This is a genomic window from Sunxiuqinia rutila, assembly GCF_050589705.1.
GTDB classification, from domain to species: domain Bacteria; phylum Bacteroidota; class Bacteroidia; order Bacteroidales; family Prolixibacteraceae; genus Sunxiuqinia; species Sunxiuqinia rutila.
In genome coordinates, this window is record NZ_JBNGOT010000005.1 from 1 (window position 1) to 230,686 (window position 230,686).

The following is a 230,686-nucleotide window of genomic DNA, read 5'->3' on the forward strand; positions in this document are numbered from 1 at the left end:
AGTCAGGTTTCCCTTTCTTTTGCCCCGTTCAGCGATGAAACGAAGAAGAAATTCAGAAGGGAAATCTTGATAGAAAGAGGGGAATGCAAGATGTGTTTTTATGGCCATAAAAACCTTTCATCCTGAACCCGACGCCGTCGGGAGACATTCCCCAAAGGCATCATGCATTCCCTTCTCAAAAAGCAAGAAGTTACCAATTGATAATCGATGCGCCCCAGGTTAACCGACAAGGAGAAACGTAAAATAGTTGTTAAACTATTAATGACTCCGGAAGAAAAGCTTCGGCTTGATTCCTGGGTTAAACGGGGAAAGTATGCTTGCCGGAGTGACTACCTGCGTAGCCGGATTTTCAAGACAGTAGAGCGGAAGCAGATTTCCCTGGATGCAGAGACAGCGGAGCAGCTGAAAAGTCTGGACTATGAGCTCAATAAGATCGGCGTGAACCTGAACCAGCTCTCCAAGCGCATGAATTCTTTCTCTGGTTACAGAATGAGTGATCAGGATAGGCAGCTTCTTAAACAGGCCTTTGACAGGATGCGGGACTGCCTGATTCTTTTGCAAAAACACCTCCGGTAAATCTTAGCAGAAGGGATCAAGTATGATTATTAAAATCCATCAGGCCTGCAGCACTAAGAATGCCCTGTTCTACAATGAGCGAAAAGTTGAACGGCAGAAAGCTTCGTTTTACCATTGTCAAAATATGCCTGTAGTTAATCCTTTTTGGGGCGATAAGAATGACCGGTGCAGGATCTTTGAGGAAATCGAAGTGCGCAATACCCGGGTGAAAAAGCCGGGGCTGCATATCTCGGTGAATCCGACTGTGAGCGATTTGGTGAGGCTGGGAGATGCCGGTATCAGAAATGAGATTGGCAAGCTGATGGAATACTTGGGCTATGGGAATCAGCCGTACCTGGTGTACAAACATGCCGATATTGACCGGATACATTTTCATATTATTTCTACACGTATCGATTCTGAGACAGGTAAGAAGATCAAAGACAACTATGAGCGGAAAAAGACGCAACGTTTTATCAAATCCTTGGAGCAGAAATATGGGCTTAGCAAAGATGATCAACCAGAGAAACTCAACTATCGCTTTTCCAGTTCGAGCAGAAATCTGAAGCAAAACCTGGAGAGTTTGTTTGGACAGCTTAATCAAATGGAGTTTATCAATTCGAAAGTGATGTATGAGCAGGCTCTCGAAATGTTTAACATCGAAATTCGTCCTTTCGGAAAGGGGTATGCCGCTTTTGTAACGGATGGTACTGGTAGTCCGGTTCGCTATCCAATTGGACTTTCTGAATTTGGCGAGCGCCCGAATTTTTACGCAGAGCGGAATTTAAATCAGGAAGTCAAGTTCAGTTTGACCCAGGGGCTTAGTTTCCCTGAAAATTTCAAAAGGGAGCTGTTGAAAGTTTTGATGTTTAGTTACGAGCAGGGCAGGGAAAATCCGAAACAATATCTCAAGAAGCATAAAGGTATTAAGAGAAATGGAAAAGGAAGGAAGCTCTAAAGCTATATACATTTAATTGAATACAATTGTGAAAATTTAATTGGCTTAGTTTGAACAAAGCAATACTATTTAAATTAATTGTGCATAATACGATTGTTGAAAACTTTGTTAAATTGAAGGACTGTTTGATAACACTTTATTAGTATCTTGTAGATGCTAATTTACCTGAAGTGGATTTCCAGAATTTTTGTGGCCTATAACAAAGAATCTTCACAAAAGAGAAGTTTCGACGGATATTTTAAAAAAAGGGGGAGATCGTCGACGACAAAGTAAAAGCTTATTGGATGAGGATTGACTTTTTATGTTTTGGAATGAAAGGAAAGCATGTACTGTTTACCTAAACCGAATAGATCCTCTTCACAAGTTGGTCTGGATCTAGAGGATAACTTAAGAGAGAAGGATATTGAAAATTTAATACCCAAAATAACGATGACGACAAACTTTACCCCATTAGTTGAAGAAGCGTCCCAAGAGGATCTTTTTGAACACAAAACACATGAGAATGTAGCTAATGCTATTAAGAAGCTCTTGGTGAACAACAAAGGAAAAGGACAAACCATTGGAGTAGAGGGGGATTGGGGGAGTGGTAAATCAACAGTTATATCTCTATTAAAATCTAAACTACCAGAAAGTGATTTTGAATATTTCTATTTTGATGCCTGGGCACACGAAGGAGATCCCTTAAGACGTGTTTTTCTGGAATCTTTAATTGATGTAATTGGTGGCGAGAACTTGGCTGATTTGAAAGAGCGAATTTCCAACAGAAAGAAGACTGTAAAGTCGAAGTATTCCAGGCAGGTTACTGCTCTTGGAAAATGGTTGTCCCTCTCGCTTTTTTTTGTACCATTAGGAGCTGCAATTGTTTCAACAATAGATATTACCAAGGTAAGCTTAAATTTCATATATGGATTTAACTGGAGATTCATCATTGGAACAATTCTAGCGATTGCTCCTCTTCTTGTTGCGTTAGTCAATTTGGTAAAGATCAAAATTGAGAAAGGCATGTGGAATGATCCTGAGAATTGGTCTTTTTTAGTTAGTGAAGGACAGAGTGAGACAACGCAGGAAATATCAGAAGATGAAGAACGTTCGTCAATCGAGTTTGAAGGTTACTTTGACGAGATACTATCCTTATCATTTGAAAAAAATAAAGAAAAGCAGCTGTTGATGGTTATTGATAATCTAGACCGTATTGATGCCGAAGTGTCTTTGAGAATTTGGTCTACATTGCAGACTTTCTTGAAGCAAAGAAATCCAGATAGTAAGAAACAGTATCATGCAGGTAATATTTGGATAATTGTGCCTTATGATTTAGATGGATTATCAAAGCTATGGACTAATGGTACTATAGGTTGCGCACAGAGTTTTTTTGATAAATGTTTTCAATTGAGATTTGAAGTTCCCCGACCTGTATTTACTGATTGGGAAGAGTTTTGTCGAGAAATGATAGAAAAAGCGTTTGGTAAAAAGTTTGGAGGAGTTCAAAGTGTTATCAATGTATTGAAATTGACACGCGACGATCTGAAGGATATACCAACACCTCGTGAAATAAAAACATATATAAATCAGTTGGGAGTTGTTTTGCTGGCAAACGAAGACAAGAAGCCAATTGATAGTTTAGCCTATTACGCAATTCAAAGGTTTATTAAAAGGGTCACCGTAAAAGAACTTCAAGAGGGATTAATAAGTGGTGATATACCCCAGGATTATCACTTGGCAAATTTACCGGATACTATTATTAAAGATTTAGCCGGATTAAGCTTTGGTGTATCATCTAAAATTGGTCAGCAACTTTTGTTGGAGCCGGAAATTGAGGATGCGCTTGAAAAGGGGGACCAAAGATATCTTAAAAATCTTGTTGAGATTCATCGCGATGGATTTTGGTTTGTATTTAATCATCATCTAAGAAGTAGTAATGGAAAGCTTTTTCAATACACTTCTGTCATAAAAGAATCAATCGGTGATGAGGATAGCCACAAGCTGAGATCCTTTGTTAATACTCTCAAAAAATCAAAAATTCAGTTTGAAGGTCATAATGTATTGGAAAATCACCTTGCATTTTTGTCGTTTCTATCACCGGAGAATTACTCTTTTAAAGATTATTGGAAGAAACTAGTAAGCCATTTGCAAAACCAATTTGGTGATCTAAACTTTGATGTTGATCGCTACGTTGAATTTATAAACAAAGCTAATCCACTAATTAAAGAAAAGGATAAAACAGTATATACTATTAGTCAATTGAATGTTGATAATTGGATAAAATGGTTTAAGTATTCAAAACAATATGACTGGATAAAGTGGTTTTTGCCTGACGAATCTCTTTCTAGTGAGTTAGCAAAGAAAATTCCTCAAAACTCAGATTTGCCAGATGATCTCGACATAGTTGTAGAAGGATTAGCAAAAGTTGGGCATAAGCAGTGGGGAGACTTTGTGTTAGCGCTGAAAAATCATATCATTTGGAATAATGGGACTCCGAGTGGTCAAAGTCATTCAATAGACGCCTTAAAAGTCATTTATAAATTATCATGTCTTGATAATGAGGATGTAAATGGTCAGTTGATTGAGATTTTGCATAATAGTGCTTTTTACAACTATGTTTATAATAGAAGAGATAGAGATTCATCTTTTTATGCTTCAATCTTATTGGCAAAATATTATACAGGGGATTTGCATTCTTTAAATTTAAGCGCTGTGGGTAATTCTGCAACAGGAATGCAGCAACTGAGAGCTTTCTGGAATACACGCAATGAATCAAATGCTAAAAGAATTCATGATGAATTAATCAGTACCGATTCTAGATTATTGTGGAATCTAATTGGAGATGAGCGCAACAAACTTATGATTGATGTTTTGAAAAATATATTAAGTTCCGAGGGTCGTTTTTTTGAGGGAGATGATGCATATAATAGATATTTAAAGGTTTTCAAGCTTACTAAAAACGATGATGATGTCGAAATGTCAGAAATTGCAAAACGATTTGTTAGTGAAACCAATATTGTAACAGAAATAAATAATTTAGATGAAATTAATATTATTGAAAATTGTGAGGAGTTGTATTATTTAATTCCTTTTATGAATGACGCTCAAGTAATTTATGATTCTGTTAAGCAGCTGAATAAAAATGATTGGGATGAAGCAATAAGAGAGGATACATATTTATTGGAAATGATTGTTGATCTCAATAAGAGAGATGGAATTAGGCTGGATAAAGCTTACTATGAAAGTATTTTAGAATTTGTGAATAATTGGTTTGATGGCAAATTGAAGCCATCTGAATGGCAATTGAGCAAATGGACTATATTGGGATTTTTGTTAGACCAGGCATTTTTAGCTCAATTTAAGAGTAATGTAACCAAGTTGGTTGAAGATAATCTGAGAAATTGCGCAGCTGCATTTTTTGAGGCTAACAAGGAGTTTATAGATGTAAAGAGAATAGCACAAGCGAAGAATGTTGAAATTCAACTATTAATTGAGAATATGTTGAGAGATCAGATAGATACAGATCAACTACATTTTGTTGTGTCTCTTTTGGAAGTACACCGCCCTAAATTTGATAAAGAGTTTGGTAAAGTTGTAAAAGAAGATATTTTTCGACATTGCAGTAACTCAGAGAACTCGATAAAAGAAGGACTAATGAAAATAGCAGGCTATCTTAAAATAGAAGTTTCGGACAGTAAGTCCGAGTTAAAATTGTAATTTAATTTTACCACAAAGCATGCCGATTGACAAAGCTGAAATAGTAAAACTTGGTTCTACACAGCAGCAGTTCTTTGAGGAATATGGTATTGCTGTATTGTGGTTGGTTTTCGCGATCGTTCTTCTTGTTGGTTTTATTCGGATCTACCGAATTATCCGGGATCACAATTTAATCAAATCGGTAACGACATTTAAGAGAGGAACCAGAAGCGAGCGTGACTTGATCTTAAGATTGCGGAAAAGAGGAATACTGGCGCAAGAAATCTTTCACGATCTGTATGTGGTGAAACAAACTGGATATTTCTCACAATTTGATGTGTCGCTATAACTAAGAGAGGGATTATCGTTTTCGAAGTGAAGGAATACAGCGGTTGGCTATATGGAACGGGGAAGCAGCACCAGTGGCCCCATGTTCTTGGTTACGGGCGGGAAAAGTATCGCGTTTACAATCCGATTCTGCAGAAAATCAACCATGTCAAAGCATTGAAAAGTCGACTTGCGGAATTTGAAGACATACCGTTTTGTTCAGTTGTAGTGTTTTGTGGTAATTGCGAATTAAAAGATATCAGTTTTGTTCCGCAGGATACTTACCTGACAAAATCAGAGCGTGTAGAAGAAGTGCTCGATATTCTGATGAAAATTGGGACCCCTGCACTTTACACCGGTAAATGGGAAATTATAGACTTTCTTAAACATGTCGTTAAAGTAGGGGAGAGTCCGGAGATTCAGATTCGGCGCATTAATACGATCAACAATATGCTAGGGAAGAATCGTGTATTTGATTAAGTCGTGATGTGGTACATGCTACAAAGGAGCACTACTTTGGGTGTCAAAATATATGATTGACTAATCACCAAAGATAAAATGACTCATGTGTCTTGAGTGAAATCACCAGAAGGTTTTATGGTGCGTATCTTTGAGGCCTCAAGGTACTCACCAATAAGGATAATTCAAAAAATGTCCAGTTTTTTAATCAATAAACTGGACAAACTACTTATATTTGTGATAGTAATAGTGATATGAAAGCTACTGATTATATTGCAAGTAAGATTAATAGATTGACTAGGGGCTATGTTTTCACCTATGAGGATTTTATGGACGAGGTGGATAGTAAAGAAGCTGTTGTTAAAGCTCTTAATCGTATGGCTGCTGCTGGCAAGATTGCTAAGCTTGCTAAAGGTAAATATTATAAACCTGAAGCTACACCTTTTGGTACATTATTGCCCCCTCAGGAGCAGGTGGTGAAAGATATGCTGGAAGAAAATGGAAAGATTGTCGGGTATCTGACAGGGTACAGTATTTATAACCAATTAGGGCTGACGACACAGGTAGGGAGTATCATTCAGATTGGAAAAAATGAAACCCGAGCATCTTTTAAACGGGAACGCTATACCATCGCATTCATCCGTCAGAAAAATACCATTACCAAAGAGAATATCCCGCTGTTGCAGATATTGGACGCTATGCGCTACATCAAGAAAATTCCGGATACAACAGTTCAGGCTTCCATAAAGAGGCTGTCGGCTATTGTTAAAGGTCTTACCAATGACGAACAGAGTAGTCTTGCTCGATTGGCTTTGAAATATCCACCTTCAACAAGGGCTTTACTGGGGGCACTGTTGGAGCAATTGCAGAATGAAACACCAACGGATAAATTGCGCAAAACGCTAAATCCGATTACAAAATACTCGCTTCCTGGGGCTTTGAAAGCTCTTCCAAATGCCCAAAATTGGAACATTGAATGAAACTACACGAAAATAAAAGATTGTTTAGGCAAGCAATCCAATTTACTTCCGACCAAATGGGAATTCTGCCCATTTATATTGAAAAGGACTATTGGGTGACGTTTGCGCTTTATAGGATTTTCAATGACGAAATAGGTGGTGAAACCGTTTTCAAAGGTGGAACGGCTTTGTCCAAATGCTACAGTATGATTGAACGTTTTTCGGAAGATATTGACCTTGTCGTATTCAGAAGAGAAGAAGAAACGAGTAATCAACTTTCCAAAAAGATTAAAACCATCGGGAAGGTTGTTGATGGGGCTTTGCCGGAAGTACAGATCGACGGATTGACACAGAAAAGGGGAATGAACCGAAAAACGGCTCACTTTTATAGCAAAGAATTCAAAGGTGACTACGGTCAGGTACGCGATGTGATAATTATTGAGGCAACCTGGTTAGGATATTTTGAACCTTTTACGACCAAATCTATAATTTCCTTGGTTGGACAAATGATGTTGAATAACGGGCAGGATAACATTGCAAAAGACAATGGGCTCATGCCTTTTGATGTACGAGTTTTAGATCCAAAGCGCACTCTTTGCGAAAAAATAATGAGTCTGGTGCGTTTTTCCTATGATGATGCACCGATAGTTGCCCTGAGAAACAAAATTCGACATTGTTATGATTTGCACCAGCTTTTGAAAGACGAGGCATTCTCCAATTTTTTGGATAGTGATGAATTTGATAGCCTGTTGCTACGAGTAGGGCACGATGATGTGCAAAGTTTCAAGAACAATAATACCTGGCTTGCTAACCATCCCAAAGATGCGTTGATGTTTAAAGATCTGGACAACGTCTGGAAAGAATTGAGATCTACATATACCGGGGATTTTAAAACCATGGTTTACGGCATTCTGCCCGAAGGGAATGATGTTTTTGACACTCTGCATCGGATAAAGAGCAGATTGGCATCTATTAAGTGGGACGTCCAGATTGGTAATTGAACTTCCAATCTGGATTATTCTTGAGGCATTATTTTTACGTCGTGTAGAAAAACTTAGATGAATTAATCAACATTCAATTTAAGTTGCTGATTAGTATTTTATTGATCACTGAAATTTGTTTTACTGATAAACTCTTTAAGGTTTGGAACGGCCTCATTTGCTTTTAACTGTTTGATTGAATCTGTGTGGGCGGAATTGGAGTCATCGTATAACACAGCATTAAGTTTTTGGGAATAAATCGCAATCAGGAAAGAGTTCTTTTTTGAAATAAATAGGTGTTGATCTGCTCTTCGTATTGATTCCGACAGTCCTTTATCAGAGACGCTTTCGTTTTCTTTCAAAAATTGCAAATACTGTTCGTAGGTTAAGTTCGATAGATCACCTTTGAATGGCCCAAACAGCATCAATTTTCCCCGAAGCTTATTATTGGAAGAAGATAAGTCAGTAACAAATTCTACCAGTTCTTTATTCTTTACTTTTGTTTGTCCGTTGCTAACCGTTGCAATCAACAAAGCTATGATCACTAGTAAAATGTATCTCTTTCTCATGGCTATTTTAGTTTTTTGTTGCCCAGAAGGCGGGTATTGTATCTAAGTTATTTGAAGGTAATAGTCTACCTGTATCTAAGTTGATGGCTGGAATATCCCGTTCATTTAGCACCATCCCCTTTTGGAATACATATTCGAAGGCCTTTTCTGCAATAGGTACAAAGCTTTTGAAGTATTGTGGAAGACAATCATCAAAAAAATTAATCTCACTTGTGTTAAGGAAATTACTTGCTCTATCTTTCGGCTTATTCAATTTGGTCGCATTGTCGAAATCAATATCGGCTCTGTTTCTATACGTGAAAGAATTTGCTTCCAGAACCCGGTAAAATCTTGGATGGTCTCCTTCTGCAATCTCAAACATACGATGTAGTCCTTTTATCCAACCTAAGATTTTGTCGATAGAATAATTTTGCTGGTAAACTGTATTTATAAGCTCGCTGAAGGAATGGGCGATATCGTTTTTGTAACTTAAGCTTAAGAAGTTTTCCAGTTCATCGTGCATATTCGTATAATTTAGCTCGGATGCAAAGCCTGATTTTTTTGTTAGTTCTTCAAAGAACAGCACGTCTAATTGCATTTCCAAAGAACGGTGTGCGGCCTGATTCTCGTTATACTCTCCGACTTTGTCCCTGACGAATGGATGGATAATTCCATCAGCGACAACGTGGGAAATATAGCCTAAGAAGAAAGAAAACATGTGATAATTTAGTTCCGTTTCAATCTTTCCATTTAACTCTTTGAGTTTTTTCAGCGATAGAAGGGGAATTTGATTAGTTGCCCGATAGTGAAAATCATCGGCTAACGAACTCTCGTTAGAAAAGAAGAAATCATCGTCGACGATACTAGCGTAAGGGAGATCGGGTGCAACAGCACCTACCTGAAAGGAATCTGCTGCAAAAGCAAGAATATTTTTCAAATCACCATCCTGAAGATGGTCTTGTAGCTTCTTTGTTAACAAGATATGTGTCAGTCCACTGGCCATACAGATATTATTTTAGGAGTTATAGTAAAGCTGCGAATTGCGGTATTTTTTTAGCGATCTTAATAGCAACCTCTCCTAAATCCTTGATGTTGCCAATTAAATCAGCTTGGCTGATGTTGTTCTTTGATGCTTCTTCTATTGTTTTTATTAGTGCTAAATAGACTTGTGAGTCGGTTGTTCCAGGAGTCAAAGAATCAATCTCGGCTTTTGACAACCCCAGCAGAAAGTCTAGTTCGCTTTTGTATGCACCGTTAAATGCAGAGTCAGCTTCTGCGAATAATTTCTTAAATCGATTGTTTTGCATCGTGTTTTATTTTAGTTGATAATTTTTTTTATCTGGTTCGATACTTCTTCTAACTGTTGATATGCATCGTCGCTTTTTACGTCGATCTCTTTTCCTTTCTGTACAGCCCTCTCAATCTGTTCCGAAAGGTTAGACATAGATTCTGTTATCTTTGTGTCAACTCCGCTCAATCCGACCATCGATAGTGCTTCTTGTTGGCTTTCTTTAACTTTACGAAGTGACTTCAAGTAAGCAGTAATTGAAGAGTTGGCATATACTGCGCTCTCATAGGATTGATTGACCGCGTTAAGAATCTCGCTTTTTTGTTTTTCAAGAGGAGATAGTAGGTCTTCCCGCTTGGTTTCTATTTGGCTTCGAGCGGCTTCTTGAAAATCCATCATAACTGCAAGTGCGTCATTTGCTTCTTTTTCTCCTTCTTTTTGTCCTGCAATTTCAATAGTTCCATATAGCGAGGGGGTGCCTGTTTTATAGCTTTGTAATTCAGAGCTTAATACATAATGAATGACGAATGGAGCATATTTTTTATCAACGAAAGTATTAATCTGTTCTTCCATTTTGTCGAAATATATACCGACAGCATTGATATGTGACTTGTGTAAGATTTTTAGATCTTCTCCAAGGGTCTGAGATAAACTTACGACCTCTTTGGGGATAGAGGCGCAGCTCGAAAATATAAGTAAAGAAAGTATGATTGCTAAATTTTTAATGTTCATTGGTGTTGATTTTTAGTTTCTATTTTACAAAGAAAAATAATGATCACGCAATGGAATTTCGCGATCGATTTTTTTTGAAATTATTTGTATAGGTCGTAGACCTGTTTTGATTTAGACCTAATCTCATTAATGATTTCAGAGGGAGAGATAATTCTAACGCTATTACCGTAGCCCAGAATTTTCTCATAAAACTCCCAACTGGGAGAAACTTTAATCGAAATTCGGAATTCCTTATGATTGTCAAGCAGCGTTTGCTGTGTCGGATGAATTTTGAGTGTTTTTAGGTAGTTGCCTTGGTATGGTGTGAAAGACAGAATAATATCAATCGGGGGCTCGTCGGTGACAGTGATTCCAAATGAATGCGCGAAGTGTTTTTCGAAATCAATTTCTTTGGGAACAAAATTTTCCTCCAAAATCCGTGGTGTTGTCATTCTGTCTAAAGCATAGACTCGTGTTGGTTTATCTTGATTCTCCTTTTGCCCAACCAGGTACCATCTATGTCTATCCTCCTTTAGTAGATATGGATGCAATTTAACCGTTTTGGGTACTGAATCGTCATATTTTTTATAATCAAACTCAATTTTCTTATTGGTATCCAGAGCCTGAATAATAATTGGAATCTGTTCATTTCCGGTCAACCTTGGGATAGGCTCTGTTTGTACAACTGTTCTGACATGTTGGAGATTTGAAATTCCTTTCCGGATTGTGACTGCGTCGAGAACTTTCTCAATTGCATTAGTGAAATCTTTAAATACTTCGTATTCCCGATATTGGTGAATAGTCTTTGCATAAAACATTAAAGCTTCGATATCCTCGTTTTTTAGTCCAAAAGCTTTTATTGTGTAGTTCTTATCGGTATAAAAGTATGCCTTCTTTGATCTATTATATTCGATCGGGGCATTGTATCCGAGAAGAGGATCATCTTTCATCGCATTTATATCTTCATTAATCATCCTTTCCGAAACTCGGATAGATAATTCCTGCTCGATAGTTTTCTTCAGTTCCTTTGTTTTTACCCAGTTTTTTCTCCCAAGTTCACGATCTATGATCTGGTACCTCCCGAAAGGGTGCTTAGATATAGCCATATTAATTTTATTTAAGCGCTTGATTAGTTGGTTAATTTTACGAAAAAAAATGAATAAATTATGTTTTTAAATAAGGAGTTATCCACGGGATCTGTTTATTTCGAATAAATCGTTAGTACGTATAGGTTGGAAATTATTCAATAGCATTTCTACTCAAATTTGCCGAAAGTTATTGATCGTTTCCCGGAACAAGCAAGGGTATATGAATCCCGCTCTCGCGTTCCCCTTGCCTTAATCCGTGACAGCTCAATGGTAGAAACTCAAAATTTGAGTTTAACCGGCGAGCCAGATGCCAACAAAAATCCCCAGGGCAGGGGTGTTTTACATGTCAAAAGAGTTTCAGATTATTTCTTCTTACACAACCAAGCAAGCTCTTGCTGATGGTGTATTGGTCCCAGTTGATAGCCAAATTTCGGAAGAAGCAGGAATTGTTTACCCGGTGCTCATGACCGGAACAGTCTGGAACCGGTACATTCAGAAACCTGATGGTATGGATCATCAGGATTTGGATGGTCGGTTGTGGGATTTATTGTTCATGTTTGCTGTCCTGGCAGGAAAGTCAAAGGGTGGTGCACTTTTGTTTTTCAAGGTATTGTTTCAGCTTCCGGCAGATATGAGTTGGATGGATAATGAGAAACGGGAACTTCAATCGGAGCCAGAAACCCGGTTGGTTACTTTGAAGGCTGTTGTTTCAGCTCATGATATTGATAATCCGGCTCCAGCAATTTTCATCATGCTGCCAGGGGAAGATTGAGCGAAAGGGGAATTTCCCCTTTTTTTGTTCGTATTTTAAGGCATGTTGGATCGTGACTCTTTGGGCGTCAGTTGCCAGACATATGATTTCAATTTAAAGACTCGACTCCATGCTCTCGTTTTTTCGTTTCGTTCTTCCATCGGTTTAGTGGAAGCCAAAGACGCTGTTTCTTAGATATTCTTTTTGTTGGTTATATTTTATCTATTACACTCAAATTTCTGACAAAGTTATTTACGCTTCCCGGAACGGTAAAGGGGAACTCGCTTTTCGTGGCTCGTTTCCTTCGGATGCGTTCATTCCGATTATTATCGGAATGACATGCACCCCGTTGACCTAATCCGGAACAGCTCAATTGAGGTACGCCAAAAATTTAAGTTTAATGGCGTGCCAGAGATTCCCTTGGTTACAGAGGGTGCCAAAATAAGTCTGCAGGGCAGCAGCAAATTCCTATGAGATCTTCATTTGATATTTATGAAATGGTTACCAACCTGATTATTGAACGTTTGGAAAAAGGTGTTATTCCGTGGCAGATGCCTTGGAATGTAGAAAACGGTTTACCGCAGAATATGATTCACCGTAAAGTTTACCGGGGATTCAATTTCTGGTTATTACTGACTGTTGCTGATAAATTCGGATCACCGTATTTCCTCACCTTTAACCAGGTCAAAGAACTTGGAGGTCATGTTTTGAAAGGGGAGAAGGGCTTTCCTGTTGTTTTCTGGAAGATATTGGAAAAAGAAGAAAAGGACGGAAGTATTGACCAAGTTCCGTTACTGAGGTATTACACCGTTTTCAACCTGAAACAAACCGAAGGTATTGACGAAAGTAAGATACCGTCATCAGAAGTTCATGACCATGATTTTGATCCGATTGAGCAGGCAGAACGAGTCATCGAGTGTTGGACAGATTATCCTGAGATCAGGTTTGACCAATCACATGCTTTCTATTCACCTTCAGGGGATTATATTGGAATGCCCAATCCACGAACCTTTTTTAAGGATGAACAGTTTTACGCCGTTCTATACCATGAATGTTGCCACGCAACGGGGCATATCAACCGAACCGGAAGACATGAAAAACTACCCGATCATCGATTCAATTCCAAGGACTACAGTTTCGAAGAGCTTGTAGCCGAGATGGGAGCGTCCTTTCTATGTTACCTGACAGGTATCCAAAATGCTACGATAGATAACAGCGCTGCATACATCAAAAGCTGGATTCGCAAGTTTAAGGAAGATAAGAAGATGCTGTTGATTGCGTCCTCTATGGCTCAGAAAGCTATCGATTACATTCTGGAACATCAATCCGAACCGCGACCGGCTGGCAGTAACCAGTTAGTTCCACAGATAGCGAAGGCAAGTTAGCCTTCGCTTTTTCATTGCAAGTAATCACAATTGAACACATAAAATCAACGATTATGAATCAGTTAAAAAGGTTTTCCCAGTATATTCTCCAAATCGCTTACAAGTACGGTTTGAATTCTGTTTTTGATGATTTCCTTGAGATGACAGTTTGCGCCTTATCCTTAGGTGCAAAAGAAGATAGGTACCACGAAATTGTCCGGAATTACGAGAAGCCGGATGCCTACCTGATGGCCGAAGCTTTTGGGGCGTTAGTCCTTGAAATGGACAATAAACAAACAGGCCTGAAAGACGGCTTCGGTGACTTTTATATGGAATATATCAGTCATGGTCACAACTGGCAATTCTTTACTCCGGAACCGGTCTGTGAGATGATGGCCCGGATGTTAAATCCCGCCGGCTTTGGAGAGCGGGTTGCCGATTGTTGCTGCGGTTCCGGCCGGATGCTGCTGGCAGCAGCGAAAATAAAACGCGACTGTTTGTTTTTCGGAGCCGATATTGACCGAACCTGCACGATGATGTGCGTAATTAACCTTTGTTTGACCGGACTCTTAGGTGAAGTTTGCTGGATGGACACGCTGGCCCACCGCTTTTATTCTGGTTGGCGGATTGAACTTCACCCGGAACACGGAGTACCTTATGTCCGCGAGATAACTGAAGCAGAAAGTTACATGGTTCTGAGAATACCGGAAAAGAAGCTTGAGCCAGTAGATAATCCGAAATCAAGTTTGGGAGCAGGACAGCAATTATTATTTGAATTCTAGGGGCGGCAATGCCCCTTTTTTATTTGTTATGGTTTTGATAGATAAAACCACTCCATTTAAAATTGCAGGCAAAGTTATTTACGCTCAACGGAACGGGCAAGAGCATGTAAATCTCACTCCCATTCGACTCTTGCCCTTATTCGTTGCAGGTCAATTCTGGGGACGCCGAAATTTTAAACGGCGTGCCAGATGCCATAAAAAAGCCACAGGGCAGTGGTAAACAGTTATGAATAATACAGCAAAAAAAAATCAATGCAGAGAGTAACGAACAAGCGAAGACTTCTATGGAAGTAGTGAAAAGGAGGGAAAAGTGGCCTCGGAAGTTCCATCGCTCGAAAAGAGAATTCAGAAAGTGGAAAACATGAGCATGCTCATCTAAAAGTGGCGTAAGCTGACCGATACGCATCGCAACCTTCAGGCCTTTTCTTTAGGTGCCGATGGGATGGGAGCTACCGTCTTCCTTCGAGATGCTTCGGGGAAGGAGTTCAGAACTTCGAATACTCCGGTTGTCTCAGCGGTGATGGATGAAATTAAATCCACCTTGGATGAAAAAATCAAAGAGGTTGAAAATCAGATTAAGTTCTGAAGATGGGGGCACTGCCTCCTTATTTTTTTGTCGTTTAATTTTCTTGTGATAAGGCCTTCCCATAGAGAACAAGACAAGTGTGTTGTTTTATGAGATTTAAACGAACGATTTGTTAACTTTACATAGTGCGTTTTATTCTTGGTCCAAATATAAGTCTGTCATGAGCAAAGCTGGAACATATTCAACCCAGGGTGATGATTATCAGCGAGCAGTCGCAATAAACTGGATAATTAAATTGATAACTGATGATACAATTAAATATATACAGGTTGAATCCAATGGGCTACTAGGTATAGATGAAAAAGTTACGGTAGACGATATTGTCGTTGTTTACAAAAATGGAGACAGAAGACATATTCAAGCTAAAAAGAATCAGACGCAGGAACGTTCTTGGTTAATAAGAGATTGGCGAAGCGAATTGCCAAAGATTCTCTTTCAATTAGAACAAGGTAAACATATCGAAGTTGAATTGTATTCCGCAACACCGTTAGGGGAGTTTACAACGCTTCCAAGAGAATGTCGTTCATTTCTCAACTTTAGCGATTTTAGGGAACAGTTAAGTCTTGCTAATGACAAAGCACTTTCATCATTAGTAAAGGAATGGAACCGTTCCGAGGAAGATGTTTTCAACTTACTAAAGAGAATCCGTACTGGGGTACATCATAATACAGAAGAATGGGGTAAAGTCAATAAGGACTCTTTGACTCGGATTGTTACGCACCCATCGTTAGCATTGGATACACTTGAGGCTTTTATAAATAAGCACCAATCAAAAGACTTAACTGATAAATTGGAAATTAGGTCAATAGACGTATGGGAAGAATTTGCAAGTAAAGGATTAACTAGGCTTCCAAATTTCAGTGAGAAAGAGATTATAGAGCAATTTAATAGAACATCCGCTATCGGTATAAGTGACTGGAAAAGAACGATTGTAGGGGAAAAGATCGTAAGAAAGGAACTTGGCGAGGTACTGGAATATATATGTGATAAAAAGAGAACCATATTAGTTCAAGATAGGCCAGGTAGTGGCAAAACATGTTTGCTATTGGATTTGGCGGATGAAGTTGAAAGTAATAGCAAGTCTCATTTGCTATTTATAAAAGGAGATCGTTTTGTAAATGTTGCTAATGATGATGGCTCGTTGCCAAAAGAAATTGTTGAAAGTTGTGGATTGCTAAGTTCAAGCAAACATGTCGTGGTGATAATTGATTCTTTGGATGTACTGTCTTGTCAGCGAGATCATGCTGCTTTAAACTATTTTTTAAAGCTAATTGATCAGCTGCAAATTATTCAAAATCTAACTATTGTTGCTGCTTGTCGGGAATTTGATTTGAAATATGATCCGAAACTTCGCGAACGAAAATGGGATGTGGCTGTAAAGCTTAAAGATTTCGACTTTCAAGAGACTGTTCTTCCAATCTTGAATAGGATGGATGTCAAGTCGGAGCAGTTAAATTCAGATTTGAAAGAGTTGCTGTGCCTTCCTCAAAATTTGAGTCTCTTTGAAAGAGTGGCAGACTATGCTGGCATATTCAATGTACGAACAACTTATGACTTATATAAAGCTTTCATTGATTTTACGTTAAGACAAGACCCTGATATTGAAGGAGGCTTTTTTGAAAAAATATTCGCCATTGCTGAGCAACTCCTAAGAGAAAGGGATCACAGTCTACCTAAAGTTGCAATAGGCATTGAAGAGCATCTCCTTCATAACCTCATAAGCAAAGGCGTTTTAAACGAGCAAGCTGATGGTAAGATTGGATTCAGTCATCAAACCTTGTTTGATAATTTCGTTGCAGGTAACGCATTGCAAAACAGAGTTACGCTTTCTGAATTAATATTACAACATCCTCCTTTACCTTTCTATCGTCCATCAGTCCGTAGTTATTTATTTTTTGTTCGAAGTCAATCGTTCAAAGCTTTTAGCCGGAATATTCGTGATACACTCGAGAATAAAGAAATAGCATATCATTTCAAAAGGTTAGTGGTAGAAACTTACGCGGAGATGATTCCTATAAACAATGATTGGAATCTACTAAGATGGATTTTCGTATCTCAAAATGACCTTTTTAAGCGATTTTTCTGGGTTTTAAATTCGAGTCATTGGTTTGAGTTAATAGCAAACAAATGGTATCCATCATTAGCTCATCGGTCAGACAGTTACGAATGGCATTCCGCGTTTATAAGGAAATTGGATGCCTGGATGAATGTTTACCCGAACGAAATTGTTGAGTTATGGAGTAATGCACTACAAGAGGATTGGGGGAAAGATAGTAGTTGGTTTATTTGTCGTAGTTTAGCGCGGTTCCAACATTATGGTGTTAATGGAGTAAAAAATCTTATCTCGAAACTTAATGAGGTAAGTAATAGGGACAATCATTTCATGGGAATTATTTTCTGTAATTACATTGAAGCAACAGGAGAGGGGTATAACGTTTTATGGGATTGGATGACTCGAGATATTTCTTTAAAGGAAGCGAACAGAAGAAGAAATGAGAATGAGTTGCATTGTGAAAATCATGATCTTAAGGATACAAACTTTCTTAAAAAACATCTTATAGATTCGGAAGAATTTCTCAATCTAGTATTAAAGACATTGCTTGAATGGGTAGATAGTTCTCACTATTGGAAAGAAAGTGGTTTGCAATGCAAATTACTGGAATATACCAGCATCTCTGAGGGTGTTTCTCATTTTAGCAGCATTTACATTGGGAATATATCAACGCTTGTACAGGCGGTAGAAGAGGCAATTGAAAACCATGCAAGAATTAAATCAAAATGGTGGAAGAGAGAGGAAGATAAATTTCAACAAAGTAATGAGCTCGCATTTAGATATATAGTTGTCAAAGCATATTTGGAAAATATTGAATCTAATTTGGATGGAATAACTACCCAATTGCTCGATAAAGAGCTTCTCGAATCAGCTAGATTGAATTTTGAGTTGGGGTTACTTATCAACCAATCCTTCCACTTGCTTTCGACGTCAATTCAGGATAAAATAATGACTGTAATAGAGAATTTGTTTTCAGAGCGCAAAGAATCAGAGGAACGGTATAGAAGCTGGCATGACCGTGTCCGGTTCGAATTGTTTATCCAAATTCCAGCTTGTTTCAGATCTGAATTAGTAAATAGTTTCATCGACAAGTTTATACCACAATTTGGTTACTACATGCCAGTTCGAGAAAAATATTCCAGAGGTGGAGTTGTATATTCCCCGATAAGAACTGATATTCTTGATAATTTAAGCATGGGCGGTTTGTACTCACTTTTTAGCTATTATAAAGACTACAACGGACATAGTTTTCACCCTGCTGATGGGAATAGTGGAGGAATAGGAGAGTTAAGTAGAGCAATTTGTGGTCTTGCCAAGAATAATCCTGATAAATATCTGAGAATAGTTAACGAGCCAAAATTGGCGCAATTCTCAGATTCAATTATAAAAGCGATATTAGAAGGAGTTGGATCTCATATCAGTTGCAGACAGGGGAAAGTAAATGACAGTAGCTATAATCCAATAACTCCCTTGCATGATATCAATGATATTGCTCGTCGTCTACTTGATGCGATAGAAACAAAATATTCTTCATTCGACCTTGATATTACCTATGCAAGAATGATAGAAGATTCTATTGATGGATTATCAAATGAGGAAGACCTGCAAAGAATTACCAGGTTACTTATTCCGCTGAGTAATCACCCAGATCCTGATGGTGAAAGGTTAAACGTACGCCGACTGAACGATGATAAAATTACCGCGGATGACATTGCCAACAATTCAATAAACTGCACAAGGGGAGTTGTTGCTAATGCAGCAGTCGAAGTATTAAATAAGTTATTAGAGATGGAAATAACTCCGTTTGATTCAATTATTAGTTTAGCAGTTCAATTGGCAAATGATAAAGCAGAGGAAGTCAGGGCCGCTCTATTATGGAGGTTAGCTTATACCGGCTATAAAAATAAAGAATTGGGTTGGCAGATTTTTAATATAATCTTTGAAAAGAAGCAGATACATTTGTGGAGTTTGGCAGAAAGATTCTTGTATAACCAATACTACCAAGATTTTGAAATGGTTAAACCTTGCTTGGATAAGATAAGGGATGATGCGATTTCGGAGGCAGGGGGAACATGGGCTAGGCTTTCTGCCCTTTGTATGCTACGTGGTCACTTTAGTAAAAATGATTTCTTTACCGACTTAAGGGAAATAGACAAACAAGATGTATGGGATGGTGCATTAAGTGTATTTATTGCTAACCTAGAAAAAAATCCTGATGGAAATAGTCAAGAGTGTTTCATCGAATTCATGACGGAGAAAAAAGTTTCTAAAGAATTTGGCTATAAAATAGATAGAGCTTTTGACTTAGGTGAAAAGGGTAAATTTATCAATGATAGAATAGGTAGGTTGTTTATAGATTCATTGACTTTAGATGAGGATAAAGCGCCCAAGATGCACTATTTTTTCGAATGGATTGAATATCAGGCAACAATTAACCCGATAAAAGCACTAGAGTTATGTGAATGCCTACTTGCGAAATTGCAGTCATTTGAATCTACTCCCAAACTGTGGCATCCCGAACCGTTGATATCGACTTTAACTGGAATTTTGAGAGAGGCAGATGAAATGGATGATTTTGAGCTTATCAATCGGGCTGTGAATCTACAAGATCAGTTCTTAATGATGGGGCTAGATGGAATGGATGAATATTTAGAGGAGGCTGCGATGTTATAATTCGAAAATCAACGAGATGAAAAAAGAATTGAAAATCGGGAAAAAACATAGTTAGATCTTATGAACCGAACGTTCTCAATTCAAAGGAATGTTTTAGAATATTTTCATATATTTGTAAAGTAATGTATTGATTATCAATCGAGACTATATCGAGACCTTTAGATTTAGGCGTTTGTGAAAATATTGATAATCAGCTGGAAATAGAGATAGGTTCAAATCCCAGCTGAGTCACCAAGTAAGACAAAAAAGCCTCGCAAGTAAATAACTTGTGAGGCTTTTGTTTTTTTTAGTGGTGTTTGGTGTTGTTGCAAAAAGAATCTGCACAAATAAGGAACCACCAAAGAGAGGTTGAGCTACTTAAAAAAAAAGGATTGTCTTTGTGTTGCCATGATGGGCGAAGTGGATGCAGGCTTACTCAAGTTTATTCTACCTCAGGAGTATTGCTTTTTCATCGCGACAGTTGCGAATAGGCAGGAGGTTTAAATAAGGATGTGATAAAGTGCAGGTGATCTTTCAGGGAAGGGAAACTGCATATCCAGAGGATAAAAATGCAGTGACAAATTCAGTGGACGGAAGAGGAAGGTATACCCCGCTTAGTCTGGCTGTAGGGCTGTATTATGTAAGCAGAATTTGCTGCCCTTAGAAGTTCGGGCAAGATTATATAATGTCAGATGCCAAGTGACTTGTCCTTTATAATCAGTAACGCTTATCTAGGACTAGTCATGAAGGGAACTGGTTCCCTATAATGCCCCAATTCTGGATTGGCATAGACCATTTTTTAGTTGCTACTCTCAGAGTGTTAACAACTGATTGTTGAATTTTGCCGGATTGTTTACGAAACCCCTTCTGAAAACTTTTATAATAAATGATCTTCATAATCCCATTTCTTTCTCAAAAGCAATTTGCTCTTTCGAATTCAGATAAACTTGGCCGTCTGGATCATTCTTAAAAAGATAAGTATACAGGTTTGCATCTTCCAGGTTTTCTGTCTTTTTCTAAAAGCCCTCTCTATCAGTGTTTTAATGCTTGTTCTCTTAGCGTTAGTAGCAATGGAGAGTATCCTGAAAGTGTGGGGGGGCAGATCTATTGTCTTTCTCTTTTTTGTTGCGTTCATCACGATATTTTTTGCAAATATACTTACATATATCGTATATTGCGATATATGTGCCAATGATGAGTTTTGAACAGTCTTTTTAGTCCTAATGAGCCTGATATTGCAGTAGTGATACCTTCTGTTGCTTAATCGGAAAGAACCTAGGATAAATCCTGGATTTATCCCCAGTTGAAAGATTGAAAAGACGAGAATAAAGCAATAGGTCTTATTATCACTTGTTAAAACTCTTCTTTTATCCTGTCGCACAAAATCTTTTCAGTGTTTTGGTGCTCCTAGGTTTTTGCACTGCAAAAACTATTGAAGATTAATCCAGGCAAGACCCTGCTTGTCTTCCATATTAATCAACCTCTGTTTTTAGTCTCTAGAAGATTTGATTAAACGAATCTTTCTTTGCATCACCATACAGTGGGGCCAGAAAAAAGCGAATGTTATAACTTATGTTGCATATACCTTATGCAAAGGGAGAATGTCTAAACTCTGAATGATAGTTCGTAAATTTACCTACATTAGGAGTCTCTATGAGAAACAAGTTTGATAAAGAATCTCGGGGACAGCAGTAGAACTGTCTAACGCGAGAGGAAATACAGGCAAGAATGCTGATGAACGCGGAATCGACTGAGCGAATGTTGTACTTAACAAAGTTCGAAAAATATGAAAGTAGTCAATTATTCAGAATTAGAACAAAATCTAAAATCTAACTTGGATGCTGTAACGGATGATCAGGAGATGTTGGTTGTACACAGGTCAAAGGGAAGAAGTGTTGTTATAATGCCATTGGAAGAGTTCAATGCCATTCAGGAAACCTTTCACCTGAACAGCAGCAAGGCCAACCGTGAAAGGCTTGACAGTGCCATTGAAGAGTTCAACTCAAAAACAAAGCTTCTCAAGAAATAAGTTTTCAGATGCTGCAGTACTTTGCTTCTTCCTGTTTGGAAGCCGATGTTTAAAATACTTTTGATAGCTAATAATTCATGCATAATTTGAGCAATCACCATTAACAAGAAAATCTATTTGCAGATTGATTTTAGCTGTTATTATTCTTCAGCATTTGGTGGGTGCTTTTAATCATCTTAATTTGCTCGGGTAATACTTGTGCTTCAGATGCAAACTTTTCCCAATTACTTACCGCTTCAACAACCTGTTCAATGATCTCTTTTCTTCTGCTTATATTGTTTTCCTCTCCGATTTTCAGAAGATCTTCCATTTGAAAGTTATCTCTTTTGCCATTAATTGAGAGCTGGTGTTTACCGGTCCAATCAGCATTCGGGGTGTAATTATATGACACATCATAGGCTGGCGATAAGGCCCAATTCCCGTTTTTATCCATCAAGAGGGATATGTTTTTGACATGATCATCCTGGTTTCTGGCGACAACATTAAACACCATTCGTCTAAACTGCTGCACTATATCAGCTTGTAAGAGATTCATTTTTCGTAAAACGGTAAAAACCTGTTCATAGGAATACATATATGACTTCCTGTAGTCAAATCCTGCTACTCCAGCCAAGGTTTGCATGTGCAGTTTTTCACCATTAAGCCGGTCAAATCGTTTAGTGATAAAATGAGCTCTTTTACCTTCGTAAATCAGGTTGCATTCGGACATATTGATTCCAGCATTAATCGCCATTTTAGAATAGGCATATTCTATTTTTCCAGATCCTTGTGGAACTCCCAGCACTTTATTAGTTGTTCCATCGAGTTTAACGAGCCAGTATGAATGGTTCGGGCCATGCAGAATATCTCCAGGTTTGTAGACTTGATTTTCTTCATCAAAAGCTAAAATAGCTTTTGCCCTTGCTCCCCCAGCTGGGGTTCCAGTCCTAAAAAGCTTGACTAGGGCCGATTCTTCCAGGTTCTTATAATTCTCATTGCCTTTGGTGTCAAAAATCTGATGTAGAATTTGTACTAGCTCAGGGAGATTAATGTTATTCACATTAACTTCCTTTCCATTAAGCACGGGTTCAAATTCCAAAGCACCCATTCCTTTTGTTCCAACATATCCCAGGCGCTCCAAAGGGGTCAGGCTTTCAATGCTATTTCCTTGCCTGGCAAGCCATGCCTTCATAATGCAATCTCCAAAGGCATCAGGCAGCGAGTCGGCCAGCATTGGCGGGAGTCCTTTAAATGTTGCAAGGTCAAGAGTTGGGAACTCATAGGGTTCCTCGCGAAGAGGCATTAAAATGGGTGCGATCTCCAGTCCCTTATTGATAAATTTTGGGCTGTACTGAAAGACAGCAACATTTTTGTTTTGATCCCATGACAAAGCACCGACAAAGTTATCCCAAATTGAAACGTCAATAATCATGTCATTTATTTGATGTTTTTGATGCTCGTTTACGCTTTTGCAGCTCCAGTTCTCTTAGCTTTAGTGGGCTGATTTTAGGAGGTTCCAGAATCTTATCCACGTATTCCAGTTTGTTTAAAGCCCTGAGCACTCTTAGAAATGTAGTCATTGTAACGGGCTTTCCGCTTTCGATTTTAGAAATTTCATCAGGTCCTTTCCCAATCATTTCTCCGAGTCGTTTTTGGGTAATATTCTGGTGTAGTCTGAATTCTTTAAGCCGTTTACCGATTTCCTTAATAATTTGCCGTTCGGTAAGCTCATACCATGGATGAAAATTGATAGCCATAGTCTTCTGATTTAGATTGTGTTTTTAATCAATTTAATAACTAAATATAGCTTTAATTTGATTAAATATACAACTTTTAATGGAAATTGACTGTTTCTAAAAGAGCAATCTGTTTGTAATATTTGCTGCCTTTTGCGAGAACTAGTTTAATGTCAATCTTCTATAATCCAAATAGGCTGCATTTGAAGATGATCCAGATAATAATTCATTAATTTATACAGCAAAATTGTAATTGTATATGAGTCCCAATTTTGTTTTTGGAGATAAAGGAGAAGACCACTGGCAGACTCGGGAGATGTCGGATGGAATGAAGAACGAACATTACCCATATTGCGACTTTAATCGAAAAAAGATTAAAAGAGTAGCCTCAGGTAGCTGACAAAAATGTCGTTGTAAGATTATCTGGGATGATGTGGATTGTATGGTGCCTCAGATTTTGTTTAAGAACATTAAATACTCTAGCTATAGAGATCGAGTTGTGGAATATAATGGATGGGACTAGTTAAAATTGGAGATATCTAAGGCTGGAACTTAAGTAATTTTAATAAATACGGTAGGAGTGTAAAAAAAAAGAGCTACGATATTTTATCGTAACTCTCTTACTTTGAATCTGTCGGGATGACAAGATTTGAACTTGCGACCCCTCGCCCCCCAGACGAGTACGCTACCAGACTGCGCCACATCCCGATTCTTTGCTTTTGCTGAAATACTACCGTGGTAGAATCATTTCGCTGAAGCGTCTGCAAAAGTAAATAAAGAAGCTAATTCTGCAAAATTAATTTTAACTATTGTGAAAATAATTTTGATAGCCTGGCTCTATTGAGGCTTCATTATTATCGATGAGACAAATGTTGCAAATATCTCGATGTTGTGTAATTTTGTCGTGTTATTTAATGAAAAAAAAAGCTAAAAAATAAAAGTCATGTTTAAATCATTGAATCTGAAAGAAAACGAAAAGCCAAATACAGATCCGGTAGGCGATACAGAGCGTGTCAAGTGTTTAATTATTGGTTCGGGCCCAGCAGGATATACAGCTGCCATTTATGCCGCACGCGCTAACTTAAATCCAGTTATGTATGAAGGACTTCAGCCAGGAGGACAGTTGACAACAACGACCGAAGTTGAAAACTACCCTGGCTACCCGGAAGGAGTTACCGGACCGGTGATGATGGAGGATTTCAAAAAGCAAGCGGAACGTTTCGGAACAGATGTTCGTTTTGGTTATGCTACAAAAGTGGATTTCTCAGGAGAAATTCACAAGGTGTGGATTGATGACAAGAAAGTGATTGAGGCGGAAGCAGTTATTTTGGCAACTGGAGCTACTGCGAAGTACCTGGGATTGGAAGATGAGCAAAAATATGCTGGTGGTGGTGTTTCTGCCTGTGCTACTTGCGATGGCTTTTTCTACCGTGGAAAAGATGTTGCAGTTGTTGGTGGGGGAGACACTGCAGCTGAGGAAGCCTTGTACCTTGCTGGGCTGGCCAACAAAGTGTATTTAATTGTGCGTCGGGATGTCTTGCGTGCTTCACGTGTGATGGCTGACCGGGTTAAAAAGACACCTAATATTGAAATTCTGTGGAAACACCAAACCAAAGGCTTATTTGGTGATGGAGTTGTGGAAGGAGCAACTCTTGTGAAAAACAAAGGGGAAGCTAACGAAGAAGAAGTTAAGATAAAAATTGATGGTTTCTTTTTGGCAATTGGTCACAAACCAAATTCGGATTTTGTGAAGGATTACCTCGAAACGGATGAGGTTGGCTATGTGAAGACGATTCCTGGTACTTCAAAAACAAATGTTCCCGGCGTGTTTGCTTGTGGTGATTTGATGGATTCCATCTATCGTCAAGCGATTACTGCTGCCGGCTCGGGCTGTAAAGCAGCTATGGATGTTGAGCGCTATTTATCAGAGAAGAATGCATAATTACTGAAAACAGAGATAAAAAAACAGCCGTGTGGATTTCCCGCACGGCTGTTTTTTTTTATTGTCTATGACCTTAGGCCATATCCGGAACTTCAGCGTCTTTGTAGACTCCTGATTCCAGTTTATCTCTAACCTCTTTGAATGCTTCGATAGTGATTTTAACATCTTCCAGGTTGTGCATTGCGGTAGGGATTAAGCGAAGGATAATTTCCCCCTTCGGAATAACCGGGTAAACCACAACAGAGCAGAAGATACCATAGTTTTCGCGTAGGTCCATAACCACGTTGGTTGCTTCGCCAACGCCACCTTTCATGTAAACCGGAGTAACAGGAGAGTTGGTACGTCCTAAGTCGAAACCAGCTTCTTTCAAGCCTGATTGCAAGCTGTTAACAACAGTCCACAGTTGTTCGCGCAGTTCCGGGCTGTTTTTCAAAAGCTCCAGACGTTTCATAGCACCAACGACCATAGGCATTGGCAATGATTTGGCGAATGTTTGTGAGCGCATGTTGTAGCGCAAATAGTTGCAAATATCCGTGTCGCAGGCAATGAATGCTCCGATTCCGGCCATCGCCTTGGCGAAAGTACAGAAGTGAAGGTCCACCTGATCCTGAACGCCAAAGTGCTCTGGTGCTCCGGCTCCGGTTGGTCCCATTACTCCAAATCCATGGGCATCGTCAACCAATAGTCTGAAATTGAATTCTTTTTTCAAGGCAACAATTTCATCCAATTTTCCAAGGTCGCCTGACATTCCGAAGACCCCTTCAGTAATTACCAAAATGCCACCGCCTTGTTTTTCGGCTAACTTGGTTGCACGGGTAAGTTGAATTTTTAGATTTTCAATATTGTTGTGTGGATATACATAGCGTTTGCCCATGTGCAGACGAACACCATCCAAAATACATGCGTGAGATTCACTGTCGTAAACAATCACATCATTACGGCCACAAACCGCATCAATGATTGAAACCATTCCCTGGTAGCCAAAGTTCAATAGGAACGAATCCGGTTTGCCAACGTAGGCAGCCAGTTGTTTTTCCAGTTCTTCGTGTTGGTTGGTTTGCCCCGACATCATGCGGGCTCCCATCGGATAAGCCAGTCCCCATTCTTTAGTGGCATCAGCATCCACTTGACGAACTTCCGGGTGATTGGCCAGGCCAATGTAGTTGTTCAAACTCCAGGTTAGCACTTCTTTGCCCCTGAACTTCATGCGGGCACTGATTTCGCCTTCCAGCTTAGGGAATGCAAAATAGCCATGGGCTCTCTCCATGTGCTTACCAATGTCGCCTCTATTTGATCGAAATTTTTCAAAAATATCCACTTCAAAAAGCTTTAAAAATTAACAATGCAAAAGTAATTTTTTTTAAGAAGTCTACAAATTTGTTAATTTATATTAAACCAGTGAGTATATAAACAATATCTTGCGTATTTTGCCGCTGGAATTTTAATAAAAATGTATCTTTGCGCCATGCTTATAAAAATGAAGAATTTTATCCTTTTTGCACTCTTGCTAATAATGGTTGGAACATCGTGTAGCGATTACAACAAGATTGTGAAAAGTACAGACTACGAGTTTAAGTATAAAAAAGCACTGGAATATTATGAAGACGAGGATTTTGTGCGTTCTTCCCAGTTGCTGAGTGAGCTTGTTAACATTTATCGGGGAACCAGTCGGGCCGACGAAGTGTATTACTATTACGCTAAGAGTCATTTTGGAATGAATGACTACCTGATGGCAGGACATTGGTTTAGGACATTGGTTAAAGATTTTCCGAAAAGTAAATACGCCGAAGAATCACAATATATGATTGGCTATTGCTTTTACCTGGATTCACCCAAGCCTCGTTTAGATCAGCAAGTTTCACAAAAGGCCATTGATGCATTTCAATTGTATATGAACCTTTATCCGGGAAGTGACCGGATAGAAGAAGCCAATCGCCTGATTATTGAACTGCGCGATAAATTGGTATTCAAATCGTTTTTGAGTGCCAAGCTCTATTACGACCTGGAAGATTACAAAGCAGCGGTGATTGCTTTGAATAATGCTTTGAAGGATTTTCCCGACACCAAGTATCGTGAAGAGCTCATGTTTATGCATTTACGGGCCAAATATCTTTTGGCTATCAGAAGTATAGAGGAAAAAAAAGAGCAACGTTTGACCGATGCTTTGGATGAATATTTTACCTTTGTCGATGAATTCCCGGAAAGTGAATACCGGAAAGATGCGGATAAGTTTTATCAGCAGACGGCAAAATTGTTAAATTACAACGAAGAGGCTAATTTATAAATAGATATGGATTATAAGAAAATTAAAGCTGAGAGCTCGACAGTCCCAAGAGACTTGACCGACTTGGAAGACCAAACAGGAAATGTTTACGAAACAGTCATGATTCTGGCAAAACGTTCCAACCAAATTGCTTCTGAAATGAAAGAAGAATTGAACCAGAAATTGCAGGAATTTGCTTCGTATTCAGACAACCTGGAAGAAGTATTTGAAAACCGCGAACAAATCGAAATTTCAAAATATTACGAGCGTTTGCCAAAACCAACTTTGATTGCTTTTGAAGAACTGAAGCAAGAACAAATTTATCACCGTAACCCCGCGAAAGAAAACCGCAAGGGACTTTAAATGGAGGCCTTCATGAGGCTAAAGGGAAAACATATTATATTAGGATTAACCGGAAGTATAGCTGCCTACAAGGCGGCTTATCTTTTAAGAGGGCTAGTGAAAGAGGGAGCTGAGGTACAAGTGGTGATGACTCCTGCCGCTAAGGAGTTTATTACCCCTGTAACCATGTCGGCCTTATCCGGACGACCGGTGGCTTCTGAATTCTTTGCGGCCAACGATGGTACCTGGCATTCGCATGTTGATATGGGACAATGGGCTGACTTAATGCTTATTGCTCCGGTAACAGCTGCTACGCTGGGGAAAATGGCGCATGGTATAGCAGATAACCTACTGGTAACAACTTACATGTCGGCTAAATGCCCGGTGTATTTAGCACCTGCCATGGATTTGGACATGTTTAAGCACCCTTCAACACTTCAGAATCTCGAGATATTGCGTTCGTTTGGCAATGTTATTCTGGAGCCCGGCGAAGGTGAACTGGCCAGTGGCTTGCATGGCAAGGGACGCATGCAGGAGCCTGAACAGCTGGTTGAAGAAGTCGTAACCTTTTTCAACTCAAAAAAAAAACTTCTGAATAAAAAGGTGCTGGTAACTGCCGGCCCTACCTTTGAAAAAATTGACCCGGTACGTTTTATAGGTAATTATTCTTCAGGAAAAATGGGTTTTGCTCTGGCTGAAGAACTGGCTGAAGCAGGCGCTTCGGTGACCTTGGTGACCGGACCGGTTAGTTTAGCAACTACTCATCCCAGCATTCAACGGATTGATGTTGAGTCTGCGGCAGAAATGCACCAGGCTTGTTTGGATCTCTTTTCCGGAGTTGATGCCGCAATTATGTGTGCAGCAGTGGCCGATTACAGACCCAAGCATGCGGCAGACCAGAAAATTAAGCGTACTGCTGCTGATATGCAGATTGATCTTGAAGCAACAGCCGACATTGCTGCATCGCTTGGACAATTGAAAACCGATAAGCAATTGCTAGTTGGTTTTGCTTTGGAAACCAATGATGAAAAGCAAAATGCGCTGGGTAAAATGCAAAAAAAGAACCTCGATTTTATTGTGCTCAATTCGTTGCAGGATGCAGGGGCCGGATTTGGAGGAAATACCAATAAGATTACAATTCTGTCGAAAGACAATAATGCCCAGGAATTTGAGTTAAAGCACAAGAGGGAAGTTGCTGCCGATATTGTGGGAAAACTCATTCAGGAATTGGCAAAGTTGTAAGACTTCAGTAGAATTTTTTTATTTTTACTCTACAGGTATTTTTTAGGTTATGAAGAAACTTAGCTTCTTAGTACTGTTTGTTTTTATGTTAGCTGGTTCGTTAGTGGCGCAGGAGTTGCGCTGTAATATTAGCGTCTCAGGACAACAGATTCAAGGAGCTAACCGCAATGTTTTTCAAACCATGCAGGCCGACCTGTACGAGTTTATGAACAACCGTAAATGGACTGATCATGTCTATTCCATGGACGAGCGGATTGAGTGTAACATTTACATTCGATTAACTGAGCAAATTTCCTCCAACGAATTTAAAGGAAGTATTCAGGTGCAGTTGCGTCGTCCGGTTTTCAATTCCGACTACGAAACACCACTTTTGAACATCAAGGACAATGATTTTCATGTGGAGTATGTAGAATACCAGGCCCTGGAGTTTAACGAAACATCAAACCGGGATAACCTCACCAACCTGATGGCTTTTTACGCTTATATCATTTTAGGAATGGATTATGATTCGTTTGCTCCAAATGGGGGAACTCCCTATTTTCAAAAAGCACAGCAAATCGTCAACAATTCGCAGAATGTCCGGTATTCAGGCTGGAAAGCCTATGAAAGTGAGCGAAATCGTTATTGGTTGATTGAAAATATTATGAATCGGTCGTATGCCCCGTTTCGTGACTGCATATATCAGTACCATCGCTTAGGCCTGGACCGGATGTATGAGCAGGTTGAAGAAGGGCGTGCTGCCATTGCCGAATCGTTGAAGTCGATTCAAAAAGTATTTCGCTCCCGGCCATCACTTTATATTTTACAGATTTTTTTCGATGCCAAATCGGATGAGTTGGTCAATATTTTCTCCAAGTCGTATCCTGATGAGCGCAACCGGGTGTTAAGTATTTTGAATGAAGTTGATCCCTCAAATGGCAGTAAATACGAGAAGATCAATGAAGCCGCAGAAGAGTTTTAAATGCTAAAAATCCACCTCTGTGTTACAATCTTTATACATTAAAAATTACGCGCTGATCGATAAGTTATCGATTGAATTTAACAGTGGTTTCAACATTATTACTGGTGAAACGGGTGCTGGAAAGTCCATTGTGCTTGGGGCTCTCGGACTCATCCTGGGCCAACGGGCCGACCTTGCTGTGCTACGTGATAAAGCGAAAAAATGTACGGTTGAAGGGTGCTTTGGCGTGCAAGCTTATGGGCTCGAAGAATTTTTTGCCGAGCATGAGTTGGATTATGATGAACAAACCATTTTGCGTCGCGAAATTACTCCGGCCGGAAAATCACGGGCTTTTATCAATGATACGCCTGTAAATCTAAAAACCATACGCGAGCTGGCTTTGCGATTGATTGACATTCATTCGCAGCATCAAAACCTGGATTTGGGGAACCGTTTGTTTCAACTGAAGTTGGTTGATTTGGTGGCTAAAAACAAAGCACTGTTGGCTAACTATCAGGCTCTTTTTCGGACTTATTCTGAAACTAAGAGCACTTATGCCAGTTTAGTGAATGAAGCAGATCAAGCTCGTAAGGACCTGGACTATTTTCAGTTTCAGTTTACTCAGCTGGATGAAGCTAAACTTAAGCAAGGCGAACAAGAGGATCTTGAAGCCGAGCAAAACCAATTGGAACATGCCGAAGATATTAAACGGACTTTTGGTCAGTTGGCAGATGCACTGGATAGTGATGAAGTAGGTTTGCTGACCCATCTAAAGGAACATGTGAGCCAGCTTGGAAAGATGAGCGATTATTTTGCAGAAGCCAAAACACTACACCAACGTTTAGAGTCCTGCTACCTTGAGTTGAAAGACATTTCGGAGGAGAGTGTGTCTGTTGCGGAGCGGGTTGAGCATGATTCGATGCGCATTGAGCAGGTGGCTGATCGTTTGGATCTCATTTATTCGTTGCAACAAAAATTTTCGGTGGACACCATTGAAGAACTCATCGGTGTTCAGAACGACCTGGAGCACAAAATCAGCCAAGTAGAAAGCTTTGATGAAGAACTCGCATCGATGGAGAAGGTATTGGATCAGCAGAAGACCAAGCTGGAGAAAATGGCTGCTGAATTAGCCAAAAGCAGGAGAGCTGTCTCTAAAGATTTTGAGCAGGCCGTGGTTGGTATGTTGCATAAACTTGGTATGGCCAATGCTGTTTTTCAATTAAATTTTGAGGCTACGGAACAGTTGGGGATGATGGGAAAGGATGAAGTTCGCTTTCTGTTTAGCGCCAATAAAAGTGCCGAGCCTCAAGAGATTTCAAAAATTGCGTCAGGGGGGGAAATGTCACGTGTGATGTTGGCACTCAAAAGCCTGATTACAGACAGCAAGTCGTTACCCACCATCGTTTTTGATGAGATTGATACCGGGATTTCAGGCGAGATTGCCTTGAAAATGGGCGACATTCTAAAAACAATTTCCTCCAAAATGCAGGTCATCAACATTACGCATCTACCGCAAATTGCTGCTAAAGGCGATCATCATTATCAAGTGTATAAATTTGATCAGGAAGACCAGACATTTACTTCAATTCGCAAATTAGAAAACAGTGAACGGGTTGACGAGTTGGCTCAAATGTTGAGTGGCGACCGCCATTCGGATACCGCCCGTGAAACGGCCCGTGAGTTATTGAACTAAGCGTTTTATTTGAGCGATAAAAACAAGGCTTCACCATCCGATGAAGCCTTGTTTTTTTTATAAGCGGTTTTCCAGAATATGTTGAATTTCTTTGGGGCCAATGTCTGCTTTTTCGCCCACCTTGAAGCCCCGTTGCTCAAAACGGTTGGCAATACGAGTAACGGTTTCGGCCGGAACATCATAGTCGGGCAGGGTGGTTTTAATGGCCACCGACTCAAAGAAAGCAATGGTCTTGGCAATGGCCAGATCAATGCGCTCATCGACTGTTCCTTCGGTTATATTCCAAATGCGTTCGCCGTATTGCAGGAGCTTGGCTTGTTTTTCTTTTCGACGGATATGCATGATGCCGGGAAGCACAATTGCCAGGGTACGGGCGTGATCAATTCCATGATAAGCCGTTAGCTCATGCCCGATCATGTGGGTAGCCCAGTCCTGAGGAACACCCATGCCAATAAGTCCGTTTAAAGCCATGGTTGCGCTCCACATAAAATTGGCTGCTGACTCATAGTCATTTCGATTAGCCAGCACTTTGGGGCCTTCTTCAATCAGCGTGTGTAAAATGCCCTCGGCAAACCGATCCTGCAAAGGCGAATTGACCGGAAAGGTGAGGTATTGTTCAATAACGTGAATGAAAGCGTCCACAATGCCGTTGGCTACTTGCCGGTCGGGAAGAGAGAAAATAACTTCCGGATCAAGTACTGAAAACTGGGGCATAACAGCCGGCGAATCGAAAGCCAGTTTTTCCTGGGTAGCAACCCGGTTGATAACGGAATTTCCATTCATTTCAGAACCAGTAGCCGGAAGGGTAATGACGGCGCCAATCGGAATGGCTTTTTCTACTTTTACCTGACTTCGTTTAGCACAAATATCCCACGGATCATCGCCTTCATACAGTGCAGCAGCCGCAATGAATTTTGTTCCGTCGAGCACGGAGCCACCCCCAACAGAAAGCAGGTAATCCACTCCTTCTTTTTTTACCAGTTCCACCGCTTGCATCAACGTTTCGTAATGCGGGTTGGGTTCAATGCCTCCAAACTCAATGATGTCGAGCCCTTGGGTTGCAGCTTTCACCTGATCATAGATGCCGTTTTTAAAAATACTGCCTCCGCCATAGGTCAGCAGAATTTTTTTATCTCGTGGCAACTCGGCAGCGATTTTGGCAATCTGCCCTTTTCCAAACAATATTTTTACTGGATTTTTGAACTCGAAATTATACATGTTTTCTCCTTTTTTTTGTTTTGGTCTCCAAATTTACAAAACGTGTGGCAAATTTTCTGTTAATAAACTTTAAGCTTTATCCGGTGAATCGGGAATCTTTCTTCATCATGACTTTAGCATTTGTCGCTGAATAAAGTTTCCTATTTTTGTTGAATGGAAAAAGATGAATTGAGAAATCGAATTTGCTCGCTGGATGACAACGCGTTGGAAGAACTGCTTAGCCAGCGTGATGCGTATGAACCAGAGGCGGTTGATATTGCCGTACAGGAAGCGATTGACCGTCAGTTGATACAGTCGAAAGATGAGTTGAGGGGGGCAAGGTTCACGGAAAAACGTCATCCCAAAAGCCTGTTTCCATACCTTCATCGCGAAAAGCAATTTCAAAAAGTCTTTGGCAGCTTAGTTCGATCCTTGTACCTGGTGGCACTCATCCCGCTTATTTTTGGGGCACTAAAAATGGTGGAGATGCAGCAGCAGCAAGGTTTGGGAATGCTGGGACTGGGCCTGTTATGGATTGGCTTGAGCATTCGGATGCAAAAAAGGAAGGATGCCCGGATTCCTTTGCTGTTGATGGTCATTTTCGTGACAGGGTTGATGCAGTTTTTACTGAGTAGACCCGAGCATTTGAATTGGCAGCTTACCGATTTTCTCGTTTTAGGAATTGCGGCATTGCTGGTTATTTATGGCTTAGTATACCTTCGGGTTTTGCTTGCTCGCAGACAAGGCAAGCAATAACTGATTGTTCCAGTCATTCACCTTTTAAAAACGGGGATTCATCGAAAAAAACAAGCGTAGAGTCCTTGGATGGTTTAGTTTTGTGCTACAATGAATTTAATTCCTGAAAACGATGAAAACCAGACAACTTTCAATGCTACTTCTTCTTTCGGTCTTTTGGTTACTCCCTGCCTTGGCTTCTGCTGCTCCGGAGTGGGACGACGATGATGTTCGGGTATATGAGCTTACTTCCTTTAACCGTATTGTCCTGGAAGGCGGGTATAAAGTTATTCTTCAGCAATCTGATCATCCCGGTTTGCGAATAAAAGCTGATGAAGAGGCTTTCGAGTACATTGAGGTAGAAAATGAACGGGGAATTTTAAGCGTCAAGCTGAAGGAAAAGCACTTTAGTTTTGACCGAATGATTTTATACATCGAGTTTGTGGAGCTGGAAGAACTCGATGTGGAAGGCGGTCTGAACCTGGAAACCCGTGGATATGTTGATTTGAAGGATTTCTACCTGAAGGTGGAAGGCGGTGCCAAGATTGAAATGGAAATGAAAGTAGATCATCTGAAAGTGGTGGGCGAAGGCGGTGTCAGCTTCAAATTTCGCGGTGTAGCTCAGTCTATGGATACACGAATTTCGGGAGCCGGACACTTGGATGCAGACGCATTAAAAGCCCAATCGGTTGCTATTGAAATCGAAGGCGTAGGCGGAGGTTCGGTATATGCAACCGACTATTTGAAAGCCAAAATCGAAGGCGTAGGTAAAATTCGCTACAAAGGTAATCCGGAAGTGGACAAAGAAATCGAAGGAATCGGTTTCGTAAGTCCGGAATAATAATAGATCTATTTTTTTAGAAAGCAGAAGTCGTCTTGTCTTCTGCTTTTTTTTATTTTAGTAAAATCCTGTTTCTGAGTGATTAAAACCAAAGGAGTGCAATATTTGTTTAGGTTTTTAAATCATTATTGTTATTTTTGGAAACTTCGATGCCCAAAAGAGGTAAGATTTAACTTTTATATAATTAATAAAACTGAAAAGAGGATCATATTATGAAGCGATTTATTTTATTTACTGTATTTTGTCTGGGAATGGCCGTTGCTGGTGTGGCACAAGAGGCTCCTGATGCACTTCAATTGAAGAATGACGGTAACAATGCACTACGAGACAAAAACTACAAAAATGCGCTGGAGCTGTTTGAGAAATCTTTAGCTAACTGGGGTGAGGAAGAGCAAGACAACGCGATGATCTACAATGCTGGATATTGTGCTTATAAAGTAAAAAGCTTTGACAAAGCAGTTAAATACTTCGATCAGTCAATCCAAAGTAATTATAAAGTATCTACGGCCTATTTGTACAAAGCCAATGCTCAACGTAAAAAGGGTGATGATGAAGGTTTTGTTGAAACTCTGGAAGCTGGTATTGCAGCCAATTCAAATAATACGAAAATGAAATCCATGCTTTCCACTTACTATTTGAAAGAAGGAAACGCTTACTACAAAAAAGGAGCTTCAATTTTGAAAGAGGCTGCTGCTGATGTGGCTGCAGGAAAATTTAAGACTACTGACGATCAGTATAAACAAGCCACCAGTAAAGCAAAAACGGAGTTTAAAAAGGCATTACCATTCTTTGATAAAGCCTTGAAATTGACTCCAAATGATGATACGGCCAAACAGCTGAAAGCTGCAGCTACTCAGGCAATCAACGGATAATAATTGAACACGAGTTCAAAAAAAGGCTGTTCCAATCGGAGCAGCCTTTTTTTTGGTCTTTTTGAGACGTGTTTTTTGTTGAATCCAAACCCTGAATGGGGCCACTAACTTTTAGATCTTGATTTTTTGTTGTCGGGATGTTCCACCGAGATATTCTTTTGAAGAATAATGCTGTTGGGAATGGTTATGCGGTCGCCGTCGGGCGAAATCAGGTGAACAAAAAAGAAAGTTACATCGTTGACCTGCCCTTCAATAATAAAGTCTTTCTCCAGTATTTTGATGTGATCACCCAGTTTCATTGGATGGTTAAAATAGAGAATTAAGCCGGATGTAATATTAGCCAGGATAGACCATTGCGCAAAAAAAGCGATGCCAATGATGGTCAGCACCGAGGATAAGAATAGCATCAACTTTTCTCTTTCAATTCCCCAAATACCAGTAACGGCTATGATGGTGCCTAGAATGATGAAAAAGTTCATCATCTTAATGGTGATTCTACGACGCTGCAGCGTGAAGTTGAACTTTTTTAGCGTTCGGTTGATCGAATGTCTGATAACGAATCGAATGGCTAATAATAGGGCCAAAACAATGGCCGTTTGCATGATTTCTAATTTATAGGCATCCATAGTTGTAAATGTTTTAAACAAAAATAGGAATAAATTGAGGCATTCTCACTACTGCTTATGGGGCTCCTTTGACGTGTTTGCAGTTGATTCAAAATGAGCGGTAAAAAAAGCCGGAATACGAATGCTTCCAGCTTTATGATAGGATTTTAGTTTTTGAGCATCGGAAAAAGTCGTCTTATTTCATCATCGGAAGGGTATCTGCCATATTCGCATATTTCAAAGACTTCGGCTTTTTTAACCGCTTTCCCTTTTTTAGGGCCATACCATTTGATTAGCGATGTGCGCGCTTCGTCGTTGATTTCCTGGTCGCGTATGGCATTTAGCCACTTCAGGCGTTCTTTTTCGGTTTCGGGTACTCGATCCAGGCTTCCGTTCAGCCAGGGTAACCACTCAAAAAACTGCGATTCGTGAGCAGCCATCCCGTAAGTTTTAGCCTCGTAAACATCCGTAATGTCGATGGCAATATCTGGTTTTAAGGGAGCTGGTTTCTGAAAGCGATCATGCGAATACAAGAAAATCGGATTCTTTTTTAGGGCCGGAACATCGGAGGCTACATTCGGAACAACCACCATAAAGGCAGCATCCTGAACAAGTTGAGCGGTGTACCGATGATCCGGGTGATAATCGTTGGGCCGATGGCCAATCACAATGTCTGCATTCCATCTGCGGATAATGCGGATCAGCTCCAGGCGGTTTTCCAGGCTGGGCACCAACTCTCCGTCGTGGTTATCCAACACCAGGTATTCTACTCCAAAGCGTTTGCCGGCTTCCTGGGCTTCTGCTCGTCGGATTCTGGCCAGTGCGCCACCTCCTTTTTCATGATGGCCGGCATCTCCATTGGTTAAAGACACAAAAAGAACCTTGTGACCCATGCGTGCAAATTGAATCGCGGTTCCTCCGGCATCAATATCACAATCGTCAGGGTGAGCACCAATAACGACCAGGTTGATTTTTTCCTGGGCATTGGCAAACAAGGGGACAAGAAAAAGGCATAGAATGAAGGTCATTAGTTTTTTCATGGTTCAGTTGTTTGTTTATAGGATCAATTCGAAATTCTTTGATTTAGGTTAAAGGCTGCCGAATCAACTAAAGATGATGTATTAAAAATTAAATTTAAGGGTGATGTTTCTCCCAAAGATATCCTAAAAAAAGGAATCTCAAAAAAGACCAGTTCGTGTTCTGTTGGCCTTTTTGAGATTCCCTTTGATAATACTGTTTAAAATAATCCATCAATAGAAAGATAGCGCTCCCCGGTATCATAGGAAAAAGTGAGAATTTTTGATCCTTTAGGAAGCTCCTGGATCTTCTTGGCCACAGCAGCCAGTGAAGCTCCGGAAGAAATGCCTACAAACAAGCCTTCTTCTTTCGCTGCACGTTGGGCGTAATCAAAGGCTTCCTCTTTCGAAACCTGAATGGTTCCATCCAGCAGTGGGGTTTTCAGATTCTCAGGAATAAAGCCAGCACCTATCCCCTGAATGGGGTGGGGCCCGGGACTGCCACCGCTAATAACCGGCGATTGTTCAGGCTCAACGGCATAGGTTTTTAATTCCGGAAAGCGTGTTTTTAAAACTTCACTTACCCCAGAAATATGGCCACCGGTGCCTACCCCCGTAATGAGGTAGTCAAACCCCTCAGGAAAGTCGCTTAGGATCTCCTGAGCCGTATGGTCGCGGTGAGCTGCAATATTGGCTTCGTTGTCAAATTGCGAAGGAATCCAGGAGTTCGATTGTTCTCCAGCAAGTTCCTCAGCTTTGGCAATGGCTCCTTTCATGCCTTTTTCTTTGGGGGTAAGCACCAACTCAGCGCCATAGGCGGTTAGTATTCGGCGGCGTTCCAAAGACATCGATTCAGGCATAACCAGAATGAGTTTGTACTTTTTTACAGCCGCAACCAAGGCCAGTCCAATCCCCGTGTTTCCCGAGGTTGGTTCAATAATCAAGGAGTCTGGGTTTAAGATGCCTTTACTTTCGGCTTCTTCCACCATCTTTAAAGCAATCCGGTCTTTAATGCTACCTCCGGGATTGGTGCGTTCCAGCTTGACATAGACTTCGTAGTCTTCCGGATACAGGTTGTTGATGCGAACTAATGGTGTGTTGCCAATGGTTTCCAGAATGTTGTTGAATTTCATATTTGTCTGTTTTAAAGGGTTATTAAACAAAAAAAGGCCTTCCAAATTCATGGAAGGCCTGCTCATATCTTTATTAAAAAGAATTTATTGCATTTTAAACATACCTTCCCCGTGTTACTCTGTAGCAACAGCACATACACATATTTGGGAAGGAAAAGTTCATCAGAAATGATCTATTTTTATTTTGATGCAACAATATTAATTAAAAAAAACGAATAAAATACAATTTAGTCTGATTTTAATTCTTATAAAAAAGCCATTTAAAGATTTCTTTAAAGTTCACTTTTTTGCCATACATCAAAATGCCGGTTCGGTAAATTTTCCCTGCTACCCAGATTGTGCCATAAATGGAGGCGACCAGAATGCTCATTGAAAGCAGCAGTTCCCACATCGGAACACCATAGGGTACACGCACCATCATAATGATTGGTGAAGTGAACGGAATCATGGATGCCCAGAAGGCCAGTGCACCTTCGGGGTTTTTCACTACCGGAAATAAAATGATGATGGAGAAAATAAGCGGAAGGGTAACCGGAAGCATCAGTTGCTGGGCTTCTTCTTCATGATCTACAGCGGCACCCACGGCACCCATAAGGGACGAGTACATCAGGAAGCCCCCCAGAAAGTAAAATACAAACGAGCCAAGAATCAGCGGAATGTTCAGGTTGCCGATTAAATCGATAATGTTGAGGACGGCATTTTCCTGTGCTGCTTGTTGGAGCTGAGGATTAGCCGCCATCATGCTTTGCGACTGCTGGAGCATTTCAGCCTGGTCGGGTGCAAGGAAGACCTGCAGACCGGTAACGATCAAAAACATCAGTACAACCCAGAAAACAAGTTGCGTTAAGCCAACCAGACCAATGCCTACAATTTTCCCGAACATCAGTTGGGTGGGCTTTACCGAGGAAATAATTACCTCTACAATACGGCTTGATTTTTCTTCCATCACCCCACGCATCACCATGGCGCCATAAAAGAAGACAAACATGTAGATAATAAATCCGGCACCATAGCCAACAGCCATGGCAATTTCGGTAGAGCTTTTCACTGCTTCGCCTTTTGCGTCCACCTTCATGGTTTCCAGTTCAATATGTGTGCGTGCGGCAGCAAGTTTTTCTTCCAAATCCGGAATGCCGGATTCGTCGATGATCAGGGCTTTTTTATCTTCTTCAATCAGGTTTTTTAGCTTGTTGCTAATCATATTTTTGATATCGAAGGTCACCTGCTTGTCGGACAATAAACTGGCACGACTGGTCGTCACAATATCTTCAGGAATGTGTAAAACTGCATAGTACGCACTCGATTTGATGTCTTGCTGAATGCGTTCAAATTCCGTTTTTGGAATAAAGGTAAAGCGAGTAAACTCTGTGTCTTCCCAGCGATTTTCAAACTGCTGGCTGGCATCATAAACCCCGATTGTGCGCTCTTCTTCGTCGTCCTGCATGGCCAGCCAGGCCGGCAAAACGGTAATTCCACCAAATAAAAATGGGACCAGCAAGGTTAAAATGATAAAGGATTTTTTCCGGACCCGGGTGATGTATTCGCGTTTTAAGATTATAAGTGATTTATGCATGAGCTTGTTTTTTGGGGTTTGCTTGTTCAACAACTTGAATAAAAACTTCATTCATGGAAGGAATGACTTCCCGGAAGGAGCGGATGTCCATTTTTTCCATCAAATTGCGGAGGAGGGCATTGGTTGGAATCTCATTGTTCAACTGAAACTTTACCCGCTGGACATGTCCCTTCAATTCATAATCAATGAGCTGAAAACCATTGCGACTAAACTCAGCGGTAACATCATGCGCGACCGTGGTTTCAATTTCAAAAACATCCTGCTTGTATTGCTCTTTAATGGTGTCAATGGGGCCATCCAGTATCTTTTTCGACTGGTTAATCAGGGCAATGTGATCACAAATTTCTTCGACCGAGGCCATGTTGTGGGTTGAGAAAATAATGGTTGCTCCATTTTCTTTCAGCTTAAGAATTTCATTTTTCAGCAGGTTGGCATTGATGGGGTCAAAACCACTGAAAGGCTCATCAAAAATCAGAAGTTTGGGTTGGTGAACTACCGTGGTAATAAACTGAACCTTTTGCTGCATCCCTTTCGAAAGCTCTTCCACCTTTTTGTTCCACCAGGGTTGAATCTCAAATTTTTCAAACCAGTACCTCAGCCCTTTTAATGCATCGTGGCGGCTTAAGCCTTTCAGTTGAGCCAGATACAGCGCTTGTTCGCCCACTTTCATTTTTTTATAAAGTCCGCGTTCTTCGGGGAGGTAGCCAATGTGTTGAATATCGGTGGACCTGAGTTGACGTCCAAACAGCTGAACTTCGCCTTCGTCTGGAGCTGTAATCTGGTTGATGATGCGGATCAGGGTGGTTTTTCCTGCTCCGTTAGGCCCCAGTAGCCCAAAAATACTTTGTTCGCCAACTTCAATGCTGACTTTATCCAAAGCCCGGTGTCCGGCATAGTCTTTTACGACATTGGTCGCTTTGAAGAATTCCATGGATGTGCTATTTAAGATTTTTAAACGATGTAATTCGTATTAATTTGAACGGATGCCCGTTTCTGAATTCAAATTTAAGTAAAACAGGACAAAGGCACTGCTTTTTTCGGCGAATAGTCGACTTTAATCTTTGAACGGGAAACGGGGCTTTTGTTGAGACTCTCCGAGTATGCTGATGCCTGCTGGTTTTTAGTTTCTGGTAATGTCGGTCTCGTTCACCCGGGTTACGCCGCCCGAAACCACAAATTTCATGGCTTCAGAAGGAGGCATGTCCAGCGGCCTGATGGCTGAGGAAGCAATCATATACAGTTCGCCGGAGAAGTTGTAGGAGTGCGGAAAGTAAACGGCAACCAAGCCATCCATGCCAATTTCGGCCATGCTTTTTTGGGTGACGAATCCGATTTTCCACAGCCTGTTTTCTTTATTAATTTCAACCAAAACCGGTTGGTTAAACTTCTTTTCTTTGCCCACAAAGGCCGAGAAAAGATCGACCAATGAACTGTAAATAACCTGAAGCAGTGGGGCTTTTTTTAACACCTGATGGCCTAGTGCTTTGAATGGGCTGGCTACAATGGATTGGCCAACGAACCCTAATACGGTGATGAAGCCCAGAATGATGAGGAGCCCCAGGCCAGGGATGGTATAACCAAACCACAGTTCCAGCTGGTGGCGTAAGATGCCGTCAACAAAATCAAAAATCAGAAAAACAATGTAACCTGTGATCACAATGGGGGCAACAAACACGAGGCCTTGCATAAAATAAGTCAGTAGTTTTTTCATGAATATCAAGCATTTGATGAAGTGAGTACGCTCACCGGGATTATCTTTTTTAGATATAGCAAGTTACAAAATAAACTTATGAGTCAACAAAAAGTTGACTGGCTTTGGAAGAAGCAAGGTTTAATGATTAGAGCATCAACACGGGCAATTGAACAAGAAGTTGGAACAGCGATTTCTTGAAGAGGTGGGCCTGCTGCTAGTGGGGAAATGCTTATCTTCGAAGCGTGAAAAATGTATCGGATATTATTGCACAAGAATCGTTTTCGAAAGAAGAGTTGATCACCTTGCTTCAGGCGGAGGGGCAGGAGCGTAAACTTCTGTTTGATGTAGCTCATGCCCGAAAAATTGAGTTTGTTGGCAAACAGGTCTACTTTCGGGGGCTCGTCGAATTTTCGAATATCTGCTCCAAAGACTGCTTGTATTGCGGGATTCGCAAGAGCAATGAAAAGGTTATTCGCTACGAGGCCTCGGATGAGGAGATTTTAGGGGCCTGTCGTTTTGCCTGGGAGAATCGTTTCGGGTCGGTGGTCTTGCAGTCGGGAGAGCTGTCATCACCCGCATTTACAGAGCGGGTTGATCGTTTGCTGAAAGCCATCAAACAGCTTTCAAACGAGGAGCTGGGAATCACCTTGTCCTGCGGGGAGCAAAGCCGGGAAACGTATCAGCGCTGGTTCGAAAGTGGCGCACACCGGTACCTGTTGCGTATTGAAAGTTCTACGCCGGACTTGTACAATCAAATTCACCCGCAAAATGTGCATCATTCTTTTGAAAAGCGACTGGAATGCCTTCAGCTGTTAAAGGATTGCGGCTACCAGGTAGGAACAGGAGTTATGATTGGATTGCCCTTTCAGACCATGGAGCACCTGGCAGCGGACTTACTGTTCCTGAAAAAGCTGGATGTGGACATGGTGGGCATGGGCCCTTATATTGAACATGAAGATACGCCTTTGTATGTTTTCCGGGATCAACTAAAAACCAAACAGGAACGTTTCGATTTGGCACTGAAAATGATTGCCGCTCTGCGTTTGCTTATGCCCGATATTAATATTGCAGCGGCTACAGCTTTGCAGGCCATTGATCCGGCCGGTCGGGAAAAAGCCTTGAAAATTGGGGCCAATGTGATTATGCCTAACCTGACTCCATGCGATTTCAGAAAAGAATACCAACTGTATGAAGACAAGCCTTGTTTGGATGAAGATGCCGAATTATGCCGCAATTGCCTGGAAGCAAGGATTGAAATGGCAGGAGGCGAAATTGGCTATGGCGAGTGGGGTGATTCCAGGCGTTTTATCAACCGTAGACAAGGCTCATCACACTAACCTTTAAAACAGTTCGTTACTGTAGGGCCGAAACTCCAGCTCGTGACGTAAAAGCCATTTTTTTCGCCACAGGCCTCCGGCATAACCAACCAGCTTTTTATTGCTCCCAATTACCCGGTGGCATGGAACAATGATGGGTAAGGGATTTTTGGCATTGGCACTGCCAACAGCCCGAACCAGTTTTTTATCGCCTAAACGCAAGGCCAGCTCTAAATAACTGACGGATTGCCCGTAGCTAATGGTTTTCAGCTCTTTCCATACTTTCTTTTGAAAGTCAGTTCCTTCGGGGCTAATCGGGAGGTTAAAGTGAAAAAGCCTTCCACGGAAATAATCATCCAGCTGACGCACAATCAGGTCTTCCAGTTCCGGCTCGATGTCTGTTTTCTCACATTCGTGCTCAACAAAATGAATGCGGCTAACAGCTTGCGAGTTACAGTCGATTTGAATCAGGCCAATTGGCGACGGGTATGTGAAGGATTGAGACACCGGATGCTTGTCGTTTTGCTTTTAGTTAACATTGAGTTAACGTAGCGGTAATGAAAAAGGTTTGCGGATTAAACAGTTTCATTGCGAAAATAAGGCGTTTTTATCTTAGTCATCAATAGCTCCATAAATGACAGCGGTCAACCGGTCGTAAAATTCGCTATGGTTAAACGGATGAACCTGTGTCATTCCAACAAAGATGAGTTCTTCCTTGGGATCGATAAAAAACTGGGTGTTGAAATAGCCTCCCCATTCATATGTTCCGGGTGATTTTGAATTGAGTCCCTCGGCTTCTTCGGTAAGCAGTCCAAATCCTAGGCTGAACGTTTTGCCGGGAATTGAGCTTCTTCCGGCTCCTTTTTTATTCAGGGCTACCAATTGGTCGGAAGTCATTAACTCAACCGTTTTGGGGCCTAGAATTCGTTGACCATTCAGTTCTCCGCCGTTAAGCAACGCCTGCATAAATCGGGCATAATCCAGGGCCGTTGACGAGAGTCCGCCACCTCCGGCATAGTGTCCCCGGTCTTTGTTTTTCGGATAATTGATTCCGAGCGAATGGCCAACTTCCTGTTTCATGATGGTGCCCTGATCTGTTTGAGCATATACAGGGACCAGGCGTTCGTGTTTTTCCTGAGGTAGGTAAAAATGGGTATCGACCATTTCCAGAGGTTCAAAAATATGCTGTTGAAAATAGTCTCGCAACGAAAGGCCGGAGACCACTTCAATTACCCGCCCAAGTACGTCCATATTTAAGCCATAACAATATCGTTCGCCCGGATGAAATGCCATAGGGGCGCGTGCCAGTTGATCGATGAACTGTTTGGTTGTCCATGACTGGTGCGACAGACCTACGTTTTGTAACCCCAGTTTATGGTAAGCAGCACGGATGTCTCCTTGCTCAAAATCCCCATAGACCAAGCCAGATGTGTGTGTTAGCAAGTGTCGGATAGTGATGGGCCGTTGAGGCGGGGTGGTGGTAAAGCTTGAGTCGGCCGGATTCAGTTGCTGCAGCACGCCTGTTTCAGCAAAGGCCGGCAGGTAGTTTTTGAGGGGATCATCCAGCCCCAGTTTTCCTTGCTCATAAAGTTGCATGACGGCAACACTTGTTACGGCTTTGGTCATGGATGCAATCCGGAAAATATCTTCATTTTGATAAGGGGTCCAGAAGTTTAACGAGTGATAACCAAAACTTTTGTAGTAGGCAATGGTTCCGCGCCGGGCAACCAGAAAAACGCCACCGGGTAGCCATTGGTTGGATCTGTATCGTTCAATTAAGCTGTCAGCTAAAGCCAGTCTTTCTTCGGAAAACCCCGCTTCCTTTGGATTAATCACCTTCGTGTCAAGGTCGATTTGGGGAGGTGGGGTGCAGGAAAAAAGAACCAGAATGCTGAACAGGAAAGTTATGAGCTTAAGCATAAAAATGTGTTTACTGTTTATTAGGCAGCACAATTTACACAATATTGATAAATTGAGCAGAACATTCTGAAAATAAAAACCACTTCTGAAAGATGAAGTGGTTTTTGCTTGCTTCAAAACCGTTCTCGTGGTATGTACTTGGTATGTAGCAAATGATGTGACTTTGGCCCCAACGGCTCACCCAGAAAGTCCTGATAGATTTTCAGCACTTCCGGGTTTTCATGCGATTTGCGTAGTGGCATAGCTCCGTCTTCGGCATAAATGGCTTCCATACGTTTTTGACGAATCTCCGGGCTTGTTGGAATTGGTTGACCTCCACCTCCCAGGCAGCCTCCGGGACAAGCCATAATTTCGATAAAATGGTAACTGCTTGTTCCATTTTTTACGGCATCCATTACGGTTTTGGCATTGACAAGCCCGTGAGCTACGGCACATTTCAGTTCAACGCCATCTAAAAAAGCCCATTCTTTTAGTGGTTTTTCAATCTTTATGGACGCTTCCCGTATGCCATCTACCCCGCGAACGGGAGTGATGTTGAGGTTGTCGAAAGGTACTTCGCGTCCGGTTACCAATTCGTAAGCCGTGCGCAGGGCAGCTTCCATAACGCCGCCTGTTGCACCAAAGATGACGCCCGCACCGGTTGATTCGCCCATCAGTCGGTCGAACTTATTATCCGGCAGCTTTTGAAATTCGATACCGGCTTGTCTTATCATGATGGCCAGCTCGCGGGTCGTCAACACATAGTCAACATCGCGGTAGCCGCTGTCGTGCATCTCCGGACGGTTGGCTTCAAACTTTTTAGCTGTGCACGGCATGATTGACACTGAAACGATTTTATCGGGATCAATTTTTCGGGCTTTGGCATAGTACGTTTTAGCCAGGGCTCCAAACATTTGTTGGGGAGACTTGCAGGTGGAAAGATTATCCAGCAGCTCCGGGTATTGGTGTTCGATGTATTTGATCCAGGCGGGCGAACATGACGTAGCCAGAGGAAGCCTCACATTGGTGTCCTTGTCCTGAAGCGTTTTCCGTAGCCGGTTAAGCAGTTCGGTGCCTTCCTCAATAATGGTCAGGTCGGCGGTAAAATCCGTGTCCAGAACCGAGCTAAATCCCAGTCGTTTCAGGGCCGTAACCATTTTTCCGGTTACACGGCTTCCTATGTCCATTCCCAAGGCTTCGCCCAGGCCTACACGCACGGCTGGAGCTGTTTGAACCACCACGTGTTTGTTCGGATCAGCAATGGCATCCCACACTTCTTCAATGTAGTTCCGTTCTACAAGGGCACCGGTAGGACAGTGGTTGATGCATTGTCCGCAGTTGGTACACACCACGTCATTCATGGCTTTTTCAAAGAAGGTGGCAATTTTCATTTCATCGCCTTTGTAGGCAACGGTCAGGGCGTTTACTCCTTGCAGTTCGGCGCAGGTGCGCACACAGCGCTGGCAGCGGATGCATTTGCTGTCATCTTTAATGATGGATGGCGAGAACTGGTCGATGGTATAGTTTTTCATGGGGGCCAGGCGCAGAAAATCCTGGGTCATAATTTTATATTCGGAAGCCAGTTCCTGTAGCTCGCAATTGCCGTTTTTATAACATTTGGTGCAGTCAGCATTGTGTTCCGAAAGTAATAATTCGATGATGTGTTTGCGTGAATTCCGGACCTTCAGGCTGTTTGTTTGGATCTCCATTTCTTCTTCGCAGGGGGTGGCACAGGCAGCGGCCAGACGTTTTTGGCCCGACACTTCGACCATACAAACCCGGCAATTACCCGCAATGCATAAATCTTTGTGGTAGCATAAAGTTGGAATGTTGATACCGGCTTCGTTGGCGGCTTCGAGAATGGTTTTTCCATTTTCTACTTCAAGTTGAAATCCGTTGATTGTGACATTTATTTTCGTGTTCATCTTCCTGTTCTTTTGGAATTAGTAAATCATTTCTTCCCGGAAATTCTCAACAATGGAGCTAAATGAGTTGGCTACTGACTGTCCCAGTCCGCACTTGGCCGTTAGTTGCATTGTTTCGGTCAGCTTCAGAAGCTTGTCGAGGTATTGGGCCGGTTTTTCGCCACGCTTAACAGCTTTTATTCCGCTATGCAGTTGTTGGCATCCGACCCGGCAAGGCGTGCATTGCCCACAACTCTCTTCGCGGAAGAATTCCAGGTAATTGTCCAGCACATTGTACATCGAACGGGAACTGTTGTAAAGCATCATAGAGCCCCCTGTGGGAAGCGATATTCCGGTTAGTTTGCCGCGGTAGCCAATGGTTGTTTTATCGAACCGCTTACGGGGAACCAAAAAGCCGGAAGCTCCGCCAACCTGAACGGCCTTGGTGTCGCCATCGCCAAATTCATGCACAAAATCCTGCAGGCTCATTCCCAGTTCCAGCTCATAGATGCCGGGCTTGGGAGTATCTCCGGAAACCGAAAACAGTTTGGAGCCCCGGGAATACTGAACGCCGAGATCATAAAACTTTTTTGCTCCATACTTAAAAATGGTAAAGGTGTGCGCCAGGGTTTCCACATTGTTAACCACTGTTGCTTTTCCAAGGTACCCATTGGAAGTCGGGTAGGGAGGCTTGTTGCGGGGTTCGCCTCGCTTGCCTTCCATCGACTCAAAAAGAGCGGTTTCTTCGCCGCAGATGTAAGCGCCGCTTCCCAGAAAGATTTGGATTGAAAAGTCGTGCCCAACTTCTTTGCAGTAGTACTCAAATTCCTGAATGGCCTTGTTTAACTCGGGAACCAGAAACTTATATTCGCCCCGTAAGTAGATGTATCCTTTTGATGAACCAATGACGTAGCCACAAACAGCCATGGCCATCAGTACTTTGTAAGGAACTTTAGACAGAATCTCCCGGTCTTTAAAAGTGCCGGGCTCTCCTTCATCAGCATTGCAAATTACAAACTTTTCGTCCGATGGGTCTTCGGCGGTCAGCTTCCATTTTAATCCCGTTGGAAAACCGGCCCCGCCACGACCTTTTAACTCCGAACTCATCAATTCGTTAATCAGTTCCTGAGGCGGTCGCTTAAGTGTTTTATCCAGAATTCGTTCCCAGTCGTTATCATTTTTGAAGATAAAATCAGCACGTTTTAGTTGATAGGATGATGCAACCATGTTTTTTATTTTTTGAGGTATTGACTTAAAATCTCTCTTACCGACTCAGGCGTTAGCTCCGTATAAACTTCGTTATTGATCAGCATGGCCGGTGCTTTATGGCACCATCCCAGGCAGTTGGTTTGCAATAAGGAGAACTTCCCGTCGGAGGTCGTTTCACCCAGGCCAACCTTAAGCATGTCCTGAATGGTAAGCAGAATCTGGTTTTTGCCTTTCATGGAGCAGGTAATGGTTTTGCAAACCCGAATAATGTAGGTGCCCATTTTTTGGTGTTCCAGGAAAGAGTAAAAGGTAGCTGTGCCATAAACGTCGGCGGCAGAAAGATTCAGCTCCCGGGCAATTTCAATCATGGAATGCTCGGACAGATACTTTTCCTGCTCAACAACGCCCTGAAGAATAGGGAGCAGGTTGCGGCGGTTTCGGCCATGTTCATTGGCTAGTTTTTTTATTAAATCGTGTATTGGAGTCATACCGTGTAAAATTAGAAGTGATTTGTTTTGGCTGATGGTAACTTGTTGTTTCAGAACGCCTGATTGAAGGCCGGGTCTTGGGTTGATCAAATGAAAAAAGCTTACGTTAGAGAGATCATTTATTCAATTCAGTATAAATTTACGGAAGCTGAATAAGATAATCAGAAGACTTTTATCAGGATGTTTGGTGTAAAAGGTGTTTTTCAGCATAATTTTACGTTTGCGATTAGAACGATTCTAAATAGGCAATAAGTTTACATTCAATTAAGAGTGGAGGTGGTTTTGAAAATCTTTTGTTTTCTATTCTTTTAATCTCGTCAGGTCTTTTACTTTTGTTTAAAAATTGAATGATTATGGCCCTGGAAATTGAACGGAAGTTTTTGGTGAATGAGCAGCTCCTTCCGCAAGCAAGTCAGAAGATTAATATGATGCAGGCTTATCTGCAAACCGATCCGGAGCGAACCATTCGGGTGCGTATCGCTGATGATCAGGCTTACCTGACAATCAAGGGGAAGATGGTTGGAATTGCCCGGAAGGAATTTGAGTACCCGATTCCGGTGAAAGATGCTCGCGAACTGGCCAAATTGGCGGTACATTCCCCAATTGAAAAGGTCAGGCATTATATTGTTGTTGATGGTCGTACATGGGAAGTGGATTTTTTTGAAGGGATTAACGGAGGATTAGTACTGGCTGAGATTGAGCTTTCAAGTGAAGATGAAGAGATTAGCTTGCCGGAATGGGTCCGGGAAGAAGTGACCGGACAAGTTCAGTACCACAATTCGTACCTGGCCCAGCACCCCTATACTAAGTGGAAATAGTTATTCTGGCTCAGTTTTTGATAGTCCAGCACAAGATTTTGTATCAAGTTTCGTTTGATTGTAAAGCCAAATAAACCTTTTTATTCATGAAGAGCAGATTATTACTTCCAGTTATTTTTTTCTTGATAATTGGTTGTTTAAATGTTAGCGCCAATAATTGGCCTAGAAAAGCAAATAATTCGCAAGTCGATTCTGTTGAACTTAGCGTTGAATACCTCAATTATTTTCTGGAAAAACAAAATAACTGGCATCCGCGGAATGAAGAACTTTTTAGAAGCTTGAAGGGCTTGGTTCATTTTGCGGAAGATGAGAAAATAGACACAATTTTAAACCGGATACAAACTTACCGGGAGTGGCACGAAGGGGCCTTTTTCTATCGATCACCAGCGCAGGTTTCAGACAGTTTGAATGTGGAGGGTTATGTGGCGCAGCCGGAACTGAACGAGAAGTTGCAACGGCTGGAGCGTTCCATCGAAAGCACCATTGTAAAAGATCAAATTGCTGTTCCGGAGGAGTTGATGGTGAACATGAATGAAAAAGTGAAGCTGCTCGAACCTGGAGATGTTCAGGTTTTGCTGCGGGATTCGCTCGTGGTCATTCCGGATAGCTTGAAAGGCTATGATGTGATTCCGGATTCGTTGATAAGCAGTCCGGCTGATTTTAAACGTTTACAACGCCTGGACAGCGCTAAAAACAGTTTGCTGGAAACTGCCCGGATACAATACAACAGCAGGGCCTTGCAGCATTACGTCGACTCAATTTCCACGGCCTATCGCAATCAGTACGTTGAGGAATATACTCAGCGGGCTAAAGCGCAGTTGGTCGATTCAATTCAAATTCATAATTACCGGGTGTTGGAGCAATACAACAACCAAGTGATGCAGACGGTGAACGATTCCATTGGGCATATGATTGATGTGCTTGTTCATTATGCCGAGAATGCGCCGATTGATGTGTGGGTGAAAAACAGCGAGGGAGACTCAACTCACGTGGTTTTGCGCAATGATGGATCGCGATACGCTCGGATGTTTTTGAAGAATGAGCAGAAAGACTCGCTGGGCATTCGGATTCATAACACCAGCAAGCACTCGATGCAGATTTTTATTGATGATGCGGTTACCTTGAAACGGTTTTCCGCCCAGCAAACCAAAGACTTTAATTTTGACCAGTTTGAGCCGGAAAGCAACCTGCGAAAAATCGATAAGCGCTATCAGATTACCACCCCTTGGGTGCTGGGAGGCGATGGAACCATTGGTTTTACGCAAACTGCGGTCAACAAATACTGGAAAAAAGGAGCGGGTTCCTTGTCCAGTTTGATGATTTTAAAAGGTTACGCCAACTATTCGCGAGGCAAGGTGAAGTGGGCTAACTCCATCGAGATTCGTAACGGGTGGCTGAAACCTTCCGAAGATAAAATCCAGAAGAATGATGATAAGTTTGAGTTCACCTCACGATTTGGTTTAAGTGCCTTCAAAAAATGGTACTACAGTTCGGAGCTCGATTTCCAGACTCAGCTTTTCAACGGGTATAAGTACCCGGACCGGGACAATAAAATATCGGGCTTCTTATCCCCTGCAAAAACCTTGATTAAGGTTGGTTTGGATTATAAGCCCAACAACAATTTCTCCTTGTTCCTTTCGCCTTTCACCTCTAAAACGGTTTATGTGCGCGATACGGCTAATATTGATGAAACGAAGTACGGCATTGAAGAAGGCAAAAGGCGCTATTGGGAGCCTGGTTTGAACGCTGATGTATTCTTCAAGGCGGATATTGCTCCTGACATTACTTACCAGATGAAGTATAAAATGTTCATCAATTACAATGCACCATTTTCCAATTTCGATGTGGATTGGGAAAACAACTTGCTCATGAAATTGAATGACTTTATGAACCTTCGGATGCAGATTCATTTTATCTTTGACGATAATGTCAAGTTTAATGTAGGAGAAGATGCTTCCGGCAATCCGATTTTAGAGCCAAGGTGGCAGATAAAAGAGTTTGTTACGATCGGGTTTACCTATAAATTGAATAAGCGGATTTTCCGCAGAGAAAAAGTAAATTAACGAATGAAGAATTATAAAAAATACTTTCGATTGACAGCTGATCCGGCTGATGTATACAATGCATTGACGAATCCGATCATGCTTGAAATCTGGACTGGTGAAGAGGTGGTCATGGAAGAAAAAGCAGGAACTGAGTTTTCGCTTTGGGATGGCAGTATCTGCGGCAAAAATCTGGAGTTTGTCAAAGACCACAAGTTGGTACAGGAGTGGTATTTTGGAGAACAAGATGAACCTTCCATTGTCACTATCAAACTGCATAAAGACGGAGAAGGAACAAGCATGGAAGTTGTGCATACCAACATTCCGGATGATGCATACGACAATATTGTAGAAGGCTGGAAAGAGGATTACTTTGATGCCTTGAATCAGCTTTTTGAAGAGTAATCGTTTCAGAAGGCTGGACTAAAAAGGCAGGTTGTTTCAATAGTGAAACAACCTGCCTTTTTTATGTCCGGAGAATCATTGTTTTCCCGAATTGCTTACAAACGAGAGGTGTTTGCTGTCGGGCGACCACGATGGCACATTAATGGTTCCCTGTCCGCCATACAGATAGGCTATCACCCGTGGAGCGCCTCCCGAGGTGGGCATCAAGCGGAGCATTACCCGTTTGTACGAAGGGTGCGAATTAAATTCAATGTCGGGCGGAAAGGAGATGAATGCGATCCATTTTCCATCCGGTGAAATATGAGGGAACCAATCGTTGTATTCATCAAAGGTAATTTGTTCTTTATCGCTGCCATCCGGTTTCATTCGCCAAATTTGCATGGTGCCCGATTGACTGCCGTTGTAATAGATGTATTTCCCATCGGGTGAGTACTCGCAGCCATCCACATGCTCGCCTGGTTTATTGTCGGTAAGCGCAACTTCCTGCCCTCCGCTGATGGAGTTTTTGTAGATGTTGTAGGTGCTGCTTCCGTTGCGCTGAGCAACATACACAACTTCTTCATTGTTTGGGGCCCAGCCATGCCAGTAGGAGGGCGTTTCTTCAGTAATCAATTGCGGGGGTCCACCTTCAAGAGGCAATACATAAACAGTGGATCCACCTCCGGGCATTCCTTCGCGGTGGTGGCTGATGGCCAATAGTTTTCCGTCAAACGAAATCCCATGATCATTGTTGTTGCGGTTAGCAAAGCCGGTGTTCAGTTGTTGAGGGGTTCCTCCTTTCACCGGAATGGTATAGAGTAAGCCTTTGCTATTGAAAAGTAGCTTTTGGCCGTCGGGCATCCAGTTGGGGGCTTCAAAGCGATCACCGGATTCATAAACGATTTTGCGTTTGCCGCTGAAAACATCCAGCGTTTCAAGCCGGCAGCCAAGCCAGCCAGCTTCTCCCGGATTGTAATTATTGTCCACCGGATGGTCTATACGGACATTCCATATCCGGGCTTTCTCAATCACCTCCGGCTGGTGCGAGCAGATGAACAGGCCGCCCAAAACCTTGTCGGGCAAATTTTCCAGGGATTGGCTGCCAATGTGCTGAAGTGGTTCTCCCGGATGGGCTGCCCGAAAAATCAGGGTTTTTCCTTTACGCTCCAGTTGCAGAATTTGGTAGTGGGGTTTGGGGGCATGAAGTTCGCTTGCTGTGTTTTGCATCGATGCTCCCTGCTGTTGGCGCCATTGCATGGCGGTTAAGCCATCGCCATGTAAAGCGGCTGAGCAATGAACGTCGTTTTCTGCCTCGGAAGCACGCACCATCCAGCCCACTTTTCGGTGTGGATCAACGCCTTCTCCCTCAAAGGCAAAATTGGCTGTTAAAATGAAATCACCTTCCAGCTTGTTGTAAAGAAAGTGAAATTCATCGCGCTCGAACCAAATGTTATAGCCCGACCCACTTAGCCTGTATTCTTGCTCCTCAATGTCGTAAATGGCATCCCCGGCAAGTTGCGGATTCCCAATGTCCTGATGAGAAGAGAAAATGCCGATGGCGTTTTGCGCCAAAGAGCTGCTTAGCGTTAAGCTGAAAAGAAAGATCAAGGTAAGTTTCATTGTGCTTAGGATTGAATGGTTTAGTTCTTTAAAGATAGAAAAGTATTCTCCTTTTTCCAGATGAATTTTTGATTACCAGTTAGTTTACGTCAATTGGTTGCTGAAACGATTTTATTTGGCGTGTTGGGGTAAGAAAAAGCCCTGTGAGTCAATCCTCACAGGGCTTGCTATCAGGTAATGTTTGACTTCAATTACAATAAACTAAGCGTAACGGTTAATCCGGCCATGACAACCGAAACCATGGTCATCAGTTTGATCAGGATATTCAGAGAAGGACCGGAAGTATCCTTAAACGGATCGCCAACAGTGTCGCCAACGACGCCGGCTTTATGGGCTTCGCTTCCTTTTCCACCGTAATTTCCTTTTTCAATGAATTTCTTGGCATTGTCCCATGCGCCACCGGCATTATTCATGAAAACGGCCAGCGTAAATCCGGAGGTTAATCCACCAGCCAGCAGGCCAATAACACCGGCCACACCCATTGTTGCACCAACAACCACAGGAACGATGATGGCAACCAGAGAGGGAAGCAGCATTTCTTTTTGAGCGCCAATGGTGGAAATTTCAACACACTTGGCGTATTCCGGAGTCGCTTTTCCTTCCAGAATTCCTTTGATCTCGCGGAACTGACGTCTGACTTCTTCTACCATAGCGCCAGCAGCACGTCCTACGGCTTTCATGGTCATGGCACTGAAAACAAAAGCCATCATGGAACCAAGGAATAAGCCACCTAGAAACAAGGGATTGAACAGGGTAATGTCGTAAGCTGAAGAGAAGTCTTTAACTGTAGCGCTGGAAATTTTAATGGCTTGAACACCTTCTTCTACGGCAGGAGCTACATCATTGTAAAAAACATACTGTCCTTTGGTGACAAATCCTTCACCGGCTTTGGCTATTTTATCAAACCACAAGCGTACTTCTTCCATGTAGGCCGATATCAAAGCCATGGCAGTAAGCGCTGCGGAGCCAATGGCAAAACCTTTTCCGGTTGCTGCTGTGGTATTACCCAGCATATCGAGCGCATCGGTCCGTTCGCGAACCTGAGGGTCGAGTTCGGCCATTTCAGCGTTTCCACCCGCATTGTCAGCAATTGGGCCAAAGGCATCGGTTGCCAGGGTAATCCCCAGGGTTGAAAGCATTCCTACGGCAGCAAAGCCGATTCCGTAAACGCCCATGGCAAAGTGGCTGGCACCGCCGGCAGCCCAAAAGGCGCCCATGATACCAAGCACGATGGTAACCACCGGAATCCAGGTTGAATACATGCCCACGGCCAGGCCGTCAATAATGGTAGTGGCTGGACCTTGTTGTGCTTGTTTGGCAATTCCTTTGGTTGGTCCGTATTCGTCCGATGTGAAATACTCCGTAGCTTGTCCAATAATGACACCGGCAGCCAGACCAATGACTACGGCCCAGAAAACTCCCCAGGTGACCCAACCAAGCATGGTAAGCCCAACCATCGCCAGAAGAATCAGTACCGAGCTGCCACCTGTTCCCAGGAGCAGGGCATTCAACAGGTTCTTTTGGGTGGCCGATTCTTTGGTGCGTACCATGTAAATTCCGAGAATGGAGAGGATAATTCCGATGGCAGCAACAATCATCGGAGCCAGTACAGCCTGAAAAGGATCAAGCCCGGCATCGCGCAGAACCAATGCGGGGAGTGAAGCTCCCAAGGCAGCTGTTGCCAGAATCGATCCGGCATACGACTCATAAAGGTCGGCTCCCATACCGGCAACATCGCCTACATTGTCACCCACATTGTCGGCAATGGTAGCTGGGTTACGTGGGTCATCCTCCGGAATTCCTGCCTCAACTTTACCAACCAGGTCAGCGCCTACGTCGGCTGCTTTGGTGTAAATTCCACCACCCACACGGGCAAAAAGGGCTTGTGTGGAAGCTCCCATTCCGAAGGTAAGCATGGTAACAGTAATTTCAATCAGCTTGGTGCGTGTTCCGGCTTCGGTTAAAACGCCGTTCACCACGTATTCCGGGTGAGCATGAACAAAGTTCAGCCCCAGAAAATGCAGCCCGTTACTCATGTGTTCGGGAGTGTAAACCCATTCATTTAAGATCAGAAACCAGGCCGCAATGTCGAGCAGGGCAAAGCCTACAACCACCAGCCCCATAACGGCGCCACTGCGGAAAGCTACCTGAAGCCCTTTGTTGAGTGATTGTGAAGCCCCATGAGCGGTACGTGCGGATGCAAAAGTCGCTGTTTTCATTCCCAGGAAACCACATAAACCGGAGAAAAAACCACCAGTTAAAAAGGCCACTGGAACAAAGGGGTTTTGAACGTTAAAGTAGGCCATGATAGTAAGCAGAATAAACAGAATACCAAAAACAATAGCCACTACTTTGTACTGTCTTTTTAAATAGGCCATTGCACCCTCTCGCACATACTGTGCGATTTCTTTCATACGGTCGGTACCTTCCGAGTTTTTCATCATTGACTTGAAAAATATCCAGGCAAAGACCAAGGCAAGTATGGATGCAAGTGGAACAATAAAGAAAATATTACTCATAAGTTATCAATTTATTGCAACAGTGTTGCGGTTAGTATGCGTTAGTATACAAATGACAGCTTTGAAAGTAATAAATATTGATGTTCCTAAAGGATTTCAATAAATGTTTTAGGACAGGCTGTCTGTTCTTTTTCGTATGATTAAAGATAAGCTGATAAATTGAGATTTAAAGGAGTGGAGATTGATTGCTTGTAATTTGAAAGCATTCTAAGGAAAATGCTGTTAATTTGATTGTGTCGTGCGGTGGCTTTAGACTGGATCATCGTCATGTGGCTTTTGCACCACGGCTTTGCCGCGCCATTTGCCACTCAGGTAATAAATGATCAGAATGACGGTGCCTGCTGTCCATCCGGCTGGTTCGGCCCACCAAATGCCATTGACCCCCAGGTGCTCGGAAAGGAAATAGGCCAGGGGAATCCGGAACACATACAAGGAGGTGAGCGTGGTTAGCATGGGAATAAAGGTTGCGCCTGCTCCGCGTAAAAAACCGGTAAAGGTGAACATCACCGCCAGTAAAAGGTAAAATGATGAGATAATGACCAGGTAGTCCTGTCCAATGGCAATAACGCCTTCGTCGGCTGTGAAAAGCTGGATGAGGTACTGGCCTGAAAAGATAATGACCAGCGAAATGAATATGGAATAGATCAGCGAAAAGACCAGCGTTATTTTCAATCCCTTTTTAGCCCGGTCTTCGCGAAAGGCGCCCAGGTTTTGCCCCGTGAAACTCGACAATGCCGAAGAAAATGTAATGGCAGGCATCTTGGCAAAAGAGTCAATACGAATGGCTGCGGAATAGGCAGCTACCGCGTTCACGCCAAAGCCATTCACAATGCCCATGATGGCCATCATTCCAAAAGCGACAAAAGATTGTTGAAAGCCCGTTGGAAGTCCAATGCGTACACAGCTTTTAAAAATATCGCGATCGAAAAGATATTTGCGAAACCTCAATTTTATTACCGGATGCTTTTTGTTCAGATACCAGGTGGCAGAAAAAAAGGCCATGGCCTGGGCAATAACTGTTGCGAAAGCGACCCCCGCAATTCCCCATTTGAAAACGATAACAAACAGAAGATCCAGCGCAATATTCAGAAAAGTGGAAAGGATCATGAAGTTGAGGGGAGTTTTTGAATCGCCCATGCCCCGGAGAATAGAGGTAATTCCATTAAACCCGAAAAAGAAAAACATACCCAGCAGGTAAATACTCATGTAGGTTACAGCTTCGGGCATCAAGCTGGCGGGTAGTTGCAGCAATTTGAAAATGGCCTCGCTGAAATAAATGCCAAGGCTTGAAACAACGAGTGAAGACGCCAAAAAGAAGATGAATATGGTATCAATGGTTTTACGTACCTGGTCCATCTGTTTGGCGCCAAAGTATTGCGAAACCACTGTAGATGCGCCTGAGCCCACACCAATGACCAATGAAATTAAGGTGAATATTATTGGGAATGAAGCGCCAACCGCTCCAAGTGCTTCTTTGCCCAGATAGTTCCCCACAATAATACTATCGATGATGTTGTAGAGGTTTTGAAATAAATTTCCAATAACCAGGGGAACTGAAAAATTCAGGATAATTTTGGCTTCGCTGCCAACAGTAAAATCTCTCATGGGCTCAAAAACAGAATGCAAATCTCTGGATTTTAATTTTGAAATCAAAATGTCTAAATTTGGGAAAGTCGTTAATCTTATTGTTTTTCAGCTCTTTGTTTTCTTAAAGCGTGGCAATTGGTTTAACGGTTTAGCGAAAAGGCTTAGGCCGTTTGTTTTTGATGACTGCTTTTGTTTTTTTTGTTAAAATAAATTAGTCAAGCACATGCATCGTTCCTGCGCTTTGTGGCTTACAAACCGGACGATGTTACTCTAAAAATTGGTTGTATGGAGAAGAAGAAGAGGGTACTTTTTGTTTGTTTAGGAAATATCTGTCGGTCGCCCAGTGCGGAGGCTGTTTTTAATTACCTTCTGGAAGAAAATGGCCTGGAGCAGGAGATTGAATGCGATTCGGCAGGAACCACGGCTTATCATGAGGGAGAGCCCGCCGACAAACGGATGCAAGGACATGCCATTCGGAGAGGATACCGCCTGACTTCAATTTCACGGCCGGTCAATCCGAAAGCGGATTTCGATGCCTTTGATTATATCATCGGGATGGATGACAACAATGTGTGGGACTTGAAAAAAATGGCACGTAACCTCGACGATCTTCGAAAAATTCATAAGATGACTGATTTTGCGACGCTTAATGGCCATCATTCTGTTCCCGATCCTTATTACGGAGGTGCTGACGGCTTTGAGCTGGTGCTTGACATTTTGGAAGATACCTGTCGGGGGCTGCTAAACGAACTTCAGAAATGAGCTTTGTTTTAGCCTGTTGTTTTTCGCGATGCTGATATGTTGAAGCGTTTTGTGTTGATCCTCACCGGATTGTCGCAGATGTTGTTTTGAAATGAAACTTTTGTTCAAATCACTTGTTCTGTGAAGTGTATGCCAAAATGATGTTGGGCTGGCAGTTTCTAATTCATAAACAATCAAAATAAACCACATATATTATGAAAATTGACCAAGGAATTTTTTACTCTTCTATCGCTAACTATTACAACCAGATATTTCCCTTAAACGAAAAACAGGTTGATTTTGTGCAAGCTGGGCTAAATAAGCTTGATGGAAAGAAGATTCTGGATATTGGCTGTTCGACCGGGCAATTGGCCAATCGACTGGCAACTCTTGGTGCGCAGGTTACCGCTATTGATTTGAATGAAGAAATGATCGCCATTGCACAAAAGGAAAACCATTTTCCGACGCTGGATTTCAAAACGGCAAACATGTTGGAAGTGGATTCGTTTGCTGAAGAATCGACCCTGGATGCAGCCTTGTGTTTTGGGAATACCCTTGTTCATCTGGACTCCATTGAGGAAGTCAGCCAATTTTTGAAAGGAATGGCTAAAGTGTTGAAACCGGGCGCTAAATTAATGATTCAAATCCTCAATTACGATTATATTCTGGAACATGAGGTTGATGAACTTCCTTTGATTGACGGGCCAAAGATCAGCTTCATCCGTAAATATGACCTTCCGGAAACGGCCGGCGAAAAGATCATTTTCAATACGGAACTGGTTATCAAAAGTAGCCGCGAATCGCTGTTTCATGCCTCGCGCTTGTTGCCCTTGCGCAAGCACGACCTGCATACGCTGCTTGAATACAATGGCTTTGAGCGAATGAAGTACTACGCTGATTTCAGTAAAAAGCCCTACGGAGGAAATCATCTGCCATTGGTTGTTTCTGCTGAACGATCCGCCTCTTAGCGATTCGTTTTCTTTGTTTTTCGGTAGGCTTTCCACCAAATCAGGAAACCACTTAGCAGAACCATGAGCAGGCACAGACCCGATAGCGGGACGTAGAGAATGTAGAAGGGCCCAAGCAGGTGTTCAAAAATTCGTCCGGTATGAATTTCCAAGGCGGTATTCCAAAGCGACATGGGAGTTTGTTCAAGGACTTGGTCAGGCATGGTCGGTGGTTGGTGCCCTTCAAAACTTTGCATGCCACGGTTGTAGTCAAACCAATAATGTTCCTGAGCATTTCGTTCAAAATACCCGGCAACCATATGGTTTGAAATGGGGCGTCCCGTACTTGCCCGGGGCTGCTTGAGGCTGAAGGCGTCCAATACCAGCTGATTTTTTAAGTCCCAGATAAAGAGCCCGCTGAATGAGCCTACCAGGTATTGAGTAGCGCTGATGGGGTCAAGAACATTGCAGCCCATGACACTAACCGGTGGTTGCACCGGAGCTTTTTGTAACGGTTGTTGCAAGCTTTCATCAGCCAGGTAAAAACCATCCGAAGTAGAAAACACATAGCTTTTTAATGATTCGTTCCATTGTGCCCGGCGTAGTTTATCGAACCAAGGGTTGGGGTTATCCAGGTGGGTGCCCGGAATAAGCCCAACTTTGGTGCTGGCAATAGGGATTAAAAGCGGAGGTCGCAAAAACATGCCGGCTGTGGTGTTTAACAGCAAAAAGAAGATAAACAGATATCCTGCTACATTGTGCCAGCGCAGGTTTAGCCGCCGGGCAGCTGTTAGCCGGGTGTTGTCTTTTTGTTTGGCACGGCGTCGCTTGGCCAGTTTAGGAAAGAAAAAGTGTAGCAGTCCGCTAATGGCCAGCAGGATGGTAACTATGCCCAATAGGTCCACGAAAAGTTTGCCTCCAAAACCAAAAAGTTCACCGCTGTGCAGGTTCCAGAGCGTTTTGAACAGCCCCGTTTCCCGTTTGTAGCCTTCGGGCTTTGGCAGTTGAACAACTTCAAACGTCTGCCCATTAGCCGACTTGAGCAGGTGGTGTCGGCTTAAAACCATCAGACTGTCATCTTTGATAAATACATCGGTGAGCCGTTCTTCCTGGATGGGGAGCGGAATTTTTTGCCAATGCTCCTCTTTTAGGCTACGCTGATAAAGGCCAAAATGGGTGGCTGCAAAGAGCTGTTGATTCTGAAACGAAACCACTTGATAGGTTTTTCGCTGGTCAATTCCTCGGGGAAAACCTTGGTTAAAACTGCTGAAGATGGTGTCTTCCTGCAGCCAGATGCCCACATTCCCAAAGATCAGAAAACGGCTTGAATCAAGCGGCAAGCCACCTCGTACGGCAGCCTGGTTCCAGTTTTGGTAGTGGTAGCTTTCCGGCAGCCAACTGCGTTTAACATCTACCGAAGAGAACAGGGGGCGGTGATTCATGACAATGCCGGATGAAGCGAATAAAATGGCCAGAAGTGCTATAATGATCCCCGGCCATTTGTGGAGCTTTCGGAACAGTTTGAGTGACTTGTTTTTGTGTTTCATAAAAGGCCGTTTTGGAGGAGTTGGGGTGCTTTTTAATTCATTAGCCGTGAAATTAAACAATGCTACCCAACCGTTCTGTAACGAATGTTACAAACCAGTTGGGCAGCACCTTGTTTTTTGCCTTTCTGTTTTACTTGATGAAATTGGGTGTGACACTCAGCATCAGCCAGCCCCAGTAGTTGGAGGTGGAATGATCGCCACCTTTGATCAGCTCCATGCTTTTTCCGGCAAATAGCCACGACAGTCCGCCACTGATTTGTGCTTCCGGACTGATTTTCCACCCTGCGCCCAAATCAAGTTCAGTGCCCAGGTAGTTGGAGGCATCTGCAGAAATTTTGGCTGCCGCCGAAAAGTAGTGCAGGTGCGCGTTCAGGCTTAGCTTATCCTTGGCATAATTGTACTTGGCGTACACGTCGTTGAGCCCGACACTGTTGGCATGGTTGCTCACGTAGAAATAATCCATAAAACCATTAAACTTGTGATTGGTCCCGTAAAGGGGAGTGAACGACTTGTTTTTGGGATCATCGTAAGCCGTTCCCGACAGTCGCTCGTAACCCCAGGTAATGCCGCGCGGACAGGTAGCTTCAAAAAGCAGGTTGTAAGCGCTAAGGTCGTCCCCTGTGCCCGTTTTACCAGTTTGCAGGTAAACATTGGCGGCCAGGTTGAAGTTGCCAAGTTGGTAAGTGGCGTGCCCTCCCAGGGTTTGGCTGTAGTTCACTTCTTGTCCGTCCTCGGTGTTTTCAGGAATGCCATTGTTCAGGCAAAGCAGGCTGAGGCTGGCTTCGTCCCATTTTTTGTTGAACCACACAAACTGAAGGTCTTTGTAGGCATCATTTCCGTCGAAAAGGTTGTTGGCCGGGTTCGAGTTTTCCTGATGTGCCAGCCCCAGATGCAGACGGATGTCACTTTCGTATTTGAAGATGGCCAGGTCGTGTGAGCGGGCCTGGTGTGCCCAGCCCACGTTTCCAAAAATCCGGTGATCGTCATAAATCAGCTCCTGGCGTCCGGCTTTCATGGAGAATTCCGGGGTGAAAAAGACTTCAGCCCAGGCCTGATGAACCGATGTGGCATAATCTTCATTGCCCACCAGTTGAGCCTGGCTGCCCCAGGTACGCACATCCTGTAAAACCAGCAAGGTTACCAGCTTATCCGATTGGTAACGTGCATTCAGGCGGGTACGCTGGGCAGTAAAGAGGGAAGCATCCTGGTCGCTGTTGGCCAGGCTTTTGTAGCCGTGACTCAGTTCGGTTCGGGGGCGAAATTCACCACTTAACGAAAATTGGGCAAATGCAGGTGTTGACAAGCCAATGAAGCCAAGCAGAAGCCAGCCGGTCCAATATTTTTTCATTTTTCGGTGTTTTTAGTTTCTAACCACATCCCATGAATCTTCGCGCTGCTGAGCTGCTTCGAGCCAAACAGGAACAACGTTTTCCATGAAGTCAGCCTTTTCGGCATTCTCCTTTTCCATATCCAAGCCAATAAAAGCCTGCGCTTTGGCTTTGGTGGAAATGTCAGGATAGGGGAGCTCTTCATCAAAACCTTTGGTGGCTAACAGGCGTGCCAGTTTGATCCGGGTTTCCTGGGCAATGGTGATTCCGGTAGAAATAATCCGGCTGGTTTCCAGCGGGGCATGAAACGATCCGCCATGCGAGGCTGCAGCATAATCCCAACGCCACTGGGCATGACGAATGCCCATTAAGATGGCCTCCATTTCTGCTTCGTTGGCTCCCAGTTCCCAGGCTTTTTGGGCTTCCAGGTGTGCCCGAACGAGCAGTTCCTCCAGCTTGTCGCGGTTTTTAATGGTTTTATCCTGACGGTCAAATACGTTTTTGATCAGGGTAGCGGTTTCTTCCCGATGACATACCTGGCAGGAATTGGCGACATTGTTGAGGGGAGACTGGATGTGGTGGTCGGTAAACTTTTGGCCTCCTTCAGACTTATACGGCATGTGACAATCGGCACAGGATACGCCGCGTTCGGCATGAATACCCTGTTGAAACAGTTCGTAGCCCGGATGCTGGGCTTTCAGCATGGGAGCTTTACTAAGGGCATGCGTCCAGTCGCTAAAGCCCATTTCGTCGTAGTAGGCCTCGGCATCTTCAACGGTTAAGCCCTTTGCCCATGGGAAAGTGAGGTACTGGGCACCTTCAACAGTCTCTTTGTTGAAATAATATTCCACATGACACTGGGCGCAAACCAGCGTACGCATTTCCTGGTGCGACGCTTTGTTAACGTCTTTACCCATTTTTTCGAAGGCTTCAACCAGTGCCGGACGGGTAATGCGCAGGTTCATGGTTTTTGGATCGTGGCAATCGGCACAGCCAATGGTGTTAACCACTTCGGCTCCCAGCCTGGCCCATTTCCCTTTGTAAAATTCGGCTACGCCATGTTCTTCCATCAAACGCGGAACATCCGGACTTTTACAGGTCCAGCAGGTGGATGGCATGGGGCCTTCATTGGCGTTTTTAGGAGCACCGGTACGCAGTGTTTTCTGAATGTCTTCTATGGCATAGTAATGTCCGCGCCCCTGGTTATAGTCTTTGGAGAAACCATAACCGGCCCATAGCACCACCAGTCGCGGGTCTTCTTCCAGCATGTCGATCATGGTATTGCCGTTGTATTTGCTCCGGAAATTGGTGTCAGCCGTTTGATAGTAGGACTGATATTCGCGTGGGAAATTCTCGCCCCACAGCTCATTGCGCGGTTCAAATTCGGATAGCGTGACTTGAGGAACATTGACAAAGCTGGCTTCGGCGCGGCGTTCCATGATGGAGGAGGCCAGTAAGCCCAGCAGAAATACAATAAGTATGGTAATCAGGAAAAGTAGCCAACCAATAATTGGCTTTTGCTCGATCGTTGATTTTAATGATTTCATATGATTGGTTTTTTAGTTGAGATCTAATTTTTTTATCCATTCCGGTACCGGGCTTTCGGGAAGTGGCACCCGCGCATAAGGCGTACTCGACAGGCTGTTGACACGGCCGTGCGGCACTTCGCGGTGACATTCCCAGCATTTGCGATCGGTTCGGTGCGATTCATAGTTGGCTACAAGGCTGTTGTGCCGGGCATCCAACAGCTGATTTTCGTGGCAACGCACACAGTTTTGATGAACCACTTCGGCACCTTCTTCTTTAATGAAAATGACTTGGGGCTCTTTGCGAAGCGTGAAGATCGTGGCGTGACGCAGTCCGTCTTTGGCCTTAAAATAGTAGGTGTTAAAAACATTGTCGTGCGGCACGTGGCAGTCGTTGCAGTTGGTTACTTCGCGATGCGAACTGTGGTTCCAGGTGGCATACTGTGGGGCCATAAGGTGACAGTTGACACAGGTTTTCGGGTCGTTGGACAAATAGGAGTGGGCCTTGGAAAAGTAAAGGGAAAGGAAAAAAAGGCCCGTAAAAACGCCCAATGCAAGGATGACCGGAATTTTCCACTTGGCAGGAGGCTGTAGGTTTCGGATCATAGTTGATAGTGTTTTTTATATGATTAAAACTACGTAACCACATCCGTTAAGGTTGTAACCAATGTTACAAATGGCTAAAAAACAGTAAAAAAAGTTTTGGTTTTTAGCCGGGGTATCCGACAGCTGGCAGACCGAGTGGTCTGCCAGCTGTCGGATCAAGAGTATGGTGGACTATATTTTTGATCAGTAACTTGGGCTGACAAGAGTTGTTGTTTCTGGGAAAAGCCAATCGATCACTGCCGTTCCTGTAGTTTTTTCCAGGCGTGCATTTCCAGAAAACTATCCTCCACATTGGCCTCCATTTCCTGAAACAATCGGAATGGAACCGTGAAGGTTAAGGTTTCCCGATCAACAATAGAGCGTTGCGAAATATCAAAAAAGCCAATTACCCCGCCGGGATTTTCCTTTTTGGCTTCGGCGTAGCCATAGAGTATGGATTGACAGGCTGCTCCAAAGGGCGCCGTTACGTGCTGATTGGTTCCACGATTATAATCAGCCATAACCACCAGGGCCGATAGCTGGTCGGCGTTGGCAAAGAAGATGAGCAGCTCAGGCTTGTCCTGCTCGGTGAGTTGTTCCCAGGGTTTAAACACCACATATTGGGTTGGAATATCGGTCATGGGGAGTGAATCAACCCATTTTCTGGCCAGTTCCGGATTTTTGTAAAAGCGTTCACCTTCCAGCATCAACGACCCTGCTGGGCCCATTTGGTTGGCCATTTCCTTGTTGCCGGTAGAAAGCAGACAGTCGATGGGGAAGTGCCCGTAGCAATTGCCAAAGCCCAGCCCGGTGCCTCCACCCGGACAACCATAGGATTTTCGGTCAAAATAGGCCAGGCGGTTTTTCTTGCTTGATGACACCAGCATGGCAGCCACACAGCCGCGTACGCTTCCTTCTTTAAAATGAAGTCCATCTTCCGGTTTATCGTCGGTATGGATTACTGCCACCGGTTGCATTTTTAGTCTCAAGGCTTCAATCAGTTTGCTATTCATCGTATACCTCCATGTTTTTAGGTTGTTCAACGGTAATTTGTCTCTTCCGGTTATTGATGGGGCGTTTGGCCTTTTCGTCTGGTATGTCGTAATCGATCAATTGTTTCCATGAACACATCTTTTGCTTTTACTTTTGTGGCTAACTCTAATTCCTTCTTGTTCTTGAAGGCGTAGATTAAAAATGCTGCAAGACCAAAATCGATGTATACATCTTTTAAATCGAAAACGAATAAGGGCTTTAGGTAGATATAATCAAGAGTTCCTCTTGCCCATGCTAAGTTTCCAAGTAAGGCACAAACTACGGCAGCCATTATAAATATAGTTGCCAGATCTACGAGTTTTTTGTCAGAAGAGATCTTGCTTCTGAAAAAGGAGAAATAGATCGGAGTTGTAATTCCTATTGCCACGAATAAAATGACGTGTGGCACTAATCCAATATTTATCCCGATTTGGTTTAGTAGGGTATTGACCCAACTGTGCTTGATATTAAACGTTGGTTTAAATTCGAGCAGGAAAGGGATAATCTCAAAATGAGTATCTCCGTAAAAGTTGAAGATTATAATTTTAATCGATTGGTCAATAACTATTAGTACCAGAATCCAGATTAGAATAGCTTGTGTTTTCATTTTAACTCATTGTTTGGATTCAACGGGTTGAGCAAGTTAGTAAAACAAAACGATGAAAGAAGTTATGTTTTTATGCTGTAAAACTTTTTGGCTTAGCCGGAGCGTAAAGCAGTACTTGGGGTTTCCTGGAAAACAGGGGGCAACCGGTTTTGATTTCTTCTATCCAGAATTAGCTTCGACCTCCCGGAATTGCAAGCAGACCAATCCGGATTGAGCTCCGACCGTCTGGAAATGAGAAAAACCAGCTGGAAAAGCCACAATACTACACGGAAATGCAACCAAACCGTCCGGAAAAGTGATCAAACCGAACGGAATTGCCAAAAACCAGCCAGAAATGGGACACAACCCGGATTTTTCCATTTCCGGCTGGTTTTTTGGTCATCCGCCACCGTTTGTTGCCTTTCTGCTTGGTATGCTTCAATTTTTTGCGCGGGACGAAAAAAAATGTTTGCGGCTGAGCCTCAGCCGACCTGTTTTTATTTGTTTTCTACTTAGCCGAGCCTCAGCCAGCCTGTTTCTTTTTGTTTTCTACTTGGTTGAGGGGTAGCCGGGAGGTCATCTAATTACTGGCAGTAAAATGACTACCAATGACCATCAAATGACCTTTTTGCTGTTTCAAGTTTTAGGTTCCGCAATGTGCTGAGGCACCTTATCAATGACAACTATATGACCATCCAGCACCCGGTATTCAGTTCCCATCATTTGTGCTACCTTTGCATTTTCAATAAAAACCGGTAGCGGCTACTGGTTGAAAACACGAAAGAAAGACAAGCATGCAAAATAGAATTACCCAGTTGTTTGGGATAAAATACCCTGTTGTTCAGGGCGGAATGGTTTGGTGTAGTGGTTGGCGGTTGGTTTCAGCCGTTAGCAATCAGGGCGGATTGGGCCTGCTGGGCGCCGGTTCCATGCACCCCGAAACATTGCAGGAACACATCCGGAAAACCCGGCAAGCCACCGATAAACCTTTCGGGGTAAATGTCCCCATGCTGTATCCGCAGCTGGAGGATATTATGGAGGTGATTGTGGCCGAAAAGGTACCCATCGTGTTTACCTCGGCTGGTAGTCCGAAAAAGTGGACGAAGTGGTTGCAGGAACGGGGTATCATTGTGGCTCATGTGATTGCCAGCTCGTATTTTGCCCAAAAATGTGAAGAAGCCGGCGTTGATGCCATTGTTGCCGAAGGCTTTGAAGCCGGGGGACACAACGGGCGCGAAGAAACCACGACCCTTAGCCTGATTCCTTCGGTTCGGAAAGCAACGAAGCTTCCGCTGCTGGCTGCCGGTGGCATTGGTAGCGGAAAAGCCATGTTGGCAGCCATGGCGTTGGGAGCTGACGGTGTGCAGATTGGGTCGCGCTTTGCACTGACCAGGGAGTCGTCGGCACATGAAAACTTCAAGCAACTGGTGGCTGGGCTGGGAGAGGGTGGCACTAAGCTGTCGCTGAAAAAGCTGGCTCCCGTACGTCTTATCAAAAATGAATTTTTCAAGCTGGTGAATGAAGCTGAGCTTCGTGGGGCTGATGCCGAAGAACTCAATCGTTTATTGGGAAAAGGACGTGCTAAACTGGGCATGTTTGAAGGAAACCTGGATGAAGGTGAGTTGGAAATCGGGCAGGTGGCTGCTCAGTTAAGCGATATTCCTACGGTGGAGGAAGTGATGACACGCTTAATTTCGGAGTATGAACAAGTGCGCCGCGATCTTGTTGATGGTGCTAATTTCTCATTTTAATTTATGATCAAATTTGAACGATATAAGCTCGACAACGGGCTTCAGTTAATTGTATACCCCGACTATTCAACGCCCATGGTGGCTTTGGATGTGTGTTACCATGTTGGGGCCAAAAATGAAAATCCGGAACGAACTGGCTTTGCCCACTTGTTTGAACACCTCATGTTTGGCGGAACCAAAAACATCCCGGATTACGATGATGCACTTCAGCACGCCGGCGGTGAAAACAATGCTTATACCACCAATGATCTGACCAATTATTACCTGACCCTTCCGAAGGAAAACCTGGAAACAGGCTTTTGGTTGGAGTCGGACCGCATGTTGGAGCTGGATTTCTCGGAAGAAAAGTTGAATGTGCAAAAAAATGTGGTGATTGAAGAGTTTAAGCAGCGTAACCTGAATCAGCCCTATGGTGATGTATGGCCTTTGCTGCGAGAGTTGGCCTATAAGGTACACCCTTACCAGTGGCAAACCATTGGGAAGGAAATCAGTCACATTGCCGATGCCAGCCTGGAAGAGGTCAAAGCTTTCTTCTATCGGTTTTATGCGCCCGACAATGCGGTGCTGATTCTGAGTGGGCACGTTGATCCGGAGGAATGTCTGAAGCTGGCCAACAAGTGGTTTGGCGATATTCCGAACCGAAATGTGAACAAGGCACCTATTCCGCAGGAACCCAGGCAGCAGGAGTTTCGGGAGATGACGGTTGAACGCGATGTGCCGGATACAGCGTTGTACCTGGCTTTTCATATGCCTGACCGCCGGCAGCGTGGCTACTATGTTTGCGATTTGATTTCGGATGTGTTGTCGAATGGAAATAGTTCGCGTTTGTATCAGCGCTTGGTGAAGGAAGAAAAGCTGTTTGTTGAGCTTGATGCTTACGTGTCGGGCGATCACGATCCGGGCTTGTTCATTGTTTCCGGCAAGTTGGCCGAGGGCGTTACAATCCCCCAGGCCAAAGCTGCCATCTGGAAGGAGCTGCAGCACATGCAGCAGGAGTTGGTGTCGGCTGTTGAACTGGAAAAGGTGAAGAATAAGCTGGAGGCCAACCTGGTCTATTCGCAAATGAACTACTTGAATATGGCCCAGGAGCTGGCCAACTTTGAAAATATTGACCGGGCTGAACGAATCAACGAGCAGATGGTGATTTACCGTTCAATAAGCAGCGCTGATTTGATGTTGCAGGCGCAGGAGTTATTTCAGGAAACCAATTGTTCTCAATTAAATTATTTAGCAAAGAAATGATCGATCGCACCATACAACCTCCGGTGAGTGAAACCGGAAAACCGGATATGTTGGTTCCGGACACCAACCGGCTGAGCAACGGACTTCCGGTTCATATTTTAAATGCCGGCACGCAGGAAGTTACCCGGCTTGATTTTTGTTTCGACGCTGGCTTGTGGTATGAAAACAAGCCTCTGCAGGCGGCGCTGAGCAATGCGATGCTGCAGGAGGGCAGCCTGAATTATTCAGGGGCACAGTTGGCTGAAATTATGGATTTTCATGGGGCCTACATTCAGTTTGCAGTTGATCATCATCAAGGAGTGATCAGCCTGATTAGCTTGAACAAGCATTTGCCCAAGTTGCTGCCGGTTGTCGAAGATCTGGTCAAGCACTCGCTAATGGAAGCGCATGAGGTGGAAACTATGATCCGTCGTCGGAAGCAGCGCTTTTTGCTGGAAAATGAAAAAGTGAAAGTATTGTGTCAAAAGAAGTTTTCCTCGGTTTTGTTCGGCGATGAGCATCCGTATGCACAAACCGTGCAGCTGAAGGATTTTGAAGCCATTACCCGTGGCGATTTGCTGGGCTTTTATGCTTGTCATTACCGATCGGAAAATTGCCGGATTCTGGCTTCCGGAAAAACAGACCCGAACCTGATCGACTTGTTGGATAAGCATTTTGGAGATAACGACTGGCAAGGGCTGGCGCTTGATTCTCGTCGGTTCTCTGTTCAGCCTTCAAGCCAAAAAGAGCAGCGGGTGGTGAAGCAGGAAGCCATTCAGTCTGCCATTCGCATCGGTCGTTTACTGGTGAAAAAGGATCATCCGGATTACCTGGGCTTGCAGGTGTTGAATACGCTTTTGGGAGGCTACTTTAGTTCGCGGCTGATGGCCAATATTCGGGAAGAGAAAGGCTACACTTACGGCATTGGCTCCTCAGTGGTGGGGCTGAAAGAAGCTGGTTACTGGGTGATTGCTACCGAAACAGATCAATCCTACGAAGAAGCTACCATTCGCGAGGTGTTTTTGGAAATGAAGAAACTGCGCGAAGAACTGGTTTCGGAGGCAGAGTTGTACCGCGTGCGTCAGTACTTGCTGGGTGAATTTGTACGTGACTTTGACGGACCGTTTGCCCAGGCGCAATCGTTTCAGGCGGTGGCCGATTTTGGGCTCGATCATCGTTTTTATGAGCAATACTATCAAACCTTGCTAACGATTCAGCCGGCCGATTTGCAGGCACTGGCCCAAAAATATCTTCAGCAAGAAGATTTTTATACGGTTGTTGCCGGTGCATAAGCGCAGCCAGCCTTTTTATGGATTAATTGAATTTACGTGAGAAACCTTTTTTCGAATACGATTTTTTTGGCGATCATAGCTTGCTTGCTATGGTCGTCTGCTTTTGTGGGGGTCAAAATCGGCTTGCAATACCACAGCCCGTTTCAGTTTGCCGGAGTGCGGTTTACACTTTCGGGGTTAATGCTTTTTCTGTATTTCAACAATTTCAAGGAATACCGCAGACAACTTTTTGAAAACAGCCGATTTATTTTACTCATTGCCTTGTTGCAAACGGTTGTGCAGTACATGTTCTTTTATGCGGGGATTAACCTGCTACCGGCTTCCATTTCTGCCTTAATTATTGGTGCCTCGCCTTTGTTTATTTCGGTGGTGTCGCATTTTAGCTTTCACAATGATAAAATGGACCTGGTGAAAACGCTGAGCATCTTAGTTGGGGTGATTGGAGTTGGGGTGATTACGTTTGGTCGCAGCGAACTGCCTTCAGGCGTTAAAATAAGCCTGTGGGGAATTGCTTTGCTGTTGATGAATAATTTTGTTTCCGGATTCTCAAATGTGATGGTAGCTAAAAAGCCGAAAGGGCTGTCGCCAGTGGTACTTAGCTCTTCGTCGCTTTTTATTGGTGGGATTGGACTCCTGATTATTTCTGTTCCGTTGGAAGGCTTTGGCCTGAGAGCTGTGGCTCCGGAATATTTTTATGCACTTGGTTGGCTGAGCTTTTTGTCGGCAGCTGCTTTTAGTATTTGGTTTACTCTTTTGGAACGCCCGGGCGTAAAAGTGTCGGAGTTAAATACCTGGAAGTTTTTGGTTCCGGTGGCCGGAGCTGTGTTGGGCTGGGTGTTTATGCCAGATGAATCGCCCGATTGGGTTTCCATTTCAGGGATGCTGATTATTGCCTGCTCTTTGTTGGTTTTGAACTATTCGAACCGCAGGGCGGCCCGTCAGATCAAAAGAAATGCGGCCCTTGTAAAACCGGAAGCCTCCCTTTAGTCGGGTTTTTCGGCTTCCAGTTTCAATTCATAAAGGTTTTGTGCCATCCCGTTGGTCAGGTTTTTTTGCATAAAGCGGGCCAGCCAGCCTTCCAGACTTTCTTGTACAATAACTTGGGTGGATTTTCCTTGCGGAATCAGAATCCAGTTGTGAATAGCCTTGAGCCAGAGCATCTGGCCCGTCCATCCGAACTCATGGGGTGGATTGGCTGTGTGAATCCGTGACTTTATTTTAAATCCCCCGGCTTTCCATGCGAAAGATGTTTCCTCGGTGGCCCGTCCATGCAACATGGTCTCCGTTACCTCCGTCTGCCATTTGGGCCAGTTGTTGATGCCTGAAAGTACTTTGTAAACTTTTTCGGCCGGAGCATGGATTAAAATTGTTGTTTCATGAAAGGCTGGTGCCTTTTTATTGACTTCAATTTTCATAACGCAATTTTGTCTTAAAACATTCAAGATCTTCAGAAACTTGATTGTTGTGAATCGCGAAGAAGCAGGCCGCTGGCATTGAGTTTGCAAGCCCGGCAGCCAGTCCCAATGTCTGCCGGGTTTGTATGTAAAATCGGTGTGAAACTCAATGTTCAGTAACCACTTCTGCTATTCGTTAGCTTATTAGTGTTTTCATCGATTAAGCTTTGGATTAGTGGCAACAATCATCCCCTAAATTGAGCAGCTCCACCTTCCGGAAATCAACCGGGTGGCTTTCGGCCTGCAGGGAAATAGACCCTCCTTTTAGCAGTTTGTTGCCATCGGGGGGCAGCAATTTTTGGTAGCTGGGGTCACGCTCGTCCAGCTGTGGCTGAGTGTATTGCATAACCACTTCCCCGTCAACCAGGTGTTTGATGAGCGAGTCGCCGTAAACTTCAATTTCAGCAGTTACCCATTGGTCGCCATGGTAGGTTTTGGAGCTGGAGTTGATGCAATGATCCAGCACCAGTTTACCATCCATAACCACGTTGGTTCCGGGAGTACATAAATTCATGGTTGAGCGCTCATCAGTTCCGTTGCCTCCTAAAAGCTGTACTTCAATTGATGTTGGAAAATCCTGGTCCTTTTCCATGGTTTCTGCAGGCTGTCCGTGAATCATGATTCCGCTGTTGCGGAACGCCCATCCCGGCCCGTTTGGTGCCTGTTCGCCTACAAAGCGGTACTCAATACGCATTTTGTAGTGCGAGTAATTGTGTTTGTAAAAAAGATGGCCAAATTCTCCGTTGAAGGAGTCATAGGCATCATATCGTACCTTTAGCAAGCCGTCTTCAACCCGGAAAGTGTTATTGTAGTTTACACCCAATTCCTGGCCGGTAATTTTAATTTGCCAGTCACTCAGATCTTTCCCGTTGAACAATTGAATCCACCCCTTTTCTTTTTGAGGTTGACACGAACAAAACAGAAAGATGGCCAGCGTTGCTGATAGTAAAAATGAAGGTTTGAATTTGATGCTTTTCATTAGATTTTATTTAGTTCAAGCGTGAAAATAACAATTTTTTAATTAGTAAACATCTTGAATTTGCTGTTGTCTAAAATTCAGCTCAAAACTAGCTTTAACCAAATAGTTAAATATTTTGGTTAAAAAGCTTGGATCTTAATTTTTAAGCCTTTACTTTTGACTGCATGATTTAACCAATTGGTTAAATTTGCTGATTAATTAAGTCAACTTCAAAAACAGAATAGCGATGAATACTGCAAAAGACACTACCGAAGACAAAATTTTAGAGGCGGCGACCCAGGTTTTCGTTCAAAAGGGAATGGAGGGAGCACGCATGCAGGAAATTGCCGATGCTGCCGGAATCAATAAGGCCTTGTTGCATTATTATTTTCGGAGTAAGGATAAATTATTTGATGCCATTTTTTCGAAGATTGTAAGCTTTGCTTTTCCAAAAATTGGGCAGATTTTACAGGCTGAACTTCCCTTTGTCGATAAAGTGGAACAAGCCATTGACACTTACCTGGATTTGCTGCTTAAGCATCCGTATTTACCGGGCTTTATCCTGAAGGAAGTCAATCGCGATCCGTCTGTATTTTTCAAACTTGTCATGAAACACGGCTTTAAGCTGGAGCCAATTTTTCAAGTGATGCAGGAGGCCATGGACCGGGGAGAACTGATTCGCATGAAACCGGAGCACTTGGTTGTGAATGTCGTTGGTTTATGTGTGTTCCCCTTTGCTGCCAAGCCCGTGATCAGCTTTGTGGCATTTAATGAAGACCCAGAAGCTACTCAGGCCTTTTTTGAGGAGCGTAGACAAGAAGTGAAGCAATTTGTAATTCGAGCCATTCAACCCATCAATTAAAAGAGCAGAAAAATGAAACGAGTGATTGAACTGATATTCTTTGGGATGCTGACAGTGCAGGTGGCGTGGGGGCAGCAGCCTGTTTCGCTGGAGGACTGTCAGCAATGGGCCCGCGAATACCATCCGCTGTTGCAACAAAAGGAACTGTACGAACAAATGGGTACGCTGAAGCTGGAAAACAACGAAACCAATAAGTTGCCCCAAGTGGATTTAAACGCGCAGGCGACTTACCAGACAGATGTAACCGAAGTGGGTATTGCACTTCCCAATGTGGCGATTCCCGGGCAGGCGAAAGATCAGTACAAAATGTACCTGGATGTGAAGCAAAGTATTTGGGATGGTGGACTGACCAAGGCCAATGCCATATTGGAACAGGCCAGAACTGCAACGAATCTGCAGACGGTGGAAGTTGAGCTATACCAGCTAAGAGAGCAGGTGAATAGCTTGTTTTTTTCCAGTTTTCTGATTCAGCAGAACCTGGCTCTTCTGGAGCGGAAACTGGCAACCCTGACAGCGCGTGAAACCCAGATGTTCTCTGCGGTTGAGAATGGCATGCGCCTGGAGTCGGATTTGGATCAAATTCGGGCTGAACAGGTAAAGGTAAAGCAACAACAGCTGGAACTGCAATTGCAGCGAGAAACGGTGGTGGCAGCCTTGGCCATTTTAACCGGAAAGCACCCGGATGACCTGCAACAACTGGAAATAGAATCGCAGCAACCAGACTTAAATCAGTTGCCTGGTCGACCAGAACTGGCTTTGTTCGAAACACAAACCAGCCTGCTGGCAGCTTCTTCTGATTTGCTTCAGAAAAAGCGTAATCCCAAACTGTTTGGGTTTGGACAGGCAGGCTATGGGCGTCCCGGACTGAACATGCTTAGCAGCGATTTCGATACTTATGCTTTAGTCGGACTCGGAGTGAGCTGGTCGGCATTTGACTGGAAGAATACCCGCCGGGAAAAGGAGATTATTCAAATTCAGCAGGATCTGGTGACAACCCGTGAGCGGCAGTTTGAGCGAAACATCCGGATTGCGCTGGATGGCGAGTACCGGAAAATGGAGCAACTGAAAGCCTTGCTGCTCAGCGATCAGGAGCTCATTGACCTGCAGGCCCGCATTACAGCCAGTGCTGCATCGAAGCTTGAAAACGGAACCATTACCACTTCGGATTACCTGCAGGATTTGAATGCGGAGCTGGCAGCGCGGATTGCCTTGGAAACCCACAAGGTGCAACTGGAAGCGGCCAAAGTAAATTATCAGACAATCAAAGGAAATAACCCTTAAAACAAAGAGTAATGAAACGACAATACCTATGGATTTTGGCTTTGCTTAGCCTGGTGGCATGCACAGGAAACGATGATCGCTCGGATGCTTATGGCAACTTCGAGACGGAGGAGGTGATTGTTTCTTCGGAAATTGCCGGAAAACTGATTCGTTTCGATATCGAATTGGGGGATCAGGTCACTCGGGGGCAGGTGCTGGGCCTGGTTGATACCACCCAGTTGAGTTTGCAGATTAAACAGTTGAATGCTCAGAAAAAGGCGGTTGCCAGCCAGAAGGTGAATTTACGCGCACAGGTTGAGGTGCAGCAGGAGCAGATCAAAAACCTGAAGATTCAGCAAGATCGTGTTCACAAGCTGTTTGCCGACCGGGCCGCCACTCAACAGCAGGTTGATGATGTGGACGGACAGATGCAGGTTCTGGAAAAGCAATTGCAAAGTACCAAAACGCGTTTTGTTTCCATCAACAGCGAGCTGGATGTGCTGGAGGCTCAGCTGGCCATTGCCGAAGATAAGTTGGCGAAGTGTGCGATTACCAGTTTGATGGACGGTGTGGTGCTTGAAAAGTATATGGAACTGGGCGAGTTGGCTGCTCCCGGCAAGGCTGTGGTTAAACTTGGCGACCTGACAGAGCTGGACTTGCGCATGTATGTGAGCGGGGCCCAATTGCCTGCGATACAGCTAGGGCAGAAGGTAGAGGTGCTGATTGATAAAAACAAAACTGAAAATGAGTCGCTATCCGGCAAGGTGAGTTGGATTTCGTCGGAAGCGGAGTTTACGCCTAAAATCATTCAAACCAAGGAAGAACGGGTGAAGCTGGTTTATGCCGTAAAGGTCCGGGTGAAAAATGATGGCCGCCTGAAAATCGGCATGCCCGGAGAAGTTAAATTTTAGGGACAGGACAGGCTGAAAAAACAATCAATACGAACCACTGAAAGAGGGAACAGCGATGATTCGAGTAAATAACATTTCAAAGTCCTACAAAGATGTTCAGGCACTTCAGCGCATTTCGTTTGAGGTTCAGGAAGGCGAGCTTTTTGGTTTGATTGGACCGGACGGAGCGGGCAAAACGACCTTGATGCGAATTCTGATGACTTTGCTCTTGCCTGATGAAGGACAGGCTGCTATGCATGGACTGGACGTTGTTCGTGACTACAAGCAAATCCGGCAGTTGGTAGGTTATATGCCGGGGCGTTTTTCGCTTTACCAGGATTTGTCGGTGGAGGAAAATCTGGCATTTTTGGCTACGGTTTTCGGAACAAGCATTGAAGAAAATTACGCACTCATCAAAGATATTTATCAGCATATTGAACCTTTCAAAAAACGACTGGCCGGGAAGCTTTCCGGAGGAATGAAGCAAAAGTTGGCTTTGTCATGCGCGTTGATTCATAAACCTAAGATTCTGGTGCTGGACGAACCAACGACGGGGGTGGATGCCGTGTCGCGTAAAGAGTTTTGGGATATGTTGAAAAAGCTGCAAACACAAGGAATCACAATCCTGGTGTCAACACCATACATGGACGAAGCGGGCTTGTGCGATCGGGTGGCACTGATGCAGAAAGGGGAGATTTTGCGTATTGATCCACCGGAGCAAATTGTGGCAAACTATACACGTACTTTGTTGGCCGCACGTTCGACAGAAATGCACCGCCTGATTCTTGATTTGCGCGAATGGGATTCAATTGACACGGCTTATGCCTTTGGTCAGTTTGCGCATGTTACTCCTAAAAAGGAAGGGCTGACAGCCTATGAGTTGGAACGTTACCTAAAGACTAAAAATCATCAGCAGTTGCAGGTGCACCAGATTGCGCCTGGCATTGAGGATGTGTTTATGGCCCTGATGGTTGGGAATGAAGAGTAGTGAGTTTGCTTGAATGGTTTATTAAACAGAGCATTGATGAAAATTGAGTCTATAAATACAAAGGTAGGGGATGCAGCAACTAGCGCCAGAGAGAAGGTGATTGAGGTTCGAAACCTGGTCAAAAAGTTCGGCAGTTTTGTGGCAAATGACCATTTGAACTTCGAGGTGTACCGGGGCGAGATCTTTGGTTTTTTGGGAGCCAATGGAGCTGGAAAAACAACAGCCATGCGCATTTTATGCGGCTTGTCCAGCCCAACCTCCGGCGAGTTGTCGGTGGGCGGTTTTGACGTGTACAGGCAAGCCGAGCAAATCAAGCGTAACATTGGCTACATGAGCCAGAAGTTTTCTTTGTACGAGGACATGACTGTTGCCGAAAACATTCGGTTTTATGCGGGGATCTATGGAATTTCGGTCAAGCAGCGAAAAGAGAAAGAACGGGTATTGTTGCAAAAGCTGCAGTTGGAGGATGCCCGTGACAAGCTTATTGCTTCGTTGCCATTGGGATGGAAGCAAAAGTTAGCCTTCTCGGTAGCTTTGCTGCACGATCCGAAGATTATTTTTCTGGATGAACCAACCGGAGGTGTCGACCCGATTACCCGACGCCAGTTTTGGGATTTTATTTACGAAGCGGCAGCTGAAGGAAAAACCATTTTTGTAACCACCCATTACATGGATGAAGCTGAATATTGCGACCGGGTTTCCATTATGGTGGATGGCCGGATTGCTGCGCTGGATACGCCTGAAAAATTGAAACAGCAATTTCAATCGGAAGATATGAACGGTGTTTTCCTGAAGTTGGCGCGTGGCGCACAAAATGGGGAGTAAGGAAGAAATGAGCTATGAGTAGCGATTTGTGAGGCATTGATAACTCACGACTCAATACTCACAACTCGATACACTAGATTTGAAACAATAGTATGAAACGTTTTTGGGGATTTGTTAAAAAGGAGTTTTTCCACATTTTTCGGGATGTGCGAACCATGATTATTCTGTTTGGAATACCGATAGCCCAGCTGATGCTGTTTGGAACGGTCATCACCAACGAAATTAAGGATGCGCACCTGGCCATTTACGACCAGTCGAAAGATGAGGTAACGCAGGAAATTACCGCCAAGCTGCTTTCTTCGGGCTATTTCATTCTGGATCAATACCTGGAAAGTACCGAAGATGTGGAAGCTATTTTCAGAAAAGGTAAAGTGAAGGAAGTGCTGGTGTTTGAACCCAATTTCGCACAAACTCTGGAGAAGGAAGGAAAGGCCAATGTGCAGGTGATTGCCGACGCGTCCGACCCCAATATGGGGAAGCTGTTGGCCAGTTATACTTCCGGAATCATCAATGATTATATCCTGAAGGAAATGGGGGAGTTGGCGCTTCCAATGCAATTGGAGCCGGAAGTACGCATGTTTTACAACGAAGGGTTGCGGTCGGTGTATATGTTTGTGCCGGGCATTATGGCCATGATTCTGATGCTGATTTCAGCCATGATGACTTCTATTTCCATCACCCGCGAAAAGGAGCTGGGAACCATGGAGATTTTGCTGGTTTCGCCTTTGCGTCCGGTGCAGATTATTTTGGGTAAAGTGGCGCCTTACCTGGCCTTATCCATCATCAATGCCCTGGTTATATTACTGATTGGTCACTGGGTGTTTGGGGTGCCCATTGCAGGTAGCTGGGTGTTGCTTATGGCCGAAAGCATTTTGTTTATTCTGATGGCGCTATGCCTGGGAATCCTTATTTCCACCGTTTCTAAAAACCAGATGGTAGCCATGTTTATTTCCATGATTGCGCTGATGCTGCCCACGATTTTGTTGTCGGGATTTATTTTTCCCATTGAGAATATGCCTGTTCCCCTGCAAATCATTTCGCACCTGATGCCTCCGCGCTGGTTTATTGTTATTTTGAAAAATGTGATGTTAAAAGGAACCGGCTTTCTGTATGTGTGGAAGGAGACCCTGATTTTACTGGGGATGGCCGTTGTATTTACCGCTATTGCGGTGAGGAAATTTAAAACGAGGTTGGAATAAGTGATGAAAAGTGTGGAAAGAAAAGCAGTGCAATACCATGAAAAGCGCGGCGAGGCGATTGGCTTCAAGAACATTCAAATTTTTTCAACAGACTTCAAGAATTAAGTTATGAGAACTTTACGCTATATTCTTCAGAAAGAGTTCATTCAGGTTTTTCGCAATAAAACCATGCTGCCTATGATTTTTGTACTGCCGTTGGTGCAAATGCTGGTGCTTGTTTTTGCAGCTACGTACGACCTGAAAAATGTGGATTTGTACCTGGTTAATCAAGATCAGTCGGAAACTTCGCGTGAGCTGGTAGCAAAGTTTGAAGCGTCGCCATTTTTCCGGATTTACGATGCTTCTTTTGATGTGACGGATGCTGAAAACAGCTTCAAGAAAGAAGCTGCCGATTTTGTGCTGATCATCCCGCAGGATTTTGAGCGGGCACTGGTTCGGGAGGATGAAGCCAAGGTTGAATTGCTGATCAATGCCATTGATGGCAACAAAGCTTCGTTGATTTATTCTTACGCTCGGGGGATTTTGACAGGTTTTAACCGCGAAATTATTGCTGAGTGGAAAAGCCTGCCGGAGTTTAATCCGCCCATGCAAGTCCGGGTGAAAGATACGTATTGGTTCAATCCGGAGCTGGATTACAAATGGTATATGGCGCCCGGTATTTTGGCGATTCTGGTCACCATTATCGGCATGTTTTTGTCGGGCATGAATCTGGTGCGTGAAAAGGAAATGGGAACCATTGAGCAGTTGAATGTAACACCGATCAAAAAGTATCAGTTTATTTTGGGTAAGCTGCTGCCTTTTCTGGTAATTGCTTTGTTCGACCTGGCTTTTGGTTTGTTGATTGCCCGGCTGGTTTTTAACCTGCCTATAGTCGGAAGTCTTCCCTTGTTGTTTGGTTTTGCTGCCCTTTACCTGGTAGGCGTGTTGGGGCTGGGGCTGTTTATTTCCACCGTAACGGAAACGCAGCAGCAGGTCATGTTTGTGACTTTCTTTTTTATGATGATTTTTATTTTGATGGGCGGCATTTTTACGCCGGTTGAGAGCATGCCGGAGTGGGCGCAGTGGCTCGATCGCATTAACCCGATTTATTACTTCATGCGCATTATGCGAATGGTGGTTTTAAAGGGCTCCGGCTTTTTTGATTTGTGGCAGGAATTTGTTTCGCTGCTGATTATTGGAACTTCCTTTTTGGGCTTGTCCATCTGGCGTTATCGAAAAACAAGCTAAGGCAGGGCGAAGTTTTAAGGTTCAGATTAAATCGCACACTTCTGCCTGGGCGGCAGTGATCAGATCGTTGGGATTTAGCTTCAGCTGAAGTCCTCGTTTTCCGGCGCTTACGAAAATAAAATCGTGTTGCTGGCAGCTTTCATGAATGAAGATGGGATAGGGCTTTTTTAAGCCCAAAGGGGAGCAGCCTCCACGAATGTAACCGGTGAGCGGAAGCAGCTCTTTTAGCGCAATCATCTCTGTTTTTTTGTTGCCCGAAACCTGTGCGGCCTTTTTCAGGTTGACTTCGGCCTGCCCGGGAATAACAGCGATGAAGATTCCTGTCGCATTTCCGCGAAGGACCAGTGTTTTGAAAACCTGCTCGATGTTTTGTCCTAATTTTTGGGCTAGGGTTACCGCACTCAAATCATTTTCATCAACGGAGTAAGGCACCAGCTCATAGTCAATTTTATGGGAGTCGAGTATGCGGGCGGCATTTGTTTTCTTCATGGTATTGCGAGTCGGGATTGCTGAAGACAGTCTGTTTAATGGAAAAGAACGGAGGCTGACTTAGCTAAAAACTTTAGGGGTGATCAGCTTGACAAAGCGTTCCAATTTTTCCTCGTTGTAAAAGCCATCTTTCTCTAAACCGTACTGCACAATGCCGCAAAATGAAGCCAGAAACATTTCACTAATCCAGGGAATATCTTCCCGATGGGGAGTCAGGTATTCACCGGAGTCATACCCATCTTCCAAAATCCGCGTGATGTAGGCCTGTTCGTACTCCATCATGCTTAAAAAGTATTTTTTGGAAACTCCCAGCGACGAAAAATCCTGTTTCATTAATCGATACAGGTTGGCTCGTTTACATACCTCTTTGTGGAATTCGATGACGTAGGTTTGTATTTTATTAACCATACCTTTTTGCTCTTCAACTTTGCTTTTTACCAGCTGGCGAAGGTTCATACGTTCCATCTTAATGACAGCCTCAAATACTTCGTCTTTGCTTTTAAAGTAATGGTAGAGAGTGCTTTTTGCTTTTCCACAGGAAGCAGCAATTTCATCCATCGTTGTTTTTTTCATTCCAAACTGTTGAAACAACTTTTGAGCTTCAAGTAAGATTTCCTGTTTTACTATTTCGTCTTTTTCTGTCATCTAATTCGACTATTTTAGTTTTTCGGTAGCAAAAATACGAGAAAATCTAAAAAAACAGGCACTGTTTGGACGAATAAAAAACTTTTTGCACCAAAAATGTTTCCTCTCCAGGGAATAGCTGTACCAGGCGATTCATTGAACCGCCTGGTCAATCAGCTTAGTTTTTTACGCGGTTAAAGCGAAGTGTTTTCAGCATCCAATCGGGCAGCGATTTTTTAGGGTCGCGACCTTTTAGGTTGATGAACAAACCCAATTTTTCGATAACAGGAAGTTTGTGGGTTTCTACAAATTCGATGGGTGTGCCATCCGGATCGGAAATGTAGGAGAAGTGTCCGGCAGCGGTTCCCATGTCAAAACTGTTGGCACTGTTGACTGTAAAGGGAAAGCCTTTTTGCTCGCATTCTTTTTGCAGAAGATCCATGCCCATGATATCGAAACAAAGGTGGATGTAGCCAAGCTCGCCCCAAATTCGATCCTGAAAGATTTTCCGGGGTGTTCGCTCCAGGGGCTGGATCAGTTCGATTTGAGTTGGTCCCAGCAGGCGGCTGAAAGGGCCGGTTCGGGGCTGGTGTTTTAGCAGGACACGACGATACTTTTCGGCTCCTCCGGGGAGCGATGCCAAGTCTTCAAACTGGCCGGTTTTATCGTAAACGAGCTGATCGTACTGAAGGATGTCGGAGTATACCTTTCGGGCTTCATCAATGTCGGAAACACCGATAACCACGCCGGCAACACCGCCTGTTACTGATTTCTGCTTCATGAAACAGTGCTGATCTTCCACCACTTCAAAAAGGTTGTTGTACGGATCGCGCAGGTAATAGTGCTTGTTGCCCTGGGGATCATAGCTTAGGGAACCGACAAGGTCGAAGCCTTCTTCCTGATGACGGGCATAAGCCTTTTGAATGTCGCGGCATTTCATTTTGCAAATAAATATTCCGCAATCACCCAGTTGCACGTCAAACACGGGGGCTTTGGGCTCCATGCTGGTGTGTTGCCAGATTTCAAATCCACCACCACCTTCCATATTCATGGCCAGTGCTGCATAGCGGTCGCACTGTTTGCCATTGGTGTAGTGGAGCATTAACTTGGCCGTAGCCGTATCTTCAAAAACGTTAATATCCATTCCAAACGCTCTACGATACCATTTCCAGGCTGCTCCGGCATCTTTAACTCCAATTCCAACTTGTTGAATACCGCAAATATTTTTCTTCATAATTCTATCTTTTTTAGCACGTTTGGTTGCTGCTAATTCTTAATTCTTGTTACGATTTTGTGGTACAGCGCAGGAACAAAACGCCGGATGTAAACCATTAGAAGCTCCTTTTTTCCCACCAATACATCTTTCTTGTTTTTTTGGATGGCCTTCACAATTTGCGCTGCGCAATCTTCGGGCAACATGCCGTTGGCCTGCCCGTCATCCATTTTGTTGTAGGCCTGTCCGTTTTGGGTTAAGGCATTTTTTGAGATATTGGTTTTTATCCGGCCTGGCGAAACGATGGTAACCTGAATATTGTCCTGACTTAGTTCGGCGCGCAGCGATTCGAAATAGCCTTGTATGGCATGCTTGGAGGCTGCGTAGGCTGTTCGCCAGGGAAAACCAAATTTGCCGGAGATGCTGCTGATAACTACCAGGTGTCCCGACTGATTTTTCAGCATGTGTGGCAACACTTTTTTGGTCAGGGCAACAACGCTGAAAAAGTTGAGTTCCATGATGTCCCGATCAATCTTTAGCGGGGTTTCTTTGGCCAGCGAGCGTTGGCTGCGGCCGGCGTTATTGATCAGCAAATCCACCCGGCCAACCTGGGACAAAACAGCGTCAGCTGCTTCTTCTGTTTGCTGGACGTTGGAGAGATCGACCGGAAAAACAAGGCAGGTGTCTGTGTGCTGAAGACAGTTGGTTCTTACCAGCTCCAGTTTTTCTTTATTTCGCGCCGATAGAACCAGTTTAGCTCCTTTGCGTGCCAGTGCATAAGCCAATGCTTCTCCAATGCCGGAGGAGGCTCCGGTTATCCAAACAACTTTTTCTTTCAGATTTTTCATTTGATCAGACTTGCTTCTAGCAAATGTATTAAATTTTACGTAAGCTCCCTGTTTCTGCTTGTCGGGCTTTGGTTTTCGGGTTTAAAAGCTCATTTCGGCCCGGAACCGGATGCCATTTTTATAAGTGAAATCGCTTTCGGCATAGTTTGACCCAAGATGACGAATGTATTCAACACGTAAAACCTTGAATATATTGGTTAAGCCAAATCCAATTTCAGCATAGGGCTTGCTGGCATCACTGGCATAATAGGCAGGCAAATCGAAGACGCCTTTGTAAGAGTCGGTTAAGGTTCCGTAGTGTCCTTTTAGCGACACTACTTCACGTAACTTTAGTCTTCGGAAAAGCGGAATCCGGTTAAGAATAATGCCACCGCCATTGAAATGCAAATGGGTATTGGTATACAGGTTGTGGGCAAAGGAGGCGTGGTGCAATAAGTTGAACCGGTATTTGGCATAGCCCAGCGACATGGAGCCAACGGGTTGGTCCAGTAAATCATAAGGAGCGTCGCCAATCAGGTAGCCTCCGTTGAACATGTAGCTCATAAAAACCTGTCCCATGTTGATCCGGCCTTGAATAGAGCCATGAAACTGGGTGTATAGTCCCAGGTTTTTGTCGGCTTGTCCGGGCAGCGAAGCCTGCCCAATGTCCAGGCTGAGATTGACCACTGGTGTGGTGGTGGAATAGTAAATCCGGTCAAAGTAAAACTTATCGTAATGCTGTCCAAAGGGAATGCGCATGTTTAGCAGAACGCCATAGTTGTTGTAGTCCGTGTATTCAATCGAGTTGCGGATGAAACGAACATTGGGAGTGCTGGTGCTTTTCAGAAAATACGGGGCAGCTTCCAGGTGAATGTCATTGGGGGCATTGTACTCCAGCCGCAGCTCAAAACTTTGCTCTTCTTTCAGGAAGGGGTTGGGTTCTTTGGAAGTTACTGCCGCAATGAAGTTTCCGTTTCCTTTGTTGTTGGGATTCTTTTTTATGAAACGAAGGTATTTATCCTGCGTTATCAGCGAGTAATCGTTGAAATAAGCGAAGCGGAAAAGAAATTTGTCCGTTTCCTGTGGCTGGTAAATCAGGTTGGCTCCATACTTGAATGCCTTGTTTTTTGTGCCGTAACCCAAAAAGCCTCCAATGGAAAAACGCTCAAACATTTTTTCACTGGTTCGAAAGGGGAGGGTCAGTCTTTTCCCTTCGATGGTGTTGGTGCTGTAAATGTCAAAGACTGGTCCTAAATCAAATTTACCCATATTCAGAAATCCGGTTAATGCCAGACCTCCAACAGCATCAATCCCTTTCACAATTTTCTGCCCTTTCAGTTGGTTGACCCGGGAGTAGGAATCATCTTTGAGCTGGTGAGCTTCAAATTCGGGTTGCTTGGTCCACTCGCTCGGAGCAATGTTATTCAGGCGCTGGGATGTGGAGTAATGCATGGACTTGTTGATTAGCCAGTTTCCGCTTGAAATATTGTCGGCACGCTTGGAACTGTAGGTCGACAGCGAGTCTTTGTTTAACGAAAGAGCTAAGTTGATGCGAATATCCTGCAGGTCGTAGAACCAGCCTTCGCCGGGAGTATATTTGTAACTGACATTGCTTTTAAAGCCATTTACAAAGTTCAGGTTGGCCTCGCGGGCAATGTAGGCATTGATTTCAGTTAAGGCAAAACTTTCATCTTCAATTACAAATTGCCCTGAAAAAAGCGGGTTGTACTTATTTTTTGGCGCGAATGAAAAATGAAAATATTTTTTGTCATCAACCATTGTGCTGTCATTCAGGTAAAGGTTGTAATAGGACAAGGCCGAATTGCTGAGCGGAGAAATAAATCCACGCTCGAGGATGTTTACCTGGTCGTTGTAAAAATCTAAATCAACGGCAATGTTGAGCAGGATTAAGCTTTCGATGGCCTGGTTCAGGCGTGGGAAGATACCGTCCTTTTTTTTATACACGGTCTGAACGCTGTCCTCGGCAATGCTTAAGGCTTCTTCAGACAGGTAAATGGGCGAGAAGCGGATGTTCTCTTTCTCCGATTCGAAAGTAACTTCTTCCAGGTTCTCAATAAAACGTGTCATGTTGGAGCTGGTGTCAATGGCCACGTATACGGTGGTGTTCGACAAGGTTTTGTAGTTGGTAACTCCCCTGACTTGCTTTTGGTTTTCCTTTTTGTGCTTCTGAATCTGGTTAAAAATCACTCTAGCACGAGGAATCTCCGGACGCACATTCACCTCATTTAACTTCTGTACATTCTCCTCCATGTACACAATGAGGTGGTTATTCTTAATTTGTTTGATTGGAATTTCCTGAGGGAAATAACCAACTGATGAGATATAAAGCGTATCGTTGGCCGATGCCGACAGTTTAAAAAAACCATTGATATCCGCCATCGTGCCATTGGTGGTTCCTTTTACCAGCACATTGGTAAAAGGGATAGGCTCCTTATTTTTTTGATCTTGTATATAGCCCGAAATTTCAATTCCGTGGGTATACAAGCTACTAATGATCATCAGGATGACCACTATTGTTTTCTGAAACATGGCTCTAGCTTCTTACTATTTTTCTTCTTTCAACAACCAGTAAAGTCCCTTTACACCAATTTTGATGTCGTCGAGCTTTAGTAAAACAAAAATCTTCTCAATATAGGCTACCACTCCCCAGCCTACAGCCAGGTAGTACATCCAGGGGTAAAAGCCAAAGACAAACAGAACGAAAAAGAAAATGCTCTGAACGTATCCTGCAGATACGGCAGAGTAGAGGTGGAGTCCAGGTATTTTTTGAAACCGGTAAAAGGCCACAATGTAACTTAAAACAAATACGGCCAGAAAGAGGTAAAGGATCCACGCATGTGGTTCAATTTCGGTCCATTTAAAAAGGAACAAACCCAATAAGGCCATGGCGTACGTGCAAATGTCGGCCAGATTGTCCAGTGCCGCTCCAAAGTTGGTTTGTAAGTTGAAGTAGCGGGCAATGTTTCCATCAAGCACATCACTGACCAGGCTTACGCACAGTAGAATGACAAACCATTGTTCGACTCCGGCCAGTGCCATATAGAGGATAACCGGAAATGCCAGAAGGCGGTAAAGGCTGATGAAATTGGGAACATTTAGTACATTTTCCCCTTTAATTATAAGTTGTTTCATTTTCTGTTTTTTTATTGTGTTTGTATTCGTAGGTTTGGTTTAGGATTGGGCTTCATAAGCGCAACCGTTTAGTTTCTGCGGAGGAGTGTTTACTGCTCCTTTTTTGCTGGAAAGTTTTTGAATGAAATTCTCCAACATTTTAAAGATGCTTTCTTCGGTTGCTTCATTATCTACTGATAACCCCAATTGATCCAAATTTGTTGTGTCAAATAAGATGTTGATGCCGGTGTAACTCCCTGTAAAAGACATGCCGATGGATATGATACGTTCCAGAGCATTCAGTTCCTGGGGATCCAAATCTTTTGCAGGAATCAGTTGGATGGGCAATAGCTTGTTGAGGCTGTTTATGATATGACTGTTTTTGGTCGATTGTTTGGCAATAAAATTCATGATGACCGGAGCATCGTAAACTTCAACGGTACGGATCAGGTAGTCAACAACGGTGTCGATCGGAATCAGGTTTTGGGTGGATTCCGGATCAACCCGAACCCGGACTTTTTGATTGGGATGACGGGTTGATAAGCTGTGTATGCGCTTGGCAAAGTCAAAAATACCATAGTCGGTGTTGGTTGCTCCTGTTTCGTTGTGTCCAACCACCTGAGATAACCGAATGATGCGAGCGTTTAATCCCTGGTTCTCAATTCTGTCTTTCAGGATATTTTCAGCTAGTCGTTTCGATTGTTCGTAGTAGTTTCTGAAACTGGAAATCTCTTCATTGTCGTAAAACTTCTCCTTGAATAAACCGTCAAACTTCCCGCAGGAATAGGCCGTGCTTATAAAGATGAACCGGGACTTGGGAGTGGCATATCCCGAGAAAATATTGATGGAATTTGTAAGCCCGTCCAGGTTTGTTTTAAAGATTTCTTCTTTGGACTTGGTGTCGTATTTCAAGCTGGCTGCAAAATGAAAGTAATCAACTTCACCGCTGAAAATTTCTTTTGCCTTTTCAGCGGGAAGTGCAAAGTTTTCTTGGTCTAAGGCGTAATCGTATACTTCCAGGTTTGGCGTATCGATTCTTTCGCCGTTATTGATTTCTGCAAGGGCGGTTTGCATGCGCTCCTGGGCCGAGTATTTTTTATTCGCCCTTACCAAGGCGATGATTTTATAGTTCTGTAAAAGTAACTTGTTAATAAAATTCGCGGCTACGTAGCCGTTTGCTCCATTGATTATTATTTTCTTCATGTGTTTGTTTTTAATGCTTCGTGCTCCTCTGTTCTATCTTATAAGTTGCAATAATTTCTTGGTTTTCTACATAAAAAGCACCAGTACCAGTAAAACGCTTAAAGGAATGGTCAGGTTATCTGAGCCTCTCCAGCTCACCAGCTCGGCCAGGGTACTGACAATGGCAATGGTCAGAGCCAGCCAAAATGTTTTTAAGTTGAATAATTCCCAGTGAAAATACAGGGCAATTAAGCTAATGACAAGGCTGGTGACAAAGAATGCTCCTGAGCCCAACCAGGTTTTATCTAATTTATGGCCAAATAGTTTGATTCGGCCATTGTATGCTTTCAGGTTAATTCCGAGGATGGCAGCCATGGGGTCGCAAACGGCCAGAATCAGCATGGGGAGAATGTAGATGAACTTATTTTCCATTAGGCTGGCAATCAGAAATGTGGTGTATATGGAAAGAGGTAGCAGGTAGCTGCCTATCGACTTTCGCTGGATGTCATGAATGGATTTTAGCTGCTTGCTGTATTGAGTAATAAACAAAGCGGCAAAAAACAACAGGGCCAGCACCAGAATGTACCAGTGCGACGGGAAAATATAGGGAAATGGTACGGTGGCCAGGGTGGCCGTAAAATGGGCAAACTTTCGGGTAACTTCGCCTTTCAGTTTGAACCTTCGGTAATTTATTTCATTGAATGCCAGCAGTAAGATGATGCCGACTAAATAAATGAATGAGAGTACAATTATATTTCCCATAGGATTTCAGAATAGTTTAAAATTCAAGAAATAGATACACACAGCAATCCAGGCTCCTCCGGCAATAAGGCTGTCAAAGCGATCGAGAAAACCGCCATGCCCGGGAATCAGGTTGCTAAAATCTTTTTGTTGGTATTTTCTTTTGTACAGCGAAGCCGCCAGGTCGCCGGTAAATGCAAAAAAGATAATGCCAGCTGCCAGTAGCAGCGACTTGCCGATGTTGTTGGCATAGAGTGGATCGAGCCAGAAGCTGCTTGCCAGAGCAACAAGGGTTCCGCCAATCAATCCTCCGTAGGTCTTCTTCGGACTGATGTTGGGGGCTATTTTTTTTCGTCCCCACAGTTGCCCGGTTATCTGGCTAAAGCTGTCGAAGATGGAGAGCACCAAGAATGAGAAAAGAATTAAGCCTTGTGCAAACCCACTGAAAAAATAAAATCCGAATGAAAGGGAGGCAAAAACAGCTATGGACAATACAAAGAACCCTTTATGTTGAAACCCGTTTTTTTGAAACAGCTTCAGCAGCTCAAGAAGACCGGCTGCTATGATGACAACCGTTAAAACCCGAAAGATGGCCGTGTTGATGATTATGCTGAAAAATAAGGTGTTGATGATGAAAAAGTAGGTGATGAATTTGATGTGACTTTTTCGGGCAACCTGCGGATCTTTCTTCCGGTTGATGAAATAGAAGCCAATTCCTCCTAAGAGGAAATAGGTTAGAATTATAATATAGATTGTTTGAATCATGTTTTTGTTGTTTGATTTTCAGTTTAATATCATTAAAACTCCAATGGCAACCATTACAAGGGCATATAAATAGCGGACTTTATTTTCCGATTGGTCCGTTTTGGTTTTGAATAGAATCCTGGGGCCCAGTGCCGCGCCGATGCTTGACCCGGCAGTAAGAAAATAGACCAGCATCAGATCAATCTGTCCGACCAGCAAGTGGGCGCTAATGGCAAAAAGGGTGTTGGTGAGCACCACAACCAACGAGGTGCCAATGACCAGTTTTAGTGGAATGTGCATGGAGAAAAGTCCGGCTAAAACCGGAGCTGTTCCGCTCGTTCCAAAAGTGCCGGTAATCATTCCTGCCAGGAATCCGAAAAATGACCCCTTTGCTTTCCGGCTCAAACCTGTTTGTTCTTGAGTTGCCTCTTCGGTTTTTGGGCTTTTTGTTTTCTTCAGTGTTCCCCAGGCCATGTTGCCGGCAATCAGAATGGCATAAATACCAAAGCTGGCTTTCAGCGCTTCCGGACTGATCAACCCGGTTATGCCTGCGCCAAGGAAGGCTCCTAAAATACCGGTGAGCGAGAATAAAGCTCCAATCCGAAAGTTGATGTTTGTTTTTCGGTGATGCCCCAGTGTGCCCACCAGGCAAATGGGAAGTGTGGCTACCAGCGAGGTGATCACCGCCGTTTGGGCCGGAACGCCAACCAGCAGTGTGAGAATTGGCAGGAAGAAAAAACCTCCGCCACCTCCCAGCATGGTTCCAAACAGGCCGATAACAAAGCCGATGAAAGGAAGTAGGAAATAAACGGGTTCTATGGTTGAATGGAAAATCATAGTTTGTTCTTATCGGATAAAAGAGCGTTGAAAACGCTTGTTTTTTAGGTGTTTGTGTCTGTTGGGATTAGCCATTGATTTAGGATTGGGTTGGGGTGAGTATGAAGTCGTCACTGTTTACCTGGCTGAGGTGATTGACCTGCCGAACTTTCAAGTCTGAACTTTTACCGGATTTCAAATTTTTAACAAGAATCATTTGCGGGAAAAATTTAGCGTTTGAATTAGCAACCTCAATATAATTCGAAAATTCGGTTACTCCAACCAATTTGCCTTTTATATCGTATTGCTCAATGCTCATTAGCTGTTCTTTATCGATCGAAACGAAGGCGATTCGATAACCTTTTTCCTCCGGACTCTGGATTTTTATCTTTTGACAGTGGGTGTCGTTTAAGTCGGTTTTTTCAAGAAAAGTGAACTCAAAATCCTTGTCAATGGCCGATTTGAACTGCTCTATCGGAATTTCCGTTCCGATTATTTTGAGGTTGCGCTGGTTGGCTCTGATTTTTTGAACCCGCCCTGTTGCCGGCATGTAAATTTCAATGATGCCTTTTTTATCCGGATAGTCAGTGGTAACGATTTTTGTTCCCATAACATTTTCAGGTGCAAGTAATTCAATCAGCACTTTTCGTTCGTCGTCAAACTGAGCGTAAGAAACCGTCAGTTCTTTGGTTTTGCAGTTGCCTTTTCCGTCGAATGTTTCCAGGTCAAGAACCAGGCGAATGTTTTGCAAGGACAACTTTTGCGTTGAATGCTCAAACAATTTTTTGGCTTCCATGGTGTCGGTAGCTGAAGCGCTGAACAGGCTGAAGGTTAAGCAAAGCAGGATGATTATCTTTTTCATAACACATTAATTTACATTGGATTCTAAAAACTTAGGTTTTGTGATTGTGATCAGAGCCGGAATCAGCAACAAAGCGCTGATCAGGCACGAAAAAATAGAAATAACAACCAGCAGCCCGAAAAAACGAAGGGGTGCAAAGCTGGAAAAAATTAAAGCTGAAAAGCCGACAATAACAGAGAATGCGTTAAATACAATTCCTTTACCGGTGGTTTTTAAGGTTTGTGTTATGGCTATTTTGCTATTGTGTGAAACAGCGTATTCTGTCTTGTAGCGCCATAAAAAGTGAATGGTATAATCAATGCCAACGCCAATCATAATTGAAGATAACAGGGCCGTTACAATGTCGAGGTGGATGTTTACGAAGCCCATCATCCCAAATAGGTAAAGCGTGGAAACAACCAACGGAAGCGAGCCTTTTGCTCCGGCTGCAAATGACTTGAATATGATGGATAGCAAAACAAAAATGATGGCAAGTGCTAGCAATAGCGAGGCTACTTGCCCTTCGATAACCATGTCGGCTATTTGAATTTTCGACAGTCCGGGGCCCGCTATACAAACCAATTGTGGATCATTTTGAGTGATTTGGTGCAGCGATTTTAAGAGCAATTTTCCGGCTTGGTTACTGCCGTCATTTAGGCTGACCAGGATTCGCGTATGTTCATAGTTGTAATCAATAAATTGAGCGATTTGGTCTTCGTAGCCTCCCATGGTGAAAATCTCCAGGCTCTGTTCGGCTTCGGCTTTGGATGCAGGCAAGGCCAGGTAGCCAACTTCTTCAGGCGTGTACATGCCTTTGCTCAGCTCTTTGAAAAACGTACTTGGAGAAATTACATGCCCTGCTTCAGGCAGTTGTTCTATTTGCTTTGTATAGTTCTCCAATCGGGTTAGTGTTTCAGGGGACAGTACATCGCCCTCAAACAGCAAGGAAATGTATTGTGAGCCTCCAAATTTTTCATTTACCAGTTCAATGCCCTGCCTGATGTCAGATTTGCCAATGAAATAGCTTTCAACATTGGTGTCCACTTTTAGTAAAAACAGTCCGGCAGTACTAATGAGCGCAATTCCCAGAAATGAAGCGATGACGCTTTTGGGATAGCTAGTGACCCAAAAGGCAAACCGGTTGAGTATTTTATCGATAAGCAATGGTTTTTTGTTTTCTGCCGGTATTGTGTTTGGTTTCTGGTAGAATGTTAAAAGTACCGGAACTAAAAACAGGCTCATTAAAAGCGCCAGCCCGATGCCAACTGATGCAAGTACTCCCAGTTGGGCTGCTGGTTTCATTTGGTGCGAAAGCAATCCCAACATGCCGCCAATCGTAGTTAGTGCCGTAATGACAATGGGTTTACGCAATTCCCGATATATTTCTGCGGCAATGGCTTTCATGCTTAGTTGGGGTGAAACAGCCAGTTTTTCCTGGTAGGCGTTGATGAGGTGAATGCTGTAGTCGTTGGCAATGGCAATCAACATAATGGGAAGCAGCACGGATATCAGCGAAATTTCCCAACCCATAAGTGCCATGAATCCAAATGAAAACAGGATGGATAAAATGACAATAGCAAAAGGGAGTAAAACGCCTTTCCATTCACGAAATGAAAAATAGAGCATGAAAACCATTAAAATTAGGGCGGCCGGGAGTAAGGTGAACAGGTCTTTTTTGATGTAGGACTTGATGGCGTGCCGAATATAGGATAAGCCACCAATATAGATTTTTTCTTGTCCGGGTGTCTGTTCAATGACTTCCTGGATGGCTGGAATAAGGACGCCATCCTCGCTTTCATTGGATTTGGTGATGATGATGGCTGTTGCTGAAAAGTCAGAGGCGACAAAGCGCTGGCCTATTTTGTTGGAGCGAATCTTTTGTTTCAGCTCTTTCAGTGCTTTCGGTTCTGTTGGAATTTTATCAATTATTGGGGCGAGCTCGGTAATACCATCTTCCAGCTTGATGTCGATCACGTCAATTAGTGACAGGCAGTTTTCAACGCCATCCAGTTTTTGCAGTTCTTCGGAAAGGCGAACCATGCGGTCGTACGTCTGCTGATTGATAATGTTGCTGTCTTTGGTCAGTATCAGCATAATCTTTTCGCTTCCCCCAAAAATACTGTCCAGTTGGTTGAGGTAAGCCCGGTTCCCGACGTTGGTTGGAATGTAGTCGTCAAAGCTTGGATTGATGGTAAGCTTGCTGAATTGTGAAACCGAAAGCAATGCAAGGGCGATAATGCCGATGATTAATGAAAATCTGTATTTTTTGACTAGCGTATTCACGGCTTTCTGATTCTTGTTTTCTGTTACTCGGTATATTTATAAAGGCTGTCTTGTGTAGCTTCAAAAACGATAATCGTTTAATGGTCTGTTTTTGTGTAAAAAATAATTTACCTGTCAATCAAAGCATGGCATGGTGTGTCTGGCAGTACTTTGAGATACATCTACAGTGTGTTTACTTTTAGTAATTAACTGGTTTTAGTAAGTTGTGTTGCTGTATGTGTCTGGCAGTGTTTTGTTTGTCTCGGTTTGTCATTGGTGTTGCTTCTGGCGACACAAACAGTATTGGCTTGCCGGTCAGTAGTCAGGATGGATATGTTATGAATTGAATCTGTTTTCATGGTTTTCAGTTTATTAGACTAAATTCGTTTTCGAGTAGCAAATGTAGCTTTTTTACCAATCCAAAAGAATATTTCAAAGGAAATTGAAATCGGCTTAGGTCGAAATCTAACTTGCGGGTCGCAAAATGCAGTTTAGTAAGCTGGCTCTTTGTTGTCGAGAATACAGTTTGGAGTAGGGCAATGGTACACGTGTTTCTGAATGAGAGATGATTTCAAAAAGCAACTAGAAAAAGCAGCGGCTTTTCTCTCTGTTTTAATTTCTAAATTTTTAGTGGATTGTTTTTTGAAGAAAAAAGTCGGGATGACTGGATTCGAACCAGCGACCCCCACGTCCCGAACGTGGTACGCTACCAGACTGCGCTACATCCCGTTTTTGAAGTGGGACAAATGTACAATTTTCGAATAAATGATGGAATTATTTTTAGAATTTTATTGGTGTCAGCACTTGATTTCTTTCTTGTGGAGTATTTCATACGATTGACTCCTTTATTTTTATTTTGTAAATTGGATGGCCGTAACTAAACGCTATTCTTATGCAAATCAAGAATCTAATTACCAAGCTACCTTGGCATGCCGAGCGTGTTTGGCGAAAGAGAGAGCTTTCTCAAATTGACAAAATTATTATTCATCAGGAGCTGGGTGAAAGCTCCATTGAAAATGTGAATCAATACCACATATCCGTAGGACCACAAAACCACATTACTCCCAAAGGCTGTCCGCACATGTGTTACCACTATGGAATCCGGAAAAATGGAGAGGTGGTGCAAGTCAATGAGCTTTCTGACATTGTGTGGCATTGCAAAGGGCAAAACACCAGCAGTATTGGAATTGTGTTGGAGGGGAATTTTTCGGGGCCCGGGTACGATTTGGGAACGAGTGAACCTACGAAAGAGCAAATTCGCTCGGTCAATGAGTTGGTTGATTTTTTGCTCACTAGTTTTAAACTTCCGAATACCAGTCTGTTTGGGCACTACAATTTTGGCAAGCCAGCCTGCCCGGGCTATGTGATGCAGGAGTGGGTTGAGAAAAAGAGGGGGCAGTTTGACGCGAGCTTAAATCCTCAAAATATTATCAAGTCTGTTCGGGAAATTCAGGCACGTCTGAATACACTGGGGTATAACGCCGGTGTGGTTGATGGCATATTGGGCGTCAAAACCCAATCGGCCATTCGGCGTTTTCAGGCCGATCAGCAATTGGTTGTGGATGGGATTGCCGGCCCTCAGACCTGGCTTAAACTATTAACCTTAACGCAAGCATCATGAACAAAAAAAGCAATATCAATCAGGATGAGTACTACACGATTTCGCAAAAGGAATTTTGGCTGAAATGGTTCTCAAAGTTTATGTTTACGCTGATCTCGGTTAAGCTTTGGGGGCTTGTGGCTTGTACGTGGGTATCCACTTACCTGCTTATGAATCAGCAAGTGATTCAGGTTGGAGACCGGGCCTTTGAAATGGGAATCAACGGAGCGCAGTGGGTGACTTTCAATACGACTATTTGGGGATTGATTTTTGGAATGAAGGAGATCTTTCGGGTGATGGAGAGGAAGGACCGCAACGATGAGAAAATCATCAAGGAAGATAACAAAACGAAGCAGGAAATTGCCAAGATTACCGCAAGTGCCGTTATGGGACCAGGTAAGCAATCAGGTTCCGGATCAGTCTATACGAGTAAAGGAAAAGAAATTGTTGGCGATGAACCCAGTTAATCCGAAATTATGGAAAAGAATATCAAAATCATTTTTATAGGTCTTGTCATACTGGCTATTGTGGGCTCATTGATTTTTGTGAGTTTTAAAATTGAAGGTCCCGGAACATTGATCGGTGGCCTGGCTGTTTTGTGGGCAGGTATGAAGTCGAAAATATTTGGCAGTAAAAGCAGTGAAGAAAAGATTGAGCAAATCAAGATTGATCATAATCTGAAAAGGGCAGAATGGCAGGCAACGAAAGAGGAATACGACTCCAAATTTCGTCTTCTTCAGGCACAAATGCAGTATATTGATTACAAGTCTGCATTGATTTCTGAGAAAATCAGTCAGCTTGACGACTATCAGAAGGCTAAAATTGCTGAGATTGAAAAGGCTGATAGTGATGAATTACTTCGCTTACTTAATGAAAGGAACAGTCAATGATGAAAACGAAACTACTGATCGGTTTTATGCTGCTGATGGCTTTGGGCGCCTCGGCTCAAAGCAGTAAACTCATTCCCGGGGCAAGTTTTACCAACCAAACAGCGGATACACTATATGTCATTCCGATGCAGCAGGTCAGGTCGCTATTAACGAGCGCGGTCAGCCACGAAATCAACACCCAGAAGCTGGAGTTGTACAAAAAACAAATCAGCTTATTTGAAGTGCGCTCGGCCATGGCTGATAGTGCGATAGCTGTTAAAAAACTAGAGGCTGAATTTTGGCACGGACAATTATTGCAGAACGATCAAGTATTGGAAAATCAGCGCATCGAAAACATCAAACTGATTGATGATAAAAACCGAATCCGACAATCTCGGGTCTATTACTTGGTTGCCGGCCTGGTTGCCGGAGCTGTATTGGTTTCTTTGTAATTATTCTTCCAGAAAGTTTTTGAGATAGCTGAATTTTGGGGTTAGCTTGCCATTTTTAAGAATGGTGGCTCGTTCAATAATTCCATCATCATCGTTCCCGAATAAGGACGGAAAAACTTCGTAGTATAAATCTCGGGCAAAGGTTCGGGAAGCATCCATGGGCAATGCGGCAGGCAGGTTATCTACGGCAACCACTGTAATGTGTGATGAGGAGCTGAATGGTGCTTTTTCTTTACCGCTTAGAGGCTCCACGTCATAAAAAGGGGCTTCAATCTCACTTGTTCGAAGCGTTGTTGGGATAGGGCCGGGAACGTCGCATGAAATATCTGAAATCAATGAAATGGAAAAATCAGGTGCTTTCAAATCTTCAGCACTGAAAAAGTGAGGAGATTCGTGATTCCAGTAGTGGCAGGCAATAAATGCATCAGCCACCTTGGTGTAGGGGAGAAAGGCCGACTCAAACGCTTCCGGATGATCATAGAAGTGCTGATCCTCTGGGGCTCCTGCTTTACGTTTTACATAGCCTTCCGGGTCAAGGCGGGTGTATACCGGATGATCATAGTCGCGCTCTAAAAAGTCTTTGGGAAGCACTTCCGGAATTCCCAGGTGATTGATAATTTCCAGTGCTCCGGAAGCAACACGCCCGCCACCGGTAACCAAAATCTTTAACGCCGGAATTGGCAAAGCTTTTAGCTGGTGGTGTAAATCCTGTAAATCCCGGCAAGCCTCAGGGGCAGGAAGCTGGTAATTGCAAAAGCGCTGTCCAATGCCTACAAACGCATAGTAGGCACCCACTACGCCAGCCCAAAATCCAAAGGCTACCAGTCTGGCCCGGTGCTTGTCTACAAAATATTCATAGTCAATCAGGGTAATTTTCTTTTGTGCCATTAGTTTGAAGAAGTCGCGGTTGTATGCTTGTTCCTTGGCTACATGGCTAAACATGATGTAGGTTTTTCCTTCCAGAAGAGCTTCGTTGGCTACTTCTTTTACGCCAATCAGCACGTCGCAATGCGAAACGTCCAGCACAACCGGGAAGCCTAGCTGGCGGTATTCTTCGTCTGGGTGCACCCGCAAATCGCTGGACTGCACATAGAGCTCCACTTCCGGATAGTTTTGTTGAATTAAAAGGGCTGTTTCAGGCGTAATTGCAACGCGGCGGTCTTTCCAGCGGCGCGTTTCTCTCAAAATACCAATCTTCATGTTTGTCTTTCTTTTCTGGAATTTTTAAAGATAAGAATTATCTTCTTAATCAGAAGTGAACCGGCCGTATTGCTTCCAGAAGCCAGTTCTTATTTGAATAGTCGAACATTTTTTAAGAAAGAGAAAGCTGAAGACAACTATGAATATGCCAAAAATTATTGTAATTTTGCATTTCCTCAATGACCGGGGCTGACTGGTTTTGACAGCGGGTAGAAGAGGTATGTAAGCATGTCGAGCTTGGGTTGTTGGCTCGTTAATCCTAATGATCAAACTTTTAATTGGCGAAAACAATTACGCTCTTGCTGCGTAACCGAATCACAGTAGGTTAACCGCTTAATCCCGGCACTAGGTGCTGGGACAAGACATCGCTCGGATGCTATTGCTTTGAGGCTATCCGATTCGGCGGTGCAAAAAATCGAGGCTAGTGGAATGTTTGCTTCGGACATGCCGCGAAACTTTAGAAGCTAAGGTAGTGGTCGGTGGCCTTGATCCTGCTACTACTCGAAAACCAAGTCGAGGCTAAACATGTAGAAAGCATATGGCTTCCTCGTTTGGACCCGGGTTCGATTCCCGGCAGCTCCACCTGCACTCATCAATGCACTGCGCATTGGTGAGTTTTTTTTGCCTGTTTTTCTAATGATAAGCATTGCCAAAAGCCCGAACAATCGCGGGAAACACTTGTTTATTAAATCGGATTTACAAACAAAGTAAAGGGCCCAAATAAACCGCTATTATGAAAACATTAACAATGGTAAATCCCAAGAAGTGGGTATGTTTTATAGCATAAACTTATCCTATTTTTGCGGCCCGAAGCAAACGGCTTGTTAATTTGAAAATTAGTAGGGACTCTCGTCCTCTGGTAATAATTGAGAAAAAGTAAAAAAATCAGCTATGAAATTTAAAGAAGGAATATGGACCAGTTCCATAGAGGTAAAGGATTTTGTTGCACGTAATATCACCCCTTATGCAGGCAATCATGACTTTTTGGTAGGCCCAACAGAGCGCACTTCCCATTTGTGGAACATCTGTAAAGCCGCCTTGAAAGAAGAGCGCGAAAGAAAAGGACTTCGCAGCGTTGATACAGAAAACGTATCAACCATGAATGCGTTTAAAGCCGGGTATATTGACAAGGAAAGTGAAGTCATTGTAGGTTTGCAGACTGATGAGTTGCTAAAACGTGCCATGAAACCTTATGGAGGATTCAAAGTGGTGCAAAAAGCTCTTTCTGAACATGGCTTTTCGCCAAGCGAGGTTATTACCGAAAGCTTCAGCAAATACACCAAAACGCATAACGATGGCGTATTTGATGCCTACACCGATGAAATCCGCAAGTTTCGTTCGCTGGGTTTCCTGACTGGTCTGCCTGACAACTATGCGCGTGGCCGGATTATTGGTGACTACCGACGCTTAGCACTATACGGGATCAACCGGTTGATTGAAGCCAAAAAAGCTGATTTGGATGCGATTCATGGGCCAATGACCGATGCTACCATTCGTTTGCGCGAAGAGGTGTCGGAGCAAATCAAAGCATTGTACGCTATGATTGAGATGGGTAAAATCTACGATCTTGATCTTAGCCGTCCGGCTGAAAATGCCCGAGAAGCTGTTCAGTGGACTTACATGGGCTACTTGGCTGCTGTGAAAGAGCAAGATGGTGCTGCCATGTCACTGGGAAGTGTATCCTCATTCCTGGATGTTTTTATTGAGAAAGACTTAACTGACGGTGTAATCACCGAAGAAGAAGCGCAAGAATACATTGACCAGTTTGTGATGAAACTGCGCATGGTGCGTCACCTGCGTATGGAAGCCTACGAACAGATTTTTGCCGGCGACCCCACTTGGGTAACAGAATCAATTGGCGGACTTTTAATTGACGGTCGCAGCAAGGTTACTAAAACCTCTTTCCGCTTCCTGAATACGCTATACAACTTGGGACCATCACCAGAACCCAACATCACTATTTTGTGGTCTAAAAACCTGCCTCAGGGGTTCAAGGACTACTGTGCGAAAGTATCGATTGAAACGTCATCCATTCAGTATGAAAATGACGACTTGATGCGGACGAGCGCCAATTGTGACGATTACGGGATTGCTTGCTGCGTATCGATGCAGGAGCTTGGAAAGCACATCCAGTTTTTTGGGGCAAGAACCAACTTGGCCAAAACCCTGTTGCTGGCCATTAACCGTGGACAGTGTGAAAACACCGGAACTCAAATTGTGGATGGCATTCCAGCGCTGGAAAACGAATACCTGGATTACGACGAAGTGGTTGCCAACTTTAAAGTGGCGATGAAAGAAGTGGCCCGCGTGTACAACGAATCCATGAACATCATTCACTACATGCACGATAAGTACTACTACGAAAAGGCGCAGATGGCCCTGATCGATACTAATCCGAAAATTAACATCGCATATGGTATTGCAGGTCTTTCAATTGTTGCCGATTCATTGTCAGCCATTAAACACGCCAAGGTAAAACCCATTCGCGATGAAAACGGATTGACTGTTGATTTCGAGATTGAAGGCGATTTCCCAAAATACGGAAACGACGACGACCGGGTGGACCATATTGCCCGCGACGTGGTGAGTCACTTCAACAAAGAATTGTCGCAACACAAAGTGTACAAAGATGCCAATCCAACTTTGTCAGTTCTGACCATTACGTCAAACGTTGTTTATGGGTTGAAAACCGGAGCTACACCTGATGGACGTGGTAAAGGAGTGGCTTTTGCACCAGGTGCAAATCCAATGCACGGACGCGACACACACGGGGTAATTGCTTCGTTGAACTCGGTAGCCAAAATTGACTACAAAGATTCAAAAGATGGTATTTCAAATACCTTGTCGGTCGTGCCTAAATCACTGGGATCAACTCCGGAAGACCGGATTGCCAACCTGGTACGCACGCTGGATGGTTACTTCGGATCGAATGCACAGCACCTGAACGTAAACGTTCTTGACCGTGAAACGCTGATCCACGCCATGGAGCACCCTGAGGAGCATCCTCAGCTGACCATCCGTGTGTCGGGATACGCCGTTAACTTTGTTCGCCTTACCCGCGAGCAGCAGCAAGAGGTGTTGACTCGTTCATTCCATGAGTCTCTATAGAAACGATTATTTGCATATAACTTACATTGAAGACATTCTGCCCCTGAAAAACGGGGGAGGGTGTCTTCTATTTTAATAGGACTATGACCCAAGCTGAAAAAACACTCACTGTTCACTCCATCGAATCGTTTGGGACGCACGACGGCCCGGGCATCCGGCTCGTTGTTTTTTTACAGGGCTGCAACCTGCAGTGTTTGTATTGTCAAAATCCCGATACCATGGAGATGAAGGGCGGTACACCCACCGAAATCGAAGCCTTGGTGAAGCGGGCCCGCAACATGAAAACCTATTTTGGCGATGATGGTGGAGTCACTGTTTCGGGGGGCGAGCCCATGTTGCAGAGCAAAGCGCTCATTCCTTTTTTCGAGGCATTGAAAGCAGAAGGAATTCACACCAATATTGATACGAATGGTGTTGTGCGCACGCCGGAAGCGCTTCAGCTGATCTCCGGTCTTTCTGATCTGGTGATGTTCGATGTAAAATCGACCACCGACAAAGGGTTTAAAACACTTACAGGCGTTTCGCGCTTACAAGCCATGCTCAGTAACGTTAAGCTGCGTGAAGCGAGTCAGCTCCCGTTTTGGTTGCGCTATGTGCTGGTTCCGGGTTTTACCGATAAGGAACGAGATTTGGAATGGCTGATTGAGCAATTTTCAGGCATGAACTACCTGGATCGGTTCGAAATTTTACCCTATCACAAACTGGGGCAATACAAATGGGAAGCCTTGGGCATGGATTACCAGTTGATGGATGTGGCTGAAAATACGCCTGAACAATTGGAGATTGTAGAACAAAAACTCACCCCTTATTTCAAAAAAGTAATTATAAAATAGAAACCGATGAGTTTATATTCACCCAAAGAAATCATCAAGGTTGCCGGGAAACTGGCTATAGATAAAGACGCTTATTCTGCAAAAAAAATACTGGTGCTTGCCTTTATGGCTGGTGCTTACATTTCCTTTGGCGGGCTGCTGGCTATTCTGATTGGCGGCGGTGTGCCCGGATTGGCTGCCGAAAACCCGGGAATTTCCAAATTTCTGATGGGGGCAGCTTTCCCCGTTGGGCTGATGATGGTGGTTATGGCCGGCGCCGAACTGTTTACCGGAAACAATGCTTACTTTATGCCCAATGTGCTCAGTAAAAAACAACAATGGACGGCTCCTTTGCGCAATTGGGCTTTGGTTTATCTGGGCAACCTGATCGGATCGCTGTTTGTCGCTTACTTTCTGGTTCACTTGACCGATTTAGTGAGTGCTGCTCCTTGGAGCGAGGCCGTGCAAAACATTGCTATGGGAAAGACGGGTAACCCTTTTTACAAAACCTTTCTGAAAGGTATTGGCGCCAACTGGCTGGTGTGTTTGTCCTTGTGGATGGGCATGTCGGCTCAGCACACTTCCGGAAAGATTCTGGGGATTTGGTGGCCGGTGATGGCTTTTGTAACTATGGGGTTTGAGCACTCCATTGCCAACATGTTTTTTATTCCGCTAGCCATTTTTGAAGGTGCCGACATCAGCTGGACGGCTTTTGTGGTTGAAAACCTGATTCCTGCAACCTTAGGGAATATTGTTGGGGGAGCCTTTTTCGTCGGAACCCTTTATTGGTACACCTACGCCCGCGACTGATCGAAAAACGGATGGTGATGAACTGAAAAACGGTCGAAAGCAGATGTGTCATTTGTTTTCGACCGTTTTTCTTTGCGTTCTACTTTGCAGCATCGGGTGCTGAACGATTTGGTCTTGATTTTTCCTTGCTCTTGCTGAATGGGCTCTGCCACGTTGGGAATCGCAGATTGACTACAGCTCGGTGTATTTCTTGGCAGTTCCCCGGGCTTTTTCTACCGGATATTTGGCCGCATTCTTCCGGATTTTGTCTAAGACGATTTCAAAGACATCCAGCTCATGTTTTTCGGCCAATAAAAAGGCATAAGCCAAAACATCGGCAAGCTCTTCCTTCAGCTTTTCGTGGTTTACATCGGAGAGCTCATGCTCTTTCTTCCACAGAAATAATTCATTCAACTCTGCAGCCTCAATGGATAAGGCCAAAGCTAAATTCTTTGAATCGTGAAACTGTTGCCAGTTTCGTTCATCCCTGAATTCAATCAGTTTTTCGATCACTTTTTGATAATCACTCATAGTTTTAGTCAAAATTCTCTCGAAATTAAACATATCGGCTGAATTTTGGTTGGTTTTTTTCTTTTTCCAATGCTTCCTGCTACTTTTTCATCCATCCTGCACGTTTGGCAGTCGTCCTGTATGCTTGCAACTCGTCCTGTTAGGTCCGAGGCCTTCCTGTTAAAGAATTTTAACTCCCTGTTCAACAGGAACCCTCCAGAACCATACAGGAGGTTAATATTCCGTTACTGGGCGCCTAAAAAGCTTACAGGGGCCGCAAAAAAGCAACAGGGCCGCAAAATTCTTAACAGGGAGCCATCGCAAGGGTACAGGACCTGATCACAACTAAGAATCTATACGGCTTTTGGAGCGGGGGCTACTTTTAAACACTCATAAACCAGGTTCATCGATTCGCGGTCGTCGGCCAGTACAACCAGCCGGTCTCCGGGCTCAATAATGGTTGATCCGTTAGGCGTGAGGTATTCCTTTCCGCGGTTAATCATGGCGATCAGTGCAGTGCGGGGAAAGTGCAGATCAACAATTTTTTCTCCGGCAACTGAGCCGTCTTCGGGAATAATAATTTCGGTGCGTACCTTTTTGATCTCTTCAGAAAGGAAAGTTTCCTGGGCCATTTGTGGAATGGCCAGCTCAGGAGCCGATACGTGCAGCCAGCGGGCAATGGTATTTAGTGTGGTACCTTGCACCAACACCGAGGTGAGTGAAATAAAGAACACAATGTTGAAAATCATATTGGCCTTTTCAATGCCTGCCAGCAGCGGGTAGGTGGCAAACACGATGGGGACAGCGCCTCGCAGCCCCACCCACGAAATGTACAGGCGCTGCTTCATTTTCATTTTGAAAGGTGTGAGGGCTACCATCACGCTTAAAGGTCGGGCGATAAAGATTAAGAAAAGCGAGATGAGCAGTCCGATTCCAATGACGGGCAAAATGTGCGACGGAAAAACAAGCAAGCCCAGCGTGAGGAACAACACGATTTGCATGAGCCAGGCCAAGCTGTCGAACATTTTAATAATGGTTGCTTTGTGAATAAAGTCCTGGTTGGCCAGAAACACGGCACAAATATAGATGGCAAGGAACCCGTTTCCGCCAATAAAATCGGTGGCCGAGAAGGTGATAAACATCAGGGCAATGACCAGGACCGGGTAGAGGCCTTCGTAAGTCAGCTGAATTTTGTTGACGATGTATTTGGTGAGCTTGCCAAACAGCAGGCCGGCCAGTGCGCCAAGCAGCATTTGCTGAAGAAACAGCGGGATGATGGATAAAAGGCTTTGTTCGGGGGTAACGACCAGACTTAAAAAAGCAATGGTTAGCACATAAGCCATCGGGTCGTTACTTCCGCTCTCCAGCTCAAGAGTGGGTTTTAGCTGGCTTTTAAGGCCAATGTTTTTGGCCCTCAAAATGGAGAACACAGCCGCCGCATCGGTTGATGAGACAATGGCGCCCAATAGCAAGCCTTCGTAAAGGCTGAAATCCGTGAGCCACCACACAAAAAGGCCCAGGCTGACTGCCGTAAGCAAAACGCCCAGGGTTGAGAGCGATATTCCTTGCCAAAGCACAGGTTTAATCGACTGCCAGTTGGTGTCGAGTCCACCGGAAAACAAAATGAAGTTGAGGGAAACTACTCCTATAAATTGCGCGAGCTGCGGATTGTCGAAATGGATGCGGCCAATGCCTTCGGAGCCGGCAAGCATTCCCACAAAAAGGAATAAAACCAAGGTCGGAATTCCAAAGCGGTGCGAGGTTTTACCAATAAGGATACTAATAAATAGCAGTAGTGAACCAACAAGTAAAATGTTTTCAATGGTTAGACTCATAAATTATAGGAAATGAAGTGTTTGATTTTTAAACACGAAAATGCCGTTTTGGTTGGACAAAATAGGATAAATGCGGGAATTAGCAAGTGCCTTGCCGCTTTTCACAGACAGAAGGGAGGTGTACTTGAGAAATTCGTGATGGAAGGCCAGGCCGGATGGAACTCAATTTTTTAATGGCTTACCGAATTTTCAGTTGTGGCAGATTGAGTATCTGCCGATAGAAGTTTAGACCAAAGTGGTGGGAAAAGGGTAAAAAATAGTCGGAAATTAGATTTCCGACTCAATATAATAATGCAGGTTTTCTTTGGTAATGATATCCAGCGGCAGGTATTTGATCGGATTGATCTTTTTCTTGAAAACAAGATGCTCGATGAGCAGCTGGATGCCATAGTAGCCTTGCCCTTTCGGATTCTGATTGATCAGGAAGTTGATGGTTCCCTTGTTGAGGTGTGTCAGGTTTTTGTCCAGCAAATCATAACCAATCAGTCGAAGCTTGTGTTGCGGGTTATTTTCCAGGTAGTCGGCCACGGCATAGGCGCGCGAAGTACTTACAAAAATTCCGCGTGCATCGGGGTTTTTAGCCAGCAGTTCATCCAGCTGTTGGGCAAAAATACGCTGATCCGAGCTTTTGTGCAGCTCCGTGCGAACGACTTTAACAAATGGGGTATCGGCAGTATCAAAATAATCCATGAAACCCTGTTCTTTTTTGATCAGGTGCGAGGAGTTGGCCACATCTTCGTCAATGTGCGCAATGATGAAGCTAATTGGCTCGCTTGACAGGTAGCCATAGTGAAGCAATTTGGCAGCCACTACGCCGCTCTGGTAAGAATCCTGACCAATGTACGACAGAGGTTCGTAATCCGGAATGTGCGTATTGAACAGGTTAAAGGGGATTTGGTCTCTTTTCCAGCGATTTAAAAATGTAAGTGATTCGCGGTAAAAAACAGGCGCCAGCAAGATGCCATCGTAATTCAGTCCGGAGAGTTTTTCGGCTTCCTCTTTAAACGAGTTGACATCAAATTGGTTGAATATATGGTAATAAACCACCAGCCCGTATTGACGCAATTCCGCCTCTGCTTTGCGAATTCCCTTGGCTGGTTCTGCCCAGTAGTCATCCAGCGACGCATCCGGAATTAAGGCTGCAATCCGGAATTCGCGTTTGGAAACCAAGGCGCGGGCCAGCATATTGGGCTCGTAGTTGAGTTCCCGGGCAATAGACAGTACGCGCTGCTTCACCTCTTCAGAAACCCGGCCGCGATTGTGGAGCACGCGGTCAACAGTTCCTGTGGAAACATTGGCCAGCTCGGCAATGTCTTTTATTCTAACTACATTTTTTGTGGGTTCTTTATTCTCCATAACTTCCAAATCAACGCCTTGGGCGCAAAGATACTGATAAAATTTTTTTAATTAGCTTATTGAGAACAGGCTGTAGGCTTGCCCGTCTCGGGGGATGTTGCTGTCCACTTTACTTTGCGAAAACACCTTGGTGTTGGACAGGGCTTAGGCACTGGCAGAACGGTTGTTCTTCTCAAGGCCTGATTTTAAAAGCAAGATAAAAGAGGAATCCTTCGATCCTCTTTTATCTTGGTCACCGACTTGTGCCGGCTTATAGGAATTCAATTTCTCCAAAGTATGGAGGTTGATGAAAATCAGGATTGCTGGTTCCAATATTGTTCCAACTGATGTAATGAGGTGTTGTAAGATCATCGCCACATTTGTAAAAGTTGGCCCGTGCTTTCAGTCCGGACAAGCTGCTGATTTTAGAGTTTGTCAAAACGGAAATGGGAAGTTGAATAACCAACTGCCAGTCGAAACGATGTGACTGACCTTGCACCCTGTTCAGGCTCGTTTGAGTCTGGATCAGCCCCAGTGTTTCCGGAGCAATGGATTGCCGTTGGTGGCGATCTGGTCCGTAAGCGGCCAGGCAGGTACCCAGGCTGTTAAACTCGAAGTTGTAGTAATTCTTGTCGCCTTCAAACGACACGAAAAACTCAACACAGCTGTCGGTATAAACCGGACTGTTGTGTTTGCTGAAACGAGCAAGCACTTCGTCTTCCTGTACCCGGTAGCTCAGAAAAATTGACTCATTGTTGTGAGCAACTTTAAAGTTAACTGCCGGTTTGTTGGCTGGTGTCTCCCAGGGGAAACAAGCCAGGGCATTTTCGTTCAGCCCGTCAAAGGCGGCATTTAAGTCGGCCAATGAATTGACAGGCGTACTGAGTTTGGGAATTTCTAATGTCATTTGCTTTTAGCTTTTGCGCTTGTTTGCTCAATGATATTTTTGATTTCCTCAAAGTTCTCCTCCAGTTTCCGCACAAGCTGAAACTGAGCACGCGCCCGTTGCAGGTTGTGGTGTGGAGAATGAATGCGGTAGTAGTTATCGCCGTCAATGTAGTCGGACAGGAAGCGCACACCCATAATGAAAGGCAGCATCAAACAACCTTCTGAAAGTGATTTTACTTCATTATCAGTCAATGTAGCACCTGTTTCTCCGATAAAACCTTCAGAAAAAGCCTTGAAGACATTCATGTTAAGCTGGATTTTTTCCAGGTCTTTTTCATCTTCATCAGCAGTGTTGATGGTTGTGCGAACGGCATCGCCAAAGTCATAGGCAATGTAGCCCGGCATGATGGTGTCCAGGTCAATTACGCAATGTGCTTCATCGTTTTCATTCAACAAAACATTGTTGAATTTAGTATCGTTGTGCGTAATGCGCAAAGGCAGTTCACCAGCATCGCCCATTCGTTTGATGGTAGTCATGCGCTCGGCTCTTTCTTTCACGAAGTTCACCTCTTCGGCTACTGTTTTTAACCGGTCTACCGGGTCTTTGGTAATCGCTGTATCCAGTTGGTTTAAGCGGTGCTGCATGTTGTGGAAATCAGGCAACACTTCAAAAATCTTGTTCGGATCAAGGTCAGCCAGCGCCGAGATGAAACGGCCATAGCCTTTACCACCTTCGCGAGCCTGCTTGTCGTTTTCAATCAGGTCGTAGCTGCGGGTGCCTTCCAGGAACACGTACACACGCCAGAAGCTGCCATCGGTGTGCTGATAGTATGTTTTTCCATCCAAGGCCGGAACCAATTGTAAAACTTCACCTTTAACCGATCCGGTGGTGTCGTTTTGCTTTTGTTCCTGCAGGTGATTGATCACCGTTTGGATGTTGTTCATCAACTCCTCTACATTGGTAAAAATGCTGTTGTTGATTTTCTGAAGGATGTAGTCAGGTTTTTGCGCATCGGCATTTTTTAGCCGGTACGTCTCATGAATGTGACCTGAACCATAGGCTTTCAACTCGCCTACGGTTCCTTCAATTGCAAATTGCTCTGCAATTTTTTTGATTTCATTTTCAGTCATAAGATGATTTGTTTAGAATTTATAACGTTTGAAAGCCTCGATGGCTTCGTATTCCGTTAGTCCAAGTTTATCGTATATTTTAGCAGTACCTCTGTTTCGGTCTTCGGCACGTTGCCAGAATTCGCGTTTGTCTTTTCCAGGGAATACCGGAGAGTCTTTTTGAGACTGGTGTTTGAAGATGGCTTTCCGTTTTTTCATCAACTCTTCGGGGCTGATTGGAATGGCCATTTCAATGTCTTCAATTGCCCACTCGTGCCAAGCCCCGCGGTATAACCAAACATAGCAGTTCTGCATCCATGGCTGGTCTTTTAAGCGATCAATGGCTCTGAAAATAGCGTTCAGACATACAGCGTGTGTTCCGTGTGGATCGTGTAGGTCGCCTGCTGCAAAAATTTGCTCTGGTTTTACTTTTTCCAACAGTTCAACAATAATGTCAACGTCGGCTTCCGACAAGTCGTTTTTGGTAACGCTACCTGTTTCGTAGAATGGCAATTCCAGGAAGTGCGCATTTTCGGCTTTTACACCGCAGAAACGACATGCTGATGTGGCTTCTCCTTGTCTGATCAGGCCTTTGATTTTCAGTACGTCCGGATTGTTGTTCGGATCTTGGCTTGGATCGTAAATGGCATCTAGCAGTTGTTTGTGCACGGCTGCAATCTGATCTTCAGCAACATTGAATTTTTTGGCAAAACCTAAGGCGAAATCAGCGAAGCGGTGTGCATCATCGTTGAAAACAGCAATGTTTCCTGAAGTCTGATAAGCCACATGTACGTCATGTCCTTGTTCAACCAAGCGAAGCAAAGTTCCTCCCATTGAGATTACATCATCATCCGGGTGCGGGCTGAAAACGATTGATTTTTTAGGGAACGGGTTCGAACGCTCCGGACGGTTCGTGTCATCGGTGTCGGGTTTACCACCTGGCCATCCGGTAATGGTTTGTTGCAGTTGGTTGTGGATTTCAAGGTTTACAGCGTAAGCAGAGCCGGCTGTTTTTAACAACTCAGCTAATCCCCATTGTTTGTAATCGTTGTCAGTTAATTTAAGAATGGGCTTGTCGGTTTGTTGTGACAACCAAACGACGGCTTTTTTCTTCAGGTGGCTGTCCCAGGTGCAGAAACCAGTTAACCAAGGCGTACGGAATTTGCTCAATCCGGAAGCTGCAGGGTGGTCGGCAATACAAAGTGTATTGGCGTGCTTTTGCAGGAAGGAAGCGGGCACTTCAGGAGTAACAGGTCCTTCGATGGCTTTGGCCAGGATGTCGGCTTTGCCTTCGCCCCAAGCGGCCATGAAAATTTTCTTTGCATTTAGAATCGGACGGATTCCCATGCTGATGGCACGAAGAGGCACGTGCTCTTCACCACCGAAAGCTTCAGCAGCATCTTCAATGGTTACTTTGTGCAACTTCACCAAGCGTGTACCGGTTGTGTCTGTTGATCCGGGCTCGTTAAATCCGATGTGTCCGGTGCGTCCTATACCTAACAACTGGACATCAAGGTTACCCAATTCCGCAATTTTGCGATCGTATTCAGCGCAAAAATCATCAATTTCAGAAGGGGCTAACATACCATTGGGAATGTGTACGTTTTCGGGTTTGATGTCAATATGATTGAAAAAGTTTTCGTACATGAAGTAGTGATAGCTCTCTTTATTGTCTGGTTCCAGCTGGTAGTACTCATCCAGGTTGAATGTGATAACATTGCTGAAACTCAATCCTTCTTCCTTGTGAAGACGAATCAATTCGCGGTAAATACGCAGCGGACTGCTTCCGGTTGCCAAACCCAGAACGGTTGGTTCTCCAAGTTCATCTTTGGCTTTAATTACGTTGGCAATTTCTCGTGCAATAAATGCAGAACCTTCTTCTTTGTCATTGAAAATCCGCAGAGGAACTTTTTCTGTGGTTGTAGGTAAGTCTTTCGTACTCATTTGATTATTTATTTTGTAGATGTTTTTTGGATTGACAGAGATGTCTAATTTTCGGGCTAAAATAGCATCTATTTTTTGATGGGAAAAGTTTTTTGCCATAAATGTGTGTACGTGCACACATCTTTTAATATATTTGTGCACGTTACCATTATTTATGGAGATCAATTATCAATTAAATCATACTAAAATGAGAATTTTTCGAACATTCATTTTTTGTACATTAATTACTGCGTTTTTTAGCGCCTGTACCAATCAGGCAGGTAAAGAGCGGGAAATAGCGTTAGTGCCACAGCCCAATGGCTTGGTAAAAGGAGAGGGGAGTTTTACGGTTAATGCTAAAACGGCCTTTGTTGTGCCTGATAATGATAAGCTGCAATCGGCTGCTGGCCTGATCAACCAACGATTTAAGCAGGCGGCTGGTTTTGAGTTGGCCGTTGTGAACGAGTTGCCGGCTAAAAACTTTATTCATGTTGAATTGACGGGAGAGGCTGGTTCAAGCGACGAGTCTTACCAGTTGAGCGTAACTGCTGCGGGAGCTACGATCAAAGCAGCATCAGAGCGTGGAGCTTTCTATGGTTTGATGAGTATGTTGCAGTTGTTGCCGGCTGAGATTGAAAGTACGCAGGCAGTGGCTGACGTTAGCTGGACCATGCCTTGTGTTGAGATTGACGATGCACCTCGCTTTGTATGGCGTGGAATGCACCTGGACGTTTGTCGTCACTTTGTTTCGGTTGATTTCATCAAGAAGCAATTGGACGTGATGGCCTTGTTTAAAATGAACACGTTTCACTGGCACCTGACAGAAGACCAAGGCTGGCGGATTGAAATTAAAAAGTACCCGAAACTGACAGAACTGGGTTCTAAACGTACTGAAGGTGACGGAAGCGTTTATGGCGGTTACTACACACAGGAAGAAATTAAAGAAGTGGTGGCTTATGCTGCTGAGCGCTTCATCAATGTGGTTCCTGAAATTGAATTGCCGGGACACTCACTGGCTGCCTTGGTTGGATATCCTGAACTTTCATGTACAGGTGGACCATTTGAGGTGCGTACGGTATGGGGTGTTGAACCCGATGTATATTGTGCAGGTAAAGAGGAAACATTCCACTTTTTGGAAGACATCATTGACGAGGTGGTGCCATTGTTTCCTTACGAGTACTTCCACATTGGAGGTGATGAGTCGCCGAAAGATCGTTGGAAAGTTTGTCGCGATTGTCAACGTCGTATTCGCAAAGAAGGCTTGAAAGACGAGCACGAACTGCAAAGTTATTTTGTGCAACGTATTGAAAAAGTATTGTTGGCCCACGACCGGAAAATGATCGGATGGGATGAAATCCTGGAAGGTGGATTGGCTCCTTCAGCAACAGTAATGTCGTGGAGAGGTGAAGCCGGAGGTATTGAAGCGGCTAACCAGGGACACGATGTGGTGATGACTCCTGGAAACTGGGTTTACCTGGATCACTACCAGGGAGACAGTAAAGTGGAGCCGGTTGCTATTGGCGGTTATACAACCATGGAAGAATCGTATAGCTACGATCCGGTGCCTGCCGAGTTGAAAGGAGAGAAAGCAAAACATGTTTTGGGAACACAAGGAAATGTGTGGTCAGAGTATATGTACACTCCGGAACTGTTCGAGTACCGTATCTATCCTCGTATTATTGCCTTGGCAGAAGTGGGCTGGACACAAAAAGAAAATAAGGATTACGCGGATTTCGTTAAACGCATGGATCCTCAGTTTGTAAGACTTGATCTGCACAACATTAATTACCACATTCCACTGCCCGAAGGACCAGTTAACCATGTTGCTTTTACTGATACAGCTTCGCTTGAGTTTACAACAACTCGCCCGATCAAAATGGTATACACATTGGATGGAAGCGAGCCTGATCAAAATGCTGCAGTTTATGAATCACCGTTGACCTTTACCGAGAACGCAACTGTGAAAATTCGTTCGGTACTCAATAGCGGTACCATGAGTAAGGTGCGGACCATTACGGTTGAAAAACAAGACTTGTTGCCAGCTGTTTCTGCAGAAACAAGCAAAACAGGATTGACCGGTCAATATGCTGAAGGGATTTTCATTGAAGTGAAAGACCTGGAATCAGCAAAAAGCTGGAAGTCGATTGACGTTAATGCAAAGACCTTGCCGACAATCAACAACTACAAAAAACCAACAGGAGCTAAGCTTCAAGGGTATATTGAAGTTCCGGAAGATGGTATTTACGAATTCCAAACAAATTTTGACCAGTTCTTTATTGGAGACAAACTTTTGGTAAACAACGATGGCGAAGTGAAACGCTTTTCGCGTAGTAATGCGCAAATTGCGTTGGCAAAAGGAAAACATCCGGTTCAAATTATTTATTTGAATAATAATATCGGTGGATTTCCTCAATCATGGAATCACTTTATTGTTGACTATAAGAAAGTTGGTGATGAGAAGTTCTCTCAGCTGAAATTGGATAATTTTAGCTATTAACAAAATATAACTGCCTTCAGAGTCAAACACAAGATTTGTGTGTTATTTTTGAAGGCAGTTTTTTTTTACTGCTAGTACTATAAAATTACTCAAAAAGAAAAGTTCTAAATTCATGAGAAAATCTTTGCTACTACTCACAGCTTTTGCCCTGTCCGGATGGACGGCCCGGGGACAAGCAGCAGATTCCGGAATCAATGTCTGGAATTATGTGGAAAACATTGAAGTGATTCAGGAAAACAAAGAGCCGGCCCATGCCTCTTTTGTTTCGGTGCCTACGGTTGAAGAAGCCTTAACTCAAAAGGCCACCGAGGTGAATACCCGCCAATACCTGGATGGTATCTGGAAGTTTAAATGGGTTCGCAATCCTCAGGACCGTCCGGTAACCTTTATGGATCCTCAGGAAAATGTGGATGACTGGGATAATATTAAAGTACCTTCAAACTGGGAAGTGGAAGGTTACGGGGTTCCAATTTATGTGAACCATCAATACGAATTTGCCGATCACAAAGCTCCGGTTGCCGATGATATGGAGTTGGATGGCATTTATCCGAAGTATCCTGGAAAAGTGCCTCATACGTACAATCCGGTGGGATCTTACCGCCGCAGTTTTGTCGTAGCTGATGATTGGGATGGCAAGGAAATTTTCCTGCACATTGGTGCCATGAAATCAGGTGGTTTTGTGTGGATTAATGGAAAATATGTAGGATACTCACAAGGAAGCAAGCTGCCTGCCGAATTCAATATTACTCCGCATGTTCAGAAAGGCGAAAACACGATTGCCTTACAAATTTTCCGATGGACCGATGGTTCCTACCTGGAGTGTCAGGATTTCTGGCGTATCAGTGGGATTGAGCGAAGTGTGTATTTGTATGCTCAGCCAAAACTACGTATTCGTGACTTTGAGGCCGCAGCCACATTGGACGCCGCTTACCAAAACGGAGAGCTGGAACTAACCGTTGAATTGAAAAACCATCAGCCGAAAGCTCAAAAATTCAAACTGGCATATCAGTTGCTGGATGATCAAGGGCAATTGGTAACCAGCGAATCTAAAAAACTGGAAGTTGGCGCAAGTGCCGAGCTGACGGAAGCGATGGCTGCTACTGTTGAAAATGTGAAGCCATGGAGCGATGAACATCCTAATTTGTATACTTTATTGCTGGAAGTTCAGGATAAAAAAGGAAAAACACTGGAGGCTACTGCAATTAAAGTTGGTTTCCGTACGGTTGAAATCAAGCAAGGATTGTTGCTGGTAAACGGACAGCGCATTACCCTGAAAGGTGTAAATGCCCAGGAAGCGGATCCGGAAACAGGTCATGTGATGAGTGAAGAGATGATCATGACTGACATCCGCCTTTGGAAAGAAAATAACATCAATGCTGTGCGCTTGAGTCACTATCCACGCGGAGCCCGTTTTTACGAGCTGTGCGATGAGCACGGAATTTACGTGGTTGACGAAGCCAATATCGAGTCGCATGGAATGTATTACGGCAATCATTCGCTGGCTAAAAAAGAAATTTGGGAGAACCAGCATGTGGACCGCATGGTGCGCCTGGTTGAACGCGATAAAAATCATCCTTCGGTTATTATCTGGAGTATGGGTAATGAGGCAGGAAATGGAATCAACTTTTATGCAGGCTACAAAGCCATGAAAGCCGCCGATTCGCAAAAACGTCCGGTGCAGTACGAGCGTTCGTATAAAGATTACGACGGCAATATTTTGGATATGGAATGGAACACCGACATTGTGGTACCACAGTATCCATCGCCTGGTTTCTTCGAGTACGTCGGAAAGTACAAAACCAACCGTCCGTTTATTCCGAGTGAATACGCGCACGCAATGGGTAACAGTACGGGTAACTTCCAGGATTATTGGGATATTATTGAATTGTACGATAACCTGCAAGGTGGTTTTATCTGGGATTGGGTTGATCAATCGATCTGGAAAACCAATGAAAAAGGAGAGCGTTTTTATGCCTACGGTGGTGACTACGGTAAGGACATGCCTACCGACAATACTTTCCTGAACAACGGAATTGTATTCCCGGACCGCTCACCTCAGCCAGGCTTGTTTGAAGTGAAGAAAGCGCACGAATTTATCAATTTCAAAAATGCGGGTCTCAACCGTCACAATGAGTTGCGTGTGTTTATTGAGAACCTGTATGATTTTACCAATCTGAATGCCTTCAACTTTACAGCTCAGGTGAAAGCCGATGGTAAAGTATTAAAGACCCTTAACTTTGACGATCTGGATGTGGAAACACATACCGGACAGTTGATTCGGGTGTCGTTGGATGGTGTTCAACCGGAAAGCAATACGCGCTATTTTGTGCACCTTTCTGCTACCTTGAAAGAGGCCTGGGGATTACTTCCTGCCGGATTTGAAGTGGCTCATGAGCAAATCGAATTGGCTAAATTTTCTAAAACAGAGCCAGTGGCTGTTGCTGATGGTGCTGACTTGACTGTTCAGGAAGATGCCAAGCAAGTGACGGTGTCAAATGCCGACTTTAAATTTGTTTTCAGTCAGGAAGAAGGACGTCCGGTTTCGTTTGAGTACGAAGGCAAGGAATTGCTGAAAGATGGAAAAGGACCAAAGCCAAACTTCTGGCGTGCACCTACCGATAATGACTTTGGAAACCGCATGCAGTTTAACAATGGTGAGTGGAAAAAAGCCTCTTTGTTTTCTGAAGTTACGGCTATGAAAACTGAAAAGCTGGCTGATAACCGCGTAAAACTGGAAGTAACTTACCAACTGCCAGGAGTGAACACCACTTTTGTAAGTGTTTATGAAATTGCAGGAACTGGTGTGGTCAAAGTGTCAAACACCTTGGCTGAAACAGACTATCGTGCAGATATTCCACGTGTGGGGATGCGTATGCAGTTGCCCGCTGATTATGAGCAGTTGACTTATTTTGGTCGTGGTCCTTGGGAGAACTACGTTGACCGCAAAGCGTCTACTTTTGTTGACTTGTACCAAACAAGCGTAAGCGAAATGTATGTGCCTTATGTGCGTCCGCAGGAAAATGGCTACCGTACGGATGTGAACTGGTTCGCGCTTCAGGATAAAGCAGGCAATGGTTTGTTGGTTGTAGCTGACACGCCGAAGGTTGGTTTGGGCATGAGCGCATTGCACATGCTGAATGAAGATTTTGATACCACAGAAGGTATTGACTACGAAGGAAACAGCGAGGTAGAGCCTGCTTTCCGCATCGATGGTATTCCGGAAGTGAATGGAAGCAAGCACATCAACGACATTAAAGAGCGTGATTTGGTGCAGTTGAACATTGATCTGGGACAACGTGGTGTAGCTGGTGATAACAGCTGGGGAGCCCGTCCACAGAAAGAATACATGATGAGTGGACAGCAAGTTCACCAGTATAGTTTCTTCCTGGTGCCTGTTAAAAATGGATCGACTGAAAAATACCTGGAAATGAGTAAATCGCTTGCCAATAAAAAATAGCGGTTAACAGCGTTTCTTATTTAGAATAATTATTTGATCCGGCCTGGTTTTCATTTGTTGAGAACCAAGCCGGATTTTTTTGGCTTATGTCTGACCTAATTTTAATATATTTGCATGCGAACTGCTTAAGGGATGACTACGCAAAATAAGAATTGGGATAATTCATTGTGGGATAAATTTCAACAAGGGGACAATGATGCCCTTGGTGAATTGTTTCAGGAACGGTTTCGCGAATTGTATTTTTACGGTTTGAAACTGGTTCCGGTGGCTGAATTGGTGAAAGACACCATTCAGGACTTATTTACAGATCTTTGGTCGCGTAAAGAAAAAGTCAAGGGAATTGCCAATATCAATGCCTATTTAATCATCTCTTTGCGCCGCGAACTACTTCGGCGTGCTTCCAAAATTCGCTCTCACACGGATTTAGACGAAGCCTCCTCTCAATATTTTACCTTTTCAAGCGAAGATTTTATCATCGGAAGCGAAACTGAGCTGGAAACCAGGAATAAGCTGGTTGCCGGACTCCGGCATTTGACTTCCAGGCAGCGAGAGGTAATCTTACTACGGTTTAAGCACGAAATGGAATTTAAGGAAATTGCAGAGGTCATGGACCTGAATGTGCAGTCGGTTCGCAACTTATTATTTCGGGCTCTTGAAAAATTAAGAGAAGAAATGAATGTTAGTGATTCTGTTGATAAACAGGATGTTGGTCTGGTGTTGCTCACTTTTTTTAAAGAAAAGATAAAGTTTTCTTAAAATTAGTGAGTATAAAATCCAGGTTTCGACTCTTTATAGGCAAAGGCACACAATGAGACAGTTTAGTAAAAATACATTCGAAAGCCTGGTTGCCGACACACAGTTTATTCGATGGGCAAAAGGCGAACAGGTGGAGGATTCTCAGAAATGGGAGGAGTGGAAAATGAACCATTCCGATAAAACCCGGGAATTTGATGAAGCCTGCAAGGCCGTTCGCATGTTTTCCTTCGCTACGCCTGCCATTAGCGATTTGGAAGTTGACTATTTGAAACAGAAAGCTTTTGATCGCTCCAGAAAACAAAGAAATACTTCCGGAAGGGGTGTTTGGATGCGTCGCTTGTCGCGTGTGGCTGCCGTATTGTTTATCCCCTTGTTGCTTTTTACAACCTGGACCTTGCTGGATAAAAAACAACTGGAATCAACCTATACCAGCTTGGTGGAAAATAAAATGGATGAGGAAATTTCAGTGGTTGCGCCCATTGGTACCCGCACAATTGTTGATTTGCCTGACGGCTCAAAAGTTTGGTTAAATGCAGGTTCGCAACTGACTTATCCGCCAATTTTTGCCAATAGCGGGCGCACGGTCCATTTGGAAGGAGAAGCTTTTTTTGAGGTTAGCAAAGATGAAACTCCTTTTAATGTAGAAAACTTTGGGCCAACCATCAAAGTGTACGGTACAGAATTTAACGTAAATGCCTACGAAGAAGAAGAAGTGGTGACAGTAGCCTTGGTAGAAGGCAGTGTTTCTCTGGCTAAAAGTGGTGGCGAATTGTTTTTGGAGCCCGGTGAGGTTTCTTTTTTCGACAAGTCAAGCGAAACCATTCATGTAGAACGAAAGAATCTGGAGCGTTTTCTCTGCTGGCGTGAAGGTAGGTTCATCTTCAGGAAAGCCCCTTTAAATTCCATTCTTCGGGTTTTACAACGTCAGTACAATGTTGAATTTGAGCTAGCCAATCCCCAATTGGGTAGCCATCCATATAATGCCACATTTCAAAATGAAAGTTTGGAACAAATCTTTCAGCTTCTGGAACTGTCGGCACCCATTCAATTTGATTACACCAAAGGGTATTTGAGTAAGGAAGGAGCCTATGTGAAGGGAAAGGTGAGAATTAAATAAAATAAAAAAACAAAAAACTAAGTCGGCTTATGGAATAAAAAAGAAATGCAGATAATGCCCCAACATTATCCGCATCCCAATCTATAATTCAATTAATTGTAAGAATTAATCACTACAAAATTATGAAAAAAATTGATTGTTATGGCTTACCCGACAGGGTAGGTCTGAAGAAAGTATTGCGAATGATGAAATTAACAACTTTTTTAATGTTGTTCTGCCTGATGCAATCCTATGCGCTTTCAGGTTACTCGCAGCAAACACAATTGACCCTTGATGTGAAAAACCGGTCGATTGAAGATGCGCTGTATGAGATTGAACAACAGAGTGAATACGTTTTCCTCTACAATAGAGATATTGTTGATGTTGAACGTAAAACCAACATGCAAATCAAAAATGCATCGATCGACAAAGTGCTGGAGTTAATGTTTGAAAACAGCAATGTGGGCTATCAGGTTATTGATCGTCAGATTGTGCTTTCTGTTAAAAGCCAGACTGCACAGCAGGAGCGTACTATTGCCGGAACCGTTTCAGACCAGGGTGGCGAGCCTCTTCCTGGGGTAACTGTAATGGTGAAAGGAACTTCGGATGGAACGATTACTGACTTTGATGGAAAATACACCTTGAAAAATGTTGCTCCGGGCGCAACCTTGGTTTACTCGTTTGTTGGGATGCGAAGCCAGGAAGTCGTTGTGGGCAATCAGTCCAGCTTTGACGTTGTACTGGAAGAAGAAACAATCGGTATCGAAGAAGTGGTGGCCATTGGTTATGGTTCACAGAAAAAAGTAAACCTGACAGGTTCTGTATCGAATGTGACTTCAGAAGTTCTGGAATCTCGTCCGGTGCAAAACGTAGGGCAGGCACTTCAGGGAATTATTCCCGGCTTAAACTTTCAAACTTCCGGATTGGGGGGAGAGTTGAACCAAAGTTTAAGTTTTAACATTCGTGGTGCCGGAACCATCGGTTCGGGTTCTAACGCTTCTCCATTGGTGTTGATCGATGGTATGGAAGGAGACATGAATGCCATTAACCCTCAGGATATCGAAAATATTTCGGTCCTAAAAGATGCTGCTGCCGCTTCAATTTACGGATCGCGTGCTGCATTTGGTGTTATCCTTATTACAACAAAAACTGGGAAAGAAGGAAAAACAACCATTAACTACAACAATAATTTCCGTTTGACGGCTCCTCTGGGATTGCCTGAAATGTTGGATTCGTACACTTTTGCTTTGTACTGGAACGAAGCTGCTGCCAATGATGGACAGGGAGCTAAATTTTCGGACGAAGTGATTGAGCGTATTTTGCAATACCAGGCCGGAGAAATTGATTACGGTACTGTGCCTAATAATAATGGTGACCGCTGGCAATTTTACACCGGATCAAATGCCAATACCGACTGGTTTAAAGAGCATTACCGTAGTGCAGCTTTTGCTCAGGATCATTCGATTAGCATCAATGGCGGAAACGAAGATGTTCGTTACTATTTTTCAGGTAACTTTCTGGATCAGGAAGGTTTAGCGCGTCACTCTAATGACCAGTTTAGCCGCTATACCATTACGGCAAAAATTAACGCCAAGTTGTCGAAACATGTATCGTTCAACTACAATTCCAAGTTGGTTCGCGAAGATTACGAAAGAGCCACTCAGCAATCAGGCCTGTTCTTCCACAACATTGCTCGCCGCTGGCCCACTATACCCGTAAAAGATCCAAACGGACACTATACGGATTCAAGTGGCGAAATTGTTCAGCTTCGCGATGGTGGACGTACGAGTGATCGTTCAGACTGGGTGTATCAGCAAGCTCAGTTGGTAATTAATCCATTGGAAGGTTGGAACATTTATGTAGATGGTAACTACCGCGTAAAATATTCCACTTACCACCAGGATGTGCTTCCTGCTTACGCCTATGATGTAAATGAAAACCCATACCCTGTTGCTGTGCTTTGGAATGCAGCAGGTCATAGCTCGGTGTATGAATCTGACCGGGCTGACAACTTCTTCACGTCGAACATTTATTCGGATTATGAGTTCAGAATCAACGAGGATCACTACTTCAAAGTGATGGGAGGTTTTAACTCGGAGCTGATGAAATACCGTACCCTGGGTGCGTCGCGCACAGGTTTGATTTCACCGTCATTGCCAACGATTAACACAGCCACTGACAACAGTAAAGCTGAGCATGGTCAGTATCAACACTGGGCTACAGCCGGTTTCTTTGGTCGTTTGAACTACAACTACAAAGAGCGTTACTTGGTAGAAGTGAATGCCCGTTACGATGGTACTTCACGTTATTTGGATGACAAGCGCTGGAACGTTTTCCCTTCTGTTTCACTGGGATGGAATATGGCAAAAGAAAACTTCTGGGGATTGGATCATATTTTCCAAACATTCAAGGTTAGAGGTTCTTATGGTGAGTTGGGTAACCAAAACACCTCAAACTGGTACCCGTTCTACTCGCAAATGCCTGTTAGCATCAACAATGGTGGCTGGTTACTGGGTGGTGAAAGACCAAATACTGCAAGTGCTCCTGGCTTGATCAGTTCGTTATTGACTTGGGAGCGTGTGACTAGCTACAACGTTGGTTTGGACTTGTCCATGTTTAACAACCGTTTGTTTGTAAACGCTGACTACTTCAACCGGAAAACTTTTGATATGGTTGGACCGGCTCCTGAACTTCCTGTTATTTTGGGAACCAGCGTTCCTCAGATTAACAACGCCGATATGAAATCGTATGGTTTCGAATTGGAAATGAGCTGGAAAGATAAAATCCGTGACTTTAACTACGGTGTAAGAGCTGTTGTGTCTGATGACCAGCAGGAAATTACCAACTACCCGAACCCAACCAACAATACCAATACTTGGTTCAATGGTCGAAAAATGGGTGAAATTTGGGGATATACTACAATCGGAATTGCTAAAACGCAAGAGGAAATGGATGCGCACTTAGCAAATGTTAGCCAAAGCAGCCTGTCAAGCAAATGGGGAGCTGGTGACATTATGTACGCCGATTTGAACAACGACGGTAAAATTGATGGTGGTTCAGGACTACTGGGAGATACTGGTGACCGTACGGTAATTGGTAACTCAACACCTCGTTACCGCTTCAGTCTTGACCTGACTGGTTCTTGGAAAGGATTTGATTTCAGAGCCTTATTCCAGGGAGTTGGTAAAAGAGATTGGATGCCAGGCGGACCTTATTTCTGGGGTGCCAGCGGTGGTATGTGGCAATCTGCCGGATTTACGACACACATGGACTATTTCCGTGATGAAAACTCGGTGATGGTACAAGCCGGTCATGCTGATGTGAATCTGGATTCATACTTTCCAAAACCTTATTTCAGCACAGGTAAAAACCAACAAACACAAACTCGTTATTTACAAAGTGGCGCTTACCTGCGTTTGAAAAACCTTCAGGTGGGGTATACACTACCTAAAGTGCTAACAAGCCGCGTAGGAATTAACAAAGCCCGTTTTTATATCTCAGGAGACAATCTGTTAACAATTACGAATATGATTGACACATTTGATCCGGAAACAGTTGGATTGAGTGGCTGGAGCGATGGAAAAACTTATCCATTGTCAAAAGTATTCTCTTGTGGTTTAAGTGTTAACTTTTAATGGATTGAAAAAATGAATAGAAAAATAACATATACAATTTATTCGGTCATTTTACTACTTGCAGTATCACTAACTTCCTGCAATGAATTTCTGGACCGGGAGCCATTGTCAAATGTGACTCCAAACGAATACTTGTGGAACGAAGCTGATTTAGCGGCTTATTCGATTGGGCAATACAATTTCCCAACTCACGGTGGATGGGGCGTTGGAACCTTTGCTAACGACAACCACACCGATAACCAGGTAACTTCGGGTTATTCCAACCGTTGGGTTCCGGGCGAATACCGCGTGCCACAATCAGGTGGTGCCTGGAACTTTGGTAGCATTCGTCAGTGCAACTATTTCTTCGAAACAGTTTTACCTCGCTGGGAAGCTGGAGAAATCAGTGGTAACGCGACCAATGTGGATCATTACATCGGTGAAATGTACTTCTTGAGAGCTTATGAGTATTTCAACAAAGTACAGGCCTTTGGTGATTTCCCAATCGTGAAGAAAACACTGAATGACCAAATGGAAGAATTGGTGCTGGCTTCAGAACGTCGTCCACGTAACGAAGTGGCTCACTTCATCATTTCTGATCTGGATTCAGCCATCATGCTGCTGAGCGAGAGTGCTCCTTATGGTAAAAACCGGATTTCGAAAGACGTGGCTAAATTATTCAAGTCGCGGGTAGCTTTACACGAAGCTACTTGGTTAAAGTATCATAAAGGGACTGCTCAGGTTCCTGGAGGACAAGGATGGCCAGGTGATCCTGCTACAGTTTCAGGATTCGATATCGACGTTGAAATCGATTATTTCCTGACTCAGGCGATGGAAGCTGCAGAGGAAGTTGCTGACGCTGTGGCGTTGGTTCCTAATACCAAAGATGATGGTTACGATTCTTCACAAAATCCCTATGCCCAAATGTATACCGATGTGGATATGAATGGCTACAGCGAAGTGTTGTTGTGGCGTGCTTATGATCCAAGCAAAGGAATCAACCACAACGTGAACCACTACTTGAATAAAAACGGTGGAAACACGGGTTATACAAGAGGTTTTGTTGATAATTTCCTGATGGCAAACGGATTGCCAATCTATGATGCCGCTTCTGGATATGCTGGCGATGATTCAACGCAACTGGTAAAAGTTGACCGTGATAACCGTCTGCAATTATTCCTGAAAACTCCTGGCGACTTACGTTTAATCGATAAAACAAATGTTGATGGAACACCTATCGTAGAAGCTTATCCTGACATTATCGGAATTAATGAAGTACGCTATGTTACGGGTTATGCCCTTAAAAAGGGAATGTCTTATATTGATGCACAAACAGAAGGAAGTAACGGATCAACCGGAAGTATTGTATTCCGTGCAACCGAGGCTTACCTGAACTACATCGAAGCATCTTACCTGAAAGAAGGATCGGTTAATGCGAAAGCGGACCAATACTGGCGTGCCATCCGTGAGCGTGCAGGTGTTAATCCTGATTACACGGTTACGGTAAATGCTACTGTGATGAGCGAAGAAGCGAAGAATGACTTTGCAGCTTACTCTGCCGGACAATTGTTGGCCGATAAAACCTTGTACAACATTCGTCGCGAGCGTCGCTGTGAGTTGATGTCTGAAGGTATGCGTTATTTCGACCTTAAGCGTTGGAGAGCATTGGATCAGTTGAAAACCAATCCATACATTGTGGAAGGTTTCAAACTGTGGGGACCGATGCAAAACTGGTTCGTTGATGAAGATGGTGAATCACGTTTGATTGAAGCCGGAACTCCTGATCAAACGCCAAACGTTTCAAGCTCATCAGAAAGTGAGTACTTGCGTCCGTACCGCATCAACCTGAGTAATACCAACCTGGTACGCGACGGTTACCGCTGGACGTCAGCACACTACCTGAATCCGATCGCTATTCAGCACTTTATTATTACTGCTGAAAATACGTCTGACCTGACCACTTCTGTGATTTATCAGAATCCGGGATGGCCACTGGAAGCAAATAGCGGTGCTATTGACTAAATTGGAAATTCCATACATAAAATAATTTAGTGCAACATTGAGGCCACATAAAGAATGATTCATCATGCTTTTGTGGCCTCTTTTTACGATAGTAGAAGAGCAGAAGGAGTGGGGGAATACTTACTCCTCTCGATGCATGTAGAACCAAACAACTATAAAAAAGATGAATAAAATCGTGTTGTTATTTTGTGTCACTTTGCTGGTTACTGCTTGTTCGCAAAGCGATACAAAGGATTGGAAATTGATCTGGAGCGATGACTTTTCGGTGGATGGAGTTCCGGATGAAACAAAATGGAGTTTTAGCGGACGCCGGTCACCCAACTGGGCATGCTATTGTACAGATCAGCCGCAAAATGCCGAAGTGATTGATGGTGTTCTGCATTTGCGAGGTATCCGGACTGAGAATGATGCGGACACGGTTGAATACCAAACCGGCTGCATTCAAACCAAAGGAAAATTCTCTTTTCAGTACGGTAAGCTTGAGGTGCGTGCCAAGTTGGATCAAGGGCAGGGCTCATGGCCGGCTATTTGGCTAATGCCCGAGAAAAGCGTTTATGGTGGATGGCCTAAAAGTGGCGAAATTGATGTGATGGAGCAGCTCAACTTTGACACTATCTTTTATCAAACCATACACACCGATTATGTGGACATTCAACAACAAAAAAATAATCCCAAACATCATGCAACTGCTTCGTTTAAAAAAGGAGAGTTTAATATCTTTGGGCTGGAATGGTATCCTGATCGGCTGGACTTCCTGATAAATGGGGTAAAGACGTTTACTTATCCCAAAGTGGAAGGGCTCGGATCAAGTCAATGGCCGTTTGATCAGGAATTCTATCTTATCCTAAACCAAGCTTTGGGCGGAAGCTGGCCCGGCCCCGTCAATCCGGAAGATTTGCCTGTGGAAATGCAGGTAGACTGGGTGAAAGTCTATCAACTCAACTAACCAACTGCTGAAAAAAAACGAGAATCTACACCATAGATTGCTGGTATTGAGTTTGAATATAGAAACACCATAATTTAAGAGAGAGAGAACAATCATGAAGAAACAATTATTGATTTTATTGATTTTGCTTTGCCCCTTTTTGCTAGTGGCCCGGCAAAATGTATCCATTATTCCGCAGCCCGTATCTTTGGAAGTGCATAGCGGAAGTTTTATCATCGATGAAAATACCTCTATTCAGTTCAATGCCACACAAGATGAATTGAAAGAAGCTGCCGATTTTTTTGCCGCAGCCGTAAGAACAATCTCAGCCTACGATTTGCCTTACCAGCTTAAAAAAGCCAAAACGATTGAGTTGAAATTGGAGGAGATTGAATCCATCGGTAAAGAAGGTTATTTGCTGGATGTGACTCCCCAAAACATTCGCTTGCGTGCCAATGATAAAGCTGGTATTATCTACGGAATGCAGTCGCTGCTGCAGTTGCTGCCCGTTATCCGCACCAATGCGGTACTCGAAATTCCATGCCTTTCGGTTACCGACTATCCGCGTTTCCAATGGCGCGGTATGCACCTCGATGTTAGCCGTCACTTTTTCGGCCCCGAGGTGGTGAAAGAATACATCGACCTGATGGCTTCTTACAAATTGAATACTTTTCACTGGCACTTGGTTGATGACCAGGGATGGCGCATTGAAATTAAAAAGTACCCCAAGCTGACTGATGTTGGTGCCTGGCGCGTGGATCAAAATCACCTGGAGTGGAGCGATCGCCCACAAGCCAAGCCCGGCGAAGAACCGACTTACGGTGGTTATTACACCCAGGAGCAAATCAAAGAAATTATTGACTATGCCGCCGAAAGGAATATCACCATTGTTCCGGAAATTGAAATGCCCGGCCACGTGGCGTCAGCTATTGCATCTTACCCCGAATTGAGCTGTACGCAAAAAACGCAGCTACCACTAACCGGAGGCGATTACTCGAACATGTCTTCCAACTACTGTGCAGGAAACGAAGAGGTTTACCATTTTCTGGAAGATGTTTTATCTGAAGTGATTGATTTATTCCCTTCTACCTACATTCATATCGGAGGTGATGAAGTGAATAAAGGGCCCTGGAAAGAATGCGAGCGCTGTCAGGCGCGCATGAAAGAAGAAAAGCTGAAGGATGAAAATGAGCTGCAAAGCTATTTCATCACCCGCATGGAGAAATTCATCATCAGCAAAGGCCGAAAAATGATTGGTTGGGATGAAATCCTGGAAGGTGGATTGGCACCAGAGGCCACAGTGATGAGTTGGCGTGGGGAAGCCGGCGGAATTGAAGCTGCAAAAATGAAGCATGATGTGGTGATGACTCCGGGTAATCCTTGCTATTTCGACCACTATCAGGCAGGCCCCGAAGGCGAGCCTGTAGCCATTGGCGGCTTCAATACCTTGAAGAAAGTTTATGCCTACGAACCGATTCCCGAAGAATTAACGGCCGAAGAAGCCCACTTCGCGTTGGGAGCACAGGCCAACGTTTGGACAGAATACATTACCACTGCCGAACACCTGGAGTACATGGTATTGCCGCGTATGGTGGCTTTGGCTGAAGTGGTTTGGACCCCGAAAGAAAATAAAGACTGGGATAGCTTCAATGTACGTTTGCAAAACCAGTTCCGGGCCTATGAGCAAAAAGGCTTGCACTACTGCCCCGGAAACTATACCGTGAACATTAAGCCCAAATCAGAAAATGGAAAACTGAAGGTTGAACTTTCTACTGAAATATTGAATGGCGAAGTGTATTACACCTTGGATGGCAGCGAGCCAACGCTTCAAAGTGAAAAATATACGACTCCGATTGAGATCAATTCGAGCGTTGTGTTAAAAGCATCAACGGTGCTATACGGAAAGGTGAAAGGCTATAAACCTGCCGAGCAAAATTTCGTGATGCATCAAGCCATCGGACGGGCTGTTGAATATACCAATCCGGTGAGTCCGTATTACCAGGCCGATGGCCCCAACACCCTGACTGACGGGGTACGTGGAACCGAGGCAGTGGGCAAGTTCTGGCATGGATTCAGCGATAAAAGTTTGATTGCAACCATTGATTTGGGCGAAACCAAAACCATTCAGTCAATTGCTTTGGGATGTTTGCAAAAATACCGCGACTGGATTTTCCTTCCCGAATCGGTCACTTTTGAAGTGTCGACAGATGGAAAGTCATTTGCTGAAATTGAAAGCTTGAAAAATCCGGTTGACATTAATGCACCAGTGGCACTGCACGACTTCAAAACAGAATTTGCAGCTCAAAAAGTACGCTACATCCGGGTAACGGCAAAAAACAACGTGTGTCCTCCGGGACATAATGGTGCTGGCAAAACAGCCTGGATCTTTGCCGATGAAATTGTTGTTAACTAAATCGAAAAGAAGACAGGTTCTGCTGGCAGAATCCTGAAAACCATAACAGGAGTTGGCAATAATCAGCCTTGAAAAGCAAGCCGGGATTATTGCCAACTTTACGAAATCAAAATTCATGAAAAAAAATGTAAGATTATTTCTGGGACTGGCTTTATTGCTATTCGTCTCACTAGGGTGTAGCAAAGACAGCGAGTCTGCAGTAGTTCCGGAAGAAGAGAATAAGGATGCGGAATTGGAGTGGGAGTTAGTCTTTGAGGATAACTTTGAAGGTACGGCCTACAATGCTCAAAATTGGGCCAGTTACCAAACCCAGCCTTGGGCATCAGCCTGGAATAAATACGTTGTTCCCAATGATGCTTCGCTGGCTGAAGTAAAAGATGGTGCTTTGCACATGCGGGCCCGATGGAATGAGGAGACTGATCTTCCCGAAACCGGTGCCATCCAGTCGAAAGGAAAGTACAGCATGAAAAACGGAAAGCTTGAAGTAAGGGCTAAATTCACGCGCTCGGGCAAAGGAGCCTGGCCGGCTATTTGGCTGATGCCTGAAAATCCTGTCTACAATGGTTGGCCCGATTGTGGCGAGATTGATGTGATGGAGCATTTGAATACCGATGCTTTCGTTTACCAGGTTATTCATCAATCAGAAACTGAAGGAAAAGAGTTGAAACCAGCTCCAAGTGTCACCGCAAAAATCGACTTAAACGACTACAATACTTATGGAATCATTAAGTCGGAGAACTTAATTGAATTTCAGGTGAATGGCGAAACGACCCTGACTTATAAAAAAGATAACCGAAATGGAAATCGTTGGCCGTTTGAAACCGATTTTTATATCATCCTGAATTATGCTTGTGCCGATAAAGGAACTTCCGGCGTGTATTTCTGGCCCGGAAATGTTACCGATACCAGCGGTTTTCCTTACGAAATGGCCATTGACTATGTGAAAGTTTGGGAGGTAAAAGAGGATGCCGGCGAAAACTAATTCAATCGGATGAAATCATTTAACAGAGCCATTGGAGCTTATGCCTGATATTTATTAGGTTTGTTGACCAAGGATGACAGTTGCAAATTATAAGAACTGAAAGAACCAATGGCCCTGGCCCGGTGAGAAAATTCAATAACAAAAACTAATATAAAATCCTATGAATCGTAATTTACTACTAGCATGTGGCTTAGCTTCTTTTGCTGCCGGATGTACTTCTTCGGCTCCTAAGGAGGAAAAGCCTGAAAAGCCGAATATTATCTTTATCATGACCGATGATCATTCGTTTCAAACGTTGAGCGCCTATGATAATCGTTTCATTCAAACACCTGGTCTGGATCGGATTGCCAACGAAGGGGTGACTTTCACCAACAGTTTCGTTGCCAACTCCATTTGTGCCCCCAGCCGGGCGGTCATGTTAACCGGAAAACATAGCCATGCCAATGGTCAGCGTGATAACTCGGACACTTTCGACGGGAATCAGCAAACATTTCCTAAGCTATTGCAGCAGGCCGGTTATGAAACGGCTTTGATTGGGAAATGGCACCTGAGAAGTCAGCCTACCGGCTTTGATCACTGGAACATCTTACCCGGACAGGGAAGCTATTACAATCCGGATTTCATTGATGAAAATGGCACTACCCGTTATGATGGTTATGTGACGGACGTGATTACCGACTTTAGCACGGATTGGTTGGATCAACGGGATAAAGACAAACCATTTTGTTTGCTGGTTCATCATAAAGCGGTGCACCGGGTGTGGATGCCACCAACAAAATACCTGAATGAATTCAAAGACCAAAAATTCCCGCTGCCCGACAATTTTTATGATGATTACGAAGGAAGAACAGCAGCTGCCGGACAGGAAATGAGTATCATCAACGACATGGATGTGGTGTATGATTTAAAAATGCTGGATGAGGAAGGCGATATTAAATCACCCTACCGTTCTTACTACGAGAAAGGGGCTTATTCGCGCATGACTGATGAGCAGCGTGCAGCCTGGGATGCTGTGTACGATCCGATTATTGAAGATTTCAAAGCCCGTAACTTAAGCGGGAAAGAGCTGGCAGAGTGGAAGTACAACCGCTATATGCAGGATTACCTGGCTTGTGTGAAGTCTCTGGATGATAATGTAGGTCGTTTGTTGAAATATTTGGATGATAACGGATTGGCAGAAAATACCTTGGTGGTTTATACCTCAGATCAAGGTTTCTACATGGGAGAGCATGGCTGGTTTGACAAGCGTTTCATGTACGAAGAATCCTTCCGTACACCTTTGCTAATGCGTTTCCCAAAAGGGTATGAAGCCAAGATTAAAGTTGATGAGCTGGTACAAAATATCGATTATGCGCCTACCTTCCTTGATCTGGCAGGGGTTGCCATTCCGGAAGATATCCAAGGCGAATCTTTGGTGTCTCTGGTTGACGGCGGGCAAACAGCCGAGTGGCGCGATGGCTTGTACTACCATTACTACGAATATCCGGGAGAGCATGCGGTAAAACGTCACTATGGTATCCGCACAGATCGGTATAAATTGATTCATTTTTACAACGACATTGATGAGTGGGAGTTGTACGATTTGGAAAATGACCCAAGCGAAATGAATAACCTCTACGGAAAAGCAGAATACGAGGAATTGGCTGATAAACTGAAAGTGGAACTTCAGAAATTGCAGGAGCAATACGAGGATCCCATTCTAACTCAGCAATAATATTGATACTCGACTACTCATGAAACTAAGATTAATACTACTAATGGCCCTGCTTGTTAACTGGCAGGCAGGTGCCATTGCTCAAAATAAATTGCCAAAGCCTACTGAAGAACAGATGGAATGGCAAAAGTTTGAAACCATTGCTTTCATTCACTTTAGCATAAATACCTTCACCGATATGGAGTGGGGGTATGGTAACGAATCTCCGGAACTGTTTAATCCCAGCGATCTGGATTGCCGCCAGTGGGTGAAAATCTGTAAAGATGCCGGAATGGAAGGAGTCATTTTAACGGCCAAACACCATGATGGTTTTTGTTTGTGGCCTTCGGCATACACCGAGTACAGCGTGAAAAATTCGCCTTGGAAAAACGGGCAAGGTGATGTGGTCCGCGAATTTGCCGATGCTTGTCAGGAGTATGGATTGAAAATGGGGCTCTACCTTTCGCCCTGGGATTGTAACCATCCCGATTATGGAAAGCCCGGATACAACGAATACTTCAAAAATCAGCTGACAGAACTGCTGACCAACTACGGTGATATCTTTGAAATTTGGTTTGATGGGGCCAATGGTGGACGTGGCTATTACGGAACCGACTCACTGCATAACCGGAGCATCAGCAAAGATTATTACGACTGGCAAGGATTTATTGGTTTGGTGCGCGAATTGCAACCCAATTGCATTGTGCATGGTGGTGGTTTGCCCGACATCCGTTGGGTAGGCAATGAAGAGGGACACGCTGCAAAAACACACTGGAGCACCTTGCGTCCGAACGATCAGTTTAGTAAAGACAAGAGCTTTCCGGCTCAGTTGAATGAGGGACACGAAGATGGCTCACGCTGGTTGCCTTCAGAAACCGATGTCTCGGTGCGTCCGGGCTGGTACTACCATGCTGCGGAAGATCATCAGGTGAAATCGCTGCCTCGTTTAATGGATATTTACTACGAAAGTGTTGGCCGCAACAGCCTGTTGTTACTCAATTTAAGCCCCGATAAGCGTGGATTGATCCATCCGATTGACTCCTTGCGTTTGTTGCAATGGAAGCGTCAACTGGATCAGGATTTTAAAGAAGACCTGGTTAACTCCAAATGTCAGTTTTCTTCAAACAACAAGAAGAAACTGAAAAAGGCGTTTGACAACAATTACGATTCTTACTGGCAGGCTGCCGGAGAGGATAGTTATTTGGAAATTGATTTCAGAAAATCCCTAACTCTGAATCGCTTGTTGCTGCAGGAGTACATTCCTGAAGGACAGCGGGTGAAAGCTTTCCGTGTTGACTATTTGGAGGATGGAAGCTGGAAAGAACTGGCGCGCGAAACAACTATTGGCTACAAACGGATTTTGCGCTTCCTGCCCATTACCACGCAAAAGCTACGGATAACCTTTGAAGAATCGCTGGCTCCGGCAATGATTACCAAAGTATCGGCGTACAATGCACCCATACTCTTGGCCGAACCTACGATTCGTCGCGATCAGCAGGGGATGGTGAGTATTCACTCTCCCGAGAAATTTGGTGAAGTTTTTTATACCACAGACGGCTCCGCACCTTCCCGTCAATCAGAGCCCTATACTGAACCGTTTTTGAATGACGGAAAAGTAACCGTAAAAGCCATTGTTTACAGTGGCGACAATCATGGTGAGGTGGGCGAACAAATGTTTGGCTTATCGAAAAAGCAATGGACTGTTGTTGGTACCGATGCGACTAAACTGCCTTTGTTTGATGGTAAACCCTATACCAGCTGGGTTAGCGCGAACAATGTGAAGGAAGTGGTGGTTGATTTTGGCGAAGCAATTGCTTTTTCCGGCTTGACTTACTTGCCGGATCAGGCACGTTGGTCACGCGGAATCGCTCTAAACTACCAAATTTCGATCAGCGAGGATGGCGAGAACTGGACCGAATTAGCAAGCGGTGATTTTTCTAATATCCGGAATAATCCGATTACTCAAACTATTGATTTGGGCAAAAAGGTTACCAGCCGATTCTTGAAGTTTGCAACCAGAGCTGCTGCCGATGGGCAACGTGTGCTGGGTATTGCCGAGCTGGATGTGATTTCCAAATAACAAAAATACAACATAAGCAATGCTGAAAAAGATTAGCATTTTCTCAGTTGGGGTGATGGCGTTAAGCTGCACCCCAACACCGGAGAAAAGCACCCCCGAACGCCCCAATGTTTTGCTCATTATGGCAGATGACATGGGGTATTCTGATCTTGGTTTTATGGGCTCAGGTATCCAAACGCCCAACATTGATAAGCTGGCCAGTGATGGTGTCGTGTTTGCTCAGGCCTACAATACAGGTCGCTGCTGTCCAACGCGGGCTTCACTGATGACTGGTTTGTATGCGCACCAAACAGGCATGGGCTGGATGACTGCTTCAAACCTTGGAAGTCCGGGATATACCGGTGACTTAAATAAGCAATGCGTGAGAATGGCTCAGGTGCTTAAGCAAGCGGATTACGCTTGTTACATGACGGGGAAATGGCACCTGACCTACGATCCGTTTATGGAAGCAGACGGGCCGAAGCATAACTGGCCGCTTCAGCGCGGATTCGACCGTTTTTACGGACATTTGACTGGAGGTGGAAGTTATTTCACCACCCCAACCATGACCTATGGAAATGATCGGGTAGCACTACCGGATGATTTCTACCTGACTCAGGCAGTGACCGACTCAACGGTGTCTTTTCTAATGCATCATTTTAATACCCAAAAGGAGAAACCCTTTTTCACCTATGTGGCATACTATGCGCCGCATCGCCCGTTGCACGCCTTGCAGGAGGATATTGCCAAATACCGGGGGCAGTTTATAAATGGTTGGGATAAAAACCGCGAGCAACGTTTTGAACGTTTGAAAGCTCTGGGAATTGTGGATGAAAACTGGACACTCACTGAGCGTGATGCGCACGTGCGGGAATGGGAAAGCCTGACAGAAGAGGAAAAGCAGATTTGGGACGCCCGCATGGCAGTATATGCTGCTCAGATAGATCGGATGGACCAGGGAATCGGACAGATCATTCAGACCTTGAAAGAGAATGGCGAACTGGACAATACGCTGATTATATTTTTGAGTGACAACGGTGGTTGTGCCGAATACCAAGGCGGCAATCTGACCCTGGATGATTTGCCTCAGCTGGGGAATGAAGAACCGGCGCAGAGTTACCGAACTAACTGGGCTAATGTAAGCAATACGCCTTTCCGCGAATATAAAAGTTTTGTGCATCAGGGTGGCATTTCAACCCCTTTGGTGATGCACTGGCCCGAACAAATCAAAGCCAAAGGTACAGTTACCAAGCAAGTGGCCCATGTGATTGATTTGATGCCAACCCTGGCAGAATTGGCAGGAGCTGATTATCCAAAATCGTTTGAAGGAACAGCTATCCACCCGCTTCCGGGCAAAAGTTTAGTGCCAGCTATGAACGGCGATGTCTTTTCGCGCGAGCCACTTTTCTTTGAGCACGAAGCAAACTGCGCAGTCATTGAGGACAACTGGAAGCTGGTGCGCAAAAGAAACCCACAGCCTCCCTATGAGGGAAACTGGGAATTGTATGATTTGACTGTTGATCCGACAGAGATGCATGACCTGATTGAAGAACAAGCTGGAAAAGCCAACGAGTTGCAACAATTATGGGAGCAATGGGCCCGGGAAAATCAGGTTTATCCACTGGATGGACGGGGCTGGGGAGTCCGGGTAAAAAGTGACCTGGGACCGCCGGCTATTAATTAAGTAGAACAAGCAAAATAGTTTTTGTTTAAACTAAGAGAAAAGATATGAGATTAATTCACTTGAACCGGATGGCAAAGCTGTGTGGTTTGGCTATTGTTTTGCAGTTTTTTGCCTGCAGTAGTGATAAACCGGCAACGGAAGAAACGGCAATTATACCCGCTCCGGTTTCACTGGAAAAGCAAGAAGGACATTTTCAGTTTTCAGCTAAAACCAGCTGCAGTGTTGAAAATGAAGACCAACAAAAGGTGGCCGGACAATTTTTTGATTTGGTGGAAGTAGCCGCCGGATTCAAACCGGAAATTGAGCAAAATAATCCGGAAGCCGCTATTGTGTTTGCAACGGATTCAAGCCTGGAAGGCGAAGCTTATCGGTTGGAGGTAAATCCCCGGCAAATTCGGCTTGAAGCCAGCAGCAAGGAAGGCTTCTTTTATGGCACACAAACGCTTCGTTTGTTGCTGCCTGCCACTATTGAGGGCACAAATAGCAGCCAGTCGGGATGGACCATTCCGGCGGTCAGCATTACCGATACGCCGCGTTTTGGCTATCGCGGGTTGATGCTGGATGTTTCCCGCTATTTCATTCCCAAGGAAACCGTTTTGAAGATGATTGATGGCATGGCCATGCTGAAGATGAATAAGCTGCATTTTCATTTGGTTGATGATAATGGGTGGCGGATTGAAATTAAAAAATACCCCAAGCTGACTGACGTTGGAGCTTGGCGGGTAGCCCGCAACGAGCCTTTTCCGGCGCGTCCCAATGCTAAGCCGGGAGAAGAAGCAACGGTGGGTGGTTTTTATACCCAGGATGATATCCGGGAAATTATTGCTTATGCGCAGGATCGTCAGGTGGAAGTGATTCCGGAAATTGAGATGCCGGCTCATACCAATTCCTCACTGGCAGCTTATCCCGAGTTGGCTTGTTCTGTAGTTGATCAAAATATTCATGTACTGCCGGGTGGAGGTGGAAAGAACACGCAAATTATTTATTGCGCCGGAAAAGAATCGGTTTTTCACTTTCTGGAAGACGTTATTGATGAGGTTGCTGAGTTGTTTCCTTCGCAATACATTCATCTTGGAGGAGATGAAGCTGTTAAAACATACTGGGAAAAGTGCCCCGATTGTCAGGCTCGCATGAAGGCTGAAAAAATTCCGAATGAAGAAGAACTGCAAAGTTACTTCATGAAACGGATGAGCCGTTACGTGCAAAGTAAAGGCAAAGAAGTAATGGGCTGGGATGAGTTGACGAATAGTGAAATTCCGGAAGATGCCATTATTTTTGGCTGGCGTGGGTATGGCTATGCCGCTTTGAAAGCTGCCCGGAAAGGACATCGTTTTGTGATGACCCCTGCCCGGAAACTTTACCTGATTCGTTATCAGGGACCGCAGTGGTTTGAACCATTAACCTATTTTGGTAACAACACCCTGAAAGATGTTTATGACTACGAACCGGTTCAGCCCGATTGGGAGGAAGGTATTGATAGCTTGCTAATGGGCGTTCAGGGTTCGCTGTGGACCGAGTTCTGCAGTACCCCCGAAGATGTTGAATATTTAGTTTTTCCACGTTTGGCTGCGCTGGCTGAAGTGGCTTGGTCGGCGAAAGGAACAAAAGACTGGGCAGGATTTTTGCCCGGCCTGGACAACTACCTGACTCACATGGATCAGAAAGGAATAACTTATGCCAGATCCATGTACAACCTCGATCATTTGGTACAGCCGGTTGACGGAAACTTGCAGGTTGCTTTAAGCTGCATTCGTCCTGATGTGGAGATTCGTTATACCACTGACGGTTCAGTACCAAAGGCTACATCCATGCTGTATACCGACACCATTCAGGTGGAAACGGCTACGATGATTCAGGCGGCTACCTTTTGTGCCGGCGAGCAAATGGGAAAAACCCTGACCTTGGATCTGCTGAAGAATAAAGCAACCGCTTGTCCGGTAATTACTGAAAATGCACGTGCTTATGTGCTGACTAACGGAGTTCGTGGCAGCGATCGGCACAGCGATTTTGAATGGGCTGGCTGGTACAATCAGGATGCCAGCTTTGTGGTTGACCTGCAAGAAAAACAAGCGATTTCAGCTGTTCAGCTGGGTACGGTATCCAACTTTGGAATGGGAGTGCACCGCCCGGCAGTTTTACGCTTGTCGGTTTCGGATGATCATACAAATTTCCGACAGGTAGCAGAAATTACCGAGTCGGAAACAAGCATTTTCGAGCGTGGAACCCAAATAAAAGACCTTGACTTTGGAGCGCTGAATGTGAGTGGTCGTTACCTGAAAGTGGAGGCTGAAAACCCGGGGCGCTGTCCTGTTGGGCATACACGGGAAGGGCAAGCGACCTGGATGTATTTTGATGAGTTGATCGTGAACTAAGCGGCTTCATCAAAACCATTGAATTTGTAATTATTAACCAGAGAATAAAGAATGAAGAAACTAAGCTTTTTATTATTGGGATGTTTGCTGGGAATGGCTTTGTTCCCGCTTGCAGCGCAGGAATTGCCGGAGTGGCAAAGTCAGTATGCTGTTGGACTCAACAAATTGGCACCACACAGTTACGTGTGGCCTTATCAAAACAAAGAGTCTGCTTTGTCGGGCGAGTATGAAACATCGCCTTACTACCAAAGTTTGAACGGAACCTGGAAATTCCATTGGGTGAAAAATCCGGATAACCGGCCAAAAGATTTTTACCAACCTGATTTTTATACCGGAGGATGGGCTGACATTCAGGTGCCCGGAAACTGGGAACGGCAGGGATATGGAACGGCTATTTATGTGAATGAGCGTTATGAATTTGATCACGAGCTGTTCAATTTTAAGAAGAATCCTCCCTTGGTGCCTTACGCGGAGAACGAAGTTGGTTCATACCGTCGGACGTTTACCGTGCCCGAAAACTGGGATGGACGACGCGTGGTGCTGTGTTTGGAAGGGGTAATTTCCTTTTACTATGTATGGGTGAATGGCGAGCTGGTTGGCTACAACCAAGGTTCAAAAACGCCTTCAGAATGGGACATTACTGACTACCTGACGGAAGGTGACAATACTTTGGCTGTTGAAGTTTACCGCTGGAGTGCCGGATCGTACCTGGAGTGTCAGGACTTCTGGCGCCTGAGTGGCATTGAGCGGGATGTGTATTTGTACAGCACGCCGAAAGCACATATTGCAGACTATACCGTAACGGCTTCGTTGGAGAAGGAGAACTATCAGGATGGTATTTTCGGTCTGGATGTGTTGGTTGATGGCGTTTCAGAAGACAAGCCAGTTCTGAAATATCAGTTGTTGGATCAGCAAAACAAAATGGTATTCTCCGGAAAAGTTGCCGGCGAGTTTTCCGAAGGAAAAGGAAATTACCAGTTGAAAGATCAAGTGATTTCGAAGGTGAATGCCTGGAGTGCCGAAAATCCTTACTTGTACCAATTGGTGTTGGAACTGGAAACTGCGAAAGGGGACGAGCACCTGACAGGACGCCAGATTGGTTTCCGTACATCGGAAATTAAGAACGGACAATTTTGTGTGAACGGGAAACCGATTTTGGTGAAAGGGGTGAACCGTCATGAGCACTCACAAAAAGGACGCACGGTGAGCAAGGAACTGATGTTGCAGGATGTTCTGTTGATGAAACAGCACAACATTAACACAGTACGTAATTCGCACTATCCAACGCATCCGTACTGGTACGAACTGTGTAACCAATACGGTCTTTACATGATTGATGAAGCCAATATCGAGTCGCACGGAATGGGCTACGGACCAGCTTCTTTGGCGAAGGATTCTACCTGGTTGCCTGCTCACATGGATCGTGTTCAGCGCATGTTTCATCGGTCTAAAAACCATCCGGCCATTGTCATTTGGTCGTTGGGTAATGAAGCTGGTAATGGAATCAATTTTGAGCGCACTTACGACTGGCTAAAAGCTGCTGATTCTTCGCGCTTGGTTCAATACGAACGTGCCGAGGAAAACTACAATACCGACATTTATTGCCGCATGTACCGCAGCGTGGATGACATTAAGAAATACGTTTCGCGTGATGATATCTACCGCCCGTTTATTTTATGCGAGTATGTACATGCCATGGGAAACAGCGTTGGTGGTTTGCAGGACTACTGGGATGTGTTCGAAAGCGAGCCAATGGCGCAAGGAGGTTGCATCTGGGATTGGGTGGATCAAACCTTCCGCGAAGTGGATGAAAATGGTAAATGGTACTGGTCTTACGGCGGCGATTATGGTCCCGATAATGTTCCCAGTTTCGGAAGTTTCTGTGCCAATGGCTTGATCAATGCAGCCCGCGAGCCACATCCGCATTTGTATGAGGTAAAGAAGGTGTATCAGAATATCAAAAGTTCGTTGGTTGATCCGGAAAACCTGACTATTTCGGTTAAAAACTGGTTTGATTTTACGAACCTGAATGCCTATACGCTGAATTGGAAAGTTACGGGTGAAGATGGACAAGTTATTGAAACGGGAAGCCAGGTGATTGAGGCTGCTCCTCAGGAACTGGTTACAGTTAGCTTGGGCAAAGTGAAGCTTCCAAAGCAGATTGGTGAGGCTTACCTGGATTTAAGCTGGACACCCAATGAGCAACCAAGCTGGAGCGACGAACTTCCTGAGGTGGCTTACGACCAATTTGTAATTGCAGAACAATCATTCAAAAAGAAGAGCACCGTTAAGAGCGATGCAAAAGTAGCTATTCAAATTGACGAGGGAACCGGTGCCTTAAAATCATACACGGTGAATGGCGAAGAAATGCTGGCATCGCCTGTTGTTTTAAGCCTGTATCGTCCGATTACGGAGAACGACAACCGGGATTGGAAAAGTGCGCGCTTATGGAAAGCGGCTGGAATCAATCAGTTGAAGCAGACTGCCCGTTCAGTAAAAACGAACTCGAAAGGCGGAACAGCCGTTGTGGAGTTGACCAATGGAAAAGACCAAAAAGTAGGAGATGTAACGTTTGTTTATTCTTTGGATAAAGCTGGAAAACTCAGCATTGAAACACAACTGTCTCCAGTAGATACCCTGGTGAAAACCTTTGCCCGCGTTGGACTGACTTTTGAAATGCAGGACAGCTACAACCAGGTGAATTACCTGGGCCGTGGCGACCATGAAACACAAGCTGACCGGAAGCAGTCGGGACGCATTGGTATTTACCAAACAACTGCCGAGCGCATGTTCCACTATTATGTGGTTCCGCAGGCTACTGGTAACCGAACCGATACCCGTTGGATGAACCTGGCAAACAAAGCCGGAAAAGGTTTGGCTTTTGACTCGGAGAAACTGTTCCAGTTTAGTGTTCGTCCTTATGCCGATGAGGTCATCGAAAAGGCCAAACATATTAACGAATTGTACCGCACCGGAAAGGTGACCATTCATTTGGATGCCGAACAAACCGGTGTTGGAACCGCAACCTGTGGTCCGGGTGTATTGCCCCAGTACGAGGTTGAGGTAAAAGATTATTCATTTAAATTTACGGTTCAGCCCGCTCTTTAAATGTAAATAACTTAAGATAGAAACAGGAGCTCATTTTTTGAATAGCTCCTGTTTCCGTTTTATATTAGTGGATTCAAAAAAACGAAATATGAAATTGATAAATCACTTGATCCTTGGACTCGCCTGCTGGCTTGTGTTTTGTGCGGCTGATGATCCTGCCCGGCAAGTCTATTTGTTGGAGGATGACTGGCAATTTACTCGGGAAGATGTTTCCGGAGCTGAACGTCCGGGCTTGTCAACCGAGGGATGGCAAACCGTATCGGTTCCGCATGACTGGGCGATTTACGGCCCGTTTGACCCGGAGGTGGATAAGCAAACTGTTTTGATTACCCAAAACAATGAAAAGGTGGCTACCGAAAAGACCGGAAGAACTGGTGCGTTGCCACATATTGGTGTGGGCTGGTACCGAAAAACATTTACTGTGCCTGATTTAACTTCGGATAAAAAGGCTTTGTTGGTTTTTGATGGTGCCATGAGCGAAGCTCAGGTGTATGTCAATGGTCAGAAAGTAGGTGAGCGCCCATACGGGTACAGCTACTTCTATTTTGATATCACGAAATATTTGAAGAAGGAAGGAGAGAACCTGGTAGCTGTTCGGTTGGAAAACCGTCCGTTTGCTTCGCGCTGGTATCCCGGAGCCGGCTTATATCGGAAGGTCCAGTTGATTGTTAAGGATCAGGTGAGCTTTAAGCACTGGGGAACTTTTATTACTACTCCGTTTATTTCTGACGATCAGGCTAAGGTACGGATTCAATCGCGGGTGAATGGAAAGGACGTTCGGGTTGAAGCGCAGATTAAAGATGCAGCAGGTAAGGTAATTGCCTCCAATTCATCTTCGCAGCAGTTTGGCGATGAAATTGAATTGAACCTGGGGATTCTGTCTCCACAACTATGGGGGCCGGAACACCCGAATTTATACCATGCCGAACTCAAGCTTTATCAAGGTGATGACCTAAAAGATGCAGAAACGATTCGCTTTGGCGTGCGTGAAATCAGCTATACGGCTGAACATGGCTTTTTGCTGAATGGAGAGTCAACCAAGTTTAAAGGCGTGTGTCTGCATCACGATCTGGGGCCTTTGGGAGCTGCTGTGAATACGGCCGCTTTGCGTCGCCAGTTAACGATTTTGAAAGATATGGGCTGCAATGCCATCCGTTCTTCGCACAACATGCCATCGATGGAACAACTGGAGCTTTGTGATGAGATGGGCTTTTTGTTTTTGGCCGAGAGCTTTGACGAATGGGCTAAGCCCAAGGTACAGAATGGCTACAACCGCTTTTTTGACGAGTGGGCTGAAAAGGATGTGATCAATCTGGTACATGCGACCCGCAATCACCCAAGTATTGTGATGTGGAGTTCGGGTAACGAAGTGCCGGATCAACATGGCAGCGTGGGCGTGAAAAGAGCTCGGTGGTTGCAGGATATTTTTCACCGCGAAGACCCGACCCGACCGGTTACTGTGGGTATGGATCAGGTAAATGCCACGATGAAAAGTGGCTTTGGAGCGGTGATGGATATTCCGGGACTGAATTACCGGGTACACCTGTATGAAGAAGCTTATGAGCGTTTTCCGCAAGGATTAATTCTTGGATCGGAAACGGCATCAACTGTTAGCTCGCGGGGCATTTACAAATTTCCGGTAGTACAAGCCAAAAATAAAACCTACGATGACCTTCAGTGTTCCTCCTATGATCTGGAAGCCTGTAGCTGGTCCAATGTTCCAGACGATGATTTTGTACTGCAGGATGACAAACCCTGGGTGATTGGTGAGTTTGTCTGGACCGGATTTGATTACCTGGGCGAGCCAACTCCTTATGACGAAATGTGGCCTTCGCGCAGTTCCTATTTTGGAATTTGTGATTTGGCCGGACTCCCCAAAGATCGCTATTACCTTTATCGCAGTCGCTGGAACACAAAGGATGAAACCCTACATGTACTTCCACACTGGAACTGGGAAGGCCGCGAAGGCGAAGTAACACCTGTGTTTGTTTACACCAACTACGACAGTGCCGAGCTTTTTGTCAACGGGGTGAGCCAGGGCATTCAGTACAAAAGCCGGGAAAGTAACCAGCACCGTTACCGGTTGATGTGGATGGATGTTCGTTATGAGCCGGGCACCTTAAAAGTAGTTGCTTTTGACAAGGCTGGTAATCCGGTTGCTGAAAAGGAGATTCACACGGCAGGAAAACCGCATCATCTCGAGTTGGAAGCTGACCGGACGGTGATTGACGCCGATGGAAAAGACCTGAGCTATGTGACGGTAACCGTTGTTGACCGAAACGGCAATCCTTGTCCGAATGCCACGAATCAGCTGAACTTTAGTATGAGTGGAGCAGGGGAGTTCCGGGCAGTTTGCAACGGCGATGCTACTTCGCTGGAGCTATTTCATCTGCCAACCATGAAAACTTTTAGCGGAAAGCTGGTGGTAACGCTGCAGTCGTTGAAAGATCAAACCGGCGAAATTTCACTGAAAGTGAAGGGTAAAGGATTGAAACCTGCAACCTTCATGATCAAGGCTGAATAAAAACTTAATTCTTGCTGAACGGGAAAAGTAATGAACCAACTAAACTTGTTCGTTATTTTTTCCGTAGGAAGAATCTGATCGAATAAATTAAACGAGGGAGCAATTGATTGATAATAAGGAGGGATTAATGAGGTTGAGTTTGAGTAAGGGAGTTTGGATGCTGTTCGCACTTTTGTTTTTGAGTACGGGAGTGTTGAAGGCACAGTCCAATAAATTCAGAACCATAGAAATTAGAGGGCATAGTGGATCGCATTTGTATGGTGGTGAAACCTTGGGTCAGTTCCTTGAAAACGGTTACGGTTCCGGCGAACTGCGTTTGGGATGGCAGTCGGATAATGAAACGGTATGGTCTGCTAAATATGGGCAGCCAAGTTATGGTGTTGGGTTTTACAGCGGAAATATTGGGAATGCAGATATTTTTGGAAACCCAAATGCTGTGTTTGGTTGGATGAACTTTCAGACCGGTAAACCGCATCGGCGTAATGTATTCGAAATAAGCCCTTCACTCGGACTAACCTATAACCTGAATCCTTACAATGAAGCAACCAACCCGCTCAACGACGCCATTGGATCGCGCATTGCGGTGTATTTCAATTTGCATGCTGGTTTTTCTTATCAGCTTACCCGTGAGCTCGATTTAACTTATGGGCTCGACCTCAGTCACTTTTCCAATGGAAGAACCTTTGTTCCGAATTGGGGGCTGAACATGCTGGGTCTGAATCTTGGGCTGCGTTATCATTACAATCGGTTGCAAAAGCAAGTTGATCCCGGGCTTTATCCGACAACGGTGGTTGATGCGCGCCGGAAAAGAACCAGCAAACAACCCAATGAGCGGATTGATGCGAATAACCTTTCATTTTATGCAGCCATGGGGACGGTACAAAACTATGCCGAAGATGGTATTGTGGGGGTTAATCGCTACCCGGCTTATTCTTTGGTGTTGGATTATGAATATCGGTACAATACCATGATTTCATTTTTAGCTGGGCTGGATTATTTTAGAGATGAAAGCCTGAAACCGAAATACCCGGAGTCAAAAGATCAGAATTTATGGGGAATTCATGGTGGTGCAGCTTTCCACTTCTGGCGGTTGGCTATCCTGCTGGAGGCAGGAACTTACCTTTCGGATGATAGAGGGAAAGATCCCTTGTTCTTGCGGCCTGCTTTGCGTTTTGACTGGACAAAGCATGTGAAACTTCAGTTGGGATTAAAAACCCGGCGTGGTGCCAGTGCCGACTGGATTGAAACCGGTGTTGTATTTACGCCATATAGTTGGTGAACTGAAGTCTTTTTAGCGAAATTGAGAATCGGAATAAGTTGATTACGAATCCTTAAGCAATAAAAAAGTCCCGAAGGCAATAAGTCTTCGGGACTTTTTTTGTTAATTCTTAAAATACCTTGTTTGAAGTAGTAATTACTCCTTTTCAGCTCTGCGTTGTGCTTCTAATTCCTGCTCAACTTTGAGAATGCGCTGAAAGTGATTCTCCAAATGTTGACGCATAGCATTGCGAAACTCATCAGCAGTACCTTCTTTAAGAACTTTCACCAAGCCTTTGTGAGAAACATACTGAACATTATCAGTTGGTTTATCAATCAAGCCGCTGTCATATACATATCGAAAGACCGGATAAAGAATGGATTGAAAGGTGATTAGTGATTCGTTCCGGGTCATTTCATAAAGTTTACCATGAAAACGGATCTCATGGTCGACATCAAACATAATATCTCTACTTTGTTCGGGTTCCTGGTCTACAATCTCTTCTAACTCCTTAATATCATTTTCTGTTTTGCGTTGAAACACAAAGTCAGCAATGCCAACCTCCATAATCAAACGCATTTCAAAGGCGTTTTTAAGGGTACTGATATCCAGAATATGTGGGATCATTGATTTTTGAAGAATTGTCGTAATGCTGGGGCTTTTAATAATCGTTCCTTTATGTTTTTTGGATTCGATCATCCCCATGGTTTTCAGGCGGTTAAGTGATTCTCGGATCACTGTTCGGCTAACTCCCATCGTTGAGGCCAACTCCATTTCTTTAGGGATGACATCCCCGGGTTGTAATTTCTTTTTGATGAAGAATTCAATCAAATTCATCTCCACTTTATCCACCAGACTTCTTGTATCTACAGTGCCTAGTAAGGTTTTATCATCAGTGCTCATAGCTAGCGTTTTAGTCAATGTATAACATAAGTCAACAAATTTCCAAAAATATTTGGAATAAAAAAAGTAATCTTTATATTTGTTTCGCATTATGTCCTACATAATGCGAAATATTCAAAACGAAAAACTAAAACTAATGGGAAAGATGAAAGAAAAAATGCTCTCAATTTGCTTGTTGATGGCATTGGTGCTGGCAAGTAGCTTTACTTTTGCCCAGCGTAGCATTTCCGGTACGATTACGGAGGAAGCCACAGGTGAACCATTACCTGGCGCAACTATCCTGGTTCCGGGAACGACAATTGGTACAGTGAGTGATTTTGATGGAAATTACTTGTTGGAAGTACCAGAGGAATCTGACAAACTTCAGTTTTCAATGATTGGTTTCGAAAGACAGATCATTAGCATTACTGGGTTAGACGTAATTAATGTGGTGATGGCAACAGAAACCACCGCCTTGAACGAAGTTGTTGTGACAGGGTATTCTACTCAGTCGCGTGCGGAAATGACAACTTCAATTGCAAAACTTGATACGAAAGTACTGGAAAGTGCACCTCGCTCAAATGCGGCAACAGCCCTGCAAGGTACCATTGCCGGTTTGAAGGTAACACAAACGACCGGTCAGCCGGGATCAACACCAAGCTTGGTGGTTCGTGGTGGAACCAGCTTTTCGGGATCTGGGACTCCCTTAGTGCTGGTCGATGGTGTACCGGGATCTTTTTATGCACTGAACTCGGATGATATTGAATCCATGGAGGTGTTGAAAGATGCGGCTTCTACTGCTATTTATGGGGCTCGTGCAGCCAATGGAGTAATTTTAATTACTACTAAAAAAGGAAAAGCCGGTAAATCAAGTATTAATTTCCGGGCAAAATTCACCAGCAACGAGCGTCGTGAAGATCCGATGAAATATTTGGGTGCTGCCGACTATGTGAAATTTAACCGTTTGGCTGTTCGTGCAGCGCAAGATGTAATGGGGTATAATTGGTTGGATGTATTCTTAACCGGCGCACATGCTGCCGCAACTGGAAACAACACCACTAACTCGATTTATACCACCATGGTATTGTCGGATGACAATCGTTATTTGTTGGATTATGAAGGATGGCAAACCATTGAAGATCCTGTTAACCCGGGAACGACTTTGATTTTCCAGGAAAACAAAATGAATGAGCTGTTTTACCAAAACAGCCATGCGCAGGATTACAGTTTGTCGTTTGACGGAGGTAATGATAAAGGAACTTATTACCTGGGGCTTGGTTTCATGGATGACAAAGGATTGGTATTCGGATCAGCTTTCAAACGTTATTCAGGTACCTTCAATGCTTCATACAAATTGAGTGAGGCCCTTAAAGTTACTTCGAACTTTATTTATGCACACTCCAACCAAAACCTGCCGTTTGATAGCGAGTATAACCTCTTTCAACGGACAGCTGGTTTAGCGCCTACTTCACGTATTTACAACAACAATCCGGATGGAAGCTTGTCGGACGAGTACCAACCCGGAACGTATTTAGGTTTTGGTAACCCACTTTATTATCAGGACAAATTTATTCGTTACAACCTGGAGCAGCGCTTGACAGGTTCTGTTCAGTTGGATTACAAATTCTTAAACGATTTTACTTTGACGGCACGAGGTAGTCACTTTGCCATCAACAATTCCAACGAGTCATTCAACAAAGCTTATTTGAACTCCGGAAGCTTGAATACTGAGCGTGTTTCTTCAGCTTCTCATCGTAGAACATTGCGGAATCAGTTAACAGCTTTGCTAAATTATAAGAAAACCATTCAGGATAGCCATAATATTAGTGCGTTGGTTGGTACGGAATATTTTGAAGAAAGCTATTTTTCTTTCAATGCGGCCACCCGTCTTTCGCCTACTGATCTGATCTATACCATGAATGTAGGTGCTGAAGCCAATGGTGTTCCTTCGTCCAGTCGCACTGGTTACGAAATTGCCTCTTTGTTTGGACAGGTAAACTACGATTTTGATTACAAATACCTGTTCGGTTTCACCTTCCGTTATGACGGAACCTCTCGCTTAGGAAATAACAAATATGGTTTCTTCCCGGGGGTTTCTGCCGGATGGAACATCCATAATGAAGATTTCTTCAGTCGTTCTGAAGTAAAGCGGTATGTCTCAAAAGTTAAGCCTCGCTTGAGTTATGGGGTAAACGGTAACATCGATATTTTAAGTAACTTCGGTGTGTTTGGAACTTATGGTTTATCTCCTGTTTATGATACGCAGGCAGGCTATCGGAATACCCAGTTGCCATTACTTGACCTCAAATGGGAACGCTCAACAACCTTTAACATGGGGTTGGATTTAGGCTTGTTTGAAAACCGTGTAACCGTGATTGGCGATTACTTCATCCGTGACGTGGAAGATAAACTGGCTGACCTGACCTTGCCGCTGTGGACTGGTTTTTCTGGAATTAGAACCAATAATGGAACACTTCGAAATAAAGGACTTGAATTGCAGGTGAATGCAGATGTTGTTAAAACCAATGATTTTAACTGGAACCTGGGACTAACTTATTACCGCGTACGTAACTTTGCTCAGCAATTACCTGAAAATGGCGTGGATAAGAACCGTCAGGGAGGAACTGAGATTTATGATGCGGCTACTGGTGGAACACAATATGTTGGTGGATTGCAGGAAGGTGAGCGCGTGGGCTACGATGTGATTACGGCTTATGTGTTTGATGGCGTCTATCAAACGCAGGCTGACATTGATGAACATGCTGGGCGAGTTGTTGAGTTTGCAACTCAGAAAGATACGCGTTTCCTCGGAGACACTCGTTGGAAAGACCTGAATGGAGACAACGTAATTAACAACCTGGACCGCGTGGTCATTGGACGTAGAACACCGAAGTTTACAGGTGGTTTAACCTCTGATTTTAGCTATAAAAACTTCAGCTTGTTTGTGAAAACCGACTTTGCTGTTGGACACTACATCATCAACGGACGTCGGGTAAAAGGGATTGCTCAAACACAGGGTAACCAAAACGGACCATTGGAAATCCGCGATTCCTGGACGACCGAGAATCCAACGTCCAACATTCCAATCTTTACCTTGGTTGACCGTCAACGGAACCACTTGGCTGCTGGTGGAGACCAGGGATCAATGACCAGCAGTAGCTCCAGAATGTGGGAAAAAGGAGATTACCTGGCTTTGCGCGAAGTTACTCTAAGTTACGATTTCAACCAGGAGTTGCTGAGAAACGTTTTTCAAAACCTTCGCCTTTATGTAACCGGGTCTAACTTGGCTTATTTCAATGGATTCTCAGGAAGTTCTCCGGAAGAATCAGGAGATGGAATTGACTATGGTCGTTTCCCTTTACCACGGACAATAACTTTTGGATTAAACGCAACCTTTTAACCCGATTCTACAATGAAAATAAAATTATATACCATACTATTTCTAGTCACAGCGCTGTTTAGCGCTTGTGATCTGGAACTGAAGCCTGAGAGTGAATTAACCTACAATGGCTTCTGGGAGTCAGAAGAAGCCGTAAGGGCTGCACACACTGGTATTTATGCCAGTTACCGAAACTATACGTTTACACAATGGCAAATGGGCGAAGTTCGTTCTGATGTTTGGGGAGGAAATACCTTTGCCAACTCTCCGAATGATATTGACTTAATTGCCAATAATATTAGTTCTACACTCGTCTTTTTCTCGAACTGGTCCAATTTTTATGGATTGTTGCACTACATCAACGATTTCATTCAAAATGCCCCTAATGTGGAATTTGCCGATGAAGCGGAGAAAAATCACATGCTGGGACAGGTTTATGGTTTACGTGCACAGGTTTATTATACCATGTTGAAAGCCTGGGGTGATGTGCCAATCAACACCGAGCCTTTGTTGGAGGTGAATTTGGAGTTGCTTAAAAAGCCGCGTTCACCCAAAGAAGAAGTGATGCAACAAGTTAAAGCTGACATTGCCAAATCGTTGGAATATTTTGGCAACGACAACAGTCTTTGGATTGGTCGCAGTGTGTACTGGTCAAAAGCAGCGACCTTGGCACTGAAAGGTGACGCTTACTTGTGGTCAGGAAGTGTTTTAGGTGGTGGAACTGCTGACTTTACCGAAGCCAAGGCAGCACTCTCGCAAATTACAGGTTTTAGTTTGGTCGATTACCAAAATCTTTGGGGACAAAACAATGAAGAGAATAATGAGTTTATTTTCAGCATCGATTATCAACAAGATCAGGCAAGTAACTTCTATGGAAACCTCTTCACAACACGGCAAATTGATGTAGCTGATTTATATGATGAAACCGGAAATCCGATGAAAGACTTTGTCGTTAATGGTTTGAGTCGTTATGGTGCGTCAGATAAAACCTTGCTTTTGCTGGATGATCTACAGGATCAGCGTCGCAATACGTTTATTCGATTCTACAGTGATGGTGCGGAGCACATCCCGTATCAAGCTGACGACCCCAGTTACCAGGGAGCTGTATTGAACAAATTTCTGGGAATTATTGGAGAAGACGGATCTCGCTTGAGTTACAACAATGTGCCTTTGTATCGCTATGCCGATGTGTTGCTTCTGCTTGCTGAAGCTAAAAACAACCTGAACGAGGATCCTTCTGCTGAAATTAATGCCGTGCGCGCAAGAGCTTACGGTGAAAATTTTGCTGGAAACGAGTTTACAAGTGGTTCCAAAGAGCAAAATACAAAAGCCATTTTGGATGAGCGTTATAAAGAGTTTGTTGGTGAAGGTAAACGTTGGTGGGATTTGGTTCGCGCTGGTGGTACCTATGTCTTTGATGAGGTAGAATCATTGGATGCATCAGAGGCTTACAAAATTTACTATTCAATTTCTGAAAGTATGTTAGCCGACGATTCTGAATTAACTCAAACGGAGGGCTATTAATCGAAACTTTTCATAGATGGTTTATTAGAGTTTTATAGTTTTACAAGTAGACAGGAGGGGGCAGTTTTGTCTTCTCCTGTTTCTACTCTTAATCCATCAGGAATACTTAAAATTTACGAAATGAAACAATTGATTTTTTTACTGGTTGCAGGCCTTTTTTTTACTTATTGTAAAACTTCAGCTTACGAAGTATCTGCTGAGGAATCCAATTCAATATCGGTTGAATTGATTCAAAAATCGGTTCCTCTGTTTGTCGGTCAGGATAATGCTCAGGCAGTTCAAGTGGTTGTCAAAAACAAACAGCAAGAGGCCACGCTGGAGTTGACAGGACTTACGGTTTACTTTGATTCAAAAAAACAAGTTAAATCCTTGGCCGCTGTTGCTGTTGCGACTAAAACCGGCGAAGATAATCGTGTATTTGCCCGTACTGAAAAACCAAGCAAAAAGACGGAGTTAAAAGGATCAATTGTACTTAACCAGGAAGAACAAACATTCAACCTCAATTTAGAAGTGAAAGAAGAGGCTGATTTATTGGCCGAAATAGAAATTCAACGGGTTGAACTTCAGTTTGGCAATGGCCAAACAGTGGAAGTACAACCAGCTGCATCACACACCTATCGTCTGGCAAAAGAACTGCGTGCAGCAGGACAAGACCAGGCAGATACTTACCGAATTCCGGGATTGGTGACCACCAACGAAGGAACATTAATTGCTGTTTATGACATCCGTTACAACAACAGCAAAGACTTACAGGAAAATATTGATGTTGGCATGAGCCGCAGCACGGATGGTGGCCAAAGCTGGGAACCCATGCGTGTAATCATGGACATGGGTGAGTGGGGCGGACGTTCAGAACGACTCAACGGAATTGGTGACCCCAGTGTTTTATATGATCATACTACCGGAACGCTTTGGGTTGCCGGACTATGGATGAGCGGAGCAACAGAGAAAGATATGCTTTGGTGGGCTTCAAAACCGGGCATGAGTCCGGAAGTGACCGGCCAGTTTGTTTTGACCAAAAGTACGGATGATGGTCTGACCTGGTCAGAGCCGATCAATGTTACCGAACAAATTAAAGACCCGGCTTGGCAATTGTTGTTGCAAGGACCCGGAAGAGGAATCACGCTGGAAGATGGTACGTTGGTATTCCCGGCTCAATTCAAGGCCGACATTGGCGAAAAAGCCCTTGATGGCGGTCAGTATTCCTGCCACTCGACCATTGTATACAGCCAGGATGGCGGCCAAAGCTGGCATATTGGAACCGGTGCCAAATCAAACACCACCGAGGCGCAGGTGGTTCAGCTAACGGATGGAAGCCTGATGCTGAACATGCGCGATGACCGTAACCGAAAAGACAAAAGCGATACCAACGGACGCGCAGTTGCGACAACGTCGGACTTGGGAAAAACATGGACAGCTCATGCCACTTCCAATTCTGCCTTGCCAGAATCAAATTGTATGGCCAGCATCATTTCAGCTGATCTGAACGTGAATGGAAAGAAACAACGGGTATTGTTCTTTTCAAACCCCAATAACAAGAATCAACGGACCAACATGACCATCAAAACCAGTTTGGATGAGGGCATGACCTGGCCTGAAAAATACCAGTTGGAACTGAACGAAGCGGGCGGTTATGGCTATTCGTGCATGACCATGATTGATGACAAAACCATTGGCATTTTATACGAAGGCGTAAAAAACCTTTATTTCCAGAAAATTCCGGTAGCTGAGTTACTGGGAGACCTGACCAAATAATAACACGACAATGGCTTATCGAAATTGTCTGTTGAAAAGAATTAGAATGATTGGCCTGCTACTGTTGGTAGCAGGCCTGTGGAATTGCACCCGGCAGGGAGCAGATTTTGCTCGCCCTGCCTTAATTCCACAACCACAGGAGCTGAGTTGGAAGGACGAGGTTTTTCAGCTAGAAAATAACGAGTCGCTGATTCAGCGCTTGGTGAATGAGTTGCCGGGCGTACCTCGAAATGTCGAAGAAGCTTACCGTTTAAAAATTACAGCTGACTCAGCTGTTTTGGAAGCTGTAACCGAACAAGGACTTTACCGGGGGCTTCAAACAGTGCGTCAATTGACTTACTCCAACAAGGGCAAACAGCTTATTGCAGGTTGCAATATTGTCGACTGGCCGGCTTTTCGTATTCGTGGCTTCATGCAGGATGTGGGCCGAAACTTCCAGAGCATGGAAATGCTCAAAGAGCAAATTGATGTGCTGGCGGCGTATAAGTTTAACGTTTTTCATTTTCATGTTACCGAAAATCCGGGGTGGCGTTTGGAAAGCAAAATTTATCCCCAATTGAACGCGGCAGAAAGCATGACCCGCCAAAAAGGCAACTACTATACCCAGGACGACTTTAAAGAATTAGTGGCTTACTGTCAGGAACGGCATATTACACTGATTCCTGAATTTGACATACCCGGGCACAGTGCCGCATTCCGCAAAGCCATGGGATTTGAAGCCATGAACGATCCGCGGGTGCAGCCGGTATTAATCGACCTGGTTGATGAACTGTGCAGCCTGGTTCCGGCAGAGGTGATGCCCTACATTCACCTGGGAACCGATGAGGTTTGGCACAGTTATGAAGAACCTTCGCCAACGTTACTTCCGGCACTTCTTGAGCGGGTGACCCAGCACCACGGGCGCGAACTGATTGTTTGGCGGCCAGGACAAAAAATTGAGGGCGATTCCGTTTCCATCACCCAACTTTGGTCGTCAGGCGGCCATCCCAAACCGGGACATCGCTACATTGACTGCCGGTTAAATTACGTCAACCATCTTGATCCGTTGGCGGGTATTTCCCAACTCTATTTCGAGCGCATTAACGGAGCAGCCCATGGTGATTCGCTGCGAATGGGGGGCATTTTGTGTTGCTGGAACGACAACAATGTGAACGACGAATACGACATTTTAATACAAAATCCGGTTTATCCTTCAATACTGACTTACAGCGAAACGTCGTGGACCGGACAGAAAAAGAAAATTGGCGAAAAGTACCTGGCTAAGTTGCCGGAAAAAGGAAGCGAATTGTTAGAGGAATTCAGTGCTTTTGAGGATCGGTTGATTCAGCACCGCGATCAGTATTTTGTTGGAAAACCGTTTCCCTATGTGAAACAAACGAATATTGAATGGAAGGTTTTAGGACCGATCGCCAATCAAGGCGATGTGGATGCGAAGTTTCTGGTTGAAGAAAAACTGCAGGATACTTACCGGATTGATACGGTCAATTATTCCTGGCAAGGGCCCTTTATTGTTGGAACGATTCACCTGAGTCACTTCTTCGGTTACCCGTCTTATCTTCCCAAAGAAGAAGGAACCTATTATGCCTACACTCAAATTTGGTCGCCCAAAGATCAAACGGTTGGTGCCTGGATTGGTTTTCACGATTGGTCGCGCTCCGGTGGTCGCAGAGGAGGACCATTTCCAGAAGACGGGGAATGGCACAATACCCATCCGAAAGCATGGCTGAACGGAGAACTGATTGCCGCACCCAAATGGAATAAACCCGGACTGGCAAGCAATACGGAAGAAATTCCTTTCACCGATGAAAATTACTTTTTCAGAGACCCGCAATCCATCAATCTGAAAAAAGGATGGAATGAAGTGCTGCTGAAAATACCGGTGAAAAAGGATACTTGGAAAAGGATGTTCACTTTTGTTCCGGTACACCAGAATGCAGAAGGTGTTCGTGAAGTGGAAGGACTGAAATTTTCAACGGATACGAAGCTTCAGTAGCTTATAGAAGCAGTTATTTATGAAACTACAGAATAGCATAATGGCTTTGTTGGTGCTGATAGTAGCACCTTTCTGGCTTGCAGCACAGCCAACCAAAGTAGCTTGCATTGGCGACTCAGTTACTGAAGGGTATAAGCTGGAGAATCCGAAAGAAGAGTCTTATCCGGCTCAGCTACAAGGGCTGCTTGGCGATGATTATCAGGTTGGAAATTTGGGAGTGAGCGGTTCTACCTTATTAAGCAAAGGTCATCGGCCTTACGTTCAAACGGATGCTTATCAGAATGCGTTGGCCTATCAACCCGATGTTGTCATTATTCATTTGGGATTGAATGACACGGATCCGCGAAACTGGCCCAACTACCGCGATGAGTTTTTGAACGATTACCGGCAGCTGATTCAGGATTTTCGTGAATCGGGTTCACCCAACGTACAAATTTGGATTTGCCGGATGACACCGATTTTTCATCCGCATCCACGATTTAAATCCGGAACCCACGAATGGTTTTGGCAAATTCAAGCTCAAATAGAACAGCTTGCCGAAACCATGGAAGTGGGGCTGATTGACTTGCACCAAGCGCTTTATCCACATCCTTATTTGTTTCCTGATGCGCTTCATCCAAACGCCAAGGGGGCTGCAATTTTGGCTAAAACTGTTTATCAGCATCTAACCGGTGATTTTGGTGGCTTAACGCTGGCTCCGGTTTTGATGAATCAAATGGTGTTTCAGCAGAAACGGGAAATACCGGTATGGGGAAAAGCCGATCGCCATGAAAAGGTTATGGCCCGGTTGGCCGGACAAGTGCGCGAAGTGGTGGTTGACAATGCCGGCAACTGGAAACTGGTTTTCGATCCGGTTCCGGCGGGTGGTCCTTACCGTTTGGCTGTTTATACAGAAAGTGGTGATTCGATCATGCTGGAGGATATTCTGGTTGGAGAGCTTTGGTTGTGTGCCGGACAATCGAATATGGAATTCAAACTGCAGGATTCGAAAAACGGAAAAGCAGCTCTTCAGCAGGCTGATCACGATCGTATCCGACTCTTTAATTTGGCGGGCATCGCGCGCCCCAATAATTCGGAATGGGATTTAGAAACCCTGGAAAAAGTGAATGACCTTGATTACTTTGAGGGAAATTGGGAAACCTGCTCTGCTGCGACTGCTGCCGGATTTTCGGCCATTTCTTATTACTTTGGAAAACAGTTGCAGGAATCGCTTGATGTTCCTGTTGGGCTTATCCAACTGAGTGTTGGAGGAGCACCTGTTGAGTCTTTTATCGATCGGTTCTCTCTGGAGTCTGATCCCTATTTGGTAGATGTTCTTTATAACTGGAAAAAAAATGACTTTTTAATGGACTGGTGCCGGATGCGGGGTGCTAAAAATCTGGCACTGGCGACGAATAATTTGCAACGGCACCCGTATGAACCCGCTTATATTTTTGAAGCCGGCTTGCAACAGCTTACTGGTCTGCCATTGGCTGGTACCCTTTGGTATCAGGGCGAATCGAATGCACATAATGTGGAGCATTATCAGCGTGCTTTTCCGGCATTGGTTGAAGCCTGGCGAACGAGTTTTCAACAAGCCGACATGCCTTTTTATTTTGCACAACTGTCCAGCCTTACCCGTCCTTCATGGCCGCACTTCCGGGAGGCACAACGCCAGTTGGCCGATGAGATTCCTCATGCCGGAATGGTTGTAACCAGCGATCTTGGTGATTCCCTGGATGTACATCCTGTGCGCAAACAGGAAGTTGGTGAGCGTTTTGCCCGGTTGGCGCTAAACCGGAATTACGGACAGGAAATTGTTTGCAACGGACCCAACCCAATCGGTTTTCAGCAAAAAGGCGATTGGCTGACCTTACAGTTTGAATCAGCTACAACGCTTACAACGGCAGATGAAAAGCCTGTGCGTGAGCTTGAAGTTGCCGGAGCTGATGGAATCTTCATTTCAACCGAGGGCAAACTAAAAGGAAATACGATTCTTATTCGGGTAGATCATTTAAAGGTGCATCAGGTGCGTTATGCCTGGAAACCTTACTCCCGGGGAAATTTAACTAATGAAGAAGGCTTGCCTGCTTCAACATTTCAACTCGAATGTTCGGATTGGGATATTTAAAAGGAAGTAATATGTTAAATGCAAAGTTGATAGTCACTGCGCTGATACTCGTTTGCTGTTTGCCTGTGGTAAGGGCACAGGAGGGAAAAAAATCGTTTCAATCGACTTACTATGAACAGCGGAGAACCCTTTTTGAGAAACTACCCAATACGAAAAATGAAATTATATTTATGGGGAACAGCATTACTGATGGGGGTGAGTGGAGCGAACTTTTTCAAAATAAGAGAATTAAAAACCGAGGCATTAGTGGCGATGTCACCGAAGGCGTTTTGTTCCGTTTATCGGAAGTGACAGAATCGAAGCCGGCAAAGGTGTTTGTTTTAATTGGTATAAATGATCTTGCCCGTGGACTATCGAAAGAAGCTGTTTTTAGCAATATTTGCAAAATTGCTGAGCAAATTCAATCCGATTCGCCTAAAACCCGGGTTTATATCCAAAGCCTTTTGCCTGTAAACCCTGAATTTGAAAAATTTTCAGGCCATTGTTCCAAAACAAACGAAATTCTCTGGATCAACCAACGGCTTAAAGGTTGGTGTACGAAAACTTCATGCAGCTTTATCGATTTATTTTCAGAATTTAAGAGTGACAGCAATGACTATATGAATCCAATTTATACGAATGATGGTCTTCACCTGAAAGGGGAAGGATACCAACTTTGGTCTGAAATAATACGAGAATTTATTTAAATACAATCACCATTAATGGAATGAGGAATAATACTATGAATACAATGATTAATAAAATTGAAGGATTGATTGCGGCACCATTTACACCGATGCATGCCAATGGAGAGATTAAGCTGGAACAGCTGCCTGCATATTATAATTTTTTGCAGAAAAATGGTGTGGTAGGAGCCTTTATCAATGGCTCAACAGGCGAAGGTGTTTCGCTTTCTCAAGACGAGAAGCTAAAGCTTACAGCTGCCTGGACCGCTTTAAATAAGGAACACAAAGCCTTGAAGGTGATTAACCTGGTCGGTGGAACTTCTTATAAGGAATGTATTGAAAGCGCAAAAGCTTCAGCTGAACTGGGTGTTGACGCCATTGCTATTTTGGCACCTTTCTACTTTAAACCAGCCACCGGAAAGCAATTGGCTGAGTTCTGTGCTAAAATTGCTGAGGCTGTACCTCAATTGCCGGTTTACTTCTATCACATTCCGGTGTTAACGGGATGCAACGTGTCGATGTATGAGTTTTTGCAGGAAGCCAGTACAATGATTCCTAATCTGGCTGGTATCAAATACACGCACGAAGATTTCATGGATTTCCTAAGCTGTTTGAGTTTCCAGGATGGAAAATACGACATGCTATGGGGACGCGATGAAAACCTGTTGTCGGCACTGGTATTGGGAGCACGTGGAGGCGTTGGAAGTACGTTTAACTATGCAGCACCGCTTTACCATCAACTGATTAAAGCTTACAATGAAGGCAATTTTGTGGAAGCACGTAAGCTGCAGCAGCAATCCATCGACATGATTCGTTTACTCGGTAAATACGGAGGCATAGCTACCGGAAAAGCCTATATGCGCTATGTTGGCGTGGAGTGTGGTGAATTCCGTTTACCGGTGAAAAACATGACAGCGGAAGCTTACCAAGCCTTCCAGGCAGATGTTCGTGCGCTGGATATGGAAGCGTTATTTTCAAAAATTTAAGGTGTAAGCTTTTCGAGCATCCTTAAATCAACTGGTTACAGTTTCAAACTATAAAAGCAGGATTAAGCGATATGCAACTAGAGTGGGAAAAACTGGAAGAAATTCCGGTAACCAATAAAAATGCTTTTCAGCATGGATTGGCAGGGCTTGTCGCCGGTGTGCACCACAACCGATTGGTGCTGGCGGGAGGTTCAAATTTTGAAGGAGCGATGCCGTGGGAAGGAGGCCGAAAACTTTATCACGATACGGTTTTTACATGGAAGCAAAAGGCAAACGCTGCATTTAGTTGGGAGCATGCCAACTGGCAATTGCCAGAGCCAATGGCTTACAGCGCTTGTGTTTCAACTGAAAAAGGAATTGTTAGTTTAGGAGGAGAAACTGGCGATGGCCCTGCCGCTCGTGCTTTTTGCCTTTCATTCGAAGAGGATGAGCTGAAAATGACAGATTATCCGCAGTTGCCGGAGGCTTTGGCCAGCTCGGCAGCCGCGGCGCACGGAACAACGCTTTACCTGGCTGGTGGTATGGGCGTAACAGGCGAAACGAGTCATTTCTTTTCACTGAATTTGCAAGCTCCGGAGGCTGGTTGGCAGAAGCTGCCTGACTTACCGGTACGCTTGTCGCATGCGGTAGCTGCCTGTCAGCACGACGGAACAGAAACCTGCTTTTATATTTTGGGTGGCCGCTGCAGAGCTGGAGCAACCTCTAAGTTTTTGAGCGCTATCTGGAAATACGTACCTTCAAAAAATGAATGGCAAAAAACCGGTGAACTTCAGGTTGAAGGCGAAGCGCCGTTTGGACTTTCAGCAGGTACGGGCCTGGCTTATGGCAGCGACTCCATCCTGTTGTTTGGTGGCGATACGGGAGAAGCCTTTAACCAAACCGAGCGTTTGATAAACGCAGTGGCTCTGGCTGATACTCCCGAAGAAAAGGACCATTTTCTGAAGCTGAAAGAAAACCATTTGACCAGCCATAAGGGCTTTTGCACAGCTGTTTTCTGTTTCAACACCCGAAGCGGGAAGTTGAGCCGGGCCGGAGATATGGCCGGAATGACGCCGGTAACAACCACTGCCTTTTGGTGGAACGAGTCGGTTATTATTCCCGGAGGCGAAATTCGTCCGGGCATGCGTTCAGCCGAGGTGATTCGTGGAATCATCCGTCAGGAATAAGCTTTAATTCGGATAAAAACAAAAAATCATGAGTTTGGATTTTAAACAATTAGCATTACAATATCAGAAGGAATTACTGGAAAAGGTAGTTCCTTTTTGGGAGAAAAATTCGAAAGACGAGGAGTTTGGTGGTTATTTTACTTGCCTGGATCGGACCGGAACAGTTTTTGATACCGATAAATTTGTCTGGCTTCAGGCACGTGAGGTGTGGATGTTTTCGTCTTTGTACAACCGGGTTGAGAAAAAAGCGGAGTGGCTGGAAATGGCCGAACATGGCGCTCGTTTCCTGTTGAAGCACGGACATGATGGAGAGCTGAACTGGTATTTTTCGCTGACACGCGAAGGAAAGCCGCTGGTTCAGCCTTACAATATTTTCTCCGACTGTTTTGCAACCATGGCTTTTGGCCAGTTGTACCAGGCTACCGGCAACGAGAAGTACGCCGAGGTTGCCAAACAAACGTTCGACAATATTCTGGCGCGCCAGAACAACCCCAAAGGACAATACAACAAGCTGGTTGATGGCACGCGTCCGCTGAAAGGCTTTTCATTGCCTATGATTTTGTGTAACCTGTCGCTGGAAATTGAGCATCTTCTTCCTGAAGAACTGGTGAATCAAACCATTGATGAGGCGATTCACGAGGTGATGGATGTTTTCTATCAGCCTGATTCCGGACTGATTCTGGAAAATGTGAAACCCGATGGCAGCTTTTCCGATTCGTTTGAAGGCCGGCTGTTAAACCCCGGACACACCATTGAAGCGATGTGGTTTATCATGGATTTGGCAGAACGCCGCAACGATGAGGCCCTGATGCAAAAGGCCGTGAAAATTATGCTTGACACCCTGAAGTTTGGCTGGGATAAGGAGTTTGGCGGCATTTTCTATTTCCTCGATTTTAAAGGCAATCCACCTCAGCAACTGGAGTGGGATCAGAAATTGTGGTGGGTGCATATTGAAACGCTCATCAGCCTGATTAAAGCCTATAAACACACAGGCAACGAAGAATGCCTGCAGTGGTTTGAAAAAGTACACGATTATACCTGGTCGCATTTTGCCGATCCGGAGCATGATGAATGGTTTGGGTACCTGAACCGTCGTGGCGAAGTATTGCTGCCGCTGAAAGGTGGCAAGTGGAAGGGATGCTTCCATGTACCGCGCGGACTTTATCAGGTATGGCAAACATTGGAAAAATTAAACTAATGAGACAAAATCAAAAACGAAATCAACAAATGGCCAGGTCAGCATTCAGCTTAACAAGAAAGGTGACGATGGCCTTTCTTGTTCTGTTGGGGCTGTGGAGCGGAGAGCTGCTGGCCGAAGAAGAAATTAATCACATTGAGCAAAGCACCCAAAACATATTGGGTGATGTCAAACAAATTGCCGGTCAGGAAGGGGTGGCAGGTGCTTTTGCAGGCGTGCATAACAACGCGCTGCTTGTGGCCGGCGGCTCTGCTTTTCCGGATGGCAAACCCTGGGAAGGCGGACAAAAGCATTTTTCTGATGCCGTTCTTGTGTTTGAGCGCGGGACGGATGGTGCCGTTGAGCTGGTGCAGAATGGGCAACTTCCGGAAGGCATTGCCGAAGGAGCTTCGGTTTCGCTGTCCGAGGGGCTTTTGTGCCTGGGCGGTCAAACGTCTGCAGGCTTAAGCAAACAAGTGGTTTTAATCAGCTGGGTAAATAATCAGCTTGAATTAGAGCAATTTCCAGAACTGCCGGTTGCTGTTAAAAATCCGGCGGCAACAGTGATCGGAAATTCCGTTTATGTTGTTGGCGGGCAAAGTGCAACCGGTGCTACCGACCAGTTTCTGAAACTGGATATCGCGAACTTGTCTGCCGGTTGGCAAACTTTAGCCGCTTTCCCAATGCCGGTGGCGGGCGCATCAGCTGTTGCTCAGATGGATGGGGAAGAGGTGAGTGTTTTTGTTTTTGGTGGCCGCGCCAAAGCAGTCGGGGCCAGCACAACAACTTTTTACTCCGGCGTATTTCGTTTCCGTCCTTCGGCAGAAGTTTGGAAACAGCAAAGAGATATCCAGCTTGCCGATGGACAGGCGATGTCCTTGGCCGTAGCTGCAGCAAGCCCGGTTGGTGCTTCGCATGTGGTCGTGGCTGGAGGCGACTCCGGCGCTACTTTCAACCAGGTGGAAGCAGCAATTAACCGGATGCAGAACGGCGATGCTCAGGCTCAGTCTGAACGGGATTCGCTGTGGATCAATCATCCCGGATTCAATACAAAAATATTGATTTATAATACGGTGACCGATGTGTGGTTTGACGCAGGAAGCTGGGAAGGAACGCCTGTGGCAGTTAGCTCTTCGGTTTGGTGGAACGGCTCGCTGGTTGTTCCCGGTGGCGAAATTAAACCCGCCACCCGCACGCCCATGTTGCAGGAATTCCGGATAACGGTGAAACCGGTTTTTGGCTGGCTCAACTATTTGGTGTTGGGGGTTTATTTTATTGGCATGTTGCTCCTCGGGTTTTATTTCATGAAACGCGAAAGCAGCACTGATGATTTTTTCAAAGCCGGAGGACGTATTCCCTGGTGGGCTGCTGGTATCAGTATTTTCGCCACAACGCTAAGCGCGATTACCTTTATTGCCATTCCGGCTAAATCCTACGCCACCGACTGGCGTATGTTCATGTTTAACATGGCCATCATTGTTATTGCTCCGGTTGTTATCCGTTACTTTTTGCCTTTTTTCCGAAGGTTTAATTTTGATACCGCTTACCAATACCTGGAAGCCCGGTTTAACCGGTCAGTGCGCTGGCTGGCTTCGGCTTTGTTTGTCTTTTTCATGGTGAGCCGGATTGCCATTGTGCTGTTTCTGCCTTCATTGGCCCTGAATGCCGTAACTGGCTTTAACATTTACCTGGCCATTATTGTCATGGGGGTGGTAACCATCATTTACTGTACCAGTGGTGGTATCGAAGCCGTTGTTTGGGGCGATGTTATTCAAGGATTCATTTTGGTTGGTGGTGCCTTCATCGCGCTGTCCTTTATGTTGGCCGGGGTTGAAGGCGGTTTGGGCGGATTTTTAGACATTTCTGCCGCGCATCATAAGTTTCACACCTTCGATTTTCGGTTCGATTTTACACAGCCAGTGTTCTGGGTGGTGCTGATTGGCGGGTTGGCAAACACCTTAATTTCGTACACTAGCGACCAGAGTGTTGTGCAGCGATACATGACAACCAAAGATGAAAAAGCGACCGGACGAAGCATTTGGCTGAATGGTTTTTTGAGCATACCGGTAAGCATCATTTTCTTCCTTTTAGGAACCGGGTTGTATGCCTATTATACTTCAAATCCTGAACGGATGGCCGTGGTTAATCCCAACATCGATTCGGTGTTTCCGCAGTTCATTGTGGCCCAAATGCCGGCTGGTGTTGCCGGACTGCTGATTGCGGCCATCTTTGCCGCGGCAATGTCAACCTTGTCGTCCAACATCAACTCGGTGTCAGCGGTAATCACGTCAGATTTTTACAAGGTGCTTGCTAAAAAGGTAACGCTGGGGCGTAGTATGTCTGTTGCCCGCTGGTCCGGCATTATTGTGGGCGTACTTGGAATAATGATGGCCTTGATGCTGGCCACCTGGAACATTGCTTCGCTTTGGGATCAGTTTAACACGTTCCTGGGCTTGCTGACCGGAGGCCTTGGTGCCTTGTTTGTGATGGGTGTTTTCTTTCCACGAATTTCGGGCCATGCCGCACTGGGCGGTGTTGTTGGTGGCCTGATTGTTCTGACGCTGGTGAAAAATCACTCGGATCTTTCGTTTTTGCTTTACGGTCTGGTAGGCATGGCCGCCAGTGTCGTGCTGGCCTTGTTGCTGAGCCTGGCTCTGCCCAACCGAAAAACGATAACCGGTTATACCTGGCAAAGCCGCGAACGAAACGCATAGCCTTCTTTTTAGATATATGATTCAAAAAGTGTCTTCCATTAGTTGGGAGGCACTTTTTTGTTTTAAAGAATTGGCGACAAGATTCCGGATTGCATCGGTCAAGTAAACAAAACCGATTATTTGGATGTTCTAACTCACTTTAATAGACATAACGATCCCAACCTTTTCATGCTTGTTCAAAAGGCCTGAACTTTTAGTGGAACGTTAATAGTCGTTAATGAGAGGCTGAAACTAGTTAATGAATTGTTAAACAGTAGGGACTCTTGCTGGTCTTTTCTATTTTTGCCAGAATTAAAACAACGAAAGATTTTTGATAGTTATTGAAGCGTGTTTTTTTGACTGATGGGTACAATTTCCAAATACAATATTTTTAGCAGCAAGCTGTGGGCGGTGGTGTTCATGGGCCTGTTTTTGGCATTGGCTCCTTGTTCGGTTCGCAATACGCTTCAACGTGCCATAGGGCAACAAACGACGGAAAGCCTGGTGAAGTTTAAGGCTTCGGTACAGTACGGATCCAGCTGTAGTTATGATTATTATGCAGCAGATGCCGTTCCGCATAAGGTGGTAAAAACAAGTGCCTCGTTTGGACCTTCGGTCGTTCTATCCAATAATACTTCAGATTTTGACCAACCGGCAGCCACATTTGAACGCGTGTCGGGATCCCCTGTTCTAAGGGGCTCTGAAGTTCCTCTTTACCTCTTGTATAAAAGATTGAAGTATGCTGCCTGATTGCATGTGAGCGCAGTAAGTAAAATCATCTTTTAACAACTAATTCCTCGTCGTTAGGGGATGCTGTATATGTGCAGCGTCTGCAGAATAGTTTGACGATGGGGGAACTCAAAACAAAATAACATGCAACATAAAAATTTAGCCCAGTCTTATCAGTTGGCTGGTTTATTCACCTTATCTATTCGTCTGGTTGTAGGCTGGACTTATTTCTCAGCTTTTTGGCGCCGCTTGTTTTTAGCCAATAAACTTGATCCGGAAGCGGCCGGTTACATTGGCGAAAAATTCAACCATTTTCTGCCCAATGCGCTGGGCATTGGTCCCGTAATTGAGTACCTGGTTTCCATCCCGGAAGTGTTGTGGTGGGCCATGGCAGCTTTTACCATTATTGAAGGAATTGTGGGGCTTTTCATTATGCTCGGACTTTTTACCAGGCTTATGAGTGCCGGAGTTTTTGGTTTGGCCATGGGAATTTTATTGGGCTCAGGCTGGATTGGTACAACCTGCCTGGACGAATGGCAAATCGGGATTCTCGGAATAGCTTCGGGTTTTACCTTGTTTTTGTCTGGCAGCGGACGCTATTCGCTCGACTATTATTTGCAGAAGAAAGATCATGCGATAACGAAACACAAATGGTTTAGCTGGCTTGGTTCGGGCGTTTTACCCATTCAGCTCACAAAACTGCACCGGCTTGTTTTTGCCGGGTCATTCCTCATTTTATTCATCACCTTATTTACCAACCAGCATTTTCACGGTGGGGTTTGGGGAAACCTGCACAACAAATCAGTCAAGCCTAAAATTGAAATTGCTGAAGCAAAAATTGCCAAGGATCAACTTTCATTTCAGGTGTTTCGCGTGGAAGGAGCCGATGTATACGGTTCATTCCTGATTGGGATTGAACTGATGGATGAAAGTGGACAGACCGTTATTGCGTTGGACGGTGATGATCTGGCTGCTTTCCCGGAGGAAAATATTAGTAATAACTATGTTGCCCGGGTAAAGCCCGGAAAGCACAGCTTGGTGATTCCATTGGGAGCAAAAGCGACTTTGAGCATTGAAAATGACCAGTTGCAACAGCTAATGGCCGGAAAATACGAGTTAAAGCTGCTCGACATTAGTGGGGCAAGCTGGAGTGCATTTGTGGAGGTAGAAAACTAGTCAAGGACTTGATCGTTCTGCTTGCCGAAGGCCTTTGTTTCACGACAAAGGCTTTCGGTTTGCCTTCTTTTTAAAGCAGCGCTTTGATAAATAAGTTTCATGTACTCATTCGTTTTAGTCATAAGAAAAGGGGAGCTGTACTTCTGAAAATTACAGCCACAAATAGAATATCACTAGTAATAGGGATTGTTAAGGTTTCGGCAGAAAACTATTTTTGTTTATTTGGAAAAGGATAGTAATGTCTGATTTATAAAAACGCTTGGAATTCAAGCTAACGAAAGAAAAAATTAAAGCATGATTGATTTAACAATTTCAACAATACAAGAGACCATTAACAGTCTGCGACCAGGTGAAAAGGGAATTATCGGAAATTTTGCAGTGGAAAAAATTCCGCTTAAGCTTCAGGAAATGGGATGCTTGCCGGGCAATGAGGTGCAGTTAATTCAACTAGCGCCGTTTCGCGACCCTTTGTTTCTGAATATCAATGGAAATAATCTGGCAATCAGACGTGAAACAGCTGACTTGATTGAAATTACCAAAGTGCTTTAGAGTAAAATGGGCAAACAATTGAAGGTCTCACTTATTGGGAATCCGAATACGGGCAAGACGTCCTTGTTCAATTTATTGACTGGTTTGAACCAGCAAGTTGGGAACTACCCGGGAATTACGGTGGAGAAAAAGGAAGGAACCTGCCGCTTGCCGGGAGGGGGAAAGGCGCATATTCTTGATCTTCCCGGAACCTACAGCCTGAATGCTTCTTCGGCGGACGAACAGCTGGTGGTTGAATCGCTGCTGAGAAAGGAGCAACCCGATTTTCCGGATCTGGCCGTGGTGGTAGCTGATGTGGAAAACCTCAAGCGCAACCTCATTCTTTTTACCCAAATTAAAGATTTGAAGATTCCGGCTATTTTGGTGATCAATATGGCCGACCAAATGGAACGGCGGGGCATAAGCCTGGATGTTGAGTTACTGGAGAAAAAACTGAACACCCGGGTTGTCTTGATGAGTGCTCGGAAGAAGACAGGAATTGATGAGCTAAAGAAACAGATTGAAGATTACCAGCAGTTGCCGGTTTCGCCCTGTCTATCTGTTTCGGAGTTGGATGCAACTTATTTCGAGCGATTGCAAAAGGCCTTTCCCGAAGAAGATTTATACCGCCTGTGGTTGTGTGTTTCACAGGATGTTGCGCTAAAAAAGATTGATGAGAGCTTGCTAAAAGCGAATGATTATTCGGAACGAAACACGCCCGAAATTAAACGTTTGCAACAGAAAGAAACCATTGCCCGCTACCTGTTTATCAATCGTTTTTTGAACGATGCCTACCAGGTTGATCGCACGAAAGCGACCGATTGGCGCAGTGTTTTAGATCGTATTTTGACGCATCGTATCGGGGGGTATGCCATTTTCTTTTTGATCATGTTACTGATGTTTCAGGCTATTTACAACTGGAGCAGCATCCCGATGGATTTCATCGATCAGTCTTTTGCGCACCTGAGCGGATGGACCAACAACCACTTGCCTGAAGGTCCTTTTACCAGCTTATTGGCCGAAGGAATTCTGCCCGGCATTGGAGGTGTCGTGATTTTTGTACCTCAAATCGCTTTCTTGTTTTTATTTATTTCCTTGCTGGAAGAAAGTGGCTATATGAGCCGGATTGTCTTTTTGATGGATCGTTTGATGCGTCGTTTCGGGCTGAGTGGAAAAAGCGTTGTGCCACTCATTTCAGGGACTGCCTGCGCCATTCCGGCGGTTATGGCTACCCGTAACATTGAAAACTGGAAAGAACGGATGATTACCATTTTGGTGACTCCTTTTATCACCTGTTCGGCCCGTTTACCGGTTTACCTGATCATTATAGCCTTAGTTATTCCCGATCAGACTTTTGTGGGCTTCAACCTGCAGGGGCTGACTTTAATGGGCCTGTATGTTTTGGGTTTTGGAATGGCTGTTCTGTCGGCCTTTGTGCTGGATAAGATCATCAAAAATAAGGCACATACTACTTTTGTTGTTGAAATGCCGGCCTATAAAGTTCCGATGGCAAAAAATGTGCTTTATACCGTGCTTGAGAAAACCAAAAGCTTTGTGCTGGTTGCCGGTAAAATTATTTTAGCCATTTCGATTGTCTTGTGGTTTCTGGCTTCGAATGGGTATTCCGATGATTTTTACCAGGCTGAAGAAATTGTTCGGGCACAACCTGAAAATACGATGCTGAGCGAGCAGGAAATGCAGACCGCTGTGGCTTCATACCAGTTGCAACACTCTTATATCGGTATCATTGGTCATGCGATTGAGCCGGTGATTCGGCCCTTGGGCTACGACTGGAAAATTGGGATTGCCCTGGTGACCTCGTTTGCTGCCCGCGAAGTCTTTGTGGGAACCTTAGCTACCATCTACAGTGTGGGTAGTGAAGAGGAAGAGACGATTAAGGAACGCATGTCGTCGGATGTGAATATTCGGACCGGGAAGAAGCTTTTTGATTTCCCGACAGGTATTTCGTTGCTTTTGTTTTATGCTTTTGCCTTGCAGTGTATGAGTACGCTGGCCATTGTCAAAAAGGAAACCAACAGCTGGAAGTGGCCATTCATTCAGCTGGTGCTTATGAGTGGATTTGCTTACCTGGTTGCTTTGGGAGCTTACCAGATGCTTGCTTAATTTTTAAACGATAAAGAAATTGACGATGTGGAGTTTGCAACATATTTTGGTTTATCTGGCTGTGGCCGCTGCGGTAGCTTATTTGGTGAAGAAATATTTTCTGAAACCTAAAAGTAAAAAAGAGCGGACTTGCGGCATGGACGATTGCGGATGCCACTGATTGGCTTACTTCGTTGCTCTAAAAGAAAAAGCCCCGGAGAAACGTTAAAGCGTTTTGCCGGGGCTTTTTTTCTGCGTTTACTTTATCCGTTTCTTAGTCTATTTTTTGAGCACGTTTACAATTCCATCACCAAATAGTGAGTGTTTTTGTCGAAGTTGTTGTATCTAATGAATAAAGTTATTCTTACTCATGTTGAGGTTTCTCCAGAGAAGTAATTGACATGTGAGAAAAACTATTTTAAATCTTCATTTTTAGTTGATGCGTTTGTGGCAGGTTCCTTGGGAGGGGAGCCTGCTTTTATGTTGGATAATATGCTTGGGAAACAGGATGGTACCGGAAAGTAGTAAATGAAAAACAGGCTAACTTTTGTACCTTGTGAAATGACTAGCTCGGAAGAAACTCATTCGCAATACCTAAAATAACCTAATTCTAAACCATCATGAAAAGACGAATTCTTCTGTTATTTATTCTTTCAATCAGTGTTGTTCCTTTAGTGGCTCAAGTGCAGGTTACTAATCTGTTGGTTGAAAACAGACAAGAACCTTTGGGCATTGATGATCCCATGCCCCGTTTAAGTTGGCAGCTACTTGCCGACAAACGAAATGTGATGCAAACAGCTTATGAAATCAGGGTCAGTCCGGATCTGAAAGCGTTGAAGCAAGGGAGAAAATTGAGCTGGCACTCCGGGCTTGTTCAGTCCGACCAGTCCGTATTGGTTCCTTACAAGGGAAGTGAATTGGCGCCGGGCACTCCATATTACTGGCAGGTAAGGGTTCGTGACAACAAGGGAAAACTATCGAAATGGAGTGATCCTTCTTTTTTTGTTACTGGTCTTCAGCAAGCTGCTAATTGGCAGGCTCAGTGGATTCAGGTTGGCTTTAAAGAGCAAAAGAGTCGGCCTTCACCTTTGTTTCGCAAGGAATTCACCAGCGATAAAAAGCTTGTGCAGGCCTTGGCTTTTATCACCGCCAAGGGTGTTTACGAGGCAGAAATTAATGGGCAAAAGGTGGGTGACCTTTGTTTGGCACCGGGCTGGACTTCATACAATAAACGGTTGCAGTATCAAACGTATGATGTAACTGACTTGATAAACGAAGGCAATAATGCCGTGGGCGTAACCTTAGGCAATGGTTGGTATCGCGGAAATATTGGATTTGAGGGGAAGGTGGATGCTTATGGCGACGAGCTGGCTTTGCTTTTTCAGCTGGAACTGACGTATGATGATGGCTCAACAGCAGTGGTTTTGTCCGATGGAAGCTGGAAATCATCGACTGGGCCTATCGTTTATTCCGAAATTTATCATGGCGAAACCTACGATGCGCGTCTGGAGCAGAAAGGCTGGTCTGAAGCCGGATTTAACGACAGTGGCTGGAGCAATGTGGAGGTGAAAAATTACTCCAAGACAATTTTGGTTACAACAGAGAATGAGCCCATTCGAAAGCAGGAAATATTCCATCCGGTAGAAATACTAGAAACACCGGAGGGAGACCAGGTGATTGATTTTGGACAGAATGTTGTGGGCTGGGTGCAACTAAAAGTGGCCGGAAAAGCAGGCGATAAAATTACCATTACCCACACCGAAGTACTGGATAAGGACGGTAATTTTTACACCGAAAGCCTGCGGTCGGCCAGGCAGCAAAATACCTTCATTTTAAAAGGGGAGGGCTTGGAAGAATTTGAACCGCACTTTACCTGGCAAGGTTTCCGGTACATTAAGGTTGAAGGTTATCCGGGAGAATTGAAGCCTGAAAATTTTACGGCAACAGCCCTTTATTCGGATATGGAGCTAACGGGTTCCTTTGAATGTTCGGATGACTTGGTTAACCAGCTGCAGCATAACATTCAGTGGGGGCAGCGAGGTAATTTTCTGGATGTGCCGACAGACTGTCCGCAACGCGACGAGCGTTTGGGATGGACAGGTGATGCGCAGGCCTTTGCCCGTACCGCAAGTTTCAATTTTAGGGTGCACAGTTTTTTCGATAAATGGCTGAAAGATGTTGCGGCCGACCAGTATGCAAATGGCGGTGTGCCTTATGTTGTTCCTGATGTTTTGAACAACAAGCAGGTTAGTCCGGGGTGGGCCGATGTAGCCACCATTGCTCCCTGGACCATGTATTTGGCCTATGGTGACAAGGAGTTGCTGGAAACTCAGTATGCAAGTATGAAAGCTTGGGTGGACTATATTAAGCATGTGAGTCATAAGGATTTGTGGCGGCCGAAACATTCTTTTGGTGACTGGTTGTTTTACCGTCCTTTTGATGATAACTCGGGCATGTCGGCCGTTACCGACAAGAGTTTAATTGCCCAGGCTTTTTATGCTCATTCCACCCAGTTGCTTATTCAGGCAGCGCAAGTGCTGGGCAAGCAGGACGATGTAAAAGTGTATCAGGATTTGCTAGCGCAGATTAAGCATGCTTTTACGCAGGAGTACATGACACCCAAAGGAAAATTGGTTTCCGGTACGCAAACAGCTTATGTGCTGGCACTTCATTTCGATTTATTGCCCGAAGAACTTCGGGATCAGGCGGCAAAACGCCTGGTGGATAACATTCGGCTTTACAACACTCACCTGACTACCGGTTTTTTAGGAACGCCTTACCTGTGTCATGTGCTTTCTCGTTTTGGTTATACCGATGTGGCTTACGAACTGTTGATGCAAAAGACCTATCCATCGTGGCTCTACCCGGTAACCATGGGCGCCACCACCATCTGGGAGCGTTGGGACGGCATTAAGCCGGATGGCACTTTTCAAACGCCGGGCATGAATTCGTTTAACCATTATGCGTATGGAGCTATTGGCGACTGGTTGTACCGCGTGGTTGCCGGTATCGATACAGAGGTTGATCAGCCGGGGTATAAAGCAATCCGGATTCAGCCGCAGCTTGGAGAACCATTAACCTATGCCAAAGCAGAACTGAAGACCTACTACGGTACCGTTGTGTCGGGATGGGAAAAAGGGGTTGATAAAGTGACCTTGCAGGTTTCGGTGCCGGTGAATACCAAGGCGATTGTTGCCATCCCGGCTTCTGATGCGGCCGCCATCACTGAAGGAGGTAAGCAATTCTCCGAATTCAAGGAAATAACACTAGTGGGCCAGGAAAACGGTCGGGTTTTGGTTCAAATCGGTTCGGGGGATTACCTGTTTGAATGGCCCAACTAGCATAAGCTCCAAGTCGGGAAAACTAAAAGCCGGCCTTGTTGTGATGGTGCGATTCAAGGCCTGCTCAAAAATGACCGGACTTTTCTGAAAAAAGTCCGGAGAGAAATTAAAAAAGTCCAGACTTTATTTAAAAATGTCTGGACTTTTTTCTGGAAATCTCCTGACCTTTTTTGAAAAACAACAGGACTTTTTCTGAAAAAGTCCTGTTGTTTTTTTTCCAGATCAGGATATTTTTGGGCTTAACTTAATACTGGCTTAAAAATGGCGTTAGTTGGAGCCCCCTGAATCACGCTGAAAAGTCAGCTTGCCGGAAGCATTGGACAGGGTCAGGCTTTGCTTGGCTTGTTTCACCTTCCAGCTTTGTTCATTCAAGGTTTTCAGAAACTCCGTTTCGTACTGATCATCAAAGCAGGCCATTTTTGTCGCCATAATCATTCCAAATTGAATGGAATCTCCGCTTAGTTCGAAGTTGCCGCCAATCCGGTTGCAGCCGCCAAAACCACTAAACCGGTTTGCGTCAAGCTGAAACTCGATATAAGGCGCATTCTCGCCTTCAACGGTGGTCGTATTCATTTGTGTCAGTATCCACTTTCCGCTCAGGTCAATCTGTTGGGCTGCCTTCTCCGATTTATTCAGAATATACCAGTCGGCATAGCCCGATTCAATGGGATTGCCATAAATATCAAGAATGACCAGTTGATTGTTTTTAATGACAAATTGTTTCAGTCCTTCGTGTTGGTCCTTGTCTTTCAGGTGAACGATGGTGTCGTTCACAATTTCAAAGGTCCCTGAATTACGAAAAGTTCCATCTTCCCGGTCCAGGTAAGTGGAGCTTTCCGAATAGGTACGGTCTTTATTCAACGAAAGCGAGTACATAATGCCCGGGCAATCGGCACAAGGTAACTCACCGGTATAATTGCCAACAGGCACAACCAGTTTTTTGCTGGCACAAGATTGCATGAGTGCGAAAACGAGGATTAACCAACTTAATTTTTTCATGATCATTCTGTTCTTATATGTTATAGGCGTTTCGGACGGCCAAGTAGATCGAACGGCTGAAAGCCTAAAGCGTTTAACGGATAACGTAGATGCTAAATTAGTAAAGAGGTTGCGTTGGGGCTTCAATTTCGGAAAAATTAACGATTATTAACAGTGGGGTAACAGTAATGTCATTTAACAATCGCTAACTAATTGACTATATTTGGCGAACTTTTATAGAATTTATTTGATATTTACTTATGAATAATTTAAAGAAGCACTTGTTGCTGGCATTAACGGCCTTGTTAATTGTTGGCGGAGTGAGTGCACAGGAAGAGGAGACGAAAGGCTACCAGTTTACAACGATCAAAGACATACCGATTACTTCGGTCAAGGATCAGCACCGCTCCGGAACTTGTTGGTCTTTTTCAGGTTTAAGCTTTTTAGAGGCTGAAATGTTGCGCATCGGAAAACCCGAGGTGGACTTGTCTGAAATGTTTATAGTATGGCATACTTACGACGAAAAGAGCATGAAATATGTGCGCTTGCACGGAAACCTGAACTTTTCGGCAGGAGGTGCTTTTCATGATGTAACAAAGATCATTAAACGATATGGGATTGTTCCGGAAGAAGCATATACCGGCTTAAACTATGGCGAAAATCAGCACGTACATGGTGAAATGGATCGTATCCTGAAAAATCAGGTGGAAGCCGTTATTCAAAATCCGAATAAAAAACTGAGCCCGGCCTGGCGCGAGTCTGTTCGGGGAACACTGAATTCTTACCTGGGTGAAATTCCGGCTAAGTTTGACTACCAAGGCGCAAGCTATACACCTATGAGCTTTGCTTCGGAATATACCGGTTTGGATATGGACGACTATGTGGAGGTAAGTTCGTATACGCACCATCCGTTTTACTCGAAATTTATTATTGAAGTTCCGGATAACTGGATGTGGGATGAAGTGTACAACGTGCCTTTGGATGAGTTGGAAGCAATCATTGACAACTCCATCGAAAACGGGTACACGGTTGCCTGGGCTGCCGATGTAAGTGAAAAAGGATTCAGCACCTCGAAAAAAGGAGTGGCTGTTGTTCCGGCAGTTGACAAGCAGGAAATGAACGATGCTGAAATTGCCCGTTGGGAAGAAATGTCGGAATCAGAAAGAAACAACCAACTGTATAGCCTCGAAAAACCTGGTTCGGAAAAGATAATTACGCAGGAACTCCGCCAGGAAGCTTTTGATAATTATCAAACCACAGACGACCATGGGATGTTGATTGTGGGTACAGCAAAAGATCAGAATGGAACGGTTTATTACAAAGTAAAAAACTCGTGGGGTGAATACAATGTTTACGATGGATTCTTCTATGCCTCGAAACCTTATGTACGCTACAAAACAATGAGTATTATGGTACACAAAGATGCCATTCCGAAGAGTATCCGAAAGAAATTGAATCTGTAAAGAGAAAAAGCTCCCAACACCTTGGGAGTTTTTTTTATGTCTTTTGTTCGGCGATGCTTATCTTTGGCTTTTCATTGGCACCGGCAATTCACAAGCTGCCCGAAAGCAGATTTCTAGCATAGTCCGTGCAAACATAAACGTAACTAAAAACAAATCAGGGCCGTCAATTCATGAAGCGTTGCTTGCTTTTTATATTAACTTGTTTTTTCGTGGGAAGTATTCATGCGCAGGAAGATTGGTCGTGGTGGAACGAAACGCACGGATGGGAGCCAGGGATGCCGGGCTGGCGGAGTTTTTTGATTATTAGTCCGGGTTACTTAGGCCCCAATGCTTTACCAGTGCCATCGTTGACCAAAGGTGTGCTGGAAACCGGCAAAAGCTTTACCCTGAGTGCTGATTTTCATTTTCGAAGTGGCGATCCGACTCAAAACATGGCCGGACGTTTCTATTATCCGTTTTCCGATCGGATTGCCATTGAGTTGTATGGCGTGCTTGTGGAGTACTATTCCATGTCGGACGAAGTTCGTGATGAGCGTGCTGCACGCGACCGTGATGGCAGAGGCCTGGCTACCGGCGATCTGTATTTCTCCACCTTGGTTCAGCTGGTGAAAGGAGAAGCTTTTCCAAACACGGTCTTGCGGATGACCGGTAAAACAGCGTCGGGACGCCGCTACGATGCTGCACGCTATACCGATAGTCCGGGGTATTATTTTGACTTGAGCTTTTCAAAGGAAATCCCGTTTCAGGGCAATCAATGGCAAGGACTCCCGTTTGCGTCGTTAGGCTTTTACTCCTGGCAAACAAACGATATGGACAACTTGCAAAATGACGCCTTCCTGTATGGCGGGGGAATGGAGTTGAGCAATGAAAAGTGGACATTTACAAATTCGTTAAGCGGCTATTCCGGCTACAAGAATGAACGGGACAAACCCATGGTTTATACCCTAACGGTGAAGCGGGAATTGAAAAAAAACGCCATCCAGTTTCAGTACATGTATGGAATACGCGACTGGCAATATCAAACATTTAAATTGGCTTATTCATGGCAATGGGAATAAAACAGACTGTTACTAATTTATATCGCAGCAAAGGGTTTACGGGTTTTTTGTATGCCTATGGCGTATTTCTGGTTCTTGGGATCATCGTTTTTTTAACCACCCAACATGGAGATGTTGTTTTATTTCTGAATCGCTATTCCCGAATTGAATGGGATGGTTTTGTTGAATTCTTGACAGACCTGGGACTGGGAACTTATGTGGCCGGAGCCATGGTGCTTCTGCTGTTCTGGAAAATTCGCTATGGCCTAACCGGCCTGGTAACACTTGGGCTGGTGGGTATCTTTACCAACTTGCTGAAAAAGGGTGTGTTTGACGAGCGGATGCGCCCGTTCAATTATTTTTACTACGATGATTTTCACCGGTTTATTTATACGGCGGAGCTTAATTATCATTACAGCTTTCCTTCGGGGCACACCATGACTATTTTTGCAGCCATGAGTTTGATGGCTTATTTTGCCGGGAAAAGATGGATTGGCCTGCTGTTTTTTGTGCTTGCTTTAAGCATTGGATTTTCGCGTATTTATCTGTTGCAGCACTTCTTTCTGGATGTGTATGTTGGATCGTTTGTTGGCGTTATTTGCACCGTTTTGGCCCTAATGCTATTGAATGGTCTGCTTCGGCTTGACCGTTACGCCTGGTTCGAAAAGCCGATCCACCGTATTCGATTTAAAAAATAAGATTGGAGCACGATATGGAGAGGTTTAGCAGAACTATTCGATTGTTCTGCTAAGCTGCTCAACTACCCGTTTCCCCAAGGCTGTTTTTCGGTCAATATGGTTGAGTGTTTCTTTCACAAAATCATTGCTCTCGAATTTGCCGCGTACATTTTCAAAATCCAGCTGTTTGGTTTTTTGATCTCCGTCTGTGCCAAATCCAGTCATCGATTCGAGCCGGAATTCTTTTTTGGCATCCAAGTAAAGCATCTTGTCAATCTCCACAACACTTTGCAGCCATTCGTTAATTAGCTGAATGATATCTTCAACCGAGAAATCAGCCAAAGGCTTGTCAAAGTAATGGGCGATAAACTCTACCGTCCAGTTCCATTCGTAATTGTAATAGTTGTCGTGTAAGGAATAGAAAATAGCTTCAATATCCCGCAGCTGGTTGATGCTTCCATCTTCTACGCCATTGAGCAACGCAGTTATTGAGTGTTTGGGGGCAATCAATCCGGCCAGGTCAATCCAACTTCCGGTGCCGGTTTTAGAATCCGGCTCTAAACATACTTTTACATCCTGACGTGTTTCCAATGTGCAGGAATTTAACCGGGTAATGATTGAGTTTCCGATGAACTTCAGAATAGCCATGTGGTAGAGCTCCATTCCCCGGATAAGTGCATGACGCCTGATTTTGGTGTTATTGTAGGAATAGAAATCGCTTGTTTCTCCTGAAATACGTTGAATTTCCTTCAGCTTTCTTATGCCTTTGGCCATTTTATGAATGGTAAACGGACTTAATAAGTTGAAGTTGACATGATCCATTTTTACCGGGTCTGTTCGCTTGTCCCGTTTGGGCCATTTCAATACGTCGCGGATGGTGCCAACACTTTTCAGGTTCACTCCGGGAATCAGCCAGCTTTCATCTTCATGTTCGATGAGGTAGGAAAACGGCATGTCGGAAGTGTCTGAGTTTTTATAGTGACGGCCCATAACCAAGGTAAAAGCCCCGATTTTTGCCGGCCAAAGCAGGTACGAGTCGCTGGTTGTTTTTGAGCCACGCTCCATTATTCCATGATGGATGGGACCTAACTTGTACATGTGGTTACTTTGGTTTGATCCGCTGCCTGCATTGCTGAATGAAAACATACCGGCAATCAGCAGGGTCGACTTATGGTGGGTAACCGTATAGGGGCCGGCAAACAAAGAACAGGCTTCGCCATGAAAGCCCTGAGAATTGGCAAAAAACAGCGAATTCTCGGCCGAATACTGCGTGCCCAGCCGGCAGCCCTGACCAATAAAGCATTTGTTGACAACAGCACCATCGGTCACTTGCGAGCCCGAAGAAATAATAAAGTCCTTCATAAGCACTTCATGCCCAATTTCCACCGGAGCCTCAGGCGTACTGTTTATCGAACCGTTTTCCAGCTTGCTGGCGCCATCAATCAGCGTGTGCGAACCAATTTTTACATTTTTAATTTCGCGGCAGTTGCAAATACTGGAATGACGACCAATAAAACCGCGGTCTGATTGAATCGTATTGGTATATTCCTCAATCAGCCTTTCCAGTTGCTCATTAAAAATACGACGGTGTTTATAAAAAGCCAGCATATAAGCCAGGTGAGCCGAAAGCTGATCGTAAATCATAACTTTTCGCCCGCCGGTTTCGTCTAAAACCGATACCTGCAGTCCATTGCCAAAAGTTGAAACTCCGTCTACTGCCAGCAAATCAGTATTGTCAATCACAACATGGTCTTCAATGTTGTAGTTGGCAATGTAGTTTTTAATTTGATTGACAAACACATTATCGCCCAAGTTGCAGTTATGAAAGTGCGTGTGGTAAAGTCCACAGGGTTTTTCAACTTGTCCGAAAAAAGTCATGGATTCGTTGAAAATACCGAGTTGGTTTTTACCGGAAAAATGGCAGTTCCTGACTCGCATAGGGTCGAAGCCGTCCTTAACGGTAATGTTAGTCCACATGTCGGCACTGGTGTTGTTTTTTTCCAGTTGATGAATTTCTTCTGCGGTTAATGGGCGGTAGGTTATGTTTGTCATGCTGTGGTCGTTTAAAATGTGATTTGCGCCATGTAATCAAAGTGGTCTCCTTTGAAAATCTGCTTTACCCGAAGATTATTCTGACTCGCTTTTTCTTTCAGCAAATCGGGATCTACATAAAGCCATGGAAATTTATGGCCTTTTTGGTTTTTATATTCTGTTTGAAACGTTAATTCTCCGTAATATTTTTCTGCAGCCAAGTCAATCAGGGCTGAACCGTCTTCATCGGTATACAAAAAAATGAGGTCGGAAGAATCGATTAAAATCTGTCCTTGCGGGTGCAGCAAGCTTGCCAGTTTCTGGAAGAGTTCATCCAAGCGGCTTAAAGTTCCGGCAATACCGGTTCCATTCATTAGCAGAAGAATGGTGTCGAATTGTTGCTGTGGCAACTGAAAAAAGTCCTGGTGGATAACGTTCTTAATTCCCCGGTCATTCATAACCTTGCAGCACAAAGCGGATTGCTCCAGGGCGGTTACTTCATGCCCTTTGTCTTGCAAATACAAGGCATGGCTTCCGCTGCAGGCACCCACATCTAAAATACGGCCATTGGCCAGTTGAAGGGCTTTTTGTTCCAGAGGCGGCATTTGCTTGAAACCACGAAAGAAGTAAGAGGGGAGCACCTCGTCGGGATCAAAATCTTCCGAATGAATAAGGATCGGTGAATTGTCACGATGGTAGTGATAATTGAAAACACCCAGTGATATGGGGTCTTCATCAGAATAATTTAATGGAGCCATTGCTTATTTTAAAAGAGATAATTCGGGCTCAAATTTAAAACAAGTTTCCTGTTTCTGCGAATAAATGTAGAAACCTTCAAATTGGCCTTCACCAATAATGAAGATTTTTAAGTCGGGATAAGCTTTGGAAACTTCCTTGACTTCGTCGAGGTTGATGTTTTCTTTCTGGAGCCATTGCGACGTGCTGAATTCTCCTAAACGAAGCCGGATGCCCATCGCATCAGCCTCTTTGAGACGTTCAAGCGATTCTTGATAGTTTATTTCTTTGAAATTGACCATCTTTTTTGTTTGGATGAGTTAATCAATTTACGACATTTTCCTTTTTCAGAGGTAACATGTCGTAAACTTTTTATAAGCACAATGGAAAAGCTGACGAATAAACATGAAAAACGCCGGAGATTCCGGCGCTTTTTATGTATTCAATATTTTTACTAATTATTAGAATCGGAATCCTAAGGTCATAATCACTTGGTCGTTGGTGATCTTGAAGCGGCCTAAATCAGATCCGCTATAAATTTCGGCGTAATTTTTATCTAAGCCATGTTTGTAGGCCACATCCAGGAAGAAACCACCCTGACGGAAACCTAGACCTCCTGAAATTGTTGATGAGTTTGCATCAGAGGTATCCATGGTTGTCGACTGGTAATTGCTGCGGATTGGACTCGGATAGTACTCGTAACCTCCCCGTAAGCTAAATTCTTTGGATAAGCGGTATTCTGCACCAACGTGCAGGTTGCCCACTGCTTTGTAGGCTGCTTTGATTTCCTCATTCTCATCAAAGAAGTTGTAGCCATCACCACCATCGTCTAACTTGATGGTGGAAAAATCAACATATTCGTAGTCTACGCTGATGATAGCCGATTTTCCGATAACGTAAGCTGCACTGAAAATGGCTTTCATTGGGGTCGTTAAATCGTAGTCGTAATCACCCAAGGGGGAGAGGGCCGAATACTCGCCATCACCGAAGTTGACCGATGAATACATCGAATTATCGAAGCTGTCATGCATGCGGTAGAAGGTTGGCGTGTGGAAGGCCAGCCCTAAGCGCAAGGCATCAATCGGCTTGTAAATCGCACCAAGCTTAACATTGAATCCTGTTCCTGTAGTTCTCAGGAAGGTATTGAATGTATAGTCATTGAAGTCGATTCCGTTATCCATAGATTCAAAAAGACTTGTATTTTCTTTGAATTCAACATTATGAATTCCGACAGTGGCTCCCAGGTAAAAACGGTGGTTGAAATTGGCTGCCATCGAAAGCAGGAATTCATCGATATGTCCTTTTTGGGAATAGGATTTACGCTGGTTTTGTCCGTAGCCTTCATTTTCAATAACATTGAAATACCCCAAATCATCTTCATGCAATAAATAGGTTTCCCAGGCCAGGTCTTCATAATAATCACTCCAGACATTGTTATTGGCATTGGCCGTGAAATCATCAAGTAAGGACGAGTTGGCATTGCTGGCTTCCACCATGCGCTTCATATCGAAGTTATTCAGTCGGTTATAACCTACGCCAAAGCTAAATCCAACCACGGAGCCTCCCGCACTCTGATCATTTCCCCAATTGCTGATGTAGCCAACATTGGGCAGACCAATCGTGTATTTGGAATCAGTCGTTGCTTGATTCAGGTAATTGGCTTCGACAGAAGTTTTTCCAAACGAAGGTGTGAAAACAAATTCGCTACTGCGGTAAACTCCCAAGCCCGCCGGGTTGATGCTGGCTGATGTGAAATCGCCCCCCAAGGCTCCAAAAGCATTTCCCATGGCAACTGAGCGAGCTGTTCCTTGAATGCGATAATCAGAATAACGTAAGCCATCAACCAGGTTTTGTCCTATTGCTGTTGTGCCGAATAAGAGCAATCCAGCAAGTATATATTGAATTTTTTTCATAACTGAATAAAATTAGATAAACACTTCTAGTTATAATTTAATAAGTTCTTACTGTTAGCGTCTTCCACTACCACTTGAGCGTGATGATGAGCTGGAAGAACTGCTTCGGCTGCTGCCACTGCTACTTGAGCGTGAAGGGCTGCTGTAACTGCTGCTACTGCGCGAAGGGCTGCTGTAGCTGCTATTGCTTCTGCTGCTACTTCTGCTCGGACTTGTTGCCCGGTAGCTTGACGTACTTGTACGGCTCGATCCTTTGCTGTAGGATGAACTCGAGCGATACGATTTTTGGGTATTGCTTGAGCTACTCTTAGGAGCCGTGTACGTCCTTCTCGAACTACTACTTGTGCTTGGCTTGCTGTAAGTCGAAGTCCGGGGTTTTACGTAATTGGTGCTGTTGTAGCTCGAGCGGGTAACCGTACGCTGCTTACTGTAGCTCGGCGTGTATGTTCGCTGTTGCGTTGTTGTCGATCTTCTGACAGCATTGTTTGAAGAGCCTGTTGTTGAGACTCCTCTTCTACCAGAGGAACTTACCTCTCCTGATGTCGTTCTCCGTCTTTCAAGAACGGTTGCATTTTTTGTGCTACCTCCATCGGTGGTTCGTCTGCTAATGCTGTTTGCAGAAGATGAGGTTGATCTGCGAGTGACACCTACATCCTGTGTTGAGCTTCTTTTTAGACGCGAACTTCCATCGGATGAAAGCCGGGTTCCTGAAGAAGATCTGTCCGAACGGGCAACATTGCTGTAGGATGACCGACGATGACCGTACTGATAATTGCTTGAATCGTAGCTGGGGTAATAAGGGTAGTGCGGGTCTCCCCAGTAGCCTCCATGACCGTGATGGTAGTGAGGCCATCCCCAGGAGTAATAAGGATCATACCAGCCGAATCCCCAAGAGAAATGAGGACCGTACCAGCCGCCACCCCATGGACTGTAGTAGCCATAGTATCCACCGTAATAAAACGGATCGTAGTACCAAGGATCATAGAAAAATGGATCATAGTACCAGCTGTGGGCATAATAAGAACCATAGAAAAATGGACGATGGAAACGGTAGATCCGGGATGTGAAATTCAGATCATCCGCATCGTAATAATTGTTGATGACATAGTCGATGTCTCCATCATTTTCATACCTAGTGGTATCGGAGCCCATCAATTCCATGTTTTCCATGTCGTAAACTAGTCCGTCTTCGTATTGTGCATCATCCTCGAAAATGTAATTTTTCAGGACTTTGGATCCGTCTTCATTTTCTTCCAGCTCGCTAACGATCTGTTGTCTTGAAACCACTTGGGCGTTGCGCTCATTGGTGGCCGGAGCTTCAACAATAGCGGGAGGCGGAACATCACCTGGTGTAAAGTAGATGTCATCGTACCTGTCGGTTACGTATGTCCCGGTGGTACATGCACCCAGTAAAAGTGCGAATGCCGAGAGAAGTGTAACTTTTGCTTTCATAACTTGACCTCCTGTATCTTTAAAAATAAATTATTTACTTTGTAGCTTCAAAATTCAATACAAAAGAAGCAAATACCATACCAAAACAAAAGATATGGCTAAAGAATTAACTTCAAGAAGTGAAAATTATTCTCAATGGTACAACGAATTGGTTGTAAAGGCCGATTTGGCTGAGAATTCTGCGGTTCGCGGATGTATGGTTATTAAGCCTTATGGCTATGCCATCTGGGAGAAAATGCAAGCTGAATTGGACCGGATGTTTAAAGAAACGGGCCATGTCAATGCGTATTTTCCGCTGTTCATTCCTAAATCGTTTTTTAGTAAGGAGGCTGATCATGTGGAAGGCTTCGCCAAAGAGTGTGCCGTAGTTACGCATTACCGCTTAAAAAATGACCCCAATGGCAAGGGTGTGGTGGTGGACCCGGATGCGAAGCTGGAAGAAGAATTGATTGTTCGACCTACTTCAGAAACCATTATTTGGAACACTTACAAAAACTGGATCCAGTCGTACCGCGATCTTCCAATTTTGTGTAACCAGTGGGCCAACGTGGTACGCTGGGAAATGCGCACCCGCTTGTTTTTGCGCACCGCTGAGTTCTTGTGGCAGGAAGGACATACGGCTCATGCCACCAAAGAGGAAGCGTTGAAAGAAACGGAAACCATGGTGAATGTTTATGCTGACTTTGCCGAGAAATTTATGGCTGTTCCGGTCATAAAGGGAGCTAAGTCGGAGAATGAACGTTTTGCCGGAGCCCTGGAAACATACACCATCGAAGCATTGATGCAGGATGGAAAAGCGCTGCAGTCGGGAACTTCACACTTTTTAGGTCAGAATTTCGCGAAAGCATTCGATGTGAAATTTGCCAACCGCGATGGGAAAGAAGATTATGTATGGGCAACAAGCTGGGGAGTATCCACTCGTTTGATGGGTGCTTTGGTGATGGCTCACTCCGATGATAATGGCTTGGTGTTGCCACCAAAGCTGGCACCTTTCCAGGTGGTTATTGTTCCTATTTACCGCAAGGAAGAGCAATTGGCTGAAATTAACGATAAAGTGGATGAGGTCATTGCCAAACTGAAAGCCAAAGGTATTTCGGTGAAGTATGACAACCTGGATACGAAAAAGCCCGGCTGGAAATTTGCCGAATATGAGTTGAAAGGGGTGCCTGTTCGCTTGGCTCTTGGGCCGCGCGACCTGGAAAATGGAACCGTTGAAGTAGCACGCCGCGATACGCTGACCAAAGAGGTTGTAAGCCTGGAAAACATCGATGAGTATGTAGCCAGTTTGTTAGAGGATATTCAACAAAATATTTTCCAGAAAGCCCTGGATTATCGGGCTGCTCATACAACTCCGGTTGACACCTATGATGAGTTTAAAGAAGTGCTGACCACCAAAGGAGGATTTGTGCTGGCACACTGGGACGGAACTCCGGAAACAGAGCAAAAAATCAAGGAAGAAACCAAGGCGACGATTCGTTGCATTCCGTTTGATGGCGAAAAAGAAGAAGGAAAATGTATTTATACCGGAAAACCTTCTTCGCAACGGGTGTTGTTTGCCTTAGCGTATTAGATTTTTCGTAAATCATGATAAAAGGAAGCAGTCAGTTTTGGCTGCTTTTCTTATTTTTAGAGAAAATCTAAAGCCATGGCAAAATCGGAAGCAAGACCCAAGCCCAAAGAAAGTGACCAAAACTACGAACTGATTGTAGCCAAGTCGAATATTAAACAACTGGCGTATACCAACACGCTTAGCTCGTTCAATCTGTTGAAGGAAGCCTTGAAAGAGCTGGTTGAAGAGTTTCGCAAAGGGCTTGAGGGTAAAGTGCCGGCTGAAGTGTTGCCTGTTTTTATTGAAAAAGGACCTTTTGAGGCCGAGTTTCAGCTGGCTGGCGACTTGCTGGTGTTTAGCATGCACTCCAATGTTTTTGTGTTTAACCGCGAGCATCCGATCTGGAAAATTGATTACGTGAAGGACAATCCGCTCAACTCGTATTGTGGAATCATTCACATCTATAATTTCTTGTCCGACTCGTTTAAATACAACCGGCTGCAGGATTTAGGCTACCTCATTGCGCGGATTTTCATTAACCAGGATAATCACTTTTTTGTTGAAGGGAAAAGACAATCCGGCGAGCTGGTGAAAGACTTTGGCAGCGATGTGGTGACCAAAGAGGTGTTGCGACAAATTTTGGAAACAGCCATTAAATATGCCGTTGATTTCGATTTGTTGGTCCCTCCCTATGATCAGGTGAAGATTGCTTCGGTGGAACAGATGAAAGATGAAATCAGCCATTCAAAAATAATAACCGGCAAACGTGTTGGTTTTAAGTTTAACTCAGATGATATTTAAGATATGGAAAAAGTAATTGATCGATTTATTCGGTATGCCAAAGAGTATACCACTTCAGATCCAAAAAGTAAAACCTTTCCCAGTACCGAGCGTCAGCATCATTTTGCCGACAAGCTGGTTGAGGAGCTGAAAGCTATCGGCATGCAAGAGGTGGAGAAAGACGCCAACGGTTATGTGATGGCCACACTTCCGGCCAATACCGATCAGCCGTGTCCGGTGGTGGGCTTTGTGGCTCACATGGATACCAGCCCCGACTTTTCAGGCGAAAATGTCAATCCACAGGTGCGTAACTACGAAGGTGGCGACATTATTCTGAATGAGAAAGTGAAATTGTCTCCCGAACAGTTTCCGGACTTGCTGAACTATGTGGGACAGGAAATTATTACCACGGACGGAAGCACTTTGCTGGGAGCCGACGATAAAGCAGGCTTGGCCGAAATTATGACCGCCATGGATTACCTGATTCAAAATCCGGAGGTGAAGCATGGAAAAATCCGGGTATGTTTTACGCCAGACGAAGAAATTGGCAAAGGGGCCGATCATTTTAATGTGGAGCATTTTGGAGCGCAGTTTGCTTACACGCTGGATGGAGGTGAAATGGGCGAATTGGAATATGAAAATTTCAATGCGGCCATGGCCACAGTTGTTGTTAACGGACGAAGCGTTCATCCGGGTGCTGCCAAAAATAAAATGATTAATGCCATTGTGCTGGGGAATGAGTTTTTGAGCATGTTGCCTGCCCAGGAGCGCCCGGAGCATACCGAAAAGAAAGAAGGATTTTTTCACTGTGTTGACTTTCAGGGAGGGGTGGACCGAACCAGCTTGACCCTGATTATCCGCGATCATGACATGGCCTTGTTTGAGAAGCGGAAAACCTTGGTGACCAAAGCTTGCGAATACCTGAATGCGCAATATGGCGAAGGAACGGTAGCCCTGGAAATGGTGGATCAGTACTACAACATGCGCGAAAAAGTAGAACCCGTAAAATATGTGGTTGACCTGGCGGAAGAAGCCATGCGTGAACTGGGCATTACACCAATAATCAAACCCATTCGCGGAGGAACCGATGGTGCCCGTTTATCATACATGGGATTGCCTTGCCCCAATATTTTTGCAGGAGGCCATAACTTCCACGGACCGTATGAATATGTGCCTACCAAATCGATGATTAAAGCCGTTGAGGTAATCATTCGGATTAGTGAAAAAGTGGTCAAGCTGGGCAATGTTTCCTGATTTGAAAAACTATATCGCCACGGAGCAGTTGTTGCTGCCAACCGACAGACTGGTGTTGGCCGTTAGCGGTGGGTGCGATTCCATGGTCATGCTTGATTTGTTTCGGCAAATGGAGCATGACTTTGTGGTGGCGCATTGCAATTTTAAGCTGCGCGGAGCGGAGTCGGATGGAGATGAAGTATTTATGCGCGATTACTGCGGGGAGCACGGGATCGAATTGTATGTAAAAACCTTTGAAACAAGGGAGTTCGCCTTGCAGGAGGGCATTTCGATTGAGATGGCTGCGCGCGAGCTGCGTTACCAGTGGTTTTACGAATTGCTGGATACGCTGAAATACGATTATGTGCTGACAGCTCACCATCAGGATGATTTGGTGGAAACCTTGCTGATTAACCTGAGCCGGGGAACCGGGATACGTGGTTTATCGGGCATTCACCCCAAAAAAGAGCGACTGGTGCGCCCCCTGTTGTTTGCTTCGCGGGAACAAATCACCAGCTACGCGGCTGAACACCAATTGCCTTATCGTGAAGATTCGTCGAACCAGGAGTTTGTGCACCAGCGCAATTTGATCCGGCATAAAATTTTGCCTTTGTTTGAGGCAATCAACCCGGCATTTAAAGCCAATGCGGCCAAAACAGCGGCCATTTTGAAAGACACCGAACAGGTGTATCAGGCCAAAATTGAAGAAGAAAAGGCAGCCTTTATTTCCCGCGAGGGCAGCCAGCAACTTTTTGATATTGCCTACCTGCAGCAATCGCCGTTTGCCGAAACACTGCTTTTTGAAACCTTGCATCCGTTGGGCTTCAATGCCGGGCAAGTGCATGAAATTTGCCAGGCGTTTACCGCAGATGCCGGAAAAGTATTTTATTCGGAAACACACCGGCTGGTAAAAGACCGGGAGGCGTTTATTCTGAGTCCGAAAACAACGGACGACTTATCGCGGTTCTACATTGAAGCCGATTGTCTGGAGATGGCCGAACCTTTTGCTTTGCAGTGTGAGAAGCTGGTGCGGGACGAGCATTTTCAGTTTTCGCGAAACCCGGCCGTAGCCGATCTGGATTTTGATCTGTTGGAGTTTCCACTGGTACTCAAGAAGTGGGAGCAGGGCGAGTATTTCCAGCCCTTGGGGATGAGCGGCTTTAAAAAGCTGAGTGACTTCTTTATCGATCAGAAATTTTCCATTCCGGAAAAGGAGAACTGCTGGATTTTGTCCAGCGCCGGCAAAGTGGCCTGGATTATGGGACACCGAATTGATAATCGCTTCAAGATTACCAAAGATACCCGGCATGTCTTTCGCATACGAATGACTTCAAAAGCATAAGCAATCAAGCGCAAAATCACCTGTTTTTGCGCTTTTTTCTTTTCTATATGCCGATGTCAACCCCAAAATCCCAACATCTAGGGATTGTGACAGCCAGCCTCAGCAAGTACTTTCGCAGTGTTAATCTAAAACGATCAGGACGAGATGTTAACGGAGCTTGCCGGGAAGGAGTAATCCTGAGTGATTGGCGCAGCGTCGTTTTAGTTTTATCGCAAAGAATTCAAACACTTATCATGAAAAATTCGACTATGAAAATGAGATGGTTACTTGTTTTGATGCTGGCTGGGACTTCAGCATTTTACGCTAACGGCCAAAACACGGCTGACAAATTATTGGAATCGGAAGACCGGTTGAGTATTGGAGGGTATGCACAGATCGATTACAATCAACCTTTGTCATCTGATGTACACCAAAACGGGAATATGGACATCCACCGGCTGGTGATGATGTTCGCGTATCGGTTCAACGAGCGTACCCAGTTTGTTACCGAAATTGAATACGAACACGTGTCGGAAGTTTATGTAGAGCAGGCATTTTTGAACTACCGGATCAACCCTTGGCTGAACTTTCGTGGTGGACTGCTTTTAATTCCGATGGGGATTATTAACGAATACCACGAACCGGCGACTTACAATGGGGTGGAGCGTCCGAATCTGGACAGTAAGATCGTTCCTTCAACCTGGCGCGAGATCGGGGCCGGATTTACCGGAAACATTCAGAACCTGAACCTGAAATACCAGTTGTATGTGGTGAATGGTTTCAAAAGTTACGACGATGGCGGCATTCTTCGCGGATCGGATGCCTTGCGCAAGGGACGCCAGAAAGGGGCTGAGTCAATCTTCACGCATCCCAACTTATCGGCCAAGTTCGATTACTATGGTGTTCCGGGCCTGAAGCTAGGATTAAGCGCTTATTTGGGAGAAACCCAAACCAGCCTGTATGATGGCATTGCCAAGGATGACGTGGCGATGGAAGCCATGGCCGACTCTTCGGTGATTGGCTTGAATATGGTAGGGTTTGATGCCCGCTACTCAACCAACGGCTGGGTGTTTAAAGGGCAGCTGAACTATGCTTCGCTGAACAATACCGATGAGTACAACGCCTTTACCGGCAAAGATTTGGGTAGTGCCTTGTTTGGCTACTACCTGGAAGCCGGATACGATTTGTTGAACCAGAAGGATACCGAGCAGAAACTGGTTCCTTTTGTGCGCTACGAAAAATACAACACCCATCAGGATGTTGAGGGAATTGCGAAAAACCTGGCTTACGACCGGACGGATATTACGGCTGGTATTGGCTGGTGGATGGCTCCCGGCGCAGTCTTAAAAGCCGACATGCAATGGTTCGGCAATGAAGCTACTGATGATTTTGATACTCAGTTAAACCTTGGAATTGGGATATGGTTTTAAGAAAACTTAGTATAGCAATGCTTGGCTTGTTGTTTGTCGCAACAAGCCAAGCCCCGCTTTTTGGAGCAGATGATGCCGGCTCTAAAAAGTTGCTGAAGCTTTTGAGTAAAGAGCTTCACCTGGAGCGTTCGGAACTGTCGGTTGAACCACTGGAAAACACCTGCCTGCAAAGTGAGTTTGTAGAAGATGTTTCGCGCGTTTTTCAGGGCGATAAAGCCATCGGTTTTGTGGTTTCGGCCGTGGGGAAGGGGCGTTACGATACTTTTAACTACCTGGTTTATTACAACGAAGACCGGGAGGTTGAACTGGTGAGTGTAACGGCTTATTATTCCGATCATGGCAACGAAATAACCTCCAGGCGCTGGCTGCACCAGTTTAACGGTTACGATGGCGGCGACCTGGATTATGGCGACGAAGTGCAGGCCATTTCCGGTGCAACTCTGTCGGCAAGTTCCATTGCCAAAGGCATTCGCGAAATTACCATGCTGTTGCAGGATTGCAACTTTTAGTTCACTTCAACTAAAGGACGATTTAGCACTTCCTTACTTCGTGTGGCGCTTGGCCAAGCTTTAAGCTGCAAGCGCTTTTGTTCGTGCTGGATTTTGTCCGTTTCTGAAATTACCTTCGGTTTATATTGTTCGGTTTTATGGGCGTAATAGCTGCTGCCAGGTTGCGGATTATGGGCGAAATAGGCTGTTGGAACCCGGATCAATTCCCATTGTTTCGCTCTTGAACAGGCTTGATATGACCTCTTTATAATCGTTCCAAATAAGTTTTATTCGCAAAAATATACTGATAAATATTGTATTTTGCATACGCTAAAAACGAACCATAGTTTGAAAGCGTGGATTTAGGTCCAGAATTCAGTTATACCTACTCTTCTGAAAACATGATGTTAACGAGGATGGCTCCTGGAGGCTTTCAAAAATAGTCGTTCTAAAATAGCGGGCAATCAGAATAGGCAATGTGCGGTTGAACAAGCCAGGCTAGTTTTGTAGCAATAGCATATCGGGGTATTTAAGTGAATAAACTATGAAAATATTAGAAGTTGCCTGGGAGAACATCTTAGTTGGAGTAATAACTGGTGGATTTATTGGAATCATGGCTTACCTGAAGAACTGGTATGCCAATTTTAGAATAGAAAGTAAGTTTCCTATTGCCGGAAGGTATTTGAGTAAGTTCGAGGATGAAATTGACGGGAATACGGTTGTTGTTTCTGCTCCTGCAGTTCTAAAGCAAAAGGGGCGGAAAATTTATGGTGAGACGTCCTTGCCTGATGATAACCGAAAATGGATCATAGATGCTGAAATATCAGCAGGCGGTCATATTCATGGCGTATATTATGCCGAAGACCCGCATGACAAGGGGATTGGTAATTTTTTCTTATTCATCAATTATAAAAAACATATGGAAGGGCTTTGGTCTGGTTTCGATTCGATTAATCAAAAAATTACCTCAGGGCGGTATTCGTTTGTTCCTGCGCTGGAGGACTTGCAAATTAAGGATGTTACCCGGTTGGAGTTAGCGCGCGTAATTGAAATAGCAGATAGTGAGTTGGGAAAAGATTACCTGGATGAAGGAATTAAAGATCAGATTTCACGACCCAATACCTTGTTCCGGGTGGCTGTTTCCAAAAAGGAAGGAATTTTGGGATTCTGCTATTCTTATATCTTAACGCCCGAGGAACTGGATGAGCAATTTGAATTAGCCGATTTTCCAAAGTCATTAAAAGTGTCTTCAAAAATAGCCGTTCTGAAGACGATTGCAGTAAAGTCGATTCACCAAGGAAAAGGAGTGGGAAGCATTCTGATGGACGATGCGCTGGAATTGTATAAGCAAAATCAGATTGAGTCCGTTATTTGTGTGGCCTGGAAAAGTAAGAATGGTGTGAACATGGGCGGGCTCATGAACCTGTATGATTTTAACCTGCACCAGGAGATCAATAACTTTTGGAAAGAGGGAAGCATCGAGGAAGGGTATTCCTGTCCGGTATGCGGAAACCCCTGTCACTGTTCGGCTTTAATCTATACCAAGACCTTGTAAGTTTGTGCCGCCGCATACTTTCTTCGTTTGAACAAGGCTGATTCACCCATTTTCCCCATTGAAAAAACAAGGGTTCGGCCTGCCCAAATCCGGGGGATCCGGGCATTTGAATAGGTATGCCCGGAAAGATGTTTTCGGATTTTCAGAGATGAAAACTGCTTTTAGGCTTTCTCACTCAATTCCAGCCAACGCATTTCCTTTTCGTCCAGCTCATCAGTTAGTTCCCCAAAACGTTTGGATTTTTCGGTGAGCTCATCGGGCGTAAGATCGCCGGAGTTGAGTGCTTCTTCCAGCTCGCTCTTTTCTGTTTCCAGCTGGGCAATCGCTTGCTCCAGTTGCTCAAACTCCCGTTTTTCGTTAAAGCTCATTTTGGTTGAGGCCTTTTTCTTAGGCTTTTCCTGAACCGGTTTGGGCTTGGCGGCGGTTTCCATTTTCTTGCGGGCTTCTTCTTCTTCCTCCATCTGGTTGCGGTAGATGGTATAGTTGCCCGGAAAGTCGCGGATGTTGCCATTGCCATCAAACACAAACAGGTGATCCACAATTTTATCCATGAAATAGCGGTCGTGCGAAACAATGACCACGCAGCCGCCAAAAGCTGCCAGGTAATCCTCCAGCACGTTCAGCGTCATAATGTCGAGGTCGTTGGTGGGCTCATCCAGAATCAGGAAGTTTGGGTTTTCCATCAGGATGGTGCACAGGTAAAGGCGCCGGCGTTCGCCACCGCTGAGCTTTTCCACCAGGTTGTATTGCGTTTCAGGTGGAAACAAAAAGCGGGTCAGCAGCTGGCTGGCCGTCATTTTCTGTCCATCTTCAAACTGAATGACTTCCGCAATGTTTTTGATGACATCAATCACTTTCTCGTCGGGCCTAAAGTCAATGCCTTGCTGGCGGTAGTAGCCAATGCGGATGGTTTGTCCCCAGTCAATGGTTCCTGAATCGGGCGTAATTGCACCGGTAATCACGTTGAGGAAGGTGGATTTGCCGGTTCCGTTTTTTCCAACGATACCTACTTTTTCGAAGCGCGAAAATTTGTAGCTGAAATCGGTGATGAGTTGCAGATCGTCGTACCCCTTGGAGACGTGTTCCAGTTCCAGAATCTTTTTCCCCATGCGCGAGGAAGCCATGTTCAGTTCCAGGTTATCATCCTGGCGGCTTTTGCTGGCTTTTTCTTTCAATTCATGAAACTGATCGACCCGGTATTTGGCTTTGTGGCTTCGTGCTTTGGGCATTCGGCGCATCCATTCCTGTTCAGTACGCAGCAGGTTTTTGGCCTTCTCGGTTGAGGCTTGTTCCTGCTCAATGCGTTCCTGTCTTTTTTGCAGGTAATAACTGTAATTCCCCTGGTAGTCGTAAGTCTGGTTTTGGTCAATCTCGATAATCTCGTTACACACCCGGTCCAGAAAATAGCGGTCGTGCGTGACCATAAACAAAGTGCAGTTGGTCTTTTCGAGGTAAAGCTCCAGCCACTCAATCATGTCCAGATCCAGGTGGTTGGTTGGCTCATCGAGCAACAGCAGGTCGGGTTCGTTTACCAAAACGTTGGCCAGCGCCAGACGCTTTTTTTGTCCGCCGGAAAGTTCGCCAACCGGTTGATCAAAATCCGTGATTTTAAGTTGACTCAGAATTTGCTTCACCCGCACGTCAAAATCCCAGGCGTTCAGCTCCTCCATTTTAACCGTCAGGCGTTCAATGGCTTTTTGGTCCTGGTGCTTGATGGCCGCCTCAAATTCGGCAATCACATCCAGCGATGGGTTGTCCGATCGCAAGGCCTCTTGCAGCACCGTCAGGTTGTCGTCCAGGTCCGGATCCTGCCGGAGGTAACCGATTTTGATGTCGTTGGTGCGGGTAATTTGTCCGCTGTCCGGCGTATCAAATCCGGCAATAATTTCCATCAAGGTAGTTTTTCCGGCGCCATTTTTAGCAATCAAGGCTACCTTCTGGTCCTTGAAAATGGTGAAGGAAATGTCTTCGAACAGCATCTGTTCGCCATATCTTTTCGATATCGATTCGGCCTGCAAATAGGGGATCATACACAATTTTCTTTGGCGCAAAAATAGAAATTATAATTGGCAATTAGGACTCGCCCCGAAAGCCACTGTCCGAATTCCGTATTTTTCCTGCAAATATGGCTTGGGAGGAGGAGAGAGTAGTGAGTATTGGGCAGGCGACTCCAAGTCAGCTGCTCAATAAATGGAAGGAAAAGCTACAGACGGGATCTCTCGAAATCATCTGATCGGTAAGATCCTCCAATCAGCTCCATTAGCATCGCTTAGTTATAGTTAAAAGCTTGCAAGGTCTTATGTGTTAGCGCATACGGAAATCAAGAAATTACAACAGCATACTTAACTATTTGCTCCATTTGTTGTTTTAATCGGGTATGGTTGTCTCTGCTGAAGTTGAAGAATATGCAGCCCAGAGGAAATAGAGACGCCAAAGCATAAACAAATAAAAATTTTAGAAGATGAATAAGAGAAATTTAGTATTGGTTTTTTTACTTGCATGGACAAGTCTAACATTTGCGCAAGAAGCAAAATATCAGTTGTCGAGCCATATTCTTGATATTACTCAAGGAAAACCGGCCTCAAATGTGAAGATTAGTCTTTCAAAGCAAGACAACACCGGGGTATGGACAACCATTGAAGAACGAATAACGGATGAGAATGGTCGGATCAATAATTTTTTGAAAGCCGAAAAAGGGATCAGTCACCAAGGAATTTATAAGCTGACTTACTACACCAAGCCGTATTTTAGCGCCTTAGATCAAGAAAGTTTCTATCCATTTATTGAGGTTGTTTTTGAGTTGAAAGACAATAGTCATTACCATGTTCCCATAACATTAAGTCCGTTTGGATATTCGACGTACAGAGGGAATTAGAAATTCACCCAACAGCCCTAAAGCAAGAGGTGTCTATAGTTATTGTTTTAGGTAGATCTGCTACTAATCGGATGACTCGAATTCATCCGATTAGTAAGTACTCTTGTTGTTCGGATTAGTAAAACGGCTCATCTGTAATTCCTTAGGTCGACTATTTTTGATTTCTGTCCAAGTAGGTATATTTTTTTTTTCGGTGATTTTGTTGTAACTTTTTTTTCCGGTTTAAAAACTAACACATTCCTCTGCCATAGTACATGGCACGTTTAAAGCTTGAGGCTTAAACGATTCCCACACAAACTTCCGCGCTGAATACAACTTGCAATTTGATGAAAATGCAGTGTATGTTTTATTTTTTTAATCCATTATTTAGTTAAGTAAGATGAGAAAATTGCGATTATTGAACAAACTGACCTTACTGATGGTGTTTGTTTTTACATTGTTTGTTGTTGGCTGTAACAAGGTTGACGACGGTATTATTCCCAATTCAATGGGGGATGAGAATTTAAAAAGTGGCAAAGCGATTAAAAAGGGTGACTTAACCATTGTTGAAATCGCGCTTGATTTTGCTGGTGATCCGGCAGATGCAGAGGGCGAATTCAATGAATTGGTTAAAGCGCTTCTCTTTGTCGATGCGGAGTTAGGAACCGGACTGGTAGGTGCCTTAAACGGAACCGATCAGTACACTGTTTTTGCTCCTACTGATGCGGCCTTTATGGCGCTTTACAGTGCCCTTGGGGTTGGCGGAATCGATGAACTCCCGGCAGAACTGGTTCGGGATGTGCTACTTTATCATGTTACGGATGGCCGACGGGCTTCCAACAGTGTTGTTCCCAAAATGAATGTTCGCACCATTGAAACCCTATTGGGAGTAACGTTTATGGTAGACACGACGCCAATGATTACCGCAGTTGGCAATACGGCTTATTTTGTTGATACTAATGTTTCAGCATCCAATGGAATTATTCACGTGATTGATACGGTAATTCTGCCTATTGTGCCGTAGCTCCTGCCTGCTCCTTGCTTGAGGATGGGAACGGAAATAGGCCTGATGCTCAGGTTTTCCCGCCTGCAGATTAAGCAGGGAGGCGAAAATACAACTACAGCCCGGATAGCTTGATGTTATCCGGGCTGTTAGCATCCCGCCGGTATGGCCAGAGAGTGGGTGAGCGAATTGATCGAAACTTGCCAGTTAGGGCTTCACTTCAAGTGAAACCCTAACTATCCAACAAGGTTTGCCGGATTTGCGTTAAAATCATAATTTGAAGCAACCAGTTTCGAATCAAACCGTGGAATTTGAAACCGGTCATATTTACCATGTTTTCAATCGGGGCAACAACTCGCAACGCTTGTTTTTTACCCGCGACAACTACTTGTTTTTTATTGAAAAGATCAGAACTTATATTTTGCCGCATGCCGATCTTTTAGCCTGGTGTTTAATGGCAACCCATTTCCATTTGATGGTGCATGTGAATGAAATTAGGATGCCGGTTAAAAGTGAGGACAATGCTTCATTCAGTAGCCTGCCAGTTAGGGCTTCACTTCAAGTGAAACCCTAACTATCCAACAAGGTTTGCCGGATTTGTGTTAAAGTCGTAATTTGAAGCAACCAATTTCGAATCAACCTGTGGAATTTGAAACCGGTCATATTTACCATGTTTTCAATCGGGGCAACAACTCGCAACGCTTGTTTTTTACCCGCGACAACTATTTGTTTTTTATTGAAAAGATCAGAACTCATGTGTTGCCGCATGCTGACCTTTTAGCCTGGTGTTTGATGCCAACCCATTTCCATTTGATGGTGCATGTGAATGAAATTAGGATGCCGGTTAAAAGTGAGGGCTATGCTCCATTCAGTAACTTGCCAGTAAGGGCTTCACTCGAAGTGAAACCCTCACTATCCAAAAAGTCAAGATCATTGAATGACTCGATTGGCATTATGCTTCGATCGTATAGCCGGGCGATTCAGAAACAGGAAAACCGAACAGGAAGCCTTTTCCAAAAAGCAACCAAAGCCCGCTGCCTCACCCAAACAGATGGCATTTCTCCTGCCTGGTTTCAATCCCGCTATGGAGCAATAATTAGCAGGGCTTTTGCAGAGGACGATTATCCCCAGGTCTGTTTTGATTACATCCATGCCAATCCGGTAAAGGATGCGCTGGTCGGGGAAATGGAGGAGTGGGCGTTTTCTTCGGCCCGGGATTATGCCGGCTTACGGAATGGAAAGCTGATTAACAAGGAACGAGCCAATGAATTTGGCTTGGTTTATCGCTAGTTTCGTTAGCCTTTGAGTAAGGGTTTCACTCCAGCCTGCCAGTAAGGGTTTCACTCCAGCCTGCCAGTAAGGGCTTCACTTCATTTAGCAGCTTGCAAGTTAGGGCTTCACTCCAGCCTGCCAGTAAAGACTTCACTCCAGCTTGCGAGTAAGGGCTTCACTTCAAGTGAAACCCTTACTATCACTCACCCTGCAATCCGCTTACCCTTCCGTTTTGCTGAGGGCTTCGTGGGCATCTTTGGGTTTGCCGGTTGGGGTGTCGTAAATGATGTAGTCGTTGTATTTGGCTTCGTTGGTATCTTCCCATATTTTTTTGCCGGTATTGCAGTATTTCACCAGCAGGGCATAAATCTCGTTGGCTTTTTCCACGCGATCTTCGGTGGCAATGTCGCGGTCGGCAATGGCGTCTTCCTGTTTGCTCAGGGCCTGTTCGTAGGTATCGATCCGGGTGTTCAGTTCGGCCAGAATTTCCGGTGTCAGTCCTTCACTTTCCAGCTGGGGTAACATGGCTGTGGCCACCCGATGCACCCGCCGGGCCACGTAACTTAGCTTGCCGCCGTCCAGATCGCTAACGCCCGAAAAGCCAAATTTCCGGTAGTTCCCCGATTGTGCACCAAATTTGTTTTCCACGCGCTGCATAATTTCCGAAACCGCATCGCGCAGCTGGATGGCCGCCTCGTCTTTTTCCTGGGTGGCGCCTACCTGCACACCCACCAGCTCATCGTCGGTCGGGATGTTGGCATAGTCGGTTAGCAACCCTTTGAAAGCGTTCAGCTTCTCTTCGGTCACCCCGTATTTGATAAACTCGACCAAATCGCGCAGCATAAAACCGACTTTGGTCATGGCAAGCGTGTAAAGTGCAGAGAGTGCAATTTTGAATTTTACGGTAACAGTCTTTTTTCTCATTGTTCTTAATTTAAGGTTTATAATTCGCAGGTCCGGTCGGACCACTTTTTTCAGATAAGTTTCATCGGTGGGATGGAGTTCGGTGTCGCAAATTCCGATTTGCAATTGATTATCCTGAATGTTGCGAGTAAGGGCTTCACTTCATTAGCCTGCCAGTTAGGGCTTCACTCCAGCCTGCTAGTAAGGGCTTCAGTCCAGCCTGCCAGTTAGGGCTTCACTTCAAGTGAAACCCTAACTAGAAAATGTCCAAGTCCGTCGTTTTTAGTTGAAACACAATTCCGAGCGGTTCGAACACTTAGCCGAGCGGTTCAAACACTCAGCCGGGCAGTTCAAACACCTGGCGGAGTGGTTCAAACACTCAAGCGAGCAGTTCAAACACAAAACCGAGCAGTTCAAACGCGTAACCGACGAGTTCAAACACAAAACCGAGCACTTGAAACACAATTCCGAGCAGTTGAAACGCTACTTTTTTGGTCGGCTGAGTATCCGGAGCTGTTTTTGGAGTGTCCGGACCACTTTTTTCGGTGTGCGGACTGCTTTTTTAAGTATCCGGACTGCTTTGGAGAGTCTTCCAAGGCCTTTTTCCGGTGGACAAAGGGCTCGGCCCGATGCACCAGGCGCCCGGTTGGGTATTTTAAGCCAAAGGGAAACTGTTTGAAGGAACAGCTTGATTTGTCAAAGAACTTCCAGGGGTGAATCCAGCGATTTTGAGAGTCATTCAACCCCCGGAAGCGGTCTCCAAAGTCCGGGGTAGGGCCGTTATACGAATCGGTACGCTTTAGAACTTGCTCCGGCCAATAACCGGACGATCCGAAACGACTTACTAAAATTAATGATTATGAATATAAAAGGGAAGGAATAAAGCCCACTGACTTGCGAATATTTTATGTTCTTCAGCATGATTTTGTTTATTAATGGTTTTGAAAGCTGTTGAAAACAAAGGGTATAGCAAAGATTTAAAACCGCTTAGTGCACCTTTGTTCGCGAACAAACAGCCTCCAAGCCCCAAAGCTGCCAATACACGTACTGTTTAGTTCGTGGAAATGAGTATCTTGGGGAGTTGGTGAGAATAAGCCTTAGGAGCGAGGAAGCTTAGTGAGTGGCGAAGGGGCTTGGATCATGGTCTTATTATAAACGGATACCACGCGATGCATTCGCGCGGTAGCTTGGGGCCGGCCAAAGAAGGGAAAGAACCTGGCCCCGGAACTAAACCTAAACAAATGAAAAACTATTTACTCGGATTTCTACTCTTGTTTTTTTTAATCGGTTGCTCTTCGATGGTAAATATGACCAGTGCGAATATGGACCAACTGGAACTCGGCATGTCCAAAGACCAGGTGACCACGATCCTGGGGAAGGGCTACACCATTGCCGAAAAACGCATGGCGGGTGAGGTGGTCATTGAGGTGCTGTCGTACCGTGATTTCTATGAAGACGATGAGTTCTACATGTTTTTATTTGAAGACAATCAATTGAAAAGATGGTACCGGGAATTGCTTCCGAACTACGAAAAAGTGAAGTGATAAGGAAGGATACAAAACCATGATAAATCAGAAGTCCATGAAATCGTACGTAATTATTTTACTTGCCTTATTTTTAGTGGCTTGTAGTGACGATCCTTTAGACCAGGAGTTTGAGCAATACACCGGACAGTATACGATTGTATCGTACAAATCGGATATAGCAGTTGATTTGAACAACGATAAATCAAGCTCAAACGAACTTACGGATGAAATCACTTCCTTCAACTTTGTTGACTTAGAAGTTAGGCCGCTCGAGAATTCGACAAATTCAGCTCAGTTGCTTTCATTTTTCTTTCCAAAAACATGGCTAAGCCCAGACGCCGAAACTGGTGGCTCTGAAGGTTGGGCGAACTATATCAGCTATGGATTTGGAACGACTTACCACTACGAAAACAACTCATTTGTATTAAAAGACAAAAGTTACCTGGAGCAAGGTTCTAACGGTAGGGAGGATGTCAATAGAACGGTAACAATCAATAGTGACTTGGAGGTTGTTGATTCGGATCATTTAAAACTATTGATTTCTAAAGAATACTACGACTTTAAGACAGGCTCCTGGATCATGTTGGACATTGAAATTGTTTATGAAAGGATGGTTTTTTAAGTCCCGTTATCGTTCTATTTTATTGTGTGTTTGAATGATGTAATGGATATAAACGGCTACCACGCGATGCAATCGCGCGGTAGCATGGGAATGAAGTTTATTAAATAAAAGCTTAGATCAGATACTGACAATCTTGATAGTAATTATTGAAAGGAGGTGTGAAATATATGTCTTATAAAAAACCTAAAGTAATGGCCCAGAGTACTGTGCAGATGGCGGATTGCCGACCTAATAGTAAGCCGAGTGGAAGACCATGTAATCCCCCAGGTCCGCGCGGTGGACGTTAGAGAATCCTATCAGGCGACAAGATATCTCGATATCTTGCCGCCTGATTACTAAAATGTAATTCTATGTATTTCAAGCAAAAATCTAATGTTATATTCCGAACCTATGAATCTTTTGGGTATATAACAGACAACCGAAATTTTGGATATAAAAAAGCGGATGATAACGAAAGTCATATCGGTGACAAAATTTTATCAGAAAGTGGGGCAGTTTTTTTGTCCGTTTTGGGCAGGCAAGCTCAAACCCTCGATGAACTAGCTATAAAGATTCACAAGCAATTTTCAGATGTTGACATTAAAACAATAAAGGACGATGCTATCGAATTTTATAGCATACTTGAACGAGATGGATTTATTGTTTCTGGAGAGAGCTTGCAGGAATGTGAAGAGAAAGATATAGGATTTTCATATAAGTCTTTAGAACCTGAAACAGAAGAACGAGATTTTATTTCAACAATTAGGTATCCTGAAAAATCAACTCAAGACTTTTTAGAAGAACACTTCAATGGCAAGCCTCAGCTTACAAGTTTACACATAGAAGTCATAAGTAAATGCAATGAAAGATGCGTACATTGCTATATCCCTCATGAAACTAAGACAAGTTATATTGAGCCTGATTTGTTTTATGAAATTCTTAAGCAATGTAAAGATATGAAGCTACTGCATTTAACCTTAAGTGGTGGTGAGCCAATGTTGCACAGAAGCTTTTGTGATTTCTTGAGGAAATGCAGAGAATATGATTTTTCAGTTAATGTACTTAGTAATTTAACACTGCTTAATGATGAAATCATTGTAGAAATGAAGAAGAATCCTCTTTTAGGTGTTCAAGTCTCATTATATTCAATGGATCCTCATATTCATGATGAGATAACTCAAACACAAGGGAGTTTTGAAAAAACAAGAACAGCTATTTTGAGGCTGATTGAAAACGATATCCCTTTACAAATAAGTTGTCCTATTATGAAGCAAAATAAAGGTTGTTATGACAAAGTAATTAAATGGGCTAGGGATCATGGGGTTTATGCAGGAGATGATTACATCATCATTGCAAGATATAATCATACAACTCAAAATTTAGGTTGCCGGTTATCAATTAGTGAAATTAAAGAAATTATTAAAGATAAAACTGCGAGTGATCCCAAATATCTGGAACAAATAGAAATTGAAGCTGATAAAAACAAAAACATAAAACCAGACGATTTCGTATGTAGTGTTTGTGATTCATCTATTTGCATTGCAGATAATGGAAATGTGTATCCATGTGCTGGCTGGCAAGATTATGTTGTTGGCAATATAAAAAATACGTCTCTCATTGATATTTGGGAGAATTCTGAAAAAGTTCAATATCTAAGAAACCTGCGCAAAAGAGACTTTCCAAGATGTATTCAATGTTCAGATAAAGAGTTTTGTACTATGTGCATGGTCCGGAATGCCAATGAGAACCCTCAAGGAGACCCCTTAGCAGTAAATGAATATTTCTGTGACATCGCTAAAATCAATAAAGAAATGGTTTTCGAGAGGAAATAATCAATGAATAAAACACTCAATAAAAAGTTAATTGAAAAATTCAAATATAAAGTTTGTCCAATCCATGGAAAAGCAGCTAGACTGGAGACTAAAAATAACATAATTGTTATTGGTGATTTTTGCTGTTCAGAGTTCTATGCTATTAGAAAAGTTACAAGAAGAAAGAAATAAACAAATATTTAGATTATTCTAGAATTAAACCTAAATGACAAAAACGAATTTTAATACCGTTCTTAGTATTGTTGCTGGATTACTCATCTTTTGGTTATTCATTGACAGAGAAAATAAAAACAAAAAGATAATAGCACTTGAGAAAGAGATTAGTGAAAATGAGAATCTTAACAAAAAAATTAAAAATCAATTAAAGGAACTAATTGAAAATAATTCAGAAATTGACCCAAGTGTTTCAAATGAATTAGGGCAAATTGCTGCTTTGATTGAAATTAAACAAGAAACAAAAGCACTAATGGCTCTAGCAAAAATAATAGAGAATTTATTGAAAAAGCTTTTCAAAGGAGATGAAAAGTTAAAAGAGATTGCATCTGAAAACAAACGAAAAAATCCTTCATTTGCGGACTATTTAGAATTGGCTAGATTAAATGGTGTTATTTCTACAGAGGACTATCATGTAATTTCAGTTCTCAAAATTATCCGAAATGAGGAAGCTCATGAATTGAATGTACAAAAAGAGCAATCACGAATAATTGCAACTTTTATTACAGGTTTTGCAACAATCCTTACTTTGACAAAAATGATGAAATCGATAATAACTGCCCCTAACTCACAAGTGACCGTTGGGCACAAGCAAAAAAAAGACAGATGAATTCAGATTACTACCAAAATCAGATTAATAAGATTGAAAAAGAGATTGCAGATTTGCAAAAGAAAATCGCAGACGAGAACAAAAAAGAAAACGACAAAAATCGACAAATCGATACTGTAAATAGATCTATTAATAAAAATACCTCGTTATCAACTTTACAAAGTAAACGAAGGCAAATAGATGGTTATCAAAGAAACATCTCTGATTGTAGGAAAAGAATAGCTGATTATCAAAAGAAGATAGCTGATAAATCCAAAGAACTTGGTAGAAAGAAACAAGACCTTCGTAAAGCTGAAATCCACGAGCAAAATAAATTAAGACAAGAACAACTTGACTTTCAAAAAAGACTAAGGCAAGATATTGAAAAGCAAAAATCTCAATTAGATTTTCTAATTAATCAAAATTATTCCTCAATAAATAATAATGAATCCCAAAATGGATATTCTAAAGAATTTGATTTTTTTATATCACATGCAACAGAAGATAAAGAAGAGATTGTTAGAGAATTAGCTAATGTATTAAAAGACAATGGATTTGAAGTTTGGTACGATGAATTCGAATTAAAGATTGGCGATAGCTTAAGAAAGAAAATTGACCAAGGATTATCAAAATCTAGGTATGGCATTGTTATAGTATCACCTTCATTTGTGAAAAAGAATTGGACAGAATATGAACTTAATGGCATGGTTGCTAGAGAAATGAATGGACATAAGGTAATTCTTCCTATTTGGCACAAAATATCAAAAGATGAGGTGCTAGAATTTAGTCCTTCTTTAGCAGATAAGATGGCATTAAATACATCAATACATACAATTGACGATATAGTAAAATCTTTAATAGATTTAAAATGAAAAAAGAAACATGTTTAAAAGAAATTCAAAAAAGGCTTCCTGAAGGCATTATTTTGGAAGATGAAACTCCTTTTGAATTTACAGACGATGAGTTTATAAGTATCCTTTCTTGGATCAAGTTTTTTAATGGTCATTATAAAGAGCATGGAAAAGAAAAACATCCTAATGTAACATTTCCAATAATTTCCAAAAGACTTCGTCTTGATTTTGGATTATATCGTTTCCCTAGTGATACAGAAATAAATAGAGGTAAACATGTAGTTTATCTTTCACAGAACGGAAAACTATTGGACGGCACAATAAAGAAAAATATAACTATAAAAGAACTAATTAATACTTGGCATCTTTGAGTCTTAAATAGATGAAAATTTAAAGCGACTGCCTAGCATTTTGGTTATTGCATTGCGGTGATAGAACTTCCGCTAGCGTAGATTTTTAATCCGGCCCTGCCTGCAAGACCTATAAATAAACAAGCGTTTAAGCCTCCATTAGCGCGGATTTATAATTAGTGCCCTGCTTGCAAGACCCGACATAATAAAAGAAGATGATACAAGCACTTGTTGTCCATATGAGTATAATTGGCATTGTTTTGCTCCTGCTTTTTGGGAAGCAATCAAACAGGGCCTACCTGCTCCATGTGCTAAGCTCAGCCGTGTTTATGTATCTCGTCTATGTTTACATTCCTTGGACAACTTATGGTTCGGCCTATTTAAAATACGTTTACCTGGTTTTTTACTTGCTGGCTTTGGGCCTGAGTCTTCGATACACCAAACGCGTTGTCCGAAACATGGCCCCTGGCTGGGTAAAAATGGGGGGCTACTTTTTTAAAGCAATGCTGCTTGGCTTGTTGATTATTCCTTTGCTGTATATCGACTTAAGTACGAGGCTTGAAAAGCCCTCGAAGGAAATTGACCTGCACTTTCCCTTTAAAAACGGTAACTATGCTATTGTAGGCGGTGGAAATAATGTTTTGCTGAATTACCATATCGAACTGGAGCAAGCCTATTACCATCGGGCTTTCGATTTTGTTAAGCTTGGAAAATTCGGGAATACTGGGTTAAGCTTGTTGCAACCCGATGCATTGAATGCTGACTCTTACATCTTTGGGGATAGCATTTTTAGCCCGTGTTCAGGAATCATCACAACTGTGGTAAACGATCAGCCCGATCATGAACCGGGCAAACTGGAAGATTTTGCCGATGACAGAGCCAATGTGGTGGCCATTAAAAACCAGGATAACTACATTATTTTAGCTCATTTCAAGCAGCACACCATCGTTGTTGACACGCTTGATCTGGTGGAGATGGGGGATTTTATTGGGCTTGTTGGAAATTCCGGAGAAAGTTCATCTCCCCATTTGCATATTCATGTGCGGGATGAAACCAACAGGCCGGTGGAGATTCTCTTTAATGGCAACAAGTACATCAAGAACGACATCATTAGAATAAAATAGAGATACAGATCAGGCGAACAAACCGATAACCACCAACAAACGGAACCATGGAAAAACTAAAACTAGCGAGTGCACAATTTGAAAACCGGAGTGGGGATAAAGATTATAACCTGGGTGTGATGGATCGGTTGGCCGGTGAGGCTGCCCGGCAAGGAGCCGATGCCATTGCGTTTCACGAATGTTCGGTGACGGGCTACACCTTTGCCCGGCACCTTTCGAAAGAACAGCTGTTGGATTTGTCGGAGTTGATTCCGGAAGGGGAGAGTGTGCAACGTTTGACTCAAATTGCCAGAAAGCACGGGATTGTGGTGTTGGCCGGCTTGTTTGAGAAAGATGCTCAGGATGAGCTGTTCAAAGCTTACGTTTGTGTGGATCAAAATGGTTTGGTGGCCAAGTACCGCAAGCTGCATCCGTTTATCAATCCCCATTTGAATCCGGGAAATGCCTATTGTGTGTTTGAGCTGAAGGGCTGGAAGTGCGGCATTCTGATTTGCTACGACAACAACATTCTAGAGAATGTAAGGGCCACCAAATTGTTGGGTGCCGATATTCTGTTTATGCCGCATGTAACCATGTGTACGCCGTCTACGCGGCCCGGAGCGGGTTTTGTTGATCCGGCCTTATGGGAGAACCGGGAAAATGATCCGACCTCGCTTCGCCTGGAGTTTCAGAGCATGAAGGGGCGGGGCTGGCTGATGAAATGGCTTCCGGCCCGGGCTTATGACAATGGCATTTATGCGGTGTTTTCCAACCCGATTGGGATGGATGACGATCAGCTGAAAAATGGCTGCTCCATGATTGTTGATCCGTTTGGGGATGTGCTGGCCGAGTGCCAGACTTTTGAGGACAGCTTTGCCCTGGCAACCCTTACGCCGGAAAAATTGCAGCAAGCCGGCGGATACCGGTATCTGCAGGCACGCCGCCCCGAACTTTACCGCGACATTATTGGGCAGGAACACCAGTCGGAACAGAAAGTGGTTTGGCTGAATCCGGGAGAAGAATAGCGTGAACCTTCCTTTGGGCAAGGGATGAAACGAAGGCTGTTGTTAAAGAACCTTTAAAGTTGGAATCGTTTATGAATAATCAGGCCTGGAAGGAAAACGATTATTTGGAGCTTGTTCGCGAAACCCAGGTGGACATTGTCCCCTTGGTGGATCGTGCCCGGCTTGATTGGGCGTTTCGCGACCTGGTGGTGCAGCAGTTGGTATCGCACCAACACATTAATGTGTATTTTCATTCTTACCGGATTATGCAACAGCTAACGGCAGCCGATCCCGTTGGTTGCTTTCGCTATTGGGATGACTTTGTTGGCTTGCTTCAGCATGCGAACTCGTATCATCGGAATTATGGCATGGACCTGTTGGCTGACTTGCTGTCGGCGGATTTACACAAACGCTTTGATGCGGTTTTCCCGGATTATTACAAGCAGTTGCAGGATGAGAAAATCTCGACACGAAAGTATTGCATCAGCTATTCGGAGCGGATCATCCGGCATCGCCCGGACTTGACGAACCGCATTGTGGGGGAAATGATCGCTTCGCTTCGGATGAATGAAAACAACGAATCGCATCAGAACTTTTTGCTGGCTGCTTTTTTGGAACTTCTGGTACAAAGCGGGCTTTCGCCCGTTACCAATCCGGAGCTTCACGGTTTTCTTCAGGAGGTACTGGACACCAAAATTCCTCCCAAGCTGCGGCGGGAACTGGCCAGGCTGTTGGTTTAGCCGGACTGAAGTCATCGATTCAGCATAATTTCCCGGCTGGCAACAAGCCCTGGACGGTGCTATTTTGGGTTTGTTAGCAAAATGTTTCGAAAGCGTATCCATGGGGTTTTGGTAGAAAGTCACTCAAAATATTTACTAACTTTGTGGCTCGAAAAATTAAAATCATGGAACTGAATTTATTGACCGCAATTACACCTATTGATGGTAGGTACCGATCGAAAGTAGAGAACCTGCAAAACTATTTTTCCGAGTATGCCCTGATTAAATACCGGGTACTGGTTGAAGTGGAGTATTTTATTGCCTTGTGCGAGTTGCCACTGCCTCAGTTGGCTGACTTTGACCACCAACTGTTTAGCCAGTTAAGGCAAATTGTAGCCGATTTTTCGGTTGCCGATGCCCAGCGGGTAAAGGACATTGAAAAGGTGACGAACCACGATGTAAAAGCGGTTGAATATTTTCTGAAGGAAGAGTTTGACAAACTGGGCATTCAGGCCTACAAAGAGTTCATTCACTTTGGACTGACTTCTCAGGATATCAATAATACGGCAGTTCCAAAGTCGATTCATGATGCGCTGGATAACGAATACTACCCGGCAATCAATGATTTGGTGGATACGCTGGATGAACTGGCCACGGAGTGGAAAGACGTGTCGATGCTGGCCAAAACACATGGTCAACCAGCTTCGCCAACCAACCTGGGAAAAGAGATTCGCGTATTTTCGGAGCGGATTAAAATTCAGTTGGAGCAGTTAAAAGCGATCAACTGCGATGCTAAATTTGGAGGTGCCACCGGTAACTTCAATGCGCACCAGATTGCTTATCCCGAAATTAGCTGGAAAGCTTTTGGAAACCATTTCCTGAAAAAATACCTCGGACTGGAGCGTGCTCAATTCACCACGCAAATTGCCAATTACGATAACCATGCTGCTATTTTTGATGCTTTGAAACGTATCAACTCCATTATTCTGGATCTGGACCGCGACTTGTGGACGTACATTTCCATGGAATATTTCAAGCAAAAAATTAAAGCCGGTGAAGTAGGTTCTTCGGCCATGCCGCATAAAGTGAATCCGATTGATTTTGAGAATTCAGAAGGAAACATCGGGATTGCCAACGCTTTGCTGGAACATTTGGCGGTGAAGTTGCCGGTTTCACGCTTGCAGCGCGACTTGACCGACTCAACGGTATTGCGTACCATTGGCATGCCATTGGGCCACACTTTGATTGCGGTGAGCTCGACCTTGAAAGGTTTGGGTAAACTGTTGCTGAACAAGGAAGCCATTGATGCTGATTTGGAGAAAAACTGGGCGGTTGTGGCCGAGGCTATTCAAACCATTTTGCGTCGCGAAGCTTATCCGAATCCGTATGAAGCGTTACGTAACCTGACGCGCACCAACCGGAAAATGAGCCAGGAGGTGATCCATGAATTTATTGACACCCTGGAAATCAGCGATGAACTGAAAGCAGAACTCAAAACAATAACACCACATAATTATACCGGAATTTTTAGTTAATTCCGGTTCAATACAAACGACCTCATTATTATGAAAGACCTTTACGGCCTGCTCAAACGGTTTGTTCCGCCTTACAAAGGGAAGGTAATTCTGAATATTCTGTTTAACTTTTTAGGCGCTTTATTTGGCGCCTTCTCCTTTGCCATGCTTATTCCGGCACTGGGTATCCTGTTTCGCACGCAGGAACTGGTGACTGAGAAACCGGTGCTGGATTCTTTTAGTTTGGATGGTGCACTGGAAATGTTCAATTACTTCATCAGCCAGGTGGTTATCGCTTCGGGTAACGAGCAGGCGTTGATTTACATTGGCCTTTTCATCATTATCATGGTGTTTTTGAAGGTGGGCTTTACCTATTTGGCCAGTTTTGTGATGGTCTACCTGCGCAATGGGGTTGTGCGCGACATTCGTTCGCAGATGTATCAGAAGATTTTGCAACTGCCTCTGGGCTTTTTCTCCGACGAGCGTAAAGGCGACATCATTGCCCGGATGACGGGTGATGTGCAGGAAGTGGAGAACTCGGTGATGAACTCGCTGGAGATGTTGTTCAAAAATCCGGCGATCATTATCATTTCCTTGGGAGCGATGGTGTATATGAGCTGGTCGTTGACCCTGTTTGTGTTTGTGCTGCTTCCGGTGGCCGGCTATATTATTGGCCGGGTGGGTAAAAGCCTGAAGAAAACCAGCATGAAAGGGCAGGATAAAATGGGGGATATCCTATCGATTACCGAAGAAGATATCTCGGGCCTGCGTGTGATTAAGGCTTTCAATGCCGAGGAAAAAGCCTATGAGCGCTTCGACCGGGAGAATGAGGCTTACCTGCACATTATGAATAAACTGATGTGGCGGCGGTTTTTGGCTCACCCCATGAGCGAGCTGCTGGGAACAACGGTGATCATTATTGTTTTGTGGTACGGTGGTGCTTTGGTATTGAACAACGAAAGTGCCTTGTCGGCCCAGGCATTTATTGGCTACCTGGTCTTCTTTTACAACATCATTAACCCGGCCAAGGCTTTTTCAACGGCGCTTTACAGTGTGGAAAAAGGCTTGGCTTCGATGAACCGGATTGACCGGATTCTGAGTCAGGAAAACACAATCAATGACAAAGCCGGTGCACAGGACAAAGCCTCGTTTGATGAAACGATTGAGTTCCGGAATGTGAGTTTCAAGTATGTCAATGAGAAGGTGCTGAAGAAAGTCAACTTGACAATTCATAAAGGGCAGACGGTAGCTTTTGTCGGCAAGTCGGGCTCGGGAAAAACAACCCTGGTTGATTTGCTGCCGCGCTTTTGGGATGTTTCTGAAGGCTCCATTCTGATTGACGGAAAGGATATTCGGGACATTAAATTGCATGACTTGCGCAACCTGATGGGAAATGTGAACCAGGAACCCATCCTGTTTAATGATACATTCTACAACAACATTGCTTTTGGGGTTGAAAATGCCACGGAAGAAGACGTGATTAACGCCGCGAAGATTGCCAATGCCCATGAGTTTATTGTTGCCACAGAGAAGGGCTATCACACCAACATTGGTGATCGGGGCGATAAGCTTTCCGGAGGCCAGAAACAACGGGTATCCATTGCTCGGGCTATTTTGAAGAACCCGCCAATTTTGATTCTGGATGAGGCTACTTCAGCTTTGGACACGGAGTCGGAAAGCCTGGTGCAGGAAGCCTTGCTTAACCTGATGAAAAACAGGACCTCGCTGGTGATTGCTCACCGCTTGTCAACCATTAAAAATGCCGATGTCATTTGTGTGCTTCACAAAGGCGAAATTATTGAGATGGGAACTCATGAGCAGTTACTGGAACAAAAGGGACGTTACCACAAGCTTCATCAAATGCAAGTGTTTTAGGGGTAGACAGAGGCTTTCTGAGTGGAAAAGCTTATCTTTGTAGCCCTGAACAATTAAATGAATTACCATGAGGCTATTAAGAATTTTTACAATCTCTTGCTGCTTGTTTATTGTCTTCAATCTATCAGCAGCTGCACAGAAAACAGCAACTTACAAAACCGTTGAATCCATTCAGTACCGTGAAACCGGTGAGCTGACTCCTTACATGGAAGAGCGCTGCAAGCTGGATGTATACTATCCGGAACATGTGGAGGGGTTTACAACCATTGTCTGGTTTCATGGCGGAGGCTTAACCGGTGGTGAAAAATTTATTCCAAAGGAATGGAAAAACCGGGGACTGGCTGTTGTGGCCGTGAACTACCGCCTTGGACCCAAAGTGAAGAACCCTGCTTATATTGACGATGCTGCCGCGGCAGTGGCTTGGGTGTTTAACCACATCGAAGAATATGGTGGCTCGAAAGATGCCATCGTGGTGTCGGGCCATTCGGCGGGCGGCTATTTGGCCAGTATGATTGGTTTGGACAAAAGCTACCTGGAAAAGTATGGCCAGGATGCCAATCAGATTGCAGCTTTGGTGCCGTTTAGCGGACATACCATTACGCATTTTACCATTCGCTCTGAACAAGGCATTGCAGGCACACAGCCTACCATTGATGCCTATGCACCACTGTACCATGTTCGTAAAGACGCTTCACCCTTATTCCTGATTTCGGGTGACCGCGAAATGGAAATTCTGGGGCGCTACGAGGAAAACGCTTACATGTACCGGATGATGAAAGTGGCCGGCCACGAAAGTACTTTTCTGTATGAATTGGATGGTTTTGACCATGGAGCGATGGCCATTCCTGGATTCGAACTGACCCTGCGCATTTTGAAAGAAATAGGCTTGAACTAGTTTAAGCATCAGATGGCTTTTGACAGGCTGCTTACCTTAGCCCGAACCAGCTCTTCGTAGATGGCCCGGATTTTGGTGGCTGCCTGTTCCCATCGAATTTTTCCCACCTCTTGTTTGCCTGCCTGAATCATCATTTTGGGCAAAGCCGGGTAACTTAACAGCCCATGAATGGCGTCAGCCATGGCATGCACATCCCAAAAGTCAACTTTAATGGCATGTTGAACTATTTCGGAAACACCGGATTGTTTGGAAATAATGGTCGGTACACCGTTTTGCATGGCTTCCAACGGACAGATGCCAAAGGGTTCAGAAACGGAAGGCATGATGAAGATATCGGATAATCTTAGGATTCGGCACACCTCTTCGCCACGTAAAAATCCGGTAAAAAAGAATTGATCCGCCATATGGGAACGCGCTACTTTTCGAATCATTTCCTGCTGAAGATCGCCACTGCCAGCCATCACAAATTGAACATCTTTCATTTTGCTTAATACCAGTTCGGCCACGCGAATGAAATACTCAGGGCCTTTTTGTAAAGTAATTCGCCCCAGGAAGGTGACCAGTTTATTCTTGTCTTTAAGGCCGGATAAAGGCGGTTCAGCGGACTGCTGAAGTTCAACCCCGTTATGTACGGTTTGTGTCTTTTCAGGAGGGATTTGATACTTGTCGATCACCGTTTGCCGGGTGCGGTTGCTCACACAAATCACACAATCAGCCTGGCTCATGCCTTGCTGCTCAATTTGAAATACCTGGGGATTGACCTTGTTCCCGCTACGGTCAAACTCGGTGGCATGAACGTGCACTACCAAGGGCTTTCCCGATACCTTTTGGGCTGCAATACCTGCCGGAAAGGTCAGCCAGTCGTGTGCATGAATCAGGTTAAAATCCGTGTGGCGGGCAATGTATTCACTGATCACGGAGAAGTTATGAATCTCTTCCATTAGTCCGGTGCCATAAGCGCCGGAAAACCGAATGGCCGATGAAGGGGGAAAGGAGGAACCTGGGGTTTGCTTTTCGTGCAGTCTTAACTGTTGTGTGGCGTACAGTCTGGGGTCAACATAGGGAAGCATTTGTGACTCGATACCCAGACAAGTTACCGGTACTTTTAGTCGCTCGGTGTGAATTTTACTTTTGATTAAGTCGATTTGATTGGCTCCAATTAGTGTGACATTGTCCTTAGCCTCGTTGCCATAAACTTTGGGAATGACAAAAGTTATTTTTGTGTCAAGAGCTGTCAAGCTTTTGGTTATTCCATAGCAGGCAGTTCCTAAACCACCCGAAATATTTGGAGGAAATTCCCAGCCAAACATCAATACATTCATGCTCCTTGCCTTACTGTGTCAACAAAGTCAGTGCTTGAACCCATTGAATTAACGATTTTCAATGAGCCGGAACCCAGACAGCTATAGATTCGAATGCTTGTTTTCGAAAATTAAAGAATAACCGATGGCATGAGGCGGGAAACCTGAAGTTACGGTTTTTTTAGATCTAAAGCCCAATAACAAAAGAGAGCTGCTTATTCCTTTTCAAACACTTCTTCGTGAATTTCCCACTCGACCACGTAGTCAAACTTATCTCCATCACACTGTAAGCCTTTTTCTCCGGGAAATGGCTTGTACTGACGACTGGTGTCTGTCTGCATGTTCTTGAGGCTACGGTGGCGTTCATGAATGATCAGGTTCTTATCTTTTTTGAATTCTTGCTTTTTCATTGGTTGATTGGATTTCATAAAATTGCAAAATATTTCCGTTTTGATGTACTGATAGTCATCGAATTGCGTCCATGCTGAGATCAAATTCGTAACTAGTAATGAGAGAATTAAGGGCTCAAATCGTGGCTTTTTTTACATACCACTCCATTTTAGACTACGGCAAAAAGTGGTAAATGTTTTTCTGAAAAAGAGTCAGGATTTATGTTCTTTAGAGTTTATGTGTCTGAATGTCAAGATGTACGAAGGTGTTGATCAGGATTGAGGAAGAGTTGTTAAAGTTTCCTAATTTAACGGGTTGACTGATAGACACAACGAGTTACCACCACGATGTTCGTTCATCGTGGAGCAAGCGGAAATAAGGTGTGAGAATGACTATTCTGTCCAGCCACTGGCCAGGATGTCTGCAATATGGATGGGGGTGATTGGAAGTTTGTTTTTCTTGATGTAAGCTTCAATGTTCAGCAAGCAGGATGATTCGGTAGAAATAATGTATTCAGCACCTGTATTTAAAGCGTGCTGTACTTTTTGCTCGGTCATGGCCGATGAAATGGCTTTGAATTTGGTGACAAAAGTTCCACCAAAGCCGCAGCAGGTTTCTGTTTCTTCCATCTCAACCAGTTCCAGTCCTTTCACTTTGGAAAGCAGTAAGCGCGGCTCCTGTTTAACGCCATACTCGCGCAGGGCAGTGCAGGCATCGTGGTAACACACTTTGTGGGGAAAACTGGCTCCAAAGTCGGTAAAGTTGAGCTTATTTACCAGAAAGTCGGTTAGCTCAAACAAGCGCTTTTGCAAAGACAGGTGCTGTTCGTAATCCTCATCTTCTTTTTTGAACAGATTGGAATAATAATTCTTGATAAAGCCTGTGCAGGAGGCAGAAGGACTGACAATAAGCCGATCGCCCGGAAAGTCGGTTACAAACTTATGGGCTAATTTTCGTGTTTCATCCCAATAACCACTGTTGTATGCAGGCTGGCCACAGCATGTTTGCTCCGGGTTATAGTTGACATCAACTCCGGCTTTTTTCAGCAACTTAATTACGTTAAACGCTGTGTCCGGGTAAAGCTGGTCAATAAAGCAAGGGATAAATAAATCTACTGTCATTTTTGAGGAATAGGGTTTAGGCAAAGATAGTAGCTTTTCCATTTATACAAAAAGGGAGTGAACGGCACTTGCCAGTTTTTTTCGGAATTAAATTAACGCTTGCCTGGTTGTCCGGTAATGCCTGTCTGAACTCCATTCACGCATTCCTCTGGTTTCTGTTTATTTAGCGGTTTCCTTCTAACTGGCTTTTTGTTGTCGAATTCGCTGTTAAGATGGAACTTGCGTTTCGGCGTTGGTACCGGACTTCGTTTGTTTGGGGGCGCAAGAAGGAGTTGCCGTTTTCAAATCAACAACTGTAAACTTAAGCATCCGGCAAAAAATAGCTATTTTTAGCGCCCAAAGGCCTGTGGGCTTTACCAAATTTCAAGATTTTGACCTATGGATTATCAACGAATAGCATACCTCTCGGAGTGCCTTACCCCGGAACGAAAAGAATTGTTTGAACGTGTGTTGGAAGACCGTACCCGTTATCTGACCGTTGTTTTGGAGGATATTTTTCAACCGCAAAATGCCAGTGCTGTGTTGCGGTCTGTCGATTGTTTTGGTGTGCAGGATGTTCATGTAATCGAAAACCGGAATGAATTTACGGTGGACCGTGAGGTGGCGATGGGCGCTTCCAAATGGCTTTCGGTGCACAAATACACGGGGGAGGAACACAACAGCTTGAATGCTATTCGCCATTTGCGTGAGCAGGGCTACCGCATTGTGGCTACCACGCCACACGAAGGAGATACGAACCTGGAAGAGTTTGATTTGGAGAAGGGAAAATGTGCCTTGATTTTTGGAACCGAGCTGACAGGGATCTCGGAAGTGGTGCAGAATGAAGCCGATGAGTTTTTGAAGATTCCCATGCATGGGTTTACCGAAAGCTTTAACATATCGGTTTCTGCGGCGATCATCTTACACCACCTGACTTTTCTGATGCGTGGCAATCCGGCAATCGACTGGAAATTGTCCGAAGAAGAAAAGGCAGCGATTAAATTAAGCTGGATCAGACGAACTTTGAAACGCTCGGAGCTGTTAGAGCAACGTTATGAAGAATTGAAAAAGGAAGGAAAATTATGAAAGTTTTTGCAGAGAAATTTGCGGACATTAAAATATTACGCTACGAATTGACCGGTTTTGACAAGCTGAGTCTTCATCAAAAACAATACATCTACTACCTGGGGCAAGCTGCCCTCTGTGGGCGCGATATCTTATGGGATCAGAATAACCGTTACAACCTCCGCATACGCCGGTTGTTGGAAGCCGTTTATCGGACTTTTTCCGGAAACCGGGAAAGCGAGCTGTTTCAGAAATTTGAGGTTTACCTGAAACGGGTGTGGTTTTCCAATGGTATTCATCATCATTATTCCATGGATAAGATTCAGCCTGGCTTTTCGGCTCAGGATTTCCGGACGCTGCTTGAGCAGGCTGACTTAGGCGGATTTGCTTATTTGGCCGATTTGGAAGAGCTGGTAGAGGTAATCACCAACCCGGATCGGGAAGCCAAAAGAGTGAGCCTGGATGCTTCAGCTGACCTGCTACACGCGTCAGCGATGAACTATTACCAAGGCGTTTCGCAGGCCGAAGCCGAAGCCTTTTACAAAGCCAAAAATCAGGTTGCTGGTGAAAATGCGCCTTCGTTTGGCTTAAACACCCAGCTGGTGAAGGAAAATGGCGACCTGCAGGAAAAAGTATGGAAGGCTGATGGTTGTTACGGAGAAGCGATTCAGCAAATTATTTATTGGTTGAAAAAGGCCTTGCCTTTTGCGGAAAATGAACTTCAGCAAAAAACAATTAACGAACTGGTGGCTTATTACCAGACCGGTGATTTAAAAACCTTTGATGATTATAGCATTTCATGGGTAAAAGAGCTGGAAGGACAGGTGGATTTTGTGAATGGCTTTATTGAAGTGTACGGTGATCCGCTGGGAATAAAAGGAAGCTGGGAGGCGATTGTCAATTACAAAGACGAGGAAGGCACCAAGCGAGCGACCATTTTATCAGAAAATGCGCAGTGGTTTGAGCAGCATTCGCCGGTGGCCGGGGCGTTTAAAAAGAAAGAAGTGAAAGGCGTTAGCGCTAAAGTGATTCATGTGGCCATGCTTGGCGGTGATTGCTATCCGCATACGCCGATTGGGGTTAATCTCCCCAATTCTGAGTGGATTCGGGAAGAATATGGCTCCAAGTCGGTAACCATTGAGAATATTACCAAATCGTACTTCCTGGATTCGCTGGGCAATGGCATGCTGGAAGAGTTTGCCGGCTCCAAGGAAGAGATTGAACGGGCACAAAAGTATGGCTATCTGGCGGGTAACTTGCATACTGATTTGCATGAATGCCTGGGCCATGGTTCGGGAAAAATGATGCCTGGGGTGAAGCCCGAAGATTTGAAGAACTATTATTCGACCATTGAAGAAACCCGGGCCGATTTGTTTGCCCTCTACTATGTGATGGACGAAAAGTTGCTGGAACTGGGTTTGGTGCCTTCCATGGAGTCGGGCATGGCCGAGTATGATTCGTACTTGCGCAACGGGTTGATTACCCAGCTTACCCGCATTGAACCGGGGAAAGATTTGGAGGAATCGCACATGCGAAACCGTCAGTTGATTGCCCGGTGGGCGTTTGAGCACGGCCAGGCCGAAGCAGTGGTGGAATGGGTGAAGCGAGATGGCAAAACCTATGTCCAAATTAATGACTACCAAAAACTGCGCAAGCTGTTTGGTGAATTGTTGGCTGAAGTGCAGCGTATTAAGTCGGAAGGTGACTTGAAGGCCGCTGCTGAACTTGTTGAAAACTACGGGGTAAAGGTTGACCCGGATTTGCACAACGAAGTGCTGGAGCGTTTCAGCCGGCTAAACATTGCGCCTTACGCGGGCTTTTTAAATCCGGAGCTGAAACTGAAAACAGCCGACGGTGGAGAAGTCGTAGATGTTGAAGTGGCTTATGCCGAAGATTTTGCCGGGCAAATGCTTGCTTATGGCCAAAACTTCAGCTTTTTGTAGGTTTCAGCATTTGCCTGATTTCATGCATCACAGTTTGGAATTTCTTTTCACTTAAGGCCAGCGGGTCCAAGAGACCGGGATTGTCCTGCAGCTGTTGGCAGGTGACGATATTTTGATTCAGCAATTGTTGTTTATGACTTTTGGTCAGGCTGTTCAAGACTGTTAAGGGATAAATCCTTTCGCGGTCAATCAGATCCTTCAAACTGTTTCCCAACGGGTAATCCCAGCTTAGTAAATGGAGCCCGCTGCATTGGCCATAATTAATGGCGTCGGAAGTAAAGCGGGTGTTGGTGACCACCCAGCCGTGAAATGAAAAGTCGCGGTATTCTGCTGATTCCTTTCGTTTTGAGATCAGGTCATTCACGCGGGAACGGATGTAAAGCGGAACTTTTACATTTTGAATCCGGTCGGGACTTTGCCCGTACTTGCATTCGACAAAGTGTTGTTCGTTACCACGTGTGGCGACTACGTCAACCTCATGCGTCACGCATTGTCCGGGTAAAACCTGTCCAACTTCCACGGTAAATCCTAGTGTTCCCATAACCTGCCCGATGAAATGCTCAAAGGGATAACCGGTTGGCCCAAGTTCCATAATGCCTTTTTTTAGCCTGTAACGCGATGCCGCTTGTTTTTCCTTTTTGCGGAGCATGGAGAAAGCCAGCGCATAAATTCTATGGGTGCTGATGCCATCATAAATCCAGTTTTGTATGTCTTGGCCTATTTCCTGAATAATGGCTTCTTCAGCTCCTGCATTGCGCAGAGAGCGGATAAGTTTATCAAGCGCGAAGGGTTCGTGCTCGCCGGAGGCTTTTTTTATTAAAATCGGTTGAGTGTGGTTTGCTTGCATCGGTTGTTGCTTGTTTCAATCGGTTAAGGCCAAGTGCAGTTCTGAACTTGGGTTGGTTTTTTGTGATGCTAAATATAGCTAAAAAATAGTGTCGAAGTACCGGTTTACAAGCAGGGCATTTCAGATGTTGATAAAGAGACTGTATCTTCTTTTCCTTTTGTATTGAGCGGAATATGAAAGGTGAAAGTTGTGCCTTTACCAACTTCGGATTTCAAGCAGATGGAGCCTCCCATCAGGTCGATGATTTTTTTGGAAATGGGCAGACCTAAGCCGGTTCCGCCATAGTTTCGGGTATACGAGTCATCGGCTTGCCGGAAGCGGTCAAAAATGCTGGTTTGTGTTTCCTTGTTGATTCCAATTCCAGTATCGGTAACAAAGAAACTGATTGTCTCGTTGGTTTGCTCCATAATTCCAAACTGAATTTTTCCTTCGAAGGTGAACTTAACGGCATTGCTTAGCAGGTTCATGAAAACCTGGTTAAACCGAACCTTGTCGGTGTATAGTTTTACCGAGCCTTCCGGAGCGATAAAGCTTATTTGAATGTGGGATTTGTCCTGCTCAGCCAGTCGTTGTTTAAATATGCTGTGAAGTTCTTTGAGTAGTGGAATAAGGTCAAATTGATCCTTGTAAATAGCCAGTTGCCCGGTTTCCAGTTTGGAAAGGTCAAGGATATCATTGATGATTTGAAGCAGGTTGGCCCCACTTTGCTTGAGGATGGAAGAAAACTCTTTTTTGGCTTCCTGGTCTAAGTCCTGTTCTTCAACTAACATATTGCTAAACCCAAGAATCGCATTCAGGGGAGTTCGAATCTCGTGGCTCATGTTGGCTAAAAAGGCGGTTTTTAGTCGGTCGCTTTCTTCTGCTTTTTCTTTGGCAAGCTGTAGATCAGCCAGGATTTTTTTCTTTTCCGTAATGTCCTCTTTGGCTTCAACAAAATGAGAAATCTCGCCTTTCGCGTCCAGAATGGACGAGATGGTCGCACTTTCCCAGTAAAGCTGGCCGTTCTTTTTCCGGTTTTTAATTTCGCCGCGCCATTCTTTTCCATCAAGGATTGTTTGCCAAAGTTGGGCATAAAACTCCTTGGAATGATAGCCTGATTTGAGAATTGCTGGTGTTTTGCCGATAACTTCCTTGCTTTGATAGCCCGTAATCTCAGTGAACTTGGGGTTGATGTATTCGATAATGCCCTGATGGTCGGTAATTACAATACCTGCCGGACTTTGCTCGGTTGATTTACTCAACAGTAGAAGCTGGTTTTCGGCTTCCTTTTTTCCGGTAATGTCGTGAACGATGGCGTGAAAGAAGATTCGTCCTTTGAACCTGATTTTACTGATGAAAACTTCCACTTCTCTGATGGTGCCATCAGCCAGTTTGTTTTGGTATTCACGTTGCCTGTTTTTCGACGCCCGGCTAAGCGCCATTTCTTGCTCAAATTCACCTTCTCCAAACTGGAAAATGTCCAGAACACTCATTTGCTTCAGTTGCTTGCGTGAGTAGCCGTAAAATTCGCGGGCCGCGCGATTTGCATCGGCAATGTTGCCGTTTTCGATATCAATCAGTAGCTTAATGGCCGCATCGTTTTTAAATAGGTTTTTATAGCCTTTCTCACTTTCCTTTAAGGCATCAAGGTTTCTTTTGGTTTCGGTAATGTCAATGATAATGCCTTGCAGCTTTACAAGTTTATTATCCTTGAACTCTGGGATGACACGATTCATAAGCCACTTGATTTCGCCACTGGCTAGTTGAATCCGGAAGCGAATGTCAACCGTTTGCTTGCTTTCCATGATGCGTTTTTCGCCCGCTTCAAGTTCCGGGAGATCTTCCTTCAGAATATAGTTTCGGAAGAAATCATAGGTTGGAAGTACCTCAAATGGAGTCAGTCCAAACAGGCGATAGCAGTTTTCCGACCAATAAGTTTCATTCTTTACCAAATCATATTTCCAGTGTCCCATGCGGGCAATTTCCTGCGCCTCTTTTAGTGATTGCTCGCTTTGAATTAAGGCGTCTTGGGCTTTCTTTTGTTCGGTAAAGTCCTGGTAGATGGTTAAAAATTCGGGCTGACCATCCCAAGTGATCAATTTTCGATAAACACGCAAGTTCCGCAGTTCACCATCTTTATGAAGGATCTCAATGTCGTACTCTGACTCGACGAAGAGGTTTCTCTTGCGTTTTTGTTTGCGCTCCTCGTGCTCAATGATGCTTTGCGTGGAATATCGTTTGCTTAGTGGCGTATCAAAATACTCCCGTATATTTTTAAATCCATAGATTGACAGCAAGGCCTGATTGACATAGCGAGTTTCGCCCGAGTTTGAAACAATGCGCATTCCAAAGGGAGATTCATCCATGGTTTGCTGGAAGTTTGCACGGGATTGCAGCAGGGCTTTCTCCGCCTCTTTTCGCTCGGTAATGTCGATAACAGTGCCAATATAGCCCAGTAGCTTGCCTTCGGGCGATAGTTCTGGTCCGGTTTCATCCAGCACCCAGGTCACGCGTCCATCAGGCAGTAAAAAACGGTATTCAAGCTTGCTGTGCATTTGCTTTACCGAGATGTTCTCCCATCGTCGAATAAGGAGCGAACGATCTTCGGGATGGATGGCTTCAAGCCAGCCTCGGCCAAGTGCTTTTTTGCAGTCCAGTCCACTTAGTTCGCAACATTTAGGGTTGATGTAATTGACATCCCCGTCAGGACGTGTTCGGAAGATTCCAACAGGCGACTGATCGGTAAGGGTATGGAATAAGTGTTCTCTTTTCTGAAGTTGTTGCTGAAGCTCATTGGCCTCTGTTTGGTCTCTGAAAACCAATACAACACCAGTAATGCTTCCTTTTTCATCCCGGATGGGAGCACTGTTATCTGCAACGGGTAGTGTTCGTCCTGATTTGGTCATCAGTATGGAATGGTTAGCTGTTTCAACCACTTTGCCTTGGTTGATCACTTTCTCCACAGGGCACTCGGTTTCAAGCCCGGTATCTTCATGGATGATTCGAAATACCAATTGGGCAGCTTGCCCAATGGCTTCCTTTTCACTCCAGCCGGTTAGTTGTGTGGCCTCCGGGTTGATAAAGGTAATTAGTCCTTGATTATCGGTGGTAATCACCGCATCGCCAATACTGCTCAAGGTAGTTCGGTAGCGTGCTTCGCTTTCGCGGATGTGATTTTCTGCCGCAATGCGCTTGTGCTCATTTCTGAGTAGCAGGCCAATAAGCAGGGTCGAGCCTGGAAAAATAAGCAGAATGGGCCACCATATTTGCCCAACTACACGAATAGCCGTTTCCCATGGTAAAATGAATTGACAGAGGAGCATCGCCAAATGGGTCAGAAATCCCATGGCGAGCAGGTTCAGCGGGCTTATGTTTTCGGGTTTGCTGCTCAGATAGCGTCGAAATGCCAGACCAATTAAAGCCGACACAATAATGGTGGCGGTGCCGGCTAACACGCCAATGCCACCAAGAATGATCCTGTAAACAATGGCGAGAATCGCCGTGATAGCAGTAACAAGGGTTCCGCCAAAAAGGCCTACAAGCGACAGGATAATCGATCGTCCATCGAAAAAGATCCCCGGTTGAAAATTGACGGGCATGTTCATTCCGATGATGGTAATGGAGCCAAATAATAGGCCTGCAACTAGTTTTAAGCCATGGCTGTTTGCTTTTTTAGTACGAAAGAGAAAACTGTATGAAACAGTCAACGTTATAAGTAAAGTTGCATTTTGAAGCAGGTCCGTTATCATCGTTTTTCGTTTGCTCTCTTAGCTTCTGTTAGCATGGCTCCACCTTTGAAGACAAGCGCATTTCAAAGGCTCAAAGATAGTATTTTTACAATATAAATTGTGTGAGCCTGCAACATTCATCAAGGGGAAATAGGCAATTCCGGATTGAGCTTGTGTTGCCCTGCCCACAAGTTAACCCGAGGTAAAGCTACCATTCCATTTGACAGAGTTCCTCGGTAATGGCAAACACTATCGGGCAAACTTCACAATTTTTATGGGTCAATTTTAGAATCTGGTAAAAACGCTTGCGATCGGTGTGCGGATATTCGCGGCAGGCGCGTGGACGGTTTTCATACACACAGCAGTAGTTGTCAGTTAGTAAAAAAGGACAGGGTGTCTGCTGAAAAACATAATCTTGATCCTCATCCATATACAAGTGTTGGCTGATAAAGTCAGCAGGTTTCATTTTTTGGTTTTTGGCCAACCGTTCCACATCCCTGTCCGTTACAATCGGGCTGATTCCTGAGCAGCAATTGGCGCAGTCGAGGCAGTCAAACTGATCAAAAGCCTCGTCGTGCAAGGCATGAACAACCGCATCCAGGTTTTTGGGCTTTTTCTTTTTCAATTTCTGAAACAAAAGACTGAATTCCTGCTTGCGGTTGGCAGTCATTTGTTTAAGCTCGTCTCTTTTGTAATACCGGATAGATTTCATGATTGCGTTTTCTACGTTTAAACTGGGCCAAAAATAAACCAGCAACTACTACGGTAATGCCCAGCAGTTTTTGACCATTGATTTCATCTCCTAAAATGAGAAAGGAGAAGACGGCTACGAACACTGGAATCAGGTTGATGAACATATTGGATTTGTTGATGCCAATGTGTCGGATGCTGTAAGTGAAAAAGATAAAGCCAAGGATAGAGGCAAAAACGGCCAGTTTTATAATAGCCATGAAGGCTTCCGGTGCAAAAGGGATGGCCAATGCCTCGCGTGCCTCAAAAATTCCCCAAAAGGGCAAAAACATGAATGTACCAATTAGGTTTTGATAGCTGATAATGGTGTAGCCATTGTAACGGCCTACCATTCTTTTGAGCACAACCGTATAGCCAATGGTGGAAAGAACCGCGATAAATTCGAGTCCAACACCAAGGGGAGAAGCCATCAAACCGGCCGATCGGTCGAAAACCACCAGGCTGACTCCGGCAAAGGAAAGCACCAGGCCAGCTAGGTTGGCGCTGTTTAGTTTCTCTTTAAAAAAATACCATGCTGCAAACGGGGTAAACAAGGGAATGGTAGCAACAATAACGGCAGCAACTGTTGGCGAGACATACTTCAACCCAAAACTTTCGCCCATGAAATAGAGGAAAGGTTCAAAGAAGGAAAGCAAAATCATCCAGGCCAAGTCGCCTTTCTGAAGGGCTTGAAGCTTTCCTGTAAGCCGGGAGAAAATAAACATAATGGCTGCTGCCAGGCTGAGCCTGATGAGTATTACTGTCATCGGCTCATAAGCCTGATAAGCGATTTTAAACCAAACAAACGAAAAGCTCCAGAAAAACATGGCCAGCAAGGCCGCCATGTAGTGCTTCAGTATGTTATTTTTCATGATATCCCTGGTGAATTGACCGCAAAAGTAGGGATAAATTTGATGATCTAAAACAGTTTTTAACGGCCGGTCATTTGCGCTGAGTTAAGGCCGCAAGTAGCAAAAAAACAACCAGCGAACTGGAAATTCCAAAGATAATCGGATCCAGCCCCAATGGAAGATCTGGGTTGAGAATGATCAGGCTGAGTGAGGTTCCGCCACCTGCAATCATGGACCAAAAAGCCGCCGTTGGATTGTTGTTGGGTTTGATCAGTGCCGCAACAACCGGAATAAACAGTCCGGAAACCATAAAAGAATAGGAGTGAAGCATGAGCTCGAGCACATTGGGCATTTTGAGTGCAATCAATAGCGCAGCGGCTCCCATCAGTAAGGTAAGGAATTGCGAAATCCGAAGGCTGGAAGGGTGATTGTGTCCCCGGAAAATATCAGTCAATACGTTGCCGGAAGCAGCCATCAGGCAGCTGTCGGCGGTGGACATGATGGCCGAAAAGTAGGCCGATAGCACAATGCCTGTAAGCCCGATGGGAAGAACGGTTTTGAGTAGTATGGGAAGCCCCATTTCCGAGTCGATTGCACTGCCAGCCGGAAAGCCGGCAACAGCAAGCATGCCGTTTTCAAAAGCCACTTTGGCAAGCATGCCTAAGAGTACGCCGGTAAAAGCCATCAATGGGTACTCAAACAAGCCAGCAATGAACCAGGCACGTTGGGCCGACTTAGGTGTTCGTGAGGCATAAATTCGCTGGTAAAGGGTCATCCCGATGAACCAAATGGGAATGACTGTTGCCATCCAATTCAGAAATTGCTGCCAGCTGATGTTGCGGAAGCTGAGAAACGAGGCAGGCAGTGTTTGTTGAATGGCCTCGAACCCGCCAACAGCATAGTAGCAAAGGGGAAGAGCTACAAAAATTAGTCCTCCCATCAAGATGATCCACTGAATGGTATCGGTGTAAATCACGGCTTTCATTCCGCCAATAACCGTGTAAATGACGGCAATGGCTCCCATGACCATCAAGGCAGTATTGAAGGTGAGTGCCGGAAAGGTAGCTGCTGCCAGTTTGGCGCCGGCCAGAATCTGGGAGCTGGTGAAACCGAGGTAGCCAATGGCCGATATGATTCCTGCAATAAGTGCCACTTTTTTGCTGTAGCTGTTCTGAAGGAACTGCGGGAATGTTAAGAGGTTTTGACGTTTGGAGAGGCGATGAACTTTGGGGACCAGCACGACGGCCGTGAGCCAGGCACCAATGAGCCCGGAGAACAGCAGCCAGCTGCCCGACAGCCCCATGACAAAGCCCAGGCCTCCCAGCCCGATTGAAAATCCTCCGCCAACATCAGTTGCCACAACCGATAAACCAATATGCAGGCTGCTCATCTGGCGCCCACCTACAAAATAGTCATCGGTATTTTTGTTTCGGCGCAGGAAGAAAAAACCTACGCCTAACATAAACATGAGGTAGACCACAAAAATGGTCAAGTCAATCCAATGCATTATTTAAGGTCAATATTTAGGGTGTAGTAGGGCGCTTTTTCTGTGTTGCTTACCCAGTTTTTATCTAAAAGTGAATTGAGATATTCATGGCCTTTCTGGTAACTTAACTTTAATCTCATCAAGATATCACCCATCATGAATTTCTCATTTTCACTTAGAAGTTTAATTATTGCTCTTTCCGTTTGATCTTCAATTTTGTTCAAGTCAATCTGTTCACGCATAGTTATTTTACTTTATAGGGGGTTGCTGTTGTCGGAATTGCCAGTCCTTCATCGGCCAGTTTAAAGCGTTCGCAATTTTTCCATCCTTTGTAGCCTCTGTTGCAGAAAACATTTTTAATCAAAAAAGAAGAGACACGCTCTATTTTTAATTCTTCCTGATAAACTGGGCAGTCTTTGGAGTAAGGACATAGTTTTCCCAAATGTCTTTGATTAATCATGGTTCAATGGTTTTATAGTACACATTCATGCTTTCGATTTGCCCTGAAATATTGGTGTTGTTTTTCAGGACGCCTGAAAAATGATACCCATGATTGATGAAGGTCTTGTTCATTCCGGGCGAGTTTAATCGGGCAATCGTGTATAATGTTTTGTATTCTCTTTTCTTCAGGTTTTCTTCCATCATGCTGAGCAGGAAGTAAGCCAGCTTATGGCCTCGGTAATCGGGCAGGACAGCGAAATCCGTCATCTCCGCATTCCTGTTTGCCGGGTCTACCTCAGCTGAAGAAATACCCACTAGTTTGTTCTGATCCCATACACCAAAGTAAAGTACCGATCCGTCTTGCATGGTTTGACGAATGTAATCGGGATTGGTGACCGGGAATGGGTAGGTGGCAAACACCTGCTCAAAAATTTTAGCCATCTCCGGCGCCTCATCCGGGCTAAGCTGATCGAGTTTAAAGCGATCTGCTGGCGAATCCCCATTTTGGCTGGGCGCCTCAGAAAGCAAATCGACCAGCGTTGAGAGTGCTTTGTTGGGGCTGGTCTGGCGATCCTCACTTAAAAACTTCGACATGAAGAAAACATCCTCTTTGCCTTGGTAAAAGGCAGGAATGAATGCTTCCTGGGTAAATCCGTCCTGCAGGAAAACGGGCTGTGCAGCCGCGGGAACTTTGGCGATAATCTTCGTGTATCCTTTGGCTTGTGCCAGTTCGTTGAGTCGTTTGGTTATGGTTGTGCGATCATTCGGGTGATATTTCAGCAGAAAAATCCGGTTGTTGAAAGTTCCGTGGTGTACAACCGAATGACCTATTTTTTCAATAATATCCATCTTAGTCTTCTCTTCTGTTATAGCGTTCATTGTTTTCAGGGATTAAGGAAATTGAATCGTTGGAGTCTGCCAGCAATCGTTCAATTCCGAGAGATTCCACTTCATCACTTTCCTGTAATTGCAGATCCAGGTTGCAGTTTTCGCAATCGCGGTCGCAAAAAATATTTTCATAATGATCCGGCTCCTTGTAGGTGGTAATAACGCCTTCGTAATTGCGCAGGACGACCTTGTGGGTGGACCATGAAATGATGTAGTTGGGCATAACCGGAATTTTGCCGCCACCACCAGGCGCATCAATAACATAGGTTGGCCGGGCAAATCCGCTGGTGTGCCCAATGAGGCTCTCCATAATTTCAATGCCTTTCCCGATGGGTGTGCGGAAATGCGACAGCCCTTCTGAAAGGTCGCACTGGTAAAGGTAATAGGGGCGTACCCGGTTTTGAACCAGCTTATGCACCAGGTTTTTCATGATTCTCGGACAGTCATTTACATTGGCCAGCAAAACACTTTGGTTGCCCAATGGAAAACCGCCATCGGCCAGTTTGCGCAAAGATTCTTTGGCAGAAGAGGTCATTTCGCGTGGATGATTGAAGTGCGTATTGATCCACAAGGGCTGATATTTTTTCAGAACAGCCACCAATTCATCGGTTATTCGGTAGGGAAGAACAACAGGCATTCTCGTTCCTATGCGAACAACCTCTACGTGTGGGATGCTGGTTAGCTCATTGAGCAGCCAGTCTATTTTGCTGTCCGGAAGCATCAGCGGATCTCCACCGCTCAATAGAACGTCTCGGATTTGAGGCGTCTTTTTAATGTATTCAATGCCTTTTTGAAGTTGCTCCTTGGAAGGAATAAAATCAATATCTCCTACTTTTCGTTTGCGGGTACAATGCCGGCAATACATGGCGCAGGTATTACTTACGTGAAATAAGACCCGGTCGGGGTAGCGGTGAGTGATGCCCTCTTCCGGGCTGTCCCTGTCTTCGGATAGCGGATCAGCTAATTCGGTATCAAGTACATTTAGTTCGTTGATGTTGGCAAATGATTGTTTGAAGACCGGATCGTTTTGGTAATTTTCTTTTGAAATGAGGGAGGCGTAATATGGCGTAATGGAAAGCGGAAACTTTTCCATCGTCTTGTTGAGTTCTTCTTTCTCTTTTGCGCTGAATCGTATTCCTGTTAGTCTTTCAAATTGTTCAACAGTGCTGATTGAATTTTTTAACTGCCATTTCCAATCCCTCCAATTAGAAACGGTTGATGTTTTGTTGATTTTGTTTGCAATCTCTTGTTGAGCTCCATTAAAAATATCCATAGTACATTTATTAGTTTCTATAGGAACAAATGTACGTTTTTAGCCGTCAACAGCCAAATGTAGACGGAATTAATCGCTCGCAGATAAAGGTAATCCGTGGGTGAAAACACTGAAAATAAGCTGATTGTATTTGTTGATTAAAATGACAATTAACTGTAACAGAAAAGGCCGAAGATTTCCGGGCACTTGGGGTTGATGTTGTGTATGTCGTTTCTAGTTAGCTGCTTATAGCTTATGCTCGTCGATTGGTTCATCGCTCGTCAGCATAGGAGAAGCCTCTATTTGTCCAATATTTAGCAGATTCACAAGTGTTTGAAGACTTTCTTGTATCTGTTGCAACTTCATATTGGGAAGGGCATCCAGCTTTTCAGTAAGTCGGTCGTGTAGAAGCGGTGGGATGCTGTTGAGCAATTCCGAGCCTTTAGAGGTTAAGGCGATATTAACAACACGCTTGTCTCCTTGTTTGGGCAAACGGGCCAAACAGCCTTTGTTTTCAAGCCGGTCAATGATTCCACTAGTGGTACTTGAATTCAAGTTTAGGAAGCGTCGGATTTCACCTTGTGTTGACTGAAAGTTTTTTGATGCATGCAAGTAACTTAAACACAAAATTTGAGGGATGCTCACGCCATGTTCCTTTTGAACCTTCTTAGATTCCAGGTTGATAGATCGGACAATTTTCCGAATAGTAATTAAGATTTCAGTCGTATCCATTTGAATTTGTTTCAACAGGACAAAAATAGATGAGATTTTGGATATAACAAAACCAAATTGCCTTTGCGATGGAAAGAAAGGCGGTGTTATTTTCTTTCAGCATTTGCCTGCTGAATGCTGTTGCGATTGGAGTAAGAGCTGCTCAGGAGCTGGAAAGCGGCGCTTAAGCATTTACTTCAAAAGGTACCCGAAAGTCGCAGCCATTTTTGAAGTTGGAGCACCCCCAGGCGGTTTTCCCTTTGAGTATTTTGCCGACCTCGCATTTGGGGCAGACAGAATCATCTTTGACCTGTGGTTGCAGTTGAATAGAAGATGTGTCTGTCAGAATCAGTTTACCATCCAGTTTTAAGCCTTCATAAGTAAAGCCTTTGATGAGTGGAGATTTCTTTTTGCTGACCAAGGTTTGAATTTGCTTGTCGGTTAGCTTTTTGTCGAAGCATTTGAATGGAACTTTGAAACGACATCCATTCTTCCACTCCGAGCAGCCCCAGGCCGACTTGCCTTTCAGTAGCTTGCCTTTTTCGCAGCGGGGGCAGGTTAAGTCCTTTGCCGCTTTGCTTGGTGCTTTCTTTTCGCCCTTTGCTTTGGCTTTTCCCTTAGCCGCGGTTTCTTCTTCTTCCAGAATCGTGATTTCTTTTTTACGCGAATTCTTCACCTGCCAGATGACTTCGGTTACCATGTTTTTAAGTTCGGCCATAAATTGAGCAATCTCCAGTTCGCCAGACTCAATTTCGCGTAATTTCTTTTCCCACATGCCCGTTAGTTCGGCTGACTTTAGAAGGTCATTCTCAATGGTATTGATCAGATCCATGCCGGTAGGGGTGGCTACCAGGCGTTTGCGTTCCTTGCGGATGTATCGTCTGCGAAACAAGGTTTCAATAATGTTTGCGCGGGTTGAGGGGCGTCCAATGCCGTTTTCCTTCATCAGTTCCCGCAATTCATCGTCATCCATGTTTTTGCCGGCTGTTTCCATGGCGCGCAGCAAAGTGGCCTCGGTATAATAGTTGGGCGGCTGCGTTTTTTTTTCCTGCAGTTCGGGCCGATGCGGCCCGTGTTCGCCGGAGGTAAATGCCGGCAAAATGTTGTCGTCCGACTGGCTTGTCTTCTTCTCGTTTTTATATACCATGCGCCAGCCGGGTTTCAGGATTTGCTTCCCTGTGGCTTTAAACTGGTGTTTTTCAATGTTTGCCTCCACTGTGGTGTTGGCAATTTCACAATCGGGGTAAAAAACAGCAATAAATCGTTTAACCACCATGTCGTAAACTTTCCGTTCGGCTTCGGTCAGGTCAATACGGGTCATTCCGGTCGGAATGATGGCATGGTGATCGGTAATCTTTTTATTATCGAATACTTTTTTCGACTTGCGGATTTTTCCGGCGCTTAAAACCGGCTGGGTGAGCTCCTCATAGCCTTTCAGATTTTTCAGGGTGGCAGGAACTTTTTTATAAATATCGTCCGACAGGAAAGTCGTATCAACCCTCGGATAGGTGGTCACTTTCTTTTCGTACAGCGATTGAATGGTGCGCAATGTTTCATCGGCACTGAGGTTGAATTTTTTGTTGCACTCCACCTGTAGCGAGGTCAGGTCAAACAGGCGTGGTGGGTGTTCTTTGCTGTTCTTCTTGGTGATTTTGCCAATGAAAAGGTCCATGCCGGAAATTTCCTGCAGTACTTTTTCGGCCTTTTCTTTTTGCTGAAAACGTCCTGTGGTGTAGGAAAATACCGCATCCCTGTACAGCGTTTTGATTTCCCAAAAGGGTTCAGGCTTAAAATTTTCAATCTCCTGTTGGCGATTCACGATCAAGGCCAGTGTTGGCGTTTGCACCCGCCCGATGGAAAGCACTTGCTTGTTTTGACCGTATTTTAGCGTGTACAGGCGTGTGGCGTTCATGCCCAGCAGCCAGTCGCCAATGGCGCGTGCGCTGCCTGCCTCGTAAAGCTTGTCAAATTCTTCGCTGGAGAGCAGTTTGTCAAATCCTTCGCGAATCGCTTCCTCTGTCAGGGAGGAAATCCATAACCGTTTGATGGGGGCTTTGTTTCCGGCTTTGGCCAGCACCCAACGTTGAATGAGCTCTCCTTCCTGACCGGCATCCCCGCAATTGATGATCTCATCGGCTTGTTTGATCAGGTTTTCCAGTATCGAAAATTGCTTTTTCACCCCTTGGTCATCAATAACTTTAATGCCAAACCGGGTCGGAATCATAGGCAGTTCGTTGATGTTCCAGTATTTCCAGCGAACGGTGTAGTCGTGGGGTTCTTTCAGCGTACACAAGTGCCCGAAAGTCCAGCTTACCTGGTATCCATTTCCTTCAAAATAGCCATCGCGCCGGCTATTTGCTCCAATAATCTGGGCAATCTCTTTGGCAACACTTGGTTTTTCGGCAATGCAAACTTTCATGAAACGAGATCGGTTGTCTGTTGTCGGTTATGGGGTTTAATTGAACACTTAAAGCAGTTTAATTCCGTTGTCTTCCAGCGAAATTAAACGATGCTTGTACAAGGAGCCAATGGCTTTTTTGAAATTCTTTTTGCTGATATGGAAGGTGGCCTGAATCAATTCGGGCGAACTTTTATCGGTTAACGGCAAGAAACCATCGTTGGCAGCCAGCTTGTTCAAAATGCCTTGCGAAATATCGTCAATTTTCTCGTAACCTTCTTTTTGAAGCGAAAGGTCAATCTTCTCATCTTCCCGGATGTTTTTGATAAAACCTTTGATTTTTTGTCCGACTTTCAGCGGCTGGAATACTTCGTTTTTATAGATCATTCCCCAGTGGCTGTTGTCAATAATAGCCTTGAAGCCCAAATCGGTTTGTCTGGCAACGATCAGGTCCACCTCTTCGCCCACTTCATAATCGATGGGAACGTTATCGACACATTTATCCAGCTTCGAGGTCGCAGCAATGCGCTGGCTTTCATCGTCGAGGTAAACGTAAACCAGGTAGGAGTGTCCAGCTTCCATGGTTTGTTGCTGCTCACGGAATGGAACCAGCAAATCTTTAGGAAGTCCCCAGTCCAGGAAGGCACCAACTCCGGTAACCGAAACAACCGGCAGAAAGGCAAATTCGCCAACCATCGCCTTGGGACGGTCACTGGTGGCGACCAAACGGTCTTCCGAGTCGAGGTAAATAAAAACACTAAGAATGTCGCCTGGTTTGCACCCTTCAGGCACATACCGCTTAGGCATTAAAATCTCACCATGCGGGCCACCGTCAAGGTAAACCCCAAAATCAACTTCTTTTACAACTTCCAATTCGTTCATCAAGCCTATTGCTGCCATTTCTTTGTGTTTTATTTGAACAGGCAAAGGTACGCTTTCGGCGGAAATTTTGGTAATAACTCTTCGATTTAATATGGAAAGTCAACTGGTTCAGGAGAAAAGGTTTATTTTTGACAGTCAAACTGAAAAAACTTACTTATGTCAACGGTTAAAATTGGATTTTTAGGTGCTGGAGGAATTGCCAAAGCTCACGCTTATTCATTGAATTCACTACGATATTATTACCCGGAAATGCCACCGGTTGTTTTTGAATCGGTATGCTCGCAGCGGGAAGAAAGTCGTCAGCAATTTGCCCGGGATTATGGGTTCCGGCAATCTCAGGATGAGGCTGATTTTTTGCAGAATGACGCCATTGATACGGTCTTGATTCTTGGTCCGAATAAGGTGCACGCCGAGCATTTGAAAGCTGTAGCCCAGATGCCCAATGTGAAACGTATTTACCTGGAAAAACCAGTTTGCTCGAGTTTGCAGGAGGAGCAGGAACTGGCCGCTTTAGCCTTAGCAGGTAAAAAAGTACAGGTGGGATTTCAGTATCTGCAAACGGCATCTGTGCGCGAAGCGATTGCTTTCTGGAAATCCGGAAAACTGGGCAGACCCATTCATTTCGACTTGAAATATTACCATGGCGATTATTTGCAGAAAAGTTATCGCGACAAGCGAAAAACCCGCTTAACACCAGCGCCTGATGGTGGTGCTATGGCTGATTTGGGCTCTCATGGCATTAGCTTGTTGCTTTCTTTTTTAGGCGAACAGCTCGAAATTACCAGCGCATTGCAGGGCGGTGATTTTGCAGATGTGCCCGGGGATTCAGATTTGTTTTCTTCGCTTTCGCTGGTTGACCCGGTTACACGGGCAGTAGGAAATATGTCGGCCAGTCGCATTAGCTCTGGTTCCGGTGACTTGGTTTATCTTGAGATTTATGCAGAAAAGGGAACCCTGCGTTATACCTCGCAGCGTCCCGAGTCTTTCGATTATTTTCTGGAAGAAACCCAGCAGTGGATTAATCAGCCTGTTGGTAGCCACTATAAGCCAATCAGTAGTTTCCCATCGGGGCATGTGCCTCCAGGCTGGTTGCGTTCGATGGTGCATGCGCACTATTTGTTTTTAGGTGGAGCTGATGAGAAAGCATTTGTTCCGGATTTGCAGCATGGCTTGGCGGTTCAGCGTTTGGTGCGCGAAACGGCCACCCACTTGAGTTCATTCCGAAAACAGGTATCCGTACATGTCAAGAAGTAGTGGAATACTGGTGCATATTAGCTCGCTTCCCGGAAAGTACGGGATTGGTAGCATGGGGGCCGATGCCTTTGCCTTTGTTGATTTTCTGAAAGAAACGGGGCAGAAGTGGTGGCAGATTTTGCCTTTGGGGCCCACGGGCTATGGCAACTCACCTTACCAAAGTTATTCTGTTTTTGCTGGAAGCGAGCTGTTAATTAGTCTGGGTAAGTTGGTGGAAGAGGAGCTTTTAAGCGAATCAGACTTGGCCGATTTGACCCGGCTTCCAAGCGAGAAGGTTGATTACGACCGTCTGGCACCTCACAAAAGAAGGCTTTTGAAAAAGGCCTATGAATGTTTTGAGGGGCAGTTTGATTACTTTAAGGAGGCGTATTATCAGTTTTTGGGCGAGCATTCGTGGTGGTTGGATGACTATGCTTTGTTTCAAGCGTTGAAAGAGCAGAATACGGAGTTGTTGTGGAACGAATGGAAGCTTCCTTATAAGAAACGCGATGTGCATGCGTTGGATAAAGCCCATTTGACTTATGTTGAATCGATCAATTTTCACCGCTTTGTCCAGTTCATTTTTTTCAAGCAGTGGTTCGAGCTTAAGGATTATGCCAATGAGAGCGGTATTCAGTTGTTTGGCGACCTTCCGTTGTATGTTGCGCTGGATAGCTCGGATGTGTGGGCTAACCAAGACTTGTTTTTGCTGGACGAGGAAGGTCGGCCTACGCATGTGGGGGGAGTTCCTCCGGATTATTTTAGCGAAACAGGTCAGATGTGGGGCTGTCCGGTTTTTGACTGGAGCCGCTTGGCTGAACGAAACTACGACTGGTGGATGGCACGCATGCACTTTTGCTTGAAAATGTTTGACCGGGTGCGGATTGATCATTTCCGGGGACTGGAATCATTTTGGTCGGTGCCTGCGGGAGAGACGACGGCTATTCATGGGGAATGGTGCCCGGCCAAAGGCTATGAAATGCTGAAGCTGTTGAAGTCGCAAATTGGCGATTTTCCGGTAGTGGCTGAGGATTTAGGAGTCATTACGCAGGAAGTGGAGGCGTTGCGGGACGAGTTTAAGCTGCCGGGAATGAAAGTGCTGCAGTTTGGTTTTGCTTCGGATGCGGCCAATGAGCACCTGCCGCATAATTATGGACGAAACTTTGTAGTTTACACCGGAACGCATGATAACGACACGACTTTGGGTTGGTTGAACTCGGCGACAAGTGTGGAGCGCAGAAACATCCGACGTTACTTTAAGCGTGGCAGGCGAAGGGCGCTTGACGCGATTCTTGAAGCTACTTGGGGTTCGGTTGCCGAATTGGCTATGATGCCCATGCAGGATTTGCTGCAGCTGGACACCAAAGGGCGGATGAATGTTCCGGGGGTGGCTGCCGGAAACTGGGAGTGGCGCTTTGAGTGGAAACAGATTCGCCCCGCTCGCCGTCGTTTTCTGAAGCAAATTACGGAAAAATACAATCGCTGTTAATCGCTTAGATAAACTGCTCCAGGGCTTCCATGAATAGCTGGGGCTGTTCGGCATGAAGCCAGTGTCCGGCATTGGGAATGGTTGTAAGTTGTGCTTCCGGATAAATTTCCTTGATTTTTTCCTCGTCCTCTTTCGAAATATAAGGAGACTGTTCGCCTTTGATAAACAGAACAGGGTAGTTTAAAATGGGCATACGGTCTTCAAGCCACCGGTAGTTAACCCCGCTGATTACTTCGTCCAAATGGTCGTAAAGCACATCGACATTGATCCGGCAGTCAAACTTTTTGGTTTCCTTGTTGCGGTATACATTTTTTAGCAGGAACAGAACCAGTCCTTTGTTGTCGAGCTGTAGTTCGAGGAAATCGCGGATTTCCTCGCGTGTCTCAAACTGGTGTTTGCGCACCTCTTTCAACGATTCCAGAATATATTGGTGCTGGTAGTATTGGCTTTTATCCTGTAGTTCAAAATAATCTTTCGGAGCAATATCGGCAACAATCAGTTTGTCAATTTTCTCAGGATATTCTGAAGCAAAAAACATGGCTGTTTTTCCACCCATACTATGACCGATTACGGTGGCCTTGTCAATTTGGTGCTCGTCAAAAAAGTTGGCCAGGTCGTTGGTCATGTCTTGGTAATTGTGTGCATCCGCATTGGGTGAGCGTCCGTGGTTGCGCTGATCAATCAGATACACATGATGCTTCTTGCCCAGTTTTTTTCCAACAGTCAACCAATTGTCCGACGAGCCGTAAAGCCCGTGGACGATGACAATGGTTTTGGGGTTTTCTTTGCCTTCTTCGCGGTAAAATAACTTCATGATAGATTCCAAAATGCAGGGTGCTGTTCTTTTTAACTAATCACAAAGGGAAACAGCCAGCCGTATGTTTTGTTCCCAGTGCTTAGGGGCGAATGCAGTCCAGGTACTCGTGAATGGTGTTTTTCAAGCCCAGGTAAAGTGCATCTGAAATCAAAGCGTGGCCAATGGAAACTTCGTCGATGTAAGGAATTTTATCGATCAAAAACTTGAGGTTTTTCAAGCTTAGGTCATGTCCGGCATTGATGCCCAGGTGCAATTGCCGGGCCAGCTCAGCTGCTTTTATGAACGGAGCAATGGCTTTATCCGGATCCTCCGGGTACATGGTCGCGTAGGGTTCGGTGTAAAGCTCAATCCGGTCGGCTCCGATTTTGGCTGCTGCTTCAATAATATGCACATCAGGATCGACAAAAATCGAGGTCCGAATGCCTTCGGCTTTTAGCCGGGCAATCACATCAACCAAAAAGTCGTGATGCTTGATGGTGTCCCATCCGTGGTCCGAAGTCAATTGTCCGGGTTGGTCGGGCACCAATGTGGCCTGGGTTGCCTTTACATCAGTTACCAGTTTGATAAAATCTTCACTGGGGTAGCCTTCAATGTTAAACTCGGTGGTAATGTGGGGCTTAATGTCGTAAACATCCTGACGGGTAATGTGCCGTTCGTCGGGACGTGGATGTACGGTAATTCCTTCAGCACCAAACTTCTCACAGTTGATTGCAGCATCAAGTACACTGGGGGTTTGGCCCCCGCGCGAATTTCTTAATGTTGCTATTTTGTTTATATTTACACTTAGTCTTGTCATATCGAATAAATAGAGGGCTGCAAGTTACAACATAGAATTGAAACAAGTAAAAAATTGATTGCAAAAGAACTCATATCGGACGTTATTCCTTCCTTACGCCTGACCGATGACGGGCAAAAAGCGCTGAACTGGATGGAGATTTTCAGGCTCTCTCATCTTCCGGTTGTTGATAAAGGAGAGTACATTGGCTTGATCTCGGATAAAGCAATTTATGATTTGAATTTGATTGAGAAAAAGATGGACGATTGCCGCGAGCATCTGGTCCATCCGCATGTACATTCCAATCAACATATTTATGAAGTGGCTTCCATTATGTCTGAACTGAAGCTGAGCCTGGTACCTGTGCTTGATTTGAAACACAATTACCTTGGGTGTATTTCGGTGATGGATTTATCCCGGAAATTTGCCACGCTGGTTGCTGTGCATGAGCCGGGGGGGATAATTGTGTTGGAATTGACGCCAATAGACTATTCGCTTTCGCAAATTGCCCAAATTGTAGAAGGCAATGACGCTAAAATTTTGAGTTTATATACCTACAAGGAAGAGGATTCAAAAGAATTGTTGGTCACCTTGAAAATAAATCAGATTGATCTTTCACCAATTATTCAGACTTTTGTGCGATACGACTATTCAATCCGGGCGGTTTTTATGGATGAGGCAATCCTGAATAACCTGTATGACGACCGGTTTAATCAGTTGATCAAGTATATGAATATTTAGCACAGGCAAACCTATGATTATTGCAATTTTTGGAATTAGCACAGACCTAACTTACACCCCTGATCTGGCCAAATTATTTTCCTTGTTGAAAGAGCGAAATATTAGTACGTACATGTACCGGCCGTTTTTCGACTTTGTGCAAAAACACTGTCTGATCCGTCCGGAGGTGGCCGGCCTGTTTAATTCGGGCAAGGATTTACCCGATGACGTTAGTTTCCTGATTAGTATTGGTGGTGACGGGACTTTCTTGCAGTCGGTCTTAACCCTGAAAAACAAGTCTATTCCGGCAATTGGACTCAACCTGGGACGCCTTGGGTTTTTGTCGGATATTTCGCGAGAAGACATGCAGGAGG

186 protein-coding genes, 2 tRNA genes and 1 other RNA gene (1 of these 189 cut by a window edge) are annotated in these 230,686 nt (G+C 44.3%); 110 read left to right on the forward strand and 79 right to left on the reverse strand.

From position 1 onward, the window contains the following. The first annotated feature begins 207 nt into the window (after nucleotides 1-207). The 7 genes from mobC to ACRD6K_RS07185 all read left to right on the forward strand — a co-directional run bounded on the left by mobC (nucleotide 208) and on the right by ACRD6K_RS07185 (nucleotide 7,934). The gene (gene mobC / locus ACRD6K_RS07155; protein ID WP_430972702.1) at nucleotides 208-576 is read left to right on the forward strand and encodes a plasmid mobilization relaxosome protein MobC; all 369 of its coding nucleotides are present in this window, start codon (nucleotides 208-210) and stop codon (nucleotides 574-576) included. A gap of 22 nt (nucleotides 577-598) precedes the next feature. Beyond that, complete coding sequence (locus tag ACRD6K_RS07160) at nucleotides 599-1,513, forward strand: relaxase/mobilization nuclease domain-containing protein (RefSeq protein WP_430972703.1); 915 nt, start codon at nucleotides 599-601, stop codon at nucleotides 1,511-1,513. Nucleotides 1,514-1,837: 324 nt separating this feature from the next. After that, a complete protein-coding gene (locus tag ACRD6K_RS07165) occupies nucleotides 1,838-5,209 on the forward strand; it encodes a P-loop NTPase fold protein (protein WP_430972704.1) in 3,372 nt (1,123 codons plus the stop codon). 19 nt (nucleotides 5,210-5,228) lie between these two features. Further along, on the forward strand, nucleotides 5,229-5,537 hold the full coding sequence (locus tag ACRD6K_RS07170) for a hypothetical protein (RefSeq protein WP_430972705.1): 309 nt from the start codon (nucleotides 5,229-5,231) through the stop codon (nucleotides 5,535-5,537). A 26-nt stretch (nucleotides 5,538-5,563) separates the two neighbouring features. Next, complete coding sequence (locus ACRD6K_RS07175) at nucleotides 5,564-5,995, forward strand: nuclease-related domain-containing protein (protein ID WP_430972706.1); 432 nt, start codon at nucleotides 5,564-5,566, stop codon at nucleotides 5,993-5,995. Nucleotides 5,996-6,228: 233 nt separating this feature from the next. Beyond that, nucleotides 6,229-6,954, forward strand: a complete 726-nt coding sequence (locus ACRD6K_RS07180; protein ID WP_430972707.1) for a DUF6088 family protein — start codon at nucleotides 6,229-6,231, stop codon at nucleotides 6,952-6,954. Then, nucleotides 6,951-7,934, forward strand: coding sequence for a nucleotidyl transferase AbiEii/AbiGii toxin family protein (locus ACRD6K_RS07185; RefSeq protein WP_430972708.1), 984 nt, complete (start codon nucleotides 6,951-6,953; stop codon nucleotides 7,932-7,934). The genes ACRD6K_RS07180 and ACRD6K_RS07185 overlap by 4 nt, the downstream gene beginning before the upstream one ends. A 98-nt stretch (nucleotides 7,935-8,032) precedes the next feature. On the opposite strand, the gene ACRD6K_RS07190 is transcribed toward ACRD6K_RS07185, so the two are convergent. The 5 genes from ACRD6K_RS07190 to ACRD6K_RS07210 form a co-directional block, all read right to left on the reverse strand. Further along, nucleotides 8,033-8,482, reverse strand: coding sequence for a hypothetical protein (locus ACRD6K_RS07190; protein ID WP_430972709.1), 450 nt, complete (start codon nucleotides 8,480-8,482; stop codon nucleotides 8,033-8,035). A 7-nt stretch (nucleotides 8,483-8,489) separates the two neighbouring features. After that, entirely contained in the window at nucleotides 8,490-9,464 is a 975-nt protein-coding gene (locus ACRD6K_RS07195; RefSeq protein WP_430972710.1) for a zinc dependent phospholipase C family protein, read from the reverse strand. A gap of 19 nt (nucleotides 9,465-9,483) precedes the next feature. Beyond that, nucleotides 9,484-9,768, reverse strand: coding sequence for a hypothetical protein (locus ACRD6K_RS07200; protein WP_430972711.1), 285 nt, complete (start codon nucleotides 9,766-9,768; stop codon nucleotides 9,484-9,486). 11 nt (nucleotides 9,769-9,779) lie between these two features. Next, nucleotides 9,780-10,481 (reverse strand): hypothetical protein, encoded by a 702-nt coding sequence (locus ACRD6K_RS07205; RefSeq protein ID WP_430972712.1) that lies wholly within the window; start codon nucleotides 10,479-10,481, stop codon nucleotides 9,780-9,782. 80 nt (nucleotides 10,482-10,561) lie between these two features. Then, entirely contained in the window at nucleotides 10,562-11,566 is a 1,005-nt protein-coding gene (locus ACRD6K_RS07210; protein ID WP_430972713.1) for a helix-turn-helix transcriptional regulator, read from the reverse strand. 289 nt (nucleotides 11,567-11,855) lie between these two features. On the opposite strand from ACRD6K_RS07210, the gene ACRD6K_RS07215 reads away from it, so the two are divergent. The 5 genes from ACRD6K_RS07215 to ACRD6K_RS07235 all read left to right on the forward strand — a co-directional run bounded on the left by ACRD6K_RS07215 (nucleotide 11,856) and on the right by ACRD6K_RS07235 (nucleotide 21,765). Beyond that, nucleotides 11,856-12,320 (forward strand): DUF6573 family protein, encoded by a 465-nt coding sequence (locus ACRD6K_RS07215; RefSeq protein WP_430972714.1) that lies wholly within the window; start codon nucleotides 11,856-11,858, stop codon nucleotides 12,318-12,320. A 449-nt stretch (nucleotides 12,321-12,769) separates the two neighbouring features. Continuing rightward, complete coding sequence (locus tag ACRD6K_RS07220) at nucleotides 12,770-13,684, forward strand: ArdC family protein (protein WP_430972715.1); 915 nt, start codon at nucleotides 12,770-12,772, stop codon at nucleotides 13,682-13,684. A gap of 53 nt (nucleotides 13,685-13,737) precedes the next feature. Continuing rightward, nucleotides 13,738-14,445, forward strand: a complete 708-nt coding sequence (locus tag ACRD6K_RS07225) for an N-6 DNA methylase (protein ID WP_430972716.1) — start codon at nucleotides 13,738-13,740, stop codon at nucleotides 14,443-14,445. Nucleotides 14,446-15,191: 746 nt separating this feature from the next. Next, nucleotides 15,192-19,757, forward strand: a complete 4,566-nt coding sequence (locus ACRD6K_RS07230) for an AAA family ATPase (protein ID WP_430972717.1) — start codon at nucleotides 15,192-15,194, stop codon at nucleotides 19,755-19,757. Between the two features lie 1,765 nt (nucleotides 19,758-21,522). Further along, on the forward strand, nucleotides 21,523-21,765 hold the full coding sequence (locus tag ACRD6K_RS07235) for a type II toxin-antitoxin system Phd/YefM family antitoxin (RefSeq protein ID WP_430972718.1): 243 nt from the start codon (nucleotides 21,523-21,525) through the stop codon (nucleotides 21,763-21,765). 130 nt (nucleotides 21,766-21,895) lie between these two features. Here the strand turns inward: ACRD6K_RS07235 and ACRD6K_RS07240 are convergent, their stop codons facing one another. From ACRD6K_RS07240 to ACRD6K_RS07250, 3 genes are all read right to left on the reverse strand, one after another. Then, the gene (locus ACRD6K_RS07240) at nucleotides 21,896-23,176 is read right to left on the reverse strand and encodes a type II toxin-antitoxin system HipA family toxin (protein ID WP_430972719.1); all 1,281 of its coding nucleotides are present in this window, start codon (nucleotides 23,174-23,176) and stop codon (nucleotides 21,896-21,898) included. Between the two features lies 1 nt (nucleotide 23,177). Continuing rightward, nucleotides 23,178-23,501 (reverse strand): helix-turn-helix domain-containing protein, encoded by a 324-nt coding sequence (locus ACRD6K_RS07245; RefSeq protein ID WP_430972720.1) that lies wholly within the window; start codon nucleotides 23,499-23,501, stop codon nucleotides 23,178-23,180. 613 nt (nucleotides 23,502-24,114) lie between these two features. Beyond that, nucleotides 24,115-24,188: transfer RNA gene (locus tag ACRD6K_RS07250), tRNA-Pro, on the reverse strand. Nucleotides 24,189-24,423: 235 nt separating this feature from the next. On the opposite strand from ACRD6K_RS07250, the gene trxB reads away from it, so the two are divergent. Continuing rightward, nucleotides 24,424-25,422 carry a thioredoxin-disulfide reductase gene (trxB, locus tag ACRD6K_RS07255; protein ID WP_430972721.1) on the forward strand — a complete coding sequence of 333 codons (999 nt, stop codon included), beginning with the start codon at nucleotides 24,424-24,426 and terminating at the stop codon, nucleotides 25,420-25,422. A gap of 73 nt (nucleotides 25,423-25,495) precedes the next feature. Here the strand turns inward: trxB and ACRD6K_RS07260 are convergent, their stop codons facing one another. Beyond that, nucleotides 25,496-26,740 (reverse strand): aminotransferase class I/II-fold pyridoxal phosphate-dependent enzyme, encoded by a 1,245-nt coding sequence (locus ACRD6K_RS07260; RefSeq protein WP_299576469.1) that lies wholly within the window; start codon nucleotides 26,738-26,740, stop codon nucleotides 25,496-25,498. A gap of 159 nt (nucleotides 26,741-26,899) precedes the next feature. Here ACRD6K_RS07260 and ACRD6K_RS07265 point away from each other — a divergent pair, with 159 nt between their 5' ends. From ACRD6K_RS07265 to recN, 5 genes are read left to right on the forward strand one after another with little or no spacing between them, the layout of a single operon-like run. Then, nucleotides 26,900-27,706, forward strand: coding sequence for an outer membrane protein assembly factor BamD (locus ACRD6K_RS07265; RefSeq protein ID WP_430972722.1), 807 nt, complete (start codon nucleotides 26,900-26,902; stop codon nucleotides 27,704-27,706). Nucleotides 27,707-27,712: 6 nt separating this feature from the next. Further along, the gene (locus ACRD6K_RS07270) at nucleotides 27,713-28,048 is read left to right on the forward strand and encodes a DNA-directed RNA polymerase subunit omega (RefSeq protein WP_299576473.1); all 336 of its coding nucleotides are present in this window, start codon (nucleotides 27,713-27,715) and stop codon (nucleotides 28,046-28,048) included. 12 nt (nucleotides 28,049-28,060) lie between these two features. Beyond that, nucleotides 28,061-29,269, forward strand: a complete 1,209-nt coding sequence (coaBC, locus tag ACRD6K_RS07275; protein ID WP_430972723.1) for a bifunctional phosphopantothenoylcysteine decarboxylase/phosphopantothenate--cysteine ligase CoaBC — start codon at nucleotides 28,061-28,063, stop codon at nucleotides 29,267-29,269. Nucleotides 29,270-29,318: 49 nt separating this feature from the next. Beyond that, nucleotides 29,319-30,230 carry a type IX secretion system protein PorD gene (porD, locus tag ACRD6K_RS07280; RefSeq protein WP_430972724.1) on the forward strand — a complete coding sequence of 304 codons (912 nt, stop codon included), beginning with the start codon at nucleotides 29,319-29,321 and terminating at the stop codon, nucleotides 30,228-30,230. Between the two features lie 19 nt (nucleotides 30,231-30,249). Then, a complete protein-coding gene (gene recN, locus ACRD6K_RS07285; RefSeq protein ID WP_430972725.1) occupies nucleotides 30,250-31,902 on the forward strand; it encodes a DNA repair protein RecN in 1,653 nt (550 codons plus the stop codon). 57 nt (nucleotides 31,903-31,959) lie between these two features. Here the strand turns inward: recN and ACRD6K_RS07290 are convergent, their stop codons facing one another. Next, nucleotides 31,960-33,120: an iron-containing alcohol dehydrogenase gene (locus ACRD6K_RS07290; protein ID WP_430972726.1), complete on the reverse strand. Its 1,161-nt coding sequence runs from the start codon at nucleotides 33,118-33,120 to the stop codon at nucleotides 31,960-31,962. Between the two features lie 168 nt (nucleotides 33,121-33,288). On the opposite strand from ACRD6K_RS07290, the gene ACRD6K_RS07295 reads away from it, so the two are divergent. The 3 genes from ACRD6K_RS07295 (at nucleotide 33,289) to ACRD6K_RS07305 (ending at nucleotide 35,547) form a co-directional block, all read left to right on the forward strand. Continuing rightward, entirely contained in the window at nucleotides 33,289-33,855 is a 567-nt protein-coding gene (locus tag ACRD6K_RS07295) for a hypothetical protein (protein ID WP_430972727.1), read from the forward strand. A 112-nt stretch (nucleotides 33,856-33,967) separates the two neighbouring features. After that, complete coding sequence (locus ACRD6K_RS07300; RefSeq protein WP_430972728.1) at nucleotides 33,968-34,675, forward strand: head GIN domain-containing protein; 708 nt, start codon at nucleotides 33,968-33,970, stop codon at nucleotides 34,673-34,675. A gap of 212 nt (nucleotides 34,676-34,887) precedes the next feature. Continuing rightward, the gene (locus tag ACRD6K_RS07305; RefSeq protein ID WP_430972729.1) at nucleotides 34,888-35,547 is read left to right on the forward strand and encodes a tetratricopeptide repeat protein; all 660 of its coding nucleotides are present in this window, start codon (nucleotides 34,888-34,890) and stop codon (nucleotides 35,545-35,547) included. A 104-nt stretch (nucleotides 35,548-35,651) separates the two neighbouring features. On the opposite strand, the gene ACRD6K_RS07310 is transcribed toward ACRD6K_RS07305, so the two are convergent. The 6 genes from ACRD6K_RS07310 to ACRD6K_RS07335 all read right to left on the reverse strand — a co-directional run bounded on the left by ACRD6K_RS07310 (nucleotide 35,652) and on the right by ACRD6K_RS07335 (nucleotide 41,585). Then, a complete protein-coding gene (locus ACRD6K_RS07310; RefSeq protein ID WP_299576489.1) occupies nucleotides 35,652-36,173 on the reverse strand; it encodes a mechanosensitive ion channel domain-containing protein in 522 nt (173 codons plus the stop codon). Between the two features lie 146 nt (nucleotides 36,174-36,319). Then, nucleotides 36,320-37,192, reverse strand: coding sequence for a PIG-L deacetylase family protein (locus ACRD6K_RS07315; RefSeq protein WP_430972730.1), 873 nt, complete (start codon nucleotides 37,190-37,192; stop codon nucleotides 36,320-36,322). Between the two features lie 197 nt (nucleotides 37,193-37,389). Next, nucleotides 37,390-38,301 carry a cysteine synthase A gene (cysK, locus tag ACRD6K_RS07320; protein WP_430972731.1) on the reverse strand — a complete coding sequence of 304 codons (912 nt, stop codon included), beginning with the start codon at nucleotides 38,299-38,301 and terminating at the stop codon, nucleotides 37,390-37,392. A gap of 238 nt (nucleotides 38,302-38,539) precedes the next feature. Continuing rightward, a complete protein-coding gene (locus ACRD6K_RS07325; RefSeq protein ID WP_430972732.1) occupies nucleotides 38,540-39,874 on the reverse strand; it encodes an ABC transporter permease in 1,335 nt (444 codons plus the stop codon). Beyond that, complete coding sequence (locus ACRD6K_RS07330; RefSeq protein ID WP_299576497.1) at nucleotides 39,867-40,805, reverse strand: ABC transporter ATP-binding protein; 939 nt, start codon at nucleotides 40,803-40,805, stop codon at nucleotides 39,867-39,869. Before ACRD6K_RS07330 ends, ACRD6K_RS07325 begins: the two co-directional genes overlap by 8 nt. A 189-nt stretch (nucleotides 40,806-40,994) precedes the next feature. Continuing rightward, a complete protein-coding gene (locus ACRD6K_RS07335) occupies nucleotides 40,995-41,585 on the reverse strand; it encodes a DUF502 domain-containing protein (protein ID WP_430972733.1) in 591 nt (196 codons plus the stop codon). Between the two features lie 224 nt (nucleotides 41,586-41,809). On the opposite strand from ACRD6K_RS07335, the gene hydE reads away from it, so the two are divergent. Then, entirely contained in the window at nucleotides 41,810-42,904 is a 1,095-nt protein-coding gene (gene hydE, locus ACRD6K_RS07340) for a [FeFe] hydrogenase H-cluster radical SAM maturase HydE (protein ID WP_430972734.1), read from the forward strand. A gap of 3 nt (nucleotides 42,905-42,907) precedes the next feature. Here the strand turns inward: hydE and ACRD6K_RS07345 are convergent, their stop codons facing one another. The 5 genes from ACRD6K_RS07345 to ACRD6K_RS07365 form a co-directional block, all read right to left on the reverse strand. Continuing rightward, on the reverse strand, nucleotides 42,908-43,390 hold the full coding sequence (locus tag ACRD6K_RS07345) for a methylated-DNA--[protein]-cysteine S-methyltransferase (protein WP_430972735.1): 483 nt from the start codon (nucleotides 43,388-43,390) through the stop codon (nucleotides 42,908-42,910). A gap of 105 nt (nucleotides 43,391-43,495) precedes the next feature. Then, the gene (locus ACRD6K_RS07350; RefSeq protein WP_430972736.1) at nucleotides 43,496-44,803 is read right to left on the reverse strand and encodes a serine hydrolase domain-containing protein; all 1,308 of its coding nucleotides are present in this window, start codon (nucleotides 44,801-44,803) and stop codon (nucleotides 43,496-43,498) included. 113 nt (nucleotides 44,804-44,916) lie between these two features. Continuing rightward, entirely contained in the window at nucleotides 44,917-46,707 is a 1,791-nt protein-coding gene (locus ACRD6K_RS07355; protein ID WP_299576507.1) for an NADH-dependent [FeFe] hydrogenase, group A6, read from the reverse strand. Between the two features lie 18 nt (nucleotides 46,708-46,725). Further along, nucleotides 46,726-47,913, reverse strand: a complete 1,188-nt coding sequence (locus ACRD6K_RS07360) for an NADH-ubiquinone oxidoreductase-F iron-sulfur binding region domain-containing protein (protein ID WP_299576509.1) — start codon at nucleotides 47,911-47,913, stop codon at nucleotides 46,726-46,728. A 5-nt stretch (nucleotides 47,914-47,918) separates the two neighbouring features. Beyond that, nucleotides 47,919-48,383: an NADH-quinone oxidoreductase subunit NuoE family protein gene (locus ACRD6K_RS07365; protein ID WP_299576511.1), complete on the reverse strand. Its 465-nt coding sequence runs from the start codon at nucleotides 48,381-48,383 to the stop codon at nucleotides 47,919-47,921. A gap of 353 nt (nucleotides 48,384-48,736) precedes the next feature. Between ACRD6K_RS07365 and ACRD6K_RS07370 the strand changes: the two genes are divergently transcribed. From ACRD6K_RS07370 to ACRD6K_RS07380, 3 genes are all read left to right on the forward strand, one after another. Then, nucleotides 48,737-49,201: a CYTH domain-containing protein gene (locus ACRD6K_RS07370; RefSeq protein WP_430972737.1), complete on the forward strand. Its 465-nt coding sequence runs from the start codon at nucleotides 48,737-48,739 to the stop codon at nucleotides 49,199-49,201. Nucleotides 49,202-49,287: 86 nt separating this feature from the next. Continuing rightward, complete coding sequence (locus tag ACRD6K_RS07375) at nucleotides 49,288-51,264, forward strand: DUF3078 domain-containing protein (RefSeq protein ID WP_299576515.1); 1,977 nt, start codon at nucleotides 49,288-49,290, stop codon at nucleotides 51,262-51,264. A 3-nt stretch (nucleotides 51,265-51,267) separates the two neighbouring features. Continuing rightward, on the forward strand, nucleotides 51,268-51,648 hold the full coding sequence (locus ACRD6K_RS07380) for an SRPBCC domain-containing protein (protein ID WP_430972738.1): 381 nt from the start codon (nucleotides 51,268-51,270) through the stop codon (nucleotides 51,646-51,648). Nucleotides 51,649-51,723: 75 nt separating this feature from the next. Here ACRD6K_RS07380 and ACRD6K_RS07385 read toward each other — a convergent pair whose 3' ends face one another. The 3 genes from ACRD6K_RS07385 to ACRD6K_RS07395 form a co-directional block, all read right to left on the reverse strand. Further along, nucleotides 51,724-53,247 (reverse strand): TolB family protein, encoded by a 1,524-nt coding sequence (locus ACRD6K_RS07385; RefSeq protein ID WP_430972739.1) that lies wholly within the window; start codon nucleotides 53,245-53,247, stop codon nucleotides 51,724-51,726. 191 nt (nucleotides 53,248-53,438) lie between these two features. Continuing rightward, nucleotides 53,439-55,766: a sodium-translocating pyrophosphatase gene (locus ACRD6K_RS07390; RefSeq protein WP_299576521.1), complete on the reverse strand. Its 2,328-nt coding sequence runs from the start codon at nucleotides 55,764-55,766 to the stop codon at nucleotides 53,439-53,441. A 249-nt stretch (nucleotides 55,767-56,015) separates the two neighbouring features. After that, nucleotides 56,016-57,419, reverse strand: coding sequence for an MATE family efflux transporter (locus ACRD6K_RS07395; RefSeq protein WP_430972740.1), 1,404 nt, complete (start codon nucleotides 57,417-57,419; stop codon nucleotides 56,016-56,018). Nucleotides 57,420-57,638: 219 nt separating this feature from the next. On the opposite strand from ACRD6K_RS07395, the gene ACRD6K_RS07400 reads away from it, so the two are divergent. Both ACRD6K_RS07400 and ACRD6K_RS07405 read left to right on the forward strand, forming a co-directional pair. Next, nucleotides 57,639-58,115 carry a low molecular weight protein-tyrosine-phosphatase gene (locus ACRD6K_RS07400; RefSeq protein WP_299576525.1) on the forward strand — a complete coding sequence of 159 codons (477 nt, stop codon included), beginning with the start codon at nucleotides 57,639-57,641 and terminating at the stop codon, nucleotides 58,113-58,115. A 194-nt stretch (nucleotides 58,116-58,309) separates the two neighbouring features. Then, the gene (locus ACRD6K_RS07405; RefSeq protein ID WP_430972741.1) at nucleotides 58,310-59,062 is read left to right on the forward strand and encodes a class I SAM-dependent methyltransferase; all 753 of its coding nucleotides are present in this window, start codon (nucleotides 58,310-58,312) and stop codon (nucleotides 59,060-59,062) included. Here the strand turns inward: ACRD6K_RS07405 and ACRD6K_RS07410 are convergent. The 6 genes from ACRD6K_RS07410 to ACRD6K_RS07435 form a co-directional block, all read right to left on the reverse strand. Next, nucleotides 59,059-60,588, reverse strand: a complete 1,530-nt coding sequence (locus ACRD6K_RS07410) for a PepSY domain-containing protein (RefSeq protein ID WP_430972742.1) — start codon at nucleotides 60,586-60,588, stop codon at nucleotides 59,059-59,061. The genes ACRD6K_RS07405 and ACRD6K_RS07410 overlap by 4 nt on opposite strands. A gap of 130 nt (nucleotides 60,589-60,718) precedes the next feature. After that, nucleotides 60,719-61,936 (reverse strand): alginate export family protein, encoded by a 1,218-nt coding sequence (locus tag ACRD6K_RS07415; protein WP_430972743.1) that lies wholly within the window; start codon nucleotides 61,934-61,936, stop codon nucleotides 60,719-60,721. Between the two features lie 12 nt (nucleotides 61,937-61,948). Beyond that, a complete protein-coding gene (nrfA, locus tag ACRD6K_RS07420; RefSeq protein ID WP_430972744.1) occupies nucleotides 61,949-63,463 on the reverse strand; it encodes an ammonia-forming cytochrome c nitrite reductase in 1,515 nt (504 codons plus the stop codon). Nucleotides 63,464-63,475: 12 nt separating this feature from the next. Beyond that, nucleotides 63,476-64,048: a cytochrome c nitrite reductase small subunit gene (nrfH, locus tag ACRD6K_RS07425; protein WP_299576535.1), complete on the reverse strand. Its 573-nt coding sequence runs from the start codon at nucleotides 64,046-64,048 to the stop codon at nucleotides 63,476-63,478. 233 nt (nucleotides 64,049-64,281) lie between these two features. Further along, nucleotides 64,282-65,040 carry a DUF169 domain-containing protein gene (locus tag ACRD6K_RS07430; RefSeq protein WP_430972745.1) on the reverse strand — a complete coding sequence of 253 codons (759 nt, stop codon included), beginning with the start codon at nucleotides 65,038-65,040 and terminating at the stop codon, nucleotides 64,282-64,284. 50 nt (nucleotides 65,041-65,090) lie between these two features. Further along, on the reverse strand, nucleotides 65,091-65,666 hold the full coding sequence (locus ACRD6K_RS07435) for a signal peptidase II (protein ID WP_430972746.1): 576 nt from the start codon (nucleotides 65,664-65,666) through the stop codon (nucleotides 65,091-65,093). A 773-nt stretch (nucleotides 65,667-66,439) separates the two neighbouring features. Between ACRD6K_RS07435 and ACRD6K_RS07440 the strand changes: the two genes are divergently transcribed. From ACRD6K_RS07440 to ACRD6K_RS07455, 4 genes are read left to right on the forward strand one after another with little or no spacing between them, the layout of a single operon-like run. Beyond that, entirely contained in the window at nucleotides 66,440-67,396 is a 957-nt protein-coding gene (locus ACRD6K_RS07440) for an NAD(P)H-dependent flavin oxidoreductase (RefSeq protein ID WP_430972747.1), read from the forward strand. Between the two features lie 3 nt (nucleotides 67,397-67,399). Beyond that, on the forward strand, nucleotides 67,400-68,638 hold the full coding sequence (locus ACRD6K_RS07445; protein ID WP_430972748.1) for a M16 family metallopeptidase: 1,239 nt from the start codon (nucleotides 67,400-67,402) through the stop codon (nucleotides 68,636-68,638). After that, the gene (locus tag ACRD6K_RS07450; protein WP_430972749.1) at nucleotides 68,635-69,909 is read left to right on the forward strand and encodes a M16 family metallopeptidase; all 1,275 of its coding nucleotides are present in this window, start codon (nucleotides 68,635-68,637) and stop codon (nucleotides 69,907-69,909) included. Before ACRD6K_RS07445 ends, ACRD6K_RS07450 begins: the two co-directional genes overlap by 4 nt. A 36-nt stretch (nucleotides 69,910-69,945) precedes the next feature. Continuing rightward, nucleotides 69,946-70,896 carry a DMT family transporter gene (locus ACRD6K_RS07455; RefSeq protein WP_430972750.1) on the forward strand — a complete coding sequence of 317 codons (951 nt, stop codon included), beginning with the start codon at nucleotides 69,946-69,948 and terminating at the stop codon, nucleotides 70,894-70,896. Here ACRD6K_RS07455 and ACRD6K_RS07460 read toward each other — a convergent pair. Both ACRD6K_RS07460 and ACRD6K_RS07465 read right to left on the reverse strand, forming a co-directional pair. Beyond that, nucleotides 70,893-71,324 (reverse strand): SRPBCC family protein, encoded by a 432-nt coding sequence (locus ACRD6K_RS07460; protein WP_299576556.1) that lies wholly within the window; start codon nucleotides 71,322-71,324, stop codon nucleotides 70,893-70,895. The genes ACRD6K_RS07455 and ACRD6K_RS07460 overlap by 4 nt on opposite strands. Before the next feature lie 211 nt (nucleotides 71,325-71,535). Further along, nucleotides 71,536-72,342 carry a 3-keto-disaccharide hydrolase gene (locus ACRD6K_RS07465; protein WP_299576558.1) on the reverse strand — a complete coding sequence of 269 codons (807 nt, stop codon included), beginning with the start codon at nucleotides 72,340-72,342 and terminating at the stop codon, nucleotides 71,536-71,538. Between the two features lie 226 nt (nucleotides 72,343-72,568). Here ACRD6K_RS07465 and ACRD6K_RS07470 point away from each other — a divergent pair, with 226 nt between their 5' ends. The 7 genes from ACRD6K_RS07470 (at nucleotide 72,569) to ACRD6K_RS07500 (ending at nucleotide 79,572) form a co-directional block, all read left to right on the forward strand. Beyond that, nucleotides 72,569-73,183, forward strand: a complete 615-nt coding sequence (locus ACRD6K_RS07470) for a TetR/AcrR family transcriptional regulator (protein ID WP_430972751.1) — start codon at nucleotides 72,569-72,571, stop codon at nucleotides 73,181-73,183. A gap of 12 nt (nucleotides 73,184-73,195) precedes the next feature. Further along, entirely contained in the window at nucleotides 73,196-74,464 is a 1,269-nt protein-coding gene (locus ACRD6K_RS07475) for a TolC family protein (RefSeq protein ID WP_430972752.1), read from the forward strand. Between the two features lie 11 nt (nucleotides 74,465-74,475). Next, nucleotides 74,476-75,354: an HlyD family secretion protein gene (locus ACRD6K_RS07480; RefSeq protein ID WP_430972753.1), complete on the forward strand. Its 879-nt coding sequence runs from the start codon at nucleotides 74,476-74,478 to the stop codon at nucleotides 75,352-75,354. Between the two features lie 55 nt (nucleotides 75,355-75,409). Continuing rightward, nucleotides 75,410-76,321: an ABC transporter ATP-binding protein gene (locus tag ACRD6K_RS07485; protein WP_430972754.1), complete on the forward strand. Its 912-nt coding sequence runs from the start codon at nucleotides 75,410-75,412 to the stop codon at nucleotides 76,319-76,321. 36 nt (nucleotides 76,322-76,357) lie between these two features. Continuing rightward, nucleotides 76,358-77,146, forward strand: coding sequence for an ABC transporter ATP-binding protein (locus ACRD6K_RS07490; RefSeq protein ID WP_430972755.1), 789 nt, complete (start codon nucleotides 76,358-76,360; stop codon nucleotides 77,144-77,146). Nucleotides 77,147-77,238: 92 nt separating this feature from the next. Then, nucleotides 77,239-78,345, forward strand: a complete 1,107-nt coding sequence (locus tag ACRD6K_RS07495; protein ID WP_430972756.1) for an ABC transporter permease — start codon at nucleotides 77,239-77,241, stop codon at nucleotides 78,343-78,345. A 108-nt stretch (nucleotides 78,346-78,453) separates the two neighbouring features. Further along, nucleotides 78,454-79,572, forward strand: coding sequence for an ABC transporter permease (locus ACRD6K_RS07500; protein ID WP_430972757.1), 1,119 nt, complete (start codon nucleotides 78,454-78,456; stop codon nucleotides 79,570-79,572). Between the two features lie 21 nt (nucleotides 79,573-79,593). Here the strand turns inward: ACRD6K_RS07500 and ybaK are convergent, their stop codons facing one another. From ybaK to ACRD6K_RS07570, 14 genes are all read right to left on the reverse strand, one after another. Next, the gene (ybaK, locus tag ACRD6K_RS07505) at nucleotides 79,594-80,061 is read right to left on the reverse strand and encodes a Cys-tRNA(Pro) deacylase (protein WP_299576575.1); all 468 of its coding nucleotides are present in this window, start codon (nucleotides 80,059-80,061) and stop codon (nucleotides 79,594-79,596) included. A gap of 60 nt (nucleotides 80,062-80,121) precedes the next feature. Then, nucleotides 80,122-80,706: a TetR/AcrR family transcriptional regulator gene (locus ACRD6K_RS07510; protein WP_430972758.1), complete on the reverse strand. Its 585-nt coding sequence runs from the start codon at nucleotides 80,704-80,706 to the stop codon at nucleotides 80,122-80,124. Between the two features lie 157 nt (nucleotides 80,707-80,863). Further along, a complete protein-coding gene (locus ACRD6K_RS07515; protein WP_430972759.1) occupies nucleotides 80,864-81,919 on the reverse strand; it encodes a VOC family protein in 1,056 nt (351 codons plus the stop codon). Between the two features lie 32 nt (nucleotides 81,920-81,951). Next, the gene (locus ACRD6K_RS07520; RefSeq protein ID WP_430972760.1) at nucleotides 81,952-82,746 is read right to left on the reverse strand and encodes an SDR family oxidoreductase; all 795 of its coding nucleotides are present in this window, start codon (nucleotides 82,744-82,746) and stop codon (nucleotides 81,952-81,954) included. Nucleotides 82,747-82,827: 81 nt separating this feature from the next. Further along, the gene (locus tag ACRD6K_RS07525; protein ID WP_430972761.1) at nucleotides 82,828-85,275 is read right to left on the reverse strand and encodes a DUF5686 family protein; all 2,448 of its coding nucleotides are present in this window, start codon (nucleotides 85,273-85,275) and stop codon (nucleotides 82,828-82,830) included. 15 nt (nucleotides 85,276-85,290) lie between these two features. Then, nucleotides 85,291-85,878 (reverse strand): CDP-alcohol phosphatidyltransferase family protein, encoded by a 588-nt coding sequence (locus ACRD6K_RS07530; RefSeq protein ID WP_430972762.1) that lies wholly within the window; start codon nucleotides 85,876-85,878, stop codon nucleotides 85,291-85,293. Nucleotides 85,879-85,917: 39 nt separating this feature from the next. Beyond that, nucleotides 85,918-87,060, reverse strand: a complete 1,143-nt coding sequence (locus ACRD6K_RS07535) for an SDR family oxidoreductase (protein ID WP_430972763.1) — start codon at nucleotides 87,058-87,060, stop codon at nucleotides 85,918-85,920. A 66-nt stretch (nucleotides 87,061-87,126) separates the two neighbouring features. Beyond that, a complete protein-coding gene (locus tag ACRD6K_RS07540; RefSeq protein ID WP_430972764.1) occupies nucleotides 87,127-87,801 on the reverse strand; it encodes a phosphatidate cytidylyltransferase in 675 nt (224 codons plus the stop codon). Nucleotides 87,802-87,807: 6 nt separating this feature from the next. After that, nucleotides 87,808-88,545: a phosphatidate cytidylyltransferase gene (locus ACRD6K_RS07545; RefSeq protein ID WP_430972765.1), complete on the reverse strand. Its 738-nt coding sequence runs from the start codon at nucleotides 88,543-88,545 to the stop codon at nucleotides 87,808-87,810. A gap of 18 nt (nucleotides 88,546-88,563) precedes the next feature. Then, on the reverse strand, nucleotides 88,564-89,361 hold the full coding sequence (locus tag ACRD6K_RS07550; protein WP_430972766.1) for a sulfite exporter TauE/SafE family protein: 798 nt from the start codon (nucleotides 89,359-89,361) through the stop codon (nucleotides 88,564-88,566). 79 nt (nucleotides 89,362-89,440) lie between these two features. Further along, on the reverse strand, nucleotides 89,441-90,202 hold the full coding sequence (locus ACRD6K_RS07555; RefSeq protein ID WP_299576592.1) for an outer membrane lipoprotein-sorting protein: 762 nt from the start codon (nucleotides 90,200-90,202) through the stop codon (nucleotides 89,441-89,443). A 6-nt stretch (nucleotides 90,203-90,208) separates the two neighbouring features. Further along, nucleotides 90,209-92,464: an efflux RND transporter permease subunit gene (locus ACRD6K_RS07560; protein ID WP_430972767.1), complete on the reverse strand. Its 2,256-nt coding sequence runs from the start codon at nucleotides 92,462-92,464 to the stop codon at nucleotides 90,209-90,211. A 185-nt stretch (nucleotides 92,465-92,649) separates the two neighbouring features. Beyond that, a complete protein-coding gene (locus ACRD6K_RS07565; protein ID WP_430972768.1) occupies nucleotides 92,650-92,802 on the reverse strand; it encodes a hypothetical protein in 153 nt (50 codons plus the stop codon). Between the two features lie 296 nt (nucleotides 92,803-93,098). After that, nucleotides 93,099-93,172: transfer RNA gene (locus tag ACRD6K_RS07570), tRNA-Pro, on the reverse strand. A 163-nt stretch (nucleotides 93,173-93,335) separates the two neighbouring features. On the opposite strand from ACRD6K_RS07570, the gene ACRD6K_RS07575 reads away from it, so the two are divergent. The 4 genes from ACRD6K_RS07575 to ACRD6K_RS07590 are packed head-to-tail and all read left to right on the forward strand — an operon-like array spanning nucleotide 93,336 to nucleotide 95,364. Further along, on the forward strand, nucleotides 93,336-94,064 hold the full coding sequence (locus tag ACRD6K_RS07575) for a peptidoglycan recognition protein family protein (protein WP_430972769.1): 729 nt from the start codon (nucleotides 93,336-93,338) through the stop codon (nucleotides 94,062-94,064). Further along, the gene (locus ACRD6K_RS07580) at nucleotides 94,061-94,510 is read left to right on the forward strand and encodes a hypothetical protein (protein ID WP_430972770.1); all 450 of its coding nucleotides are present in this window, start codon (nucleotides 94,061-94,063) and stop codon (nucleotides 94,508-94,510) included. Before ACRD6K_RS07575 ends, ACRD6K_RS07580 begins: the two co-directional genes overlap by 4 nt. Before the next feature lie 9 nt (nucleotides 94,511-94,519). After that, on the forward strand, nucleotides 94,520-94,933 hold the full coding sequence (locus ACRD6K_RS07585; protein WP_430972771.1) for a hypothetical protein: 414 nt from the start codon (nucleotides 94,520-94,522) through the stop codon (nucleotides 94,931-94,933). Beyond that, entirely contained in the window at nucleotides 94,930-95,364 is a 435-nt protein-coding gene (locus ACRD6K_RS07590; protein WP_430972772.1) for a hypothetical protein, read from the forward strand. Before ACRD6K_RS07585 ends, ACRD6K_RS07590 begins: the two co-directional genes overlap by 4 nt. Here ACRD6K_RS07590 and ACRD6K_RS07595 read toward each other — a convergent pair whose 3' ends face one another. Next, nucleotides 95,365-96,564: an NAD(P)-dependent oxidoreductase gene (locus tag ACRD6K_RS07595; RefSeq protein ID WP_430972773.1), complete on the reverse strand. Its 1,200-nt coding sequence runs from the start codon at nucleotides 96,562-96,564 to the stop codon at nucleotides 95,365-95,367. Between the two features lie 185 nt (nucleotides 96,565-96,749). Between ACRD6K_RS07595 and ssrA the strand changes: the two genes are divergently transcribed. From ssrA to ACRD6K_RS07615, 4 genes are all read left to right on the forward strand, one after another. Continuing rightward, nucleotides 96,750-97,149: a transfer-messenger RNA gene (gene ssrA, locus ACRD6K_RS07600) on the forward strand. 306 nt (nucleotides 97,150-97,455) lie between these two features. Then, nucleotides 97,456-99,672 (forward strand): formate C-acetyltransferase, encoded by a 2,217-nt coding sequence (gene pflB / locus ACRD6K_RS07605; protein WP_299576723.1) that lies wholly within the window; start codon nucleotides 97,456-97,458, stop codon nucleotides 99,670-99,672. A gap of 83 nt (nucleotides 99,673-99,755) precedes the next feature. Further along, nucleotides 99,756-100,505, forward strand: coding sequence for a pyruvate formate-lyase-activating protein (pflA, locus tag ACRD6K_RS07610; protein ID WP_430972774.1), 750 nt, complete (start codon nucleotides 99,756-99,758; stop codon nucleotides 100,503-100,505). A gap of 6 nt (nucleotides 100,506-100,511) precedes the next feature. Beyond that, nucleotides 100,512-101,294, forward strand: a complete 783-nt coding sequence (locus tag ACRD6K_RS07615) for a formate/nitrite transporter family protein (protein WP_299576728.1) — start codon at nucleotides 100,512-100,514, stop codon at nucleotides 101,292-101,294. A gap of 171 nt (nucleotides 101,295-101,465) precedes the next feature. On the opposite strand, the gene ACRD6K_RS07620 is transcribed toward ACRD6K_RS07615, so the two are convergent. From ACRD6K_RS07620 to nagB, 6 genes are all read right to left on the reverse strand, one after another. Continuing rightward, nucleotides 101,466-101,804: a nucleotide pyrophosphohydrolase gene (locus ACRD6K_RS07620; RefSeq protein ID WP_430972775.1), complete on the reverse strand. Its 339-nt coding sequence runs from the start codon at nucleotides 101,802-101,804 to the stop codon at nucleotides 101,466-101,468. 332 nt (nucleotides 101,805-102,136) lie between these two features. Beyond that, a complete protein-coding gene (locus ACRD6K_RS07625) occupies nucleotides 102,137-103,618 on the reverse strand; it encodes a potassium/proton antiporter (RefSeq protein ID WP_430972776.1) in 1,482 nt (493 codons plus the stop codon). A 267-nt stretch (nucleotides 103,619-103,885) separates the two neighbouring features. Then, the gene (locus ACRD6K_RS07630; RefSeq protein ID WP_299576734.1) at nucleotides 103,886-104,974 is read right to left on the reverse strand and encodes a LacI family DNA-binding transcriptional regulator; all 1,089 of its coding nucleotides are present in this window, start codon (nucleotides 104,972-104,974) and stop codon (nucleotides 103,886-103,888) included. Nucleotides 104,975-105,224: 250 nt separating this feature from the next. Then, nucleotides 105,225-105,860 carry a carbohydrate-binding family 9-like protein gene (locus ACRD6K_RS07635; protein ID WP_430972777.1) on the reverse strand — a complete coding sequence of 212 codons (636 nt, stop codon included), beginning with the start codon at nucleotides 105,858-105,860 and terminating at the stop codon, nucleotides 105,225-105,227. Next, nucleotides 105,857-106,972, reverse strand: coding sequence for a phosphotransferase enzyme family protein (locus ACRD6K_RS07640; protein ID WP_430972778.1), 1,116 nt, complete (start codon nucleotides 106,970-106,972; stop codon nucleotides 105,857-105,859). Before ACRD6K_RS07640 ends, ACRD6K_RS07635 begins: the two co-directional genes overlap by 4 nt. A gap of 12 nt (nucleotides 106,973-106,984) precedes the next feature. Further along, on the reverse strand, nucleotides 106,985-108,967 hold the full coding sequence (gene nagB, locus ACRD6K_RS07645) for a glucosamine-6-phosphate deaminase (RefSeq protein ID WP_430972933.1): 1,983 nt from the start codon (nucleotides 108,965-108,967) through the stop codon (nucleotides 106,985-106,987). Between the two features lie 115 nt (nucleotides 108,968-109,082). Here nagB and ACRD6K_RS07650 point away from each other — a divergent pair, with 115 nt between their 5' ends. The 16 genes from ACRD6K_RS07650 to ACRD6K_RS07725 all read left to right on the forward strand — a co-directional run bounded on the left by ACRD6K_RS07650 (nucleotide 109,083) and on the right by ACRD6K_RS07725 (nucleotide 141,355). Further along, the gene (locus ACRD6K_RS07650) at nucleotides 109,083-111,371 is read left to right on the forward strand and encodes a family 20 glycosylhydrolase (protein ID WP_430972779.1); all 2,289 of its coding nucleotides are present in this window, start codon (nucleotides 109,083-109,085) and stop codon (nucleotides 111,369-111,371) included. Between the two features lie 112 nt (nucleotides 111,372-111,483). Continuing rightward, nucleotides 111,484-114,828, forward strand: a complete 3,345-nt coding sequence (locus tag ACRD6K_RS07655; RefSeq protein ID WP_430972780.1) for a glycoside hydrolase family 2 TIM barrel-domain containing protein — start codon at nucleotides 111,484-111,486, stop codon at nucleotides 114,826-114,828. Between the two features lie 132 nt (nucleotides 114,829-114,960). Then, nucleotides 114,961-115,584 carry an RNA polymerase sigma factor gene (locus ACRD6K_RS07660; protein WP_430972781.1) on the forward strand — a complete coding sequence of 208 codons (624 nt, stop codon included), beginning with the start codon at nucleotides 114,961-114,963 and terminating at the stop codon, nucleotides 115,582-115,584. Between the two features lie 52 nt (nucleotides 115,585-115,636). Then, the gene (locus ACRD6K_RS07665; protein ID WP_430972782.1) at nucleotides 115,637-116,701 is read left to right on the forward strand and encodes a FecR family protein; all 1,065 of its coding nucleotides are present in this window, start codon (nucleotides 115,637-115,639) and stop codon (nucleotides 116,699-116,701) included. 122 nt (nucleotides 116,702-116,823) lie between these two features. Continuing rightward, nucleotides 116,824-120,315, forward strand: coding sequence for a SusC/RagA family TonB-linked outer membrane protein (locus tag ACRD6K_RS07670; RefSeq protein ID WP_430972783.1), 3,492 nt, complete (start codon nucleotides 116,824-116,826; stop codon nucleotides 120,313-120,315). A 12-nt stretch (nucleotides 120,316-120,327) separates the two neighbouring features. After that, nucleotides 120,328-122,316 carry a RagB/SusD family nutrient uptake outer membrane protein gene (locus ACRD6K_RS07675; RefSeq protein WP_430972784.1) on the forward strand — a complete coding sequence of 663 codons (1,989 nt, stop codon included), beginning with the start codon at nucleotides 120,328-120,330 and terminating at the stop codon, nucleotides 122,314-122,316. A 163-nt stretch (nucleotides 122,317-122,479) separates the two neighbouring features. Continuing rightward, the gene (locus tag ACRD6K_RS07680; protein ID WP_430972785.1) at nucleotides 122,480-123,262 is read left to right on the forward strand and encodes a glycoside hydrolase family 16 protein; all 783 of its coding nucleotides are present in this window, start codon (nucleotides 122,480-122,482) and stop codon (nucleotides 123,260-123,262) included. A gap of 94 nt (nucleotides 123,263-123,356) precedes the next feature. Then, nucleotides 123,357-125,654, forward strand: coding sequence for a glycoside hydrolase family 20 protein (locus tag ACRD6K_RS07685; RefSeq protein ID WP_430972786.1), 2,298 nt, complete (start codon nucleotides 123,357-123,359; stop codon nucleotides 125,652-125,654). A 115-nt stretch (nucleotides 125,655-125,769) separates the two neighbouring features. Next, nucleotides 125,770-126,636 carry a glycoside hydrolase family 16 protein gene (locus ACRD6K_RS07690; protein ID WP_430972787.1) on the forward strand — a complete coding sequence of 289 codons (867 nt, stop codon included), beginning with the start codon at nucleotides 125,770-125,772 and terminating at the stop codon, nucleotides 126,634-126,636. A gap of 160 nt (nucleotides 126,637-126,796) precedes the next feature. Further along, complete coding sequence (locus ACRD6K_RS07695) at nucleotides 126,797-128,350, forward strand: sulfatase family protein (protein WP_430972788.1); 1,554 nt, start codon at nucleotides 126,797-126,799, stop codon at nucleotides 128,348-128,350. A 19-nt stretch (nucleotides 128,351-128,369) separates the two neighbouring features. After that, nucleotides 128,370-130,409: an alpha-L-fucosidase gene (locus ACRD6K_RS07700; RefSeq protein ID WP_430972789.1), complete on the forward strand. Its 2,040-nt coding sequence runs from the start codon at nucleotides 128,370-128,372 to the stop codon at nucleotides 130,407-130,409. A 19-nt stretch (nucleotides 130,410-130,428) separates the two neighbouring features. After that, nucleotides 130,429-132,072 (forward strand): arylsulfatase, encoded by a 1,644-nt coding sequence (locus tag ACRD6K_RS07705; RefSeq protein WP_430972790.1) that lies wholly within the window; start codon nucleotides 130,429-130,431, stop codon nucleotides 132,070-132,072. A gap of 44 nt (nucleotides 132,073-132,116) precedes the next feature. Next, nucleotides 132,117-134,444 (forward strand): beta-N-acetylhexosaminidase, encoded by a 2,328-nt coding sequence (locus ACRD6K_RS07710; RefSeq protein WP_430972791.1) that lies wholly within the window; start codon nucleotides 132,117-132,119, stop codon nucleotides 134,442-134,444. 51 nt (nucleotides 134,445-134,495) lie between these two features. Then, entirely contained in the window at nucleotides 134,496-137,552 is a 3,057-nt protein-coding gene (locus ACRD6K_RS07715; protein WP_430972792.1) for a glycoside hydrolase family 2 TIM barrel-domain containing protein, read from the forward strand. Nucleotides 137,553-137,640: 88 nt separating this feature from the next. Further along, nucleotides 137,641-140,076 (forward strand): beta-galactosidase GalB, encoded by a 2,436-nt coding sequence (gene galB / locus ACRD6K_RS07720; protein WP_430972793.1) that lies wholly within the window; start codon nucleotides 137,641-137,643, stop codon nucleotides 140,074-140,076. A 103-nt stretch (nucleotides 140,077-140,179) separates the two neighbouring features. Next, nucleotides 140,180-141,355: an acyloxyacyl hydrolase gene (locus tag ACRD6K_RS07725; RefSeq protein ID WP_430972794.1), complete on the forward strand. Its 1,176-nt coding sequence runs from the start codon at nucleotides 140,180-140,182 to the stop codon at nucleotides 141,353-141,355. Between the two features lie 135 nt (nucleotides 141,356-141,490). Here the strand turns inward: ACRD6K_RS07725 and ACRD6K_RS07730 are convergent, their stop codons facing one another. Further along, nucleotides 141,491-142,237, reverse strand: a complete 747-nt coding sequence (locus ACRD6K_RS07730) for a FadR/GntR family transcriptional regulator (RefSeq protein WP_430972795.1) — start codon at nucleotides 142,235-142,237, stop codon at nucleotides 141,491-141,493. Nucleotides 142,238-142,373: 136 nt separating this feature from the next. On the opposite strand from ACRD6K_RS07730, the gene ACRD6K_RS07735 reads away from it, so the two are divergent. The 16 genes from ACRD6K_RS07735 to ACRD6K_RS07810 all read left to right on the forward strand — a co-directional run bounded on the left by ACRD6K_RS07735 (nucleotide 142,374) and on the right by ACRD6K_RS07810 (nucleotide 167,541). After that, nucleotides 142,374-145,616 (forward strand): SusC/RagA family TonB-linked outer membrane protein, encoded by a 3,243-nt coding sequence (locus ACRD6K_RS07735; RefSeq protein ID WP_430972796.1) that lies wholly within the window; start codon nucleotides 142,374-142,376, stop codon nucleotides 145,614-145,616. 12 nt (nucleotides 145,617-145,628) lie between these two features. Then, nucleotides 145,629-147,119: a RagB/SusD family nutrient uptake outer membrane protein gene (locus ACRD6K_RS07740; RefSeq protein ID WP_430972797.1), complete on the forward strand. Its 1,491-nt coding sequence runs from the start codon at nucleotides 145,629-145,631 to the stop codon at nucleotides 147,117-147,119. A gap of 120 nt (nucleotides 147,120-147,239) precedes the next feature. Further along, nucleotides 147,240-148,874, forward strand: coding sequence for a sialidase family protein (locus tag ACRD6K_RS07745; protein ID WP_430972798.1), 1,635 nt, complete (start codon nucleotides 147,240-147,242; stop codon nucleotides 148,872-148,874). Between the two features lie 46 nt (nucleotides 148,875-148,920). Next, nucleotides 148,921-150,867: a family 20 glycosylhydrolase gene (locus ACRD6K_RS07750; RefSeq protein ID WP_430972799.1), complete on the forward strand. Its 1,947-nt coding sequence runs from the start codon at nucleotides 148,921-148,923 to the stop codon at nucleotides 150,865-150,867. A 19-nt stretch (nucleotides 150,868-150,886) separates the two neighbouring features. Beyond that, nucleotides 150,887-152,977 (forward strand): GDSL-type esterase/lipase family protein, encoded by a 2,091-nt coding sequence (locus ACRD6K_RS07755; RefSeq protein ID WP_430972800.1) that lies wholly within the window; start codon nucleotides 150,887-150,889, stop codon nucleotides 152,975-152,977. Between the two features lie 11 nt (nucleotides 152,978-152,988). Further along, nucleotides 152,989-153,663, forward strand: coding sequence for a GDSL-type esterase/lipase family protein (locus tag ACRD6K_RS07760; RefSeq protein ID WP_430972801.1), 675 nt, complete (start codon nucleotides 152,989-152,991; stop codon nucleotides 153,661-153,663). Nucleotides 153,664-153,707: 44 nt separating this feature from the next. Continuing rightward, nucleotides 153,708-154,628, forward strand: a complete 921-nt coding sequence (locus ACRD6K_RS07765) for a dihydrodipicolinate synthase family protein (RefSeq protein ID WP_430972802.1) — start codon at nucleotides 153,708-153,710, stop codon at nucleotides 154,626-154,628. 50 nt (nucleotides 154,629-154,678) lie between these two features. Next, nucleotides 154,679-155,794 (forward strand): hypothetical protein, encoded by a 1,116-nt coding sequence (locus ACRD6K_RS07770; protein ID WP_488621823.1) that lies wholly within the window; start codon nucleotides 154,679-154,681, stop codon nucleotides 155,792-155,794. Between the two features lie 28 nt (nucleotides 155,795-155,822). Continuing rightward, nucleotides 155,823-156,992: a n-acyl-d-glucosamine 2-epimerase gene (locus tag ACRD6K_RS07775; RefSeq protein ID WP_430972804.1), complete on the forward strand. Its 1,170-nt coding sequence runs from the start codon at nucleotides 155,823-155,825 to the stop codon at nucleotides 156,990-156,992. Then, on the forward strand, nucleotides 156,992-159,685 hold the full coding sequence (locus ACRD6K_RS07780) for a sodium:solute symporter family protein (RefSeq protein WP_430972805.1): 2,694 nt from the start codon (nucleotides 156,992-156,994) through the stop codon (nucleotides 159,683-159,685). The genes ACRD6K_RS07775 and ACRD6K_RS07780 overlap by 1 nt, the downstream gene beginning before the upstream one ends. Nucleotides 159,686-160,027: 342 nt before the next feature. Next, the gene (locus tag ACRD6K_RS07785; RefSeq protein ID WP_430972806.1) at nucleotides 160,028-160,414 is read left to right on the forward strand and encodes a hypothetical protein; all 387 of its coding nucleotides are present in this window, start codon (nucleotides 160,028-160,030) and stop codon (nucleotides 160,412-160,414) included. A gap of 123 nt (nucleotides 160,415-160,537) precedes the next feature. Next, entirely contained in the window at nucleotides 160,538-161,569 is a 1,032-nt protein-coding gene (locus tag ACRD6K_RS07790) for a TQO small subunit DoxD (protein ID WP_430972807.1), read from the forward strand. A 294-nt stretch (nucleotides 161,570-161,863) separates the two neighbouring features. Then, nucleotides 161,864-162,118, forward strand: a complete 255-nt coding sequence (locus ACRD6K_RS07795) for a FeoA family protein (protein ID WP_299576799.1) — start codon at nucleotides 161,864-161,866, stop codon at nucleotides 162,116-162,118. A gap of 18 nt (nucleotides 162,119-162,136) precedes the next feature. Next, nucleotides 162,137-164,221 (forward strand): ferrous iron transport protein B, encoded by a 2,085-nt coding sequence (gene feoB, locus ACRD6K_RS07800; RefSeq protein ID WP_430972808.1) that lies wholly within the window; start codon nucleotides 162,137-162,139, stop codon nucleotides 164,219-164,221. Nucleotides 164,222-164,246: 25 nt separating this feature from the next. Then, a complete protein-coding gene (locus tag ACRD6K_RS07805) occupies nucleotides 164,247-164,381 on the forward strand; it encodes a hypothetical protein (protein WP_430972809.1) in 135 nt (44 codons plus the stop codon). 439 nt (nucleotides 164,382-164,820) lie between these two features. Continuing rightward, a complete protein-coding gene (locus ACRD6K_RS07810; protein ID WP_430972810.1) occupies nucleotides 164,821-167,541 on the forward strand; it encodes a family 78 glycoside hydrolase catalytic domain in 2,721 nt (906 codons plus the stop codon). Nucleotides 167,542-167,808: 267 nt separating this feature from the next. Here ACRD6K_RS07810 and ACRD6K_RS07815 read toward each other — a convergent pair whose 3' ends face one another. After that, entirely contained in the window at nucleotides 167,809-168,540 is a 732-nt protein-coding gene (locus ACRD6K_RS07815; protein WP_430972811.1) for a copper resistance protein NlpE N-terminal domain-containing protein, read from the reverse strand. A 239-nt stretch (nucleotides 168,541-168,779) separates the two neighbouring features. Here ACRD6K_RS07815 and ACRD6K_RS07820 point away from each other — a divergent pair, with 239 nt between their 5' ends. From ACRD6K_RS07820 to ACRD6K_RS07830, 3 genes are all read left to right on the forward strand, one after another. After that, the gene (locus ACRD6K_RS07820; RefSeq protein ID WP_430972812.1) at nucleotides 168,780-169,982 is read left to right on the forward strand and encodes a C1 family peptidase; all 1,203 of its coding nucleotides are present in this window, start codon (nucleotides 168,780-168,782) and stop codon (nucleotides 169,980-169,982) included. Nucleotides 169,983-170,191: 209 nt separating this feature from the next. After that, on the forward strand, nucleotides 170,192-171,040 hold the full coding sequence (locus ACRD6K_RS07825; RefSeq protein ID WP_430972813.1) for a hypothetical protein: 849 nt from the start codon (nucleotides 170,192-170,194) through the stop codon (nucleotides 171,038-171,040). After that, on the forward strand, nucleotides 171,025-171,717 hold the full coding sequence (locus ACRD6K_RS07830; protein ID WP_299576814.1) for a phosphatase PAP2 family protein: 693 nt from the start codon (nucleotides 171,025-171,027) through the stop codon (nucleotides 171,715-171,717). The genes ACRD6K_RS07825 and ACRD6K_RS07830 overlap by 16 nt, the downstream gene beginning before the upstream one ends. A 33-nt stretch (nucleotides 171,718-171,750) precedes the next feature. On the opposite strand, the gene ACRD6K_RS07835 is transcribed toward ACRD6K_RS07830, so the two are convergent. The 5 genes from ACRD6K_RS07835 to ACRD6K_RS07855 form a co-directional block, all read right to left on the reverse strand. Further along, nucleotides 171,751-173,748: a DUF4954 family protein gene (locus tag ACRD6K_RS07835; protein ID WP_430972814.1), complete on the reverse strand. Its 1,998-nt coding sequence runs from the start codon at nucleotides 173,746-173,748 to the stop codon at nucleotides 171,751-171,753. Nucleotides 173,749-173,759: 11 nt separating this feature from the next. Further along, on the reverse strand, nucleotides 173,760-174,485 hold the full coding sequence (locus ACRD6K_RS07840) for a class I SAM-dependent methyltransferase (RefSeq protein ID WP_430972815.1): 726 nt from the start codon (nucleotides 174,483-174,485) through the stop codon (nucleotides 173,760-173,762). Nucleotides 174,486-174,488: 3 nt separating this feature from the next. Further along, the gene (locus ACRD6K_RS07845; RefSeq protein WP_430972816.1) at nucleotides 174,489-174,764 is read right to left on the reverse strand and encodes a hypothetical protein; all 276 of its coding nucleotides are present in this window, start codon (nucleotides 174,762-174,764) and stop codon (nucleotides 174,489-174,491) included. Between the two features lie 159 nt (nucleotides 174,765-174,923). Next, nucleotides 174,924-176,375 carry an OmpP1/FadL family transporter gene (locus ACRD6K_RS07850; RefSeq protein ID WP_430972817.1) on the reverse strand — a complete coding sequence of 484 codons (1,452 nt, stop codon included), beginning with the start codon at nucleotides 176,373-176,375 and terminating at the stop codon, nucleotides 174,924-174,926. A gap of 54 nt (nucleotides 176,376-176,429) precedes the next feature. Further along, on the reverse strand, nucleotides 176,430-177,827 hold the full coding sequence (locus ACRD6K_RS07855; protein WP_299576824.1) for a hypothetical protein: 1,398 nt from the start codon (nucleotides 177,825-177,827) through the stop codon (nucleotides 176,430-176,432). A gap of 94 nt (nucleotides 177,828-177,921) precedes the next feature. Here ACRD6K_RS07855 and proS point away from each other — a divergent pair, with 94 nt between their 5' ends. From proS to ACRD6K_RS07890, 7 genes are all read left to right on the forward strand, one after another. Then, entirely contained in the window at nucleotides 177,922-179,397 is a 1,476-nt protein-coding gene (proS, locus tag ACRD6K_RS07860; protein WP_299576826.1) for a proline--tRNA ligase, read from the forward strand. 75 nt (nucleotides 179,398-179,472) lie between these two features. Next, on the forward strand, nucleotides 179,473-180,177 hold the full coding sequence (locus tag ACRD6K_RS07865) for a hypothetical protein (protein WP_430972818.1): 705 nt from the start codon (nucleotides 179,473-179,475) through the stop codon (nucleotides 180,175-180,177). Between the two features lie 3 nt (nucleotides 180,178-180,180). Beyond that, complete coding sequence (gene pepT, locus ACRD6K_RS07870; protein WP_430972819.1) at nucleotides 180,181-181,410, forward strand: peptidase T; 1,230 nt, start codon at nucleotides 180,181-180,183, stop codon at nucleotides 181,408-181,410. Next, the gene (gene tilS, locus ACRD6K_RS07875; RefSeq protein ID WP_430972820.1) at nucleotides 181,376-182,731 is read left to right on the forward strand and encodes a tRNA lysidine(34) synthetase TilS; all 1,356 of its coding nucleotides are present in this window, start codon (nucleotides 181,376-181,378) and stop codon (nucleotides 182,729-182,731) included. The genes pepT and tilS overlap by 35 nt, the downstream gene beginning before the upstream one ends. Nucleotides 182,732-182,964: 233 nt before the next feature. After that, nucleotides 182,965-184,140 carry a hypothetical protein gene (locus ACRD6K_RS07880; protein WP_430972821.1) on the forward strand — a complete coding sequence of 392 codons (1,176 nt, stop codon included), beginning with the start codon at nucleotides 182,965-182,967 and terminating at the stop codon, nucleotides 184,138-184,140. Beyond that, nucleotides 184,131-184,649, forward strand: a complete 519-nt coding sequence (locus ACRD6K_RS07885) for an RnfABCDGE type electron transport complex subunit G (protein WP_430972822.1) — start codon at nucleotides 184,131-184,133, stop codon at nucleotides 184,647-184,649. The genes ACRD6K_RS07880 and ACRD6K_RS07885 overlap by 10 nt, the downstream gene beginning before the upstream one ends. 523 nt (nucleotides 184,650-185,172) lie before the next feature. Further along, nucleotides 185,173-186,183 carry a GNAT family N-acetyltransferase gene (locus tag ACRD6K_RS07890; RefSeq protein ID WP_299576838.1) on the forward strand — a complete coding sequence of 337 codons (1,011 nt, stop codon included), beginning with the start codon at nucleotides 185,173-185,175 and terminating at the stop codon, nucleotides 186,181-186,183. A gap of 161 nt (nucleotides 186,184-186,344) precedes the next feature. Here ACRD6K_RS07890 and ACRD6K_RS07895 read toward each other — a convergent pair whose 3' ends face one another. Further along, on the reverse strand, nucleotides 186,345-188,213 hold the full coding sequence (locus ACRD6K_RS07895; protein ID WP_430972823.1) for an ABC-F family ATP-binding cassette domain-containing protein: 1,869 nt from the start codon (nucleotides 188,211-188,213) through the stop codon (nucleotides 186,345-186,347). Between the two features lie 431 nt (nucleotides 188,214-188,644). Between ACRD6K_RS07895 and uraH the strand changes: the two genes are divergently transcribed. From uraH to ACRD6K_RS07915, 4 genes are all read left to right on the forward strand, one after another. Beyond that, nucleotides 188,645-189,058: a hydroxyisourate hydrolase gene (gene uraH / locus ACRD6K_RS07900; RefSeq protein ID WP_430972824.1), complete on the forward strand. Its 414-nt coding sequence runs from the start codon at nucleotides 188,645-188,647 to the stop codon at nucleotides 189,056-189,058. 379 nt (nucleotides 189,059-189,437) lie between these two features. After that, nucleotides 189,438-190,061, forward strand: a complete 624-nt coding sequence (locus ACRD6K_RS07905; RefSeq protein WP_430972825.1) for a fasciclin domain-containing protein — start codon at nucleotides 189,438-189,440, stop codon at nucleotides 190,059-190,061. Nucleotides 190,062-190,317: 256 nt separating this feature from the next. Next, nucleotides 190,318-190,614: a hypothetical protein gene (locus ACRD6K_RS07910; protein WP_430972826.1), complete on the forward strand. Its 297-nt coding sequence runs from the start codon at nucleotides 190,318-190,320 to the stop codon at nucleotides 190,612-190,614. Nucleotides 190,615-190,655: 41 nt separating this feature from the next. Further along, nucleotides 190,656-191,330 carry a transposase gene (locus ACRD6K_RS07915; RefSeq protein WP_430972827.1) on the forward strand — a complete coding sequence of 225 codons (675 nt, stop codon included), beginning with the start codon at nucleotides 190,656-190,658 and terminating at the stop codon, nucleotides 191,328-191,330. Between the two features lie 201 nt (nucleotides 191,331-191,531). On the opposite strand, the gene ACRD6K_RS07920 is transcribed toward ACRD6K_RS07915, so the two are convergent. Continuing rightward, a complete protein-coding gene (locus ACRD6K_RS07920; RefSeq protein ID WP_430972828.1) occupies nucleotides 191,532-192,236 on the reverse strand; it encodes a hypothetical protein in 705 nt (234 codons plus the stop codon). A 1,220-nt stretch (nucleotides 192,237-193,456) separates the two neighbouring features. On the opposite strand from ACRD6K_RS07920, the gene ACRD6K_RS07925 reads away from it, so the two are divergent. The 12 genes from ACRD6K_RS07925 (at nucleotide 193,457) to ACRD6K_RS07980 (ending at nucleotide 205,287) form a co-directional block, all read left to right on the forward strand. Beyond that, nucleotides 193,457-193,759 (forward strand): hypothetical protein, encoded by a 303-nt coding sequence (locus ACRD6K_RS07925; protein WP_430972829.1) that lies wholly within the window; start codon nucleotides 193,457-193,459, stop codon nucleotides 193,757-193,759. A 37-nt stretch (nucleotides 193,760-193,796) separates the two neighbouring features. After that, on the forward strand, nucleotides 193,797-194,363 hold the full coding sequence (locus ACRD6K_RS07930; RefSeq protein WP_430972830.1) for a hypothetical protein: 567 nt from the start codon (nucleotides 193,797-193,799) through the stop codon (nucleotides 194,361-194,363). 350 nt (nucleotides 194,364-194,713) lie between these two features. Next, nucleotides 194,714-196,174, forward strand: a complete 1,461-nt coding sequence (locus ACRD6K_RS07935) for a radical SAM protein (protein WP_430972831.1) — start codon at nucleotides 194,714-194,716, stop codon at nucleotides 196,172-196,174. 205 nt (nucleotides 196,175-196,379) lie between these two features. Further along, on the forward strand, nucleotides 196,380-196,997 hold the full coding sequence (locus ACRD6K_RS07940) for a hypothetical protein (protein WP_430972832.1): 618 nt from the start codon (nucleotides 196,380-196,382) through the stop codon (nucleotides 196,995-196,997). Continuing rightward, nucleotides 196,994-197,848 carry a toll/interleukin-1 receptor domain-containing protein gene (locus tag ACRD6K_RS07945; protein ID WP_430972833.1) on the forward strand — a complete coding sequence of 285 codons (855 nt, stop codon included), beginning with the start codon at nucleotides 196,994-196,996 and terminating at the stop codon, nucleotides 197,846-197,848. The genes ACRD6K_RS07940 and ACRD6K_RS07945 overlap by 4 nt, the downstream gene beginning before the upstream one ends. Then, complete coding sequence (locus ACRD6K_RS07950) at nucleotides 197,845-198,198, forward strand: hypothetical protein (protein WP_430972834.1); 354 nt, start codon at nucleotides 197,845-197,847, stop codon at nucleotides 198,196-198,198. The genes ACRD6K_RS07945 and ACRD6K_RS07950 overlap by 4 nt, the downstream gene beginning before the upstream one ends. A 194-nt stretch (nucleotides 198,199-198,392) precedes the next feature. Further along, entirely contained in the window at nucleotides 198,393-199,301 is a 909-nt protein-coding gene (locus ACRD6K_RS07955) for a M23 family metallopeptidase (protein ID WP_430972835.1), read from the forward strand. A gap of 47 nt (nucleotides 199,302-199,348) precedes the next feature. Next, a complete protein-coding gene (locus ACRD6K_RS07960; protein ID WP_430972836.1) occupies nucleotides 199,349-200,305 on the forward strand; it encodes a nitrilase family protein in 957 nt (318 codons plus the stop codon). A 71-nt stretch (nucleotides 200,306-200,376) separates the two neighbouring features. Next, nucleotides 200,377-201,024 carry a hypothetical protein gene (locus ACRD6K_RS07965; protein ID WP_430972837.1) on the forward strand — a complete coding sequence of 216 codons (648 nt, stop codon included), beginning with the start codon at nucleotides 200,377-200,379 and terminating at the stop codon, nucleotides 201,022-201,024. Nucleotides 201,025-201,188: 164 nt separating this feature from the next. Next, on the forward strand, nucleotides 201,189-202,538 hold the full coding sequence (gene purB / locus ACRD6K_RS07970; RefSeq protein WP_430972838.1) for an adenylosuccinate lyase: 1,350 nt from the start codon (nucleotides 201,189-201,191) through the stop codon (nucleotides 202,536-202,538). 30 nt (nucleotides 202,539-202,568) lie between these two features. Further along, nucleotides 202,569-204,392, forward strand: coding sequence for an ABC transporter ATP-binding protein (locus ACRD6K_RS07975; protein WP_430972839.1), 1,824 nt, complete (start codon nucleotides 202,569-202,571; stop codon nucleotides 204,390-204,392). 67 nt (nucleotides 204,393-204,459) lie between these two features. Continuing rightward, complete coding sequence (locus tag ACRD6K_RS07980; RefSeq protein WP_299576867.1) at nucleotides 204,460-205,287, forward strand: alpha/beta hydrolase; 828 nt, start codon at nucleotides 204,460-204,462, stop codon at nucleotides 205,285-205,287. Nucleotides 205,288-205,295: 8 nt separating this feature from the next. Here ACRD6K_RS07980 and ACRD6K_RS07985 read toward each other — a convergent pair whose 3' ends face one another. From ACRD6K_RS07985 to ACRD6K_RS07995, 3 genes are all read right to left on the reverse strand, one after another. After that, entirely contained in the window at nucleotides 205,296-206,609 is a 1,314-nt protein-coding gene (locus tag ACRD6K_RS07985; RefSeq protein WP_430972840.1) for a glycosyltransferase family 4 protein, read from the reverse strand. A 194-nt stretch (nucleotides 206,610-206,803) separates the two neighbouring features. Beyond that, nucleotides 206,804-206,998, reverse strand: coding sequence for a hypothetical protein (locus tag ACRD6K_RS07990; RefSeq protein ID WP_299576871.1), 195 nt, complete (start codon nucleotides 206,996-206,998; stop codon nucleotides 206,804-206,806). Nucleotides 206,999-207,370: 372 nt separating this feature from the next. Continuing rightward, nucleotides 207,371-208,099, reverse strand: coding sequence for a (Fe-S)-binding protein (locus tag ACRD6K_RS07995; protein WP_299576874.1), 729 nt, complete (start codon nucleotides 208,097-208,099; stop codon nucleotides 207,371-207,373). A gap of 378 nt (nucleotides 208,100-208,477) precedes the next feature. Here ACRD6K_RS07995 and ACRD6K_RS08000 point away from each other — a divergent pair, with 378 nt between their 5' ends. Next, a complete protein-coding gene (locus ACRD6K_RS08000; protein ID WP_299576876.1) occupies nucleotides 208,478-209,164 on the forward strand; it encodes a TrmH family RNA methyltransferase in 687 nt (228 codons plus the stop codon). Next, complete coding sequence (locus ACRD6K_RS08005) at nucleotides 209,161-211,086, forward strand: dipeptidyl-peptidase 3 family protein (protein ID WP_430972841.1); 1,926 nt, start codon at nucleotides 209,161-209,163, stop codon at nucleotides 211,084-211,086. Before ACRD6K_RS08000 ends, ACRD6K_RS08005 begins: the two co-directional genes overlap by 4 nt. Here ACRD6K_RS08005 and ACRD6K_RS08010 read toward each other — a convergent pair. The 12 genes from ACRD6K_RS08010 to ACRD6K_RS08065 form a co-directional block, all read right to left on the reverse strand. Further along, nucleotides 211,073-211,933, reverse strand: coding sequence for a restriction endonuclease (locus tag ACRD6K_RS08010; protein ID WP_430972842.1), 861 nt, complete (start codon nucleotides 211,931-211,933; stop codon nucleotides 211,073-211,075). The two genes, ACRD6K_RS08005 and ACRD6K_RS08010, sit on opposite strands and share 14 nt — an antisense overlap. Before the next feature lie 104 nt (nucleotides 211,934-212,037). Next, complete coding sequence (locus ACRD6K_RS08015; RefSeq protein WP_430972843.1) at nucleotides 212,038-215,661, reverse strand: PAS domain S-box protein; 3,624 nt, start codon at nucleotides 215,659-215,661, stop codon at nucleotides 212,038-212,040. Between the two features lie 187 nt (nucleotides 215,662-215,848). Beyond that, nucleotides 215,849-216,352, reverse strand: a complete 504-nt coding sequence (locus tag ACRD6K_RS08020; RefSeq protein WP_299576884.1) for a YkgJ family cysteine cluster protein — start codon at nucleotides 216,350-216,352, stop codon at nucleotides 215,849-215,851. After that, a complete protein-coding gene (locus tag ACRD6K_RS08025; RefSeq protein WP_299576886.1) occupies nucleotides 216,315-217,241 on the reverse strand; it encodes a DMT family transporter in 927 nt (308 codons plus the stop codon). Before ACRD6K_RS08025 ends, ACRD6K_RS08020 begins: the two co-directional genes overlap by 38 nt. Nucleotides 217,242-217,311: 70 nt before the next feature. Further along, nucleotides 217,312-218,727 (reverse strand): sodium:solute symporter family protein, encoded by a 1,416-nt coding sequence (locus ACRD6K_RS08030; protein ID WP_430972844.1) that lies wholly within the window; start codon nucleotides 218,725-218,727, stop codon nucleotides 217,312-217,314. Then, nucleotides 218,727-218,948: a hypothetical protein gene (locus ACRD6K_RS08035; RefSeq protein WP_299576890.1), complete on the reverse strand. Its 222-nt coding sequence runs from the start codon at nucleotides 218,946-218,948 to the stop codon at nucleotides 218,727-218,729. The genes ACRD6K_RS08030 and ACRD6K_RS08035 overlap by 1 nt, the downstream gene beginning before the upstream one ends. A gap of 2 nt (nucleotides 218,949-218,950) precedes the next feature. Continuing rightward, nucleotides 218,951-219,166, reverse strand: coding sequence for a hypothetical protein (locus tag ACRD6K_RS08040; RefSeq protein WP_430972845.1), 216 nt, complete (start codon nucleotides 219,164-219,166; stop codon nucleotides 218,951-218,953). After that, the gene (ablB, locus tag ACRD6K_RS08045; RefSeq protein WP_299576894.1) at nucleotides 219,163-220,026 is read right to left on the reverse strand and encodes a putative beta-lysine N-acetyltransferase; all 864 of its coding nucleotides are present in this window, start codon (nucleotides 220,024-220,026) and stop codon (nucleotides 219,163-219,165) included. The genes ACRD6K_RS08040 and ablB overlap by 4 nt, the downstream gene beginning before the upstream one ends. Further along, nucleotides 219,998-221,308 (reverse strand): lysine 2,3-aminomutase, encoded by a 1,311-nt coding sequence (kamA, locus tag ACRD6K_RS08050; RefSeq protein ID WP_299576896.1) that lies wholly within the window; start codon nucleotides 221,306-221,308, stop codon nucleotides 219,998-220,000. The genes ablB and kamA overlap by 29 nt, the downstream gene beginning before the upstream one ends. Nucleotides 221,309-221,533: 225 nt before the next feature. Further along, a complete protein-coding gene (locus tag ACRD6K_RS08055) occupies nucleotides 221,534-222,019 on the reverse strand; it encodes a MarR family winged helix-turn-helix transcriptional regulator (protein WP_299576898.1) in 486 nt (161 codons plus the stop codon). Between the two features lie 163 nt (nucleotides 222,020-222,182). Next, a complete protein-coding gene (locus ACRD6K_RS08060; protein ID WP_430972846.1) occupies nucleotides 222,183-224,417 on the reverse strand; it encodes a type IA DNA topoisomerase in 2,235 nt (744 codons plus the stop codon). Between the two features lie 48 nt (nucleotides 224,418-224,465). Further along, entirely contained in the window at nucleotides 224,466-225,296 is an 831-nt protein-coding gene (locus tag ACRD6K_RS08065) for a CvfB family protein (protein ID WP_299576902.1), read from the reverse strand. Nucleotides 225,297-225,434: 138 nt separating this feature from the next. Here ACRD6K_RS08065 and ACRD6K_RS08070 point away from each other — a divergent pair, with 138 nt between their 5' ends. Beyond that, complete coding sequence (locus ACRD6K_RS08070; protein ID WP_430972847.1) at nucleotides 225,435-226,532, forward strand: Gfo/Idh/MocA family protein; 1,098 nt, start codon at nucleotides 225,435-225,437, stop codon at nucleotides 226,530-226,532. Beyond that, nucleotides 226,519-228,000 carry a 4-alpha-glucanotransferase gene (gene malQ / locus ACRD6K_RS08075; protein ID WP_430972848.1) on the forward strand — a complete coding sequence of 494 codons (1,482 nt, stop codon included), beginning with the start codon at nucleotides 226,519-226,521 and terminating at the stop codon, nucleotides 227,998-228,000. The genes ACRD6K_RS08070 and malQ overlap by 14 nt, the downstream gene beginning before the upstream one ends. 4 nt (nucleotides 228,001-228,004) lie before the next feature. On the opposite strand, the gene ACRD6K_RS08080 is transcribed toward malQ, so the two are convergent. Both ACRD6K_RS08080 and ACRD6K_RS08085 read right to left on the reverse strand, forming a co-directional pair. Beyond that, on the reverse strand, nucleotides 228,005-228,814 hold the full coding sequence (locus ACRD6K_RS08080; RefSeq protein ID WP_299576908.1) for an alpha/beta fold hydrolase: 810 nt from the start codon (nucleotides 228,812-228,814) through the stop codon (nucleotides 228,005-228,007). An 82-nt stretch (nucleotides 228,815-228,896) separates the two neighbouring features. Continuing rightward, nucleotides 228,897-229,613 carry a pyridoxine 5'-phosphate synthase gene (locus tag ACRD6K_RS08085; RefSeq protein ID WP_430972849.1) on the reverse strand — a complete coding sequence of 239 codons (717 nt, stop codon included), beginning with the start codon at nucleotides 229,611-229,613 and terminating at the stop codon, nucleotides 228,897-228,899. Nucleotides 229,614-229,667: 54 nt separating this feature from the next. Between ACRD6K_RS08085 and ACRD6K_RS08090 the strand changes: the two genes are divergently transcribed. Next, nucleotides 229,668-230,333 carry a CBS domain-containing protein gene (locus ACRD6K_RS08090; protein ID WP_430972850.1) on the forward strand — a complete coding sequence of 222 codons (666 nt, stop codon included), beginning with the start codon at nucleotides 229,668-229,670 and terminating at the stop codon, nucleotides 230,331-230,333. A gap of 13 nt (nucleotides 230,334-230,346) precedes the next feature. Continuing rightward, a protein-coding gene (locus ACRD6K_RS08095; protein ID WP_299576914.1) for an NAD kinase crosses the window boundary here: on the forward strand, nucleotides 230,347-230,686 show its 5' end (the start). 542 nt of this gene lie beyond the right edge of the window; the window shows 340 of its 882 coding nt (coding positions 1-340); it begins with the start codon at nucleotides 230,347-230,349; its stop codon lies beyond the right edge, outside the window.

What these genes read in the sequence shown, in the direction of transcription:
- ACRD6K_RS07670 (WP_430972783.1), top strand. Translation starts at nt 116,824, where the DNA reads ATGAAAAAAATTGATTGTTATGGCTTACCCGACAGGGTAGGTCTGAAG.
- ACRD6K_RS07930 (WP_430972830.1), top strand. Translation starts at nt 193,797, where the DNA reads ATGAAATCGTACGTAATTATTTTACTTGCCTTATTTTTAGTGGCTTGT.
- ACRD6K_RS07960 (WP_430972836.1), top strand. Translation starts at nt 199,349, where the DNA reads ATGGAAAAACTAAAACTAGCGAGTGCACAATTTGAAAACCGGAGTGGG.
- ACRD6K_RS07215 (WP_430972714.1), top strand. Translation starts at nt 11,856, where the DNA reads ATGCCAACAAAAATCCCCAGGGCAGGGGTGTTTTACATGTCAAAAGAG.
- ACRD6K_RS07400 (WP_299576525.1), top strand. Translation starts at nt 57,639, where the DNA reads ATGGAGAAGAAGAAGAGGGTACTTTTTGTTTGTTTAGGAAATATCTGT.
- ACRD6K_RS07405 (WP_430972741.1), top strand. Translation starts at nt 58,310, where the DNA reads ATGAAAATTGACCAAGGAATTTTTTACTCTTCTATCGCTAACTATTAC.
- ACRD6K_RS07650 (WP_430972779.1), top strand. Translation starts at nt 109,083, where the DNA reads ATGAGAATTTTTCGAACATTCATTTTTTGTACATTAATTACTGCGTTT.
- ACRD6K_RS07290 (WP_430972726.1), bottom strand. Translation starts at nt 33,120, where the DNA reads ATGTATAATTTCGAGTTCAAAAATCCAGTAAAAATATTGTTTGGAAAA.
- ACRD6K_RS07185 (WP_430972708.1), top strand. Translation starts at nt 6,951, where the DNA reads ATGAAACTACACGAAAATAAAAGATTGTTTAGGCAAGCAATCCAATTT.
- ACRD6K_RS07530 (WP_430972762.1), bottom strand. Translation starts at nt 85,878, where the DNA reads ATGAAACAACTTATAATTAAAGGGGAAAATGTACTAAATGTTCCCAAT.
- ACRD6K_RS08000 (WP_299576876.1), top strand. Translation starts at nt 208,478, where the DNA reads ATGGATTATCAACGAATAGCATACCTCTCGGAGTGCCTTACCCCGGAA.
- pepT (WP_430972819.1), top strand. Translation starts at nt 180,181, where the DNA reads ATGGAAAAAGTAATTGATCGATTTATTCGGTATGCCAAAGAGTATACC.
- ACRD6K_RS07730 (WP_430972795.1), bottom strand. Translation starts at nt 142,237, where the DNA reads ATGAGCACTGATGATAAAACCTTACTAGGCACTGTAGATACAAGAAGT.
- ACRD6K_RS08035 (WP_299576890.1), bottom strand. Translation starts at nt 218,948, where the DNA reads ATGCGTGAACAGATTGACTTGAACAAAATTGAAGATCAAACGGAAAGA.
- trxB (WP_430972721.1), top strand. Translation starts at nt 24,424, where the DNA reads ATGTTTAAATCATTGAATCTGAAAGAAAACGAAAAGCCAAATACAGAT.
- ACRD6K_RS07365 (WP_299576511.1), bottom strand. Translation starts at nt 48,383, where the DNA reads ATGACTCCAATACACGATTTAATAAAAAAACTAGCCAATGAACATGGC.
- ACRD6K_RS07710 (WP_430972791.1), top strand. Translation starts at nt 132,117, where the DNA reads ATGAGATTAATTCACTTGAACCGGATGGCAAAGCTGTGTGGTTTGGCT.
- ACRD6K_RS07500 (WP_430972757.1), top strand. Translation starts at nt 78,454, where the DNA reads ATGAGAACTTTACGCTATATTCTTCAGAAAGAGTTCATTCAGGTTTTT.
- ACRD6K_RS07460 (WP_299576556.1), bottom strand. Translation starts at nt 71,324, where the DNA reads ATGAAAATTGAAGTCAATAAAAAGGCACCAGCCTTTCATGAAACAACA.
- ACRD6K_RS07765 (WP_430972802.1), top strand. Translation starts at nt 153,708, where the DNA reads ATGATTAATAAAATTGAAGGATTGATTGCGGCACCATTTACACCGATG.
- ACRD6K_RS07300 (WP_430972728.1), top strand. Translation starts at nt 33,968, where the DNA reads ATGAAAACCAGACAACTTTCAATGCTACTTCTTCTTTCGGTCTTTTGG.
- ACRD6K_RS07815 (WP_430972811.1), bottom strand. Translation starts at nt 168,540, where the DNA reads ATGAAAAAATTAAGTTGGTTAATCCTCGTTTTCGCACTCATGCAATCT.
- ACRD6K_RS07310 (WP_299576489.1), bottom strand. Translation starts at nt 36,173, where the DNA reads ATGGATGCCTATAAATTAGAAATCATGCAAACGGCCATTGTTTTGGCC.
- ACRD6K_RS07940 (WP_430972832.1), top strand. Translation starts at nt 196,380, where the DNA reads ATGACAAAAACGAATTTTAATACCGTTCTTAGTATTGTTGCTGGATTA.
- ACRD6K_RS07750 (WP_430972799.1), top strand. Translation starts at nt 148,921, where the DNA reads ATGATTGGCCTGCTACTGTTGGTAGCAGGCCTGTGGAATTGCACCCGG.
- ACRD6K_RS07890 (WP_299576838.1), top strand. Translation starts at nt 185,173, where the DNA reads ATGAAAATATTAGAAGTTGCCTGGGAGAACATCTTAGTTGGAGTAATA.
- ACRD6K_RS07170 (WP_430972705.1), top strand. Translation starts at nt 5,229, where the DNA reads ATGCCGATTGACAAAGCTGAAATAGTAAAACTTGGTTCTACACAGCAG.
- ACRD6K_RS07905 (WP_430972825.1), top strand. Translation starts at nt 189,438, where the DNA reads ATGAGAAAATTGCGATTATTGAACAAACTGACCTTACTGATGGTGTTT.
- ACRD6K_RS07675 (WP_430972784.1), top strand. Translation starts at nt 120,328, where the DNA reads ATGAATAGAAAAATAACATATACAATTTATTCGGTCATTTTACTACTT.
- ACRD6K_RS07440 (WP_430972747.1), top strand. Translation starts at nt 66,440, where the DNA reads ATGCAAAATAGAATTACCCAGTTGTTTGGGATAAAATACCCTGTTGTT.
- ACRD6K_RS07330 (WP_299576497.1), bottom strand. Translation starts at nt 40,805, where the DNA reads ATGGAATTCTTCAAAGCGACCAATGTCGTAAAAGACTATGCCGGACAC.
- uraH (WP_430972824.1), top strand. Translation starts at nt 188,645, where the DNA reads ATGAATAAGAGAAATTTAGTATTGGTTTTTTTACTTGCATGGACAAGT.
- ACRD6K_RS07385 (WP_430972739.1), bottom strand. Translation starts at nt 53,247, where the DNA reads ATGAAACTTACCTTGATCTTTCTTTTCAGCTTAACGCTAAGCAGCTCT.
- ACRD6K_RS07925 (WP_430972829.1), top strand. Translation starts at nt 193,457, where the DNA reads ATGAAAAACTATTTACTCGGATTTCTACTCTTGTTTTTTTTAATCGGT.
- ACRD6K_RS08055 (WP_299576898.1), bottom strand. Translation starts at nt 222,019, where the DNA reads ATGGATACGACTGAAATCTTAATTACTATTCGGAAAATTGTCCGATCT.
- ACRD6K_RS08020 (WP_299576884.1), bottom strand. Translation starts at nt 216,352, where the DNA reads ATGAAATCTATCCGGTATTACAAAAGAGACGAGCTTAAACAAATGACT.
- ACRD6K_RS08015 (WP_430972843.1), bottom strand. Translation starts at nt 215,661, where the DNA reads ATGATAACGGACCTGCTTCAAAATGCAACTTTACTTATAACGTTGACT.
- ACRD6K_RS07950 (WP_430972834.1), top strand. Translation starts at nt 197,845, where the DNA reads ATGAAAAAAGAAACATGTTTAAAAGAAATTCAAAAAAGGCTTCCTGAA.
- ACRD6K_RS07625 (WP_430972776.1), bottom strand. Translation starts at nt 103,618, where the DNA reads ATGAGTCTAACCATTGAAAACATTTTACTTGTTGGTTCACTACTGCTA.
- pflA (WP_430972774.1), top strand. Translation starts at nt 99,756, where the DNA reads ATGACCCAAGCTGAAAAAACACTCACTGTTCACTCCATCGAATCGTTT.
- ACRD6K_RS07845 (WP_430972816.1), bottom strand. Translation starts at nt 174,764, where the DNA reads ATGGTCAATTTCAAAGAAATAAACTATCAAGAATCGCTTGAACGTCTC.
- ACRD6K_RS07520 (WP_430972760.1), bottom strand. Translation starts at nt 82,746, where the DNA reads ATGAAAAATCTGAAAGAAAAAGTTGTTTGGATAACCGGAGCCTCCTCC.
- ACRD6K_RS07955 (WP_430972835.1), top strand. Translation starts at nt 198,393, where the DNA reads ATGATACAAGCACTTGTTGTCCATATGAGTATAATTGGCATTGTTTTG.
- ACRD6K_RS07705 (WP_430972790.1), top strand. Translation starts at nt 130,429, where the DNA reads ATGCTGAAAAAGATTAGCATTTTCTCAGTTGGGGTGATGGCGTTAAGC.
- ACRD6K_RS07465 (WP_299576558.1), bottom strand. Translation starts at nt 72,342, where the DNA reads ATGAAAAGCATCAAATTCAAACCTTCATTTTTACTATCAGCAACGCTG.
- ACRD6K_RS07265 (WP_430972722.1), top strand. Translation starts at nt 26,900, where the DNA reads ATGAAGAATTTTATCCTTTTTGCACTCTTGCTAATAATGGTTGGAACA.
- kamA (WP_299576896.1), bottom strand. Translation starts at nt 221,308, where the DNA reads ATGGATATTTTTAATGGAGCTCAACAAGAGATTGCAAACAAAATCAAC.
- ACRD6K_RS07740 (WP_430972797.1), top strand. Translation starts at nt 145,629, where the DNA reads ATGAAAATAAAATTATATACCATACTATTTCTAGTCACAGCGCTGTTT.
- ACRD6K_RS07985 (WP_430972840.1), bottom strand. Translation starts at nt 206,609, where the DNA reads ATGAATGTATTGATGTTTGGCTGGGAATTTCCTCCAAATATTTCGGGT.
- ACRD6K_RS07850 (WP_430972817.1), bottom strand. Translation starts at nt 176,375, where the DNA reads ATGAAAAAAATTCAATATATACTTGCTGGATTGCTCTTATTCGGCACA.
- ACRD6K_RS07360 (WP_299576509.1), bottom strand. Translation starts at nt 47,913, where the DNA reads ATGGTTGCATCATCCTATCAACTAAAACGTGCTGATTTTATCTTCAAA.
- pflB (WP_299576723.1), top strand. Translation starts at nt 97,456, where the DNA reads ATGAAATTTAAAGAAGGAATATGGACCAGTTCCATAGAGGTAAAGGAT.
- ACRD6K_RS08085 (WP_430972849.1), bottom strand. Translation starts at nt 229,613, where the DNA reads ATGACAAGACTAAGTGTAAATATAAACAAAATAGCAACATTAAGAAAT.
- ACRD6K_RS07585 (WP_430972771.1), top strand. Translation starts at nt 94,520, where the DNA reads ATGGAAAAGAATATCAAAATCATTTTTATAGGTCTTGTCATACTGGCT.
- ACRD6K_RS07415 (WP_430972743.1), bottom strand. Translation starts at nt 61,936, where the DNA reads ATGAAAAAATATTGGACCGGCTGGCTTCTGCTTGGCTTCATTGGCTTG.
- ACRD6K_RS07660 (WP_430972781.1), top strand. Translation starts at nt 114,961, where the DNA reads ATGACTACGCAAAATAAGAATTGGGATAATTCATTGTGGGATAAATTT.
- ACRD6K_RS07990 (WP_299576871.1), bottom strand. Translation starts at nt 206,998, where the DNA reads ATGAAAAAGCAAGAATTCAAAAAAGATAAGAACCTGATCATTCATGAA.
- ACRD6K_RS07410 (WP_430972742.1), bottom strand. Translation starts at nt 60,588, where the DNA reads ATGAAACACAAAAACAAGTCACTCAAACTGTTCCGAAAGCTCCACAAA.
- ACRD6K_RS08065 (WP_299576902.1), bottom strand. Translation starts at nt 225,296, where the DNA reads ATGGCAGCAATAGGCTTGATGAACGAATTGGAAGTTGTAAAAGAAGTT.
- ACRD6K_RS07975 (WP_430972839.1), top strand. Translation starts at nt 202,569, where the DNA reads ATGAAAGACCTTTACGGCCTGCTCAAACGGTTTGTTCCGCCTTACAAA.
- ACRD6K_RS07755 (WP_430972800.1), top strand. Translation starts at nt 150,887, where the DNA reads ATGAAACTACAGAATAGCATAATGGCTTTGTTGGTGCTGATAGTAGCA.
- ACRD6K_RS07325 (WP_430972732.1), bottom strand. Translation starts at nt 39,874, where the DNA reads ATGCATAAATCACTTATAATCTTAAAACGCGAATACATCACCCGGGTC.
- ACRD6K_RS07855 (WP_299576824.1), bottom strand. Translation starts at nt 177,827, where the DNA reads ATGAAAGCAAAAGTTACACTTCTCTCGGCATTCGCACTTTTACTGGGT.
- ACRD6K_RS07380 (WP_430972738.1), top strand. Translation starts at nt 51,268, where the DNA reads ATGAAGAATTATAAAAAATACTTTCGATTGACAGCTGATCCGGCTGAT.
- ACRD6K_RS07880 (WP_430972821.1), top strand. Translation starts at nt 182,965, where the DNA reads ATGAAAAATTCGACTATGAAAATGAGATGGTTACTTGTTTTGATGCTG.
- ACRD6K_RS07205 (WP_430972712.1), bottom strand. Translation starts at nt 10,481, where the DNA reads ATGAACATTAAAAATTTAGCAATCATACTTTCTTTACTTATATTTTCG.
- ACRD6K_RS07680 (WP_430972785.1), top strand. Translation starts at nt 122,480, where the DNA reads ATGAATAAAATCGTGTTGTTATTTTGTGTCACTTTGCTGGTTACTGCT.
- ACRD6K_RS07760 (WP_430972801.1), top strand. Translation starts at nt 152,989, where the DNA reads ATGTTAAATGCAAAGTTGATAGTCACTGCGCTGATACTCGTTTGCTGT.
- nrfH (WP_299576535.1), bottom strand. Translation starts at nt 64,048, where the DNA reads ATGATCCGAAACCTACAGCCTCCTGCCAAGTGGAAAATTCCGGTCATC.
- ACRD6K_RS07490 (WP_430972755.1), top strand. Translation starts at nt 76,358, where the DNA reads ATGAAAATTGAGTCTATAAATACAAAGGTAGGGGATGCAGCAACTAGC.
- ACRD6K_RS07865 (WP_430972818.1), top strand. Translation starts at nt 179,473, where the DNA reads ATGGCAAAATCGGAAGCAAGACCCAAGCCCAAAGAAAGTGACCAAAAC.
- ACRD6K_RS07510 (WP_430972758.1), bottom strand. Translation starts at nt 80,706, where the DNA reads ATGACAGAAAAAGACGAAATAGTAAAACAGGAAATCTTACTTGAAGCT.
- nrfA (WP_430972744.1), bottom strand. Translation starts at nt 63,463, where the DNA reads ATGAAATCATTAAAATCAACGATCGAGCAAAAGCCAATTATTGGTTGG.
- ACRD6K_RS07595 (WP_430972773.1), bottom strand. Translation starts at nt 96,564, where the DNA reads ATGAAGATTGGTATTTTGAGAGAAACGCGCCGCTGGAAAGACCGCCGC.
- ACRD6K_RS07200 (WP_430972711.1), bottom strand. Translation starts at nt 9,768, where the DNA reads ATGCAAAACAATCGATTTAAGAAATTATTCGCAGAAGCTGACTCTGCA.
- coaBC (WP_430972723.1), top strand. Translation starts at nt 28,061, where the DNA reads ATGAGGCTAAAGGGAAAACATATTATATTAGGATTAACCGGAAGTATA.
- ACRD6K_RS07190 (WP_430972709.1), bottom strand. Translation starts at nt 8,482, where the DNA reads ATGAGAAAGAGATACATTTTACTAGTGATCATAGCTTTGTTGATTGCA.
- ACRD6K_RS07470 (WP_430972751.1), top strand. Translation starts at nt 72,569, where the DNA reads ATGAATACTGCAAAAGACACTACCGAAGACAAAATTTTAGAGGCGGCG.
- ACRD6K_RS07335 (WP_430972733.1), bottom strand. Translation starts at nt 41,585, where the DNA reads ATGAAAAAACTACTGACTTATTTTATGCAAGGCCTCGTGTTTGTTGCC.
- ACRD6K_RS07210 (WP_430972713.1), bottom strand. Translation starts at nt 11,566, where the DNA reads ATGGCTATATCTAAGCACCCTTTCGGGAGGTACCAGATCATAGATCGT.
- ACRD6K_RS07640 (WP_430972778.1), bottom strand. Translation starts at nt 106,972, where the DNA reads ATGACTGAAAATGAAATCAAAAAAATTGCAGAGCAATTTGCAATTGAA.
- ACRD6K_RS07230 (WP_430972717.1), top strand. Translation starts at nt 15,192, where the DNA reads ATGAGCAAAGCTGGAACATATTCAACCCAGGGTGATGATTATCAGCGA.
- ACRD6K_RS07315 (WP_430972730.1), bottom strand. Translation starts at nt 37,192, where the DNA reads ATGAAAAAACTAATGACCTTCATTCTATGCCTTTTTCTTGTCCCCTTG.
- ACRD6K_RS07775 (WP_430972804.1), top strand. Translation starts at nt 155,823, where the DNA reads ATGAGTTTGGATTTTAAACAATTAGCATTACAATATCAGAAGGAATTA.
- ACRD6K_RS07980 (WP_299576867.1), top strand. Translation starts at nt 204,460, where the DNA reads ATGAGGCTATTAAGAATTTTTACAATCTCTTGCTGCTTGTTTATTGTC.
- ACRD6K_RS07655 (WP_430972780.1), top strand. Translation starts at nt 111,484, where the DNA reads ATGAGAAAATCTTTGCTACTACTCACAGCTTTTGCCCTGTCCGGATGG.
- ACRD6K_RS07555 (WP_299576592.1), bottom strand. Translation starts at nt 90,202, where the DNA reads ATGAAAAAGATAATCATCCTGCTTTGCTTAACCTTCAGCCTGTTCAGC.
- ACRD6K_RS07690 (WP_430972787.1), top strand. Translation starts at nt 125,770, where the DNA reads ATGAAAAAAAATGTAAGATTATTTCTGGGACTGGCTTTATTGCTATTC.
- ACRD6K_RS07590 (WP_430972772.1), top strand. Translation starts at nt 94,930, where the DNA reads ATGATGAAAACGAAACTACTGATCGGTTTTATGCTGCTGATGGCTTTG.
- ACRD6K_RS07305 (WP_430972729.1), top strand. Translation starts at nt 34,888, where the DNA reads ATGAAGCGATTTATTTTATTTACTGTATTTTGTCTGGGAATGGCCGTT.
- mobC (WP_430972702.1), top strand. Translation starts at nt 208, where the DNA reads ATGCGCCCCAGGTTAACCGACAAGGAGAAACGTAAAATAGTTGTTAAA.
- ACRD6K_RS07835 (WP_430972814.1), bottom strand. Translation starts at nt 173,748, where the DNA reads ATGACAAACATAACCTACCGCCCATTAACCGCAGAAGAAATTCATCAA.
- ACRD6K_RS07795 (WP_299576799.1), top strand. Translation starts at nt 161,864, where the DNA reads ATGATTGATTTAACAATTTCAACAATACAAGAGACCATTAACAGTCTG.
- ACRD6K_RS07480 (WP_430972753.1), top strand. Translation starts at nt 74,476, where the DNA reads ATGAAACGACAATACCTATGGATTTTGGCTTTGCTTAGCCTGGTGGCA.
- ACRD6K_RS07390 (WP_299576521.1), bottom strand. Translation starts at nt 55,766, where the DNA reads ATGAGTAATATTTTCTTTATTGTTCCACTTGCATCCATACTTGCCTTG.
- ACRD6K_RS07965 (WP_430972837.1), top strand. Translation starts at nt 200,377, where the DNA reads ATGAATAATCAGGCCTGGAAGGAAAACGATTATTTGGAGCTTGTTCGC.
- ACRD6K_RS07820 (WP_430972812.1), top strand. Translation starts at nt 168,780, where the DNA reads ATGAATAATTTAAAGAAGCACTTGTTGCTGGCATTAACGGCCTTGTTA.
- ACRD6K_RS07355 (WP_299576507.1), bottom strand. Translation starts at nt 46,707, where the DNA reads ATGAACACGAAAATAAATGTCACAATCAACGGATTTCAACTTGAAGTA.
- ACRD6K_RS07630 (WP_299576734.1), bottom strand. Translation starts at nt 104,974, where the DNA reads ATGGAGAATAAAGAACCCACAAAAAATGTAGTTAGAATAAAAGACATT.
- ablB (WP_299576894.1), bottom strand. Translation starts at nt 220,026, where the DNA reads ATGAACGCTATAACAGAAGAGAAGACTAAGATGGATATTATTGAAAAA.
- ACRD6K_RS07245 (WP_430972720.1), bottom strand. Translation starts at nt 23,501, where the DNA reads ATGGCTATCAATTTTCATCCATGGTATGAGCTTACCGAACGGCAAATT.
- ACRD6K_RS07240 (WP_430972719.1), bottom strand. Translation starts at nt 23,176, where the DNA reads ATGATTATTGACGTTTCAATTTGGGATAACTTTGTCGGTGCTTTGTCA.
- porD (WP_430972724.1), top strand. Translation starts at nt 29,319, where the DNA reads ATGAAGAAACTTAGCTTCTTAGTACTGTTTGTTTTTATGTTAGCTGGT.
- ACRD6K_RS07805 (WP_430972809.1), top strand. Translation starts at nt 164,247, where the DNA reads ATGTGGAGTTTGCAACATATTTTGGTTTATCTGGCTGTGGCCGCTGCG.
- ACRD6K_RS07885 (WP_430972822.1), top strand. Translation starts at nt 184,131, where the DNA reads ATGGTTTTAAGAAAACTTAGTATAGCAATGCTTGGCTTGTTGTTTGTC.
- ACRD6K_RS07735 (WP_430972796.1), top strand. Translation starts at nt 142,374, where the DNA reads ATGGGAAAGATGAAAGAAAAAATGCTCTCAATTTGCTTGTTGATGGCA.
- ACRD6K_RS07685 (WP_430972786.1), top strand. Translation starts at nt 123,357, where the DNA reads ATGAAGAAACAATTATTGATTTTATTGATTTTGCTTTGCCCCTTTTTG.
- ACRD6K_RS07840 (WP_430972815.1), bottom strand. Translation starts at nt 174,485, where the DNA reads ATGGCTCCATTAAATTATTCTGATGAAGACCCCATATCACTGGGTGTT.
- ACRD6K_RS07745 (WP_430972798.1), top strand. Translation starts at nt 147,240, where the DNA reads ATGAAACAATTGATTTTTTTACTGGTTGCAGGCCTTTTTTTTACTTAT.
- ACRD6K_RS07435 (WP_430972746.1), bottom strand. Translation starts at nt 65,666, where the DNA reads ATGAAAACACAAGCTATTCTAATCTGGATTCTGGTACTAATAGTTATT.
- ACRD6K_RS07895 (WP_430972823.1), bottom strand. Translation starts at nt 188,213, where the DNA reads ATGATCCCCTATTTGCAGGCCGAATCGATATCGAAAAGATATGGCGAA.
- cysK (WP_430972731.1), bottom strand. Translation starts at nt 38,301, where the DNA reads ATGAAATTCAACAACATTCTGGAAACCATTGGCAACACACCATTAGTT.
- ACRD6K_RS07620 (WP_430972775.1), bottom strand. Translation starts at nt 101,804, where the DNA reads ATGAGTGATTATCAAAAAGTGATCGAAAAACTGATTGAATTCAGGGAT.
- ACRD6K_RS08060 (WP_430972846.1), bottom strand. Translation starts at nt 224,417, where the DNA reads ATGAAAGTTTGCATTGCCGAAAAACCAAGTGTTGCCAAAGAGATTGCC.
- ACRD6K_RS07790 (WP_430972807.1), top strand. Translation starts at nt 160,538, where the DNA reads ATGCAACATAAAAATTTAGCCCAGTCTTATCAGTTGGCTGGTTTATTC.
- ACRD6K_RS07525 (WP_430972761.1), bottom strand. Translation starts at nt 85,275, where the DNA reads ATGTTTCAGAAAACAATAGTGGTCATCCTGATGATCATTAGTAGCTTG.
- ACRD6K_RS07785 (WP_430972806.1), top strand. Translation starts at nt 160,028, where the DNA reads ATGGGTACAATTTCCAAATACAATATTTTTAGCAGCAAGCTGTGGGCG.
- ACRD6K_RS07550 (WP_430972766.1), bottom strand. Translation starts at nt 89,361, where the DNA reads ATGATTTTCCATTCAACCATAGAACCCGTTTATTTCCTACTTCCTTTC.
- ACRD6K_RS07515 (WP_430972759.1), bottom strand. Translation starts at nt 81,919, where the DNA reads ATGAAGAAAAATATTTGCGGTATTCAACAAGTTGGAATTGGAGTTAAA.
- ACRD6K_RS07830 (WP_299576814.1), top strand. Translation starts at nt 171,025, where the DNA reads ATGGCAATGGGAATAAAACAGACTGTTACTAATTTATATCGCAGCAAA.
- proS (WP_299576826.1), top strand. Translation starts at nt 177,922, where the DNA reads ATGGCTAAAGAATTAACTTCAAGAAGTGAAAATTATTCTCAATGGTAC.
- ACRD6K_RS08010 (WP_430972842.1), bottom strand. Translation starts at nt 211,933, where the DNA reads ATGCAAGCAAACCACACTCAACCGATTTTAATAAAAAAAGCCTCCGGC.
- ACRD6K_RS08080 (WP_299576908.1), bottom strand. Translation starts at nt 228,814, where the DNA reads ATGAAGTTATTTTACCGCGAAGAAGGCAAAGAAAACCCCAAAACCATT.
- ACRD6K_RS07635 (WP_430972777.1), bottom strand. Translation starts at nt 105,860, where the DNA reads ATGACATTAGAAATTCCCAAACTCAGTACGCCTGTCAATTCATTGGCC.
- ACRD6K_RS07780 (WP_430972805.1), top strand. Translation starts at nt 156,992, where the DNA reads ATGAGACAAAATCAAAAACGAAATCAACAAATGGCCAGGTCAGCATTC.
- ACRD6K_RS07475 (WP_430972752.1), top strand. Translation starts at nt 73,196, where the DNA reads ATGAAACGAGTGATTGAACTGATATTCTTTGGGATGCTGACAGTGCAG.
- ACRD6K_RS07565 (WP_430972768.1), bottom strand. Translation starts at nt 92,802, where the DNA reads ATGAAAACAGATTCAATTCATAACATATCCATCCTGACTACTGACCGG.
- ACRD6K_RS08030 (WP_430972844.1), bottom strand. Translation starts at nt 218,727, where the DNA reads ATGCATTGGATTGACTTGACCATTTTTGTGGTCTACCTCATGTTTATG.
- ACRD6K_RS07615 (WP_299576728.1), top strand. Translation starts at nt 100,512, where the DNA reads ATGAGTTTATATTCACCCAAAGAAATCATCAAGGTTGCCGGGAAACTG.
- ACRD6K_RS08025 (WP_299576886.1), bottom strand. Translation starts at nt 217,241, where the DNA reads ATGAAAAATAACATACTGAAGCACTACATGGCGGCCTTGCTGGCCATG.
- ACRD6K_RS07495 (WP_430972756.1), top strand. Translation starts at nt 77,239, where the DNA reads ATGAAACGTTTTTGGGGATTTGTTAAAAAGGAGTTTTTCCACATTTTT.
- ACRD6K_RS07195 (WP_430972710.1), bottom strand. Translation starts at nt 9,464, where the DNA reads ATGGCCAGTGGACTGACACATATCTTGTTAACAAAGAAGCTACAAGAC.
- ACRD6K_RS07450 (WP_430972749.1), top strand. Translation starts at nt 68,635, where the DNA reads ATGATCGATCGCACCATACAACCTCCGGTGAGTGAAACCGGAAAACCG.
- malQ (WP_430972848.1), top strand. Translation starts at nt 226,519, where the DNA reads ATGTCAAGAAGTAGTGGAATACTGGTGCATATTAGCTCGCTTCCCGGA.
- ACRD6K_RS07220 (WP_430972715.1), top strand. Translation starts at nt 12,770, where the DNA reads ATGAGATCTTCATTTGATATTTATGAAATGGTTACCAACCTGATTATT.
- ACRD6K_RS07665 (WP_430972782.1), top strand. Translation starts at nt 115,637, where the DNA reads ATGAGACAGTTTAGTAAAAATACATTCGAAAGCCTGGTTGCCGACACA.
- ACRD6K_RS07540 (WP_430972764.1), bottom strand. Translation starts at nt 87,801, where the DNA reads ATGGGAAATATAATTGTACTCTCATTCATTTATTTAGTCGGCATCATC.
- ACRD6K_RS07160 (WP_430972703.1), top strand. Translation starts at nt 599, where the DNA reads ATGATTATTAAAATCCATCAGGCCTGCAGCACTAAGAATGCCCTGTTC.
- ACRD6K_RS07945 (WP_430972833.1), top strand. Translation starts at nt 196,994, where the DNA reads ATGAATTCAGATTACTACCAAAATCAGATTAATAAGATTGAAAAAGAG.
- ACRD6K_RS07920 (WP_430972828.1), bottom strand. Translation starts at nt 192,236, where the DNA reads ATGAGAAAAAAGACTGTTACCGTAAAATTCAAAATTGCACTCTCTGCA.
- ACRD6K_RS07370 (WP_430972737.1), top strand. Translation starts at nt 48,737, where the DNA reads ATGGCCCTGGAAATTGAACGGAAGTTTTTGGTGAATGAGCAGCTCCTT.
- ACRD6K_RS07235 (WP_430972718.1), top strand. Translation starts at nt 21,523, where the DNA reads ATGAAAGTAGTCAATTATTCAGAATTAGAACAAAATCTAAAATCTAAC.
- ACRD6K_RS07535 (WP_430972763.1), bottom strand. Translation starts at nt 87,060, where the DNA reads ATGAAGAAAATAATAATCAATGGAGCAAACGGCTACGTAGCCGCGAAT.
- ACRD6K_RS07180 (WP_430972707.1), top strand. Translation starts at nt 6,229, where the DNA reads ATGAAAGCTACTGATTATATTGCAAGTAAGATTAATAGATTGACTAGG.
- ACRD6K_RS07575 (WP_430972769.1), top strand. Translation starts at nt 93,336, where the DNA reads ATGCAAATCAAGAATCTAATTACCAAGCTACCTTGGCATGCCGAGCGT.
- ACRD6K_RS08040 (WP_430972845.1), bottom strand. Translation starts at nt 219,166, where the DNA reads ATGATTAATCAAAGACATTTGGGAAAACTATGTCCTTACTCCAAAGAC.
- ACRD6K_RS07375 (WP_299576515.1), top strand. Translation starts at nt 49,288, where the DNA reads ATGAAGAGCAGATTATTACTTCCAGTTATTTTTTTCTTGATAATTGGT.
- ACRD6K_RS07995 (WP_299576874.1), bottom strand. Translation starts at nt 208,099, where the DNA reads ATGACAGTAGATTTATTTATCCCTTGCTTTATTGACCAGCTTTACCCG.
- ACRD6K_RS07715 (WP_430972792.1), top strand. Translation starts at nt 134,496, where the DNA reads ATGAAGAAACTAAGCTTTTTATTATTGGGATGTTTGCTGGGAATGGCT.
- ACRD6K_RS07580 (WP_430972770.1), top strand. Translation starts at nt 94,061, where the DNA reads ATGAACAAAAAAAGCAATATCAATCAGGATGAGTACTACACGATTTCG.
- ACRD6K_RS07935 (WP_430972831.1), top strand. Translation starts at nt 194,714, where the DNA reads ATGTATTTCAAGCAAAAATCTAATGTTATATTCCGAACCTATGAATCT.
- ACRD6K_RS07430 (WP_430972745.1), bottom strand. Translation starts at nt 65,040, where the DNA reads ATGAATAGCAAACTGATTGAAGCCTTGAGACTAAAAATGCAACCGGTG.
- ACRD6K_RS07225 (WP_430972716.1), top strand. Translation starts at nt 13,738, where the DNA reads ATGAATCAGTTAAAAAGGTTTTCCCAGTATATTCTCCAAATCGCTTAC.
- ACRD6K_RS07545 (WP_430972765.1), bottom strand. Translation starts at nt 88,545, where the DNA reads ATGATTCAAACAATCTATATTATAATTCTAACCTATTTCCTCTTAGGA.
- ACRD6K_RS07485 (WP_430972754.1), top strand. Translation starts at nt 75,410, where the DNA reads ATGATTCGAGTAAATAACATTTCAAAGTCCTACAAAGATGTTCAGGCA.
- ACRD6K_RS07700 (WP_430972789.1), top strand. Translation starts at nt 128,370, where the DNA reads ATGAAACTAAGATTAATACTACTAATGGCCCTGCTTGTTAACTGGCAG.
- ACRD6K_RS07165 (WP_430972704.1), top strand. Translation starts at nt 1,838, where the DNA reads ATGTACTGTTTACCTAAACCGAATAGATCCTCTTCACAAGTTGGTCTG.
- ACRD6K_RS08005 (WP_430972841.1), top strand. Translation starts at nt 209,161, where the DNA reads ATGAAAGTTTTTGCAGAGAAATTTGCGGACATTAAAATATTACGCTAC.
- purB (WP_430972838.1), top strand. Translation starts at nt 201,189, where the DNA reads ATGGAACTGAATTTATTGACCGCAATTACACCTATTGATGGTAGGTAC.
- ACRD6K_RS07810 (WP_430972810.1), top strand. Translation starts at nt 164,821, where the DNA reads ATGAAAAGACGAATTCTTCTGTTATTTATTCTTTCAATCAGTGTTGTT.
- ACRD6K_RS08070 (WP_430972847.1), top strand. Translation starts at nt 225,435, where the DNA reads ATGTCAACGGTTAAAATTGGATTTTTAGGTGCTGGAGGAATTGCCAAA.
- galB (WP_430972793.1), top strand. Translation starts at nt 137,641, where the DNA reads ATGAAATTGATAAATCACTTGATCCTTGGACTCGCCTGCTGGCTTGTG.
- ACRD6K_RS07270 (WP_299576473.1), top strand. Translation starts at nt 27,713, where the DNA reads ATGGATTATAAGAAAATTAAAGCTGAGAGCTCGACAGTCCCAAGAGAC.
- ACRD6K_RS07350 (WP_430972736.1), bottom strand. Translation starts at nt 44,803, where the DNA reads ATGCTTAAGCTCATAACTTTCCTGTTCAGCATTCTGGTTCTTTTTTCC.
- ACRD6K_RS07445 (WP_430972748.1), top strand. Translation starts at nt 67,400, where the DNA reads ATGATCAAATTTGAACGATATAAGCTCGACAACGGGCTTCAGTTAATT.
- ybaK (WP_299576575.1), bottom strand. Translation starts at nt 80,061, where the DNA reads ATGAAGAAAACAAATGCCGCCCGCATACTCGACTCCCATAAAATTGAC.
- ACRD6K_RS07695 (WP_430972788.1), top strand. Translation starts at nt 126,797, where the DNA reads ATGAATCGTAATTTACTACTAGCATGTGGCTTAGCTTCTTTTGCTGCC.